Below are 224,611 nucleotides of genomic sequence, written 5' to 3'. Positions count from 1 at the left end.
GTGGCTTCTGGAACTCCAGGAGCACTCGTTCCGACTCGGGGTCGCCCTGACTCGTCTCGTCGGTGGCCTGGAACTCCGAGACGACCTCGACGTGACTCCACCCGTCGGGCGTCTCGTCGTTAGGTGGCGCGCTGTAGTGAACGTAGAACTGTCCGTTCTCCGCGAAGTCGGGATGGAACTCGACGCCGAGCAACCCCCGTTCGTCGTAGTCCTGATTCGGGTCGGCGTACGCTCCCTCGAACGTCCCGAGTTCGACGAGCCGATCGCTGACGTCGAGGAACGGCTCGTCCCGGAGCCCGTCGTCGGTGACGACCCAGAGCTCACCCGTCTGATCCGCGACGAAGTACCGGTCTCGCTCCTCGTCGGCAACTGCCATGTCCGTCGGCGCGGTCATCCCCTCCGCGATCGTCCGGACGCCGATCTCCGCCCCCGGCTGGAAGAACCCCTCCGAATCGCCGGCTTCCGGCTGCTCCTGGGCCCCGTTCCCGCCGCCGACCGACACGTCTCCGCGCATCGTCGCCCGATGGGGCTCACAGTAGTACTCGGCCATCTCGCTCGTGGCCTCGAACTCGAGCGTCTGGGTCTCGCCCTGCTCGCTCATGAGTTCGGTCCGCTCGAGTGCTTCGCCCTCGCCGTCGACGATGACCATATTGTGCGCGATACCGTCGAGGTTCTCCCACGTGAGTTCGTACGTGGTCCCCTCCTCGAGTTCCAGCGTCGGGTTCGTCTCGTCCGCGATCGCCTCGGGTGCGACGCCTTGCCAGCCGCTCGTCTCACCCCCGAGTTCGATCGTTTCGGCCTCCTGGGCGAACGCAGCGGTGCTCAGCCCGACGACCCCGCCCGCAGCGGCGGCGGCCCGTAACACGCGACGGCGGGACGCATAGTTGCGGGATGATTCCCCGACCGGGATCGACCGCTCGGCGGGTTGCTCGCTCATGATGTGCTCACGAGAGCGCCGTCACCCGAGGTGATGATAAACGGACCAGACCGTTCCTCCGAATTCCCAGCACAACAAAACGTTGTCTTCGAACCGCCGGACCGAATCGGGTGTAAAACGGTATTACTCGAGAGACAGCAGGGATATTACCCGGCCCCGACCGTCGTTCGATCGCTCACATCGCGCCGCCTGGCTGGTACTCCCCGAACTCGTCGCGCATGACGTTACAGATCTCGCCGACCGTCGCGTAGGCCTTGACCGCGTCGATGATGTACGGCATCAGGTTCCGATCGCTTCGTGCCGCATCGCGCAGCGCCTCGAGGCTCGCGTCGACCGCCTCGTCGTCGCGCTCGGCGCGAACACCCTCGAGGTTGTCGATCTGTCGCTGTTGGTCCTCCTCGGTGACCTCTTCGACGTCCATCTCGGGGTCTTCGTCGACCTCGAACTCGTTGACGCCGACGATGATCCGTTCTTTCTCCTCGATCTCTCGCTGGCGGTCGAAGGACGTGTCCTGGATCTGGCGCTGGACCCACTGCTGTTCGACGGCCTCGAGCATGCCCCCGCGCTCTTCGACCTCCTCTAAGATGTCGTAGGCTTCTTCCTCGACCTCGTCGGTGAGCGATTCGACGTAGTAGCTGCCCGCGAGCGGGTCGATAGTGTCGGCCGCGCCGGACTCGTGGGCGAGGATCTGCTGGGTCCGCAGGGCCGTGCGGACCGATTCCTCGGTCGGCAGGGCGAGTGCCTCGTCCTTGCCGTTCGTGTGCAGGCTCTGGGTGCCCCCGAGCACGGCTGCAAGCGCCTGATAGGCGACGCGGACGACGTTGTTCTCGATCTGCTGGGCGGTCAGCATCGAGCCCGCCGTCTGGGTGTGGAACTTGAGCTGCTTGGATTTGGGGTCGTCCGGGTCGAAGCGCTCCTCGATGAGGTCGTGCCACATCCGGCGGGCCGCACGGAACTTGGCGACCTCCTCGAAGATGTTGTTGTGTCCGTTGAAGAAAAAGGAGAGCTGGGGGGCGAACTCGTCGACGTCGAGGCCGGCCTCGATCGCCGTCTCGACGTACTCGATGCCGTCGCCCAGCGTGAAGGCGAGTTCCTGGGCGGCCGTGGAACCGGCCTCTCGGATGTGATAACCCGAAATCGAGATGGTGTTGAACTTCGGCGTCTCCTCGGCACAGAACTCGAAGATGTCCGTGATGATCCGCATCGACGGCTCCGGCGGGTAGATGTACGTGTTCCGTGCGATGTACTCCTTCAGGAGGTCGTTCTGGATCGTCCCCCGTAGCTCCGAGCGGTCGACGCCCTGCTGGTCGCCCACCGCGATGTACATGGCCAGCAACACCGACGCCGGCGCGTTGATCGTCATCGACGTCGAGACCTCATCGAGCGGAATGCCATCGAAGACCGTCTCCATGTCGTCCAGGGAATCGATCGCGACGCCGGCCTTGCCGACCTCGCCGGCGGCCATGTCGGCGTCGGAGTCGTACCCCATCTGCGTCGGCAGGTCGAAAGCCATCGAGAGCCCCGTCTGTCCCTGATCGAGCAGGTAGTGATACCGCTCGTTGGTGTCTTCCGGCGTCGAGAACCCGGCGTACTGGCGCATGGTCCACAGCCGACCGCGGTAGCCCGTCGAGTAGACGCCGCGCGTGTACGGCGGCTCCCCCGGATTGCCCAGATCCTCCTCGTAGTCGAGGCCGTCGACGTCGGCCGGCGTATAGAGCCGATCGACCTCTTGACCGCCCGTATCGGTCGTGAACGTTTCCTTGCGCTCGCCGAACCGATCGAGAACCGGTTCGACTTCTTCCTCGTGCCACGCTTCCTTGCTGGCACGGATCTCCTCGAGTTCGTCGGGGTCGAACATTATGAATACCGTGGACCGGGCGGGGCTTGAACTTTGATGTACGCGTCAAGCTTTCGCGGACGGTCACCGGCGTCGTCCTGAACCGCTTCAGACGCCGTCTTCCGGGTCGTGTCGATCCGCCATCCGCGACGCTTCCTCGGCATAGCGGTCCCGCGTCTCCGGATCGTCGACGGTGCCGAGCGCGTCGGCCGAGACGAGGAGGCTGGCTTTAGTCTCTCGAGTGGGGCCGGTAAAGCTCGTCAGCGCCCGCTCGCGACGATGGTAGCGGCTGCCGTCTTCCGTCGCGTACACGAGGATGATGATGTTGAGTTCGTCGTCCCCGTACGTTCGCTCGACGAGCCAGACGCGGACCTCGTCGCCGTTGTCGTCCGAGTCGCTGCTGTCGACTGCCGAATCTGATTCGTTGGAACTCATGAATATCGTTCGTATCGCCACAACCGCTTATGGTTCGTGGTATCGACCCGCCACCTATGCCAGGGGACCCGGCAGCGTCGACCGCCGGAACCGGTGATCGCCGCCGCGCCGCCCGCTACGTCGCTCCCTGTCTGGCGCTCGGGTTGGTGAACCTCGGGCTCCTGTTGGGCTGGGGGGTGGACCCGCTGTGGGCGTTTGCGATCGTGCCCCCGGTGGTGTTTCTCTCCGGGATCGGCTGGGTCGCGTTCCGATACGGTATCGGTGAGCGACCCGCCGATACCGAGTACGAGGGCTGAAACCCGACGGTCGATCCCTGCCATCCCGCGGTCACCTACCGACCGGTATCGTACTTGTACGTGGCCGAATCCGGGTCGATCCCGAAGTCCTCCGGGGACTCCCGGTCGCCCGTTTCCTCGCGCCCCTCCGGGGCTCGCTTGAACGCCTCGCGGAGCCGATCGGGCATCCTGAACTCCTCGGTATCGATCGCCAGCGGTACCGCGTCGGGATCGACGCCGTCGCGCTTGTCCGCGAGTCGCTGCTGGAGGACGCCCGGCAGGTCGGACTCCTCGATCCGCTGGAACCCAAACTGGGCGAGGTAGGCCCCCTCGCCGGTCAGGACGTAGACGGTGTCGAACCCCTCGTCGCCGGCGTACTCCACGAGTCGTTCGACGATGTGCGCCCCGACGCCCTGTCCGCGCCACCCCTCGAGGACGCCGATACTGGTCAACTCACAGACGTCCGCCGCCGACTCGTCGTCGGGCTTGTGGACGCGGATCCGGCCGAAGCCGGCCTTCTCGCCGGAAGCCTCGTCGATAGCGACGACGTAGTCACGGGAGCGAAACGCCGTCTCGTCGAGCCCCATCGACTCGATGTGATCCAGCAACCAGACCTCTTCCCTGTTTTTCGCGTCCCGCACGTACATGATTCGACGTAGGTGGTGTGCAGCCAAAAGGGTTTGTGGGCCTGCGGTCGCTCGCTCGAGTCGCTCCGGCTCCCAGCGTACGGGGGACGGTATTCCGCGCCCACAGACTCCCCTCCCCGACCCTCGCGGTCGGTCTCTCGACGAGCCGTCACCGAACCGGCTCTCGGCTCCGATCGTGGTCGGTTCGTGTCCGCTCGAGCAGTCGCTCGATGCGGTCGTCGGTCGAGGGATGGGTCGAGAGGAGTCGGGTCCACGCGTCCTCGTCCTCGGTATGGACGTACAGTGGGGAGAGCAACTGCCGTGATGGCTCCACAGCGCGCTGGATCCGCCGGAGCGCGCGAGCGAGCGCGACCGGTCGGCCGGTGACCGCCACGGCACGGTCGTCGGCGGCGTACTCCCGTCGTCGCGAGTGCGCCCGAACGGCAAGCGTTACGACCAGCAAACAGACGACGACGCCAGCCTCGATCGTCCCCAGAAGCCGTCCGAAGACCGTCCGCGACCACGACTCCGGCTCGCCGCGCGCCCACGCGATCGCTCGAGCGATGCCGGCGATCGGCAACAACAGCGGGGCCAGGACGAGAAAGGCCAGCCCGGCGACCGTCCGGAAAACGCTGTAGGCGAGCGTCTGGACGAACGCGTCGTAGCCCTCGAGATGGGCGAGTTCGTGGGCCACCAGCGCCTCGAGTTCGTCGGGCGAGAGCAGCCGGAACAGCGACCGGTCGAGGACGATCGTCCCGCTGCGGGCAGTGCCCAGCGCGAAGGCGTTGGGCATGGGCAATCGTGCGAGCAGCACCGTCGGCGAGTCGACGCTCATCCGCGACTCGAGGCGATCGAGCCGGCGGAAAAAGTCGGGCGCGTGGGACCGGGGGAGTTCGACCGCCTCGACGCTCGAGAGCAGTTGCGACGTGCCGAACCGATAGCTCAGCACGCCGACCACAACGGCGACGGTAACGATCAGTGCGAGCGTGCCGACGGGTCCCGGTGCAGTCTCCCGAAGTACCGACAGCGCCCAGTAGCTGACCGCGGCCAGCGCGAGGTACCAGGCGAGCAGTACGAAGCCGACAACTGCCATCAGGAGCCGGGTACCGCTTCCCGCTCGAGGAGGACGCATCGTTGTCGGTCGCGTCTAGGGACGGCCGCGTAAAACGGGTATCGGACGGGCCGAACCTCGATGAAGAGCCGGTCGTCCCGTTCGGGATCGTCCGCGAGCGCCGGAGAGAAGTGATACGTCGCCCTCGTCGACGGCGAGCGCTCCAGTTCGACGGTCACGACGTAGCCGTCGGCCGCTCCAGTTGGTGCTGGCGGTCGGGCGACACCGGTGAGCGCCGGTACTCCGTCCGCACCGCGAACACTATCCCGCCGACAGCGCCTCCTCGAGTCGATCCTCGATCGCGTCGAGTTCCGCGCGCAGCTCCTCGCCCTCGGCACCCTCGAGGTCGTCGATCCGATCGGCGATGCCCTGGAGTCGCGAGTACTTCTCGTCCTCGTCGACGCCGGTCTTCTGGACGTAGACGTCCTCCTCGACGTCGTAGACCTCTCCCTCCTCGAGGTCGGTAACGGCGAGGACCACGTCCAACTTGTCGCGGTCGACACCGGTGACCCACTCGCGTGGGATGCCACGCTCGTCGAGAGCGGCGAAGATCGTCTCGGCGTCCATCGGCTGTCGTCGCTGTCGGGTCGTCCGCCGGACGGTTCCGTACCGTCCGTGGAGTTCCTGGTCGGGGCCGAGTCGCTCGAGTAACGGATCCCTCGCCGACCGGCGCAACCGATCGGCACCGTGCTGGACGTCGGAGGCGAGCACGTAGAGATCCGTCAGCGAGTCAGTATCGAGCGTCGACGGCTCGTCGCCCTCGAGGTGCTCGAGCAGTACTGCCAGCAACATCGCGTCGTCGTGAACCCGCTCGGGCGGCTCCCGTGCGTCCGCCGCCGGGACGAGAAACGGACTCTCTCCGCCGACGCCGGCGGGATCGTACCTGATCCGGTCGTCGTCGGCCGCGTACTCGTCGGCAAGCGTCACGACGCTGGCGTAGGGTTCGACCCCCGGTTGGAGGTGGTCGATCGAGACGTCCCCCTCGTCGAGTTGCTCGAGGAAGACGACGAACTGCTCGCGCCAGAGCGGCCGCGTCTCGCCGCTGTCGCCGAACCGAACGACGATCCGGTCGTCGTCGGTCCGCTCGATCTCGAAGGGGCGTCCGGAGACCGGCGTCACCAGTTGGGCACCCGGCTCGAGATCGCGACACTCCCGGCGAAGGCTCGTCCAGGTGTCGTCGGCGTCCATACGGCGGCTACGACGAGCGGGCGGAAAAACCGGGACCACGAATCTGCCACCGTCACCCTTCTTCCTCCCGTCCTTGCACTGGTCATCGTGCGGTCGAGTCGGCGTCTCGACCCCGGTATAGTAGCCACTGAACGTCATTGCACACCAGATCGCGCGACAGCGCCCCGATCAGTGTGGAAATCATTTCAGTGGCTACTATACCGGCCGGAGAGCGAGCGTCTCACCGTCCGATCACTGGAGCACCGACGGAAGGCCGGAAAGCGACGGGAGCCGGTAGGTCGGATCCACGTCCGCCTCGGGCCGGCCCCCCTCGTCCGACCGGGTGAGCAACACCGAATCGATACCCGCGTTGTCGGCCGCGCGCACGTCGACGGCGCGGTCACCGACGTAGATCGCCTCGTCGGCCTCGAGCGTCTCCATTGCGGCCTCGATGTTGGTCGGATCCGGCTTGCGCCGGGCCAGCCCGTCGGGGGTCAACGGACAGCCGTAGATCGTCTCGAACGGCGACCGGAGTCCGACCCGGTCGAGCAGCGTCGCGACGACCGTCGGATGGTTATCGCTGACGATCCCGAGCGGTTGCTCGAGGGACCGAACCGCGGTTACGTCGTCGTATGCCGAGCGCAGTCCGTCTTCGACCGCCGCTCGCTGGGTCCTGACCATCTCCCGGGCTGCCTGGGCGCAGAACGCGTCGGTGTCGATGTCGAGGCTGCGACACCGGTCGGCGATCGACTCGAAATCGCCGCGTGCGAGTTCCCGCACCGTCTCGGCCTCCGGCCCGGATCGGCCAAGCGTCTCGTATGTCCGGCCGAGCGCCTCGCAAAACCGCTGGGGCGAGGGGGTTTCGACGACGACCCCGTCGAAGTCGAACAGGACCGCATCGTATTGCATAGCTGATCGGTCGTTTCCGCTCTACGATAATAATTCTGACTGATGCGTGTGTGTCACAGTCCCGTAACGGATTCGGTGGCGTCGAAAACAACCCAGAGCTAAGACCCCTCGCCTGTTATTACACCGCATGCTCCACGCGGAAGGGCCGCTACTCACCGTCGACGTCGGTGACCGAACTGCGACCGAAACGACCATCGACGAAACGCTCGAGACGGCCGTCGGCGGACGCGCCGTCGCGACGGCGCTCGCCCACGAGCGGATCCCGTTCGACGCGGACCCGTTCGGGCCCGAGAACCGTGCGTATCTCGCCGCGGGTCCCCTCCAGCAGTCCTCCATGTCCTTTACCGGCCGGATGAACATGACCGGCCTCTCGCCGCTGACCGACGGCCTGGTCTCGACCAACGCCGGCGGCTATCTCTCGCGGAACTTCGTCGGGACGGGGATCAGCGTCCTCGAGCTCGCCGGCGAGAGCGACGAGTTACTGGCAGTTCACGTCACCGACCAGGGCGTCGAGTTCGAGGAAGTGCCGGAACTCGAGGGGGCGACCGTGCCCGAGACGTCCGACTACGCGGCCGAACACCACGATCTCGGTCCGGACAACTGCATCGCGATCGGGCCTGCCGGCGAGAACCGAGTACGGTTCGCCTCCGTGATGACCTTCGACTCGCGGGCGTTCGGCCGCGGCGGATTAGGTGCCGTCCTCGGGTCGAAGAACGTCAAATGCGTCACCTTCCAGGGTGACAGCGCGCCGCCCGTCGAAATTCCGGACCCGCCGGAGATGGACGTCCACCGGGAAGCGGCCCAGTCGGACGACCGAATGCGACGGCAGGGGACGACCGGCGGCACCGAGTTCATCAACGACAACTTCTCGCTCCCCACCCGCTACTTCCGCGAGTACGAGTTCGAAGACGCCGACGGGATCGGCGGCAACGCCGTCGAGGAAAAGAAGTACAAAAAGGGCGCGTGTTCGGCCTGTGCCTACGCCTGCAAGCTCCCTACGCGGGACGAAGAGAGCGGTGTCGAAACCGAAGGGCCCGAGTTCGAAACCGTCTACGCGTTCGGCTCGAGCCAGGGCGTCGGCGACATCGTCGACGTGATGAAGGCAAACGAACTCTGTGACAGTCTCGGGATGGACACGATTTCGGCCGGTGTCACCGTCGCGGCCTATCTCGACAGCGTCGACGAGTTCGGCAACGCCGAGCTCGCACGGGAGGTGACCGAACAGATCGCGTTCCGCGAGGGGATCGGCGACACCCTCGCCGACGGCGTCGACCGCTGTCACGACGAGCTCGGCGTCGACAACTACACCGTCAAGGGAATGGAGTTCGCCGCCCACGACGGGCGCGTCCTCCACGGACAGGGGCTCTCCTACGCGCTCGCGAACCGAGGTGCCGACCACATGTACGCCGGCATGCTGAGCCTCGAGTACAGCGGCGAACTCGATCCAGACGGCACCCTCGGCAAGGCCGAGCGACTCGTCCAGGAGGAGAACGCCTCGGCATTCCGGGACACGGGGATCGTCTGTGCGTTCGGCAGCGACTATGTGACCGACGAGCGACTCGAAACCCTGTTCGACGCCGACTACGAGACACTCATGGAAATCGGGGCCCGGACCGTTCGCCTCGAGCGACACTTCAACAACCAGCGTGGGTTCGACCGGAGCGACGACGGACTGCCCTACGAGATCCCCGACCTCGGGGCCGCGATCGAGGAGTACTACGAGGCCCGGGGCCTGACGGACGACGGGGTCGTTCCGGACGCGGCGGTCGAGTCGATCGCGCCCTCGGCCGACTGAGAGCGGTCCGATCGGACGCGGCGCTCACCCGCCGTACACCGACGGCACCAGCCGGAGTACGGTATCAGTCTCGAGGACCGTCTCGAGGCCCTCGAGGTGGACGACGTTCGTTTCGTCCTTGGTAACGACCGTATCCCCCGCCAACCCGTCGCCATCGTCGTCCACGAGTTCGCCCTCGAGGCCCGGATACGCCGCTTCGAGTTCGACCAGGAGGTCGCCGACGGTTTCGGCGTCGGTCTCGTAGCGAACGGTCTTCTCACCGACGACGTCGCGGAAGGGGCCGAAGAAGACACACTCGAGTTGCACGAACGAACGTTTGACACGACAGGTCTTGTAATCGCGGGGTCACCGAACTGTACGGCGAACTGCTCGTCGCTCATCGAGCGCACACGACGCGGAACCTACCGCTCACTCCGAAACGGGAGCCTCACGATGGCGTCAGCCGATCCCACAGCGACTTCATGTCCTTCGCCGTCGCCAGCGTCTCGAGTTCGCGGAAGGCGGATTTCTCCTCGTCGTAGTTCGACTCGAGGGGTCGTTGGATGTCGTTGCCGAGTTCGAGTTGCTCCGCGATCGTCGTCAGCCCCTCGTAGGCCGTCATCTCGATGCGTTCGGTCATCATCCCCGCGTTCAGGTAGACCATGTTCAGCATTTCGTCGTCCTCGATCTCGGCCTCGAGTTCGCGGCGGTCCTCCTCGAGCCCCTCGAAGATGGCAGAGTCCCGGGCTTCCGCAGGCCGATCGAGCGCCGCGAAGACCTCCTCGAGGCGTTCCACCTGCGTTCGGGTCTCGTCGCGGTGGTCCGCAAAGCCCTGACTCATCCGGTCGTTGGTCGTGTTGCGTGCCATCTCGTCTAGCGTGTCGACGAGTTCCTGTTCGACGTAGTACTGCTGGGCGAGCTTGTGGATGAACAGCTCGTGAAGGTCGTTCATTGCCATGCAGATGAACTGCCACCGACCAGCCGCTTAGTCAGATGCCCCGAACACGCAGGCGCGGCGCTGTCGGCCGCTTTCACCGTGGAACGTGGACTTCGTCCGCATCGGATCCACTGTTCACTCCGACCCACTATGGCACGTCGTTCGGAACGTCGAAATCGTGGAAGTGCTCGCCTTTCTCCTTGCTGAGACTATCGAGCGCCGCCGACGCGCCGTCACCCGCGGCGATGACCGCCTGCCACTCCTCGTCCCGGACCGTTGCGCCCGTCGCGTACAGGTCGTCGATACTCGTCTCCGTATCGAGGTCGCCGTCGACGGTGCCGTCCTCGTCGAACTCGACTCCGACGTCTGGCATGGACTGAACGCCTATGAACGGCGAAATAAACGATTTTGCCGGTCTACGTGGCTGTCACGGACGTTTGTATATCCGATGCCGACACCGTCCGTCTCCGCTCGAGGCCGCACCGAGCGGCGGTTCCGCAGACGCCGGACCGATCCGCCGCGATCGCAATCCTGTTGCAACTCCTCGCCCGAAGCGAACCCAGTGGCAACCGCGACGGAGCGTCGACGGTCCCTGTGGGTACTGGTCGCTGCAGCGACGCTGACGGTCATGGCGGGAGCGATCCTCGGACCGATCGTCCCGCAGATCCAGCGCGAACTCGGCGTCTCCGGCTCCGCGGCCGGCCTTATCATCACCACTCACGGCGGCGTGATCGTCCTCGCGAGCCCGCTCGTGGGATCGCTCGTCGACCGGATCGGCCCCCGCCGTCCCTTCGTCGGCGGCCTGCTCGTCTACGGCCTCGGCGGCGGCGCGGGACTGGTCGTCGACTCGTTTTATCCGCTATTGGCCTCTCGAGTCGTCCTCGGGATCGGGACCGCCGCGGTGTACACGTCGGTTACCGTGCTGATCTACGAGCTCTACGAGGGGCAGGCCATGGAGCGTGCGCTGGGCTATCGAAGCAGCGCGAACAGCGCCGGGGCCGCAGTGTGGCCGCTGATCGGCGGCGCTGCCGGCGCCCTCGCGTGGAACGCCCCGTTCGGCGTCTATCTCGTCGCCGTGCCGCTTGGCCTCCTCGCCGCGGCGACGATTCCCGAGACGCAGTCCGCGGGCGACGCCGCGGCCACGGACGGGAGCGCCGAGGAGGCCGCCGGCGGTATCGGCGAGGTCCTCGCCGTGTTCCGTGACCGACCGACGCTTCCGGTCGTCTACGCGTTGTACTTCGGTGCGAACGCGTTGCTGTACGTGATCGTCGTCTTTTACCCGCAGTTTCTCGCCGGCATCGGCGTGACCGCGTCCCTGGATATCAGCCTCTATCTGGCCGCGAACGGCGCTGCGGGCGGCGTCTCGGCGATCACATACGATCGGTTGTTGCGGTACGCCGGTCGATCGACGCTCGTGGGCGCGGCGTTCGTCCTCTGGACCGCGGCGTTCGGGCTCGCGACGGTAGTGGGAACCGCCGTCGGTGCGGCGCTGCCGGTGATACTGTTCGGCCTCGGCATCGGACTGGTCTTCCCGTCGACGTTCGCGTGGGTCGAAGCCTTCGCACCGCCGGATCGGCAGGGCCAGTTCAGCTCCTACATCGCCTCCGCTGGCTACACGGGGCAGTTCCTCTCGCCGGTACTGTTCGGGGCGCTCGTGCCGATCGCGGGCGTCGGAGGCGTGTTCGCCGCGGGCGGTGCCGTCGCCGGCGTCGCCGCCGTCGGTCTGGGGGCACACCGGTTGCGCGGGGCGGTGGCCTGATACGGTCTCCTGTATCGATTAACCGGTGCAACCGCAAGACTGGTCGGGGTTGCACCGTCACTGACGGACAGTAGTCCGTATGAGATCGGACGGTTCGATCCGGGCTCCGATCGCTCTCGACGGCGGAAAGCGCCGGGTTCGCGGTTGGAAACGGCATCCGAGTTCTGTGGGGTCGGTCGCTCGAGCGAGCACTGTCAGCCCCGACTCCTTTTTCCCCGACCGTGGATAGCACGAGTCGCTGGTTCCAATGGCGACAGATATCGACCCCGAACCCGAGTCTCCGCGACCGGAGTCGCTGTGGCTCGCCACGACGCCGACGACCGAGTACGACCCCTTCGAGGGCGGCCTCGACGTGGATGTCGCTATCGTCGGCGGGGGTATTACCGGATTGAGCGCGGCGATCAACCTGACCGAAGCCGGTCGGAGCGTCGCGGTCCTCGAGTCCGATCGGATCGTCGAGAGCACGACCGGCCACACGACGGCCAAACTCACCTCACAGCACGGGCTGATCTACGACACGCTCGTCTCCCAGTTCGGCGAGGAGAAAGCGAAGCAGTACGCACACGCCAACGAGGCGGCGATCGAAGAAGTCGAGCGACGCATCGACGACGGGGACATCGACTGTGACTTCCGCCGGACGGACGCCTACACCTACGCCGCGTCGTCCGACGACCGCGAGCGGATCCGCGAGGAGGTCGACGCGGCCAAGCGGCTCGGGCTCCCGGCATCGTACGTCGAGGAGACGCCGCTCCCGTTCGATGTCCCCGGCGCGATCAGGTTCGACGAGCAGGCGGCGTTCCACCCCCGGCAGTACCTGCTGGCGATCGCCGAGCAGGTCCACGGCGACGGCAGTTACGTGTTCGAGGGGACGCGCGCGCTCGACCTCGAGCCCGGCTCGCCGTGTCGCGTCGAGACGGACCGCGGGGACGTGGTCGCCGACGACGTGGTCGTCGCGACGCACTTCCCGTTCTTCGACCGCGCCGGCTATTTCGCGCGGATGCACCCCCATCGCGCGTACCTGCTCGCGGTCCGAACCGACGGAACGCCCCCGGAGGGGATGTACTACAGCACTGCCTCGCCGCCGGCGACGATGCGTCGGTATCCGACGAGCGAGGGGGGCGCGGACGACGAGGACGACCCACTCCTGCTCGTCGGCGGGCAGAGCCACAAGCCCGGTCTCGAGGGGCCGCCGACCTCCGAGCGGTACCGGCGCTGTGAGGCGTTCGCCCGCGAGCACTTCGACGTCGAGTCGATCGAGTATCGCTGGTCGACGATGGACTACTCGCCGGTCGACCGAGTGCCCTTCATCGGCCGAATCGATCCCCTGTCGGCGCACGTCTACGTCGGTACCGGATTCAAGGGCTGGGGGATGACGAACGGTACTGCCGCGGGACTGATCCTCGCCGATCTGATCGTCGAGGGATCGAACCCCTGGGCCGACGTGTTCGACCCCCAGCGGCTCACACCCGGCGCGTCCGCGAAGCGCTTCCTCGAGGAGAACGCGAAAGTCGGCGGCAGCTTCGTCGGGGACCGGATCAAGTCGCTGCTCTCGTCGCTCGGCACGGACGGTGTGGCCGACCTTCCCCCAGGCGACGCACGCGTCGTCCGCCGTGCGAGCCAGCCGGTGGGACTCTATCGCGACGAATCGGGGACGACGCACGCCGTCTCGGCGACCTGTCCGCACATGGGCTGTCTCGTCCGGTGGAACGACGCCGAGCGGACCTGGGATTGCCCCTGTCACGGCTCGCGGTTCACCCACGACGGCGAGGTGCTGTCGGGACCTGCGCTCGAGGGACTGCTCTACCGCCAGTTGTGACCGAGACTGTGCGACTCGATCGTCTCAGAGCGGGACCGCGTCGAGGTCGATCCGATCGGGCTCGGGAACCGCCCCGCTCGAGACGGCGTACGTCCCCAGTTCGTCACCGTCCCCGTCGCACGGAAGCACGATCACGCCCTTGGCTAGCAATGGCGCGATTACACCCGCGACGATGGTCCGGGGGTCCGACAGCGGCCCGCGGACGACGACGCGGTCGTCCGGCTCCAGGGCTGCCTCCTCGAGCACCGCGTGTGCGGCCTCGAGCACCTGCGCGTGCGTGACGGTCCGGTCGCCGTCGGTCAGGATGTCGGTCTCGGGATCGATCGACAGCGGCGGGAACGACGGGTTCTCGCTCCAGAGCCCCGCATCGAAGTGGTGGATGTCGGGCGTCTCGGGTTTGTCGCCGTAGCCGACCCGCTGTGCGCCCGGGGGCAAGTCGTAGGCCTCGAGGTCGTCGACGGGTGCCACGAGGGTCCGAAAGTCCGTCTCCGCGGCGAGGTCCGTCGGCGGCTCGAACCAGGTCCGGCCCTCGAGCAGCGTCGTGCCGAAACAGGCCAGCAGTGCGAGGGGGCCGTCGCCGACGACGCCGACCGTGACGCCCTCGCGAACGCCCGAGTGGCGCAGGAAGTTGCCGGCCTTCCAGGCGGTCGTACACAGCCAGTGGTAGTCGTACTCCCGGCCCGTCGCGTCGACGAGCGCGATTCGATCGTCGCGCAGCTCGCGGGTGAGCAGGTCGTCGACCGTGGCAGCGTTCATATCGATGACTGGGGAGCGAGGCGAAAAAAGCGCGCCGACTCCGGACACCGGCGTAATCGTCGTGAGCCGTCATACGACGGGGTCGTCCGGAAACCATCGCCACCGTCAGTCGTGGCCGTCGGTTCTGCCGGTCGATATCGGTCCGAGCGACGCGGGGACTACGACCAGCGCCGGGACGGTCCGTTCAGGTCGGTTCCGACAGTCGGTCCAACAGCGTTTCCCCACGCGAGAGGAACCGCTCGCGGATCGCGTCGATGGAATCGGATTGCAAGTCGTACCCCAGATCGGCGACGCTCTCGGCCCAGGAGCCGTCCTCGAGGATCGTGTCGGCCTCGTAGGCGAGCAACCGATCGTCCGCGGCCATCACCCGCTCCCACTCCCCGTCGCTGGGTGGCTCGAGAGCGACGGCGGTCCAGACGGCCTCGAGGATGCGTTCTTCGACCCGGTCGAACTGTTCGTACTCGGCTTTGAGGGGGCGAGGAATGTCACCGATGTAGGCTTCGCCCGCGTCGTGGAGCAATCCGAGCAACTGGAGGCGCGGATCCTCGCTCGGCAGTTCCCGACTCACGTGAATCGAGTGGTGGGCGACGCTGTAAAACCACTGGCAGTGTCCCCCGAATCGACAGGTGTGTGCCAGTGCCGTCGCGATATCTTGCAGCCGAATATCGTCGGGATCGGGATCGAAGAGATCGAATCGGCCGCCCGTATACGTCTCGACGACGCCGACGCGGTCCCACGGATCGGACATCAGTACGACATATCGAATACGAGTATCATAACGATACCGGGGCCCCGGACGGCCGACCCGACCCTGCAGTGGGGGCACCGACCACCACTAGAACGCCCGCTTGATCTTCTCGAAGAACCCCTCTTTCACTTCGATCTCGTCGCCGCCCGCTTCGGCGAACTCCTCGAGTGCGTCGCGCTGGTCCTCGTTCAAGCTCTCGGGGGTGACGACCTGAACCTGGACGTAGAGGTCACCCTGTCCGCGACCGCGCAGTCGGGGCATGCCCTTCCCCTCGAGGCGGAACGTCTCGCCGCTCTGAGTTCCCGTGGGGATCTCGAACTCGGCGGCCCCCTCGAGCGTCGGGACTTCGACGGCGTCGCCGAAGGTCGCTTGCGGGAACGAGATCGGGAGCCGGTAGCGCAGGTCGTCCCCGTCGCGTTCGAACGCCTCGTGCTCGCGGACGGTGACGTCGATCAGCAGGTCGCCGTGGGGACCGCCTTCGGGACTCGGCGCACCCTCGCCTTCCATCCGAAGCGTCTGCCCTTCCTGAATCCCCGGCGGAACTTCGACGGTCAGCGTCGCCTCGGTGCGGACGTACCCCTCGCCGCGACACTCGCCGCAGGTGTCGGAGTACAGCGTTCCCTCGCCCTCACACCGGGGGCAGGCCGTCGTCTGCTGGACCCGACCGAGCGGCGTCTGCTGGACCTGGGTCACCTGGCCCCGGCCCTGACACTGGGGACAGGTTTCGGCGTCGGCCTCCGGCGGATGGCCCTCGCCCGCACAGTCCTCGCATTCCTCGGGACGCTCGACGGTGAACTGCTTTTCCGCACCCTCGTAGGCCTCCTCGAGGTCGATCTCGAGTTCGGTCCGCAGATCACGGCCCTTGCGGGGCCGGCGGCTACCGCGACCGCCGCCACCGCCGAAGACCTGCTCGAAGAGGTCGCCGAGACCGCCGCCACCCATACCGCCCCCGCCCATGCCGCCACCGAACGGGCCGCCGCCCATGCCGCCGGCACCGCCGGCATCGCTGGCATCGAAGCCGTGTTTCTCGGCCTGCTCGTAGCGGTCGTGGCCCATCTGATCGTAGGCCTCGCGCTTTTCCTCGTCCGTCAGGACCTGTTTTGCCTTCTGTATCTTCTTGAACTTCTCCTCTGCATCGGGGTCGTCGCTGACGTCGGGATGGTACTCGGTGGCCTTCGACCGATACGCCTGTTTGATCTCCTCGGTAGACGCGTCGGGGCTCACGCCGAGAACGTCGTAGAAGTCCTCGCTCATTCGTTGTTCCACCGTTACTCGGTTGAGACACTTGAAACGAACGTTCCAACACAACCTTTTACCGAGCGAACGACCGGAGGGAGTGAGCGCAGAGTAAAAGGTTGATCAAAAGCACGGCTTCACCCCCTCACCCGCGCCGTTGGCGCGGGTTCGAGGTTCCTTGGCCCGCTCGCTCGCTTCGTTCGCTCGCGGTGATCATTCTTTTATTTTACAACCCCCTGACCGACGGATGCGCTGCGTTCGTCTATCGGTCCCGGAAGACAACCCGAACTCGTGTTACTCATCCCGTCGACGGCGAAAATCAAAGCCGCATCTGACGGACTGATGAAGGCCCGTTACTCCTCGTCTTCGTCCTCGTCGAAGTCGACGTCCTCGAAGTCGGCATCGACGAACTCCTCGCCCTCGTCGCCGGCAGCGCCGGCGTCGGGACCGGGGTTCGGACCGCCGCCCATGCCACCGGGGCCTGCACCCGCAGCACCGCCAGCGCCCGCCGCGCCGGCACCTGCGGCACCGCCAGCAGCGCCGCCCGCACCGGCTTCCTGCTGATAGATCTGCTTGCCGATCTCCTGTAGCTCCTCGCTCAGGGCTTCGGTCGCGGACTCGATGGCCTCGGCGTCGGCATCGTCGTCGTCGATCGTCTCCTCCAGGTCCTCGATCGCGGCCTCGATGTCACCGCGCAGGTCGTCGTCGACCTGCTCGTCGTTCTCCTCGAGGAGCGTCTCGGCGCGCTGAATCGTTGCCTCGGCGGCGTTGCGGGCCTCGATCCGCTGGCGCTTTTGCTGGTCCTCCTCGGCGTGTTTCTCGGCTTCCTCCTGCATCTGCTCGATCTGCTCGTCGGAGAGACCGGCACCGCCTTCGATGGTGATCTCCTCGGTGGTGCCGCTGCCTTTGTCTTCGGCGCTGACGTTGACGATACCGTTCTCGTCGATCGAGAACGTGACCTCGATCTGTGGGGTGCCCGCGGGTGCCGGCGGGATCCCGGTCAGGTGGAACTCGCCGAGCAGTTCATTTTCCTCGGCCAGTTCGCGTTCACCCTGGAAGACCCGGACCTGCACGGTGGTCTGGTTGTCCGCCGCGGTGGTGAAGATCTTCGACTCCTCGGTCGGGATCGTCGTGTTCTTCTCGATGAGGCGCTCGAAGAGGCCGCCCTTGACCTCGATACCCAGCGAGAGCGGCGTCACGTCGAGCAGAACGATGTCATCGACCTCGCCGCCCAGCACGCCACCCTGGATCGCCGCGCCCAGCGCGACGGCCTCGTCTGGGTTGACGTTCTTCTGGGGCTCCTTGCCCGTCAGTTCCTCGACCTTCTCGGCGACCTGGGGCATCCGGGTCGAGCCACCGACCAGGAGGACTTCGTCGATCTCGTCCTCGTCGTACCCCGCATCCTCGAGCGCCTGCTCGGTCGGTTCGACGGTGCGATCGATCAGGTCCTGCGTGAGCGACTCGAACTTCGCTCGTGTCATCGACTCCTCCAAGTGGATCGGACCGTCGTCAGTCGCGGTAATGAAGGGGAGGTTGATCTCGGTTTCCTTGCGCGAAGAGAGTTCGATCTTGGCCTCCTCGGCGGCATCTTTGAGCCGCTGGAGGGCCTGGCGGTCCTCGCGGAGGTCGATCCCGTGTTCGGCCTCGAATTCGTCGGCGAGCCAGTCGATGATCGCCTCGTCCCAGTCGTCGCCACCGAGGTCGTTGTCGCCGTTGGTCGCGACGACCTCGTAGACGCCGCCGCCGAGATCGAGAATAGAGACGTCGAAGGTGCCGCCGCCGAGGTCGTAGACGAGGACGGTCTGATCCTGATCGTCCTCGAGCCCGTAGGCCATCGACGCTGCGGTCGGCTCGTTGATGATGCGCTCGACCTCGAAGCCGGCGATCTCGCCGGCGTCTTTGGTCGCCTGGCGCTGTCGATCGGAGAAGTACGCGGGAACCGTGATGACGGCCTTTTCGACCTCGTCACCGAGATAGTCCTCGGCGTCGCGTTTGATCTTCTGGAGGATCATCGCCGAGATCTCCTCGGGCGTGTACTCCTCGCCCTCGATCTCGACGGTGTAGTCTTCCTCGCCGATGTGGCGCTTGATCGACGCGATCGTCTTTTCGGGATTCTGGATCGCCTGGTTCTTCGCCGGCTTCCCGACGAGTCGCTCGTCGTCGGTAAAGGCGACGACGGAGGGCGTCGTCCGTTCGCCTTCGGCGTTGACGATGATTTCCGGATCGCCACCTTCCATCACCGCGAACGCGCTGTTCGTCGTCCCGAGGTCGATTCCGAGAATCTTGTTGCTGGCCATCGTGGACGGGTATTGTGCGCACTTTGTTTTAAAGCTTACTAGGCAGAGAGCACACCCGAATTAAATCCGGACGCGGGGCTCACGGCCGTATTCGCGGCAGTTTGCGTTCCAGTAAAACGACCCACGAAACGGCGGTGAACTCGCCGCTCGTAACGCGTGGTTCGCGGTTCGGCTCCCGGACTCCGGGACGACTTCCCGTGCTATCTCGCGTCCTCGAGTTCCTCGAGTGCGCCGGGGTTCTCGATGCTGCTCATGTCCCCGAGGTCCTCACCCGTGTACGTCGCCTGGATGGCTCGGCGGATGATCTTGCCCGACTGGGTCTTGGGGAACTCGTCGACGAAGAGCACTTCACGCGGGCGGAACGGTTTCCCGAGTTCCTCGCCGACCTGGGCGCGCAACTCCTCGCGGAGGGCGTCCGTTTCGTCGATGCCCTCCTCGAGGACGACGTAGGCGACGACGGCGGTTCCGGTGGTGTCGTCGGGCGCACCGATGGCCGCCGCCTGGTTGACGGCCTCGTGGTCGATGAGCGCGCCTTCGACCTCCGCCGGACCGACCTTGCGGCCGGCCACGTTGAGCGCGTCGTCGGCCCGCCCGTGGAGGAACCAGAAGCCGTCCGCGTCCTTCTGGGCCCAGTCGCCGTGGTTCCACATGTCCTCGAAAGTCGACCAGTACTCCTCGAGGTAGCGCTCGTCGCCCGACCAGAGCGATTTCGTCATCGAGGGACAGGAGTCGCGAGCGACGAGGTAACCGCGTTCGTTGTGCTCTTTGACGGAGGTGCCATCGCGGTCGACGACGTCGATGTCCATCCCGAGTCCGGGACCGCCGAGCGTACAGGGTTTCAGCGGTTCGGTCGGCATCGGCATCAGGAAGCAGCCACAGATCTCGGTCCCGCCGGAGATGTTGATGATCGGGGCCTCACCGTTGCCGACGTTCTCGTAGAACCAGTGCCAGGACTCGGGATCCCAGGGTTCGCCCGTCGAGCCCAGAATCCGCAGACTCGAGAGGTCGTGACCGGACAGCCAGTCGTCCCCGTGCTTTCGCAGCGCGCGGATCGCGGTCGGCGAGATGCCAAACTGGGTGAGTTTGTGGCGATCGATCATCTCCCAGAAGCGATCGGGCTCGGGGTGGTCTGGCGCACCCTCGTACATGAAGACGGTCCCACCGAAGGTGTGGGTGCCGATCAGGGACCACGGCCCCATCATCCAGCCGATGTCGCTGACCCAAAAAAACCGGTCCCCGGGTTTGAGGTCCATGCCGAAGTAGACCTCCTTCGGACACTGGACCTGGACACCCGCATGCGTGTGGACGATCCCTTTCGGCTTCCCGGTCGTCCCCGACGAATAGAGGAGCATCGACTCCTGGCTCGAGTCGAGCGACTTCGTCTCGTAGTCGTCGTCCCGCCGTTCGACGGCGTCGGCCCACCACTCGTCGCGGTCGTCCGTCCACGGGATCTCGTGTTCGCTGGTCGTCGTACTCGAACCCAATCGGTCGAACACGATCGTCTCCGTGACGTGGCCCGCCTCCTCGATGGCTTCGTCGGCGGCCGATTTGAGGAAGACCGGGTCGCCGCGACGGTAGAAGCCGTCGCCCGTAAAGAGAACGGAGCACTCGGCGTCCGCGATCCGGGTCGCCGCCGCATCGACGCCGAAGCCCGAGAAGATCGGGACCGCGATCGCGCCGACCTTGAAACAGCCATAGAGGATCGAGACGACCTCGGGTACCATCGGCATGTAGAGTCCGACCGTGTCGCCCGTTCCGATACCGCGCTCCTCGAGCGCGTTCGCGACCTGATTGGACTGGCGGTGGAGTTCGTGGTACGTTATCTCCCGAACCTCGCCGTCCTCGCCTTCCCAGATGGTGGCGACGTTGTTCCGGCGTTCGTTGTCGACCGCGGCGTGCCGGTCCACGACGTTGTGGGCGATGTTGAGTTCGCCATCGACGTACCAGTCGGAGAACTGCGGCCCCTCGCTGTCGTCTCGGACCTCGTCGTACGCCTCGTAAAACTCGATGTCGAGGTAGTCAACCAGTTCGTCCCAGAACCAGTCGACGCCGCTTTCGGGTTCGTCCGCCAGTTCCGTCGTCGTCCGTTCGATCAGTTCTTCGTAGTCGTCGATCCCATACGTTTGCATGAAGTCGTACACGTTGGTCGATTCGACGAACTCACGGCTGGGTTCGTGACCGATCTCGTCGATGTCCTCGAGACTGGGGCTGGTGTTTCCGGGCATTGTCACCTATAGGTTGGCGGCATGCCACCATCAAACAACAGGTCGCCACCGTCGGGGTGCCGGCCGAGATCGGAGACGGCGAACGGGAAGTCGGCGGCGACGTCGACGGACTCCATCGTCTTCGACGCGTGACTGGTCGAACGTGCTCCCCTCGAGGACGATAGCGTCCGCTGGCGAATCCGAGCGATCTACAGTTCGTTCTCCCGCCGACGTTTGAACGCTTCAAACGCTTGCTCGTTGTTATCAATACAGACGTATCGGGCATCATCACCGAACACGCGTTCGGCAGCCAACGCAGCTGGGGCAGTGCCTGCACACGGGACGAGAATTAGCTCACCCGGGTCTACAAGACCTTCAATCCAGTTAACATACGGTTCAATCGGTTTTATACTCATCCAGTCGTATTTGTCGTTCTGGATACACTTTTGGCGTACAAGCTGTCGAGCCGGAACGTCGGTTTTTCGATCGGTCGGCCCCTTATGGGCGAATATGACGAGATAACCTCCCCGCGTGAGAAACGTCCCCTTGGTTTGATCGCTGGGTTCGCCATTCTCACAAAGGAAGGTAACGCCACCGAGCTTTCGATATCCGCCACCTTCGTAGTTCTCGTGCGATTGCGATGCGTCTCCCCACTTTCGGACGAGGTAGTTTAAGAGATGGGGTGCGACCCAGTCTTGAGCGTCCGAAACGAGCCATCCCCCCTCGGTAAGTGAATCGTAACAAGCGTCTAATATTTCGACACTCGTCGACTCGTCGGGGGCACTGTCGTTTTGTGAGCCAATCCGTTCATTAAACGGATGGGTATCGTAGATCGCTTCCAGTCGCTTGACTCGTTGCGGACTCGCCCATGCGTCATCGAGGAAGGTCACTGCTGCTGCTTCTCGATACTCTTCGAGCACTTCGGAAGCGTCCCCTACAACGTACTCGCAGCCGTTTTTTATTTCGTGAGTTTGCATTATTGTCCGATCAACATCCACTGATAAAAATCTATTCGTCATTATATTATGAATTAAATATCTTCTCTAGTTCACAGTCATAACGCGGGAAAGATCCACTATATCACCACTGTCAGATTGCCAAAACGCTACTAACCGGTCACCCGAAGTACCGTTCTAGTGGTTATTCTGTCGACTGAATGTTTTTCCAGGAAGAGTGTCTCGTATCGGTATACCCACTCTCGACAACGGATCTACCGACGACCTCCGCGACGTACTCGCGCAGGTCGAGGGGAAGAAGCCAACACAGCGGCTGATAGCGGCGATCAACTACCTTGAGGAAGATGAGGATACCCTGCAAGAGATCGGTGAGCGCTTCTGATAGAGGGTTTCGACCTGTTTGGGCGTGCGATCACTCAGATCGCACGCAACGTAGCTTCGGACACCCTCGTCGTGCTTGCCGCGGTCGCCGTTCCGGGAGGAGACACAGACCGCGTGCGGGAACTGACGTTCCCGTTTTTTGCCCTTGTACATGAATATTCGATCCAGTAGGAGGCGTGTATGTCGAGTTGATCGTGCAGCTGGTCGCCATTTTTCACGACTGGAAGAACGACAGGAGCAGTGGCCCGAGCGCGTCGGCCGACGCGCTCTTGGTAGTAGCCGCGACCGGCGAGAATTGCCTCAACCTCGAAAGGGAACTGGTCGACGCAGTCGAGGACGCAGCCGACCCAGTCGGCCGCCTCCTCGTCGCTCGTGACGGGCGTTGTCGCGAGTGGGCTCTTGGTATCGAGGACAAACGCGTACAGTAGCGGTGACAGCTGGTCGTTCCGTCGCGGGGTTTCATCGAACGGATTTCGCGTGGATCGGTGAGGTACCACAGTATTATACTCTTCGGGAACGCCGGATAATGTAGATGGGATTTGATATAGAAAAAGCATCTCGAGCGGAACTCCGGGACATTCAGGACCAACGGCTAGAAGAGAGTGTCACTGCGGTATACGAAAACGTTGACTTGTATCGGAAACGGTTGGATGAGGCAGGTCTATCACCATCGACAATCGATACGACTGCTCTCACAGCGGTTCCATTTACGACATCCGCAGACATACGCGACGAGTACCCTGATGGACTGTTTACCGTGCCGACTGGCGATATCCAACGGGTACACACCTCATCGGGTACTACTGGCAAACCGAAAATATTCGGTTATACTCGAGACGACCTCGATACGTGGTCGAAAATAATCGCACGCTCGTTGGAAACTTCCGGATTCGAGTCCCAGTACACGGTACTAAACCCCTGTAAATACGGGTTGGTATCGGGGGGGCTGGGGTGGCACGATGGACTCGAGCAGTTAGGCGCGACAGTGGTACCATCGGCTACCGCCGACATGGATCGGCAGATCGAACTCATTCGTGACCTCACTGTTGACGGTCTCATCTGCTTTCCGTCTTTCGCGCTTGATCTCGCCGGGATAATCGAACGACAGGGCGGAGACCCAACAGAACTCTCTATTTCGACGATTACTGTTGGCGGCGAACCAACAAGCCAAGAGCTTCGAGCCGAGATCGCAGAAGCCTTCGACGCCGTCGTCACCGAACACTATGGTCTCTCAGAGTTATTCGGTGCGGGTATCTTCACAGAATGTGAAGAATGTCAGGACGGCGCTCATGTCTGGGAAGATCATTTTTACCCGGAAATCATCGATCCACGGACGGACGAGCGTGTCGACGACGGTGAGGAAGGTGAGCTTGTCCTCACATCGCTTTCGAAGGAGGCAATGCCGCTACTGCGGTATCGAACCGGCGATATCGCCACGATGACGACTGATGAGTGTGCGTGTGGTCGGACGCACGCTCGTATATCAGTAACAGAGCGTATGCGAAACGGTATCTCGATAGACGATACGACTGTGTATCCCACTGAAATCGAGAGTACTTTTTTGACCGAACCCGAAACAGCACCGTACTATCGAATCGATCTGCAGCGTACAGGCCAGCACGATGCAATTAACATTACGATCGAACGAAAACAGGGTCTCGACGTCGACCAGTCCGAACTGGCCGATCGGCTTCATGAGCGGTTCTTAGCTGAGTTATCGCTTTCTGTCGACGAAATCACGATCGCTACACCAGGAACAATCGACCGGACACTCGGTACGAAGGCGAATCGAGTGTACGATAATCGCGAGTAAGAATATCAACCGTCCATGATGGCTTCGATGACGTCGTCAGCGTCAGCCGGTGTGTCAAAGTCGTGGAAACGATCTCCCTTTTCCTTGGAAAGGATATTCAATGCAGCGGCAGCGCCATCACCCGCCGAAATAATCGCTTCCCATTCTTCCACTCGAACCATCGCCGCCGTTGCGTAGGCGTTTTCGATGCTCGTCTCCATCGTTACATCGACATCAACGACATCGTCATCGAAATCACACCCGAGCGATTCCGCCAACTCGCGATTCGCGCCGGTAGCTAGGACTACGTAGTCTGCAGTGTATTCTCCCTCATCAGTCACGATTTTGAATCCAGTGTCGACGTTACTGACATCGGTGACCGTTTCACCCTGCCTTCGATCGACACCGAATTTGTCTACCTGGCTTCGAGCGATCTCCATGAAGTCCGATCCGTCGATCGACTCTATCCCGAGATAATTGAATAGGTGTGCCTTGTGCATCCACGTCGAATCAGTATCAAAGAGGGTCGTCTCGAGTCCGTTTTTCTGGGTGAACAGAGCCGCGCTGAGACCAGCAGGACCACCACCGACGACAACGACTGCTGTATTTGTGGACATAGCTTGGATAACAACGTTTAGATATATGAATATTTGGTGTGCCCAAATATAAGTAGCACTGGATTTGAAGCAGCGAGTCAATACTCACGGATAGAACGCGAAATTCGGACGGATTGAATGCTACGAGGCTATCAACGCGTTCGCTCACGAGATTCTATTGACTGCGAAGCACCGCTTAGAAGCCGGCGTGAAACGCCAGCGACGCCGTGAGCACGTCGACGACGAAGGCGCTGCCGTCGCAGGCGTGGTGGTCCCGCTCGAGGTATACTCGAACGAGTTGTTGTCGTAGTCGCCCCTACCGGACTCGACGACGGCCCCGTCTTCCACGACCACGACTGATCGGAGTCACCACGCTCTCGCCGTCTCAACGAACAGCCCACAGACCCGAGTACCGTCCACCGTGACGGGACTGTTGCGTCCGGGGAATCAGCATAGCCGAGACTCCCACGGAGGGAACCGCGTCGTTCACGACGGGGAGGATGTCATAACGGCTCGTCGCCGTCGATGATCCGCTTTGCTCGTTTCGCCAGTCCGGGTACCCGCCGCTCCATCTTGGGATACATCGGGTCGTCGCTGTTGCCCTCGAGATAGCGCCGGAAGAACATCTCGCCGAGCCCGGCGAGTTTGTAGACGGCCAGCGTTCGATAGAACCGTTCGTGCTCGAACTCGTAGCCGGTTCGTGACTCCCAGCGGTCGACCAGTTCGACCCGGCTGGAGTAGCCCTCCCGTTCCATGAACCGGGTCGTGAGTTCGGGGATCGTCGGCTCCGGGTCTTTCGCGTCGCGCCAGTAGGAGAGCATCCAGCCCAGGTCCGCACGCGGGTCGCCGAGCGTGGCCATCTCCCAGTCGAAGACGCCGACGAGTTCCGGCGGCGTTCCGGGGCCGAACATGACGTTGTCGAGTTTGTAATCCCCGTGGACGAGCGTGTGTGGATGGTCCTCGGGCACGTTGTCCCGGAGCCACTCCCCGACCTCGTGGAGGATCGGTACCTCCCGTTCGTCCTCGGTGACCTCGAACGCCCACGAGAGCTGTTTCCCCCAGCGATCGACCTGCCGCTGAGTGTAGCCCTCGGGCCGGCCGAACTCGCCGAGCCCGATTTCCTCGTAGTCGAGGTCGTGAATCGTCGCCAGGGTGTCGACGAGTTCCTCGCCGATCCGCTCGCGGTGGTCGGGCGTCGCGAATCGGTCGGGTTCGTCCTCTCTGAGGACGTCGCCCTCGAGTTGTTCCATCACGTAGAAGTCGCTCCCGATGACGTCGTGGTCGTCACAGGCGAGGATCGGCGTCGGAACCGGCACGTCGGTGTCGGCCACCGCGTTCGTCACGCGATACTCCCGGAGAACGTCGTGGGCCGTATCGGCGGTTTCGCCCGGCGGCGGCCGTCGAATGACGAGTTCGCGGTCGCCCCAGGTGACGAACAGGGTTTCGTTCGAGTGCCCCTCCTGATGGCGAGCGATGTCGTAGTCGTCGACGTCGCCGATGTGATCCGCCAGATACGCGACCAGAGCGTCCTCGTCGACGAGACGCTCGTAATAGTCGTCGCTCATGGGAACGAGTAGGTACTACTGTCGGCGTTGCAGGCCGATACGGTGTCGTCTCTCCCGGGTCGGTTCTCGGTTGGCATTGTCGTGTGCTACTATCACACCCCTTAACGAAAATAGTTACGCCGCGAATTCTCTTTTACAATGTTTGCCCGTTGTAAGTTATCGAATACCACGTTCGCGACGGGGACGGACGGGCGATAACGGATCTCGAGAGAGAACCGAGGGTGAGCAGCCGCCGGCCGAGAACGGTCACGAGATCACTCCTCGTCGACGATCTCGAGTACGTCTTCCGGTGACTCGATCCGATAGGCCACTGCGGGACCATCGTCGGCACCGAAGGCGACGCCGTGCATTCCCATGTCGGCGGCCCCCTTCACGTCGTGGTCGTACCGATCGCCGATCATCAGGGACCGTTCGGGCGCGACGCCGGCCTTCTCGAGTGCAGTCTCGAAGATCGCCGGATCGGGCTTGGTGCGCCCGACCTCCTCGGAGGTCGTGATCGAGTCGAAGTGGTCGCGAACGTCGAACCGCTCGAGCATCCGTCGCCCCTCCGCGTCGTCGACGTCGCTGATGACGCCGACGTGGAGGTCCAGTTCGGCCAGGCGTTCGATCGCCTCGGGAGCGCCGGGAATCGGCTCGATGGACGATCGGACGACCGCCTCGAATCGCGGGTTCCACTCCTCCCGTGGCACCTCCTCGCCGACGATGGCCTCGATGCCCCGGTGGTAGCCCTCGCGCGCGGATCGGAATTCCGTGCCGTCGCGCTCGCGGAAGTAGTCCCCAACGGTCGTCCGCCACGTCTCGACGGCTTCCTCGAGCGTCGTGTCGACATCGTGGCGGTCACAGAGGTCCGCGACGAACTCGGCGTGGGCCGCCTGAACGGAGTCCAGCGCGAGGATGACGCCGCCGATGTCCCAGAAGACGGCTTCCCACTCCTCGGGGTCGGGCTCGTCCGCCCCGTCGGTCGCCGCGCGTTCGCTCATCGGTCGGCCCTCCGGATCGTCGACCGATCGATTTCCTCGAGGCTCGCACACCCCGAGAGTCCCACCGTCAGATCGAGATCGGCGAGCAGGTTCTCGAGGACGGCCCGAACGCCGTCTTCGCCGCCGATGCCGAGGCCGTAGGCGTACGGTCGACCCAGCAGGACGGCGTCGGCACCGAGCGCGACCGCCCGGACGACGTCGCTCCCCCGGCGGATGCCGCTGTCGAAGAGGATGGGAACCTCGCGATCGTCGGTCGCATCGTCGACCGCGTCGACGACGTCCGGCAGCGCGTCCAGGGCCGGAATCGCGCCGTCGACCTGTCGGCCGCCGTGGTTCGAGACGATCAGCCCGTCGACGCCGCGCTCGACCGCCTCGCGGGCGTCGTCGGGGTGGAGTACGCCTTTGATAACGACCGGGAGATCGGTCCGATCCTGGAGCCACTCGAGGTCGTCCCAGGTCAGCGAGGCGTCGCCGAAACACGCCTGCCAGGACGCGATCGCGTCCTCCTGATTCTCCCACGGATCGGCTCCGTCGAGCCGGTCGCGGAAGGCCGGATCCTCGAAGTAGTTCTTCACACCCTGGGCCTCGAGGAAGGGCAGGTAGCCGAGTTCGATGTCGCGTTCCCGCCACCCCATCTTCGGGGTGTCGAGCGTGACGACGACGGCCTCGTAGCCCGCTTCCTCCGCGCGCTCGAGAAAGCTCGCCGCGACCGACCGATCGGAGCTCCAATACAGCTGGAACCAGCCCGGGCTCTCGCCGAGTTCGTCGCCGACCTCCTCGATCGAGTACGAGGAGACGGAGCTACAGATCATCGGGACCTCGAGGTCGCTCGCCGCGCGAGCGACGGCCAGTTCGGCGTCCTCGTGGATGATCGACTGGACGCCGATGGGCGCGAGCATGACCGGTGAGGGGTACTCGCGATCGAAGAGTTCGACCGACAGATCCCGATCGGAGACGTCGCGCATGATCCGGGGGACGATCTGCCACTCGTCGAAGGCGCGGTCGTTCGCCGTGACCGTCGACTCCGAGCCCGCGCCGCCCGCGACGTAGGCGAACGCCTCCTCGCTCAACTCCTCGCGGGCGTGTTCCTCGAGGTCCTCGTAGGAGACGGGAAACTCGGGAGGGTCGTCCTCGAGCATCCCGCTGAGGTAAACCTCGGCCTGTCGATCCGGTCCGTAATCGGGAGTATCTGGTGTCATAGCTGGTGTGTCGGTGACGGCCGCGCCGTCATGTGAATATCTATGTCAGGGATTGCCACTCACTTAACGGTACGGTATCCATCCCCATATTTATTAACAGTTACTGCAAATGTACGGATGGATCTAACAATGGTAACGAATCAGACCGAGATTGCGGTGACGGGTGATTGCGCATGAGTACCGACCAGTTCAGCGTCGACGGCGACGTCGCCATCGTCACGGGCTCCTCGAGCGGGATCGGGAGATCGATCGCGGAGCGGTTCGCGGATGACGGCGTCGACGTGGTCGTCTGCTCGCGCGAGCAGGACAACGTCGATCCGGTCGCCGAGGCGATCAACGACGGGGACAGTGCCGGGCGAGCACTGGCCGTCGAGTGTGACGTGACCGATCGCGAGGCGGTCGAAGCGCTGGTCGAGGCCACCGTCGAGGAGTTCGGCGGACTCGACGTGCTGGTCAACAACGCCGGCGCCTCGTTCATGGCCGACTTCGACGACATCTCTCCGAACGGCTGGGAGACGATCATCGACATCAACATCAACGGCACCTATCACTGCACCCACGCCGCCGCGGAGTACCTCAAGGACGGCGGCGGCTCGGTGATCAACCTCGCCAGCGTCGCGGGCCAGCGCGGTTCGCCGCTGATGAGCCCCTACGGCGCGGCCAAGGCCGCGGTCATCAACCTGACGACGACGCTGTCCTACGAGTGGGCCGACGACGACGTTCGGGTCAACTGCATCGCGCCCGGCTTCGTCGCAACGCCGGGCGTCGAGAGTCAGATGGGCGTCTCCGCGGACAACATCGACCGCGAGGAGGTCGCCCGCCGGATCGGCACCGTCGAGGAGATCGCCGATCTCACCCAGTTCCTCGCCAGCCCCGCCTCGTCGTACGTGGTCGGCGAAACCATCACTGCCCAAGGCGTCCCCCAGATCGAGGAAGACCACGACGTCTAGGCCCGTCCGGTTTCGTTCGCCCGACTCGAGCGGATCGGCTCCGAAACGGGATCGGGCACGGATTGCCTCCGCGGGAGTCGACTGGAGGGCACCTGCCGGTTCGGTCCTCGGTCACTTGCAGGCGATCGTCAGCGTGTTACCATCGATGCGAATCTCGTAGTCGCGAATCGGGAAGGAAATCGAGACGCTGGTATCGTTGGTGACGACCGTATCGAGCGCTTCGGGGTTGACGTGATCGTGGAGCGTGATGGCCAGTTCTTCCCGTCGGTTCTCCGGGTCAGTGTTTTCGATAGCTGCGATGGCGTTGATAACTGCCATACTCGCGGCCGTCTGCGACCAATCGTATCGCGCGTCGATCGACTCCGAGTCGCTGCAGGAATCCCCCATGCGCGTCTAAGAGCATCGACCAGGCCATACGTGTTGTGATGATGCGAGTTACAGGTAGCGAGTGTTCGATCGCCACACCTGACCGCAGTACGGACCCCACACGGGAAGCGCTCGCCGTCCCTTTTCCAGGGCCAGTCGGCCGACGCTCGCGGACTCCGCGCTCGCGTGCAGAGATCGACCCGTGAGCGGCCATCGGTCCCGGTCGCGACCGCAGCCGGTGATTAAGTGCGACGGCGGTGTAGAGTTCTCGGCCATGGTCGTTCCGAGTTCGCCGGTCGCCTTCCTCGCCCTGTTTCTCGTCGGGATCGTCCTGGTGATCTGGTGTGTCGAGGTCTTCATCGAGGCCGTCGCCGAGAGCGCCGTCTCGCTTGGCATCTCCGGGTTCGTTCTCGCGGTCGTACTGGCCGGAGTCGACCTCGAGAACGCCGTCCTCGGCGTGACTGCGGCGTCCGCCGCCCTACCGGGTCTCGCACTCGGAACGGTGTTCGGGGAATCGCTGTTCGTCCTGGCCGTCGCCGTCGGGCTCGCGGGGATTCTCGTCCCGTTCCGGATGGACGTCCCGCAGGTATATCTGCTCATGCTCGCGTCCGTGGCCATCCCCGCGTTCGCGGCCTCGATCGACGGGGCGATCGATCCGCTCGAGGGCACGGCGCTGCTGGCTCTGTTCGTCCCGCTGCTCGCGTTCATCTTCTGGCACGAGCGTCGCTCCGAAAGAGCGTATTTACGCTCGATGGAGGTTGCGGAGGTCGTCGACCTCGAGGGGGCTGACGGAGCGCCCGATGGCGGCGGCGAGCTGCGTGTGCAACGGGGACGAGGGGAGGACTCGGATTTCGATCTCGACGAACTCGTCCCGTCGTTCGAGCATCGAAGCGGTCGCTTCAATCTGGGCGTGGCCGTTCTCGCGACGATCGGGTTGACGATCGGCTCCGGCATTACGGTCGTCGGTGCCGAGGGGCTCTTCGTCGCGTTCGGTATTTCGGGGCTGGCCTTCGGCGCGACGGTGTTGAGCTTCATCGCCTCGATCGAGGAACTGGCGCTGACGGTGGAACCGGTCCGGCAGAATCGACCGAGCCTCGCCGTCGGAAACGTCGTCGGGAGCACGGTCTTCTACATGACTGCGAACATCGGGCTCATCGCACTCCTCCATCCGGTCCGGACGGGCGGGGACGTCATGACGGTGCACTGGCCGTTTTTCGCCGCCTCTCTCCTCGTCGTGACCGCCATGCTCGCACGGGGCCGTGTCACCCGAATCGGCGGCGGTGTACTGATCGCACTCTACATCGCGTACTGGATCGCGAACTATGCGTGAGAACACGAAACGCGGCCGGCCGCCCCCTCCCTCGGGACGGTCGAACGGCGGGGCCCGAACTCCGCGTGGAAACACAGCGTTAGGGCGCGCCAAGTAGGGATTGCCAACTCGACGGTCGACCAAGTCGATCTTGATCGGGCAACGATGGAGCCGGTTTATTGCGAGCTGACAACACTACGTGCGCAGTACGCGCGTGGGGAACGCAGGGGAGATCCTGCCGTGACCGGGCACAGCGTACTGAGAGACTATGACACGAAACGACGACAATCGGGTTTCGAGGCGGACCGTTCTGCAATCGTCCGCAGCAGTTGCGATCGCGGGTCTCGCACCGACGGCGACCGCACAGGAAGCGCTTCCCGGCGAATTCGAACTCGGCGGCCGAGTGAGCGGCTGGATCGGTCAGTCACCCGATTCGATCGCCGACGAACGGAACCCGACCCTCCAGCTCGAGGCGGGCCAGGAGTATACCCTCACCTGGGAGAACCTGGACGGCGCGTCACACAACTTCAACATCGAGGATGAAGACGGCAACGATCTCGTGAGTACGGAGCTCGTCTCGAGCACCGGTGATACCCAGACGGTCGAGTTCACCGCCGAAGAGGCGATGGCCGAATACTACTGTGGCCCCCATCCCAGCTCGATGCGCGGCGATATCGAGTTCGGCGGCGGCGAGGCACCCGCGGAACCCGCCCAGCTCATCGGCGAGGGGCCGACAGTCGGCCTCGAGACCGTCGCCGACGACTTGACCGCACCGGTAACGTTGCAGGTAGCCGACGAGGAGGCCGACCGACGGTTCATCGTCGATCAGACCGGATACATCTACGTGCACGACGAGGACGGCCTGCAGGAGGACCCCTTCCTCGACGTCTCGGACCAGCTCGTCGAGTTTCAGGAGTTCGACGAACGGGGACTGCTCGGGCTCGCCTTCCACCCCGAGTTCGAGGACAACGGCCGGTTCTTCGTGCGCTATAGCTCGCCGCCGCGGGAGGGAACGCCCGAGGGGTACGATCACACGTTCGTGCTCTCCGAGTTCGCGACTGCGGACGAGGACCGCTCGACGGCCGACCCCGAGTCCGAACGGACGATCCTCGAGGTTCCGGAGCCACAGTTCAACCACAACGCCGGGCCGATCGCGTTCGGTCCCGAGGGCTACCTCTACGTCGCCACGGGCGACGGTGGCGGTGCGAACGACGCGGACGAGGGCCACGTCGAGGACTGGTACGACGAAAACGAGGGCGGAAACGGCCAGGACACCGAAGAGAACCTCCTCGGTGGCATCCTGCGACTCGACGTCGATACCGAGACCGACGAACGCGCCTACGGGATTCCGGACGACAATCCGCTGGTCGACGCGGAGGGCCACCTCGACGAGTACTACGCGTGGGGGATGCGCAACCCGTGGGGCGGGATGTCGTTTACCGACGACGGCGAGTTCCTGATGGCCGACGTCGGACAGAACCTCTTCGAGAGCGTCAATCACGTCCAGCGGGGCGGCAACTACAGCTGGAACGTCAAAGAGGGGACCCACTGCTTCAGCACCGAAACCCCGTCGGAACCGGCCGACGACTGTCCCGACAGCACGCCCGACGACGTCAGGGGAGGCGAGGAATTACTCGATCCGGTACTCGAGTACCCACACGACCTCGAGATCCTCGAGTCCGACGGTGCCGAGGAGGACGACGAAGATACCGAGGAGAGTGACGGGGCGATCGGCGTTTCCATCACCGGCGGCTACCGCTACGTCGACGGCGATATCGACGACCTCGAGGGGACGTACGTCTTCGGCGACTGGAGCCAGGACGGCGAGAGTCCGGGAACGCTGTTTCTCGCCCGGCCCCCGGAGGGCTGGCCCGACGACGGCGACGGCGGTCCCGAGGACCTGTTCCTCGATCCGCCGACTGCCGAGGACGACGGCGAGAACGTCAGTGACGACGACGAAAACATCAGTGACGACGGGGGCGACGAGCTACACGAGGAACAACAGGAGCGCAACGGCGGGAACGAAACCGAAGCCGACGAGGCGGCGGACGCTCCCACTGGCACCACCCAAGAGGGGCTGTGGCCGATCGAGCAGATACAGGTCGAAGGCGAGGCCGCAGCAGACGGCCGGCCGACCGGGTTCGTATACGGCTTCGGAGAGGGAGCCGACGGGGAGCTGTACGTCCTGACGACCAATACGTCGACGGTCGAGGGCGAGGGGGCTGTCCACCGTCTCGTCCCGGCGGAGAACGGCGACGAGGCAGCCGAAGACGACACAGAAGCCGACACGGACAACGAAACGGCCGCTGAGGACGTGGAAGCGGACGACGAACCGACGGAGAAGGACGTGGAAGTCGAAAACGAAACCGCAGCCCAAGACGCGGACGACAGCGCCAACGAGACGAGCGACGAATAAGCCGCGATCGGTCGATTTCCGTCGCGGCTCGGCTGCCCGTGGCTGGCACCTGGCCGGTTTTGTCGCCGAAAAATCGTCGGGCGGATCGATCGCGCTACTCCTCGAGCGAGAAGACGGCGATCGTGTTCCCCTCTTCGTCGACTTGATTCCCGCCACCGCCGGGGATCGCGACGTACTGTTTCCCTTCGGCCGGATCGTACCAGCTCGCCGGCGCGCCGTCGACCCCGTGGTCGCCGACCTCGTGGGCGGCGAGGTGCTCGCCCGTCTCGGTATCGAAGGCGTGGAGCTGTCCGGTCGGACCGCCGGCGAAGGCCACGCCCGTCGCGGTCGTCAGCGAGCCACCCCAGGGCGGGCCCGCTTCCCAACTGAACCAGTTTTGCCACTTCACCTCCCCGGTGAGTGGATCGATCCCGGCGATGACGCCGGCCATCTCGTTCCACTCGGGCACTTCCTCGTTTTCGAACTGTTGGGTCTCTTCTTCTTCCTCTTCTTCCTCCTCTTCCTCCTCGTCTCGTTCCTGTTCTTCCTCGTGTAGCTCGTCGCCCCCGTCGCCGTTCTCGTCGGGCGTCTCGTCACCTTCCCGTTGTTCGCCCTCCTCCGCGTCGGCCGGTTCCGTCTTTCGGACGGTGTCCATGCCGATGTACGTCTCTCCCGCCGCGTATTCCACTTCGAACCAGGAGAATTTGATCGGGTAGTTGGTCCCCTTGACGACCAGCGTCCGCGTCTCCGGATCGTACGCGCTTGGCTGGGGGTTGGTCCCGCCGATCAGATCCGGCATGATCCAGGGCGCGCTCTCGAGGTCGTCGTAGGGCGGCAGGCTGAACATGTTGAGGTGTTGGACGTACTCGTCGCTGCGCTGGTGGAGCTGTCCCGTCTCCATGTCGACCGTGTACACCCAGCCGGTTTTGCCCGGCCACGTCGCGAACTGTCGCGTTTCGCCCTCGACCTCCGCCTCGAAGAGCACCGGCGGACTCGGCGAATCGTAGTCCCACCAGTCGTGGGGCGAGTCCTGATGGTGCCACTGGTATTCGCCGTCTTCGACGTTGACCGCGACCTTTCCACACGAGTAGGGGTTGTATCCCGGTCGGACGGTGCCATACCACGGGCCGGGGTTAGCAGACGGGATGACAACCGTCCCCTCGTCGGGTTCGACCGCGCCCGAGGCCCAGGCGGTCGCGCCGCCGTGTTCCCAGGAGTCGCCGACCCACTCGTGTTCCGGCGTCATGTTCACGCGCCACTGTGGGTTCCCCTCGAGGTCGATCGCATCGAAGAAGCCGCTGACGCCGAACTCCCCGCCGAAACTCCCCTTCATGAGCATGCCGTCGTAGATCAGCGGTGGGAACGACGAGGTCGTCCCCCGCGAGCGTTCCCACTGGAGTTCCTCGTGCATGACGTCGTCCGCGACCTCGCCCCGATAGGCGGCCGCGCCGTTGTAGTACCACCGTTCTTCGCCGGTGTAGCGGTCGATCGCGATGACCCCAAGATCGAGCGTACTCTTGTAGACCGTATCGCCGAGGACCGCGGGGCCGCGTTCGGCGGGTGGCGTCTCGTCGGACGCACCGACGACGGGTTCGTAGAAGTGCGTCCACAGGAGGTCGCCCGTCCGCGCGTTTATCGCGTACAGCAGGTCCGGGCCGACCGTCGTATACATGATCGGCGGATCGCCGTCGACGATGATCGGCGAGCCCTGGAAGTCGTTCGGATCGTCCGCGACCTCGAGTCGATACTCGGCCTCGAGTTGGTCGACGTTTTCGGGCGTGATCACGTCGGCCGTCGTGTGGCGCTGGGACTGGTAGGAGCCGCCCATGATCAGCCAGTTGGTCGGCTCTTCGCCCGTCGCTGCGAGATCTTCTTCGGTTACGTCTCGTTCCGGAATCTGGTCGATGTCTCCCTGTTCGACGACCGATTCCCCCGGTTTTTCGTTCCACGGTGCATCTTCTGGCAGGTCGATGAGGTGTGATTCGTAGGTCATTCGCCATCACCGTTAGTCGGTGGTCGCCGGGTTCCGTGGCGCACGCTTGTCGTCCGTAATCCGGACGACGTCGTTGATCAGGAATTCCTGGCCGATGATCATGACCGCGGTACTGGCGGTCGTCAGCGTCGTCAGGTGGTCGTCAGCGATTTCGCCGGCCGCGAGGTCACGAGCGGCCGACCCCATCAGGTAGTAGCCCCCCAGCATCGACTTGACGTCCCAGAGTCCGCGATCGATCATCTCGTCGGTAACGAGCGGTTCCCGCTGCCAGAGGAAGTGATCGAGTCCGTCGATCCAGAGCAGCGACCCTTCCGCGGCCCGCTGATGGAGCGGTGCGACGTACTCGTGGACGACACCGTCGTCGACGGCGTCAGCGGGCGGATAGTCGGGCGTCGCCATCCACCACGAGAGCTGCTCGCGCGAGTTCACGATGTTGGTCACCAGCGCGGTCTGTTCTTCCTCCGCGAACCCGATCTCGGAAAGCGTCGCCGGCAGCGCGTCGATGTGCAGCAGTTGCCGCGTCGTCTCCTCGATGTGTGCGGGCTCGAACGCCGGCAGGTTCGCTTCCGCGCTCGCGAAAAAGCCCGCGTCCGACAGGTGATCGTTGATCGTCCACGCCGACGTCGTCAGTTCCTGGTAAGCCGACGCCCCCTGCTCGGGAACTCCCATCGCCCCGAGCTGGGGCAGGCGTTCGAAGCTCCCCTCGAGTGCTGTCACCGCTTCGCTCAACAGGGCCGCGTCGAGGGATCCGGTCAACCCGCCGCGAACTGCCTCGCCCATTTCGGCGAGCCCGCCCGCAGCGCCGCTCGAGACCTCCGCGCGGAGATCACGCAACGTCGCTCCGGCGACGGCGCCACCCCCGATGACGCCGAGCGCTTTCAGGAATTCACGACGATCCTCGTCGCTTACCTCCCCGTAGCTGTATCTATCTTCTGGATTGGTACCGTATGCCATGGCTCTTGCGCACCGACGGCATCACTTCCATTAGCAGTTGTCACAGTTTCGGCGTTTGGATCGGATTTCTTCGAGCGGGTCGAACGGCTGGATTTCGACAGCAAATGGCAGGGAGAAGACGAGCGGTCCCAACAGCTAGTTAGTACGATCGAGAGACAGACAATGAGGCATTGGTAGTGCCAGACGAACCGGATTCGAGCGAGCGATCGAACGGAGCGATCGGGGCTGTGAAATCACCCCTGCCGACTCAGCGGTCGGAGTGCGCCCGCTCGAGACGGTACGACCCGCCGTGGCTCACTCCGTGTCGAGTTCGAACTGCTCGTTTTCCGAGACCGCGTTGAGGACGATGCTCGTATTCGACTGATTGATGTCGGGATCCGTGATCAACATCTTGATCTGATCGTTCATGTCGTCGGTGTCTTTGAACTTCCCGATCGCGATCACGTCGTAGTCCCCCGTGACCTCGTAGACGGAGATCATCTGGCGGTGATCTTTCAGCGTCTCCGTGATTTCGGGCAGGGCGTTCCCCTCGGCTTTGAGTTGCATGACGGCGGTGACGTCGTAACCGACCGCATCGTAGTCGATCTTCGGGGTGTAGCCCTCGATCACGCCCTCCTCCTCGAGATCCGAGAGGTGGTTCGAAACGGTGGTCACGGAGACGTCGAGTTCTTCGGCGAGGCTGCGGAGGCTCGCCCGACCGTCGTTGAGCAGTTCGTTTACGAGATCCGAATCGAGGTGTTCGTAGGTCATTGCTCGGTATGAAGTACTCCTGCTACTAGGGGTTTACGAATATCCAGTTCTACCCGGATCGAGTGAGTCGGTGTTGTGGTGTTGGCGGGCAAGTCTTGCAGAGGCATCAACTAGTGTAGTTTCAGCGCCACACTGGCGGTTCTCGGACTCGTCACTGGCGACATACCCCGTCCCCACGTCTCGCTCACGGCGAACCCCACCGGCCGAGAGTAAACCCAGTCGAAGAACAGTACCATTGGAGAGACCGGTTAGAGCACGGTGAAGCCGAGTACGTGGAGCTGCCAGGTGAAGCCGATGCCGAGAAGGGCCAGTATCGTCTGGTGGATGCGGGCGGATAGTGACCAGTAGCGGTTCCGCCATCCGAGTATCGCACCAACAGTCGTCGCGAGCGCGAGGATCGCGATCAGGGGTGGAACTGCGAGCGCAATTCGCATCGAGAGTGGCCGTGTGATGAGTGTGAGTTCGCCACCGCGCTCGAGGACGAGCAGGAAGATCGAGACGAAGCCGACCGAGACGCTGCTCAGTCCGACCCCCGCTGCTCTGGCGAGCCACGCGGGGTTGGTCAGACGGCGTTGGAGGCCGTGTGTAACTGTGGCCCAGGAGTCGTCTTCGTTCGACTGTGACGCTGGGTTCCTCGAGGTGTGGTCCGTCATCCGGTTTCCTCCGTGTCGGTCTCGCCGTCGGTGGTTCGGTCCGCCCATCGTCGCCATCCTCCGACCGCACTCCACCCGACGAGGGAGAGTCCAAATCCGGTGAGAGCGGTGCCGAGGACGCTACCGGTGACGAGTTGCCGTTCGTGGAACGGGACCGGCTCGTAACTCCCAGTGGGGTCGCTGCTCAGGTACATCGTCTCCACGTCGCCATCCGCGACCTCGAAGGCTAGGACGTCGTGGCCACCGTCTTCCCGATACACGTATGGCTTCGTTTCGACCCACTGCCTGGCGTCTCCATCGAGCGTCGTAGTGAGGAGACGCCCGTTACCCGCCGGTTCAACAGAGACTCGCTCCAACAACTCGACCACCTGGAGCGGACCGCTCTGGGGAAGGTGCGTGACGCTGTACTCACCGGCGACCCGCTTGGCACGTTCCTGATCGCCGGGCGTCCGAGGGGGCGCGGTTGGTGATGGTTGCAGGTCGTATTCGGCGATGATTTCATCGACGACGGCCGCAGGAGGCTTGCTGCTGTTGCTATTGTAAGTTACGAAGATCCCGACATCGTGGCCGGGTGCGAGTACGAGTTGACTCGTGAAATCGATCGTCGCGCCCGAGTGGCCGAGAAGGTCGCCCTCCGGATCGCCGTACTCGTAGAACCCGTATCGCCAGTTGGTGACCGCTGGATGGCGCACGTGGTGGCGGTCGTGCATCGTCCGCGCCGTATCCGCCTTCAAGATTCGTGTGTCGCCGACCGCACCGGTACCGAGATGTGCGCTCATGAACGCAGCCATATCGTTCGCTGTCGCGCTCATCGCTCCCGCGGGGCGCATGTTGATGAATACCTCGTCTGTGGTCGTGAACGTCTCTCCGTCTCGTGTGTGGCCAGCCGCGAGGTCACCGGGGTGGCCGTCCGGGACCGGTTGAGCGAACGTGCTGTGAGTCATCTCGAGCGGCTCGAAGAGTTCCGACTGGACGTACTCCTCGAACGTCGTGTCGTGGACTTCGGCGACGATATGCCCGGCCAGGGCTGCACCATAGTTCGAGTATGCCACGGTTTCGCCCGGTGGGCGTACACGGGACGGCTGGTGGTCAGCGAGAAGCCTGCCTAACGGGGCGAGCTCGTCTCGATCGGTGACGATTTCGGGATCGAGGACCGACTCGAAGCCGGCGGTGTGGGTTCCGAGATGCCGGAGCGTCACGGGGACGTCGTACGTCTCCGGAACCGTAACCTCGGAGCCTTCGAGATACGTGTTGACGTCTTCGTCGAGAGCAACGACTCCTCGTTCAACCCCTTGCATGACCGCAGTGTAGGTCACCAGTTTGCCAACCGACCCGACACGGAACGGGGTCTCGTCAGCCGTGACCGGGACTCCGGTGTCCACGTCAGCGTCGCCGTATCCCTTGGTGAGGAGGGGTGTATCACCCTCGACGATGGCAACGCTCGCGCCAGGAGTGACGTTCCCGATTCGGCGTGTCAGTACATCGTCGACGAACGCCTCGAGTTCGTCCGGGGCAGCGAACTGGCCGTCATCTCCCGGTGGGGAATCGGCTGCGGATCCGATAGTGGCGCTCGCTCGACCAGCGGGATCGGTGAAACTGGCGAGACCGATGCCACCGAGTCCACCGAGGAACCGTCGCCTGGTGAGTCGGTCTTTGCCGCGTTTTCTCCAGTGGGTTCGTTCTCGAGTCATCGATTCGTCAGGGAGGGGTGGCTTCGATCCCGGCGACGAGTCCGAAGAGTTGCTTGTTGGTCTTCTCGATCGCGAGATCCGTTTTCTGAACGGTTTCCAGTGGCTCGTGATTCAGTTGGCAGCCGGCCGTTTGATAGTGGGACTCGGCGCGCCAGTCCTGGAGCCAGGCAAGCGGTGCCACGTCGCTGCGACTGTGTTCGAGAAACAGTAGCTGACCGCCCGGTTTGCAGACTCGCTGCATCTCTCGGAGGGCCGTGATCGGGTCCGGGAACGTGCACGTGGCAAACGACGAAATGACGGTGTCGAAGCTGTCGTCAGGGAACGCGAGTGCCTGTGCGTCCATCCGGTGGAGCGTGCCATCCAGAGCGAGGCCGTCGAGTTCGTCACGGGCGTGAGCGAGCATCTCGTCGCTGATGTCGATGCCGACGACGTCCGTGGCTGTGGAGAGATATCGGAAGTTCCGGCCCGTCCCACAGGCGACATCGAGGACTCGTCCGGCCGCGTTCTCGAACTGGCGGCGACGATATCGACCTGCGAAGAGTCGCTCGAGTCGACTCCATCGAACGAGTTCGTCGGCTACGTCCCCGTACGAATCGGCGATCTCTTCGGCCGACATGGGGCGTGGTTGAGCCGACTTCGGTCGGTCGGTCCGATCGCTGCTCGTCCGATTCGGCTGATCTCGTGGTGTATCGGGATTGCTCGGGTGCATAGTTCGCGTCTCCAGTATCGTCATTGCGATCCGATCCGGCAACGGCAATAAAACTATCCCATATTTGATAATTTATCGAGCTCGTTTCAAAATGACAGTTGAGGATAGTACTGGTGGATCAGGGGTTTGTTCGGCGATTCACGGGAAACCGGGCGTGAGTGATGGATTCTACTTAACGCTGGTTTCGTAACGTTACGTACAGGATAGACGAACGGCTCCGCTCTCAGGTCGCACGCGCTCAGTCTACGTGACTCGCCGTTCACACGCCGCCCGATCGTATCGGATCGAACTGGAGACCCGACCAGCGGTGATCGCTGGGACGTATATTACTCGCGAACGATTGCACGAGTGTGACTATAGTGGGCGAGACGAACCGCCCTCTATGAGCCTCGTACTCGTTGGAGCGGTTCTTTTGCTCTGCCTCCTCCCGTCGCTCTTCTTCCTCGGACTCTGGCACGGACTTCTCCGCATGCAACGCAGTTCACTGCTTTCACGCACGAGGACCCGCGCAGGGAACACCGATACTGATCCGGCGGTCACGTGGGGTGACATCATCGATGCGTACGCCGACCCGCGGAAAAGCCTCTTTACGCCCCCGTCCGAGTCGCGGCCATCGACGACTCGTGACGGCCAGTGTGGAGTCTGCGCCGCCGGAAACGATTCGTTCGCGTCGTTCTGTCACAACTGCTTCCGAAAACTCGAGTGAGACGAGTTCCCGCTCGCCTATCGCGTCACAACCGTGAACTCGTTGTCGGCTGTCTCACTCACAATATCGATAAAACACTCTGAACAGTGTAGGTGTAGATCGACGGTGGAGCGAACCAGGTCGTAACATCCCCTGATTTTCGTCAGAAGCGCCGTGACCGATACAGAGGGATTAGTATAGAGGGAATCTATCTTTGTGAGCAAAAACGTTACAATAGGTGATTACAAGTGTCAAATATGAGTATTGAAAGCGACCCGTTTAAGATTCGCCGATCATTCGAATCTATTGCCACTTACACGGACAAATGGTGGTATTTACCGGCACTGTCGGGTATGAGTTGGCTGTTTTTAGTAGGTCTCGCTTTTCTCACGTCTACACCAGTATGGGCATTGGAGACATTCAGCATATTGATTATTTTCCCCACGACTGTTCTCGCTATTCCAGCCATTATTTTCGACATATTGAATAAATGTGGAGGCGATACGCCTCCAGGGTTGTTCCTTTACTCACCTGCTCTCTTGGGTGCGCTCTTTATCGGTTCCACCGCAGTCATCACTGTCATCGTGATCTATCTGATTATATGGGTATGGCCCGGTAAAACGAGGCTTCACAATTTGCTCAGCTAACCTATTACGGGTTAGTTTCTCAATGCTAAATCTGCTGTATTTGCGCTGTGTATGCAGCACGCTCGCATAATATCCATCGAAACTGGTGACTTCTCTAACTATCAGTCCCCCACCTGCCTAACGACTATTCTGGCAAGAAAGGTGTCGAGAAAATAGGATTTCAACAGAGCCATGTCGTTCTATTTGCCAACTATGATCCACTGCGGTTGTTCAAACCCGCTCGTGATAATCTGCCGTCCTCGAATATCAACCAGAAGATCGGCAAGGCGGTTATTCAGAAGATCTCGACCGAATTTCCGGATGTGAACGTATTCCACGCAACACCAGCAGGCTACGATTGGCTTTGATCGGCTGTGTTGAATCGCCATACAGCGGTGGATTTCACTGTTTGACAGCCCGCTTGATGTTATAGACGACACACATCAGGGTAATTTCACGGAACTCTCGATACCAGGTACGCGCTCGCACGGCGTAGCCGAGCGAGCGCTTGATGGCGGAGTTCACGGTTTCAGTCATTGATCGCTGAGCGTACCGATCTTCGTCAATACGAGCGTTGTGAGCGTGATCGTAGGGAGCGAAGATCCGGTGTTTGATCAGCGGGCGAATGTCGAGTTTGCGGAGCTGGTCGCGGAGCGCTTGCTTATCGTAGCCCTTGTCAGCGGCAAGGGATCGCAGATCGCCCGCGTTCCGGCGGGCGATCTGCTCGGCGAGGTCTGCGTCGCTTCCTTCTAACGTCGTTGAGCAGTGAAGATCGAGAACAGCTTGCGTTGCTGTATCGACGAGTTTTGTAACTTTGAGCGTTTGAACGCGGTAATTGGTTCGGTGGCAGTAGTGGCGGCTCGCACGATCACGTTCGTAGAATGTTGCGTCGATAGCAGCGTGTTCAGAGGGGTTGTGCAACTGCGCCGACTGGTGCAGTAGCACTCGACAGACACTCATTTCGATCCGATCAAACGCCTTACACAGCGTAGATGGAGCGGGGAGATCGGCCACGTCAAGGCCGATATCCCCTGTTATTTGCGGCATTTCCTTCAACAGATCGATCGTCATCCGGTAGGACGTATCGAGGTAAATCCGGAGGCAATGCAGCGAAATGAGGGCATAGTCGGCGAATCCGCCGCCACCAGTCGGGGCGGCGGATTCGCCTCGTTCACCCGTAACTCTTTGTGCAATCGAGACGCAACGCTCGGTGAAGCGGGAGATTTGTGTCATGGACAACCAAATTTTCCCGCTTCAACTCCTTCGATTTACTGACCTTCCCCGACGCCATCTAGTGATTCAACGCAGCCCTTTGATCCCTCCTGTGGTTTCTATCGAAGGCCTTCGAGCAGGGTCATTGGATCATCTTCGATACGGTTCATTTGGTCAGTGATGAATACTTCCTAAATCCTGAATCCAAAAGCCGGCCGTTGAACGGCTCTACCTCTATCGGTCTAGCGTTTATAATGGACACCGATAAAATGGATTGGGGGTTATTCCGGCAAAAATTGATCCGGTTAACTTCATCGGCCTATAGAGGCCAATAGCTAAAGTGCCGTAAAACCACCGTAGAAGTGCTCCGTCTGGGATTTGAACCCAGGTCATCGGCTCGAAAGGCCGAAATGATTGGCCGGACTACACCAACGGAGCGTGGGTCGCAACTGATTGTTGCCGAGGGCTAATGAAAAGGGTTCCGTTCCCGTCCGGCAGTGGCACGATATCACGCACGTCGACCTGTTACCTCGACAACAACAACCGTGCTGTCGCTCTCGAGGGATCGGTTCTCTCCGCTCACTGCCCGTCGTCACGGACCGACATCCCACCGACCGCCATCGAGAGTGCGTCCTCGAGCCCCAGCAGATCGACGATCGTCGGTGTCACGTCGACCGCGTCGACGGCACCACCGCCCTCGTCGCCGAAGAATCGTCAGACGACCCCTGCGAGCCGCGCTCGCCGACCCGGCCCGAGTGCCGTCGGGCGGGGGTCGGTGCGTATATCCTCGGGCACGTCCTGTTCGATTCGACTTCGTCACCACAGCAGGCGTCCGCCGGGAGATCGCTGCCGGGGCCGTTCTCGTCCCAGCGGCCGGCTTCGCACGCACCTTGACGCCCTGGGAAATTCGCCTCGCAGTTTTTATAATGGCTCAATGAGTCTCCACGCCGTATGGAACGCGTAGACGTCGCGATCGTCGGCGGCGGCCCCGCCGGAGCGTCCGCAGCCGAACGGGCCGCTGCCCACGGCGCAGAGACGGTCCTCTTCGAGCAGGGAGTCCCTCGAGAGGATCGGGACGGGGTCGGCCCGGATTCGACCGACGCCGCCGGGATGCTCGATTATTGGATCGACATCATGGACTTCGACTACCGGGAGATCCCCGAGGAAGTCATTCATCGGGAACTCGAGGGGACGGAGTTCGTCGGTCCGAACAGCACCGTTGAGTTGACGTCGACGGGGATGGACGCCAGCTATCCCAACTTCGGCTACACCTTCCACCGCGCGCGCATGGACGACTGGCTCCACGAACGCGCGGCCGACGCGGGCGCGGACCTGCGCGTCGGAATCGGAGTCAAGGACCTCGAAACCGATCTCCGGGCCTCGAGCCCGGCGGGCCCGACCCACACGCTGACCCTCTCGACCGGCGACGAACTCGAGGCCCAGTACGTCGTCCTCGCGGACGGCCCACAGCGCCGGATCACGCTCGATGCCCTCGATCAGTTCACGGCCCCCGGCCGGAGCGTCTCCGATTACCTCTCGCCCCCGGATGCGAACCACATCGCCTATCAGGAGTATCGGGAGTTCCCCGACGAACTGTTCGCGGAGTTCGAGGATCGCCTGAAGTTCTGGTGGGGCTACATGCCCGGCGAGACCGCCTATCCCTGGATCTTCCCGAACGACGGCACGATCGCCCGCGTCGGGCTGACGATGCCCATCGGCATGAGCCTCGCGGACGTCGACAACCCCGGTAGCTACAAACTCCTGCGGCCCGAGGACGATCGGATCCCCTCGGGTGCGGAGTACATCAGCCGCCTCCTGGAACAGGAGTACGGCGACGAGTACGACGTCGAGGAAGACATCCCTCGCGTCGAAGATCGCGGCAAGTCGAAGGGGACCGAAACCTACCCGATCTCCTCGACCCGACCGATCGAATCGCCCGTCGGTGCGAACATCGCCGTCGCCGGCGGTGCGATGGGCACGACCTCGGCGTTCCACGAGGGAGGGTACCACGTCGCCGTCCGCACCGGCAAGATCGCCGGCCGACTCGCGGCCACTGACTCCCTCGAGAACTACAACGACATCTGGAAGGACGCGATCGGCGACGAGATCCTGCGCAACGTCTCGTTCGCCGACATCGTCGCGGACTACGGGCCTGACGACTGGGACTGGGCGTTCGACACGATCACCGATATGCAGGGCAACGGGACGGAAAACGCCCTGGTCACCAAGAAGTACTCCGCCGGCTTCGACGCCGCAAAGATCCTCGCGACGTACAAGCACAAGAAGTTCTCCTACCGCGACGGTCGCTACGTCCAGCTGTCGGAAGCCGACTACTTCTACTGAGACGGACCGGCCGTCCGTCGACCGGCGACCCCGCGGACGGGTCGTGAGGGTGCCAGCACTGACTACCAACGGTCCGTATGAATCGGCCACTTCCCGGGGTTCCCGCGTCCGATAACCCGGCTGTGTGGTGTGACTCGAAGGAGCCGGCTCGCATACGGTCGCAACCAGCCGATGTAAGGACGGACTAACTGCCTGTACGCGGTGGTCCTTTTTCGGGATCGACGTGGAAGCGGCGGTATGGGCTCCGGTGGACACACCCCTTCGTCCGACGAGCACGTGTCTCGAGCCGACGGCTCCGGCCACCGCGTTCCCGAGGGGCAGGCACCCGAGGAGTACGGCGACCACCGCGGTCGCGGCGACCACGACGAGCACGACCACCGCAGTCGCTGGCCGCTCGTCGCCGCCGCCGGAGCCGCCGGACTCTACGGCGGCGTCGCGATCTCCATCTTCGGGGACGTCACCGATCTCCTTCCGTCGGTGATCGGCATCGCCCTCGCCGTCGTCGGAACGATCGTCCTGCTGGCCGGCGTCGCGGGCTGGATCGATCAGGCGTTTCTGCCGGCCGCTCGAGGCCCCCACGGCAGCCCCACGTCCCGCGAATCGTACGTTTCGACGACCCTGCTCTTTCTCGCGACCGACGTGTCGACGTTCGGTGCGCTGTTCGTCTACTACTTTTTCGTCAGGATCGGGACGTGGCCGCCCGAGGAGTTACCGCCGCTGCTTGGCTCCCTCGTGATCGTCAACACCACCATCCTGGTCGCCAGCAGCGTCACCTTTCACTACGCACACGAGGCGCTCGAGGACGGCGACCGGCGACGATTCCTCGGACTGCTCGGGACGACGCTCGTGCTCGGACTCGTCTTCCTCGCCGGGCAGGCCTACGAGTACTACGAGTTCGTCGCCGCGGAGGGATTTACCCTCACGAGCGGGGTCTTCGGGACAGCCTTCTTCGGTCTGACCGGGCTCCACGGGTTCCACGTCGCACTCGGCGTCGGAGCCATCGCCGTCCTCTGTTGGCGAGCACTCCGGGGACACTACGGCCCGAATCGCGATACGTCGGTCGCGACCGTCTCGCTGTACTGGCACTTCGTCGACCTCGTCTGGCTCTTCCTCGTCGTCGTTCTCTACGTCGGTGCGTCGGTGTAAGAGGGGCACACGGCCGATCGCGATCGCCGCGGACAGGATCACGGTATCTCGTCGTGGTCGAGATCCGTCTCGAGGACCGCCAGCGACGGTGACTCGCAGTCACAGAAATTCGATTGACCGAGTGGCTGTAGACTGCCGTCGGGCCAGATCTGGACGATACCGATCTCGCCGCACTCGTCGCATTCGGCCGCCGCTCGTCGTTTGTCGTCGTTGCCCACTAGGGTCACCTCTGGGAGAGATCCGTACCACAGCTACCGAGGAAAAACCCCGGTGACGGATCGACTGCGTCCAGTCTGCGGACGACGACAGTGTTTCGGCCCCACGTATCGGATTGGCTACTCGAGGTCGACGGTCCATCGGGACAGCAGACCGTATCAATCCCTCCGTTCACGGTCCATCCGCTCTTCGAACCCTGCCATCCGCCGGTAGATCGGCGGCGTCAGTACGCCCACGATCCCGACGAGTATCGCGATCGCGCCGATCGGGAACAACAGCGGTTCGACCTCGAGACAGGAGTTCCGGGACGCGATCTGGACGTAGTACCGCTCGCCCTCGTACTCGACGAGCGCTCCCTCGAGTAGCGCCGCCCGGTTCCCGAGGTCACCGTCGACCCTCCCTTCCCGCAGCGGGCTGTCGATCGCCTCCTCGAGAGCCTGCCGCTCGGCCGGTGTGAGGTCCGTTGCCGGGATCGTCTCGACGGTTTCCGGAGGTGTATCGTCTTCCTCGACCGGCGTCGCCGTGATCGTGGGCGTCCCACAGAGGCCGACGCTGTCCTGCACGACGACGTAGCCGCCGACGATCGCGAGCGGGAGGCCGGCGGCGATCAGGAGGACCCCCAGAAAAGGTGCGGCGTAGGTCAACAGCAGCGATTCCGATCCCGCAGTCGGTTCGACCGGCCCCGTCTCGTCGGTGGCCGGCGACTCCGTCGCGTCGGAAGGTGTCTCGTCACTGCCGCTCATTCCTTCCCGTCCTCCGTGGAGGGACGCCGCTGGCGACCGCCCAGATAGGTGATCGTCCCGGCCAACCCCAGGCCGTAGATCCAGTGGGCCAGCACTACGAAGATGAGGTACGTCACCAGCTCGAGCCCGGGCTGGCCAGTATAGAAGGCGAGCGCGAACCCCGTCGCGATGACCGTCGCATACCACAACCCGGTGACGAGCGTGAGCTCGCCCGGCAGGTACTCGCCCAGCGAGAGGAACAAGAGCGGCCAGACCGTCATCCCACCGACGAGGAAAAGCCCGTATCCGAGCGCGAGGTCCGCCGGCAATCCGACGAACGTCGCGAGGGTCGCGATGGACTCGAGGTCGAACACGCCCAGCGCGACTGCGACGAGGAGGACCCCCGTCATCAACATCGTTCCGACGAACCCCCCAGCCGCACCGATACCGGCGTCGTTCGCGACGGTTTGGGCGACCGGCCTGATCCGACCGTACAGCGACAGCGGTCGCTCGCCCCGTGCGGGCACGTACGACGGACGGACCTCCTCGGGCTCGCTCGGCGGGACCCCGCGCTCGCGCTCGAGACGGTCCTCGAACCACTGCCACTCGGGTGTGAACTGCTCCGTCGCCTTCAGTTCCCAGGGGTCGGCGGTCTCGACCGGCGCCCCCCGAAAATACGACCAGAGCATATTGTACAGCCACATGAGGACGCTGATACCGATGATGAACGCACCGACGGTCGCGACGATCTGCAGCCCCGAATACCCCGGGGGATAGGTAGCGTATCGTCGGGGAAGCTCGAGGAAGCCAAGCGCCATCAGCGTCATGAACGTGAGCGCGGAGCCGACGACCAGCAGCGACGATTGGAAGATCGCGAGCCGACGGTCGTACATGCGGCCGGTAAGCATGGGATACCAGTAGTAGCTCGCGGCGAACATCATGAGTGGAATAATTCCCATGAGAATGAGGTGGAAGTGGCCGACTACGTAGTAGGTGCCGTGGTAGATGACGTCGACCGGGATGACGGCGAGGAAGATGCCAGTGACGCCGCCGACGATGAACAGTCCGATCGAGCCGACACAGAGGATCGTCGGCGCGGCGAGCCTGATGTCGCCGTTCCACATCGTGGTGATCCAGTTGAATACTTTGATCGCGCTGGGGACGGCGATCGCGATCGAGGTCGCCATGAAACTCGCCCGGACGCGAGGGTCGACCCCGGTCACGAACATGTGGTGGGCCCAGACGCTAAACGAAAGGACGCCGATCGCGATCGTCGAATAGACGATGAACTTGAATCCGAACAGCTTGCGGCCGACGAACTTCGGCAGGATCAGGCTCATCAACCCGGTGGCCGGCAGGAAGATGATGTACACTTCCGGGTGCCCCCAGAACCAGAGCAGGTGCTGCCAGAGAATGGGACCGCCGCCTTCGACTGCGAAGAAGGTCGTCCCGAAATTGCGATCGAACAGCAACATGAGCAGTGCCGTCCCCAGCAGCGGGAACGCAAAGAGGATGACCGCGCTCGTAACGAGCATGTTCCACGAGAAGATGTCGAGGTTCGCCCAGCCGATCGACTCGTCGCGCTCGTAGATAACCGTCGTCATGAAGTTGATCCCACCGATCGTCGTCGCGATGCCACTCAGGTGGAGCCCCAACAGGAGGAAGTTCGTCTGCGGGTTCGGCGCAAGCGACAAGGGCGGGTACATCGTCCACCCGATCGCCGGCTCCTGAAACGCGAGCAGAACCGACAGCCAGTCGTTTGGAACCACGACGGCCAGTACTGCCCCTGTTACTTCCGCGACGATCCCCAGCCGGGCGAGCAACAGCGAGGGCGGCAGCAACCAGAACCCGACCGCATTGAGCCGCGGAAACGCCATATCGTCGGCTCCGATCAGCAACGGCAGAAAGTAGTTCCCGATCCCGAAGAACACCGGCGTCACGAAAAAGATCAGCATCGTCAGGCCATGCATCGTGAACAGTTCGTTGTACGTCTGTTCCGTCCAGAGATTCGCCTCTGGCGTCAGCAGATGCGTCCGAATCATCATCGCATCGATCCCGCCCCAGATCGCCGCGACAGTACCGAACGCGATGTACAACAACCCGATCTCGCGGTGATTCGTCGTCGTCGTCCAGCGGACGGCAGCCGCCTTCGCGTCGCCGAGAGTGAACTGCCGTCTGCGACCCGTCGCGTAGCCACCATCCGGCGACGGTTCGGCTCGGAACCGCTGTGCGAACAGGACGACCAGCAGACAACTGACGACGACAGCCCCAAACAATGCGACCTCCGCGAATGCACGATTCATCGTCAGCCGTCACCTCCGATGGCCCGATCGCGCGGCTCGTCACCGTGCATAGCGGTGGACTCACCATCGATCCCAATAAAGATGAACTGACAGTTCCGTGAGTATCTCCACCCATGATACGTTTCCCGAGACGCCCACACCGCCGCCGACCGGTCCGGAACACTGACATTCACCATTTCAATGAAGGCCGTATATCAGACCGGTCGTCGAATCCCCGCCAATGGGTCGGCGTCAACGAACGCTCATCGTGCTCGCGGCGCTGGCGAGTCTCGTCGCACTCACCGGCACGGTCGCCGCACAGTCGGCAAACCGCGACCTCATCGACGGCCTCGAGTACCAACTCCTCTACGTCGCCCTCCCGCTCACCGTCTTCGTCCTCATCATCCTGGTCTACGCAGCCGTCAAGTTCCACGACAACGACGAGCCCGAGCCGACCACGGAGGACCCCGCCCTCGAGATTACCTGGACCGTCGCAACGGCGATCATCCTCCTGTTCGTCGGCCTCTCGGGCTATAGCGTCCTCGTCAATCCCTACGTGTCGCCATCACAGTCCATCGCTACCGAGGACCCCGATCGGGACGAGCTCGACTCGTTCGACGACCTTCCCGACAGCGGCGACGAGGAGGTCTTCGTCCGTGGCTATCAGTGGGAGTGGCAGGCGACCTATCCCGATTCCAACGTGACGACCGAGAACGAAATCGTGATCCCCGCCGACGAAAACGTGACGATCTGGCTCACCAGTGACGACGTCGTCCATTCGCTTTTCGTACCGGATCTGGGGATCAAACAGGACGCGTTCCCCGGCGATTTCACTCGCGCTCGAACGATCGTCTCCGACCCCGGCCGCTACGACGTCGTCTGTGCCGAGTTCTGTGGTGCCGGCCACTCGCGAATGGCGGCTTCGATCGTCGCCGTCGACTCGGAAACCTACGACCAGTGGCTCGAGGAACACGATAGCGGAGGCAACGTCACCGACGCACCGGTCCTCGAGTGAGACCGGCGTCGGTCACGCCCCGAACGAAGGGACCGACGAGCCTACAAGAGTTAAACGGGTCCGGTTCCTAGAACTGCTGCGTGCCTTTAGTCCCCGTCCGAGCAGACCCATTCGGGTGCGATGACAGTACGGCGAACCCGGGCACGCGACAGTAATCCGGGGTGCTCCCACGAGTTCCCCCGCCCGGCACGAGGGTTAGCCAGCCGACGCGGCACGCCGCCACGGGATGAGGCTGGACGTTAGTGTTCCGGGCGTACATTTCTCTCCCGGATACTCGGGAGTCTCTCGCGTCGATACTGAACGATCGAAACGGGATCTCTCGGTGCGTTGTTTGGTGCCCTCCAATCGTTACGGGAACAGTGGTTATAGGGCAGTGGCAGATACGCAGAAAACCCCACACAGCCGGTGCTGTGTGGGGTTGAATGTAGTATGAGTGGTGGCGGCGAAACGAGTTTCCCAGAGGGTCGCCCACTCCAGTACTCACCGTAACGCAGGCGAGCTTATCTTCCGTGTTCGGGATGGGTACGGGAGGTACCTCGCCGCTGTGGCCGCCGTAATGCCGATCAACGGAATCGAACCGTCGTCATTCCAATATCGGTCGGTGTGTCTAAGACCGTAGTATACGTGTAGTCCAGTTTGCGTCCGGACCCGTTCTCGCGTCACGGATCCAATGCGATGTAGTATGAATGTGTGGCTTGATCAGTTAGTGCTCGCGGGCTCAACACCTCGTTGCCTTGGTGCGTACACCCCGAGTCTATCGAACTCGTCTTCTACGAGTGATCTCAGTGGTATCTCTTTTTCAGGTGGGTTTCGAGCTTAGATGCGTTCAGCTCTTACCCCGTGGTGCGTCGCTGCCCAGCACGTGCCCTTCCGGACAGCTGGTACACGAGTGGCACCCAATCGTAGTTCCTCTCGTACTATACGATCGTTCCCGTCAGATACCGTAACACCCCCAATAGATAGCAGCCGACCTGTCTCACGACGGTCTAAACCCAGCTCACGACCTCCTTTAATAGGCGAACAACCTCACCCTTGCCCGCTTCTGCACGGGCAGGATGGAGGGAACCGACATCGAGGTAGCAAGCCACCCGGTCGATATGTGCTCTTGCGGGTGACGACTCTGTTATCCCTAAGGTAGCTTTTCTGTCAGCAATTGGCCGCATCAAGCAGCCTAATTGGTTCGCTAGACCACGCTTTCGCGTCAGCGTCCGTCGTTGTGCCGGACACTGTCAGACTTCCATATGCTCTTGCGCTCTTTTCCGCGTCTCCGACGCGGATGAGGAAATCTTGGGGCGCGCCCGATATCTTTTCAGGCGCGTACCGCCCCAGTCAAACTGCCCGGCTACCAGTGTCCTCCGCCAGGAGTGAGAGTCGCAGTCACCATCGGGTAGTATTTCAATGCTGGCTCGGTGGCCCGCTAGCGCGGGTACCTGTGTAATGCCTCCTACCTATGCTGCACAATGGCGACCACGTCTCAGTGACAGCCTGCAGTAAAGCTCTATAGGGTCTTCGCTTCCCCTTGGGGGTCTCCAGACTCCGCACTGGAACGTACAGTTCACCGGGCCCAACGTTGGGACAGTGGCGCTCTCGTTGATCCATTCATGCAAGCCGCTACTGAAGCGGCAAGGTACTACGCTACCTTAAGAGGGTCATAGTTACCCCCGCCGTTAACAGGTCCTTCGTCCCCTTGTACGGGGTGTTCAGATACCTGCACTGGGCAGGATTCAGTGACCGTACGAGTCCTTGCGGATTTGCGGTCACCTATGTTGTTACTAGACAGTCGGAGCGCCCGAGTCACTGCGACCTGCCTCTTCGCGAGGCAGGCATCCCTTATTGCGAACGTACGGGACTAACTTGCCGAATTCCCTAACGTCGGTTGATCCCGACAGACCTTGGCTTTCGCCGCCATGAGTACCTGTGTCGGATCTCGGTACGGACAGTGTGCTCGCTTTTTCACGGGCTCTGGGTAGACCTGACTTGCGCGATCCTGCCATTCGAACGCTTCGTGCCATTACGGCTTCCACGCTCTTCGACAGTTCGACCGGGCGAAAGCCCGGCTCAGGCGGCCCCAAAGCGTCAGCTTTGAGTGCACACTGGCATAGGAATATTAACCTATTTCCCTGTTGTCTGCTTCGACTTACGGGCAGACTTAGGACCGGCTAACCCTCAGCTGATCAGCATTGCTGAGGAACCCTTACTCGTTCGGCCGTCGGGGTTCTAACCCGACTAACGCTGCTACTATGACCAGGATTTTCGTTACTGAACGGTCCACACGAGTTCTCACCCGTGCTTCCACCCGAACAGAACGCCAACCTACAAGATTGCGGTGTGAGCCGCACTGCTAGGTCTCGGTGGTAGACTTGAGCCCCGATCATTTTGGGCGCCTCAAACCTCGGCCGGTAAGCTGTTACGCTTTTCTTAGAGGGTAGCTGCTTCTAAGCTCACCTCCCGGCTGTCTAGGGCTTGAGACCACCTTCGATCGCACTTAGTCTACACTTGGGGACCTTAACCCAGCTCTGGGTTGTCTCCCTCACGGTACACAGGCTTACCCCGTGCACCGGACTCCCTGCGTCAAACGACGTTCGTAGGTTCGGAGTTGGACAGGGGGGCGCACTCCTCTCGGAGTGCGGTCCCCCAATCCGTCGCTCTACCCCACGAACTATCTCGGCAGAGGTCATGCTTCGACATGTTTCGGTTGGAACCAGCTGTTTCCGGACTCGATGGGCCTTTCACCCCTACACAAAGGTCACGAGAGGGTATTGTAGGACACCAACTCTAACAGACTTCCACGTGCCTTTCGGCACGCTTCATCTTGCCCTTGCGTAGATCGTCCGGTTTCGGGTCGTGCCCGTTTGACTCCCCGCGCTTGAACACGGCGGCCCTCGCACAAAGTGCTGCGGCCATGTCGGTTTCCCTACGCCTTCCTCGATAATCGAGTTAGACTCGTCAAACAGGCACACTCCCTGGTTCGTTTTTCAAAACGTACGACAGAACACCGGCTTCCCAAACTTCCTACTGAAGGCTCGCGCCTCGTTCGTTTTGTCCGGGACCTTGTGTGCCCTGTCGCTCCATCGCCAACTGATTTCACGCCCTATTGCACCTCCCTTCGTGGGGTGCTTTTCAGCGTTCGCTCACGCTACTTGTTCGCTATCGGTCTTGAGGAGTGTTTAGTCTTCGCGGTCGATGCCCGCGATATTCACGAGGGATATCCAACCCCCGATACTCTGGAACTGACTCGTTCCGTACTACTCGACGATACGGGACTGTCACCCTGTTTCGTGCTCTATTCCAAGAGACTTCGCGTCGTAGTTCGGGAAGTGATCGTCAGTCCGAACACCACATTGCCCGTAAGGGCTTCGGTTTGGACTGTGTCGCGTTTATTCGCCATTACTAACGACATCGCGTTTGCTTTCTTTTCCTGTCGATACTAAGATGTTTCAATTCTCGACGTTCCCCATTGCGCGAAGCAATTGCGGTGGGGATTCCCATTCGGAGATCCTGAGTTCTTCGCCTCCGTGCGGCTCCCTCAGGCTTATCGCAGCTTGGCACGTCCTTCATCAGCTCTCAAGCCGAGCGATCCACCAGCTGGCACAGTAGCCACGTTCATCGGATCGGCAGTCGTAACCAGAAGTTACGACCACGTAGTGACCCGGGAACGGGTCCAGTGGACGCCTGGACTACACGTACACACGGTCTCATCTGCACGCCGTAGACGCGGCATGCATTAACCCTTCCCACCCGCGTTTACACGAGGTGGTGCATCGGTTCGTTGTTCGGATTAGATCGAAGTCGTTTGCCCCACTTAAGGGGCACGATTCGATCGGCCTCCGAGACATGGACCCACAGGGATTCGAACCCTGGGCATCCTCCTTGCAAAGGAGGCACTCTACCACTGAGCTATGGGCCCACTCCCGTCGCGCCGTCAGGCGCGACAGGAATGTAAAGCGTTAGCCTTGGTAGTTCAAAGGTGCCCGATCGGCCAGACGCTGGTCGATCGAACGTGAAACCGCTAAGGTGGGCTGGGGCGACGCCCCAGTCCCGGTCTGTGGAGGTGATCCAGCCGCAGATTCCCCTACGGCTACCTTGTTACGACTTAAGCCCCCTTGCGGAGCCCAGATTCGACCGACGTTCCGTCGGCCTCATCCGGACCCCACTCGGGTGCTTTGACGGGCGGTGTGTGCAAGGAGCAGGGACGTATTCACCGCGCCCTTCTGAGGCGCGATTACTACCGAATCCAGCTTCATGAGGGCGAGTTTCAGCCCTCAATCCGAACTACGACCAAGTTTCGGAGATTAGCGTCCCCTTTCGGGGTTGCATCCCACTGTCTTGGCCATTGTAGCCCGCGTGTCGCCCAGCACATTCGGGGCATACTGACCTACCGTTGCCCATTCCTTCCTCCAGTTTGGCACTGGCAGTCTCCCTAATGTACCCAACCACCACAAGGGTGTTGCTGGCAATTAGGGACGTGGGTCTCGCTCGTTGCCTGACTTAACAGGACGCCTCACGGTACGAGCTGACGGCGGCCATGCACCTCCTCTCAATGGCTCCAGTAAGATCATCAATCTGACCTTCACTGCACATTGTCGATGCTGGTGAGATGTCCGGCGTTGAGTCCAATTAAACCGCAGGCTCCTCCGGTTGTAGTGCTCCCCCGCCAATTCCTTTAAGTTTCATCCTTGCGGACGTACTTCCCAGGCGGTCTGCTTCACGGCTTCCCTACGGCACAACACAGGCTCGTAGCCTGTGTCACACCTAGCAGACATCGTTTACAGCTCGGACTACCCGGGTATCTAATCCGGTTCGTGACCCGAGCTTTCGTCCCTCACCGTCGGATCCGTCTTTCCAGAGCGCTTTCGCCACCGGTGGTCCGTCCAGGATTACGGGATTTCACTCCTACCCCGGACGTACCCTCTGGATCTTCCGGTCCCAAGCCACACAGTTTTCACCGGACGCCTGCGCGTTAAGCGCGCAGATTTCCCGACGAACTTGCGTGGCCAGCTACGGACGCTTTAGGCCCAATAATAGCGGTCATCACTCGTGCTGCCGGTATTACCGCGGCGGCTGGCACCGGTCTTGCCCAGCACTTATTCTGCGACCACCTTACGGTCGCAAAAAGCGAGGACTATATGCCCTCGCACTCGGAGTCCCCTTATCGCACTCGCGTGCAGTGTAAAGGTTTCGCGCCTGCTGCGCCCCGTAGGGCCCGGTATCTTGTCTCAGATACCGTCTCCGGGCTCTTGCTCTCACAACCCGTACCGATTATGGGCACGGTGGGCCGTTACCCCACCGTCTACCTAATCGGCCGCAGCCACATCCTATAGCGCCTGAACGTTTCCGGTTCACGCCACTCCAGGCGTTGAACCGTATTGGCTATTAGCCTCAGTTTCCCGAGGTTATCGCCATCTATAGGGTAGTTTGGCCACGTGTTACTGAGCTATCTGCTACGAGTCTAAACTCGTGCAACTAGCATGGCTAAATCGGACTCCAATAGCAATGACCTCCGGCAGGATCAACCGGAATGCTATATTACTCCCCGTGAAGGGAGGGTCTGTTGGCGGTGAATGTTAGTACACACTCACACATAATGGGTCCACGTTCGATGACACAACGATCGCCGACCGATCGGGCGTCACCGAACTACCAAGGCTAACATCAGATCCCATCTGTACGGCGGACCGCAGGGGTGGAATCCTCATCTCTTGCGGATGTAATCGTACGCCGTCCGGGGTACATAACCCCTTTGGGTTCGATCCATCCGGGATGACGGAACGAGTTGAACGTCCCGTCGATCACGTCTTCTTTCGCGTTCATATCCAATCGCCCTCGTACATATAAGGGCATCGGATCACGGCCACGCCGAAAACCGCATCCGGCGGGGACTTCCGCGTACCTCAAAGGACGAGCCCTCATTATATAAGGGCATCGTACTGTAACGCCGGCGAACCGGCGTGAGTCGCGTCGAATCCGAGTACCCTCGAGAGGGAACGCACCGGACCGATCCGCTGCCTTCCAGAGGGTGGATATGAGTGCTCTCTCCGTGCCGGGTTGCGGCCGGAGGACGCGGCGGCGAGCGCCACGTTGTTCGCATTACTGTCGAAAGTCGGGTGAACTGATAAGGCCGTCGTCTCGGCCCCGCATTGGGCTACGTTGGGCATTCACGAGGGGGACGCCTTCACACGCGGGCGTGCCAGCAAAAACGTGAACGGGCAAAGCGGCGTCTATCGACTCGAGAACGCCTCTGGATCGCGATTCCTGTATTTCGGGTTCGGAAAATGGTGCCAACGGTGGGCGACACCGTGAAGCACGGTCTCTTTAGGCACAGCCAGTGAGAGACGACTATGGACGACCGACCGGAGGGAACCGACCGTCGCTGTGGGTCGGCATCGAGTACGGATCCGATCGATCCGTTTGCAAGCGGCGTCGGTCGGCGACGGCTCCTCGAGTCGTCCGTCGCGGTCGGGGCGACGGTTTCCGTCTCGGGGTGTCTCTCCGAGGACACCACTGAGCGAGCACAGACGATGTACGTGTTCAACAACGGCGATCGGACGGTAACTGTCATCGACGCCGAAGCGGACGAACGCCTCGAGAGTCCGTTCATCGATACGACGGCATCGTTTCCCGCGAACCAGTACGGGACGAGTGCTGACTCTGCGTACGACGTCTGTTGGCTCAACGTCAGCGGGGGCGTCCGCGCGTTCGACCAGCACACGCTCGAGGAGGTGGGGCACGTCGAGACGGGGTACGAACCGAACTATCCGAATCTGACGCCGGACGAGCAGCATCTGCTGGTCACGTCGGGTGGGACGACCACGCTCGAGCCGGCTCCCGACGAGCCCGAGACGCATACGATCGTCCGGATCGATGCCGACCGCGAGAGCGACGGGTTCGGGACGGTCACGGGCGAGATCGAGACCGAGTACACGGGCCCGTGCGACGTGAGCCTCGAGCCGAGCGGCGAGTACGCCTTCGTCCCGGAGATCGCAAACGAGACGCTGGCGGTCGTGTCGGTCGAACCCTTCGAGATCGTCACGCGGGTCGACGTCGGTGAACCGGCCGGCGACGGGAAGGTGTTGCCGTTCATGGCGACGGCCGCGTTCGGCGGCGACCTGCTGCTCGTGGAAAACGGCGAGGGGGAGCTGGGGTCGGATCCGGCGGTTCCGCGGGAGGGATCCGAGGGCGTCTGGGACATCTCGGATCCCGAAGCGCCGGTCGAGCGCGAACGCATCACGCGTGACGACGGATTACCGTCGGCACCGATCACGAGCGAGGTCGGTCCCGATGGGGAGGTCGCCTACCTCTTCACACCGGGCGCAGCGGTCGTGACAGTCGTCGACCTCGAGTCGGCCACGGTTGCGGGCGAACTCGACGTCGGCGGACGGTCGATCTCGGGCGCGTGGGGCCCGTCCCGAGAGAAGCTGTACGTTCCGGTACAGACGGCGAACCACGTGGCGGTGATCGATCACGCCCAGCGGGAGGTCCTGACGACGATCGACGCGGGAGAATCACCGACGGGCGCGGTTGCTGGGACCGTCCGTCCGGATACCGACGCGAGCCAGCGCCTGCTCGGGTCGCTCTCGACGCTCGGCGTCGACGTCGGCGATCAGGAACTGTCGTTCTGTCCGGACGGGAACTGTTACTGCGGTTGAGTGTCCGCCGGGATCGGGGGACGGGTCTCATCGTCGGTTCGTTTCGTTTTGGTTCGAGGGGGCGTCGGGACGCAGAATCCCGCCGACCGCTCGAGCGATCGCCTGCAGACACTCGCGAGCGACTGGCGCGCCGTCGAGAAGCCAGACCACCATCGTTGCCCCGGCGAGGGCGAGTTGGATCCACAGGTACGTCGAAACGTCGCCCGCGAGGACGGCGCTCACGTAGCGACCGGACCGGTGGAGGAACACCTCGAGAACCCCTGGTCCAGGCGGGGATCCCGCGACCGAGGCGATCGGCCAGAGCGCGAGGTCGACGAGCAGGACACCCTGTCGAAACAGGCTATCGACGATGTCCGCGAGGGGATGAGACAGGTAGCCGAGTCCGAACGCGAGGCCGACTCGGGGCCGTGTGGCCGCGCGGGCGATCGTTCCGGCGAGTATCGCCAGCGGGACCGCGAAAAAGATCGAGTGACCGATCCCGTACCCGACGTCGAAGACGCCATACTCCCACGCCAGGGGTTTGTCGATGAGATCCGGGAGGACCGCCGCGACGACGACCGCGAACGCCTCGAGTCCGCCGGGTGAATCGCGAAAAACGGTGTGACAGCACAACGAGTAGAGCAGATAGGCGACGATCGCGTGTTCCCACGGCCACATAGGACGGTACTGCGGTGGGCACAGAATAGTTATGCAGTACTTGCCGCCGCTGGTGGGTCCCGACGAGTCGGTCTCGAGGATCGGATCGAGACACGGTATTTGCGAATGGTATATGCAGAGCAGGAAAGACGATATTACGGACGGCGAAACCGTGGCTGTGTCTAATCGATTACAGCCAGGCCGACCGGTTATCGCGGGCGAACGTCCGAACGTCGATCGGGGGACGATCGAGGACGGTGTGAACGTCGTCGGTCACCCGATCGGCCAGCCCGAGCCGGGCAGTGGTGTAAATCGCGGCCATCACGCCGACTTTCGCGAGGTCGCCCTCGAGTCGGTACCGCGAAACCAGAAACCGGGGGAGGGACGGGTCGGTGTATGCGACGTCGTGGTCGAGTACCGCCGAGAGCTGGCGGCACACGGCGTCGTAATCGAGCGCCTCCGGCCCCGTGAGGTCGTATGCGCCGGTGGTTCTCGTCCGGAGCGTTCGGACGGCGACGGCGGCAACGTCGCGTGCGTCCACGAAACTCGTCTTCCCGTTGCCGGCGGGCACGGCCAGTCGACCGTTTCGAATCTCTTCGCGGTGAGTGGTCGACAGGTTTTGCATGAAAAAGGACGCACGGAGAAACGTCGTCTCGAGCCCGGCGTCCGCGAGCCAGGACTCGATTCGGGCGTGGGGAACGAACGGGTTCGTGTCGGCACCGATGACCGAGAGGAAGACGACGTGTTCGACGCCGGCACCGACGGCGGCAGCCAGGGCTGGGACGATGTCTCGGCGAACGCGGGACAGTGCGGGCGGACGAACGAGGAACAGCGCCTCGACATCGGCGAACGCGTCACGATAGGTCGCCGGCACCGTGAAATCGAAGGGGACGGTCGCACAGTCCAGCCGATCGCGAGCCCGGACGGGATCGCGGCTCGCAGCAGTGACGGCGAGATCCGGCACGTCACGAATTCCATCGACGACGTGGCGACCGACGGTGCCGGTCGCTCCCGTGACGAGGACGTGCGTCACTGCGGGTCACCCACGAGCGCCACGACGGAGACGACCGCGACGACGACGTGCATGAGAGCGAGCACCGCGAGCCGACTCGTCGTCGCACCCTCGAGGACTGCCGCTTCGGTGAGCGTCACGAACGACAGCAACAGGACAGCCGCCGCGAGAGCGACGAAAAGACGGTCCGGACGCTCCCGCAGTCGTGCCAGTACGGCGTAGACGGCCGTCGCACCGGCGGCCCCAACTCCCGAGGAGATCGCGACCGGACCGACGTTGAACGGATCGAATCCACTCGAGCCCAGAACGACGAGTGCCCCGCCCAGAACGAACAGGTTCGCCACGACGGCACCGCCGATGGCCAGCACACCGCGACGAGCGATGGACGGTCGTGTGCTCATACTGGTCCCACCGTTGGCATCTCGCGGAGGTGGCTGTCGTCCTCGACGACGGTCACCTCGTCTGCGAACGGAAGCGTCTCGGTCGAGCGGACGTGACCGACGACCTCGTGGTCGCGATCGAGTGCCTGTCGACAGCGCGGGCGACCGGTTCGGCCCGTCGCGCCGAAAACGGTGCGTTTCACGGGTGGTACTTCGGGTGGCCGAGTCTTAAGCTCCTGACTTCGAAGTATCGAAGTAGCGGGCGTCGAACCGGGTTTCGAGCCATAACTCGAAGCCTGTCGTATTAGGCCGGTGGTGTGTTAACGGTCGTATGGACGACGACCTGAACGACGAGGCACAGTCGAAGGGTGTAACGTCTCAGCCCTGGGAAACAGCGCCGAGCGGTGACGATCGGAGGATGGGGATCGGCGCCGGGCGAACGCGAGACGCGGCGAAATCGATCCGTGACCGACTCGAGCCCGAGGAACGAGCACGGGTCGAACGAACGGTCGCACAGTTGCTGAATCTCTTCGGAAAGGCCCACACGATGGCGATCCTGTCGGCGTTTGCGTTCGCGGAGGAGCCGCTTCGCTTTTCGGACCTAGAGGAGCGACTCGAGGTGCCGGCGAACACGCTCTCGGAGCGGCTCAAAGAGTTGGTCGCGGTGGGTTTTCTCCGCCGCGAGTCGTACGACGAGGTCCCGCCGCGAGTCGAGTACGAGCCCACCGAGAAGTGTCGTGGGGTGTTTCCGGCGTTCGGCCACCTCCACGCGTGGGCCATCGAGTACGACCTCGAAGGAGCCACGGAGTAACGGTGTCGCCGATCGGACGGTCCGCCTTCTCGACCCCAATAGTTCGAATGCCGAAGTAGGAAAGTGGTTTCGAACTCACAGGTATATCCCCGTGGTCGTCCTACCTGAACTGTGACCGACTACGCTATCGAGGCCCGTGACGTGGCGGTGACGTACGCGGACGGAACCGAAGCGGTCCGCGATGTCGACCTCCTCGTGGAGACGGGAGAGTTCTTCGGGTTTCTGGGCCCCAACGGTGCGGGGAAGACGACGATGATCAAGACGCTCGTCACGCTGTTGCGACCGACTGATGGCACGGTGACGGTAAACGGGTTCGACGCCGTCGCGAAACCACGCAGCGTGCGTGCGACGGTGGGATACATGGCCCAGGAGACGAGCATCGATCCGGAGCTGACGGCTCGAGAGAACCTCCGGTTCGCGTGTGACGCCTACGGGGTTCCGCGAGCGAAGCGGAGCGACCGGATCGACGAACTGCTCGAACTCGTCGAGCTGCGCGACGTTGCGGACAAGGTCGCCGACGACTTCTCCGGGGGGATGAAAAAGCGTCTCGACGCGGCGACCGCACTCGTCCACCGGCCGCCGTTGGTCTTCCTCGACGAGCCGACGACCGGGCTCGACCCGGCCGCGCGAAACCGACTCTGGGAGTACTTCCGGCGGATCAACGACGAAGGGACGACCGTCTTCCTGACGACCCAGTACCTCGAGGAGGCCGACCAGTTGTGTGATCGGCTGTCGGTCATTCAGCAGGGAACGGTCGTGGCGGAGGGGACGCCCGAGGCGCTGAAACGCCGCGTCGGCGGTGAGATCCTCGCCGTCGAGTTGGCGAATGCCGACGAGAGCGACCGGGCCGTCGCGATCGCGCGCGAAGAGGGACTGTTCGCGGACGGCGCGGTGATCGAGCCAAGCGAGTCGGGGGTGACGGTGACCGCGCGCGACGCGCGGACGCGCGGAACGGATCTGTTGGTCGCCCTTCGAGACGCCGGCGTCGACGTCGTCGGGTTCGACGTCCGGGCACCGACACTGGACGACGTGTTCCTCGCGGTGACTGGCGATCGAACCGGGGACGATTCGGGAGCGGGAAGCGAGTCGGCACCGACCGACGCCGTCCCGTCCGGAACGATCGCCACCAGGGGCGACGAGCCGAGTGGGACAGGGGAGAGCGACGGCAAAGGAACAGCCGGTGAGGTGGATCGATGAGCACGCCGAGCGTCGACCGGCACGGCGGGAGCTTCGCGAGCGACGTGTGGGTCACGTTCGTTCGGTGGACGATCAAGTCGGTTCGGAACCCGTTCGTCCTCGTCGTCTCGCTGGTGCAGCCGATCATCTTCCTCGTCCTATTCACGCAGGTGTTCGGCGGCGTCGCGACGCGTGCGCTCGAGGGAATCAGCTACGAGACCTACCTCGTGCCGGCGATCGTGATTCAGGTCGCCCTGGTTGCGGCGGCGACGTCGGGCATCGGGCTGGTCAACGACATTGAGAACGGCATGTTCGAGAAGACGCTCGTGAGCCCGATGAATCGCAGCGCGGTCTTCCTGGGCAAGACGCTGGCCGAGGTCGTTCGTATCGTCGCCCAGGTCGCGATCGTCCTCGGACTGGGGGTGTTGCTCGGCGCCGAAATCGCGACCGGAGTGATCGGCGCGCTCGCGATCACGGGCATCTGCGTCCTGTTTTCGGTCTGGTTTACCGCGTTCTCGAACGTGTTGGCCGTGGTGACCCGCGACGAGGAGTCGACGATCATCGGGGCGAACCTGCTCCAGCTTCCCTTGCTGTTCGTCTCGAGTGCGTTCCTTCCGTTGCCGGCGTTGCCGGAGTGGATTCAGACCGTCGCGACGTTCAACCCGATCACGTACGGCGTCGACGCCACCCGTGCGGTGATGCTCGGGGAGGATACGATGACCGTCGTCGAGGTGACGCGATTTGGCGGCATGTGGGATACGCTCGTTCCCGCGCTGGCCGTCCTGTTGGGACTGGCAGTCCTGTTCGGGTCGGTCGCCGTCTACGCGATCGGCCGGGCCGCAAGCGCCGACGTCCGGTAACGGGCTCGGTGATCGGTCCGAACGTCGCCGGACCGATTCGACTGGCGTGGCGTAACCGATACGATTTAGCGGTCGTGGTGGGAGGGTGACGTATGGACCGATCGGGATTCGTCAAACTCGCGGTCATCGCGTTCGGGCTCGTCGTCGTGAGCTTCTTCGTGCGGGGACTCAGCCGGCTCGTACTCGGTGCGGAAACCGCTGCGATGCTCCAGGCACCGCTTGCCGTCGTCGGGTTCGGCCTCTTCGTCTATCTCTTCGTCAGGGCGACGCTCGACGCGATCGGGGTCTGGGAAGTCGAGCGTTCGGACCCGTGAACGGAAGGAAACCGTTTTTCGACCGCCGCTCGAACCCTCGAGCATGACCATCGACGTGCAGCCGATCGCCGATCTCGGGCCCGACGACCGCGTGGCTTTCTTCGAGCGCGACGCCGGTATCGAAGCGATCAGGGACGACGTAAGCGAGATCGTCGACCGCGTCCAGACGGAAGGCGACGTCGCCGTCCGCGAGTTCACGAGCGAGTTTGACGACGTCGAGGTCGGGAACCTCGAGATCACCGACGAGTGTGCGCGCGCGTACGACGAGATAGACGACGAGATTCGGACGGCGATCGAAACGGCCGCGGCGAACGTTCGCGAGTTCCACGAGGCACAACTCCCCGAGGACTGGCAGCGGGAGTTCGATACCGGACGGGAACTCGGCCGACGCTTTCGACCCCTCGAGCGAATCGGCGTCTACGTCCCCGGCGGCTCGGCGGCCTATCCCTCGAGTGCGATCATGGGCATCGTTCCGGCAGTCGTGGCCGGTGTCGGTCACGTCGCGGTCGTTACGCCGCCGGCGGACGATCCGAACCCGGTGACGTTGGCCGCGATTCACGCTGCCGGTGCGGACGCGGTCTACAGCGTCGGTGGCGCACAGGCGATCGCCGGACTGGCCTACGGGACGGAGACGATATCCCGAGTCCAGAAGATCGTCGGCCCCGGGAACAAGTGGGTGACCGCAGCCAAAGCCGAGGTTCGGGGCGACGTCGAAATCGACTTCCTCGCGGGACCGAGCGAGGTGGTCGTCGTCGCCGACGAGACCGCCGATCCCGAACTCGTCGCCGCGGAACTCCTCGCCCAGGCGGAACACGACCCCAACGCCTCGGTCGTCGCCGTCACCGACGACGAGGCGACCGCGGACGCCATCGTCGCGGCCGTCGACGAGCGGGTTCCCGCGCGCGAGCGGGCCGACGTGATTCGAGCGGCCCTCGCAAACGAGACGAGCGGGGTTCTCCACGCCCGCTCGATGAGCGAGGCGATCCTCTTTACCGAGGAGTACGCCCCCGAACACCTCTCGATCATCGCCGAGGACGACGAATCGCTCCTCGAGCGGATCGACAGCGCAGGGAGCGTCTTCCTCGGACCGAACACGCCGGTCGCGGCCGGCGACTACGCAAGCGGCACCAATCACGTCCTGCCGACGAACGGCGGCGCGCGCGTGACCGGCGGGCTCTCCGTCGAGACCTTCCTCCGATCGACCACGGTCCAGCGGCTTTCGGGCGAGGGACTGGCCGAGTTGGGCGAGACGATAACCACGCTCGCCGACGCCGAGGGTCTCGAAGCCCACGCCGAAAGCGTTCGAACTCGACTCGGAGAGGAGACGGGCTCCGAGCGCTAATCGCCCCCATCGACCGAACGTCGAACGCGGGTCGACTCGAGGGGCAGTGTCTGTGAGGAACGGGAGCGTGGGCTCGTAGAACCGCGACTGAGGGCCCGGGACCGTGAGTGACGATCCGGACCGTCCGATCCGTCGCTCGGAGGACCGCGAGTAGCGATGGGGGTGTGGCGACGGCCGGACGGGACGAACGAAACTGGATTCGGCTAGCCCGCCGGTGAGAGAATGGCGTCACAGTTAACATCGTCGCGCCGAAATGTGGAGGTATGAGCACGGACAGTATGGACGGCGGGGAGGCGAACGCGCGGCCGAAGATCGAAGTCACCGAAGACGCGGCCGAGCAGGCGCTTTCCTTGCTCGAGGGAGAGGACCTCGATGTAACCGAAGCGGGCCTTCGGCTGTTCGTCCAGCAGGGTGGCTGTGCCGGCCTCTCGTACGGAATGCGGTTCGACGACGAACCCGACGAGGACGACACTATCTACGAACACCACGACCTTCGCGTATTCGTCGATCCGGCGAGCCTGAAATACATCGAGGGGAGCGTCCTCGACTACGAAGACGGTCTGCAGGCCGAAGGGTTCCACGTCGACAATCCGAACGTCGTCAGCGAGTGTGGCTGTGGCGAATCCTTCCGAACGTAACTCGATCGCGTCTCACGCCGCCGTCCCGTTTTTACGGTTCACCCCGTCGATCGCGAGTTGCGACGCTCGTGAATCGTGGGATCGCACGGCGGCGTCCGCAAATAGAGACTCCCCCTCGAGTGGCGTTTTACTCCTCGAGTTCGAACGCGACGGTGACTTCGGCCTGGTACTCCCGGTCCTCGGCGCTGGCGATTTCGACGCCCAGTTCGTCGACCTCGATCCAGTGGACGTTCTGGAGCGTCGCTTCCGCACGATCGATGGCGTCGTCGGCTGCGGCGTCGAAACTGTCGGTGCTGGTCCCGATGAGCGTAATCTTCTTGAATACCATGGCCCCTGGTAGTATACCCCGTAGGAACGTAAAGCTGATCGTCGGTTTCGAGGGAGCGGAATCGAACGTCGATCCCGACGCACCGTCACTCGGACCGTGACTCGAGGCGCTTGCGGATCGCGCCGGTGACGTCGGTGAGGTAGGCACCGCCCCAGAGCGCGACGATGAGCGCACCGATGGAGTTGAACACGAAGTCGAGCATCGTATCTTCGAGTCCGTACTGCGTGAGGACGGCCCTGATCCCCAGTGCCTCGGCCGACAGGGCGATGACGAACTCGAGGATCTCCCAGAGGACGCCGAAGGCGAGGACGAACAGGAGGATGAAGACGGCGACGAATCGGCCGGGGAAGTAGATTCCCGCCGCGTGCTCGTGGAGTGCGCGGACCGTGGCGTATCCGACGGCGGCGACCAGCGAGGCCGACAGCGCGTGGGTCATGTGGTCCCACCACCAAACCTGGCTGTAGAGGGTCGCGGTGGCTCCCGGTAGTCCGACGGTCCCGAAGGCATGGAGGAAGACGGCGGTCGTAATCCACAGGGTCAGCCGCGGATCCATCGGGATCTCGTAGTCGCGCTCGAGGATCGGGGGGAGCTGCGTGACGATCAGCGCCACCCCGGTATTGATCACGATCCCGCCGTTGCCGCGATCGATACCGACGAACAGCATCCCGATCAGCCCGAGCTCCATGAGATAGGTGAGCTGGCGCTGGCGGCGCTTGGACCGGAGTTGCTTCGTGACCTTACCCATCGTCGGCCTCCGTGATAGTCGCGGATCGATCCCGCAGGCGTTGGTCGTGGCGGGCGAACCGTCTGAAGTACAGTTCGAAGACGACGCCAGCACCGAGCCCGGCGAGGGCGGAGTAGACGAATTCCCACATCACCGCGTCGTGGTCGGCCGTAAACGGAATCCCCAGCGTCTGGGCGACGCTCCACCGCAGCAGCGCCCACAGTCCCGCTGTCGCCATCGTGGTAACGACGACGAAGACGACGGCGAAGCCGGGAGTCATCCGCACCGACGTAAACAACTGGAGTTCGACGGCGACGACGAGTGCGATGGCCGCGACCGAGAGATAGGAGGTAAAGTGCCCCGTCAACCGGTCGGAACCGACGGCCAGTCCAAGCACGGGGAGACCTGCCAACAGGAGGACTTCCCAGGGGAGCATCACCAGCGACGACCGAAACGCGATCGGTGGCAACACTGCCAACGTCACGAGTACAGCCGCGAACGTCGCCCACAGAACCCCGCCCGTCAGGAACGCGGCGACGCCGATGGCTGCGATCGCGACGACCAATAACCACGCGATGGCCGCGTTGGTGCGGTCGTCCGCGATCAAGCCCCCGAGTGGAGTCTGTGACACAGTAAATCCTACCGACTGTTCTTACAAAAGGATACGTACTTCGGCGTTGACGGACCACGATCCGTGAGGTCTACGCCGGGCCGACGACCGACAGGTAGACTGTCACGTACGCGGCGAGGGCAATGCTCACGGCAGCCAGCGCCGTCAGCGCGACCTCGAGTATCCCGTCGGGTGAAGGCCACCGTCGGGAGAGCCAGTGGGGGAGGACGGATTCGGGCCTGCCCCGAACGACGCCACAGACGACCCCGACGCCGAGAATGGAGAAGACGAAGTGATAGGAGACGTCGAGCGTCGGCGGCGTCACTGCGAGTGCAGCCACGCCGTAGGCCACACCGACGGTGGCTCGCCGGTCGACGGTGGCGAGGACCGACCGATCGGTGAGTCGACAGACGACTGCGAGCGCGAGCCAGATCGTGGCGAGTTCGATCGCGAACGCGCCGAGCAGGTGCAGCGTCGGATCCGGGTGGAGAACGACTCGGGACTCGAGGGCGGGGGAGGGAAACGGGAAGAGCCAGTCGGGGGGCGAGCCGGTGACGAGATCGCCCCACGGATGCGACCAGAGCCCCCAGACGGCGGCGATGGCGACGGTCGACGGCGAGAGCGTCGATCTGCGAGCGACGGCGCGGGCGACGAGGACGCCGCTTGCCACGAACAGTCCCATGACGAGCGCGGCGAGAGGACCATCCCAGACGAGCGCGACCGCGACGAGCGCCACGAGGAGACCGAGGCCAGTAGCACGGACGCCCCACGTTCGACTGGAGCCCCCGCGGACGGCGACCAGCCCGAACGCCGGTGCGGCGATCGCGCCGACGACCAGCGAGTGGGTGACCGAGCGGTGGACGACGCGACTCGCGTCCCAGAAGGCCGTCGACGCACCGAGTGGCCCGTCCGCTACCTGCCACTCGAGGAGGCCGACGAGCGCGTACGCGACGTCGATGTCGGGAATCGTCGCGAACGCGCCGGCGACGACACCGACGAGCAGGGCCTGACGCGACTCCCAGCCTCGCCAGTCGGCGACGAGCGCCGCGAGGGCGAACGCGAGGAGGCCGTGACCGACGAACACGATATATCGGTTATGTGGTGAGTCCTCTTAAACGACTCGCAGCCACGAGGCTCCTTACCACGGGCCGGCTACCGACCCGGCGGCCGGGTTGCTCGGTCGCCACGAAACGACGCGTCGGCGGTTATTTCTCCGTTCGATCCTTTGTAATTCGCCGCTGCCGGTAGGTCTTTGCGGGTGGCACTCGAGCACACGGCCATGGCTCAGACACCGTCGAACGAGGCGACCGACGCGCCGTCCGTCGGCGAACTCACACCACCGGACCGTACCCTGATGGGGCCTGGCCCGAGCGAGGTAAACCCGCGTGTCCTCCGTGCGATGAGTACGCCGCTGGTCGGTCACCTCGATCCGTCGTTTATCGAGATCATGGACGAGGTCCAGGAGTTGCTGCGGTATACCTTCCGAACGGACAACCAGTGGACGATCCCGGTCTCGGGAACCGGCTCGGCGGCGATGGAGGCAGCGATCGGCAACGTCGTCGAGCCCGGCGATACGATGCTCGTCCCGACGAACGGCTACTTCGGCGGCCGGATGGCCTCGATGGCCCGGCGAGCGGGCGGCGAGGTCGTCGAAGTCGACGCGCCGTGGGGAGAACCGCTCGATCCGGACGACGTCGCGGACGCGCTGGCCGAACACGATCCGGACGTCTTCGGGTTCGTCTTCGCCGAGACGAGTACCGGCGTGCTTCAGCCCGACGTGCCGGCACTCACTGCCGCGGCTCACGACCACGACGCGCTCGTGATCGCCGATAGCGTCACCGCCCTCGGGGGCGTCGAGTTTCGGGTCGACGACTGGAACATCGACGTCGCCTACGCCGGTCCACAGAAGTGTCTCTCCTGTCCGCCGGGTGCGAGCCCGCTGACCCTCTCCGACGAAGCGATGGAGAAGGTCCTGTCCCGCGAGGAGGAGCCCCGCTCGTGGTATCTCGATCTCTCCTTGCTCGAGGGCTACTGGGGTGAGGAACGGGCCTACCACCACACCGCTCCGATCACGAACGTCTACGCGCTCCGGGAGGCATTACGGCTCGTCGCCGAGGAGGGCATCGAAGACCGGTGGGCGCGTCACGAACGGCTGGCCGGCGCACTGAAAGCCGGTGCCGAGGCGATGGGACTGGGGATGAACGCCCCCGACGAGTACTGGCTGCCGAGTCTGAACGCCGTCCGGGTTCCGGACGGAATCGACGACGGCGAGGTCTGTGACGCGCTGCTCGAGCGATACGACCTCGAGATCGCGGGCGGACTGGGCGACCTCGCCGACGAGGTCTTCCGGATCGGCTGTATGGGACATTCCGCACGACCCGAGAACGTGATCTACGTCGTCACGGCGCTGGGAGACGTGCTCGAGTCGATGGGTGCAGACGTCGATCCGGGTGCCGGTGTGACTGCGACGCGACGTGCGCTCGAAAAGTAAGGGAAGCCGCTACCGGGCGGTTCGGTGCCCGTGTTTTTACGCCGATACTCGTGGTCCTGGTGGTGCTCGTTCGACCTGATAGTCGTCTCCGTCGACGACGATAATCGCCCACTCGTAGTTCGGATTGGTCCCCTCGAGTCGGGCCTCGAGGGCGTCTGCGTCCTCGGGTTCCGCGACGAAACAGTGGAACTGTCCCGACGACGACGGGGGAAGTTCGCCTGTCTCGCGGACGGCGTTTACGTGGACGACTTTCCATGCTCGTTCGGCGCGGAACTCGGGGCCGTTGCCTTCGACGGTGTAACCAAGCTCTGCGAAGATCGACCTGGCCTGCTCGACGAGCCGCATGTTAACAGGACCCATTCACTACCACCTATGTCGGCATCCACCATAAATGTTAGTGCGTGACAAGAAATATCCGCTTCCGCCGAACGAACCGGAGCTGTCCCCGAGTCACTAGTTGACGATGTCAAACCGATCGGGTCCTGTCGACAGTAATCATCTATTACTGCCGAGCCGAGTAAACGGTTGCCGATCCGGTTGCTGATGATACCCGGAAAACGGGGTCACTCGTGGGCCGCGTCCCACTCGGTCGGTTTGCGGAAGTTCCCACACTCGTTGCACTTGATCCGGCCCATCGAGTCCATCGCGTTGTCGAAGCTCTCACAGTTCGTACAGAACCAGCCGTAACGACGCTCGGTATCGGGGGATTCGTAGGCGACGAGAAACGGACCTTTCGAGCCCCTGTCGCCCTCCGTCTCCGAAATATAGACGGTCTCACCGTCGGCAGTCGACCGAGTTTGCATGGTCCCCCGTAGTTTCGCTCGCGGTAAATGACTGTCTCTCTGGGCCAGTGGCGCCGGCCCGAGGGGGCTCACTCGAGGACGGAGTGGTACTGCGGACCGTGCCGAGGACAGCAGGTGACTGGGGAGACTCCGTGGAGCGCTTCGGAATGTGAGTACTGGACATATGCGACGAATTCACAGGGGTTGCCATCCGTACTGAAAGATTTACCCGCACAGGAACTGTTCAGTTGGATAATGTCACTGGTCGTGGTTCCCGTTCGGTATCCGTTGACAAAACACTCACGACGAACACTCGAGCGTGCGATCGACGTCGCTCGTGAGCGCGAAGCAGCGTTGACGATACTCCACGTCGATCTCTATCAGAACGGGAAGAAGGTAACGCGGATCGATCTGAAAAACGCCGTCGAGCGGGCGTTCGGGCAGCTCGAGAACGCCCGGTACGTCGTCCGAACCGGATTTTTGGTCGAAGAGAGCATTCTCGACGAAGTCGCGGCGGAGAGCGCCGATGCCGTCGTCATCGGCAGCAAGCAAGCGAGTCGCATCCGACGGATCTTCCAGCGCTTTACCGATAATCCGGATATCGACCGGTACCTCCGGAGCCACCTCGACTGTGAGGTCATTACGGTCGAAAGCGCACGCGCCTGACCGGCCGAAGGGTCGTCGCCTACTCGGCGTCACCCGCGTTCCGGACGACGAACACCGGAATCGAGGCGTTGTCCACGACCCGTTCCGAGACACTGCCCAGCGACGTCATCTTCTCGCGTGGGCTCTTTCCTCGCGTCCCGATAACGATGAGGTCGATCCCGTTCTCCTCGGCGTACTCGAGAATGGTCTTCGAGGGCGTCCCCTCCCGGACCTCGCCGACGGTCTCGAGTCCCTCGGCCGTCGCTTGCGCTTCGATGTTGGCGATAGCCTCCTGGCCTTCGGCCTCGAGCGAGCGCTCGAGATCGGCGCTCGTCTCGTCGTCGGCAGCAGCGGTGACCCGGCTGTCGACGACGTATAGCGCGTGGACCGTCGCGTCGTTGTTTGCAGCGATCGGCAATCCGTGGGCGAGCGTCTCGGGAATCGTGTCGCTTCCGTCCGTGGGAACGAGAATGTCGTCGTACATTTACGGATAGGTTGGACCGGCCCCAGTATAAATCACCCTCACGATACCTGGCGACTGGATCGACACCGGCCTCATAAGGGGCTGGCCGTTCCTCCCTATCGGCGGGTGGACGGCCTCCTATCGATCGGCGGAATCGACCGGGCTCTCGCCGCGATCATCGCGCGTCTCCGGCTCGCCGGACGGGTCCGCGACCGCCTGGTCGGCATCGTCGACCGCGAACCGCGCGACGCCGCTGGTCTCGTCGAACACGTGATGTCGGTGTGGGTAGGCGAACTGGACGTCGAGATCCGCGAAGCGGTCACTGATCGCATCCTGCACTGCCGACCGGACGACGGTCTGCTTGTAGGGGTGTTTCATCCAGAAGAACAACTCGAGGGCGATCCCGTGATCGCCGTACTCGTTGATATAACAGGAGGGGGCCGCGGCGTACCGGGCGCTCCCGATCCGGATATCCGGGCCGCCGGAGATGACGTCGTCGACCCCTCGAGCAGCACGCTCGGCGGCCTGTCGCGCCGCCTCGAGGTCGCTCTCGTAGGTGATGTCGAACGTGACCGAAACGCGGGTCCGTTCGTCTTCCGCGGAGTAATTAACGACGTCGCGCGTGTGTATTTCGGAGTTGGGGATGACGATGAAGGTGTTCTGGAGGGTGAAGATCTTCGTATACCGGATCGTGATGTCCTCGACGAACCCGCGGTGGCCGGCGTCGGTGACCTCGATCATGTCGCCGATCTCGTAGGGGCGGTCGGCGAGGACGTAGAGCCCGTTGATCAGGCTGCCGGCAAGCGGGGCGAGGACGATCGCGATGACGGCCGAAATGACGGTCACCGAGAGGAGGAGTTCCGTATTGCCGACGCCGACGATGCCGGCCGCGATAACCGCAGCCCACAGGAAGACGGCCCCCCTGACACCGCGGAGAACGGTCCGGGTGACGCTCGGGCGCTCGATCCGCTGGGCGATCGTCCGACCGGCGATCCGAACGACGAGTTTCGAAAGGTACCAGCCGACGACGAGGACGACGAGTGCGAGCGCGATCTCGATCACTCGCTCCGGAACCGGAGCGGGGAGGAGATTCTGGACACCCTCGACCGCCGTGGTTCCGCTCCTCTGGAGGACCCCGACCATACCAACACGCTGCGTCCCGGTGTGGTTAAGCGTTCTGACCGTCTGTTTCGGGTACCGGTGTCGGAACAACCCGATTTCGAAAACGCGTGCTACTCGAGGTATAATAAATCATTTAGCCGGTGGGAATGTAGGAGGGGTATGGCACCAGACGAACTTCGCTCGACCGTCGAGCGCGTCGGAGACCGGTTCAATCTCGGCGAATACGAGATCGACGCCTATCTCACCGTTCTCGAGCAGGGCCAGCTCACGGCCAGCGAGATCGCGGACCGAACGGATATTCCCCAGCCGCGGGTCTACGACACCGTCCGCAGTCTCAGCGACCGCGGGCTGGTCGAACTCCGCGAGTCGCGCCCGATGAAGGTCGTCGCGATCGATCCCGACGAGGCGTTCGACGACGTCCAGACCGCCTTCGAACAGATGATCGAGGAACTCGAGGCCCGCTACACCGCGCCGGCCCGCGAGACGGAAGCGGTGTCGCTGGTCAAATCCCGATCGACGATCCTGCGGTACCTCGAGGAGGTCATCGACGCCGCGGAGTACGAACTCTCCCTGTCCCTGACGCCGGATCTGTTGACCCGGTTCGAGGCGGAACTGCGTGGGGCAGTCGAGGCCGGTGTCAGCGTCGATCTGATCGTGACGCCGGCGAGCGAGGCACCCGATCCGGCGGAGTTCGCGTACGGCGAGATCGCATCGACCGCCCGTGCGCGACGCGGAATCACGACGCCGGTCGTCGCCGTCGCCGACGGTAACTACTCGGTGTACGCGACACAGGACGCCCTGCGCGACGATCAGGATCGGTACGGTGTCATCTTCAATCGATCGGCGCTCGGATTTCTCATCTCCGGGTTCTTCGGGACCGTCCTCTGGACGACTGCCGACCAGGTCCTCGGCGAGGACGACAGCGCTCGGACGTATCCCCGGAAGTACGCCTCGATCCGCCGGTGCGTAAAGGACCTCCTCGAGGAGGGCGGCGAGTTCTACGCCACGATCGACGGTCGGGACGTAGATATCGGCGGCCAGCGGATCATCCGCGGCCGAATCCTCGATATCTCCTTCGAGGTCAGCGAAGAAGTCGCCAGCCTCACGATCGAAACCGAGACTGGCGAGGAAGTTTCCGTCGGTGGCCGCGTCGCCGCCCTCGAGGACATCGAGGCCCACGAGATCCACATCGGTCGGAACGAACCGCCGACGCTCGAGGAACGCTGACATCTCGCGGGACGCCCGGATCGTGAGTATCGCTTCGAGTGAACGGTCGGAAGTCGACGAGTTCGTCGAACCGGTTCGACGGTGTCCCCGGGGAGTGATGCTGGCCGGAACAGTAGTCCATCGGCCGGCACCTGCCGATGCCCGACCGACAATCGTGGATTGGAGCGCCGTCGGCGGTCCTGACGGACTGTCGTTCTTGCCGCGATCGACGATTGGTGTCCGTAACCGAATCGATATCCGAACAGTCACATTTTATTATCAAATTTATAGCTAACAATTAAGGTGGTGAACGTGGTCTGTCTCTGCGCATGGGACACGATACCGCCGGCCAATGCGACCGCTCCCCTCTCGGGCGGCGATCGTTCCTGAAGGCTGCATCGGCGTCGACAGCGGGAGCAGTCGCCGTCACGGGTTGTCTCAGCCGGGGTCGAAAACCGAACACCGTGGTGATGACCGCCGATTCGGGTGTCGCGGGGATCATACACAGCGATGGCGGCGGCCCATCGGTCCAGCAGGCGCTCTGGGACGCCGGGCTCGACGAGGATATCAGCATCGAGATCCAGACCGTCGTCAGCGACTCCGCATCGCGGATGCAAACCGCCCAGTCGGCCCTCGAGGCGGGTCGCGCCCCGCCCGACATCCACATGATGGACAGCGGCTGGACGGTTCCGTTCGTCCTGCGGAACCAGACGCTCAACCTGACCGAGAACCTCTCCGAGGACGTGCTCCAGCGCGTCAACGACGACTACCTCGAGGCGATCCTCGAGACGGCGCGTCATCCCCAGACTGGAGACCTCCACGCGCTGCCGTTCTTTCCGGACCTGGGGTTCACGCTGTACCGCAAGGATCTGATCGAAGACGCCGGCTACGACACCAGCAACTGGCCGTCGGAGCCGCCGTCCTGGGAGGAGTTCTCAGCGGCGGTTCGCGATGCCCGGGATCAGGGCGGCCTCAACTACGGGTTCACGACCCAGGCGGCCGCCTACGAGGGGTTGTCCTGCTGTACGTTCAACGAAGTGATGACGTCCTGGGGCGGGGCGTACTTCGGCGGGGTGGACAACCTCTTCACCGCGGGCGACCGGCCGATCACCGTCGACGAGGAACGGTGCATCGACGCGATCCGGATGATGCGCTCGTTCATCGAGGGCGAGGGGGACAACACGCTGGACGGCTACGCCCAGATCTGTCCGTCGGCGGTTGTCCAGTGGACCGAACAGGAGTCGCTCAGCCCGTTCGCCGGCGGCGAGGCCGTCTCGAACCGCAACTGGTCGTACGCGATCGCGGAGACGGGCACGGAAGACGCCTTCGGCGAGAACCTCGGCGTAATGACGCGGCCGTACGCGGTCTCCCAGCAGGAGGCCGAGTACGACGGCACCGGCGGCACCGTCGCGGCGCTGGGCGGCTGGAACCTCGCCGTGAGCCCCTTCTCGGAACGACAGGAGCAAGCGCTGCAGGTCCTCGAGGCGTTCGCCACCGAAGAGGTCATGCTCACGGTCTTCGAGCTCGGGGGCTACTTACCGCCGAACCTCGATCTGGTCGCGGAGGCCAGTCCGGACGAGGTCGGCCCCGTCGCTCGCTACGGCGACGTGGTCCAGCGGGCCAGCGAGAACGCGATCCCGCGGCCGGCGACCGACCTCTGGCCCGAGCAGTCGGCGCTGATCTATCAGGCAGTCAACGCGGGATACCGCGGCGCGAAATCACCCCAAGCGGCGATGAACGACCTCGCGACGGAACTCGAACAGAGCGAATCGGAGGTAGAAACAAATGGCAACTGATACCGAGACGGACGGGTTGACGGGCGGCGAATCCGGACGGGGCCAGGATCGGGAACGGACCGGCAACGCCGTTATCAACTGGATGGAAGGGCTGAGCGAAGCGGCCTACGCCTACCTGCTGTTGTTGCCGGCGTTCGCATTGCTGACGCTCGTGGCCTTCTATCCGATGTTACGGACGTTCGTCATGTCACTGCAGGCGGACCAGACCCGAGGCATAGACCCCCTCGGCGGGTTCGTCGGGATCGAAAACTACGTCGACATCCTCACCGGGAACGCGCGGCTGGCCCGCCAGTTCCTCGACGTGGGGCTGTCGTCGTCGTTCCCCTTTATCGAACTCGGGACTCCGTTCTTCCAGCAGGCGCTGTTCGTCACGCTCGCCTTCGCAGTCATCAGCGTCGTCGTCGAAACGGTGGTCGGGTTCGGACAGGCCTACGTGCTGGATCAGGACTTCACGGGACGACGATGGGTCCGCGTGGCGATCATCCTCCCGTGGGCGGTCCCGATCGTCATCCAGGGGATGATCTTCTTCCTGATGTTCCAACCGACGGTCGGTTTCGGCTCCGACCTCATGCAGAGCATCGGGCTCTTCAGCTCGACGCCGCTGGCCAACAGCCGGGACGCCTTCATCATCATCCTCGTCGCGGACATCTGGAAGTCGTCGGCGTTCATGGCCTTGCTGATCCTCGCGGGGCTCCAGAGCGTCGATCGCAGCCTGTACGACGTCGCCCGCGTGGCCGGGGCGTCGCCGTGGCAGCGGTTCAAAATGATCACGCTCCCGCTGGTGATGCCGGCCCTGTTGGTCGCGATGCTGTTTCGGACGATGGACGCGATGCGCGTCTTCGGGCTGATCGAGTCGACCGCCGGCTGTACGACCGTCCCGTCGCTGACCTGCCTCGTCGTCGAGGCGATGTTCGGCGGGACCCGCATCTACGCGACCGCCGCCGCCGTGGCCTTCGCGACGGCGCTGGTGATCGGCCTGATCATCTCCGTCTACGTACTGCTCTTCCGCGACACCGAAGGAGGGATGTACTAATGACTGACCCGACAGATTCCACCGATCCGACGGACCCGACCGAGTCGAACGGTCCCGGAAACGTCGACGACGGGAACGACGAACGACCGCGCGATCCGACGCTTCGCCGACCCGACGGCGGTACCTCGGTCCTCGAGGACGACCGCGAAGCGGAACTCGACCGCGGCCCGCTCCAGCAGTGGGTCGCCAGCTCCATCTCCCACCCCGAGCGGGTCTACCGGGCGATGTTCTACGTCGCCGCCATCTTCTTCCTGTTCACCACGCTGTTTCCCTTCTACTGGCTGCTCATGGTCGCGCTGACCCCGGAAGGGCAGCTCCAGGACATCGTCTTCACGCCCAACGGCTTCAATCCGGGCGCGTTCGTCGAGGTCTTCCAGGTCATTCCGTTCCACGTCTACATGTTCAACAGCTTCGTGATCGCGCTCGCTTCGACGGTCGTCGTCCTGGTCATCGCCAGTCTCGCCGGCTACGCCTTCGGCCGACTCGAGTTCCCCGGTCGGACCCCGCTCATGCTGTTAGTGTTGGTCATCTCCTTTTTCCCGCCGGCGGCCTTCTTCATCCCGCTGAACGACCTCTTCAACACCTCGTTTTTCTTCCTCGAGCCGATCACCGGGGACGGCACCCTGTACAACACGCCCTTCGCTCTCGTGACGCCGCTGTCGGCGATCTTCATGCCGCTGGCGATCTTCATTCTCACGACGTTCTACGGGCAGATTCCCGACGGCTTGGAGGACGCGGCTCGCGTCGAGGGGACGACTCGGCTGGGCGCGCTCTTTCGGGTGATCATCCCGCTGTCGGCACCCGGCGTCGCGACGGCGGGCGTGTTGACCTTCATCGCGGTCTACAACGAGTTCTTCTTCTCGTTCCTGATGACGGACGGCCAGCCCGAAAACTGGGCACCGATCCTCGATGGAATCCTCGCCTACCAGGGTCAGTACGAAGTGTTGTATCACCTCATGGCCGCCGCGAGCATCATCGGGGTGATCCCCGTCGCGATTCTCGTGGTCATCGCACAGGAAAAGATCGTCAGCGGACTGACTGCGGGCGCACTCAAGGAGTAAGACAATGGCACGAGTACGACTCGAAAACATCACGAAACGGTACGGAGAGGAAACGGCGGTCGACGACATCAGCCTCGAGGTCGAGGACGGGGAGTTCGTCACCTTCGTCGGCCCGTCGGGCTGTGGGAAGTCGACGACGATGGAGACGGTCGCGGGGTTGACCCAGCCGACCGAGGGACGAGTATACATCGGCGACGACGACGTGACCGACCTCGCTCCCAAGGATCGAGGCGTCGCGATGGTCTTCCAGAACATCGCGCTGTTTCCCCACATGGACGTCTACGAGAACATCTCCTTTGGACTGCGGCTCCGAAAGTACGACGACGAGGAGGTCAAGCGTCGCGTCGAGCAGGCCGCCGACATCGTTCAACTCGAGGGGATGCTCGAACGGATGCCGGCCGAGATGTCCGGCGGCCAGCAACAGCGGGTCGGGATCGCCCGCGCGATCGTTCGCAATCCCGACGTGTTCCTGATGGACGAACCGCTGGCGAACCTCGACGCGAAGCTGCGGGTCCACATGCGGACGGAACTCCAGCGGCTCCACCGGGAGCTCGACGCGACGGTCATCTACGTGACCCACGATCAGGCCGAGGCGATGACGATGTCCAATCGGATCGCCGTCCTGAACGACGGCAAACTGCAGCAGATCGCCGCGCCGCTTACCTGTTACAACGAACCCACGAACCTGTTCGTCGCGGGCTTTATCGGCTCACCATCGATGAATTTCGCCGAGGGGACGCTCGTCGAGGGCGGCCTCGAGACGAACAACTTCACCGTCGATCTCGATCCTTCGCAGCTGCCGGACGTGGGGGTCGGCGACGACGTCACGCTCGGCATCAGACCGGAGGACGTGCATCTGTCGGCGTATGCGGATTCGCTCGCATCGTCGACGGACAGGATCGCCGCCCAAACCGACGTCTTGGAACCGATGGGCGACGAGGTCTTCGTCTACCTGCTGCTCTCCGAGGCCGCCGCGGGATCGATGGAGCAAGATCCCGCAACGTCACCGAACCAGTTGCTGATGAGCGTCACCCCCGACACGGACATCGAGGCGGGCCAAGACGTCGACGTCGTGCTAGACCGCTCGAAGATCCACATCTTCGATTCGACCTCCGGCAACGCGCTGGTCCACGGCATTACCGATCTCCCGGACCGAGAGCCCGGCACGGCGCCGACCGAGGCGGGCAGTTGAGTGGGACGCGATAGGCCTCCGGCTGTGGCCGGGCCGACGACCCTCGTTTGGCGACGGATGGAAGTCGCTCGAGCCAAAGGATTCAATATAGCAGTTATTGGTGTATCAGACTGAAACGCGACTGCGGACAGCACTGGAAAATGACATCTGATCGATCGGACATCGAAACTGGAATCGTCGGCCTTGGTAACATCGGCCAGTATCACGCGGAACGGCTCGTCGACCTCGGCGTGACGCTCACCGGTGGGATGGACATCGCTCCCGAAGCACGAACACGGTTCGCTCGCCGATACGACGTCGACATCTACGACGACCACCGCGAGTTGTACGACGCCATCGACGCCGTCATCATCACGACACCCAACAGATACCACGAGGAGTACGCGATCGACGCGTTCGAACGGGACCTTCACGTCCTCCTCGAGAAACCGCTTGGCCACTCCATCGGGAGCGCCGAGCGGATCGCCGAGGCGGCAGCGACGTCGGACGGCTACGCGATGGTGGGATTCAATAATCGGTTCGCGAACACCGTACAGATCCTCTCTCACCGAATCGATCGCGGGGAGCTCGGCGACCTCTCCCACGTCGAGGCCAACTACGTTCGACGGCGCGGCATCCCCGGTCGGGGCTCGTGGTTTACCCGCCGGCAGATCGCCGGCGGCGGCGCGCTCATCGACCTCGGCGTCCACGCGATCGATCTCGCCCTCTACCTGCTTGGCTATCCCGACGTCGAGGAGGTAAGCGGCGTCGTCCGCAGCGAGTTCGGCTCCAGCGAGGACTACGCCTACCTCGATATGTGGGCCGACGATGCAGGTCCCGGCGGGTTCGACGTCGACGACTCGGCGAGCGCGTTCATCCGTTGTGCGGGAAATCGAACCATCTCGCTCGAGGTCGCCTGGGCGACCAACCGACCGGCGACCCACGAGTTCGTCGTCCGCGGGACCGACGCAGCCGCTCGCTTCGATCTCCTCGAGGGCGACCTCAGTATCCACTCGGCGAGCAATGTCGGATCCGACCATCTCGAGGACATGGCCATCGAAACGAGCCAGAACGATACCCACTCGGACGAACAACGGTCGTTCTTCGACCGGATCGTCGGCGACGCCGAGCAGGACAACAGCGTCCAGGAAGCGCTCGACGTACAGCGAGTCATCAACGCCATCTACCGCTCGAGCGAGGACGGCCGCACGATCGAGATCGACGGATAGACGCGCCGATCCGGGCGACGATCCGACTCGAGGGAAGGGAGTTCGGCGGTTCCGTCCGCCACGAGCGACGGCGCTGTTTCGGACGTGCCGCGGGCCTCGGTCGGGAACGGAAATCGGCACCCGCTGCCGGCCGAACGCCGCCGTCGGATGCTCGGGGGCACCCGTTTTATTTTCTCAGGTGTCGTCGCTATCTCCATGGAGATCGGCGTTCATACCCCAGTACTGGCCGACGAATCGCTCGAAAGTATGCTCCCCTATCTCGACGGGCTCGGTGTCGAAACGATCGAGCCCGGCGTCGGCGGGCATCCGGGGGAGGACCACCTCACGCGGTCGGAATACCTCGACGACGAGACCGAACAGGCCGAACTCCGCGATCTGCTCGAGGAATACGGTATGCGGATCAGCGCGCTCGCGACGCACAACAATCCCCTCCATCCCGACGAGGAGCGGGCCGAGGAAGCCGACACGGAGCTCCGCGAGGCGATCCGGCTGGCGGCCCAACTCGAGGTGGGGACCGTCACCTGTTTCTCGGGACTGCCAGCGGGCAGCCCGACCGACGAGGTGCCAAACTGGATCACGGCCCCGTGGCCGCCCGAACACGCCGAGGCCCTCGAGTACCAGTGGGAGCAGGCCATCGAGTACTGGGGCGAGATCGCCGATTACGCCGCCGATCAGGGGGTCGATATCGCGATCGAACTGCACCCGAACATGCTGGTCTACGAGCCCCACGGGATGGCACGACTGCGCGAGGAGACCGGCGATCGGATCGGTGCGAACTTCGACCCCTCCCATCTCTACTGGCAGGGGATCACGATCACCGACGCGATCCGGTACCTGGGCGAACGCGAGGCGATCCATCACGTCCACGCCAAAGATACCAGGATCTACGACGCACAGGCTCGCGAGAAGGGCGTCCTGGATACGACCGCCTACGACGACGAACCGAACCGATCGTGGCTCTTTCGATCGGTCGGCTACGGTCACGACGAAACCCATTGGAAGGACATCGTCTCGACGCTCCGGATGGTCGGTTACGACGGGGCCCTGAGCATCGAACACGAGGACTCACTGACCAGCTCTCGGGAGGGCCTCGAGAAGGCGATCGATCTCCTCGGGCGAGCGATTTTCGAGACCGAACCCGGCGAAGCCTACTGGGCCGAGTGATCACTCCTCGATCCGGCCGTTGGGTGAATCGGGAGACGAAGGGTCGAACACGTCGACGTCGCCGTGGGATCGGACGACGATCTCGTACCCCTCGTACTCGAGTTCGACGACCGCGTTGCTGGCGGTTCCCGTGGTCGTGTCGAACAGCTCGTCGAGTGCCTCCGGATTGACGACCGTAAACAACGGGTCGTATGCTGGGGGCTCGATCTCGGTGACGTCGACACCTTCGCGTTCGGCAACGGCCTCGATGATGGCCTGGGACGGCGGCACCTCCCCGTCGGGCGTCGACGTTTCGTCCGGAGCAGACATACTAGCGCCTAGGGAATTACAGGTGATAAGACTGATGCAACGGGTTACTCCGAGGCCTCACCGCGGGCCCGCTCGAAGGTGTCGATCGCACGCTCCCGTCGATCGGCGTGGTCGACGATCGGTGCCGGATAGTCGGGGGCGATCCGCTCGCGCTCGGCCGGCTCGAGGTCGTGCCAGCCGTGGATGTCGTCGGCACTCGCGTCGGCGAGTTCCGGAACGTACTCGCGGACGTATTCGGCGTCGGGATCGTACTCGCGCCCCTGTTTCATCGGGTTGAACACCCGGAAGTACGGCTGTGCGTCGGTCCCGGTCGAAGCCGCCCACTGCCACCCGCCGACGTCGTTTGCGGTGTCGTGGTCCGCCAGCTTTCGTCGGAACCAGTCGTACCCCGCCCGCCAGTCGACCAGGAGATCCTTGGTCAGAAAGGCGGCGACGAGCATCCGCACACGGTTGTGCATCCATCCCTCCGCGTGTAGCTGGCGCATCCCCGCGTCGACGATCGGGTAACCGGTCTCCCCGGCCTGCCAGGCCGCGAGTTCCTCGGGGTCGTCGCGCCACTCGATCTCGTTTTCGTACCCGTTGAAGTTCTCGGCGACGGTCTCGGGATTGTATCGGAGGACGTGCGCGTAGAACTCCCGCCAGGCGAGCTGGCGCTGGAACGAACGAACGCTCTCGCGGGCGTCCTCGGACTCGGCGCGTGCCGTGGCTCGCTCGGTCGCCGCGTACAGCTCCCGCGGCCCGATGGTCCCCCACTTGAGGTGTGGGGAGAGCCGCGAGGTGCCGCTGGCAGCGGGATACTCGCGCTGGTCGGCATAGCGGTAGATCGGCCCCGAACAGAAGTCGGCGACCCGCTCTCGAGCCGCCGCCGTCGTCACCGTCGGCGGCGTCGCTTCGGGCTCGTCGAACCCCAGGTCCGCGAGCGATGGTATCGGTTCGCCCGACACGGCTGCGAGGTCCGTGGCGGCCGGCTCCTCGACCGGCGCTCGCTTGTCCCGATCGCGCCACTTCTTCCAGAAATAGGAAAACACCGAGTAGTGCTCGCCCTGATTGGGCGTAATCGATCCCGGTTCGTGATGAATTGCGTCGTGAACCGATTCGGAGTCGATCCCGTCGGTCTCGAGTGCGTCCCGAACCGCTCGATCGCGGTCCCGAGCCAGACCGCTGTAATCCGCGTTCCAGACGACTGTGTCCGCATCGTACACCCCTGCTTGCTCCGGGACGACCCGACTCGCCTCGCCACGACCGACGACGAGGTCGCTTCCCTGGTCCCGGTACCACTTGCGGAGGGCACCGAGTGCCTCGAGCAGACACGCGACACGAACCGACGATGCATGCTCGAGGACGGTCGGATCGAGAACGAACAACGGAACGACCGGCTCGTCGCTCGCCGCGGCGCGTGCGAGCCCGCGGTTGTCGCTGGGCCGGAGATCCCGGCGGTGCCAGTGAACGATCACGGTCGAACTGGGGCACTCGAGAACCGAAAGCGTAGGGGCTAACGGCGAGCCAGCGGCAGTGATTCGCCGACGGGAGCCGGACTGTCGACGGCATCCGGCCCGAGCAACGGATCCTTGTATCGGTTATCGAGACAATAACGAACAGTGATATCACCGTTCGAGCGATCATGGGCGGACGAGAGAACCGGACCGACACCGCGACGCGATCGACGATACGAAAGGCGTTCAGCGCGATCTTCCGCCGGAGCGACGAGCCGACGATCATCGAGGAGTGTCGGCGCTGTGGGACGACGCTCGAGTCGACGATCTCCCCGTGTCCGTCGTGTGGCTGTCGCGACATCGTCGAGTACCGGATCGAGTGACTGCGACGGTCCGTACTCGATCGCCGACGCCACGGGGGACCGTTACTCGATCGGGAGCCCGATCGTCTCGATCCCGTCTCGCCGCCCGTCGAGTACCGCGAACCGCTCGCCGCGGCGCGATTCGAGCCAGTAGAGGAGGCGCTCGGCCCACTCGAGTTTGCGCGCTTTCGTCGGCTCGACGGCGGGATCGTCGAAATCCCAGCCGACGAACGAGAGGCGGCCGGCACCGAGGTGATCGGCGAGAAACGCCGCTCGATCGCCGTCGGTGAAACCGCCGACGTTGCGGACCGAGCCACGCGGTGTGGCCTGAGTGGTCGGGAGCACGTACGCATGGTCACAGTTCGGAACGACGGTCCGGATCGCATCGAGGTTGTCACCGTGCCCGTGGATCGCGACCGGAACGCCGTCCGTCGTGAGTCGTTCGACGGTGGCCGGATTCTTGTCGAGGTCAGTCACCATGCAGTCGGCGTCGATCCCGTGGCTCGCGAGCGTGTCGACGGCGGTCGACGCGGCGACGACGACCTCCGCCGCTCGTGCCCGCTCGAGGTCCTGATCGCTCTCGAGGGACGGGCCGGCACCCGCCACGGCAACGGTCGTGTCGGGTCCGATCGCCAGCTCGGTCGGATCGAACGACGCCTCCAGAAGGGATGCGAGGAGATCTCGCCCCCGCTCGTCGCCGGCCCGATCGTAACCGAAGTCATCGAGAATCGCCTCGTAGACGGGCTCCCACTCGTCGAACTCCATACTCGCTGCGTACTCGGTTCCCGGTCCGTTTGTGTGTTCGGTTCCGGTGGGCCCGACGGCCCAGGCCCAGGCGTCGCTGGGCGACGTAAGAGCACAATAATTCCGTGTTGTGGGCCGGGATTCGCCTCCAAAGTACCCCTACCCGGGAGGCAGCCCGGCGTCCACTCCCTCCTTTCGAAGCATCCGGCATAAGCTTTCTCTTAACGCAGCAGCTTTGACAGCTTCTCGCCGAGAGCGGCGATATCGTCGTTTTCGCCGGCAATTCGGGCTGATACGTCGGACACAGTTGTCGTCGATCCCATCAGCAACAGCCGTCCGTCAGACACGCGTTGGACAACCGCCCCGTGCTCGGCAGCGATCGAAATCAATCGGTCGCTCGCGTCGGGATCGAGACCCTCGATCTCGAGGAGTTGACTCCGCCAGTCGTCGGCGAACGCGGGATCGACGCCCCGTTCTCTGAGCTGGGTCCGGAACTCACGTGTCGAGGTGACGTCGAGTTGTGAGACGGTGATCCCGTCGGCCGTCGTGCGTGCCTGCTCGGTAAACGCCTTTCCGATCAGGGCTGCATCCCGCGTTTCGGCTACGTCGTGGGTCCGGATCACGTGTGCCCCCCGCTCGACGGCCATCGAGGTCGCTGCGAGACTGACCGGCAGCCGCTCGTCGGTCTCGCGGTCGGCGATCTCACCGAGGAAGTTCTTGCGGTTGATCGAAACCAGCATCGGCCGGCCGAGCGCCCGGAACTCCCGCAGCCGGCGGAACGTCTCGTGGTCGTCGGCGACGGTCTTGGCTTCGCTCCAGCCGCCAAAGGCCGGGTCGACGATCGTCTTCTCGGTCAGCCCGTTCTGTTTCAGGGCCTCGTAGACCTGATCGACGTACTCCGCCTGCGAGGCCCACTCCGGCGACTTCCGGGCGGCCCAGTCGGTTTCCTCGACGGCACCCGGCCGTTCGACGTCCGGCGGGCTCGCCATCTTCGCGACCGCGATGTCGTGGTCCTCGCAGACAGTCGGCATCTCCGGGTCGGCGAACCCACAGATGTCGTTGACCATGTCGAACCCCCGGGAAATCGCCTCGTCGGCCACCTCGGCGTACCGCGTCTCGATCGAGAAGATCGCGTCCCCGGAGACGCTCTCGATGGTCTCGAGCGCGATGTGGAGCCGCTCGAGTTCCTCCTCGGCCGAGAGCACGTCGAAACGCTTGTTCGCCGACTCGAGGCCGACGTCGACGATATCGGCACCCTCGTCGATCAGTTCCTCGTCGACGTAGCGGGCCGCCTCGCCGGAATCGTCGAAAACGCTCGGATCGTAGGGGGATTCCTCGCTGACGTTCAACACGCCCATGATTCGGGGCGGATAGTCGTCACCGATCCCCAGGCCGGCGGCATCGACGCTGTTCATACCCGGTCTGCGGAAGCGAGGCAAAAAGGTATCGCGGTTCCGGCGAATCGGGATCGCACCGCGGGCGGGTACCCCCTCGACCGAGTTCCGCGACCAGACCCGGATCGGGAGCGAGCGCCCAGACACGGCCGTCCCCGAGGGCGACCGTTCGCGAGCCGCGTTTCACGGGCGTTCGTCCGACGGAAGCGCCCGTCCCGTTTCCGCTCGCTCCCCGAGGTCGATAGGTCCGTCCTGGGACTGTACCGAGAGACCGGTCTCGATCCAGCGGTCCCCGTCGATCGTCGTGACCGTCTCGTCGGTCAGTGCGGGGCGATCGAAATAGCCATCCATGAGTGCCGGACCACTCACGGCGAGTTCGTCGCTGCCCCCTTCCTCGAGAACGCATGCCCGAACCCCCGGAAGCGACCGTCCGAGCCGTCCCGCTTCGACGTCGACGGGCGACCTGACGTGTGAAATGCCGATTTCCGGCAGCACACAGAGACGAACGGCGTCGCCACCGTCACGGACCTGGGTATCGAGCGCGGTCGAGAGCGGCGTGACGACACGGAGGTCGCCTTCGTCGACGGACGGGTCGCTCGCTCGGAGCGCCCGGTACTGCGAGGGAGTCACGAACGTCCGATCGATATCGGTCGCAACGAGCAACGAGCGGATCGTTTCCGGATCCGGGTCCGGGATCGGATGATAGCTCCCGCCGTCAGTCAGTATCGCGTTCGCCCCGTACATGAGTTCGATCGAGTTCGAGAGCGACAGCGCGCTGCGGTGTGACTCGAGGTCGCCGTCCGATTCGATTGACCCCAGCGTCGTTCCGGCGTTCGCAGCGGCTCGCAAGGACGCGTGCGTGTAGACGACGGCAAGCGGGTCAGGAGCATCGCGTTCGAGGTACGCGATCAGACCCGGCGAATCGTCGGCGCGGCGGACGACGTCGATCCCGGTGCGGGAGTTCGAGCCGTTCATGCCGTCGTTCTCGAGAAACGTCGACAGCGACACCCCCAGCCGTACCTCGTTGTCGACGATAACGGCGAGGCGCAACGATTCGCTACTGTTCAGAAGCGCCATGATGCGGCCCGAATCGGTGACGTGGGCCTTCGGCTCGGTTTCAGCCACGGCGCGTTTGACGTCCCGATTCTCGGACGCTTCTGGGAGCGTAACGGGGACACAGCCCGCTCTGAGCGTCCCGTAAACTGCTATGAGAAACGAACGCGGATCGGAGAGGTGGACGGTAACCCTGTCGCCGGCAGTGAGTTCACTGTCTTGAAGGCCGCCCGCAAACGAGTCCGTCGCAGACCAGAGCTGCGAAAACGTCACCGGTTCGTCGCACTCCACCGCCGTCGCCGTCGTGTTCATCATCGCTGCCGATTGTAATTCCCGTACGAAGTTCGTCATTTACGGACAGTTGTAGATCGGACACGATGTTTATAAAATTTCACCATGGCCGCTACTAGGTAGTTGTTTGTTTTGCGTTATAGCCAATAAGAACACAAAGTGGATGTTTAGGAGAGATAGGCGCTACAATGGGAATAACTAAACTAGCAACGGTGCGCAACGGGGTTCACCCCCCGACCGCAAGGTAGTGATTCGCCCGAGCGTCCGGTCACTCCTCGTCCTCGAGGACGGCCAACCGCGAATCCCGCAGGAGCACCTTCTTGACGATCGAGGGGTTCTCGAGCAGCCGGTGTTTCGCGTGTGCGCCGCGACCGCGGCCACGTCCCTCGCGCTCGGACTGGATGACGTTGAGGAAGTTCTGTTCCTGAAGGATTTCCTGGACGCGGCGCTCGGAGAGCACGTCGAAGTCGAGCCGGCGGGCGACCTCCTTGTACTGATTATAGATGATCTTCGTGGGGAACTCCTTTTCGGAGCTGTTTTCGGTCAGGATCGTCAGCGAGTAGAGGATCGCTTTGGCCTGCTGGGGAGAGCCCTCGATCAACTCGTTGAACCGGTCGGCCTCGGTCTTCTCCTTGGCGTCGCGGACGTGATCCGCGGTGACCCGCGTGTCGTTTCGCTTCTTGGCGATTCGGCCCGCGTTCCGGAGGATGTCGATCGCCTTGCGCGCGTCGCCGTGTTCCTGGGCGGCGAGGGCGGCGGTCAGCGGGATGACGTCGTCGGAGAGGACGCCGTCGTGGAAGGCGTCGCGGCGCTTCTCGAGGATCTCGACGAGCTGGTTGGCATCGTACGGCGAGAAGACGAGTTCGTCCCGCGAGAGACTCGACTTGACGCGTTCGGAGAGGTGGTCCGGGAAGTCGATCTTGTTCGAGATGCCGATGATACCGATACTCGAGTCGGAAATCCGTCGGTTCTCGCCGGCTCGAGAGAGTTTGCGGAGCACTTCGTCGTCCTCGAGCATGTCGATCTCGTCCAAGATGACGATGGTGACGTCGGTACAGTGATCGATAGCCTGCCAGAGGCGCTTGTAGTAGTCACCGGTTCCGAGGCCCCGATCGGGGACGGTGACCCCGCTCGCGTCGGGTTCGTTGACGATCTGGGCGATCGTCTTGACGATGGAGGCTTCCGTGTTCTGTTCGCCGCAGTCGATGAAGGCGTACTTGACCGTGATATCGTCGTGCTCGGCCTCGGTGATCACCCGCTGGGTGACCGACCGCGAGATGAGCGATTTGCCGGTTCCGGTCTTGCCGAAGATAAACAGGTGGTTGGGTTCGCTCCCGAAGATAGCCGGGTTCAGGGCGTCCGCAACCCGTTGCATCTGCTCGTCACGACCGACGATCCGATCCGGACCGGGCAGGTGCGTGATCTCGAGCAGGCGCTCGTCGGCGAAGACCGGATCGTCGTACCGAAAGAGCGGGTCTCGATCGTCGTTGGCGGACATTGCGGTACCCCGCCCCTTTCAACTCGATTGAAATAAAGATGTGGGGATCGATCGCGGATGTAAATACACCGTCAGAGGGACTCGAGTCGGTGACAACGGCCGTGTCACTGCCGATGGTCCTCGACGCCCGTCTCGCGTTTCTAATAGCGCCGGCCACGACGGCTACACGCCGTCACACGTGAGACGTGAGCGGGCGGCAACGGCCTGTCGTCCGACGGTATACCCGCCCAGCGGGCCGGACTCGAGCCGGACACCCCCATCGCGGATGTAAGTTCCGCCTGTTCGGGCCGGTCGGACGGCTGTGGTGCCCGATACTCGGATCGGCCGCCCGTTCCGTCAGCGAGGGATCGCTTCCACAAAGCCGGTGAAAACCGACTCGAGAATGCGGCCAGCGACTGGTTCGGTGCTCCCGGATGGGGACACACCCCCGTCGCGTTTGTAACGGTGAAAGGACGGGGGTGGGTGACGAGAATATCGGGTTTTTCGGGAGCAGAATCGGTCTCGAAGCCTGATTTACATCCGCGGGACAGGTGTGTTGTGAAACAGAGGCCCCACACGTAGTTCGGCTTACAAACGCGACGGGGGTGTGTCTCCCCTACCCACCCAGCCGATGTCACCGAACCCAGTACGACGACGGTCCAGAAATCCGTTCCCGCCGTCGATCTGTGACTCGCTTTGATCTGTGTCCAACCCGTGGCGAGATCGAGAGATCTAGTCTAGTTTAGTTCTAGTCTAGTAACACCCGTTCTAGTAGATAGATACTAGAGCTAGTCACGAATGAGACAGTTACACAGAACGTCTCAGTCGCCGAACGCGCTCTTTTTTGCGCTCCCGGTCCGTACTCCCGTTATGAACGATCACCATCACGTCGTCTCCGTCCCGGCTCATCCCTATCGACGGCGTCGAAACCGAACCGACGACGCGCGAACCAACACGTCCCGTCCCTCCGTCCCATCGAGAATCCAATGAGCGACGACTCGTCCGAGACCGATGGCATCACGAGTCGAACGCCCCCGGCCGTTGCCGTCGTCGACGCGCAATCGCCCGGCAACGTCGGTACCATCGCCCGGGCGATGAAGAACTTCGGCTTCACGGACCTCCTGCTCGTCGACCCGCCCGACCTCGACCCCGACGGCGAGGCATACGGGTTCGCTGGCCACGCTCGAGAGGATGTCCTCCCGAACGCCGAGGAGATCGGGTTCGATCGACTCGCCCAAGCGTACCACACGATCGGCTGTACGGCAGTGACGAACGAGGACGATCGCAGCCACATGCGGTTTCCCTACTCGACGCCCGCCGATCTGGCCGAGCGACTCCCGACCGTCGAGGCACCGACCGCACTCGTCTTCGGCCGCGAACGCGTCGGGCTGACCAACGAGGAACTCGCCCGGATCGACGAGATCTGCTCGATTCCCGCCAGCGCCGACTATCCGGTGCTCAACCTCGGGCAAGCCGCCACCGTCACGCTCTACGAACTCCGATCGCTGACGCTCGAGGAGACACAGCTCCCCGACGTAGAGCGCGTTCGGGCCCCCGAGGGGACGGTCGACCGACTGTACGATCAGTGGGCCGCGCTCCTCGAGGAGATCAATCATCCCGAGGAGAAACGCGACAAGACGATGCGCATGCTCCGGCGCGTGTATGGCCGGGCCGATCTGACGGAACGCGAGGCGAACACGCTGTTGGGTCTCCTCCGGCGGGCGACGGAACGACCGGCCGAAGACTGATCCCACGCGAACTGTCAGATCCCGCAACACCGACCCGCTCGCCAGCCAGTACAGTAATACGTCCGCAGTAACCACGACCACGAGATGACGACACTTCGTCGACGGAGCGCGCTGTCTCTCCTGAGTGGTGGACTGGCGTTCCTCGCCGGCTGTTCTGATACGTCCGACGGGAACGGATCGAACACAACTGGTGACGGAAATGGCACCGACGGTGCTGGGGAATCGACCGACTCGATCGACGGCACCCTCCCGTCGTACGCCTCGATCCTCCCGACGACCGACCGCTCGGAGTACTTTTTCGGAGCGATCGACGTCGAGACGATGAGCACGCTGCTCGAGGACCAGGGCGCTCAGGCGGGCGCGGAACCGACCGATCCGCTCGTCGGCAACCCAGTCGTCGTCGCCCTTCTGTGCTCGTTCGGGCTCACTCGGCTCGGTTCCTCGGCCGGATTCGACGCGTACAACGATAACAACGAGACGGCCGACGGTGCGGAACAGTTCGTCTACGCTGACGGCGTCTACGCGCTCGTCGGATCGTACGACCGCGAGGGGATCGCGACGGATCTCGAGGACGCGGGCTACGCCCTCGAGACCGACGCGGAGGGGTACGCAGTGTACTCCGACAGCGGGAGCGACGAGGTCGTCGGGATCGCGGACGACGTGTACGCCTACTCGTATCCCAACGACGGCGATTCATCGGCCGACCCGGTCACGAGCGTCGAGCGAACGGTTGCGACGGCAGCCGGTCGGCGGGAACCGAACCACGAGGTCGACGACGACTTCGATCGGCTGCTTCGGCGCGGCGAGAACGACGGCATAACGTGCTGTCTGTACACCGATGCCGACCAATTCGACTCGGAAACGCTGTCGGACGACCAGGCGAGCGACGAGGACAGTTTGCAGTTCGAGTTCGCGCCCTTCGAAGGGGCCTCCGGCGTCCACCAACAGCTCTCGGTTCCGGGCGACGGGAGCGCAACCGCACGCGCCGTCGTCAGCTACGGCAGCGACGACCTCGTCGACGAGGAGCGACTCGAGTCAGCGCTCGGAACGGAGGCCGAGGCGGTCGAGTTCGGTACCGACGGATCGACGGTCGAAATCGATGCCGAGTACGGCGGCGAATTCGCCCGCGAGTAGCCCCCGTCGCCGTCTACTTTCGGCTCGGTTTCGCGGGACTCGAGTCCGTCTCTTGGGAATCCGTTCCCGACCGTTTGCGGTCTTTCGGGGCTGGTTCCGGCTGCGTCGCGAACCGTCCGTATTCGGTGACAGTCCCGATCCAGCCACAGTCGCTACAGCCGAACAGCCCCTGTCCATCGACCAGTATCCCGCTACAGTCGGGACAGGTCGCCGAGGGCGGCAACTCGAGTGGCTCCGCGTCGCCGACCGAGCCCAGCGGGGTCGGGATCTCCCCGGTTCGGAGCGTGGCGATCGCTTCGTCGGTCGTATACGTTTCGTCGGTGGTCTCCGTCGAGTGGGGGAACACGCCGACCAGTTCGTCGTCGGCATAGAGTTCGAGACACAGCAACGGCGTCACGAGCCGTTCTCTGGTCTCGCCGGTGACCTGCGAGGTCGTCGAGCGCTCCCGGAACGGCGGCCGGACGGTGACGCCGCGCTCGTCGGCCCACCGAACGAATCGCTCGTAGTTCGCGAGGACCTCCTGGTGGGGACTCTCCTCGGACAGCGCGACCTCCTTGGGCCAACTTCGAAGCAATAGCTCGTCGATCGCACCGTCGGACTCGCAGGCCTGGAGCGTCTCGACCTGTGTGTCGACTGGCTCGAGCAACAGCGGTGCGCGCACGTAACACACCGCAGTAAGGGCCGTGTGTTCAGTTTCTCTCTGCATAGTCATCAGTCAGGTGGTCGGGCAACGTGTGCGCTAATAAATGTTTTTGACGGCGCAGATATGAACCGGGACGGGCCCAGGATCGACTGAACCGTCCGGAAGGTGGCGAAACAGTACCGCCAGCTCGCGATTGGGACGATCACGGAGTCGTGGAGGACGCCCCTCCGAGAGCCGAGCGAAGCACGGACCGCAGTGCCTCGCGTTTGATCATGACGAAACCCGCGAGGATCGTCACCAGGCCGACCAGCGTGAGCGAATCGACGAGATATCCCAGCGCGACCCAGCTCACCCCCATCGCGACCACCGGCTCGGCGTAGCTGACGAGGATGACCTGCGTCGCGCCGGTTCGCTCGAGCAGTTCGAAGTAGAGGAAGAACGCGAACACGCCGGAGACGAGCGTCAGGTAGGCAAACGAGAGCACCGTCGCCGACGTCAGTTCGATCGCTGCAACCGACTCCCCACGCAGGAACGCCCAGCCGAGCAACACGCCGGCCCCGATGAGCATCGCCCACGCCTGGAGCGTCTCGATCGGCAGCGCCGAGTCGATCGGGCGGACGAGGACGCTCCCGAGTGCGAACGCGACGGCCGAGCCGAACACGAGGGTAGCGCCGACGGTCACGTCGCTCCCGAGCGCGGCCGACGACGGCTGGACGACGGCGATCACGCCCACCAGACCGAGCACGAAGCCCGCGATCCCGGCGGGTGCCAGCCGCTCCTCCGGAAGCACCACGCCGGCGAACCCTGCCGTCAGGATCGGGGCCGTGCTGACGATCGTTGCCGCGACCGCGCCCGAAACGTACAGTTCGCCGAGATACAACAGGCCGTGATAGAGCGCGATGACGAACGTGCCGGCGACGGCAACTGCCGCCCACTCCCCTCGGCCCGCCGGTCGAACCCGATCGTTCACCACGGCCGCGTATGCGAAGACGATCGCGCCCGCGATCGCGTACCGAAAGCCGGCGAACAGGAGCGGCGGAACGTACTCGAGTCCGATCTCGATCGCGACGAACGAACTCCCCCAGCACAGCGCGAGTATCGAAAAGAGCACCGCTTCGCGGTACCCATCTGGAACCAAATCGATTGTACTCATATTCCATTCGGAAATCACGGTCGTATTTACATCCTTCTACAATCCTGCGGCGTTTTGGGAACCAAAAATCACACATATGAATATATTCCGAATCGGCCACCACAGAAAGGGTTCTCGTTGGAGAAATATCCAATTACATCGGTCGGAAAACACATATCGGTCGGGATCGAACCTCGTCCTATGGACGAACGCGACGTGCGCCTCCTCAAGGCGATCGCCGAACTCGAGACCGGGAGCCCCGAACGGCTCCACGAGGCGACCGACATCCCGATCTCGACGATCCACTATCGTCTCAACAACCTCCGGGAGGAGGGAATCATCGAGAACGACCGCTACGATATCGATCTCGAGGAACTCGGGCTGGGCGTTACCGTCCTGATCGAGGTGCACGCGGACTATCAGGGCTCCTACGAGTCGTTCGCGGACCGGCTCCTGACCGTCGAAGGGGTCACGAACGTCTACTTCACGATGGGCGAGACGGACTTCATCGTCGTTGCACGCCTGAGCGATAGCGGCATGGTCGAACGCCTGATCGCCGAGTTCGAACAACTCGAGGGCGTCGAACGAACCGACTCGACGTTCGTCATCTCGGCGATCGAAGAACGGGACGCGCTCCAGAGCTACGAGTTAGAGACGCTGCTCGAGGAACTGACTGACGAGTGAAAATCGGTCCCAGCCCGATCGGGACCGGCGTTACGCTCGCTTCTGAATTTCCTCGCGCAGGAGTTCGCTCACGAGGTCGCCGTCAGCTTTCCCGCGAAGCGCGCCCATGCACTCGCCCATGAGCCCGGAAAAGGCTTGCATGCCTTCTTCCGTGACTTGGGCCTCGTTGCGCTCGACGACCTCGACGACGGCCTCGCGAACCTCCCCCTCGTCGGCACCGCCGAGACCTTCCTCCTCGGCCGCTTCTTCGGGGGCTCGGTCCGGCGCTTCCGCCAGCGCCGTCAGCAGATCCCCCACGCCCTCGTTGGGGAGGTCGCCGTCTTCGACCATCTCGAGGACGCCGTTGAGGTGTTCGTCGGTCAGATTCTCGACGGGGACGTCGTCGCGCCGGAGTTCCGTCAGCGTCGACTCGAGCGTCGTCGCGGCCAGCGTCGGATCGACGCCGTCGGACGAGTCCGACGAGCCTCCGCTCGCATCGCTCGCGGAGATCCCCTCGGCCACGACGTCCTCGAACAGGGGCATGTACTTGCCGTAGGCGACCTGCTCGGCCAGCCCCTCGCCGAGATCGTACTCCTCCTGGTAGCGGTCGACTTTTTCGGTCAGCAGTTCCGGTTCGGGAACCTCGCTCGGATCCGGCTCCACGGGCGGCACGTCCGTCTCGGGGTACATCCGCGCCGCGCCGGGCAGCGGTCGCAGGTAGCGGGTCGTCCCGTCGTCGTTCGCGCCGCGGGTCTCCTCCGGAACGGCCTCGAGTGCGGTTTCCGCACGCTCCGCGGCGGCTTCGATGGCGGCTTCCGCGATCTCGGTCTCGGCGGCGACGATCGCGACGGCGTCCTCGGGACCGGCACCGACCGCCTCGCGCAGGGCAACGACCTCGTCCTCCGTGACCCCGTACGCGGGCAATTCGTCGGTATGGAAGATCCCGCCCGCACCGTGGCGCTTCGCGTGATCCGAGAGTTCGGTCCCGAGCCGGCGGTCGGGGGCGATTTCGCGACCCACGATCCCGTCGAACCCGTAGAGCGGGACCGCCGTGACGGATCCACCGGCGTTCAGTGCCCCCGCAATGACGCCGCTGTCGGTGTCCTCGAAGACCCCGGTCACGTCCTCTACGTCCCCGACCGACGCGTCGCGATCCGCGAGTTCGTCCCGGATCTCGACCAGTTCGGCCTGTCGGGCGACCTCGTTGCGCACGATGTCGTCGATGTCGTCGAGGCTCTGGACGCCCTTGATCTCGACGCGAGCGCCGTCCTCGATGGAGACGTTGACGTCCTGACGGATCGTCCCCAGTCCACGCTTGACCTTGCCCGTCGAGCGCAGCAACATGCCGATCCGTTCGGCCGCCTCGAGGGCCTGTTCGGGCGAGGAGATGTCCGGACTCGTCCCGATCTCGACGAGCGGAATCCCCAACCGATCGAGGCTGTAGCGCACCCCGTCGTCAGTTTCTGCGACGCGCTGGGCGCTCTCCTCCTCGAGGAGCATGTCCTCGATCCCGACGGTGCCCTCGCTGGTCTCGATCTCGCCGTCGGTCGCGATCAGCGACGACCGCTGGAAGCCCGTCGTGTTCGAGCCGTCGACGACGATCTTGCGCATGACGTGGGCCTGATCGACCGGGTGCATGTCCATCAGCTGGGCGACCTCGAGGGTCGTCTCGAGGGCCTCCGCGTCGAGTTCGTGGGGCGGCTCGTCGTCCTCCTCGACGAGACAGGTTGTGTCGTAGGCCAGGTACTCGAACTCGCGGTCGACTCTGCTCTCCTCGACGGCGGCGTCGTCGAGTTCGCCCAGTTCGCTCCGGGTGGGGTGAAGGTAGCGCGTAAACCGACGCGTCGACGCGTCGGGGTCGCGGAGCTCGGTCGGACACTGGCAGAACAGCTTCGTCGCCGTATCGAGTTGCTGGTGGATCTCCAGCCCGGCGACGAGTCCGAGGGCCTCGTAATCGTACTCGGTCATTGGCGGCCACTCGGTGGCGGAGGGGTAAAAAACCGTCCAGTCCGCCTCGCCGACCCGTTCCGTCGGGAGTCCCGCTCCGCATCGACCGGCACCGACTCGGTCGCTCCGACTCCGTTCATACGGACAGGGGACCGTCTCAGCCGTCGGTCGAATCGATCGACGTCGACGACTGCGAGCGCGAGCGGTTCCTGCGCGCCGCTGTCACCCCCTCGAGCACGCGACTCCCTGGCACCTCGATCGCACGCTCGCGATAGCCCTCGTAGCGTTCTCGAGCGGCTCCGCCGGCGAAATTCCGGTCGGCGAACGGCCGCGTTTCGATCAGGACGAGCGACTCCGACCCGTCGAGGGTCTCGAGAAGCGCCTGGGTCCCGGCTCCGACCACGAAATCGGCGAGGACCGTCACGCTGGCGTCCCGAATCAGCGTCTCGACGCTGTCCCGTTCCGCCGACGAGAGCGGTGCGAACGGTTCGGTCTCGACGACGTCGACGCCGAGCGAGCGAGCCGTCTCGGCCGCGGCGTCGCCGCTCGAGACCGGGCCGACCGATGGGTCGACTCCGGCCGCTTCGAGCCGGGCGAGGACGCCGGCAGCGGCGGAGCCGGAGCCGAGTACGTGCACGCGATTCGGGAGCGCCCCCGTCCCGCGGTCGGCTGCGAACGCGGTCACCGTTTCGGTTCCCGTCACCAGGTTCGGCGTCACGACTGCGTTCGCGTCGAACGAGTCGGCGAGTGCGTCGCCGGTCAACACGTTCGACGGCGAGCCGTCCCTCGAAACGGCTCCGTCGGCGAGCAGCACGAGGCGATCGCAGTACCGGGCAGCCAGGTCCAGATCGTGAATCGCCGCGACCACGGTCCGTCCCTCCGCGACCAGTTCGCGGACGAGCTCGAGGGTTTCGACCTGATGATTGATGTCGAGACTCGCCGTCGGTTCGTCGAGCACCATGACCGGCGTTTCCTGGGCGATCGCGCGCGCGAGCACGACGCGCTGTCGCTGGCCGCCGCTGATCTCGTCGATCGGCCGGTCGGCCAACTCGGCCGTGCGGGTCCGCTCGAGGGCGCGCTCGACCGCGGCGCGGTCGTCGGGCCCCGGCGAGGAGAACCGCGAGCGGTGTGGATGGCGTCCCATCTCGACGACGTCGCGGACCGGGAAGGAAAACGAGAGCGACGTGTCCTGGGGCACGACGGAGACGAGCCGACTCGAGGCTCGCGAGGAGACGCCGTGAACGTCGACGCCGTCGATCCGTACCGTTCCCGAATCGGGCTCGATCGCGCCGCTGATCGCCCGCAACAGCGTAGTCTTCCCGGCCCCGTTGGGTCCGATGATACCGACGAACTCGCCGGGCTCGATCGTGAGGGAGATCCCCTCGAGCACCGAGAGATCGCCGAACGCGAGCGAGCAGTCGTCGATCGTAATCGTCGTCGGGTCGGGAGCCGAACGGGAATCGGTATCCGGCGAGCGCTCGGCGGGGATCCGTTCGGGCCCCGTCACAGCGATTGCACCTCCCGTCGGGTGAGCAAGAAGAGGAAGAACGGAGCGCCAAGCGCCGCCGTGATGATTCCGACCGGGACGACGGCGGGGCCGGTCCGGGCGATCGTGTCGGTCGCGACCAGGAACGACGCGCCGGCGAGCGCGCTGGTCGGCAACAGGATCCGGTGGTCCGGCCCGACGATGAGCCGCATGACGTGTGGGACGACGAGCCCGACGAAGCCGATGATGCCCGCGACCGCGACGCCGGCAGCGGTGATGACGCTCGCGAGCGCGAGCAAGAGCAGTTTGGTGCGTTCGACTTCGATGCCGAGGTGGTGAGCGTCCTCTTCGCCGAGCAGGAGGACGTTCAACTCCCGTCTGAACGCACACAAAACGAGGACGCCGACCAGCGTGATCGGGAGGGCGAACGCCACGTCGCCCCACTGGCTGTTGTTGAGATGCCCCATCATCCAGAAGACGGCTTCCCGCAGCGAGTCGCCGCTGTGGACGAGCATGTAGGAAATCATCGCGCCGAGGAAGGCCTGGACCGCGACGCCGGCCAGCAACAGCGTCGCGACCGGCGTCCGACCGCCGTCGGTCGCGATCGCGTAGACGAGAAACGCGGTTCCGAGCGCGCCGACGAACGCCGAGAGGTGGAGGCCACCGAACGGGATTACCGCGGGAAACGCGATCGCGGCGACCGCGCCCGCGGCGGCACCGGAGGACACCCCGATGATCGACGGGTCCGCGAGCGGATTTCGAAAGAACCCCTGCATCACCGTCCCCGCTGTGGCGAGTGCGAGTCCGACCGTCGCCGCGAGCGCGATTCGGGGGAGTCGAACCCTCTCCACGATGATCTGGCGGGTCGCCGGCACGTCGAACGAAAAGATCGCGGCGTACTCGAGTGCCGGAACCGGAACGGAGAGGTCGAGGACGGGAACCGAGACGCTGCCGACCGTCACGCCCGCGGGGACGACGATCGCGTTCAACATCGCCATCGCGACCGTCACGAGGTCGATCCTGACCGGGCCGAGTGCGGCGCTGGCGAGCACGACGACGACGAGCACGACGACCAGTGCTGCCGACCACGCCGCCGTTCGGGCCGGTCGGTACATACTCAACAACCAATCTTGCAGTAGGCAAATATTTGTTGAAGTGGGGTGGAGGTTGGAGCGATGCGACGATACCAGCCCGTTCTCTTGGCCATCCTGATCGCCGTCTCGGCGTTCGCTCCCGTTGCAGCCGGGCAGTCGAACGGCGACGCGGAATCGACCGTCGACTGTGAGTTCCCACTCGAGGTGACCGACGCCACGGGCGAGACGATTACGCTCGAGGAGGCACCCGACTCGGTCGTGGCGCTCCAGCCCAGCGACGCCCAGACGGTGTTCGAAATCGGTGCCGAGGATCGGCTCGTCGGCATGCCCGACAACCCGGCGACGAGCGATCTGCCACTCGGCGATCGAACGCCCGTCACCGATACCTACCAGCTCGTTCCCGAGCGGGTGATCGACCTCGACCCCGACCTCGTCCTGGCCGCCAACGCGACGGACGGCCAAAACGTCGAGCAACTCCGCAACGCCGGGCTCACCGTCTACCACTTCGACGATGCCGGATCGATCGACGACGTTCGCGACAACGTCCGGACGGTCGGCCAACTCACCGGCGAGTGCGACGGAGCCGAGGAAACGGTCGACTGGATGGACGAGCAACTCGAGATCGTCGACCGGACGCTCGAGGGGGAAGACCGACCGCTGGCGTACTACGCGATGGGTGACGGTTATACTGCCGGAGCGGAGACGTTCATCCACGAAGTCCTCACGACGGGCGGTGTCGAAAACGTCGCCGAACGCGAGGGGATCGCGTCCTACGGGCAAATCAACCCCGAAACGGTCGTCGCCGAGAATCCCGATTGGATCATCTACCCCGACGACAGGGACGAGCCGCCGATCCACGAGACCATCGAGGCGACGACGGCGTCCCAAGAAGGCAACGTCCACGCCGTCAACGCGAATCACATCAGCCAGCCCGCACCGCAGGTCGTCTACGCGATCGTCGACATCGTCGAAACGGTCCATCCCGAGGCCTACGAGCAGGCGAGCGAGGAACTCGAGGCGGCTGACGGGGGCGGTACGGAAGCCGCTGACGAGGGCGACACGGGGACAGCCGACGGGAGTGACGACGATGCGAGCGGTGAGAGCATGCCCGGCTTCGGTGTCGCCGCCGCTCTGGTCGCGCTGGTGGCTGCTACCGGTTTCGTTGCGCGGCGGCGCTAATCCCGTCTTTCGCCGTCGTCCCCGATTCTCTCGGTTCGATCTCCCGTCTCGCTCCGACGTATCGTTTTGAAAAGGGTTTACTCGCCGGACCTCCCAGGGAAGCGCATGGTCGAGAACGTCATCTGGCCCGCCTATCTCGATGCGGACCTCTCGCGGGCCGAGGGCCGGCGCGTGGCCGAGGATCTGGCAGTCGAGGAACCGACGGTCGACGAGATCGCGAAGGCCGTCCAACAGATCGGGTACGACGCCACGATCGAGCGGGACAAAGCCTACTCGCGGGAGCCGTGGGCCGACCGGGGCCGGGTCGTCGTCCGCGGGGCCGACGACTCGACGAAAAACGACCTCGTCCAGGCCGTCGCGGCGTACGTCGTCGCGATGCGTGAGTAACATGCATCGAGTCGGCACAGTCGTCCGTACCGCGCAGGGGCTCGCAATCCTGCGGGCGGACGAGGTCGACGGCGGCGAGAGTGCCACCGATATCGACGGCCACCGTGACGATATCGGGACGATGGTCATCGACGACGACCTCGAGGAGGTCGGCCGCGTCGTCGACGTCTTCGGCCCCGTCTCGAGACCGTACCTGGCGGTGACGCCGGATGCAGGCGTCCACCTGCCGTCGCTGGTCGGCTCGACGCTGTACGCGCGGTAACCCGTCGTTCCGGGCCGCCTGCCGCGGTCGCCGTGCTGGTTCGGTCCGGTGGTGGGCGCTCTTGTTTCGGTGACCTGGAAGTGGAAAAGCCAATAGGAGCGGGGTGCAAACGCCGCGGCATGAACGATCGGACCCGGATCCTCGCAGCCGTCGGCGTGACGGTCGTCCTCTTTCTCGGCATCCAACTCGGCGCACTGGCGCTCGTCGAGCCGTTCACCGAATCGGAACGGCAGGCCGTCGAGAACCCGGAGGATCCGACCAACAGCATCCTCTACGTCGGCGTCATGCTCGTCGCGACCGGGCTCATGCTCGCCGCCTTCAAGTACGACCTCGACTGGCTCATCAGGCTCTTGCTCGTCGCCGTCAGCGTGATGATCTCGTGGTACGTCTTCGCCGAACTCGTCCCGGCGGTGGTCGGGTCACTCGTCTCGGCGAGGATCGCAGCCGGGCTCGCGATCGGTGCGTCGCTGGCCGTCGGCGCGGCCCTCCTGTGGTATCCGGAGTGGTACGTCATCGACGGCGCTGGGATCGTGATGGGTGCCGGTGCTGCCGCCCTCTTCGGGATCAGCTTCGGTCCCCTCCCGGCGCTCCTCTTGCTCTCGGTGCTCGCCGTCTACGACGCGATCAGCGTCTACGGCACCGAACACATGCTCGACCTCGCCGAGGGCGTCATGGACCTCAAGATCCCCGTCGTCCTCGTCGTCCCGATGACCCTTTCCTACTCCTATCTCGACGCCGGCAGCACCGACGACGTCCTCGAGGACGGCGGCGTCGAGACCAGCGACGCTGCCGCCGACGAGCACACGGACGCCGTCGAGACCGACCGCACCGATGCCGACACCGATAGCCAGGACGAGGGAGGCACACTCGATCGCGATGCGCTCTTCATCGGGCTCGGCGATGCCGTCATTCCGACGGTACTCGCCGCCAGCGCGGCCGCCTTCCTCGATGCCGGCGTGCTCGCAGTTCCCGGGCTCGCGGTGAACCTGCCGGCACTCGGTGCGCTCCTCGGGACGCTCGCCGGACTGCTCGTGCTCATGTACATGGTCCTCGAGGGACGCGCACACGCCGGGTTGCCGCTGCTCAACGGCGGGGCGATCGGTGGCTATCTGCTCGGTGCGCTCGCCGCCGGCCTCCCGATCGCGACTGCGCTCGGCCTTTAGTGGCGGTCCACGCCTGTACTGCAGGGTCGAATCCGACGGTGTGGTCCGATTCGACTCTGCAGTCGACGGGTGGAAGGTACTCGAAGCAACCGGCTGGAGATCGGTACGCAGTCGCCCCGCGAGCGTGAGACGCCGATCGATCTCCACGGCGAACCTCGGGAAACGACCCGCCAGTGATGGCTCGCATCGACGCGACGGCGGCTGACGGGCTGAACAGCACGACCCCCTCGGCGTGACCCCTAGGCGGCTCACGAGTCGTTGCTCCCGTTCCAGTCGCCGCCCTCGACGATTTCGACCTCGAGGTCGTCGTAGCTCTCGAGGCCCTGGACCAGGGTATCGATTCGCGGTTGTTCGGGCCCCTCGGGGAGCAGGTCGGCGGCGGGATAGATGGCCGCGACGACGATGTGATCGTCCTCGTGCTCGCGTTGGACGATGTCCAGCGTCACGTCGACCGCGTACTGATCCTGTAGGGTCGCCGTGCCGCCGTACGACTGGATCGGAAACCGCTCGCCAAGCGCCTCGAGCGCGCGACCCCCGACGGCGCGGTCGAGCTCGAGTCCCTCGTAGTGGCCCTGGATCCGGTCGGCGAGCTCCCTGTTCGAGAGGTCGCTGACGGGGTTGAAATCCTCGCCGGCGATGCTGACCTGTGGCGTCGTGATCACGCCGAACACGCCGGCTCGGAGCGGGTCGTCGCCGAACTGCTCGGTCGGCAGCTCGATCGATCGGTCGTACAGACTGAGATAGCTCGTCGCCTCGATGTCTTCGCCGCCGACTTGCTCCTCGTCGACCCGTCTTCTGGTCCCCTGGTACTCGTAGCCGACCTCACTGGCCGCGTCTTCGTCGACAAGGGCCGGCGCCGCGGTAAACGTCGTCGCCTCGTCGGCGATCCCGCTGAGGCAGCCAGCCGCCGTGCCGACACCACCGGCCGCGAGTACCCCGATGAACAGCCGTCGTTTCATCTCACTCACTCCGACCAGCGTCGAAGGAATAAGCGCCCCGGTGGTCTTCACTCCGTGATGACCGTCTCGAGCGTTGCAGTGGCCGCTTATAGCTCGACCATCGAGACGCCCCGAATCTCGAATCTGGCCCCGCCGTCGCTCCCCGCCGTCGCCGAAACCGACCAGCCGTGTGCGTCGGCAACCTCCCGAACGATCGCGAGGCCAAAGCCCGATCCGCCCGCGCTCGAGTATCCCGACTCGAACACCTGCTCGCGTTGGTCAGCCGGAATCCCTGGGCCGTCGTCTTCGACATAGAACCCATCGAGGGCGGCCAGCGCATCCGGTCGGGCCGCGACCGCTTGCTCAAGCGAGTCCCCGTCCCGCGTCGCATCGGTCGCGGTCTCGGTCCCGCGCTCCGATTCGAGCGCCCCGATCTCGATCACGGTATCGGTGCCGGCGTGTTCGACGGCGTTTCGGAACAGGTTCTCGAAGAGATGACTCACGAGCGAGGCGTTCCCACGGATCGCGACGTCCTCGACGACCGAGACGCTCGCCGATTCCGTCCGGACGGTAGCCCACGCAGTTTCGACGGCCGCCGCGAGCGGGATCGGTTCCGTCTCTTCGACGTCGTCGATCGTCACGAGCGCCAGCGCGTCGTCGATGATCGCTTCCATGCGTTCGAGCGAGGAGCGCAACGCGTTCCCCTCGCCGTCCGCGGCCCCGAGATCGATATCGTCGTTCTGCGCGACCGTCTCTGCCTGCGCCAGTGCGACCGACAACGGGTTGCGGAGGTCGTGGGAGAGCAACTTTGCGAACGCCTCCATCCTGTCGGCCTGCTCCCGAGTCCGTTCCTCGAGTCGCCGTCGCTCGGTGATGTCGACGTGCATGACCAGGACGAACTCCTCGCCGTCGGTCTCGTAGGGCGTCGCCCGCATCATGTACCAGCCCTCCGCCGCCGGCGTATGGCAGGGGTACTCGAGGGAGAACTCCTCGCGATCCCCGTCGATAACTGCTCGAATCCCGCGTGCGGTCGCAGTCGCATCGGCGTCGTCGCTGTCCTCACAGACCGCGAGGTAGTTGCTCCCGACGCCACCCGCCTCTTCGGCCAATCCCTGTTCCGTTCCAAACGAGTTCCACGACGCGTTCGTGTAGACGATCGTTCCCTGATCGTCGAGAATCGCGACGCGTGCGGGCAGGGCGTCGAACCCGGCAGCGACGAACGAACCTGTCCGTCTCATTGGTGGTGGTCGGAGCGCCACCTACTTGAGCGGTGTCACCGACCACACGGTCGGAACGCGTGAACTAACGGTGGGTCGGGTATACTTCAGCAGCCACTGCTCTTTGAATACGCCGAGATCCCGGCGAATCACTCCGTCCGTCGGTAGCAGCCGGGACAATCATCCGTTTGTGATCGCCGTTCGAGACGAGCGGCCCCACCGATCGGGCGACCGGAACCGATTACTCGCCCGACGGTAGCCGGTACGTCGATCCGTCGTCCGTGTCCTGGACTTCGATTCCCAGCGCCTCGAGTTCGTCGCGGAGCTCGTCGGCGCGCTCGTAGTTGCCGGCCTCCCGTTCCCGCTCGCGGACCGCGAGGACGAGGTCGACGACGTCGCCCGCGAGTTCCGCGGAGCCCGTCGTCTCGCCCGTAAAGCTGAGGCCGAGCACGCCGCCGAGTTCCTCGAGGGTCTCGACGGCCCGCCGAAGCCCCCTGTAATCGTAGTCGTCGACGCCGTCACGGCCCTCGTCGACCGCCTCGAGGTGTCGGTTGATCGCCGTCGTGATCGACAGCAGTGCGGACTGAGCTTCGCGCGTGTTGAAGTCGTCGTTCATCGCGGTCGTGAACGCCTCCCGCGCGCCCTCGATTTCCCCACGCAAGGCCCCGTCATCGGCCTTCGAACTCGCCGCCGGGGAGTCCAGGGCTTCGAGGGCCGCCTCGTAGCCTCGCTCGAGTTGGTCCCAGCGTTCCTGGGCCTCGGCGATGGTCTCGTCCGAATAGAGCTGTTTGCTATTATACGAGCCGGCCGTCAGGAACGTTCGCATGACGTTCGCCCCCCAGCGATCGATCGCTTCCGCGACCGTGACGAAGTTCCCCAGGCTCGAGGACATCTTTTCCTCGTCCATCTGGAACAGTTCGCAGTGGAGCCAGTAGTTGGCGAACTGCTGGTCCGTCGCGGCTTCCGATTGGGCGATCTCGTTTTCGTGGTGTGGGAAGACGAGATCCCGGCCGCCGACGTGGATGTCCAGCGTCTCGTCCAAGTGGGTCATGCTCATCGCGGAGCATTCGATGTGCCAGCCGGGTCGTCCCTCGCTCCAGGGCGCGTCCCAGGTCAGCCCCTCGGGCGGGTCGTCGCCGTGGTCGACGCCCTCGTGGCGGTGCTCTTCGACCGCGTCGGGGTCGACGCCACCGGCCTTCCAGAGCGCGAAGTCCGCCGGATTGCGCTTCTCCGTCCGCTCGTCGGGGTCCCCCTGTGATTCGATCTCGTCGAGCTCCTGATTCGAGAGCTTGCCGTACTCGTCGAAACTGCTCACGTCGAAGTAGACCGAGCCGTTGGACTCGTAGGCGTAGCCCTTCTCGATCAGCGTCTCAACGAGGTCGATGATCTCCGGGACGTGCTCCGAGACGCGGGGGTAGACTTCCGCACGCAGCAGATTCAGCGACCGCATATCGTCGATCGTCCGCTGGATGTAGCTCTCGGCGACCGCGGACTCGCTCTCGCCGAGGTCGTCTTCGCCGACGCGAGCGACGATCTTCTCGTTGACGTCGGTGAAGTTCTCGACGTGACGAACGTCGTAGCCGAGATGCTCGAGCCAGCGGTGCATGACGTCGACGTGGACCCACGAGCGTGCGTGGCCCAGGTGTGGCGGGTCCGAAACCGTCAGGCCACAGTAGTACAACAGGACGTTTTCGGGATCCCGTGGCTCGAACGGCTCCGTTGTGCCCGTCAACGTGTTCGTCACGTGCAGGGTCATTACGAACGTCTACCTGCGGCCCGTAGTTAAACGGTTGGATGAAGCGGTCGGACCCTCGAGCGGAAGTGGCCCGCGCTGGCGCGGCTTCGGCGGCCCTGTGCTGTCAGGTTCGGGCCGGATACGTGACATCGGTCTCGAGTTCGAGCCCCTCGAGGAACTCGCGTCCGCGATTCTCCCCGTGACGTAACAGCTCGTCGATGAACTCCGGATCCCGGTCGAGTTTGCTCGCGTGGTGATAGCCTTGTAGTTCGATCCGCCTGATCGTCGTGGTCGTGTACTGTGGGTGATCGAGGTGGCCCTCGGCGATCCACCGGTTGATCCGCTCGACGACCGCCAGCTCCTGGTTGAGCGAGAGGTTTCCGGCGAGTTCGTTGCGCCGGTCCGCGATCTCGAACGGCGTCGTGGGAGTGTCCTCGCGGGTCTGTGGATTGATCTGGATCACCCACAATTCCTCGGGCGTTCGCTCTACGGGCCCCGATACCAGGTCCTTGATCGGCGGGTTCTGAGAGAACAGCCCGTCCCAGTGTGCCGTCCCATCGATTTCGACGGCCTCGAACAGCATCGGCAGTGCAGCCGACGCGAGGACCGCGTCGATCGTCACGTCCTCGTTGGTGAACGTCTCGAACTCACCGCCCCGGACGTCGACCGTCCCGACGACGAGTTCCGGCGTCCCTGCGCCGGTGAGATCCGGGATCGACGCGAAGTCGACGTGTCGCTCGAGGATACGGGAGAGCTGGGCTTTCCCCAGCTCCGAGACCGGCGAGTAGTACGGGCTCACCTGCGGGACCGCAGCGCCGGTGCTCTCCAACCGGGAGAACGCCGCCACCCACTCGTTGAACAGCCGATCGGGATACTCATCGGCCGCGAAATCGTTCCAGACGGACTCGAGGAGATCGGCTGCCGTCGGTTCGTCGGCGGAGAGCAATCCGTACCAGGCCGCGAGCGCGTTGAACGCGCCCCCGGAGGTGCCGCTGATTCCCACGAGTTCGAACTCCTCGTCCCACGCTCGGTCCGACAGCCACGTTCGGAGGACGCCGGCGGCGAACGCGGTATGGCTGCCACCGCCCTGGCAGGCGATCGCGACGCGGGTCGGAGTCGCACGGTCGTCGTCGCTCAGTCCGCTGGAATCGTCCACCTCGCTCGATCGGGACGTCACCGACGCTGTCGGTTCGCTCATACGTCCCCGGTTAGCTGTCAGTAACAAAGAAAGCGCTGCCGGGCACGAACCTCGATCCGAGACGTGGATAGTACTCCGGGTTCGGTCCGTCGCCACCCGAACGCCGTCTCGACGCGGTCGACACGGCGACGTTATCGGGGGAGAACCCTCGACGCTCCGCTCGAGGGGGCGATATTATTCTCGCGGCGGATGGCTCACCACGTTCTCGAGTGCCCCCTCGACCGTCCGAAGCGCGTCTGCACCCTCGAGGCGGTCGACCACGATTACTATCGTTCCATCGGCGACGCCCGCCGCTTTCGGGGAAACCTCCGCAACCGAAAGCCGCGCGAGCACCGCTGCGAGAGCGGCCGGTTCGACGTCGCCGGTCGCGACGATGGCGGTCCGATCGCCGCCACAGGGCCCGAACGCCGTGCCACCGATGGTGACGAGCGCGTCATCGATCGTGGTCTCCCCCTCGCCCTCGAGCGGGCCGATCCCGCTTTCCATTCGGACGCGGACGTCTCGCGACTCGGTTTCGTAGCTCGGCAACTCGTCGGCGTAGCGCCGCAGTGCCGTCGCGATCGCGTCGGGCTCCCCTTCGACCGCGAGAAACCGAGCGGCGGCGGTGTAGTTGACGACGTCGGCCCGCAGCGCGGTCAGCAAGAACGGATGCCGGGAGACCGCTCGGCGCGTCTCGGCTGCCAGTGACATGGTGGGGACCGCGTTTCGAGTCGGCATAAAATCGCGCCATTTCGGCCACGACGACTCCGGGTGTTCCGGTCCGTACCGACTCGAGGGGGACGGTGGAACCGGTTCGCCCGGCAGTATATATCGCTCGAGTCCCTCGTCACAGCCATGAGCGAATCCGAACCGGAACAGTCCCCCGAAGACGCCGTCCGCGAAGCCGTCTCGCTGTTCCTCCGACGGAACTTCCCCCAGATCGAGCTCCACGGGGGCGACTCGTCGATCACCGACGTCGATCTCGACGAGCGCCGCGTCTCGATCAATCTCAGCGGTGCGTGTAGCGGCTGCGGCGTCAGCCCGATGACGACCCAGGCGATCCAGCAACGGCTGCCAGCCGAGATCGACGGCATCGATCACGTCTCCGTAAGTACCGGCCTCGACGGGCTGGCCGAGCAGGGTTCGTCCGGTCCGGATGTCCCGCCCGATACGCCGTTTTGACTCTACAGCCGCCCCTCTTCATACGGACGCCTGCCAGTCAGTACCGGCCCAGCCGCGACCCGCTGAAGGTGGTGTACCGGGACCCAGTGACAGCAGCCCGTCTCATCGACCGCGACCGCGGTGCTTTTGCCGCGAGCGCCGTATTCTTCGTGTATGGAGCCAGCAGCCGTCGAAGATCTCATCGAATCGAATCTCGAGGACGCGGACGCGACGGTCACCCACGCGCGGGACGAACATGACGAGGACCACCTCGCCGCGACGGTCGTCTCGCCGGTGTTCGATGGACTGGCGCTCGTCCAGCAACACCAGGAAGTGTACGACGCACTGGGCGATCACATGACGACCGACATCCACGCCCTCGAACTCTCGACGTACACGCCCGAGGAGTACGCGGAGCTCGAGGTCGAGTAGTCCGGACCGAATAGACCGCGCCGTTCGTTCCCGCCCCTTTCGCCCACAGTCTCGTCACCGTCTCTCACGCCGGGCACCGACGGACGGATCGAACGCGCGGTCGCTCGGCCCGTTCCATCGGGACGACGCCGGCCGCTTTCACGCCATGAAACGACTGCGCGGGCCGATCTAGCCCCTCGGGGTGAAAAAACAAATCCATCTGCAATTTTTTCTGGACAATTATATTATTGTGCGGCCAGGATAGTAACGTATGGCATCGACGTTGGACGGAACTGACGAATCGACCCGGATCGGCGGCCGGGAACGAGCGAACGCAGCAGCCACCGACGCAGGTGGGTTCGATCGCGTTCTCGTCGCGGTCGACGGTGAGACGCCCGCTTCGGTCGGCAGGGCCGCGGTCGCGGAGGCCGCCCGACACGGCGCTCGAGTCGACGCGCTGTCGGTCGTCCGCATGACCGCGTCCGTCGACGGCTGGGACGTGGTCGTCGAGCGTCGGGAAAACAGCGCCGAGGTGGCGCTCGACGCGGTCGGCGATGCGGCCGTCGGGACCGACGTCTCGGTTTCGAAACGGCTCCGCTACGGCGATCCGGCCGCGGAGATCGCCCGCTATGCCGACCACAACGACATCGATCTCGTCGTGATCGGCGAACCGACCCGGACCGGCCTCCGCCGGTACCTCTCGCCGACCAGCGTCACCGACCGCGTCCGCCGGGCGTCGTCGGTGCCGGTCCTGACGGTCCCCGCCGACGATTGACTCTCGCGTCCGCTCGCCCATCGCGGGGCCCCCGACAGCCGCTCGTCTTTCCGGCCCGTCAGCCCGCCAGACAGAGTTTTCTGAGCCCAACAGTGGCCGTCCCCGGTTGTCCCAACGGTCGCTGATCCCGTCGGAACCGTGGGTTTATATATCCACGTTGACATGATTTGGGCATGGAGACGCTCCATCCCCGCGTCAGGCTCATCTGGATCGCCCGCGGCGCGATCGCGGCGGTCGTCCTCGCTGTCGCTCTCGTCGCCCTCGACCAGTGGCAAGTCACCGTTCCGGCGCTCGCGATCGCGGCCGCCGTCGCCGTCGCACTGCTTCTCGCCGTCGGCTACGCCGTCCGCCGTTACCAGGCCTGGCGGTTCGAACTGCAAGCGGACGCCCTCTATCTCGAGCGCGGCGTCGTCACGTTCGTCGAGACCGCCGTCCCGTTCGTCCGCGTCCAGCACGTCGACACGCAGTTCGGGCCCGTCGAGCGGGTGCTCGGCCTCTCGAGCGTCGTGGTCTACACGGCCGGTTCCCGGAACGCGGACGTTCGGATTCCGGGATTGACGCCCGATCGAGCACGGAACCTGCAGGACACGCTTCGCGAACTGGCCGTCGAAAGCGAGGCTGAGGACGCCGTCTAACATGAATCGGCTACATCCACTCAGCGCGGTGTCGATGGCCCTTCAGCGCGGCGTCACCGGATTCTCGATGCCGTTTTTCGTCGTCATGATCCTCTCGAGTTTCGTGGACGCAGTCGATATCGGCTGGGTGTTCTGGCTGGCTCCGGTCGGCCTCGTCGTGGGCATCGCCTACGGCGTCGCGTACTACTACCGGTTTACCTACCACGCTACCTCGAGTACGTTCGACGTGACGTCTGGCGTCCTCTCCCGGCGCTCCCGCGAAATTCCCTATCGACGCATCCAGAACGTCGATGTCTCACAGAACCTCTTCCAGCGGATCCTCGGCCTCGCCGTCGTCTCGATCGAGACCGCCGGCGGCGGGCAGACCGAGGCCACCCTGAACTACGTCAGCGAGGACGAGGCCGATCGCCTCCGCTCGGAGATCCGCCGACTGACGGCGAAGACGGATGCGGGGATAGACCGCGACGAACCGACGGCCACTGCCGCGACCGATGCGACCGACGATACCGGCGAGTCGACACAGCGCGAGCGGCCTCGAGCGGAGCGCGGTCCAGTTCTCCTGTTCGACCTCGAGGTCCGCGAACTGGTCATCTATGCACTGACTTCGTTCCGGTGGGGCGCGGCGGTGTTCCCGATCATGCTCCTGTTTTTCTTGCAGGGTGCCGACTCCGGTTCCGGGCCGGTGCCCGAGTTCCTCCTGCTGGCTGCCGAACCTTTCGGCGGTCCGGAGGCGGTCGATAGTGCCGCCGTCGGCCAACTGCTCGTCCTGTCAGCGGTTACGGTGATCCAGTGGACGGCCGCGACGTACGTCGCGAGCGCGATCTACACCGTCGCGAACTACTACGGCTTCCAACTCGGGCGAACGGGGGACGACTTCGTCTACGAGCGCGGACTGGTCCAGCGATACAGCGGCTCGATCCCCGCGGAGAAGGTCCAGTCGGTCACGATCACCGAGAACCCGCTCCAGCGGCTAGTTGGCTACGCCGGCCTCTGGGTTGAAACGGCGGGCTACGGCCCCGACAGCGGGGGCGGCAACCAGTCGGCCGTCCCGCTGGCCGGGGCCGATCGCGTCTATCGATTCGCCGAGAACCTCACCGGTGTCGAGACACCCGGGTTCCGCAGTCCACCGGGGCTGGCCCGCCGACGGTATCTCGGCCGATACTCCATCGTCGCGGCCGTGATCGTCGCCGTCGCGTTCGGCCTCGCACAGGTCTCGACGTTCGACCGCTGGTATCTCTCTCCCGTCGTCTTCGTCGCAGTTCCGCCCGCGGCCCATCTGAAGTATGTCAACCTCGGGTACTTCGTCGGCGAGGACCACCTCGTGATCCGGCGCGGGTTCTGGAAACGCCGGACAACTGTCGTTCCCTACTACCGGATTCAGACGGTCTCGACCCGGCGATCGATCTTCCAGCGCCGGCTCGGGCTCGCATCGCTGGTCGTCGACACCGCCAGTTCGCGGACGTTTTCCTGGGGGACACCGACGATCTACGACGTCGACCTCGAGACGGCACGCGAACTCCAGGGAACCGGCCGGGAACGGCTCCAGTCGGCGCTGCGCGAGCGCGCTCGCAGGGACGATCTCGGGCTTTCGGTGGATTTTACCTGACCGGCTCCGAGGCTCCACGTATGGCAGACGGAGACGACTACCGAATCGAGGAGGACAGCCTCGGCGAGATGCAAGTGCCGGCGGACGCCTACTGGGGTGCTCAGACCCAACGCGCCATTCAGAACTTCCCCATCTCGGGGATCACGTTCAGCCGCCGGTTCGTCCGCGGGCTCGGCGTCGTCAAGAAGGCCGCCGCACAGGCTAACCGCGATCTCGGCCTGGTCGACGACGACGTGGCCGAGGCGATCATCGAGGCCGCCGACGAGGTCATCGCCGGCGAACACGACGACCAGTTCCCGGTCGATATCTTCCAGACCGGCTCGGGAACCTCCTCGAACATGAACGCCAACGAGGTCATCGCCAACCGCGCCGCCGAGATCATGGGATCGGGGATCGGCGACCGCGTCGTCCACCCCAACGACCACGTCAACTACGGCCAATCGAGCAACGACGTCATCCCGACCGCGATGCACGTCGCCTCCCTCGAGGCCGTCGAGAAGGACGTCATTCCGGCGCTGGATACCCTCCGGGAGGCGCTCGAGGAGAAAGAGGAGGAGTTCGACGACGTCATCAAGACCGGCCGCACGCACCTGCAGGACGCGACGCCGGTCACGCTCGGGCAGGAGTTCTCGGGCTACCGGACCCAGGTCGAGAAGGGGCTGGCCCGCGTCGATCAGGTCCGGGATCACCTCGGCGAACTCGCGCTGGGCGGCACCGCGACCGGGACCGGCCTGAACACCCACGAGGAGTTCCCCGGCCGCGCCGCCGAGTACATCACGAAGGAGACCGGCGTCCAGTTCCGCGAGGCCGACAACCACTTCGAGGCTCAGGCCGCCCACGACGCGATGAGCGAGGCCCACGGCGCGCTTCGCACAGTGGCCGGTTCGCTGAACAAGATCGCCAACGACCTCCGACTGCTGGCCTCCGGTCCGCGTAACGGGCTCGGCGAGATCGAACAGCCGGAGAACCAGCCCGGTTCCTCGATCATGCCCGGCAAAATCAACCCCGTCGTTGCCGAAGCCGTCAACCAGGTCCACAAGCAGGTCGTCGGCAACGACGCCGCCGTCTCGGCCGGCGCTGCGGAAGGCCAGATCGATCTGAACCTCTACAAGCCCGTGCTGGCCCACAACTTCCTCGAGTCGGCCGAACTCATCTCGAACGCGAGCCAGGTCTTCGGCGAGCGCTTCGTGCGAAAGCTCGAGGCCAACGAGGAGTACTGCGAAGAGCGCGTCGAACAGTCGATGGCGATGGCCACCTCGCTGAACGTCCACATCGGCTACGACAAGGCCAGCGAGGTCGCCAAGACCGCGCTCAAGGAGGACAAGACCGTTCGGGAGGTCGTCCTCGAGAAGGGCTACCTCGACGAGGAGGAAGCCGACGAGGTGCTCGACCCGCGGAAGATGGCCGAGCGCGGTATTCTCGGACAGGACGACTGAGCCGACAGCGGTCGATCGAGTCGTGACCGATCACCGATCGACCGGATCGAGTTGTGCCTGATCGAGCGGATCTTCGATGTCGCCCATCACCGCCTCGAGCAGGTCGGTCACGGTGACCAGCCCGACGATGTCCCCGTCTTCGATGACTAAAGCGAGCTCCTGGTTCTCCGCCTGGAACTGGTCGACCGCGTCGCTGACGTCCGCGTCGGGCGAGAGCGTCATCGGCGGGGCCGCCAGTTCGGCGAAGTCGATGTCGCCCGCGGCCAGTTTTTCGCGGTGGCGGACGAAAACCGGTGCGTAGACGATCCCGCGGAAGTCGGTCATCGTTTCGCCGACCAGCGGATACCGCGTCTGCGGGCGCTCCTCCATCTTCCGGAAGTTTTCTTCGGGGGTGGCTTCGGTCGACACCGCGACGATCTCCTCCGGCGGGACCATGACCTCCCGGATCGGTTGCTCGCCGATAGCGAACGCGTTCATCACCTCGTCGCGACGTTCCTCGGACAGGTCGCCCTCGTCGAGGATCGAGCCGAGTTTGTTCCGGAGGTCCGCACGGGACTCGATGACGTCCTCTTCGGTCTCGAGCCACGCTCCTGTCATCTCGATCCCGAAGAGTTTGAGCGTCAGCTTCGCGATCCCGTCGCCGAGCGTGATGACCGGCGAAATGATCCGGTAGAACCAGTACAGCGGTGTGGCTCCGTACCGACAGACCAGCCGCGACCGTTCGACGCCCAGATACGTCGGCGTCTGTTCGCCGTGGGTCAGGTGGACGAGGTTGATGATGAGGAACGCGAGGATCGCCCCGCTCCCGATCGTTGCCAGCGCCGTATTCTCGAAAAACGGCTCGAAGATGGCCGCCAGCGCCGGTTCGGCGACGATCCCGACGGCGATGCTCGAGGCCGTAATCCCCACCTGGCACGTCGTGAGATAGAGTTCGAGATCGTCGGTCATCTCCCACGCTCGCTGTAGTTTGGGGGTATCGCCGACGAACTCCTCCTCGCTGAACTGCCGCGCGCGTGTCAACGCGAACTCGATGGCAACGAAGAAGGCGTTCGCCAGGATGAGCAACACGCCTGCGAATAACCGCCCGCTGATGACGAGCGAGTTCATAACCGTACTGTTACCCGGCGAGACACAAATTCGGTGTGGTTTCCGTTCGAACGAAAGCCCTCGTCGACCCACCGACTACCAGCGGTGTGATAGTCTATTGACCGGTGTGTTCACACGAGCCACTGTGTTCCCGATCTACCAACGAGCGGCATACTCGATAGCGAGTAAACCCGTCGCTCGAACACTCTTTTTTCCCGGTTCGTCGCGGACAAATCGGGGTATAGAGCCCGAATCAACGCGAAATACGACGGAATAAAAGAACCCAAGAGGTTTTGGTGGATGCTCGCGTCAGACGAAATATGCACACCTGTCGTAACTGCAACCAGTCGTTCCAGACCGAACTCGCACTCGAGCTCCACCGGGATACGTGCAAAAAGGGACAACTCTTCTGTCAGGTATGTGGAGAGCGATTCCAGGAAGGGAGCGCGACCCAGGACGGCTGGCACTACGAGTGTCCGAACGAGGACTGCGAGGGTGACGGACTACAGCAGGACCTCTATCGCGTCGAGGACGTCCGAACCGCGACCCACTAATCGCCGAACCGTTACTCCCGTGTCCCGTCAGCCGTTGTGATCGCGGAGGGACAACCGCTGGGAACAACTACCGGGTGGTGTCATCGCTTTCGGGCTCGGAGACGGCGTACGTCCGCTCGAGATACGCGAACAGTTCGCTGACGATCGTCGGCTCGAACGTCCAGAACCCGTAGTACTGGCCGGGATCCCGTTCTTCGGCGACCAAGGCACACTGATGCAGATCGCTCCCGCCGCCGTCGAACACGACGAACCAGAACGCACCGAGTTCGCTATCGGCGTCCGTGATGACCGTCACGGGGTCGGGAAACGCCACGTCTCGCTGCTCGTCGAGGAACACTGCGACGGTGATGGATTCGTGGGTTCCGAACCGTTCGTAGATGTCGGCCTGTGCACGGAGTGCACCAGCCCGCTGGAAGCCCGCGTACAATCGGCCGCGACCGACGCGCCAGGCCCGTTCTTCGATTTCACGAGACGTCGCGATCATCTGTCGACGGCTGTACGACGAAAACAGCGTGTTCTCGAGGAACCGGAACAACTCCGCGTGATCGTGATCGGGTTCGTCGAGCTCCCACGGTGGATGAATGTCGGGTGAGAGTATCGCCTCGAATTGATCGATTCCCAGTGCTCCCTGAAATTCCCCGTCGTCGGTTCGGATGATTACGAACCCGGTCTCGTCGATCGATCCCAGGGGTTGGTGGGTAACGTCGACGTTGCGCGTGTCGAACTGGTGTCGGAGCTCGGTGGCGACCGACTCCTCGTCGGTGTGTATCTCGAGCGTTTTTCGCCGTCGTGTGACGGTTTCGAAACTCTCTCGAAGCGAGTGCATGGCAGCTAGTCCCCGATCCCCAGCGCGTCGACCACCGGTTTCGGGATCGTCGTGTCGGTGACGGTGTTCGTCTCGCTGTCGAATCGAACGAACCCGACCTCGGCGAGCCGGGGGAGGATCGCGTGGTAGAGTTGGATGCGGATCCGTTCCCGGTCGGCTGGCGTGGAAATCGTGTCGTCGTCACTGGCCTCACTCGCGGCGAGAACGTCGGCGAGTTCGTCGAACGTCGCCCTCGGATGGTCGTGAAGATAGATAATCGCGTTTCGAGCGTGACGATCCCCGAGGGTGCGGATCACGTCGTCGACCGGTATCTCACTGGTCGCTGATTGGAGGGCAGAGATGTCCGGCATGTTGTGATCGTTGCCCATCGATCGATACACGTTAACCACTCACAAATAGCTATGCACCGAACCCGTTTCACGCCGTGAGAACCGCCACCGCATTCCCACCCTTTAATCCGATCCTCCGCTCACAGTACGTATGGAACGGCTCACCCCACGAGTGCGAGTCGTCTGGCTCGTCCTCTCGCTCCTCCGAGCCGCGATCTTCGGCGGTCTCGTCGTCGGCGCAGCGATCGCCTTCGACCGAACCGCGGTTTGGGACTCCCCGCCCTCGGTTCTCGTCCCCGCCGCCGTCGGATTCGCGTTCATCATCGCTATCGCCGGCGTCCTCGTGGCCTGGGCTCGCTACGGCGTCTGGCGGTTCGATCTCCGGGACGACGATCTCTACATCGAACACGGGGTCTTCACCCGCATCAAAACGGTCGTCCCCTACGTTCGGGTCCAACACGTCGACTCCCGCCGGTCCCCCCTCGAGCGAACGACCGGGCTCGCGACGGTCGTGGTCTATACGGCCGGCTCCCGGAGTTCGGACGTCGCGATCCCCGGACTGACGCCGGAACGCGCGGAAGATCTCCAGGAGTCGCTTCGCCGACTCGCGATCGAAAGCGAGGGTGAGGACGCCGTATGAGGAAACTCCATCCGGCATCGATCGCCGTCCGGTCGCTCTCGCGCAGCCTCAACACCGGGTTCCTGTTTTTCGTCATCGGGATCGTCGCCTCGCCAGGCGGGAACGGGATGGACGTGCTCTCGATCCTTCCGCTCGTGGCCGTCGGGATCGTCATCGGGATCGTCTACGAGTTCGCCTACTACCAGCGATTCCGGTACGAACTCACCGACGACACGTTCGATGTCACGTCCGGCGTGATCTCGCGTCGGGATCGCGAACTCCCGCTGGGACGGGTCCAGAACGTCGACATCAGACAAAACGTCCTCGGACGAATCCTGGGCATCGCTGCCGTCCACGTCGAAACCGCCGGCGGTGGCCAGACCGAGGTCAGTCTCCAGTACGTCGACGAGGACGAAGCACACCATCTCAGACGCCAACTCCGGAACGGCGCGAGTGCCAGCGAGGCCCGGTCCACCGAGGCGACTACCCGCGACGACGACGCGAGCGCTCCCGAGGGGGCGACGGCCGGGGACGAAGAACTCCTGTTCGAGATTCAGCGACACGAACTCGTGATCCTGAGCGTGTTCACCATCGATCCGGGGGCGAGTTTGCTCGGCGGCATCGCGCTCTCGTTCGCGAGCGGCTTCGATCCGACGACCTTGCTTCCCGCCGATCGTCTCCCGGAACTTCCCGGCCCGGCGACCGGTCTGTTCGCACTCGCATGGGGACTCTTCCTCTTCTTGCTCGCCGCCTGGGTCATCAGCGCGGCCCTCACGTTTACCAGATACTACGGCTTCCGGCTCACTCGCGTCGACGACGAACTCTACTACGAGCGTGGCCTCTTGCAACGGTACAGCGGGACGATCCCCCTCGAGAAGGTCCAGACGCTGACGATCACGGAGTCGATCCCTTTCCGGTGGTTCGGCTACGCCGCGCTGAGCGTCGAGACGGCCGGCTATGCGCCGGGCCAATCCGATTCCCGCGGAACCGAGTCGGCGATTCCCCTCGCCGACGCCGACCGCGTGGCCGAACTCGCACGCGCGATCGAGCCGTTCGGAGCGATCGATCTCGAGTCGCCGCCACGACGGGCTCGAGAGCGGTACGCGATCCGATACCTGCTCGTCGTCGGTGTCGTCGTCGGCATCGCGTACGTCGCTTCCCGCTATACGACCGTCGTTCAGCGGTGGTATCTCGTCGCCGTCCTCGCCGCGTTCGCCCCGATCGCTGCGCATCTGAAGTGGTCGAACCGCGGCTATCACGTCGGCGACCGGTACCTCCTCACGCGAACGGGGTTTTGGCGGCGAACGACGAAGGTCGTCCCCTACTACCGAGTCCAGGCCGTTCTCCACCAGGCGACGATATTTCAACGTCGGCGTCGACTCGCCAGCGTGACGGCGGATACCGCCAGTTCCGCTTCCCTCCTCGGACGGACCGCAACCGCCCACGACGTGGACGCGGATCGCGGCCTCGAGTTACAAGCCGTCATCGAGGAGCGATTACAGGACCGACTCCGGGCGCGTAAACGCCAGCGGACGATCGATCGGTGGTTTCAGGAACCGACGGATCCGGAGGAAGGGTCCTCCGAAAGCGACGGTCCCACCTGAGGGACCGAAGCGAGTGACTCCTCGCTCGGGGGAAGTCACGGACGCTCGACTCAAAAACGGCCACGAAACGTGGGTCTCGACACTCGATCGCCCGTCGGCGTGTATCGCCCCGTCGTTTCGGAGCGGCCGGGAGCGAGCCGGATCCGTTCTGCCGGTCGGACCGCCGATGTGCGGCTGACGACCCGAGTCTAGGGCTCAGTAGGTCAGGCTCATCCCGCCCTCGTGGGTCATGTCGCCGCCGTTGAGGTGCTTGCTGTGAGTCGAACAGCCCATCACGAACAGGTTCGCGACCTCGTAGGGTTCCATCAGTTCCTTGACCCGGGTGTCCTCGAGCATCACGTTCTCGACGACCTCGTCGACGGTCATCCCGCGCTGATCCGCCGTCTCGGGGAGCTGTTTCGCGACGAGCGCCGTCTTCACGTAGGCAGTACTGACGGTAAACGCTCGCACCTTCCCCTCTCCCTCGGCGGCGATCGACTGCGTGAGCCCACGAAGCCCGAACTTCGTCGTGTTGTACGCCACCTTGTCCTGTGTCACGATGTGGCCGTGGACCGAGCACATGTTCCCGACGACGCCCTTGCCGTCCTCGTTGTCCCGGAAGTGTGGTAAGCAGTGTTTCGTCAGGACCAGCGGTGCGCGCTGCATGACGTCGTGCATCAGGTCGTACTTCTCGATGGGGAACGATTCGATGGGGGCGATGGTCTGGATCCCGGCGATGTTTGCCAGATACCGGACGTTGCCCTGCGCTGCTGCTTCGTCGACGATCCGCTCGAGCGCCGCGTCGTCAGTCAGATCGCCCACGACCGTAACGAGTTCTCCCGGGAGCGACAGCTCCTCGGCCCGGCTCCGTGTCTCGGCGAGCCCGTCTTCGTCGCGGTCCGTCGCGACGACGGTCACCTCGTTCGCCGCGAACGCCAGCGCGGTCGCCCGTCCGATACCGGAGCCGGCACCCGTCACGATCGCGACGTTCTCGGCGGTGTAGTGTGGGTCCTCGAGGACCAGGAGATCGTCCCGCGTGAGTTCTGACGGCCCGTACTTCGCCATCGCCTCTTCGACGGTCATATCGGCCATACCCGAATGGACGAACACGAGCGTGGAATAACTACCGCAGACGGGGCTCTCGGCGCGGGGACGAACTCGGTAGGTTACTACTATCGACTCCGTGACGTTCCGTCAACGGGTCCCGTATCGATTTCCCCGACGCTCTGTATAGCGACATGCAATTCATGTGTGGTGGGTCGGACAACGGTTCAACGGTCTTCCCAGTAGTGGAAGGATCGATATACCGAATGTACTGTCCCTGGAGACGATGCTGCATGGAACGGTGGAGCCCGGTCGAATCGAAAGCAAGCGTGTGTGTCACGGCTTTCCCCCGGGTTCGTAAAATCCGCTCAGTAGCGCTCTGAGACGATTTCTGTCGTATCTGTTTTGCGGGTCGATTGGCGTGATGCTATTCGATGAGGTCCCTATTAGACCGTGTGACCCGGTCGTCAAGGCCGACTCGAGACGTTCGGAAGCGGAGACGGCGATCACGACGCGGCACACGGACCGTGGCGTACTGCTGACTCACGCGAAAGAGTCGGGGGTACTCGAGGCCGGAACACACGAACTGACCGTCGATACTGTCGCAACGCAACCGATGAGCGTGTCTGCGACCATGCAACGGAGTCCAGATTCCGACGGAGCAGTAGGTAGTAGCACGGTTTCTTTGTTCGGTGTTCAGTGTGCAACTCCCGGAAAGTACGGGTAGCGACTTTCCAAGACGTGAGACAGATAAACTCTTTATTCAGTCCGTGTAACCCGACACATATGCAACGATACGGCAATATCGATTTCGCCCATCTGGCTAAAGCAGGGTTCCTGCTTGGACTCGGATTATTCGCGTTGGGAACAGGTGGCGAGTATATCGGTCATGCTATGTGGGGTCAACTCCCCGCATGGGAAAACACGCTATTGTACATCTCCGCAGTGATCGGTCTTCTCACGGCGTTTTTCTCACCATGGATCTTTGGAGTTATACTCCCGCTCACCGAATAAGTAAGAGTAGCACACGATCCAACCAACACAACCAGTCAATCGTACTTGCTTCACTCCTTGGGTACTCACACCACTACCGAGGGAGACACGTTGACGCCGCGAGGATACCGGTCGAATCCGCTCCGACAACTGGTCGAAGCCTTGATTCCAGTAGATGATGGTCGCCGCCACCAGGAGAGTGCGTTCGGTCAGACAACTGGAGAGAGATCGGTCAGCCGAAATCAGGATCGCAATCTAGACAGGCGGTCGCCAGTTCTCGAGCGAACGACGGCCTCCAGCGCACGCTACTCCCCCTCCCGCAGACGGTAGTTCCCGAACGACTCCACGGGCCAGCTGGCCGTGGCGGCGTCGTATTGGTTCTATCGAACACGACAGTTGCCGGGCGAGCAGTCGCTCCCCCTGTTCGATCCTCGTTGATGAGGCGGGACTCTCGTCCCGATCACCTGCTTCCGTGATAGACAGATCCGAAACTGTAGCCCTAACCACCAATAGATAATATCTGGACTCATGTTCCCGTAATAGGCGTTTATCTCTAATCCTAGGACTACTAATCGTCCGAAAGGAGTGAAGCAAATCGATATAAACTCACTTAGATCGAATAATGGGTAGATTGAATATCACCGCGTTTGATGAGTGGCGTATGAGCGATTCGGCGGACACGTCTAGAACGGCTGTCAAAACCTACGTTCCGGCCTACCAGAAAGAGGAGTGGGAATCCCACGCCGAGGAACTCGACATGAGCCAGAGCGAGTTCGTCCGAACGATGGTTCAGGCGGGGCGTCGGGGGTTCGAATCCGGCTCGGCGGAACCCGGTTCTCACGGCCCAGACCCTGGGGGTAACGCCCTCGAGACACAGGTCCTCGAGTTACTCGCCGCCGACACGTACTCGTGGGAGGAACTCCTCGAAGCGGTTGCCGACGACATCGAGTCGCGGTTGGACGAAACCCTCGAGGAGCTCCAATCGGGCAACCGAATTCGATACAGCGGTCGCCACGGCGGGTACACGACCGTCGACGGTGATGACGATGGCGACTGAGTCCGGGGCCGACGCGCCCTCGGACGTGACGGACCCGATCGAATACTTCCTCGACGACCAGCGCTATCACGGGAAGAGCGAACGGACGCTCGAGGCCTACGAACGCGTCCTCCGGCAGTTCGAGTCGTTCCTCGACGAACGCTTCGACGTGGCGGCAGTCGGCGAGGCCCAACGACGGGAGTGTATGGCCTGGATTCACTCGCTGCGTGGGGCGTTCGAATCCAGCACGATCGCGACCTACGCCTCGTATCTCAACCGGTTTTACGACTACATGACCCGGGTCGGCGTCTTCGACGACAATCCGATGGCCCTCGTCATGGAGGAGATGTCCGAATCGATCGAGACGAACCCGACGCGACGGGATATCTCGGTCGACGAAATGCGATCGTTCGTCGATGCTATCGCACACCCCCTCGAGCGGGCCGTCGTCGTCACGCTGTTGAAAACCGGGATGCGTGTCGGTGAACTCTGCAACCTCGATTTGCGGGATCTTCACCTCGAGACACCGGAACTCGAACTCGAATGGACGGCCCGCGTCGGACTCGAGCGCCGGCCCTCCTCGCTATTCATTTCGTCGAAACCCGCTCGTGGCACGGTTGTCAACGGCGAAGAGCGGACGGCCTCGAACAAGCGAAAGCGGGAGACGGTGGTTCCGATCGATGCCGAACTGCGGCGTGTCCTCCTCGAGTGGCTGGCCATCCGGCCGGACACGGTTTCGGGGGCGCGCCCGCTCTTTCTCGACACCCGCGACTCGTGGGGCCAGCGGCTCACGCCCTCGGACGTGCGCTACATCGTCGAGAAACACGCTCGAGACCGCGGCTGGTACCGGACCGGCGGCGGCACCCAAGAGAACGTCACGCCCCACTATTTCCGGCACTTCTTCACGACGCATCTTCGGGACCGAACCGGTGATCGGGGGATCGTCCAGTACCTCCGAGGCGATGTCGCCGGCGACGTCATCGATACGTACACTCACAACTGGGGCGATCGCGTTCGAGAGACGTATCTCGAGTGTATCTATTCCGTCACTTGACCGCAGGCGGAACGACAGCGATCGAGGGCTGTGGTATCGGTGGATTCGCCACCGATGATTCGCCCGCCCAGTCCGGATCTACCTGCGTTTGGGGAAATAGTTTTACTACGAATGTACTCATTCGAATTGTCTCAGATCCATCTTGTAAACCATATTTCGCTATATCAAGGACGGACTATCGAACGACCAACCGATATCGATTAGCCGACGACGGTCGCACTACTCGACGAGCGACGTCATCTCACAGGAAAGCACCGTTGTCTCGTCGTCTTTGATCACGTCGACCTGATATCGAACCGTGCCAGTTCCCGGTGCATCGGGCGTTCGCTCCGTCTCGAGGACCTCCCGCTCGACCCGAATCGTGTCGCCGATGAAGGTCGGTGCGGTAAAGCGGAGGTCGTCCATGCCGTAGAAGGCGACGACCGACTCGCGCTCGAGGATGCTGCGAGCCTGCCAGATCAGGCCCGTCGCGGCCGACAGGACGAGCATGCCGTGAGCGATCCGCTCCCCGAACGCCGAGTCGGCCATGCGGGCACCGTCGGTGTGAAGGTGATTGAAATCGCCCGAGACACCGGCGAAGTTCGTCACGTCGGCTTCGGTGATCGTCCGGCCCTGAGTGACCATTCGATCGCCGACCGCGGTCTGCTCGAAGAACCCCTCCGCGTCGGCATCGCTCGTCGAACTCATCGGCTGGTCCCCCCAGTGACCCGCATCGAAGTCCGGGCGGCGGTGCTCTCGATCCCGGCTCGAGTTGTTCCATTCGGTCGTCGATTTCCGTCGCCTACCCGATCCGCGACAGTCGGTGTCCGATCGTACATACCCTAGACGCGATGCTGGTTCCGATAATAGTTGTGGCGCCGGTTTGGCCCCGATCGCTATCGTCCGACCGCGAGTTCCGTCTCGAGGTCGGCTCCGTTCAACAGTGAGCGAACGACGCTCGTCGTTTCGGCCGTCTCAGCCGTATTCTCGAGCAATACCGTCTCGCTCGGGAACAGCTGTTCACCGAGGAGCAAGCCGTGTTCGCGTGCCGTCGAGCCGGTGACGGTCAGGTAGACGCCGAGCCCCGCATCGGCGATGGCGGCCTCCTCCTCGCGGCCCTCCTCGGGGTAGCGAAAGTCGAGTCCATCGAGTGCCCGCGTTCCCAACACTGCCTGTACGAGCCGCTCGTATCGTGGCTCGATACACAGCGGCCCCTCGTAGCTCTCGAGGAACTCCCGATCGATCGATTCCGCCGACGGTGCGACTTCGGGCGTCGCTAACAGCGTATGATAGACAGTATCACCGAGCCCAGTGACGACCTGCACGTCGGTATCGGAGGGGTTGATCCGGGCGTTGACGTCGGCGATCCGATCGAGCGGCTCCGGTCGGAGCTCGACCACCTCCTCGAGGACCAGATCGGCGCTGTCGAACCCGAGTGCGAATTCGTGAGTCCGAAGGGATCGGAACGGCTCCTCGCGGCCCACGAGCTGGACCGCCGTCCCCTCGGGCGCACCCTCGACGTCCGCGAACGGGATCGTAACGCTATCGAAGACGATCCGACGCGGTTTCCCGGCGCGGTCGTCCCGAAGCAGCGTGTATTCCGGTTCGGTCGGATCGTCGACGGTGCTGTAGTCGGCGAGACGATGATACACGTCGTTCCCGTCGGCGTCGATATTCCCCTTCGTGAGCGCCTTTTCGTGGCGAAGCGTCGACGTAATGTCGTCCGCGAGTTCGGGGACATCGAGGCGGTCCGCGATCCGATCGAGTACGGACTCGAGCGGTCGCCCCTTACGTGGAACAGCGATCGGTATCGTCTCGCCCATCGACCGCTTCTCGACTGGCGACGGATAAACGAGTTGTGTTTCCGGACTCCCCTCCGTCGACGGTGGTGGCGGTCCCGATCAGTCCGAGAACATCGAACCGAGCTGGTCGCGCCACTCCTGAATGTCCGTTACGTCCGCGTGCACGTCCTCGAGCTCCGCTTCGACGGATTCGATGTCCTCCTCGACGGAGTCGACGTCTTCCGCGACGGAGTCGACAGCTTCTTCGACTGATTCGACGTCCGCTTCGACCGAGTCGACGTCTTCCGCGACGGAGTCGACAGCTTCTTCGACCGATTCGACGTCCGCTTCGGTCTCCGCGAGATCGTCCGCAACCGTCTCGAGATCAGCTTCGAGTTCGTCGACATCGTCGTCGACCGTGTTCAGGTCCGCTTCGAGAGTGCTGTTCCAGTCGGTCAGATCAGTGACGTCGGCTTCGAGTTCGTCGACGTTCGATTCCGTCCCCTCGAGCCGGTCGTCGATCGATTCGAGGTCCGCTTCGAGCGCGTCCATTTCGGCTTGGACCTCCTCGATGAGCTGGGCACCGGTGCCGTTTTCCTCGAGGAACGTCTCGAGTGCGTCGGTGTAGGCCGCGACCTCCTCGACGCGGGATTGAAGATGTTCGACTTTCGCGATATCGGGGCCCGCGGGTTCGAGATCGAGCTCGGACCGAATCGCCTCGAGGTCGCTGTCGTCGACCGATCCATCGCGAATCTCGGTTGCGAGACGGGACGCGATCGATCCCTCGAAGTCGGGCTCGGGGGTCGCCACCGTCTCCGTATCGGCGGCCGGCTCATCGCCTTCGTCGGCCGCGGGTGCCGCCTCTTCCTCCGTCGTGTCGGCTACGGAGTCGGAGTCCGGCTCGGCCGACGCTTCGATCGTCTCCTCGGACTCGGCTTCGGGCTCCGGCTCGGCCGATGCTTCGATCGTCTCTTCGGATTCGGCTTCGGGCTCCGGCTCGGCCGATTCAGCTTCGGAGTCAGTCTCCGCTAACTCGTCGTCGACGGGTTCATCCGCCATTTCGCCCGTCTCAGACTCGGTTGTCTCCTCGTCGTCTTCGTCGAGTGTGGCTGCCGAATCCTCGAGATCGAGCTCGATTTCGGGCTCGGATTCTGCTTTGGATTCGCCGTCGGTGTCAGCGTCGTCGGTATCGGTCCCGAGGTCGAGGTCGACCGTCGGCTCATCGTCGTCAGTTCCGGACAGATCGACTGCCTGTTCTTCGTCGGTATCTGGTTCCGGAATCTCCTCTTCGTCGAATCCGAGATCGATATCCGGGGTGTCGTCCTCCGCTGCCGTGTCGTCCGCCTCGTCGTCGACCGGGTCGGGATCCGTATCGACATCGCCGAGATCCAGGTCGAGTCCGCCTGACTCCTCTACCGTGGTGTCGTCGGTTTCGGCCTCGTCTTCGAGGCCGGGAACCGAGTCCGAATCGCCGGAAATCATGTCTTTGACGGGTTGGTTCCGATCTTCCGAGACGATATTGTCGATCACCCCGTCGTCGACTTCGTCGGCCTCTCCCTCGCTGTCGGTGCCGGCGTCGCGTTCGACGATCGTCGGTTCGGTGAGGAACTCGGCGGCCTGGCTCTCGTCGTCGATCTGGATGCCATAGACCGTCTCGAGTTGTTCGTCGGGTTCGAGCGTCGCGGTAAACTCGACGTGGTGGTCCTGAAACGCGGTCCAGTCGTCGCTGTGATAATCCGGATGAAACCCGACTTTGTCCATCGGGAACGATTCGGGGATTTCCTCCGAGAGCTGAAACGTTACTGGATTCGGGCGGTCCGACTCGATCTCGAACCGGATCGCAGGGACGGGAAACTCGTCCGCAGCGAACGTCTTTCGGACGGCTATCCCGTCAGTACTGACCTCGATCACGTCGTCCGTGTCGGCGGTACTACTCATATGAGACCAACGTTACCATACTGTTATAAATTGTGTGGACGGATCGTCTGTAGTGACTGTCAGCGTTACAGGTCGGTCCGATCCCCGATTTCGACGATCTCGAGGCGCTGTGGGTACTCGAAACTCTGCGCGTGGTGCTGGAGCGCCGTCGGATCGGCGGTTAGCCCTTTCCACATGTCCCAATGGCTGGGCAGAAGTCGCTCACACTCGAGGGCAGCGGCGCACTCGATGAGCTGGTTCTCGTCGTTGTACCAGCGGGTTCGTTTCGGTTCGCGGGTTCGTTTGTCGAGGATCTGTCCGACGGTTCCAAAGGCGAGTGCCGCGAGGTCGATCGCGTACTCGTCGCCGATTCGCTCGAACTCGGCACTCGGTTTCGTGTCGCCGCCATGGAAGAACGTCCCTGCCTCGTGTTCGAACACGTAGCTCACGGGATGGGTCGCGTCGGGATCGGACGCTTGCTCGACGTGGATCGTAAACTCGCCGACGTCGATCGTGTCGCCTTCGGTGACTTCGATCAGCTGTTCGTCGGTGACCGCCCACTCGTCGGTCCACGCCTCCTCCTCGCGGGCGACCGCGATGCTGTCGTCGGGCGCGTACAGCGTTGCGCCGGTATTCGCGAGGATCGGTGCCTGACTCGGCCCGTGGACGTGGTCAGTGTGTTCGTGGGTCGCGAGGACGGCGTCGGCTTCCTCGATATCGTCCGGATCGAACGGCACGGGGATCATGCGGACCGTTCGCGGTGGATCACCGAGGCCGACGTACGGATCGATGTAGATCGTCGTTCCGCCGGTCCCCTTTAGGATGAAGCCGTTACAGCCGAGATACCAGATCGCAACGCCCTCCGGATTCGCCTCTTCGACGTCGCGCACGAGCCAGTCGCCCCAGTCGCTCCGAGTCATACCCGACGATGCGGCGACCGACTGGGTAAGTGTTATCCTCTCCGGCGGCACCCGGTATCGGCGATTCCAACGGCGAGCGCGGCACATTGGGAGCAACGCCGGCCGATCCGCCGTCACAGCCGACGGCGGGAACTGCGACGGGCTGTCGGGACGCTCGGGTTCGACCCCGGCGAGTCGGCCGAGCCACTCCTCCTCGAGCAACCCTGTCGTCGCGAACAGTGCGAAGCGTTCGTCGTCGCGGTCGCAGAGTGACTGCCCGGCCGCGACGATGAACGCTCGGTCCGCGAGCGTATTGACGCCCGTACTGGTGGCCTCGACGGGACCAACGGTACCCCTCAGTCGCCGGCAACTCGGTCCCGGACCGGAGCCAGTCCACGAAGCGCGGAGTGGCGCTCGTCGGAGACTCGGCCCGACTCGGCGTCGTAGCCGACGAGCGTAGCGTCGTGCAACACCGGGAGGTGGACGTGAACGAGCGATGCCAGTACCTCGTCGACGCGCTCTCGGGGGACCGCACGCTCGGCCGTCCCGGCCTCGCGAACTGCGACATCGCGAGCGAGCGTTTCGGTTGCGACCGGGTGGAACTGGTCGTCGAGTACCGCGAGGATCGCCCGTCGGCGTTCGTTGGCGAGGACCCTGAACATCGTGTCCAGTTCCTCGGCGTCGGCGGTCTGATCGCCCGCGATGAGTGCCTCGAACTCGGACTCGTCGAACACCGGATGGCCGGTCGTCCGGATCGTCTCGTCGTCGCCTTCCTCGAGCAGGCCCGCGTCCGTCAACTGGGGCAGGAGCCGGTGATGGAGTTCGACGAGCGCCCGCCGGTGGTCCCCGTCGGTGATCGCAGCCGGGGGGTTGTCCGATATTACTGCGGCGAGTTGGTATCCAAGATCGTGTTTCCCGACTCCCTCCGGCGACCTTTCGTGGACGAGTCGGAGGACGGTCCGTCGGCGAGCGTCGGCGAGGACATCGAACGACACCTCGCGAGTAACGGCCGTCGATCCGCTCGGAACTGAGTTATTCATCGACTACTGGTCGGCACCTAGCGTGCAAAAGGATGCTTCCAAACTGCTTTGGAACCATCGAATTATCGTCCCCAACCAAAAACATATTCAACTATATTTTACTATTGTTATTCGAACGGAATAGTGTAACCTCGTCTACTGTCGGACTCTCCACTTTACCAGGATGTCAAGAGCAATAACGCTCGCCGGGGTTGAAAGCGTGACGACCGTCAAAAGGGGGCTCGAAGCCCAGTGTACTACCAGGTACCGTGGAACGTGTCGAACGAGAGACTATCGAGGGGTTCGTCGCCGACGGCGATCCGGTACTCGCCCGGGGTGAGCATCGGTTTGTGGAACTGCGGGCCGTCGTCGGTCGTAATTCGGGGACAGCCGGTGTTGACGAACGCGTCCATATCGAAATTGCGGAGGCGGTCCGGCGTCACTTCGTCCATCGTGATGAGGTAGGCGTTGTCGTTGTCGTCGAGAATGTCCTGTGCCATCTCCCAGCGACCCTGTCCGATCTTGGTACAGAAGATGACGCCCCACTTCTCGGCGTCCATCGCGCGGTGGATGGCTCCGTAGCGCTGTTTCATGAACTTGTCCGTGTCCGCGACGGTGACGACGTTGTTGACCGGATCCGCGATGACGACGTGCTTGTCGGGGTGTTCCATCGCCAGTCCGAGTGGATGGAACTTCCCGCCGCCGACGTATAGCACCTGCTCCGCGGGGACGTCGGCGCTCGCGTAGTTACAGCCCAGTACCTGTCCCTCGTGGGTCAGTCGCTCGTCACCGCGACGGCTCTGAACCTCGTAGCCCCGCTCCTCGAGGAACTCGGTCATCTCCGCGTACCGGTTCATGTGCTGGGCCGTGGTGACGAGGCCGACGCCCTCGGTCTCCTCGGGGGGCTCTAACGTGTCCAGTGCCTCCTCCATGATCGGTGTGACATCGACGTTCGAGAACAGCGGCACGTAAATCACCTTGTCCGTGTCCTTCATCGGCGAGTGGCCGAAGTGAACGAACACGTCGGTCCGCTTCATCAGATAGGTATCCAGATCGCAGGCACCGTAGCAGGGCTGTCCCGAGAGCATGAACGTCACGTCGTCGTCGGCCAGTGCCCGAAGGTCGTCCGCGACGGCTGGCCCTCGTCGTTTCAGTCCTTCGGGGAACTGCAGTCCGACTTTCGTCGCGTCTCGCTCCTCGATCGCATCGACGATCTCCTCGAGTTCGTAATCCCATTCGCGATCGTGCTTGAGACGCATTCCCGTGTTCCGGAGGTCCCCCTCGGTGTACTCCGACTCCTGACTCATTGGCCGTCCTAACGGCCACGGACGTATATACTGCACGTTGTTTCGAGACACAGAAATACGGCACGCAGCGTCGAATTTCGGTCCGGCGTTCCGGTCACCAGGCACTCCGCGGGCGATCGTGGAACGCGCTCGAAAACAGGTGGTCGTCGTCGTGGAGGCGACCACGTTAGTATCGACACGACGGTTCGAACGCCACTCGAAGAGGCGTTTCATCGATCCAGCCCACCGGTTCGTTCACCGGCGGGAAAATGCGGTCAGACAGCGAGTTCGTTTTTCGTCCCAACAGTCATAGTACTGGAGCGTAAACGGAGTACTAATGTCAGCGGAACAGGCCGCAGACGGCTATCTCTTCGACCTTTACCGTCGATACATCGGTGAACCGGAAGACCGGACGGACGTCTACGTCGGGTTCGGGTTGTTTCTCGGCGGAATCGGGCTCGCGATCGTCGGACTCCTGCTCTTTCTGTGGGGCAATACGTTCGATGCGCGATCCGTCGGCTACTTCGCGTGGGTCGGCCCCGCATACGCCCTCGCGATGGTCGCACTTCCCGTCGCGATGCTCGGAATCGTCGTGTTGCTCCCCTCGGAACGACGAGTGTTGTACATCTCGGTCGCCGGCGCTGCCGTCACGATCGCTGCAGTCGTCGGTTTCCTCGTCGCCTATCCCAAAGACTGGAACGGCTACGGCAACGACTACACCGTCCAGGTCATCGCGGTCTACGCCGTCGGCCTCGCCGGTATTACCGCGTCGACCGGTGCGGCACTGATCGCTCACTACCTGGATATGGCACAGCGGGTCGAGGCAGTCGAATCCGACGCCGACGAGACGGACGACGAACCCGACGTGAGCGACGCGGCGGTCCAACAGGACATCGACGAGGCGATGGAAGACGTCGAACTGTCGTGGGGCGGCGTCGAGAAGACCGAACACACGCGACTGAGCTTCGACGAAGACAGCCTCGACGACGTCGATGTCGATACTAGCGTCGGCACCACGACCACCCGCTCCTCGGGCGTCGACGCACAGGTCGCCGGTCTCAAAGGGATGAAAGGCGGCGAGACGAAGCAGACGACCTCGAGTTCGACGGTCGACGATCAGACGGCGAAGCTCAAGGAACTGCGCGAGCAGCAACGAGCGGAGGAACTGGCGACCGCCGACGACGACGGCGCCGTCGACACGTTGGGAAAACCGATCCAGAACCTGCTCGAGCGGTTCCGTAACCTCCTAAAACGGAATTAACGACTGGAGGGGCGGATAAATATCGTCTTAATCTGTCTTTCCGTGAACTGGAATTAACTCACATAGATTTATAATCCGTCGGTGGCCTTGCCCACATATGGCCAAAGGCCTAGACGTCGGAACGATGAACATTCTGTCGGCACAACAGGATGGGAACGATACGGTTTTCGTGCAACAGCGTAATTCGTTCGTCGAGATCGAATACTCGGATATGGCCGAGCAGATGCTCTCGCGAAGCGAAGTACTCCACATTCGCAAAGACGACAAGGTATACGTCGTCGGCGACGACGCGCTGAACTTTGCGAATATTTTCAACAAGGAGACCCGCCGTCCGATGAAACACGGGATCCTCTCGAACGACGAGCAGAGCGCGATCCCGATGATGAAACTCATCATCGAGCAGGTCGTCGGCGAACCCGCCTATCCCGACGAGAAGCTCTATTTCTCGTCCCCAGCGGACCCGATCGACTCCGATCTCTCGACGCTGTACCACCAGAAGACGATCGAGTCGTTCCTCGACGACATGGGGTACGACTCCGAACCGATCAACGAGGGGATGTCCGTCATCTACAGCGAACTCGCGGACAACAACTTCACCGGACTGGGCATCAGCTTCGGTGCCGGGATGACCAACGTCTGTCTTTCCTACTACGCGGTGCCCGTCATGAAGTTCTCCGTCGCTCGCGGTGGCGACTGGGTCGACGAACAGGCCGCCCGCGCGACCGGGACGCCCGTCGACAAAGTCACCTCGATCAAGGAAGACGACTTCGAACTCGACTTCACGACCGATGTCGGCGGCGTCGAGGGTGCGCTCTCGATTTACTACGAGAACCTGCTCGATTACGTCATCGAGAACATCGTCAAGGAAGTCGACGAGGAGGACGTCGAAGAAGGGCTGGACGTCCCGGTCGTCGTCACCGGTGGCACCTCGAGCCCCGACGGCTTCGAGGCGCTGTTCCGTGACCACCTCTCGGAGGCGAACATCCCGTTCTCGATCAGCGGCGTCACGCACGCGAACGAACCGCTGTACAGCGTGGCACGCGGTGGCCTCGTCGCGGCCCGGTCCGACGAGGACATCGACCACGAGGACGCGGACGAAGAGGCGGAAGCGGCGGCCGCAAACGAATAACCGCCGGCTCCGCGGCGCTCGTTCTTTCGACGGCAAGTTCCCGAAGCGACGACTCGAGCGACACACGGTCTGCCGGAACGACTGATCGACGTAACCGCGAAACCGCCTTGCGGTTGCCTCGCCACCGACTGACAGGAGTCCGTCTCAGCCCTCGGCGGAGTCCTCGTAAAACCGGTTGAACGCGTCCCGCCAGGACTCGGTGTTCTCACCGGCCGGCTGGTGTTCGACGGGGATATCGGCGAATCCACAGCGGGAACACGTGATCGTCGACACGTCCCCGAGCGAGAACTCTTCGATGGATCCCCCACACCGTGGGCACTCGTCCATACCTGTAACTGTCACGGGGAATCCTTAACTCTATTCGAACCTGTCGTGAAACCGTACCGTTCGATCGTGAGAGGTTCCCATCGTCGACCCAGGTCGATCAGTTCCCCGACGACCTCGGATTCCGCAATGGCGTCCACTCGGATCGGTCGGTTCACGCATTCACGAACCTTTTTGCACGTCATTCGTGTATTCGATGCCAATGAGATCGTCGTCCACTCGCGCGATCGGCCGACACCAGTCCGTGACTGTTCTCCGTCGCTCTCGAGACCGTCGTCCGCGAGGAATCGATCGCCGTCGACGGCCGAGATGAGCGGGCTCTCACGACGGACCCTCGCCCGGCGACTCGAGTCGATCGCGGACTTCGAGGATCCCTCCGTCTCCCTCGAGCAGTATCTGACGCCGGCGGAACTCGCCGCCCACATCTGTCATCTGGCGGGGTTACAGGACGACCTCGACCGGCAGGTCGTCGATCTGGGAACCGGGACGGGAATGCTCGCGATCGGGGCGGCACTCGCCGGTGCCGATCGGGTTGCCGGCATCGACGTCGATTCGGACGCGCTCGAGTTGGCTCGTCGGAACGAACGGGCAGTCGTCGGCGAGAGCGGTGATCCCGACCACGCGCTCGCGTGGCTTCGCGGGGACGTTGCCCGGCATCCGTTTTCGATCTCCGATGCGACGGTCGTCTCGAACCCTCCATTCGGCGCACAGCGTGGGAACCGACACGCGGATCGGGCCTTCCTCGAGACGGCCAGCGAGATCGCGACGGTTTCGTACACGATCCACAACGAGGGGAGCCAGGCGTTCGTCGAGTCGTTCGCCGCCGACGAAGGTGGGGGCGTGACACACGCGTTCCGCGCGGAATTCCCCATCGCGAAGCGGTTCGCGTTCCACACCGAGACACGGGAGGCCCTCGAGGCCGAAGTGTTCCGCATCGAGTGGGAGTGACGGGCGATCAGCCGGGGCGGAATCGAGGCCCGGAGCGACCGCGAGTGCTACCGGCGATGCGCCGGAGACTAGCACCGACGAGATAGCCAAGCACCGCAAGCGGGAGACCGACGACGAGTGCCGCACCCGTTCCATCGGCAATCGCTTCCGGCAGCGAGACGACCATGGTGAACTGTTCGACCGCGTACACGGTTCCGTACCGGGCGAGTCCGACGCCGAACGGGACGCTGGCGACCAGCGCAAACGTCGGGAGGAATCCGGACGTGACGGCCGCGCCGAGTGCGCCGACGCCAACGAGCAGACTGGTCGCGACCACGACCTCGACGTGGAATTCGGTCCCGGTCCACGTTTCGACGACGAGGGCGGCAATGCGGTCACTGCCGATCGTCGTCCCGACCCCCACTGCGACCGCGAGACCGAGGACGGCTGCCAGAAAAACGGTGGCCATGGATCTGGCGGGGCGATTGCCGACGAGCCAGGACAGTACTGTCGAGACGAGCGATCGTCCCGATTCGCGTAGTTTTCTGCGTCTGCTATCGTTAGATGACATCGTTTTAACCATTCACTTCGACCACAAAAAAGTATGTGGAGAGATGAGCACGGAAGATCGCGATCAGCCGACCGTATCGTAGGTCTCCTCGCTCGCGATCGCGACGCGAGTGCCGTCGGCGCTCGCGTAGATCGTTTCGTTCTCGCGTTGGAAGGTGAGCCCGCCCGCCGACGCCGTCTCGTTGTCGTTCGGGAGCGGCGTCGTGACGGCCCCGGTTTCGCTCGAGTCGACCGCGAGGACGAACGTGTCGTCGTCGGAGTCGATCGTCACGTTCCGCCCGGCGATCTCGGCTTCCGCTCGTGATTCGTTGGATTCGTACGCGAGTTGGCGGTCGTCGCCGTCCTCCCACAGCCAGACCTGATAGACGGTCTCGTTGCCGACGGGTTCCCAGCCGGTCCGTTCGACGTGGACGGTCTCTCGCCAGCCGGGGCCGCCGACGGCGACCGTTTCCTCGCCGGTATAGGCGAGTCGCTGGGTGCTGACCGCCTCGAGCCAGATTTGGCGTCGCTCGCTGGCGACGATCACCCCGCTGGACTCGAGGCCCTCGTCGCTCTCGACCGCGTCGATGCCGATCCCGGTGACGAGTCCGTTCGGAACGCCTTCGACGTACTCGACGGTGTAGTCCTCGATCTGGACGGCCGCGTCCGAGGACGCGCTTGCGTCGTCGACGACGAGGAAGTTGGCCGGGACGGCGATGCCGGCCAGAAGCGCGAGGATACCGACGACCGCGAGGAACGCGACCCCCTTGGGTGTCAGGGCCGACAGCCAGTTCGACTCGCGGGCGCGCCGTCGGCCGCCACCGACGATCTCTCGAACGCGGTCGAGACGAGCCGTGGTGGGACCGTCGTCGCGACCACCGCCTGCGAGTTCGAGCGGGCGGACGACCGAGGACGCCCCGTCGTCGGCCGGCCCCGGCGGTGGTGCCGTCGACCCCGCGAGCAGGCCCTCGAGTCGTCGGGGGAGGAGGGGAGTCTCCGAGGCGGTCATCGAGAGGGTGACGACGAGCGCGAGTACCGAGACGATGGCGACACCGGGGCCCTGAAAGAGGATGTACGAGTTCTCGCCCCCGAACCAGTAGATCGCCCACAGTCCCTTTGAGAACCCAAAGAGGAGCACCGCGAGCCAGAGTCGGAACGGGTTCGGCCGGGTTCCCCGCCGCTCCAGGAGCGCGATGCCGAGGACGAAACCCAGGAAGAGGCCCAGCGCGTGGCCCTGGATGGCGATGCCGGCCCAGGAGGGGGCCGAGGGTGGGCTCGGCTGGGCGGTGTAGGTTCGAATCGGGTCCTGCAGCGCATAAAAGAGCCGCAGGACGACGCTCTGGACGCCTAGCGTGGCGACGATCGTCACGATCGGATAGTGGACGATGGCGAACCCGGCGAAGGCGAAGACGACGCCCGAGAAGCCGATCACGGGGCCGAGCGCGAACAGACTCGTCACCAGCCCGATTGCGACGACGGCCAGCGGAAAGAGAACGAACGCCCGAACCCGCGGATCGGTTCGCCACGAGTCGGGTCGCTGTGGGTCGCGCTCGTCCGGATAGTGACCCCAGGCGTACTCCGCCAGCGGCGCGACGACGACCGTCCCGGCGAGATTGCCGACGAGATGGCCGGGGCCGGCGTGGGAAAACGACGCCGTCGCCATTCCCAGCGGGTAGAAGTACGACCAGGTGCGGTAGGGAATCGTCACCGGATCGTCGACGTTCGTGATGCCGTCCTGGACGAAGAGATAGACGGCGACGACGAACGCGATCACCACGATCGATCCCCACGGGATTCCGTAGACGAATCGGGATCGGAGCACGTCGCGCCAGCGTCGCTCCGGCCGATGGACCCGCCTGACGATCGCGATCGATCCCACTAGCGCCGCGGCGACGAGAACCGACAGCGTGGCCGCAAGCGAGAGCATGTGCCGTCGTTCGAACGGGGGCGTATAGTGATTTGCCTTCAGCGAACGGCCGTCCAGCGGCGGCTTCGAAAGGTACAAGCAGCCGACGACCGGACTGGATGACATGGAACTGCGGGTCACCGAGAGCACCGACAACGAACTCTCGATCGAGATCGCCGGCGAGGATCACACCTTCATGAACGTGCTCAAGGGCGCGCTGCTCGAGCACGACGACGTGAGCGCAGCGACCTACGACGTCAACCCCGAGCAGTCGGGGGGTCAGACGGAGCCAATCCTGACGATCAAGACCGAAGGCGGCGCGGATCCCCTCGAATGCCTCGAGGAGGCGGCCGTGACCGTCCGCGAGAAGGCGACGTCGTTCCGGGACGCGTTCGAAGCGGCCGCCTGATCCCCCCGACAGTCGATCGCAGCGCTCTCGCTGTTCTCGTATTGGCGCGAACCTGTTCTCGCCGTTTTCCTCCGATCTCGAGCCCGCCGTCGAGAGCGGTTAGCAGACGGTATAATAGACGTAGATGTCGTCGTTCGGTGCGACGTGGACGTCGATCCCTTCGGCGTCGAACCCGGCCCGAACGGCGTCACCGAACTGTGAGGAGAGAAGCGCCCGGGCGATGTCGTCGGCGAGTGCCGACTCGTCGTCGTACGCTCCGATCGACCGCTCGGAGAGGATCAGTGGCGCGCCGGAGACTCGTGCGTTACCGCACCCGTGATCGAACTGGCTAGCCCTCGCGTCGTCGGGATCCCTGTCGGAGAACGCTTCCGCGACGAGCCGTCGGTTTTCGTACTCGGCGTAGTCCGCGAGGCCCTCGTCGTACGATCGTCCCGCCGAGGACTCCCGTTCCATCTCGAGTCGCTCGTGAATCTCGCCTTCCATCGCCTCGAGATCGAACCCTGCTGACTCGGCCCCATCGCCCGGCGCGTCGGGCGGCGATGGCTGGCCGATCCCCGGGAGCACCGAGACCGGAACGATTCCCGTCGCGAACAGCGCGATGACGACGCCGACGACGGCGAAGATCGGCAGGTAAGGCTTTGCGACCTCGAACCAGCTCGGCGTGTCGAGATCCTGCTCGAGCCCCTCGTAGGTCCGTTCGACCCGCTCGAGGTCGGGATTGCCACAGCGGGAACACGGCGGGGTGTTCCGGACGTGTTCGCGGCCGCAGTTCGGACAGGCCCAGACGTACTCCGGCCCGGTCTCGACGGTTCCGGACGGGATCGGCTCGCCGCCGGCATCGCTCGCGCCGTCGGTCTCGTCTACCCGGACGACCGCCTTCTCGAAGGCGTTGTGACCGCACTCGTCACAGGGAGGATCGTTTTCCGCGTGTGGTTTCCCACACCGCGTACACCGCCATTTCACTGTCGGAAAGCAGGACTGCGGCGGAATAAACGTATTGGATGTCCGATCGGAACCGGTCCGTCAACGGATCGTTCGAGGCGGCCGAGACATCGGTGGCCGCGGACGTGTCGCCCTCATACGGTCTACTGGAAGTCATTGCCGGTGGGACCGGGACCGCCCTGCGGTCCCACCGGGACATCGGGACAGCAAACCGTATCAGAGACGAACGGGGACGCCGTGGTCGTCCAGATAGGCCTTCGTCTCCTCGATGGAGTACTCGTCGAAGTGGAAGATCGAGGCCGCAAGTCCGGCGTCGGCACCCGCCTCGGCGAACACGTCGTACATGTCTTCGGGGCCGCCACAGCCCGAGGAGGCGATCACCGGGGTATCGACGGTATCACAGACCGCCTTCGTCAACGGCAGGTCGTAGCCGTCTTTCGTGCCGTCCTTGTCGATCGAGTTGACGAACAGTTCGCCCGCCCCGCGGGACTCGGCTTCCGCGGCCCACTCGAGGACGTCGATGCCGGTCCCCTCGCGGCCGCCTTTCTTCGTACACTCGAACCAGCAGGACTCGCCGTCGATCTCGACGTAGTGCTCGCCCCCCTCGTCGAAGCGCCGCCGGGCGTCGACGCTGATGACGATACACTGGTTGCCGAAGGCCCTCGCGCCCTCGTTGATCAGTTCGGGCCGCTCGAGAGCGCCGGTGGTGATCGAGACCTTGTCCGCGCCGGCCCGCAGGGTCTCCTTGATGTCCTCGGTGGTGCGGATACCGCCACCGACGGTGAGCGGAATAAAGACCTCGTCTGCGACGCGCTCGACGACGTCGAGCATCGTCTCGCGACCCTCCGCCGAGGCGGTGATGTCGAGGAAGACGAACTCGTCTGCGCCCGCGCGGTTGTACGCGCGAGCCATCTCGACCGGATCGCCGGTGTATTTCAGGTCCTCGAAGTTGACGCCGGTGTAGACTGCCGGGTTCCCGTCCGCGTCGAGATCCACGTCGATACACGGGATGACTCGCTTTGTCAGTACCATGTGGTTGTTAGGCGAGCCTTCGCACCGGGGATAGTAAAGGGGTCTGGATCGGGCAACGGCTCCGACCATCGTGACGACGTTCGTGCTATCCCTCGAGCACGCGCGACCGAAACGCATCGACCGCCTCCGGAAGCACCTCGAGCGATGCCCGAACGCGCACGTAGTCTCCGTACTCGCTGTTCAGCGACGTGACGGCATCGGAGTCGGCGTCGGCCACTCGTCGCACGGACTGGTCGGCCCACTCGAGTCGCTGACTCGTTTCCGCGAGTGCCAACGCTCCGGGCGATGGGTCGGTGAGCGCGTCTCGCGCCGTCTCGGCCGCGCCGATCGCGGCCTTCCGTTCGTCGCGGACGTCGGCGAGCGTTTCGGGGAGTGAGACCGAACCGTCCGCGATTCGGTCGCGAACGACCGCGAACGTCCGGAACGCCTGTTCGAATCGAACAGCGTGATAGAGCCCCGTTCCGAGGTCCCCGTCGCTCACTGAAGTCTCCATTCTCTCTCGCTCGTCCGTGACGGCATTACCGGTCCGCCAGAGAATGTGCTCGAGGTACGTCTCGTTGATGTCGCCGACGCCGATTTCGTCGAACCAGTCGTCGTCCTGTGCGGGAAAGGCGACGCCGTCGGCGTAGTCGACGCACCGCTCGAGCGCGCCGCGCAGGATCGGCTCGAGGTCGATCGGCTCGTCGAGCGTCGCCTCGTACCGATCGGCGAAGTGCTCCCAGCCGCTCGCCGTCGCCGCCGCGGACTCCAGGTCGGCGGCGGCCTCGCCTGTGTCGATGACGGTTGCGCCCTCGTCGATCTCCCATTGCCCGAGAGACCCGATCGCCCGGTCGAGGGCGGCCTCGAGCCGGGAGTAGTAGAGGGCCGAGCGGAACAGTTCGTCGTCGGTGGCGTTTCCGCGATACGCGAGCGACGTGCGCTGATCGCGGACCCGCGGCTGGAGTTCGCTGTACTCGTCCACGAGATCGGCGGCCAGCGTCTCGTCGTCGATGGCCGACCACGTCGTTATCGCTTGCCGAGCGTTGGCACGGCCTCCTCGAAGACCACGAAGCGCGTGATACAGCGCTGGCCCCGTCGCATCGGCCGCCTCGGCCCGGCTCTCGCCGGCCTCGTTGCGCGCGTCGGCGATCGATTCGCGGACGACTCCGTTCGGGACCGCCTCCACCGTGAGCGGGTTGGGGATCGGTGCCACCAGTTCGTCGACCCGCTCGAGTGCGGTTTCGATCGCACTCGCGTCGGGCCGTACCGGAACCGGGCCGTCGATCCGCGGAGCGGGCGGTGAGAGAACGCTGGCGACTTCCGAGACGGGAAACGACCCGTTCGTTTCGTCGATCCACGGGAAGCTACTGCAGCCGGCGACGGCAACCCCGGACACCGCGGTGAGCCCGGCGAGGAACCGCCGTCGGTCAGTCGACCGCCGGTTCGACGCGGTCATTCGCGACTCCCCTCCTCGCCGTCGGTTGCGTTCGCGTCTGAAGAGTCGGTCCCGTTCGAGACCGGTTCGGATCCGTTCTCTCCCTCGATGATCGAGCCTCGACAGGACGCGCTCTCGGAACTCGAGTGACTCGATGGCGTGTCCTCGTACGATCGCTGGATCCGGAAGACGACGACTTCCATCACGTCGGTATCGGCCTCACAGGGCGTCATCGGGTCTTTCAGCGTGCGGCAGTACCGTCGATGAAAATTGCCGTCCGTCGCCTGAACGCTCCGTACGTGTCTGTGATAACAGTCGCCGATGGGACGCTGATCGATGACGATCGATTCAGTCTCGAAATCAGTGTCGTCGACGAACTCGCGTATCTCAGTCGTTTCCTCGGCGTTCTCCTCGAGATCGATCCGGAGTGCATCGGCATCACCGTCATCGATCAGGAAAAACGACCCGGTGTGTAGCGGCGGCCGATCCTCGTCTTTCTGCCGCTGGGCCGCCGCTTCGTTCGGATAGACGAACGGTGCCCCGTCGGCCGAGCGCACGAACAGGACGTCGTACTCGTGGGTCGATTCGGACACCCGATTCGTGTCGTGAACGGTCTCGCTGTCGCCGGTCGATCCGCCGCTCCCGGAACACCCCGCAACCACCGTCGAAAGGCAACTACCGCCGGCAGCGAGTACCCGCCTGCGGGAGAGCGTCGTGGAGGACATCGTCCACCGATGGTTACTCGAGCGATATATACTTCCGGATGACAGAACGGCCGAGGCGGCGTCCCCCGACGCTCCGCTGTAGATGTCTTTAAGGGACCGAGCCGAGAAGGGGCACTTATGACGGACGACACTGCAACCCCCGACGATGACGATTCGGGAGCCGACGTCGGTCACGATCTCGAGACCGAACGAACGACCGCACCGATGAGCGACTACTCGTCGCGAGCCGTCCTCGTCGGTCTCATCGTTGCACTCGTCGGCGCAGCGATCGCGTTCGGAATTCCGGTACTCGCAGTCGGAATATAAGTTAAAAGACGTACTCGTCGTCGTGGCCCATCATGCCATCGTCTTCGAGGCCGGTGCCGCCGGTCGCTCCCTCCTCTTCGTCCATCGGTCCACTGGTCTTGTAGGCCTTGATGCCCGTCGAGAGGAGGTCCTCGATCGCCTCCTCACGGTTGACGAACTCGCCGCGTTCGACCATCTGGGCGATCTGCATCTCGAGGTGTTCCGGTATGGTGATCTCTACTTTCGGCATCTGATTCGGCTTTCGGCGAGGGGGTATTTAGGTTTGACGGGGAACGCACATCTACTGGGACACATATGTGAATCATCGAACCTATTGATGGCCCTCGAGGAATACCGAAGGCACAGCGGGTGTTGCCGAGGCGTCGATTCGTCGCCCGGTTAGCGACTGCCCATCATCGAATCGATCGCATCACGCAGTTTCGTTCCGGGCTTGGTCAACGTCTCGAGTTGCTGGCGCATCCGGCGCTGGTTGAAGTAACTGGCGAACGCGAGGATGGTCGGCGGCCAGAGGCCGACGAACGTGCCGAGTTCGCGCTCTCCCTGTACGAAGTAGTAGTATAGTGCGAGCCCGACCGATGCAGCCGACGCGATGAACGCGGGCCCCATCGCCTGCTCGCCGACCTCTGCCGTTGACCGTCCGGACATTTCCCGTTCCGTGAGCTGTTCTGTGCTAGCCATGCATCGATAGTCTCGCCGAGACTGTACTAAGGGGTGGCGAGGGTTTCGCCGGACAGAACCTCGTTGTGACGCCGAGTCGATTCTTTCCCTCGGTTTCCAGCCCGACGCCGTCGGGCTAATTCCGGATTTCTCGAGCGGATGGATGTCGACCGGTGTGACAGTCGCCGATCGGAACGCGAATCGCCTCGCCTACGGCCAGTCGGTTCCTCCGAGTTCGATCGAACACGAGGTGTCGGCTCACCGGCGGACGGATGGCAGTCGATGGCGTCACATCTACGTCCGTCGGGACGAACGCACGAACATGGACACCACGGACGTTACGGATCTCTACCAGGAGTTCGGCGACGACCGACTGCCGCCGGGACAGCGCGAGACCTCCGAGTTTCCGGTTCTCTCGAAGAGCGGGCGGCCCGACTGGGATCCGGAGACCTGGGAGTTTACCGTCACCGGGGCGGTCGAGGAGGAACTGCGCTTCTCGTGGGACGAGTTCCGGTCCTTGCCGAGTGTCACCCAGCGACAGGACTTTCACTGCGTGACCGGCTGGAGCAAGTTCGACTGCGAGTTTACGGGCGTTCCGTTCCTCGAACTCGCCGACCGGGCCGGCGTCGACGAGGATGCGGTCCACGTCATGTTCGCCGCGCTCGACGACTATACGACCGACCTCCCGCTCGAGGAGTGCATGCGCGAGGAGGTGTTGTTCGCGTGGGGGTTCGACGGCGAGCCGCTTCCCGAAGACCACGGCGGCCCGCTCCGGGTCGTCACGCCCCACAGATACGCCTACAAGGGTGCGAAGTGGGTCGACGGCATCGAGTTCCTTACCGACCCTCAGCGGGGCTACTGGGAACGGCGCGGCTACTCGCAGACGGCTGATCCGTGGCAGGAAGAACGATACAGTTGAGCTTCCCACCATTCCCGCTCGGTCGGTCGGCGAATAGTTAGGCTGAAGGCCGGGCGGTCCTGACGTGCGGTCGATGGATCGATCGTCGGGCGATGGTCGACTGGCGAGTGACGGTGAGTCGGCGGCCGGCACTGCCGACCTCGTCGGCCGGAGTCGCAAACTCGAGGGCGTCTCCTTCGGCGCGATTCTCGACGGCAGTGCCGAGTCGTGCGTCCAGTGGGCTACCCCCGACGGTCTCGAACTCGTCGGTCGGGGCGTTGCCGCCCGGTTCAGGGCCGGTGGCACCGACCGATTCGATCGGATCCGGTCGCAGGCTAGCCGGGCCTTCGACGGGCTCGAACACGAGGGGCCCCCGGCAGCCCGGCCACGAGCGTTCGGCGGGTTTTCGTTTCACGACGGCCACGAGCCGGCGCCGCCCTGGACCGGCTTCGACGCGGCGTCGTTCGTCGTCCCGCAGGTTCTCGTCACTCGGACCGACGACGGGACGTGGCTGACGGCCGTCGGAACCGGCGAAGACGAAGCCGCCGACCGACTCGAGCACTGGCACGAGCGGCTGGCGGCCCTCCCGGCGATGCGACCGAGCGGGTCGACGCCGGGCGTCGCCGCGACACGGCGGACGACCTCGCCCGCGGACTGGTCGGCCCAGGTCGAGACCGCACTCGAGCGGATCGCCGACGGCCGGTTGCGGAAAGTCGTCCTCGCGCAGGCCCTCTCGGTCGACCTCGAGGGGCCCGTCGACGTCCCCGCGACGCTCGAGCGCCTGCGCCGCCAGTATCCGAACTGTTATCGCTTTCTGGTCGGTCACGAAATCGGCGGGACGTTCTTCGGCGCACCACCCGAACGGCTGGTCTCGAAGCACGGCGATCGCGTCGAGACGGAAGCGCTCGCCGGCTCGGTCCCCCGCGGCGAGACGCCGGCCGAGGACGACGAACACGTCGAGCGGATGCGGGCGGACGCGAAGTTCCAGCACGAACACGGGCTCGTCGTGGACGCGATCCGCGAACAGCTCGCCCCGCTCGCGAGCGAACTCACCGTCAGCGAGCAGACGATTCGACGGCTGGCGACCATTCAACACCTCCAGACGCCGATCGAAGCGAGGCTCGCGGGGGATCGGCACGTCCTCGAGATCGTCGAGGCACTGCATCCGACGCCCGCGGTCGGCGGCGTCCCGCCCGACGCTGCCTGGGAGACGATCCGCGAGACGGAGACGTTCGATCGTGGCTGGTACGCCGCACCCGTGGGGTGGTTCGACGCCGACGGCGACGGCGAGTTCGCCGTCGCCATCCGATCCGGCATCGCGGCCGACGGCGCGGTGACGCTCTTTGCGGGCAACGGGATCGTCGCCGACAGCGACCCGGCCGAGGAGTGGGACGAGGTACAGCTCAAGTTCCGACCGATCCTCGATGAACTCCGGTCGAAGCCGAACCGATGACGGCACCAAACCGCGCGACGCTGTGGGGTCGCGTCCTCGTCGACGAACTCGCAAAGCACGGGCTCGAGGGCGTCTGTATCGCCCCGGGCAGTCGCTCGACGCCGCTGACGGTCGCGTTCGCCGAACACCCGACTATCGACGTCTACTCGCACCTCGACGAGCGCTCGGCGGCGTACTTCGCGCTCGGTCGTGCCCGTCGCACCGGCGAGCCGACGGCGGTGGTCTGTACTTCCGGGACGGCGGCGGCCAACTTCCATCCCGCCGTGATGGAGGCCGATCAGGCCCGCGTTCCCCTGCTCGTGCTCACGGCCGACCGACCGCCCGAACTCCGGGACAGCGGCGCGAACCAGACCGTCGATCAGGTCAAACTCTACGGCGACGCGGTCCGGTGGTATACGGAACTGCCCGAACCCGAACCCGACGAGCGGAAAGTGCGACGTCTCCGGACGACCGCCGCGCGGGCGCTCTCCGAAACGACCGGCGAGCCGCCCGGTCCGGTCCACTGTAACTGTCCGTTTCGCAAGCCGCTCGAGCCGACCCCGGTGCCCGGCGACGTGCCGGAGTCGTTTGCCGAGACGACGGCCGCACGGGGTCGTGACGGCCCCTTCGTCGAAACGACTCGCGGGACGGGAACGCTCGCGGCCGAGGAGCACGGAGCGCTTCTGCAAGCGCTCGAGGCCGCCGACCGACCGCTCGTCGTCGCGGGTCCCGCCGATCCGACGGCGCTTTCCGCCCTCGAGCCTGCGGCCGTCACCGAACTCGCGGACCGACTCGGCGCGCCGATCCTCGCGGACCCGCTTTCGGGACTGCGATTCGGTCCGCACGTCCGCCCCGAGAGCGACGACGGGACTGGCCGACTGCGGACGATCTACGGCGGCTACGACACCTACATCGGAGAGTTACCACCCCCCGATGTCGTTCTCAGGTTCGGTGCCTCTCCCACGTCGAAACCGCTTCGTCACTGGCTTCGGGACGCCGATGCCCGGCAGTTCCTCGTCGATCCCGCAGGCGCGTGGCGCGAGGCGACGTTCACCGCCACCGACCTGCTCGTCGCCGAGCCCGCGGCCGTCGTCGACGGCCTGCTCGAGGCGCTGACGACGGCTGAGAGCGGGCTCAACGAGGGGATGACCGACGACGACTGGCGCGCCCGGTTCGACGCGGCCGAACGTCGCCACTGGACGGTCCGCGACGAGGCACTGGAGCCGTCGATACTCGAGTCCGACCCCTTCGAGGGGGCGATCCTCGCGTCGGTCGTCTCGAACGCGCCGGATCCGGCGACGGTGTTCGTCTCGAACAGCATGCCGATCCGGGACGCCGACCGGTTCGCGCGACCGCGAACCGCCGACCTGACGGTGCTCGCAAATCGCGGCGCGAGCGGTATCGACGGGATCACGAGTACGGCACTCGGTGCTGGCAGCACCGCCGACGAACCGCTGGTGCTCGTCACCGGCGATCTGGCCCTCTATCACGATTCGAACGGGCTGCTCGCGGTCGATCGCTGTGACGTCGACGCCACGATCGTGCTGCTGGACAACGACGGCGGCGGCATCTTCCACGAACTCCCCATCGAGGCGTTCGATCCGCCGTTCACGGAGCAGTTCAAGACGCCCCACGGCCTCGAGTTCGACGCGCTCGCGGACCTGTACGGACTCGAGTTCCAGCGCGTGACTCCCACGGCGTTCGACGCCGCGTACCGTCGATCGATCGACGCGTCGGGGACGCAGCTCCTCGCGGTCGAATTCGATTCCGAAGCGAGCCACCGGCGTCGGGACGCACTCGCCGAGCGCGTCAGGTCGGCCGTCGGCGGAACCCCCGAGTGATCAGGGTCGGAGCACCCACCAGAGAGCGACGGCGTTGCCCAGCGGGACCCAGGCGAACGCGAGCGTCAGCAAGCCGACCAGGGTGAACGGGTCGGCCAGTCCGGTCTGGAGCATGCCAACGGGAAAGAGGACGCTCCAGACCCCGAAGGTCGCGATCGCGACGCGGGGCATCGTCAGCAGATAGCCCACCAGTGCGAGCGTACACGCCGCGATAATCGCGTTGACCGGGAGCGAAAACATCGTCGTCAGACTCGCGGCGACGAACAGCGGATAGAGGAGGGCGACGGCACCGACCGAGACCACCGTCGTCCGGTCGAACGGGTGTCCGTTCCGCTCGAGGTCGATCTCGTCGTTCCAGTCGTGAACGGAGTATTCGGCTTCCTCGTCCTGTGAGTCGGTCGATTCTCCGACCGTGGTGGTCGTTCCCGTTCCGGGTGTCCCGAGGTCGCTGCCGTCGTCGCCGACGAACGGGCCGCCGGTTGCCGCGTGCCGTTTCGCTCGTCGACGGCGGCGTTTGGATCGTTGTCGAGCGTGGTGGCTCCCCCGCTCGGTTTCCTCGTTCGTCTCCGTCCGTCCGCTGGTGGTCTCGGTCGTCTCCGTTTCTCCGCCAGCCCCGGCGTCCGTGCCGGTCGAGCGCCGTTGCCTGCCGTTCGACGTCGTCCCCGCGTCGGTCGCGGTCCGCCCCGTCCCGGCGGACGATCCCTGCCTCCCGGTGGCCGTCCGCCCGCTCCCCGTCGACCGCTGCGTGGTGTCGGTTCGGTCGGTATCCGACTCCCGGCTCCGGGATTCCTCGCTTCCGTCGCTCGAGTCGTGTGTCGCCTGGGCGAGCCCGACGTACGCCTCGTGGCCGAGGCGGTCGTAGCGTGCGCGTTCCGTTCCGTCGGTGAGGACGGACTTCGCGGTCGTGACACGCTGGAACTGCTCGGCCGCGTCGGGGTCGTCGGAGTGGTCCGGATGCGTCTCGAGGACGCGGTCGCGATAGGCCGACTCGATTTCCTCCTGGGTCGCGTCCGGATCGACCTCGAGGACGTCGTAGTACGTCTCGCCCATTCCCTACGAGGATGTCGAACGACCGGGTAAAAAATCAATCGGGTGAGAAGACTGTCACTGGCGGAGAGAGGTCGACGTTCGGTGCTGTAGCGTCAGTGCTCAGCGGTCCAAAACCCATAAATAAATCCTATAGTGCGATACGAAACGGGCCGAACCGCGACGCGAACCTATTTCATGGTCGGCACACCAACGTCGAGCAAATGGTTTCGGAACTCTTCGACCCCGAGCAGTGGGAGCCTGCGGAGTTGAACGACGAGTTCAGGGATATCACCTATCACCGCGCGGTCGACTCCGGAACGGTCCGGATCGCGTTCGACCGGCCCGACGTGCGCAACGCATTCCGGCCGGGCACCGTCGACGAACTCTACGACGCGCTCGACCACGCCAAGCGCCAGACGGACGTTGGTTGTATTCTGCTGACCGGGAACGGCCCGTCCTCGAAGGACGGCGGCTGGGCGTTCTGTTCCGGCGGCGATCAGACGGTTCGCGGCGAGGACGGGTACCAGTACGAAGGGGGCGAAGAGAGCGAGGCGCAACGCGCCTCGGAAGACGCGAGCGGACAGGGTCCGCGAGCGCGCGCCTCGGAACAGGGGCGGCTCCACATTCTCGAGGTCCAGCGCCTCATTCGGCACATCCCGAAGGTGGTCGTCGCGGTGGTGCCGGGCTGGGCCGTCGGCGGGGGCCACTCGCTGCACGTCGTCTGCGATCTCACGCTCGCGAGCGGCGAGCATGCGAAGTTCCTCCAGACCGATCCCGACGTGGCCAGTTACGACGCCGGGTTCGGCTCGGCGTACCTCGCCAAACAGATCGGCCAGAAAAAAGCCCGCGAGGTGTTCTTCCTCGGCAAGACCTACGACGCCGATGAGGCCGCCGACATGGGCATGGTCAACGAGGCCGTCCCACACGAGGAGCTAGAGGAGACCGCCCTCGAGTGGGGCGAGCGTATCAACGCGAAGAGCCCGACGGCGATGCGGATGCTCAAGTACGCCTTCAACATGACCGACGACGGGATGGTCGGCCAGCAGGTCTTCGCCGGCGAGGCGACGCGGCTTGGCTACATGACCGACGAAGCAAAGGAAGGACGGGACGCCTTCGTCGAGGGTCGCGACCCCGACTTCGACGACTTCCCGTGGCACTATTGAATCCGTCGACGAACTGTGATACTGCTCGAGGACACAGCCGACATGAATCGACGATCCATCCTCCGCCGAACGGCTGCCCTTCCGGTCGCCCTCGCCCTCGCGGGCTGTTCCGCCCCGGGCACCGGCACTGACGGGACCGACGAACGTACCGACGGCCGCGGGAACGAGGTGCCCGGCAACGGCGAGGAAAGCGCGGGCAGTGTACCGATCCCGATGCTCGATGACCCGCCGGACGCGGTCTACCTCCCGGGTCACCGGAAGTCGATGCGGATGCTCGAGCCGATCGCGGCCGGCGACTCCATGGTCGCACCGATGCTCACGTACCCCCACCCGTTCTGGGTCGTGACAGGGACGGACCGCGAACTCGTGGAACCGGCGGCTGATCGCGGGATTCATCTCATGCTCGTCCGCTGGGATCCGGAGACGGGAGTCGTCCTCCCCGTCGACGCCGAGCCGAGGGTGACGATTACGCACGACGGCGACGAGGTCGCGTCGCGGCGGCTGTGGCCCATGCTCTCACAGGAGATGGGGGTCCACTTCGGCGACAACCTCTCCCTGCGGGAGGACGGTACCCACACTGTCGACATCGAACTGCCTCCGCTTCCGACGCGGCGAACCGGCTCGCTCGCGGAGCGGTTCACCGACGGTGGAACTGCGACGTTCGAATTTACGTACGATCAGGCGTTCCGCGAGGACGTCGTCGACGGGCTCGAACTCCTCGATCGAGAACGCTGGGGCGACCGGGGTGCCCTCGAGCCGATGACCGGCGGCGATGGCGAGACCGCTGGCACGCACTCCGAGATTCCGTACTCCGCGCTCCCGCCGGCCGACGAGTATCCGGGGACTCGTCTGGTCGATCCGAACGCGGATCCAGCCACCGACGGGCCTCCCAGAAGCGGCGACGCGGCGTTCGTCGTCACGCTCCTCGAGCCGGGTTCCCGGCTGGCCGACGGCGAGGATCGATACCTGCTCGTCTCGCCGCGGACGCCGTACAACCGCGTTCCGCTGCCGGCCATGTCCCTGCGGGCCGACGTCGAGCGCGACGGCGACCCGATCGTCGACGCCCTCGAGCTACCCGAAACGCTCGACGCCGAGTACGGGCTGCATTACGGGGCGTCGCTCGCATCCGGACGGCGGGGCGATTCAGTGACGATCTTCATCGACTCCCCACCGCAAGCGACACGCCATCAGGGCTACGAGACGGCGTTTTTCGAGATGGAACCGCTCGACGTGGTCGTCCCACCGGCGTGAGCCTGGCCGATTCCCGACTCGCAATGCCAACGTTGACACTCTCTCGAGTGGGATACTCGACCAATGAGTTCGGCTGAGGTCGACATCTCACGGACGAAGGCGTGGCTGATGGCGGCCCGCCCCCAGACCTTGCCCGCGGCTGCGGCACCGATCATCGTGGGGGTGGGACTCGCAGTCCACGAGGGCGTGTTCGCGCCGCTACCGGCGATACTGGCGTTCGTCGGGGCAGCACTGATCCAGATCGGAACGAACTTCGCGAACGACTACTACGACGCGATCAAGGGTGCCGACACCGAGGACCGCGAGGGCTTTACCCGCGTCACCCAGTCGGGGCTCATCTCGCCCGAGCAGGTCAAGCTCGCGACGGTCGTGACCTTCGGCCTGGCGATCCTCACCGGCACCTATCTCGTTTACGTCGGCGGGCTCCCGATCCTCGTGATCGGGCTCGTGAGCGTCTTCTGTGGGTGGGCCTACACCGGCGGCCCCTACCCGCTTGGCTACCACGGGCTGGGCGACCTCTTCGTGTTCGTCTTCTTCGGGCTCGTCGCAGTGACGGGGACCTACTACGTGCAAGCCGTCGCCGTCCTGGCCGAACCGCTGACGACGACGATTCCCGACGGAACGGTCACCCGGGAAGCCGTCGCGGCGAGCCTGCCCATCGCCGGGCTCTCGACGGCGATCCTCGTCGTGAACAACATCCGCGACAGGGAGACCGACGCCGAGACCGGCAAGCGAACGCTCGCAGTTCGGCTCGGCTACCGGTGGAGTCGCCTCGAGTACGTCGCCATGCTCGCGCTCGCCTACGTCGTTCCGCTCTGGTTCTGGCTCGCGGCGGGGTTCGGCCCCGGCGTGTTGCTCCCGCTCGTGACCCTGCCGTACGCGGCGATGATCGCCCGGACGGTCTGTACGCGAACGGCCGGCGAGGCCCTCAACCCCGCACTCGAGCGAACCGGCAAACTGCTCGCGATGTACGCGGTCTGTTTCGCCGGCGGACTGGTGGTCGTATGAGTTCGGCGGACGCCCTCGCTCTCGAATACCGGCCGTTTTCCCTCTCGCTCGCCGAGCCCCTGGAGACGGGCGACGGGACGATCGAGTCCCGGGACGGGTTTCTCGTTCGGGTAGTCGCGGACGGGGGCGACCCCGGCGACGAACCGGCCGTCGGCTACGGCGAGGCGACGCCGCTACCCGGCTGGACGGAGTCCCGAGAGGATTGCGAACGGGCCCTCGAGCGCGCCCGTGACGCGATTCGGACCGGCGGCCCGAGCGAGGCGCTCGCGGCGGTCGATCGGCAGGTCGCGGCGCGACACGCGCTAGCGCTGGCGCTGGCGGATCTCCAGGCGACCCGACAGTCGATGCCGCTGTATCGGTATCTCGGCCAGGGTGAGATGGTCGGTCGGGTCCCAGTCAACGCGACGATCGGCGACGGGTCGCCGGCCGAAACCGCCGCGGAAGCGCGCCGCGCCGTCGACCGCGGGTTCGAGTGCTGCAAGCTGAAGGTCGGCGTTCGAAGCGTCGAAGAAGACGTCGAGCGCGTTCGTCGCGTCCGCGACGCCGTCGGTTCGACCGTCGAACTGCGAGCCGACGCCAACGAGGCCTGGACCTACGAGGAGGCCGCGTCCGCACTCGAGTCCTTCGCGGAGCTTGACGTTTCGACCCTCGAGCAACCCCTTCCCGCGGGGGCGTTGCAGGGACACGCCGACCTCCGAGTCCGGAGCGGTGAGGTCTCGATCGCGCTCGACGAGGGACTCCTCGAGCACGGCGTCGACGCGATCTGTGATGCCGACGCGGCGGACATCGTGGTTCTGAAACCGATGGCGCTTGGCGGGGTCGACGTCGCCCGCAAGGTCGCGGCCTGGGTGAGCGAACTCGATATCACGCCGCTGGTGACGACGACGATCGACGGGGTCGTCGCGCGGACGGGTGCGGTCCACCTCGCGGCGACGATCTCCAACGTCCCGGCCTGCGGGCTCGCGACCGGCGATCTGCTCGCGACTGACCTGGGACGGGATCCCGTGTTGCTCGAAAAAGGGTCGGCGGTCGTCCCGCAGGCGAAGGGGCTCGGGGTCTCGGACGTGTGGGGTGGCCGATGAGGGGCGAGCCGATCGACTGGCCGACGCGTGACCTGCTGTCGCATCGCGTCTCGGCGACCCCGGACGCGACGGCACTCGTCGACGCCGACGAGGACGAGGAGCGGACATACGAGGAGTTCGATCTCCGGGTCGAGTCGGTCACGGAGCGGCTCGAACCCGTCGTCTCCGGTCCGGACGATCGTCTCGGGATCCTCATGGGGACCCGCGTCGCGTTCGCCGAGGTGTACTTCGCGGCGATGCGTCGCGGCGTCACCGTCGTGCCGCTGAACGTCCGCGAAACGGCCGCCGAACTCGAGGCGAAGGCGGGCCGACTCGCCCTCGATGCGGTCGTCTGCGAGTCCGAGACGGAAGGGCTCGCGCTCGAGATCGCGGACTGTCCGGTCGTCTCCGTCGACGAGCCCGACCACGATGCCGTTCGCCCCGTTCGGCCGGGCGGCGGAGCGGGCCAGCCAGACCGGTCGGTCGCCGGCGATGGTTCGATCGCGACGACGCTCGAGCGCGATCGTACCCACCTGCTCATGTTCACGTCCGGAACCTCGGGCGAGCCGAAAGCCGTCCGCCTGACGGTCGGCAACCTCGTCGCCAGCGCGACCGCCTCGGCGTTTCGACTGGGCGTCCTGCCGGACGACCGGTGGCTCTGCTGTCTGCCGATGTATCACATGGGCGGCCTGGCCCCGATCGTCCGATCGACGCTCTATGGGACGACCGCCGTGATCCAGCGCGCGTTCGATCCCCGCGAAACCGCTCGCGTCATCGACGAGTACGATATCACCGGCGTCTCGCTCGTGCCGACGATGTGCAAGCGCCTGCTCGAGGCCGGCTGGGAACCCCCGGAATCGCTGCGATTCGCCCTGTTGGGCGGTGCCCCGGCCTCGAGAGAACTGCTCGAACGCTGTCGGGAGCGGGGCGTGCCGGCCCACCCGACCTACGGCATGACCGAGACCGCCTCCCAGATCGCGACGGCGACGCCGGCCGAAACCGCGACCCACGAGGGGACCGTCGGCCGGCCGCTCTCCGGGACCGACGTGACCGTCGTCGACGAGGAGGGAACGGTTCTCGGGCCGGGCGAACAGGGCGAACTCGTCGTCTCGGGGCCGACGGTGACGCCGGGCTATCTCGACGGCGATCGGACCGACGCAGCCTTCGGCGACCACGGCCTCCACACCGGCGACGTCGGCTACCGCGACGAGGGCGGCCGGTTGTGGGTTCTCAACCGCCGCAGCGACCGCATCGTCACCGGCGGGGAGAACGTCGATCCCGGCGAGGTCGTCGCGGCGCTGCGGGTCCATCCGGCCGTCGACGACGCCGCGGTCGTCGGCCTCTCCGATCCGGAGTGGGGCGAACGCGTCGCGGCGCTCGTCGTTCCCGAGGCGGGGGCGGCGGGTTCGCTCGAGCCGGCGTCCCTGCTCGCCCACTGCGACGAGCGCCTCGCGGGCTTCAAGCGGCCGAAGACGATCGGCTTTTGCGACGCGCTCCCACGGACCGCCTCGGGCACCGTCGACCGCGAGGCGGTCCGCGAGCGCCTGCGCGCTGACGGAACGGACATCAGCGGCTAAGAAACCGGCTCGGCGGTCATACGGGCTGTTGTAAGTCGTTTTCGGTGCAACCGCGACGACCTGCGGTTGCACCGGTCAATCGTTACAATGGACCGTCTCAGTCGTCGTCGGAGACGCTCTTCGACGCCGACTGCCGATGGCGGGCCCGCGGGTCGGCTATCGACGTCTCGTTCTCACGGACGTAGTCCCTGGCGACGACGTAGCTGCCGTACAGGACGAGCAACAGGAACAGCGAGAAGGGCAGCGCCATCGTCACCGACAGCGACTCGATGGCGCTGAACTCCTCGAGTTCGAGCGACATCATTCCAAAGAGCGCCAGTAGCGCGCCCCACCACGCACGGTTTCGCGGGTTCGGGTTCTCGTCGCCCAGCGTAATCGCCGAGATCATGAACACCGCCGAGTCGAGCGACGTGACGATGTAGCCAGCGATGATGAAGATGAAAAGCACCGCGAGGACGGTACCGTACGGCGTGATCTCGAGGGCTTTCGCGACGGCTGCGGGCTTGCCCGCCGCGGCCATGGCCTCGGCGATCGGGGCCTGATACCCCGGCGCGAGCGCCCAGCCGCCGATGAGGCCGTGCTGGATCCAAGTGAACAGCGTCGGAACCAGCACGAGGACGGTGAACAGTTCCCTGATCGTGCGACCCTTCGAGACGCGGGCGACGAAGCTCCCGACGAAGATGCTCCAGGCGGCCCACCAGGCCCACCAGAAGCCGGTCCAGTTGGCCGCCCAGTTGCCCTCGGCCCCCGGCGCGGTGTACAGCGACAGGCGGAACAGGTTGCTGAGCCAGACGCCGGTCGCGTCGAGGTGCAACTCGAGCATGTACAGCGTCGGCCCGACCACGATGAGCAGGGCCATCGCGACGCCGATGAGGACCACCGTCGCGCGGGCAGCGTTGCGGATGCCCTGACGGAGGCCGAGCCAGACGTCGCCGAGGAAGACGACGCCGATCAGCGCGAACACCGCGTAGGTCAGGATCCGCGCCTCGAGGCCGAAGACGCCGCCGAGGATCGCGGACATCGTCTGTGCGCTGAACCCGAGCGTCGTCGCGATGCCGCCGATCGTGGCGATCAGCGCCGCCAGATCGACCAGCCAGTAGAGACCGGGGATCCGGTCGGCGTCGACGACGCCGGCCAGCATCGAACTGATCTTGTAGTCGCCGATCCCGTCCGTGTAGACCGCGATCCCGAAGGCGATCGCGACGGGCAGATACCACATCGCCAGCCCCGGGAACACCTCGTGGATGAACATGAACGCGAGCGCCATCGACTCGGTGGACGCGTTCTGTACCGGTGCGGGATCCGGCGGTGGCTGCTGAACGATCGAGACCGGTTCCGCCACGCCCCAGATGAGGACCGACGCGCCGAACCCGACGGTAAAGACCATCGACAGCCACGAGAAGCGATCGAACTCGGGCTCGGCGTCGGGGCCGCCGATCCGGATCCGGCCGTATCGCGAGGCCGTGAACGCGGTCGCGGCGACCAGCAGGACGAACCCGAGGAGGATGAACCACCAGCCGAAGTAAACGAGGATCCAGTCTTTCGCGCCGGTGAGCGCGTTACTCAACGCCGTCGGCCGGAAGAACCCGACCGTCCCGAGCGAGAGCATCACGCCCATCGTCACGAAGAACAGGGCCCGCTCCCCCCGCGACGCGTCCTCGAGGCCGAGGAGCCGTCCGACGTTCATCGTCCGACCCCGCTGGGTGTTTCGTGCCCGTCGTGGGCAGTCGACTGCACGTCGTCGCTACTCACGGTTGTGTGAGCTAGCATCAGATGTGTCTCGGATCCCGCCGCTAATCGTTGAAGTACCCTTTGTATCGAACGCCGATACAGGGTCGGTATCACACTGCGGGACCGCCGGACGGAGGCAACGGGATTGCCGCCGAAGCCGGAGTTAAGCCGCTTGCGGCCCTACCCGGAGCCGTGTGTACGCTCACGCTCGCTTGGCAGGTCTTCGAGGAGGCACCGGTCGCCGTCGCCGCGAACCGCGACGAGGCGGTCGGCCGGCCCTCGGAACCGCCGGACGTCTACCGCGAAGACCCGCTGATCGTCGCGCCGCGTGACGCCGAGGCCGGCGGAACCTGGATCGGCTACAACGAGTTCGGCGTTTTCGTCGGGATCACGAACAAATGGAACAACGCGGACCTCGCCGGCGACCGCTCGCGCGGGCTGCTCGTCGCCGACGTCCTCGAGGCACGATCCGCCGCGGACGCGAAAGCCGTCGTCGAAACTGCGATCGAAGACGACGAGTACAGTGGCTTTTACCTCGTCGTCGCCGACGCGGCGGACGCGTTCTGCTACCAGTGGGATGGGAGCCTTTCTCTGACCGAGTTCGACCCCGGCGTCCACGTCGTCGTCAACGTCGCCGTCGACGACGACGTCGACGTCCCCTCGGTTCGACCCGAGATGGGGCGAGAACAGGCGGCGAACGCTCGAGCCGTTCGGGAGGCGCTCGCGGTCGAATCCGACGAAACTGCCGGCGACTGGCTCGAACGCGCGGGCGAAGTACTCGGTGATCACGAATACGGCGTCTGCATTCACCGAAACGGGTTCGGAACCCGATCGTCGTCACTGATCGCGCTTGGCCCCGAAACGTCACGATACGCCTTCGCCTCGGGGCCACCGTGTCGGACGACCTACGAAGCCACTAGCCTCGAGACCGAGGGAGAGCCTGGGGGGTGACGACTCCGCGGTGACCGTTCTCGCGGGCCGCGGTGGACCGACCGCGTCCGCAGTCGACGGCGAAGGGCACATTTAAGCGGCTCGCTCCCTCTCGTATGGATATGGACGCACTCCTGCCTGTAGCGACGCGCACGGCGAGGTGGTCACCGTGAGCGTTTCGGCGACCGAAGCCGAACTCTCCGAGGACGAACGGGCCGGCCTCGAACTCGTTCGGGAAACCGGCGGCATTCATCAGAGCGATTTCTGGAAGGAACTGGACGTTTCATCGCGAAAGGGCAGCCGAATCGTCGAGTCGCTCGTCGAAAAAGAGCTGGTCGATCGCGAGGAAACCGTCTACAACGGCCACAACACCTACTACATCTCGCCGACCGCTCGTGACCTCGATTTCACCCTTCTGATGGCCGGCGACATGCTCTCGCCGTTCATCGGCGAGGAGGAAGTCGATCCCAACAGCGACGCCTTCTCCCAGTGGATTATGAACCTCGCCTACGAGGAGTAGCTCGTCGACCGCGGTCGACGGACCACCTCCCTTTCATCGGTTGCCGTCTCTCGGTCGACAGCCGCTTGAGCGCGGGGCATCGCGCCGGATCAGTCGTCGCGTCGAAGAGGTACCCAAAAAAGACCTCGATGGCCAAGACGACCGCGAAGCGGAACCCACCGAGGAGATTGAAGACGAGCGTGACCGCCCACAGGCGACCGATCGAGACCAGCAGCCACGTGCCGTCTCGAGCGGCCGCCGCGACCGGATCGAAGAAGTTCTCGTTGAACAGTTCCGTGCGGCCGACGACCAGAAACACCATGCCGACGCCAAAGGTGAGCGCGCCCGCCACGTGTGCGGCCTTGCCAAACTGCGGTTCGACGAGCCCGTCGACGACGCCGAGCGCGACGATACCGAAGACGATCGTAAACCCCGCGATGAGGCTGGTCGCGGCGAGTTCGAGCAGTCGCTGCTCGAGTCGCCGTTGCCCCTCGTCGACGGCGCGGTCGAATATCTCGGCGGGATCCGGAGCGGTGGACACGGACTAGTTACGGTTCGTTGATGAATGAGGCCGAGACATGAATACGCCGGACGCCGATGCACCGAGAATCGGGCCGGAACTCGGCTCCGGCGGCCCGGTATCGTTCACTCGTAGGGATCGAAGCGCTCGATGAGGACGAACGGGTCGCGTTCGCGGTTGTAGTAGGACACGTCGCCGACGAGGGCGTCGATGATTCGTCGGTGGACTTCGCGTGCCGCCCGGCCTTCGTCTGGCGTCAAGTGGTGTCGACCCCGCATATCCGTCCAGAACCCGCCGTCGAGCCAGAGGAGGGTCTCGGTGTTGGACTGGTAGACGATCTCGCCTTGCTGGGTCAGTCCATCGATCGTGAACTGACGGCCCGAGAGCTGTGCGCGAGCGAGGACGGCGATGAGTTGGCGACGTGATACGGGCGCGTGCAACGCGACGTCGTCGATGGTGTCGCCGAAATACGCCTCCACGAGGTCACACGCCCTCGAGAACTCGGCGAACTCGACGGTCTGGTTCTGTGCGATTTTCATGGTCCTTTCTTCGAGTGATTCCGTCGGTATATCTACACTCTCCAAAATAGTACAAAAGTGTGTTGTTCAGACGATCGTATCGGCACCACTGCCACGCTATCACGAACCCCATGCTCCCGTCAGTTTCATCGCGGTGATGTCCGGGAGAACTCATACGGCCTCCTGTCCGTCAGTGCCGGTGGGACCGGGACCGCCCTGCGGTCCCGCCGGGACATCGGGACAGCATAACCGTATCAGGCGAGCGCGCTCGCGGCCCGGATCAGACGTTCTTCGCCGAAGGCGGGGCCGACGAGTTGGAGGCCGACGGGGAGCCCGTCGGTTTCGCCCGCCGGGACCGAAATCGCGGGCAGGTCCGCGAGGTTGACCGGCACCGTGTTCGCGTCGGCGAGGTACAACTGGAGCGGATCGTCCAGACTCTCGCCGAGTTCGAACGGCGGGACCGGCATCGTGGGGCTCGCGAGCACGTCGGCCTCCGAGAGCGCCTCGTCGAAGTCCTGTTTGACCCACGCGCGAGCGTCCTGTGCCTTCTTGTAGTACTTGTCGTGGTAGCCCGCCGAGAGCGCGTACGTTCCGAGCAGGATCCGACGCTTGACCTCGTCGCCGAAGCCCTCCTCGCGGGCGCGGGCGAAGGTCTCGTTCCAGTTCCCGTCGTATCCGCCCGAGCGGCCGTAGCGAACCCCGTCGAACCGCGCGAGATTCGAGGAAGCCTCCGACATCGCGATCACGTAGTAGGCCTCGACGGCGTGTTCGACCGACGGGAGCGAGACCTCGTGGTACTCGGCACCGCGATCCTCGAGTTCGCCCAGCGCCTCCCAGAACGTCTCGACGACGCCCTCGTCGGCTCCCTCGAGCAACTCGGTCGGAACGCCGATCGAGAGCCCGTCGACGTCGCCGGTGGCAGCCTCGGCGTAGTTCGCGTCGTCGCCCTCGCTGCGGGTGGTCGCGTCGCGGTCGTCGCTGCCGGCGATCACGTCGAGCAGTTCGGCGGCGTCCTCGACCGTCTCGCCGAAGGGGCCGATCTGCTCTAAACTGTTGCCGTAGGCGACGAGGCCGTACCGCGAGACCAACCCGTAGGTGGGTTTGATCCCGACGACGCCACAGAAGGCGGCGGGACAGCGGACGGAGCCACCGGTGTCGGAACCGAGCGCGAGGTCGGCCTCGCCGGCGGCGACGGCGGCCGCGGAGCCACCGGAGGAGCCGCCGGGGACGTGTCCCGGTGCGACGGGGTTGTCCGTCTCGCCGAAGTAGGAGGTTTCGGTGGTCGTACCCATCCCGAATTCGTCCATGTTCGCCTTCCCGACGATCGTCGCGCCGGCCTCCCTGAGTCGGGAGACGACCGTCGCGTCGTAGGGTGGGACGTAGTCCTCGAGCATCCGCGAGCCACAGGTCGTTCGGACGCCTTCGGTCGAGATGTTGTCCTTGACCGCGACGGTCCTGCCGGCGAGTGGTCCGTCGTCGTCCCCCTCGATCCGCTCCTCGGTGATGAAGATATCGTCCGACATGATCACGAGACGTTGGGGCCTTTGAAGTAGCCGTCCTCGGTTTCCGGCGCGTTTCCGAGTGCGGCCTCGCTCTCGAGGGAAGTGCGTTCCTCGTCCGGTCGCATCACGTTCGCGAGATCGGCGTCACGGTCGACTTCCGGCACCTCGTCTAAGGTCTCGAAGTACTCGAGGATGTCCGCGAATTGCCCGGTAAACCGGTCGACCTCGTCGTCGTCGAGGTCGACACGAGCCAGCTCCGCAACGTGGCGGACTTCCTCGGGACTGACGGCGTCGTCGCTCATACGTGTTCGCACCGGCCTCCGGAGAGTAAGGGTTTCGATACCGCCGCCACGGTCGGCGGTCGCTGGCGTCTCTGGGTTCGTTCGCGAGGGGTCGGTCGTCCCCCCGCTGTCGTCGACCCAAGCGTTTAAGTGACAGCGATCCGTTAAGATAGTCCAGAGAACGTTTTCCAGCGATCGGTTCCCGAGACGGCGATAATGACTGACTCACCCATTCGAACGCGGACTGACGAGCGAGACCGAGCCGAGAGCGACGCGGCCGCCGAATCCACCCGCCAGCGAGAGCGGTGCCCGGAGTGTGGCGGTCGACTGGTCGCCGACGACGAACACGCCGAGACGGTCTGTACGGACTGTGGCCTGGTGGTCGACGCGGACGAGATCGATCGGGGCCCCGAGTGGCGAGCGTTCGACGCCGCTGAAAAGGACGAGAAATCCCGCGTCGGCGCGCCGACGACCAACATGATGCACGATCAGGGGCTCTCGACGAACATCGGCTGGCAGGACAAAGATGCCTACGGAAAGTCCCTGAGTTCCCGCCAGCGCGAGAAGATGCAGCGCCTGCGAACCTGGAACGAACGGTTCCGGACCCGCAACGCCAGGGAACGGAACCTCAAGCAGGCGCTCGGCGAGATCGATCGGATGGCCTCCGCACTCGGACTCCCCGACACCGTTCGGGAAACTGCAAGCGTCATCTACCGCCGCGCGCTCGAGGACGACCTGCTGCCGGGCCGTTCGATCGAAGGCGTCGCGACGGCCTCGCTGTACGCCGCCGCCCGTCAGGCCGGTACACCCCGGAGCCTGGACGAAATCGCGGCCGTTTCACGCGTCGAGAAAGACGAGATCGCCCGCACCTATCGCTACGTCGTCCGCGAACTCGGCCTCGAGATCCAGCCGGCCGATCCCGAGAGCTACGTCCCCCGGTTCGCCAGCGATCTCGACCTCGCCGACGAGACCGAACACCGCGCTCGCGGGCTACTGGCGACGGCCAAAGAGACGGGGATCCACAGCGGCAAGTCGCCGGTCGGCCTCGCCGCCGCCGCGGTGTACGCCGCCGCGCTCCTGACCGACGAGCAGGTCACGCAAAACGACGTCAGCGACGTCGCCAACATCTCCGAAGTGACGATCCGCAACCGCTACCACGAGTTGCTCGAGGCCGACGAGGAGGGAGCAGCGGCCTGAAACCGGCTCGAAGACACCGTTAATACGAAATTACGGCCTCGCGACGGCCGTGAGCACCGTCCCACGACGGTCGTAATCGATTCATACTGAAGGGTACCCACGTCGAGCGGGCCAGTATGCACTGCGATAACTGCGATGCCGACGAGGTCGCATACACGTTGACGACCCACGTCGAACCGGATCGAACGGATCGCGTCGAACTGCACTTCTGTTCGACCGATTGCCTTCGAGTCTGGACCTGAGTGCGGCGACCGAGGGCGGTGCGGTGAGCGAGCGGACGAACGTATTCGGCACCATGGCTACCCGGCGTCCGCGAGTATCGACCACGAGATGAGTTCGTGCTCGCTGTGTGGCCTCCCGACGCCGGAGCCACCGGTGACGGCGGGAGACGTCGAGGGGCAGTTCTGCTGTCAGGGCTGTCTCGAGGTGAGCGGGACGCTGGAGACTGTCGAGGACGTCGATCGGGACCGCGTCGTCGACCGGGCGGAGGGCACCGTCGAGCGGACGATTCCCGACGATGCCACGGAGACGTTCCTCGCGATCGACGGCATGCACTGTTCGACCTGCGAGGGGTTCGTCTCCCTGCTTGGCGAGCGCGAACGGGGGATTCTGGCGGTCGAGGCGAGCTACGCGACCGACACCGCCCGCGTCGTCTACGATCCCGAACTGCTGGACGAGGGCGACCTCCCAGAGACGCTTTCGGGCTACGGCTACGAGGCGCGATTTCGTGACGACGAGGGGGACGTTCGAGCCGACGTGGAACTCGTCCAGCGGCTGCTCGTCGGCGGGTTCCTGGCGATGCTCGTCATGCCGTGGTACCTGTTCTACCTCTATCCGAGCTACGTGGGGATCGAGACGGGCATCCTCTCGGTCGACGCGACCTCGCCCGTGGGGATCTACCTCCCGCTCACGATGATCGGGCTGTTGACCGGCGGCGTGTTGTTCTACACCGGGCATCCCGTCTTGCGCGGCGCGTACGTCAGCCTGCGGGTCCGGCAGCCGAACATGGATCTGCTGATCGCGATCGCGGCCGTCTCGGCGTACGCGTACAGCACGGTCGCGCTGATCATGGGGAGCACGCACCTCTACTACGACGTGACCATCGCCGTGATCATGGTCGTCACGCTCGGGAGCTACTACGAGCGACGGATCAAGCGTCGAGCGACCGACCTGCTCGCGGACGTGACGGCCACGCGGGTCCGCGACGCGACCCGTCGAACCGCCGACGGTACCGAGACGGTCCCCGTCGATCGGCTCGCAGCGGGCGACGAACTCCTCGTCAAACCCGGCGAGCGGATTCCCGTCGACGGGACGGTCCTCGAGGGGACGGCGGCCGTCGACGAATCCCTCCTCACCGGCGAGTCGCTCCCGGTCACGAAGCGACCGGGGGAGCGGGTCGTCGGCGGCACGATCGTGACCGACAGCGCGCTCGTCCTCGAGGTCGGCGAGGACGCCGAGAGCACGCTCGATCGCATCGCGACGCTCATGTGGGAGATCCAGAGTTCGACGCCGGGGGTCCAGCGGCTGGCAGACAGGCTCGCGACGGTCTTCGTCCCCTTCGTGTTGACCCTCGCGATCGGCGTGACGGCCTGGCGGCTCGCGACGGGAACCGCGGTCGGGGAAGCGGTGCTCACGGGGCTGACGGTACTCGTCGTCTCCTGTCCCTGCGCGATGGGGCTTGCGACCCCGCTGGCGGTCGCCTCCGGGCTCCGTGACGCCTTGGAGCGCGGGATCGTCGTCGCGAACGCGACCCTGTTCGAGTCGGCTCCGGCCGTCGAGACCGTCGTCTTCGACAAGACCGGCACGCTGACGACCGGCGAGATGACGGTGCTCGAGATCCACGGGGAGACGGATGCGATCGGTCCCGCCGCAGCCGTCGAGCGACGGTCGGAACACCCCGTCGCCGACGCCATCGTGGCCGCCGGGGACGCCCAGCGGGCGGGGCGGACAGCCGACGGGACGGGCGGCCCAGGCGTCGCTCCCGACGGCGGCACCCTCGGCTCCGTCGCTGCCGGCGACGATTCCCCCGACGAGCGAGCACTCGCGGTCACCGACTTCGAGCGCCATCCCGGCGAGGGCGTCAGTGCGACGGTCGATGGAACGACGCTGCCAAGTGCCGGCTCCGATCCCGGTGCCGCACCCGAAGACGACGGCCGGGTCGTCGTCGGAACGCCGGCGCTGGTCGAGCGGCTGGTCGGTCCGATACCGGCCGAACTCGAGGCGGCGATCGACGACGCACGAGAGACGGGACGGCTCCCGACGGTCATCGGCTACGGCGGGCGAGCGAGAGCGGTCGCCGTCGTCGGCGATCGAACGCGAGCGGCCTGGCAGCCGGTTCTCGAGTCGTTTACCGACCGAACGGTGGTCGTGCTGACGGGCGACGACGAGGCCGCGACGGCGACCGTTCGCGACCACCCCGCGGTCGACCGGGTCTTCGCGGGCGTCCCACCCGACGGGAAGGTCGAGACGGTCCGACGACTCTCCCGCGAGGGAGTGACGGCGATGGTCGGCGACGGGACGAACGACGCCCCGGCGCTGGCAGCGGCGGACGTCGGAATCGCGCTCGGCAACGGGACGGCCCGTGCGACCGACGCCGCCGACGCGGTCGTCACCTCGAGTGACCTCCGGGACGTTCGGTCGGTGTTCGCCCTCGCGAGTGCGACCCGGCGGCGGATCCGCGAGAACGTCTGCTGGGCGCTGCTGTACAACGCCGTCGCGATTCCGCTGGCCGCGATGGGACTGATCAACCCGCTTTTCGCGGCCGTTGCGATGGCAACGAGTAGCGCCATCGTCGTCGTCAACTCCTCACGGTCGGTACTCGAGGACGACCGATGACGTCGTCGGGGAACCGTCACGGCGTGACCTCCGCTCGATCGAACGCGGCCCGATCGCGCACGAGACGATGGCCGACTCCGAGAGCCACTCGGACGGCTCTCGCGAGTAGCTAAAATTCCCGTTTTACCTCGAGCCACTGTTATACGATCCGCGCCACAACGTCTCAGTCGATGAAACGGCGCTCGATGCTGACGGCGCTCGGAGCGGTATCGGGAGCGCTCGCCGGCTGTCTCGATGCCGGCAGCGACAACGAGCGAAGCGACGACGAACCGACCCAGTCCAGCGACGAGCGAACCGACGACGACGAACCGACCCAGTCCGACGGAAAGACACCGACCGGATCGGTTCGAAGTCAGTTCGACGGCGAGCCGAGTCGACCGGAGTGTACGCGGGACTCGAAGCGCATCGAAGTCGAGGACGAGGGCGGTGAGACCCGCGAATACGAGACCGCGGCGACGGTTCCGTACCCCGACGCACCGTCGGCGTATACGACCGACGGGATCGTCGACTTCGTCGACGAGTTCGAGCACGGCTACGTGACACACGACCTGCTCTGTGGCAGGCAGGGGCCACCCCACGTCCTCGACATCCACTACGACGTGCGGGAGAGCGAGACGTGGGGCGAAGACCCGACGGTCGTCTTCCTCCTCCGAACGGACGCAATCGGATCGATGCTCCACGAGGACGGCAGCGTTTCGGTCGCCGACGTTGCACCCAGCGGCGTCGTGTACGCGGTCGACGAGACCGGCGCGGCCAGGGTCGAGTTCGACGAGGCAGCCACGCTCGAGTCCGACGAGTGGCGATCTCGAGCACCCGATCCGCTCGCGGACGGCGACCTCGTTGCGACCTTCGAATGAGCCCCTGCCTCCTGACAGCCGCGGACCTGCGCTCGACACCCCTTCGTCGGTACACCGTCGCAAGCGAACGGGCACGGAGAGTCCCCTTTGACGGTCAGCCGTGGCGTCACGCCTCGGGGACTGACGAGACGGACCGCCGGTATCGGCGGAGCGTCTCGCCGTCCTCGTCGCGGAGTTCGACGACGAATTCCTTCTGCCCGACTACCTCCTCGAGGTCGTTCTCACGGAACGTGAACTCGAAGGGGGGCTCCTCGACGCGTTCGATCTCGCGGTTGCCGCTGGTCACCACGACGCTGTCGATTCCGGAGGGATCGGAGAGCGAACAGGAGACGGTGCCATCCGACCGTGTACACGAGAGATCGGGGTCGATGTCCGCCCCCGAGTCGGTCTCGAGGGCCGCCTGAAAGTCGAGCAACATCGGCGAGATGGGTGCCGTTCCCAGGATCAGGACGATGGTCAGGAAGATCGAGAGGTTGATCTTCGACCCGTTCCGGGCGATCGTTCGGACGATCGGTCGCTCGGCCGTCCGTCGGAGGCGAATCACGAGCGGGACGATCACGGCGTGGGTAAGCGGCCCCCAGAGGATGAGTACGAACCCGTAGGCCCTCACGTACTGGAGGATCGTCCACTCGATGCCATAGGAGAGGACGAGACTCGAGGCCGACCAGCAAAAGAAGCCGAAAAAGAGCAAACCGACGCTCTTGAACAGCCGCCAGATCGGCGTGTTCGCGTAGTAGACGCTCAAGAGGTCCCGCCAGGCCTGGCCGATGACCCCCCTGAGGAACTGAAGTGGCGATGCGGTCGCGTCGGATTCGGAATGTGTCATGATGGGTGAAATCGATCGAAACGGTTCGGGCGGCCGATCAGGCGCCGATCGACCAGAGTTGGGTCAGTAGATACCAGTTCAGCAGGTACGTGATCACGAACGCCGCGAGGAAGACCAGACAGAGGACGAACGTGCCCCGCATTTCATAGGCGTGGACCGGGTCGTCCGGATCCTGTGCCATCCCGAGGCCGCCGTCGGCGACGAGATCCGCGTTCTCCTCGCCGTTCTCGACGCGGTCGCCGAAGACCAGCGACCCGACCGCCACGACGACGAACAGGACGCCGCCCGCGATGGCGAGCAGGGCGAAGATCCCGAAGACCGCGAACAGCGGCGATGCGGCCGAGAGGCTGAATTCCGTCCCGGGAATGTTCTCGACGACTTCCGCAGTTCGGCGCGGAACCCCATAGAGGATGCCGACGTACATCATCATCAGGACGGCCACACCCATCGCAGCCGAGTAGAAGAACGGCTGAATCGATGCGAGCCGTTCGGAGATGTACTGGCGCATGAACATCGTCCGGATCACGAAGAAGATCAGCCCCATGAACGCGACCGTCGTCCCGAGGACGACCGTGGCGTGGAAGTGACCGACCGTCGCGAACGTGTTGTGCCAGGTCATGTTGAGCTGGAGTTGGCCCATCATGACGCCCGTGATCCCCCCGAGGAAGCCAAACAGGATGATCGAGAAGATCGTCGAGGAGAACACCGGGTTCGACCAGGGAGCGGACGTCAGCCAGCCGAACAGGCCGCCGCCTTTCCCCCGCTTGCGTCGTCCGGCCTCGATCCCCGCCGGGATGGCGAACGCGTGGATCAGACTCGCGAACGTCGCCCCGTAGAACGCGTAGGACGTGTTCCAGAGCCGCCAGCCGGTCGACACCGCGGGGTCGGACAGCAGGTGGTGTGCCGCCCCGAGGTTGATGAAGAACAGGTAGAGGATAAACGCGGTCCGTGAGACCTTTTCGCTGACGACCTCCGCGCCGGCGACGACGTGGGTCAGGAAGTACCAGACCGCGATCATCGCCACGAGGTTGATCTGCTGGGTCCCGTGGCCGATGATCCAGTACATCTGGCGGTACCAGGCCGCGTCCCACCACTCGATCATCTCGAGTCGCCAGAACAGGGTGGGAACGAACGCGAACAGGCCGCCGACCAGCGCCTCGACGGCGATGATCGACGTGACGAACGCGGCGAAGCTGACGAGCGGGAGCGTCTTCCCCGGATTCTCGCGCTTCTCGTACCACATCGTCACGAAAAAGGGCAACGCCGCAACGACGGTGCCCAGGATGAAGATTATCGCACCTGCGTAGAACAACGGTGAGATGGGCATCGGGACGTAGGCGGTCAACAGCGGTGCTTCGTTGGGTGGTTCGGTGGTCCAGATGGCGTAGTTGACCAGCAGGGCACCCCCGACCATGACGGCCCATCCTGCCTTCGCGACCATCGTGATCGGGAGCCGTCTGCCGAGCACCATCGGGCCGCCGACGTAGAGGATGGCGATCTCCATGAACACCATCCAGAAGATCAGCAGGTTCCACGCGTGCATGCTGAGGTGCGTGTAGAAGTCGGCAGGCTCGAGCAGCCCGACAACTTCCCAGCGGGTCATCGCGACGGTAAAGGCGAAGATACCGCCGAACAGCAGGGCGATGACCGCCGTGAGACCGAACAGTTTGACGTAGTTGTCGATGGTGCGGTGGACCTCGAGCCCCGTAACCGAACAGGTTCGGAAGCCGTCGTCGCGATACTCGTTGTCGAACAGACCGAGAACGTCGAGTTTGTGTGTCATCGATATCACTCCTCCACGACGATCGTGCCGTGCATGCTCCTGTGGCCCTGTCCACAGAACTCGTTACAGATGATGTGGTAGGTGCCGGGCTCGTCGAAGGTCATGGGGACGACCCACTCGTACCCCGGCAACACCTGCAGATTGATCTGTTTGCTGAGCGCGTCCTCCGGTCGGAGGGAGAAGCCGTGCTGGACGTCGAGGGAGTTGAGGTGGATGTCGTACTCCGTTCCCGCCTCGAGCACGACCGGTGCGCCGTCCCACTGGAAGCGCATCGCCTGCAGGTACACGTCTCGATCGGGCGGGACGAGGCCGTCGTCGGTCTCGGTTGCCCGGTCCTTGTAGTCGCTCATCTTTTCCCGGTACTCGTCGCCCTCGATTCGGAACGTCTCGCCGATCGGGTTCTGATCCCCGACGCGCGTCCAGGCGCTCATCCACCCGAAGAGGATGAGCGACCAGCCGACACCGAGCCCCAGCCAGATCGACTCCCGTCTGTTGACCGGTTGATTCCACCAGTTTCCGTCAGGTGGTTTGATTGGTGACGTCATCGAATCACCCCATGGGAACCGAGAACACGTCTATCCATCCCCACGCGACGTAGGAGACGGCGAAGAACGCGAGCGCTGCTGCCGCGAGCAGCCAGATCCGATCGTAGAGTCGTTGCATCACCGGTTCCGATTCACGCGAGTGTGACGAAGGCATAGCTCTATTCAGCCGGGAGTCGTCGTGGTACTTGCATATCCATTGTCCCGCACATATTCCCTCAGAGTGAGGATTCGACGGCGCTTCGACCATGGCGGCTCGGCTAGTGGCGGTCCACGCCTGCAGTCACGGGTGGAGCGGGACTAGTCGTCACGACCGGGCGAAAACGGGAGCGTGAGCGGGCCGACGTTAGACCGCGGCGACGTAGAGCTGGCCGACGCCGGCGATCACCAGTACGACCCCCGCGACGCGGATCACCCGGTCGACGTAGTTGGCGATGCGACCGGCCCCGAGAGCGTACCCGAACGCCGTCGCGACCGTGACTGCGACCATGAGCGTGCCGAACCCGACGGCGTACGTTCCAAGCACCAGCACCGTCTCGAGTGGCGGCATGGGAAGCGAGCGAAACGCCAGCCCCAGGAACACCGGAAGGACACAGGCCGTCGCCGCGAGGGCGTACATCGCGCCGAAGAGCCCGAACCCCAGGACGGTCGATCGGCGCTCGGGCAGAAGCACGTGGACGGCACCGCTCCCGCCGTACAGTACCCACAGGCCGAGCACGATCAACGCGACGCCGACACCGTACTCGAGCAGTGGGACCGCTCGTCCGACCGTCTCGCCGGCGACGACTGCGGCGAGAGACAGGGAGCCGAGGACGGCCATCGCGCCAGCGGCCGCTGCGAGACCGCGTGCGAGGGTCCCCGAGAGCGGTGGCGTCGTTTCTTCGCCCGTCGCAGCGACGTAGTACCCGACGTAGCCGGGCAACAGCGCGTACGCACACGGCGAGAAGAACGTCGCCACGCCCACGCCGAGGGCGAACACCATCGTCCCGAGGAGTTCGCCACCCGCCACGTCACTCACCTCCGGCGTCGTCGATGGCCGATCGGATCTCGTCGGGCGACTTCCGCCCCCGACCGGACCAGGTCACGACGTTGTCCGCGTCCAGGACGAACGCGTACGGGACGCCCGAGGCGTCGAGCGCTTCCGTCAGTTCGAGATCGGCGTCGAGGGCGACGGGCCAGGTCCCGTCGTGCTCGCGCCACCAGTCCGCGACGTCCGCGCGGGTGATGGTGTTCCCGATCGGTTCGCCGGTCGCCGAGACGAACTGGACGTCCGCGTCGACATCGTCGTGGACCTGCCCGAGCGGTTCCATCATGTCCTGACAGACGGTACACCAGGTGGCGAACAGTTCGACGAACGTCACCCGACCGCGTTCGGGCACCGTCGCGGTTCCGGCCTCGCTCCCCGGCGCGTCGATCGTCTCGAGCTCGATCGGATCGACGGCCGCGCCGCTCTCGAGGGGGTTCCACTCGCCGACGGCGATCGCGCCGCCGCCGAGAGCGGCGAGGCCGGCGGTACCCGCGATGACCTCTCGACGGCGCATGGCTCACCACCCCTCGACGACGGTGCGGGCGTTCTCGACGATCTCGTTCCCGCCGGGGGAGCCGCCCGTGTAGGAGCGTTCGACGAGACCGTCCTTGTTCACGATCAGGATCAACGACGTGTGGACGAAGTGGCGAGCGTGGCCGCCGTGGCCGTTGCTGTCGTCCATCTCGTCGCCCATTCCGTCGCTTCCGTTCATCCCGTCACCGTCTCCCCCGTCGCTCGGTGCGAACGCCACGCCGAACGTGTCTTCGACGACCGCCTCGGCGTCCTCGGGCGTCTCCGGCCGCAGGAAGTACCAGTTGTCGGCGTCGAAGTCTACCCCGTAGTCCTTGCCGTAGGTCTCGAGGACTTCGGCGGTGTCGTGCTCGGGGTCGAAGGTGATCGGGAGGAACGCGATCTCGTCCGCGTACCCCTCCTCGATCGCATCGGCCTGGACGCGCCGCAGGGCCGCGGTCAGGCCGGGACAGACGGTCGTACAGCTCGTGTAGATGAACGTCAGCATCAGGTGGCGCTTCCCGGTGAACTCCGTGGTCGTGACCGTCCGGTCGTGCAGCGGGGCCGGGACTGTCGCCTCCGGAATCGCTTCCCCGTAGATCGGGTGCGGGAGGTCCGCGTCCGCGATCCGATCGTGGTTCTCCGGCGGGTCGAGCACGAGGGAGTCCTCCGCTTCGCTGGACCGACCCAGTTGCGAACAGCCCGCGAGGGATGCGCCGATCGCCGCCGTGCCCGCCGCGCGCAGGAGCGTTCGCCTGTCGATTGGGGTAGGTGTTGGGGTCATAGTTGTAACTGAACCTCGTCGTTCGGTGCGCTAAAGCACCGCCAGGATTCCCGCTCCCTTAGAAGGGGGCGAACATATTCGGCTATATCTGCCGTTTATTCGGTCAGTGCCGCCGTTCGCAGCGACGACCCTCGGACCGAACTGCGATCGTCGCTCCGGTCCCCTGGGCCGATTTCCCGGCGCAACCCAAGTCGGTTCGCGGGTGCGCCGTCAATGATTTACAGTAGTCCGTCGCCGGGTCGACTCGACGGTCGCGCGGACCGGACGCCGACCGTCACGGCCCCTCCTCGAGGATCGGCCGAGTTTCCTCGTTGAACAACTCGATCGCTCGCGCGGCTTGCGACGGGAGTTCGGGCTGGGGGTCGACCATCGCGGGTTCGTCGTCGGGGTCGGGCCAGCCGACCACGATACGGCCGACGTTGCCGGCGACCTCGTGGGAGGTACAGACCTGCTGGGTGTCGACGTAGTCGTAGACGCCCTCGGTCTCGAAGGGGCGCTCGTAGGCCGCGCCGACGCCGCTCAGCCGGTCGCTTCCCCAGGGCTCGATGCCCTCGGGTGTTCGGTGCGGGCCGTGGCCGTCCTCGTGGTAGGCGGTGACATCGTGGCGACCGGTCTCGACGAGCCACTCGACGGTCCCGCCGGGGACGACGTGGACGATCTGCGGTTCGAACTCGGGATTGGGTCGAGAATTCGCCGTAACGGTGATCCGTTCGGCGGGGATCCCCGGTTCGCCGGCGTTCTCGGGCGGCTGCTCGTCGCCGTCGCTCGAGCGGTCGGCGACGTCTTCGAGACAGCCCGCGAGGCCGATGCCGACCGCGAAGGCTGCCGATCGAAGCACGGTGCGACGGGAAATAAACGTCATAGTGGTGGTGTGTGGTCAGTCATCGGTTCCCCGTCCGGGAGGACCGTTCGGGATCCCTTACGGGTCCTCGTCGTAGATGTCTCGAGTGGGCTCGCCGTCGACGTCGATGACGGCGAGGGCACCGCGGCGAGTGGCCCGCGTCAGCGCGTGGTCGACGATTTTGACCGGCCCGGGGACGGGGAACTCCAGCTCGCCGGCGGTGGTCGTCCCGGGGGCGACGGGCGCGGTCTCGATGTTCAGGTCGGGCTCGCTGAGGAGGTCGCCGTCGCGGTAGTAGCGGCTCCAGACGTTGCCGATGGGGTGAAGCGAGCTCAACAGGTTGGGCCCGCCGTTGGCGAAGTACACGCGTGCGGTGTCGCCCGTTTCGGCCGTCATGGGCCCGACGCCGTTCTCGGTGAAGCCGTAGGCCTGGCCGTTGAAGACGACGTAGGTCGGCGACTCCTCGAGCATGGCGTCGAAGTCGAAGCTGTGGTGGCCGGCTTCGCCGACGTCGCCGTCGGTGTAGATCTCGTGTTGGCCGAGGTAGTACTCGTGGTCGACCTCGGGGAGGCCGTCTTCGGGCTCGACGAGGATCGAGCCGAACATCCCCGAACTGATGTGCTGATCCATGTTCGGGATCGCACAGTGGTAGATGAACACGCCGGCGTAGTCGGCGGTGAAGCTGATCCGGGCCGGGTCGTCGCCGGGTGCGATCGTGGTCGCCTCGGCTCCGCCGCCGGGGCCGTAGACCGCGTGGAAGTCCATGTTGTGAGCCGCCATGTTCAGGTCCTCCGGGACGTCGAACGTGAGGTTCACGCGGTCACCGCGCCGGACGCGGATCATCGGCCCCGGCACCTGCCCGCCGAAGGTCATGTACTCGAACGTGACGCCGGGCTCGATCTCGGCCGTCCGCCGAACCGTTTCGACCGTCACGTCGTGCTCGCGGGGCTCGTTCCAGTCGACCGGCGGGGGGATGTCCGTCGGATCCCGCGCGATCCGGTCGACGTCGACCGCCTTCGCTGCCGGCAGCCCGTCTGTAGCGGCCGACTGGTTGGTTTCAGCGTCGTTCTCCGCTCCGCTTTCACCGAGGCAGCCGGCAACCGCCAGCGCGCCGGTCGCCCCGATCGCCTGCATCGCCCGTCGTCGACTGATTTGAGTTTGGGTCATTGTCCTATCTGGATATAGAGGTGGACATATGATCAACCATCGCGACGGTTCCCACAGCATAATAATCCATTCAGCCTAACCCCGTATATCGTGGTCATTTAAATACCCATCCAGTCGACCGTGTGGCCAGCACGGGTTTCGGCCCCCTGTCGTCGGGTGATCGGCCGCTCACCGCGGACCTGCCACTCGAGTCGGTCCTCGCCGGAACGAGTTCTGCCGGTCGATCACCCAACCGAGACGACCGTTCGCGACACATGGAAACCCGATGGGATCGAACCAGCGATCGATGCCCACGGAACTCGATATCGAGTCCGTCGTTCCGGCACCGATAGATATCGACTCGACCGCTCGCGTCGTCAACGGAATCGAGTTGAACGTCGTCACTGCCGGCGACGAGAGCGATCCGCTGGTCGTCTTGCTCCATGGCTTTCCCGAGTTCTGGTACGGCTGGCGGGAGCAGATCGCGCCGCTCGCCGAGGCCGGCTACCGGGTACTCGTTCCCGATCAGCGGGGGTACAATCTGAGCGAAAAACCACAGGGGGCACGAGCCTACCGCACTCGAGAACTCGCGCGAGACGTCCGTGCCCTGATCCGAAGCGAGGGCCGAACGGCCGCACACGTGGTCGGCCACGATTGGGGTGGGATGGTCGCCTGGGAACTCGCGCTTCGGTATCCCGAGGCGATCGATCGGCTCGGGATCGTCAACGCCCCGCATCCGACCGCCTATCGCCGGCAACTCCGCTCGAACCCGGCGCAACTGCGTCGAAGCTGGTACGCGATCGGCTTCCAGTTGCCGTGGCTGCCCGAGTTCGCCTGTCGGTACGACGACTACCGCCTGCTCGAGCGAGCGCTTCGGCGGACGGCCCGACCGGGAACGTTCGGCGACGACGAGGTGGCCGCCTACCGGCGTGCCTGGGGTCGAGACGGCGCGCTCACCGGGATGCTCAACTGGTATCGCGCGGCCACGAGGTACCCATCGACGCCGCCACGCGAGCGGGTCGATGCGCCGACGCTCGTGGTCTGGGGCGAGGACGACGACGCGCTCGTCCCCGCGTTGGCGGTCGACAGTGCGGGGTTCTGTTCCAACAGCCGCCTCGAGATGTTCCCCGCGGCGAGTCACTGGGTGCTCCACGAGGAACCCGACCGGGTAACCGCACTGCTCCGCGAGCATCTCGGATCGGGGTAGAACGGGCCAGTCTCGCGGCGTCGGTCGTGGCCCCGCGGGTCAGTCTTCGGCTCGCTGCTACTGAGCCATCGCTGCCCGGTCGTCGAGCAACTCCTCGAGGTTCTCGAGCGCGCGGAGACAGACCGGCACGTATCCCGACCCCGAGAGCGGCAGCTCGAACGCGATCCGACACCGGTGGTCCCCGAGATCGTCGACGCGATGGCCGGTCGCGGGGAGTCCCGCCACGCGCCAGGCCCACCGGCGCTCGGTACACGACGTGATCCTGAACGGCAGCCAGACGCCCGGAACCCGGATCCGACCGGTCGTGTCGGCTCGAACCCGGCGGTCCGTCGCCTCGACGCCGATCACGGTCGGCGACCACGCCGGCCACTGCGTCGTATCGACGAGGGGGTCCCAGGCGTCGGACGCCGGAACCCCGACGACGTGCGACACCTCGAGGCAGCGACCGTCTCCCGTTCGCGTGGTCCGGACTCGAGTCATGGCCGTTGCTACGCGGTCAGCGACTAAGGGCGTTGCCACGGTGGGAGCGTCGGCGTCGACGAGCGGCTGTGGCGCGAACGGGGGTTCGGAGGCGGACGAGCGGTTCGGGAGCGCCATCGATCACCGTATCTTGACTGTCGTCAGCCGCTAGATTTTACTTGGCTGACTCCTTCCGTCGGGCTAACGAATGGCCATACTCGAGGTAGACGACCTCCGGAAGGAGTACGGCGGATTTACCGCGGTCGAGGGGAGCTCCTTCGAAATCGAGCGCGGCGAGGTCTTCGGCGTCGTGGGTCCGAACGGCGCGGGTAAGACGACCACGCTGAAGATGCTCGCAGGGTTGATCGAACCCACGGCGGGCACCGCCGTCGTCGCCGGACAGACGCCCGGCGAGCCCGCGATGCAGCGCCGGCTCGGCTTCCTCCCCGAGGAATCGCCGCTCTACGAGGAGATGACGGCGATCGATTACCTCGAGTTCTTCGCCGACCTCTACGACGTTCCCGCGGACGTCTCTCGGGAGCGGATCCACGACTCGCTGGACCGCCTCGACCTCGAGCACCGCGAGCGGCGCATCGGCAACATGTCCAAGGGGATGCAACGGAAGGTCGCGATCGCGCGTGCCCTGGTGAACGATCCCGACGTGTTGATCTTCGACGAGCCGGCGTCGGGGCTGGATCCGCTGACGACCAACTACATCATCGAGTTCACCCGCGAACTGAGCGACGAGGGGAAGACGATCGTCTTCAGCGCGCACAACCTCTTCCACGTCGAGAGCATCTGCGATCGGATCGTCATCATGAACGACGGCCGGATCGTCGCCCGGGGCAGCCTCGAGGAGATCCGGGACGCCCACGGCGGCACCGAATACCACGTCTACGCGACGGCCGACGGGAGCCGCGCCGTCGACGGGCACTCGCCGATCGAGGTCACGCGCGAGAACGGGCAGATCCGTCACGTCGTCGGCGACATGACCGCCGTCGATGCCATCCGGGAGGGCGTCGAATCGGACGGGGGCCGGGTGACCGACATCCAGACGAAGACACCGAGTCTCGAGGAAATCTTCCTCGAGGTCGCGAGCGAACCGGGGAGGACGGAGGCGTGAGCGACGGCCGTCTGCAGCGGCTCCTCTCGCACGTGCTTCGGTTCGCTCGTTGGCTCCGGGGAACCATCGCTCGCACGAGCCGGATCGCCCGCTGGGAAGTCTCCCGGAGCCTCGGCACCGTCGACCGGAAGACGGCACTTACACTCCTCGCGATGGTGCTCGTGGTCGGCGTCGCGGGGGCTTCCGTCGCCGACGACGGCCCCGGTCTCGAGCGGGAACTCTACGTCGTCGGCGTCGACGAGGACAGTCAGTATCACGACGTCGCGGTCGAAAGCGAGGAGTTCCGGGCGATACCGCTCGAGGACGTCGAACGCGAGCACGGGGACCCGGCGAACGTCGACCTCGTGGTGACACAACGCGGGCGGATTACACACGCCGGCGACAACGGCGCGGCCGCCTACGAGGCGTTTCGCGGCTCGATCACGGCGTACAACTCGAGGCTCATGGAGAACGAATCCGATCGAGCGGCCGCCTATCCGGTTTCCGTTTCGATCGAGTATCAGCAACGCGATCCCGGCGGGGCGACCGGTTCCGGCGTCACCACTGGGGACGAAACCGATGCTGGGGACGGCCCCGACAAGGGGGCTGGTGGCGGTAGTGGAGACGGATCGACGACCGTCGGCGGTGGTGATCGCAGTACCGACGAGACCGGGGGAGACGGGGCCCTGCAGGTTCCGACCGTCGATGACGGATCGACGACGGCGCAGACGCCCGGCTCGATCGCGCCGCCGTTCCCATTCAAATCGCTCGTCCTCGCGTTCCTGTTCATCGTGCCGATGAACTTCGTCATCCAATCCTACGGAAGCACGATCATGGACGAGCGGGTCAAGCGGCGGGGTGAACTCCTGTTGGTGTCACCGGCGTCGCGCTACGAAATCGTCGCCGGAAAGACGCTGCCGTATCTGCTCGGACTCGTCGGTGTCGTCGTCGCTGTCGCCGTCGCAATCGGCGGCGGCCCGTTGGCCGTCGCCGGGGCGATACCGATCGCCGTACTCTTTCTGGCGTCGACGTTCATCGGCGCGATGCTCGCCCGCTCGTTCAAGGAGCTAACGTTCGTGACGGTCACGATCAGCGTCGTGCTGACGACGTATACGTTCATTCCGGCGGTCTTCACGGAGGTGAACCCGATCGCACTGATCTCGCCGCTGACGCTGGTCGTGATGGACCTGCAAGACGAGTCGGTTCGACTGGGGGAGTACCTGTTTTCGACCGGTCCGTTCTATCTCAGCGCGGCCGTCTGCTTCCTGCTGGGGATCGGCGTCTACCGCGAGGAGGACATGTTCGCACAGAAGCCGATCCCGGCGAAAGTCGTCGACGCGATCGCGAGGCGGATCCACGGCTCGTGGAGCATCCCTCTGCTGTCGATCCTCTTCATTCCGTTCGTCTTCGCGGGCCAGCTCATCGCCGTTGCCCTCCTGTTCGTCGTTCCACAGGGCGTCGCGTTGCCCGTCATCGTCGTCGTCGCCGCAGCGATCGAGGAGGTCGCGAAGAGCATCCACGTCTACGCCGGCTTCGCCCGCTCGCGGTTCGAGCCGACGCTGCGGACGGCCGCCGTCGTCGGCGCGCTCTCGGGGGCCGGTTTCTTCGTCGGGGAGAAAGTCACCCACGTCGTCCAGTTCGTCGGCCTGCCCGAACTGTCAGTCGGCGCCGCCGCCTTCGGCCCCGCCCTCTCGAGCGATCCGCTGATACTCCTGCTCGTCTTCCTCGCACCGCTTGGCTTACATGCGGTGACGGCCGTCACCGCTGCGCTCGGGGCGAGTCGCGGTCGAGCCGGCTACGTCGTCGGGCTCGTCGCTGCGACGGTCCTCCACGTGACCTACAACCTGGGGGTGTTCCGGCTTGTCGCGTGAGCGCGACCGCGATCGGGAGTCGATTCGACGCGGGCCGAACCCGCCGGCGCGACCGGACGGCGGTGTCGATGCCGGCTCGAGCTGGGGTGCACGCTGGGCCATCGCCCGCCGAGAACTGGCGTCGCTGCGCTCGGAGAAGACGATCCTGCTGGCGCTGGCGATCCAGCTCTTCATCGCGGGGTTCTCCTCGTTTCTGGTGGTCGGACTCGTCTCGCTGTACGATCCGGGATCGATCGACGACTACCAGACGACGGTCGCCGTCACCGGCGACGACACCGAGGAGTTGCTCGCGGCTACGAGCGAACAAAGTGGGGTCACCGCCCGGCGCTACAGCGATCGGGGGACCGCCTACGACACGTTCGAGACCGACGACGTAGCCGCGGTTCTCGACGCGAACAGGACCGACGACGGCCGGCTCAGCGTCAGGGTGACCGCGCCCGAGGAGGGGCTCCGGACGACCCTGCTCGTCGTCCAGCTACGGAACACCTTAGAGCACGTCGAACGCGTCGAGCGCCAGCAAAACGCCGACGCGGGCCGGCTCGAGCGGTCGCCGGTTCCGGTCCCGTCGCAGATCCAGGCGAGTCCCTACGTGGGGTTCACGTACACGGTCTTGCTCCCGCTGTTGTGCTTCCTGCCGGTGTTCATCAGCGGCTCGATCGTCGTCGATTCGGTGATCGAGGAGCGCCAGCGCGGAACGCTCGAACTGCTCCGGGTCGCCCCGCTGTCGCTCGCGGACGTGATCGACGCGAAGCTACTGGCGATCGCGGCACTGGCACCGATCCAGGCGCTCGCCTGGCTCCTCTTGCTGGCGGTCAACGGGACCACGATCGCGGGGCCGGCGGCGTTGATCGTAGTGGTGGCCGCGCTCTCAGTGCTCGTCGTCACCGTCGGGACCGGGATCGCGCTGTGGGCCCCGGATCGACGACAGGCCCAGTTGCTCTACTCGGTGGCCACCGTCGGCGCGCTGGTCGTCGCGACCGCCCTTCCGGAACACCCCGCGAACACGGTCGCGAAGTTCGCGATCGGAAACCCGACGGCGACGACATGGGGACTGCTCGCCGCCTACTGCCTGGTCGCCGTCGGCGCGTTCGTCGCGCTCAGGCTTGCCATCGGCCGACTCGAGGGTGGTTCGCTGTAACGCCTCGAGCGAACCTGGCTGTCGCGGACCGCGATTCGAACTGGTTGCAGTGGCAGATCCTAAACGCTTAGTCCTTCTAGGCGTGCGTACCTGTTAATGAGTAATCCCGACCAGGAGCGGACGGAGCGAGACCCTCCAAGACAGGGTCGCGACCCCCCACGACAGGACCGAGACCCGCCCGAACAGGAACACGTCCGAGAGGCGGTCGAACGGTCCAGAAGCGGTGCGCCGGCGGTCGGAGCGGTCGTCCGGGATCGGTTTTCCTCCGACGAGATCTTCCAGCGGATCGTCGCCGCCGCCGACGAGGAAATCACCTCCGGCGGTCGTGAACTGTTCTTCAGCGGTCTCGCCGCCGGGTTTGCGATCACGATTACGTTCCTGCTGTACGCGTCCCTGACGGCGGAGACCGACAACCCGATTCTGAGCAAACTGCTCTATCCGCTTGGCTTCATCTACATCATCATCGGTGGCTACCAGCTCTATACCGAGAACACGCTGCCGCCGGTCGCGCTGACGCTCGAGCGACTGGCCAGCATCCCCGCACTGCTTCGCCACTGGACGATCGTCCTCGCGGGTAACTTCGCCGGCGGCGGGCTCGGGGCGATCGCGCTGTATTACAGCCAGGTCTTCGACGATAACACGGCGGCTGCCGCGATGAGCCTCGCGGAACACGGTGTCGAGACCTCGTGGTGGGCCCTCTTCTCGAAGGCCGCGTTCGCCGGGTTGATCGTCGCCGGCGTCGTCTGGATCGTCTACGCCTCCCGCGACACGATCTCGCGGCTCGTCGTCGTCTACATGGCCTTCCTCGCCATTCCGCTCGGCGACCTGTTTCACGTCGTCGTCTCGTTTACGGAAATGGTCTACTTGGTGCTGGACGGCGGTCTCCATCCCTTCGTCGGCGTCACCGACTTCGTCCTGCCGGTCCTGCTCGGAAACACCATCGGCGGCATCGTCCTGGTCACGGTCGTCAACTACTTCCAGACCAGCGAACACCGCCTCGAGTCCGCCCGGTTCGAGGGAGCGGATCGCCAGCTCTCGATACCGGAGTGGTTGTTCGGCAGCTACGTGGGTCGGTCGTACGTCCCGTTGATCGACACTGCGGAGACCCACGCGACCGAAAACGGCGATTATCGCGTGCTCGTCCCGATTTCGAACCCGCGAACCGAGTCGACGATCGTCGACCTCGCCTGTCGACTGGCCAGCGGCCACGAGAACGCGACAGTGCACGCCGTCCACATCGTCCAGATGCCGGGTCGTGCGTCGATGCGATACGGTGCCGGCCAGACCGAGCGGATCGTCTCCGAGTCCGAGCAGCGGATGGAAAGCGTCTGCCAGCGAGCGGCGTCCTACGACGTCGACTGCGAGACGTCGACGGTCGTTTCCCACCGCTCGTTCGAGGACGTCTTCGATACCGCGGAACGCGAGCATGCCGATCTCGTCGTGCTTGGCTGGGGAGAGGACCGACCGTGGGGCCAGGGTCGTGCCGAAGGTCGGATAAACGAACTGACCAGCAATCTTCCCTGTGACTTCCTGATCCTCAAGGATCGGAACCTGGACACCTCGCGAGTCCTCCTCCCGACTGCGGGCGGCCCGGACTCGGATCTGAGCGCCGAGGTCGCACGGACGCTTCGCGACCACTCCGGGGCCGAGATCACGCTCCAGCACGTCGTCGCCGGCCCGGAGGACCGCGAACGGGGCGAACAGTTCCTCGCCGAGTGGGCCGCCGAACGCGACCTCGAGGACGCCGAGATCGTCGTCGACGACTCGGGCGACGTCGAGGCCGCCATCTGCCGGCAGTCGAAGGACCACTCGCTCATCCTCATCGGGGCGACCGAGGAAGGGGTGGTGTCGCGGCTGATGAGCGACTCGCTGCACATGGACGTCGTCAACGAGGTCGACAGTTCGGTCATGCTCGCCGAACGGCCCAGCGACCGTAGCGTCGTCCAGCGACTGTTCGGCCACTGGTAGTCCGCGTTAATTCGGTAGTGCCCAGATCTATTATTCACGAGGCGTAATGAGTATCGTCTCGAGCGCGCCCCCGAGACGACTGTCATCGATTGCCACAGTGCGTACTGTTTTCCCACCGGTTTCCGTACCCTCGCTATGGAGTACACGACCCTCGGATCGACCGGCATGGAAGTCAGCCGCATCTGTCTGGGCTGTATGAGCTTCGGCTCGAGCGACTGGCGCGAGTGGGTCTTGGAGGACGAGGAGAGCAAGCAGATCATCGACCGGGCGCTCGATCTGGGGATCAACTTCTTCGACACCGCGAACATGTACTCGCGAGGCGAGTCCGAACGCATTCTGGGCGAGGCACTCGCGGGTCACCGCGAGGAGGCCGTCGTCGCGACGAAGGGCTACTTCCGGATGCGTGACGACGACCCGAACTCGGGTGGGCTCTCCCGGAAGGCGATCGAACAGGAGTTGGCCGCCAGCCGGGAGCGACTGGGGATGGAGACGATCGATCTCTACCAGCCCCATCGCTGGGATTACGACACGCCGATCGAGACGACTCTGCGAGCGCTCGACGATGCCGTCCGGCGGGGCCACGTCCGTTACATCGGGGCCTCCTCGATGTGGGCCCACCAGTTCGCCGACGCACTGCACACGAGCGACGCGCTTGGCCTCGAGCGCTTCGCCACGATGCAGAACCACTACAACCTCGTCTATCGCGAGGAAGAACGCGAGACCCTGCCCCTCTGTGCGAACGAAGGGATCGGCGTGGTTCCGTGGTCGCCCATGGCCCGCGGCTACCTGACGCGGCCCCACGAGGAGATCGACGCCACGACCCGTGGCGAGACCGAGGAGTACATGTACGAACACCCATACCGCGAGGGCGGCGGCCGGGAGATCAACGAACGCGTCGCCGACCTGGCCGACGACAGGGGCGCGACGATGGCCCAGATCGCCCTCTCGTGGCTGCTCCACAAGGACTGGGTCGACGCACCGATCGTCGGCACGACCAGCGTCGAGCATTTAGAGCAGGCCGTCGAAGCCCTCGAGATCGAGCTATCGGAGTCGGATATGGAGTACCTCGAGGAGCCCTACGAGCCGGTTCCGGTGTCGGGCCACGAGTGATCCTCTTTTGTCGTTCCGGTTGAACTATCTTTTTGTCATCCTCGTTGAAAACGGATAGGTATGGGTCATCGGAGCCATATTGCCGCCGAACTCGCGGAGACGGCCGATCCAGACGCGGTTACGGACGTTCTGGCGGGGGACGACACTCGGCTGAGCGGACCCGACCGCTACGACGACGTGCTGACGTTCAGCGGGATGGAGGGGCCAGTTTCGACGCTCGATCGCCTCCTAAATACCGTCAGTGACGCCCTCGAGCGGGCGGTGCTCGTGATCAACCACGACGGCGGGTGGGGCGAGATGATCGGCAGATACTACGAGAACGGGGCGGACGGCTTCGGTGCGGTCGAGGAGTTGCGAACCGACTTCCGGTGGGAACCGGGCGTGTACTTCGACTACTTCGCCGCAAAGTACGGAATTCATGCCGCCGTCTGAAGACGACCCGTCCCTGGAGACGCTCGCTGCACGGGTCGCCGAGACACCACCGGCGGACCGCCGCGATCCGGCCCTGAAACTCGCCAAGCGCCGGCTCGAAACCGTGCTTCCGTCCCAGTCGACGGACCTCACGGACGCCACCATCGACCGACTGCTCCCCCACCTCGAGGATCCCGATCCGGCCGTTCGGAGCGCAGTGATCCTCGTGTTGCGAAACGCGATGTACCTTCAGCTACGGGGGGCCGATACGGCGATTTCCGAACACCCGCCGGCACTGCTTGCAGACCGACTGCTCGAACGGATCGACGACGAACACTGGGCCGTCAGACAGGCGGTACTCCTGCCGAGGCACCTGCACCCGATACTCGCGGCGACGTTCGAGAACGACGCCGACGTCGATCTGGACACCGCCGCACTGTCGATGTCCGCCGCCTGGCTGGCCGATCGCCTGTTCCAGCGGCTTGCCGATCCAGTACCGGTGATTCGAAAACGAACGAGCGCACTCTTCTTCGATCTGGACGACGCGTCGACGGTCGTGCTCGCCCACCCGGAACCCGACCGAGCAGTGACGACGCTGGTCGAGGCCCTTACGGATCCAGCCGATGCCGTTTTTAACAGAGGTGAGGCCTGCGAACCCCGAAATGCGGCAATAGAGACGCTAATCGAACTGGTAGCGCGTCGTCCCGAGTTGGTCACACCCCACCTCGAGCCGCTCCTCGACCACCTCACCGTCGACGATGGACACCTTCGATCTCGGATCGTCGAGTTGAGTATCGGCCTCCTCGAACGGGGGGTGATCGGGTACGAGGCGGTAGCCGACGATGTCGTCGACGCGCTAGAGCGAGGGCGCTATCCGCTGCGGACCGAGGAGACGATGCAGTTGCTCGTCTCGGTCGCTCTCAGACGTCCAGACACGATCGACGACGTTGCGTCGACACTACGGGTCGAACTCGCGGAGAACGATACCGGAGGGGCGTACGCTCAGCACGCCGCCGCGGCGGACGCGCTCGGCAGACTCGTTCGCGAGAGCGATCGGACGTTCGAGCCCCTCGAGGAGACGGTGGCCGCACGAACCGGTGATAGATCGCTCTTCGACGCGGGTATCGATCCGCTGGTACCACTCGCCGAGGACCACCCGGAGCTCGTCGCCGACGCCCTCACGAACGGCTACGAGGCGTTGCGAGAGGAGGATCTGTACGATGGCCGGTTCGACAAGGAGTTGCTCGTCTCGGTCGCCGACTGCAACCCGGCGGCGGCCGAGCCCGTACTCGCCGGCCTCGTCGACGGGGCGAACGTACACAACGTCCAGCGGTTACTGGCGAACGTTTCGGAGGCGCATCCGACGTTGGTCGCCGAAATCGTTCCGGAACTGCTCGACGCCGTGGACACGACCCCGCCGATTCCGCGAAACGTGTGTCGAATTCTCGCTGCAACCGCCGAGACCGGCGTCCGAATCCCCGACGAAACCGTCGCAGCCGTAACGGAAAGCGTCGGGCCGATCGGGGACACGCCAGCATACGACGGGAATCGACGATACTGGGCCGTTCGGGCGCTGATCGAGTTCTCCGAGCGAAATCACGATGCCGTTCCCGAACGCATCGAGCCGTTCGTCGAGGCCTCTCAGGACGGCGAACTCGACGACATCGTCGATCCGCTCGAGTTGCCAGCCGCGAGGGAAGCAGGGTGGGAGCCCGTCGCCGACGAGTCAGCGGAATAACTGCGCCCACCCGTGTAGACAGTTCGAACGTACCGTCGTACCGGCGTATCGTACGACCAGCGTCGAACACGTGGCACAGGCCATCGAGGCGCTCGAGGACCTCGCCGAGCCGGTTCTATAGTAGCAACTGAAACGATTTACACACTGATCGCAACGCTGTCGTGCGATCAGGTGTGCAATGACTTTCAGTTGCTACTATAGTAGACCGGACACTGCTGAGGACGTCCCCTCGAATACGACCACCGTCACGTTACTCTCGCGAACAGAATTGTGCCCTCGGTCGTATCGATGCCGAGCAAGTAGGTCCCGCCACAGGACCGGGTCGTCGCGTTGAACAGCCAGCTGCGAGCAGTCAGATTCCCATCACGCCTCCGATGAGTCGATCCAGTCCGCCGACGGTTCGTTCCGCACTCGATCGAACGAACCGAGCGGAGTAATTAGTACCGCCTACTCGGACTACGGGAGTGCCTCCGTGATCTCGACGAGGTCGTCTTCGGTTTCCCACCGGTACAGTCGTTCATCTTCCTCGAGCAGGTCGAAGACGCCGTCCTGCATCCAGTCGTAGGGTCGGTCCACCTCCGGGTACTCCCGCTTGAGCACGTGCGTCTTCTCGAAGTACTCCTCGGTGCCCGCGAGCAGGCCCTGTTCGACGAGAAAGCCGCTTGGTTCTCGTTCGGCGACGCCGACGACGTGAGTGACCAGATCCGCGATCAGGGAGAACTTCTGGATGCCGTTGTCCCACTCGCCGCGAACGTCGACCATTCGGAAGGCGTAGGCGTCCGACCGGCGGTTCAGCCGATCGACGACGAGGTTCAGCCGCCGAATCGGCTCGCGATCGTAGCTGCCGAGGACGAAGTACGACCGTTCGCTCTCGTAGACCGGCCGGAGCTCGCTCAACGCGTGGAGGATCTCCTCGTTGTCCGCAAGCGAGAGCTCCTCGGCCTCGAGTCGCTCCGTCGCGCTCGTGAGGACGCCCTCGGGGACCGGCGGATCGTCGTCTGTCATACGCAGTGATTCTCGCGAATTGCGGATAGTAGTTTCCGTGTCCGTTCCGTTTCCGATAGTCTCCGAAGTCGTCAGCAGTTTACCGGAGAGTGATTTACTTCAGGGTAACTTACTTGGTGCCACGCTCCGTAGCTGGCGGTATGAGCACCGACGTGGGGACTCCAGAGGGGGCGAACACCCGCGAACTCGTCCGCTTTGTCACCCAAGAGACGCGGTTCGCGCTGCTTTCCAATATCCTGCAACATCCCGAGGGACTCCCCTCGATGTACGAACTCGAGCGGCTCAACCCGAGCGTGAGCGAGGCGACGGTCTACAAACACGTCCAGAAACTGATCGACGCCGGGATCGTCGAGGAAGTCACGCTGCCGGACGAGGAGCGCCAGCAAGGCTATCCCTGGAAGTTCTACCGTCTGACCGACGAGGGACGGGCGTTCCTCGAGAAGCACAACCTGCTCGCGGCCGAGGAGACGCTCCAGCGGATCTACGAGACGATTTCCGATAAACCCGAGAAGATGATCAAGTACGAAAACGCGCCCCGGCCCGACCAAACGTGAGCCGGAACGGCGTCGATCGAGGCCGGATCACCGCGTGAGTCACCCGGTTCTCGAGAGCTACCCCTCGGCTGTGGCCTCCGCCAGCACCGCTTTCAGGGTATCGATCTGGTCGGGGAGGGTCGCTCTGTACTCCTCCGCGCGCTCCCGCCCGCGTTCGGCGAAGCCGTCGTAGACCGCGGGATCGTCGAGTTTCTCGAGCGCGTCGACCCACGCATCCGGCTCCGCCCCCTCCTCGACGAGCAATCCTGCACCGCCACACGCCTCCGGTATCCCGCCCCGGTGGCTCGCGACGACGGGAATCCCGTTCCACATCGCCTCGAGTACCACGCGGCCGAACGTCTCCTCCCAGACGGAGGGTACCAGCAGAACGCCAGTCTTCGCGTAGACAGCCAGAATACCCGGCTCGCTGGTGAACGTGACGTTATCGAGGTCGTCGAATCCCACGTCGGTCGGCCCGTGTTGCAGAATCTCCTCGGCCGGGAGCTCGAGCGGGGCGCCGTGGAACGTGTTCCCCTGGATGTGGAGGGTCTCGGGATCCCAGCTGAAGTCGTCGGTCCGGAAGCTGTACCAGCCGCCTTTCGCCAGGAAGTCCCGATCGGGGACCCGCTCGGCGACTGCCCGAAAGGTGCGTCCGCCCTTCATTTCGATGGGGTTGATCATCGAGATCCGATCGGACGGCCCCTCGGGAGCGGTATAGAAGTCGAAGTCGATGTACGGATACACGACCGTCGAGTCGCGCCCCCAGATGCTCGTGATCCACTGCTGGGTGTACCGGGAGTTCGCGACGAACCGCGTCGGCGAGAAGTCCGCGACGACATCGTCGGTCGCGTGGGTCGTCGTCAACGAGAGGACGGTCGGCACGTCGTTCGCCTCGGCCGCCTCGAGTGCGATGTCCGCCCACAGGTCCTGGACGAGTGCGACGTCGTACTCCGCAGTCGCGAGCCGGTCCACGATCTTATCGCGCGGTTTGAGGCCGGACAGCTCCGTGATCTCGACGCCATCCTCGACGCGTGACGTGTCGGATTCGCCCCGGCAGATGACGTCGATCCCGACGTTCCGCTCGCGGAGTTCGTCGATCCACTTGTTCGCCGTGTTCGCCGCCCCGCCGATCGAACTGATGGGGTTCGTCGCACTGATGTACACTACGTTCATGATTTCCGGACCGGAACTAATCGGCGGACGGCGTTATAATACCCTCGCTTCAGTTCGGCCGTTTATATTTCCTCGCGTACCCCGAATCCGTCCGGCGAATGCGGTCGACCATCGATACGGTCTGCTGGAAGCCGGTGACGGCGCACCCGCAGGGCGGGTCGCGGTTGCACCGGTAAAACGTTACAGCAGACCGTAGCGATACCGGCTGGAGCACGGGAATACCCGCTTTACGGTCCCACGACACTGGACCAGTCAGCTCATGAAGAGCCGTCGTCCGGCACGTTCGTGGCGCATCCCCATGATTTCGGCCAGCGGTGCGAAGGATGCCATCGTCGCCGCGTCGTCGTCGACGTGGCGCTCGCAGACTGCGGTGAGTACCGGCTCCAGTTCCTCGAGCACCGACTGGATCTCGGTGTGGCCAAAGCGGCCGAGGCGCTGGGCCGCACCCAGCAATCCGGTGACGAACGAGTACGCGTGCGAGAGGCAGGCCTCGAGCCGCGAGAGTCCGCGCGCCTGGCTGACGACGCCGAAGACGACCGGGTAGTGGCCCGGCGTCGCGTCGGTCTCGATCGCATCGGCGAAGGCAGCAGTGAGATCACCACCGTCGGCCGCCGGTGGCGGCTCGGGCGCTCCCTCGACCCCCTCCCCGCGGGTCTCCCCGACCGCGGTCGCGATACCGCCACTCGAGTCCGACGCCAGCAGTTCGCTCAGCTTCGCACCCGCTTTCGTCGAGCTCTCGCGGAACTCTCGGGGCATCGTCACCGCGTGGAGCCGTTCGTCGACCGCCACCAGCCCCTCGAGGTCGCCGTCAGCGCTCGCGGCGTGGGCGTTCGCCAGCGCGACGGTCTCGCAGGGACCGACCACGCGCCGCAAGTAGGCCGCGATCAGCTCCCGGAGGTCGTCACCGTCCTCGATGCGGTCCTCGTTGAGATACTGTTCGAGACCGTAGGAGGCCGTGTAGCCGCCCACGGGAAGGAACGAGTCGGCGAGTCGGAGCGCCGTCAGGAACGAACCGGGCTCAGTGGTCATGGCTGTGATCGTGCTCGTGGGTCGGGTCGATGTTATCTGGACCGTGCTCGTGTGCGTGTTCGCCTCCGTCGTGACCGTGTGTGTGCTCGCTCCCGTCGTGGCCGTGGATGTGATCCGCAACGCCGTGGCCGTGCTCGCTTCCGGGACCGCCGTCGGAGCCAGCCTCCTCGTCCTCGAGGGCCGTCACGAACAGGTCGGCCTCGACGGTCGTCTCCCGGAGTTCGGAGCCGGGAACGACGTCGGCGACGACGCGCTCGACGATATGGCGATCCGCCTCGAGCGGGACGTAGACGGTCCCGTCGTCGACCGCGAGGTCCCAGTGCTGGTTGCCGACGCGGTGGCCGAGTTCGACCGCCGCCTCGAGACGCGCCGCCGTCGCGTCGGGCAGCGCGATCGCGAGCGCGTCGACGGGTTCGAACGCGACGACGATCATTCGGTCGTCCGCGACGAGCAACACGTCGCCGGCCGAGACGGCGGGGGTGTCGACGACGACGCCGACGTCCGTTCCCGCGTCGGTCGTCGCCCGGAACCGGGATCGGCGGCGGTTCTCGGCATCGATGACGACACGCTCGAGGGTGCCGTCTTCCTCGTGGGCTACACGTCGAGCCGCGAGTTCGTCGTCGGCGTGGACGTTGCCGACGATACCGTCGATTCGCTCCATCAGTATCGCCGGTCGGCGGGTGTGCCGACCCCCAGCGTCGCTCGTCTCGTTTCGTCCCACGCATCGCGGACGGCCGCAGTGACGTCCGTCTGCCGATGGCCGAGGAGCCGGACGATTACTCCGGCATCGAAGGGCAGCCTCGAGACGCCGACCGCGATGTCCTCGCGCTCGGCGAACCGGTCGCGAATCGCCTCGACGAGGGACTCGAGGTGGGGGGATGGCCCATCGGGGTCGTCGTCGCCCGGAGCGAAGGCGTACAGCGAGCCGACGACGCCGTACTCGCCGACGCTGGCCGGGTCCCGCGGATCGCGCTCGTCGGGTCGGAGGTCGACGGCGTCGGCACAGACCAATCGACCGTCGTACTCGGCCTCGACGCGCGCGTGGTAGTGATCGAAGCCGAACGGCTCGTGCTCGGTCAAGCCGTCGGGGACGAGCACGTCCGCGACGACGACGACCGACGCCGGAGCGAGATCGACCGCGATCGTCTGGAGACAGCGGGCGTCCTCGTTGACGATCGTCGGCCCCGGTACGTACTCGAGGTAACTCCCCTCCCCGACCCGGATCGCGGTCTCGAGGTGGGCGTAGTTGGCGGCCATGCTGTGGACCTTCGTCGCGCTCTGGGTCGTGACGTGGGCGCGAGCACCGGCCCGCGCGTCGAGTCGCATCCGATGGCGGTCGCCCTGTGCGACGCCGCCGGTCGGCTCCTGTGCGACCAGCGTCGTGAGACCGGGTGCGGGATCGGTCTCGAGGGTGCCGGTCAGATGGTAGGGGACGGTCACGCGATCCCGGACGAGCCGGGTCGGGCCGTCACCCTCGCGGGCGAACGTCGCCTCGAGCAGCCCGTTCTTGCCCGGCCCGCCCGCGGGTGCCTGTGCGAGCGATTCAGTGGCGTAGGCCTCGAAGGCGGGCGGCAACCGCGCCGTATCGGGATCCGTTGCGCTCGAGTGAGCCGCACTCACGCGAACAACACCTCTCGCTCGACGTGGGAGAGCACGTCGTCGACCCCGTCGCCGTTCTTGCAGTTGGTGAACACGAAGGGGTCGTCGCCCCGGACCGTGGCGGCGTCGTCCTCGATCACGTCCAGATCGGCGTCGACGTGGGGTGCGAGGTCGGTCTTGTTGACGACCAGCAGATCGGCCTGCGTGACGCCGGGGCCGCGCTTGCGCGGGATATCCTCGCCCTCCGCGACGGAGATGATGAACAGGAAGTAGTCCGCCAGTTCGGGGTTGAACGTCGCGGCGAGGTTGTCGCCGCCGCTCTCGATCAGGACCACGTCCAGTTCGGGGTGGCGTTCGGTGAACTCGTCGATGGCCGCGAGGTTCATCGACGGATCCTCGCGGATCCCCGTGTGCGGACAGGCCCCGGTTTCGACGCCCTCGACGAGGTCTGCGGGCAGCAGATCGGCGAACGACTCCCGGAAGACGTCGGCGTCTTCCTGTGTCATGATGTCGTTGGCGATGACCCCAACCTCGTACTCTCGGTCGACGAGTTCGGGAACGAGCCGCCTGACCAGTGCCGTCTTCCCCGAGCCGACGGGCCCGCCGAGACCGACCTTCGCGACGTCGCGGTACCCCATTACTCGCCCTCCGTCCGCTCGAGGTCCTCTCCCGGGCCGGGATCGACCGTCTCGAGTTGGTCCGGACTGTCGGCACGAATCGGGTCGTGGACGGTGACGAGCTTGGTGCCGTCGGGGAAGACCGGCTCGACCTGAATCATGTCAACCAGCTCGGGGACGCCGTCCATGACGTCCTCGCGGGTGAGCAACTGCGTCGCCTCGGAACGGATCCGGGAGACGGACTTGCCCTCGCGGGCGGCCTCGCAAGCCCAATCCGAGATGTAGGCGACCGTCTCGGGATGGTTGAGCTTCACGCCGCGGTCCTTGCGCCGGCGGGCGAGTTCGGCGGCCATGAAGACCGTCAGCCGCTCCATCTCCTTCGGCGAGAGGTTCATCGGCTCACCTCCGCTCGGCCGGGCAGGTGTGACAACTGGCTCGAGTCGTCCGTGCGCGTCATCGATACTACCGGGGTCGCTATCGTGGCTGCCTCTTCGTGGATCATGGATTTAGAGCAGGTACCGCTGTGCGAGGGGGATTTCGTCGGCGGGGTCGCAGGCGACGTGTTCGCCGTCCACCTCGACTTCGAACGTCTGGGCGTCGATGTCGATGTCGTCGGGACAGTGGTCGTTGTGGAGCATGTCGGACTTCCGGACCGATCTGGTTCCCTCGACCGGCCGAACCGGCGTTTGCAGGTCGTAGGCGTCGCCGACATCGTTCTCGTAGGCGGCGTCGCTGACGAACGACACCGAGAGGGCGTGTTTCGCTCGGCCCTGTGCGCCTGCGCGTTCGCGGCCGATGACCGGCTCGCAGGTCATCAGCGAGCCGTTTGCCTCTCCCATCTGGGACCAGACCGGGAAGCCGCCCTTGATCACCGCCTTCGGCTTGATCCCGAAGAAGCCAGGCTCCCACAGCGCGATATCGGCGAGTTTTCCGGGCTCGAGCGAGCCGACGTAGTCGTCGATCCCCGCCGTGATCGCCGGGTTGATCGTGTACTTCGCGACGTAGCGTTTGATCCGTGCGTTGTCGGCGTCGGTTCCCTCGTCCGCCTCGAGGGGGCCGCGCTGGGCCTTCATCTTGTGGGCGGTCTGCCACGTGCGACAGATCAGCTCGGCCATCCGGCCCATGGCCTGCGAGTCGGTCGTCATCATCGAGATCGCGCCGGTGTCGTGGAGGACGTCCTCCGCGCCCAGCGTCTCCGCACGGATGCGCGATTCGGCGAAGGCGACGTCTTCGGGAACGTCGGGGTTGAGGTGGTGACAGACCATTACCATGTCCAGATGCTCGTCGAACGTGTTCTCTGTGTAGGGCATCGAGGGGTTCGTCGAGGAGGGGAGCATGTGCTCGTGGCCGATCAACTCGAGGACGTCGGGTGCGTGGCCGCCGCCGGCACCTTCGATGTGGAAGGTGTGGATCGCGCGGCCGTCGATGGCGTCGAAGGTATCCTCGACGAAGCCCGACTCGTTTAACGTGTCCGTGTGGATACAGACCTGGACGTCTTCGGCCTCCGCGACCTCGAGACAGGTGTCGATCGCGGCGGGGGTCGACCCCCAGTCCTCGTGGAGTTTGAGCCCGGCCGCGCCGGCCTCGATCTGTTCGCGGAGCGCCGCCGGGTTGCTGCTGTTGCCCTTGCCGTAAAAGCCGACGTTGACCGGCCACTCTTCGGCGGCCTGGAGGAACCGTTGGATGTTCCGGGGCCCGGGCGTACAAGTCGTTGCGCCGCCGCCGAACCCGCCGCCGAACATCGTCGTCACGCCCGAGGCGAGCGCGTGCTCGACCAGTTGTGGACTGTTGAAGTGAACGTGGATATCCAGCGCACCGGGCGTCGCGATCAGCCCGTCGGCGGGAATCGTGTCCGTGCTCGGGCCGATCACCATGTCAACGCCGTCCATCGTGTCCGGATTGCCCGCTTTGCCGACGCCGACGATTTTGCCGTTTCGGACGCCGATGTCTCCCGTTCGGATCCCGAGGACGGGGTCGACAATCACGACGTTCGTAAACGCCCAGTCGAGTGCCCCCTCGGCCTGTGTCGTCCCCGACTGCATCCCCATCCCGTCGCGCATCGTCTTTCCGCCGCCGAAGACCGCTTCCTCGCCGGGAACGCCGTGATCGCGCTCGATCTTCGCCAGCAGGTTCGTATCGCCGAGTCGGAGTCGGTCGCCTTCTGTCGGGCCGAACAGTTCCGTGTACTCCGTCCGCGGAAGGTCGCGGCTCATTCGTCGCCCTCCGAGACGTAGCCCTGCGCTCGAGCGCGCTCGAGCGCAGTCGCTTTCACGTCCGCGTCATCCAGTTCGCCGTCGACCAGCCCAGCCATTCCGCGGACGATCCGGTCGCCGCCGATATCGACGAGGTCGACGTCGCGTTCACAGCCCGGTTCGAACCTGATCGCCGTGCCCGCCGGAATGTCCAGCCGGGTCCCGTACGCGGCCTCGCGGTCAAACGCGAGGCCGGGGTTGACCTCGAAGAAGTGGAAGTGCGAGCCGACCTGAACGGGGCGGTCGCCGGTGTTCTCGACCGTGACGGTCGCCGTCGGACGCCCCTCGTTTATCCGCACCGGTTCGGCTGCCGGGAGCAGTTCCCCCGGAACGAACTCGGTCATTCGCCGATCACTCCGAGCACGTCGCTGGTCCCCATCGTAAAACGAATCGTCATCACAGTCCGGATAATGCGGACAGAGACCGTAAATACATACGCGGACAACAATATTTGCGAAAAAGTAGCCGATCTTCGTTCTATATCGGAATTTAGTGTCGTGTCCTCACTCACGGTCTAGAAGGCCATAATAGGATCGGACATATATCCTCTAACATGGTGGAAAAAAGAGAATGTGACAAGCACTGCACGTAAATATCACCGACACTAAGGAGAGAAACGACCGAGCGGCGACAGTGCCTGACAATATGTATTCACTACGCGACAGCGAACGGGTGATCGACCATGGTCGCTGACGATATTCGAACGAAGCGAAAGATCCAGCAACTCGGGTCGTCCACGCTCGCCGTCACGCTTCCGGCCGACTGGGCCCGTGCCCACGGTGCCCAGAAAGGTGACGAACTCCTCCTCCAGTGCGACGAGAGCGGCGGCTCCCTCCTGCTCATCCCGGAATCGCCCGAACCCACCGACGATCTCACGACGATCGACGCCGATGCCCTCGAGCCGGCGGCCCTCTAGCCGGCGATTCTCGCCCAGTACGTGCTCGGCCGACAGCTCACTCGAGTCGAGAGCGACGCGGTGCTTTCGACGGACGCGCTGGACGCCGTCACCGAAGTCGAGCGCCAACTCAGGGCTCGGTATCGTCGAACAGAGCACCGATCACGTCGACGTTCGCTGTTCGGTCGCCGCCGGCGATTTCGAACTCCCGACGTTGCTCGAGCGACTCTGGCAAACCGAGGCACCCGCCGACGACTGATCGCCGGGCCGATCGCTGCTGTTTTCGCCGTTTTTCAGTCACCCTGCGAACACGGCCGTTGCCGGGCTCGTTCCCGCGAGAACGGCCCTCGAGGTGCGTTCGATCGGTAGGCGCTCGTACCGAGCATGCGGTGAGGGCAAACGATGTCGAGCGAACGCGGTCGCCGTCGGCCCAGAGGAATCAGCCGCCGATCGGAACGCCGCCGAACACGACGATCGCGACCAGCCAGTAGACGACGTAGAGCCCAGCGAGGAGGTAGCCGTGCCACCGCTCGAGGGTCCCCCGAGAGAGGAAGTACGCGGCGAGGGCGGTCACGACGATCACCGTCGGGAGGTGAAACGTGAGGACGGCCCGGGAGATCTCGAGGTCGCTGAGGAGCATAATCACGCCGACGTTTCCGGTCACCGAGAACAGGACGCTTCCGATGACGTTTCCGACACCGATCTCGGGAACGCCCCGGCGCACCGGTTCGACCGTCAACATGACGTCTTCGAACGTGAGAATCACCGTGAGGACGGTCGCCCCGAAGACGGTCTCTTCGATGCCGAGGCCGTCGACGACGACCTCCGATCCGGCCTCCAGCAGCATCGACGCCAGCACGATACCGGCCAGCGCGAGGACGGCGAGGGACAGCCAGATCCAACCGGCGGCGGAGCGATCGCCGACGAACCCGTCTTCGGAAATCTCCGAGAATTCCGTCGGCAGGGCGATCCCCCCGTCGGCCTGTAGCCCCTCCCCGAGTTCGGTGTCTCGGAAGACCGGTCTGTCACGCTGGTACTCCCGAACGATGATGTACCCGAACAGGAGGACGAAGGCCCCGAGGAGGAGCACTCCGTGGACGAACGTGAGGGTCCCGACGAGAACGAACGGGAGCAACAGCAACGGTGCTAGCGCGAAGAGGGCGACGTAGTCGACGGGTAAATCGACCGGAAACGGCTTGATGATCGCCGCGAGGGCGAGGGTCACGCCGATGATCGCCAGTCCGGTTCCGAGGGCCGTCCCGAGGGCGGCGCTCTCGAGGTCGCCGGCCGACAACACGAGCGCGAGGATCGTGTCGTCGAACTCGAACCCGGTGAAGAGGATCGCGAGCGCGAACAACGAAATCCGCAGTCCCAACGCCGCTCGAGTGAGATAACTGATCAGTTTTTCGACACAGAACGTCAGCACGATTCCGCCGGCAGCGAGGACGAGTATCGCACCCACGATGCCCTGTGCGTCGACGAAGCCTTCGATCGCCCCTTCGATACCACCCTCGTTCTCGTTGGGGGCATCGTCCTGGCCCGCAGTACCCTCCCCCTGAGCGAGAGCCGGTGTGACCGGGACTGCGAGGAGCACGGCGACCACCAGGAGAGCGACGAGGAGTCTGCGGCCGGTCCGACGAGACGGACGGAGCGACGCTCCTTGGGCCGTGCTCGACCCGGCGTCCCACCCACCGCTCTGGCAGAGTGTATCCGCCGAACGTATCGTATCCACGACCCGCGATCGCTGGGAAACGCTGGCGGTCTCGTTGTGGCTCCCGAGCATGTCGCATTCGCATGCTAACCAGTGGCATATAGCTAACAGGCCGTGAGGGACAGTTCATGGGACATCTCTACACGGCTCCATCGGCGAGGCCGATAGGAGCCGGCTCGAGGCGTGCCGTCGATCAGGGATCGGCCGAATCGGAATCGGTCTCGTCGTCGAGCGTGTCGGCTTGCAGGAGGAAGGTTCGTTCCGGCGGCGGCGCGATTCGCAACTCGATGCGCCGAGTCAGTCGGTAGTACTTTCGGTTCCCCCGCCTGTAGCGGTCGACCAGTCCGGCTTCCTCGAGCGTCGAGAGGTGGTGAACGGCGGTTTTCCCGTCCATGCCGATCTCTGCGGCGAGCTCCGAGACGTACATCGGTTCCCGCGAGAGTTCCCTGGGAATTGCCAGCCGCGTCCCGTTTCCCAGGGCGTCGAGCAGTGTCACGTCCGTCCGTTCGACACCCGTCTCAAGAAGGGTTCCGGCGTCTCTCACTGGACTCGAGTTCGGGGCCGAGACCGACGCTCGATCGCGTATCGCCGGTCGTGAACGTAGTTTTATCGCCGTCGCCGTGGCAGCCGTTCGTATGAGTGACCGCGTCGACTTTCCGGACGATCGAACTAGCGACCGGCGGACGATCACCAGCGGGTTCTTCGAACAGGAGGTCTATCTCTCGAGCGAGGAGACGGCCGCCTTCCTCCACGACCTCGCCGACCAACTCGAGGCCGGATCGTCGTTTACGATCTCCGCCGCGGAGTGGGAGCTACCGTTCGATTACAGCGACCCGATCGAGGTCGAGATCGAGTTTTCCGACCAGCGAGAGCGGGAACTCGAGATCGAACTCGAGTTCACGGAACCGAAAGATGGCGACGACTTGAGGGTTCGGTAGCCCGCGTCGTCCGGTAGTCCGTCGCCGATCGCTGTCGGGCCGCCGGCATCACTCGCCCGGGAGCAGTCCGCCCTGTGCCAGCGCGTCTCGGAGGTTTCGCCACTCCGTCGGCGAGTGCCAGCCCCACCCGCGTCGTCGGACCGCATCACTGGTCGCGAACCGATCGGTGACGCGCTCGAACGTCCGACCGATTCGTTCCGGCGACCCGTCCATTTCGTCCGCGAGGTCGTTCGCAACCGCCGCCGGGTCGCGAACCGCGTTCGCCCAGCCGCCCGTTGTGGCGGCGAGCAACGCCACGAGCCGCGACCGCTGTCGACGGAGGACGTCCGCCCGGACGATCAACGCCGGCCCGTACGCCGGATACCCGTCTGCCACCGCGACCTCGTCGACGGATCGGTCGGCGGTCTCGAGCCGCTCGGGATCGGGGGCCATCCCCGTCACGGCGTCGACCGCACCCGAGCGAAGCGCGTCCCGCTCCTCGCCGTCGACGTCGACGAGATCGACGCTCTCTCGGATCCCGGCCTGCTCGAGGAGGAGCCGTCCGAGCAGGCCGGTTTCCGTCCCGTCCGGCATCCCGACGCGACGTCCGCGCAGCTGCTCGACGGTTTCGAAGGGGCCGCCGAAGGCCGTTCGCGTCGTGTAGAGAACGACCAACGACCGCTGGAAGAGGACCGCGAGCGGGACGATCGGCCGCCTCCGTTCTCGCTCTCGGAGGATCGTCGCCGCTCCCGCGACACCGATCTCGCAGGCTCCCGACGCGACGGCCTCCGTCGCCGCTCGCGAGCCGTCGTACTCCTCGATCGAAATCGAACCGCCGCCCACGTCGGTCGTCCGTGTGGCGAACAGCGGGAGATGGAGAGCGTTGGGCTGCCAGTTGAGAGCGAGAGACGCACCCTCGAGTGTCGACCGATCGGGAACCGCCCGGTCGGAAGCGCCGGTGGAGCTTGCGGTTCCGGCCGAACTCGACTCCCAGTCCGTCGCGTATCGCAGCCCTTGCTCGAGGAGGCGGTCGGCGTGGTGTGCGTCCGTCCGGCGAATCGTCTCGGATCGGGGAGCGACCGCGTACCAGGCTTTCGGCGGTCGGCCGGGGGCAGTCGTCGTCGCCGTGGTTTCGGCGATCAGGTCCGCGGCGACGAGCGTGGCCAACGCGTCCGTGGCTGCGTTCTTGGTCACTCCCGCGCCGATGTGGACGGCCGTTCGAGTGGCCGCATCCGCGAGTTCGGGGTCCGCCAGCCGACACAGCAGATAGGCCAGAACGCGGGCCGCGTTCTCGCCGAGCCCGATCGACAGACGGGAGACCAGCGCCTCGTCCTCGTCGGTCAGGACCGGAAACGTCCGTACGTCCATCACGAATCGTACCCCAGCCAGGGCCATAAACGGGGAGACCGGTGGGCGAATCCGGGCTCGCCGGTCGCTCGAGGACGACGATCGCGTGCGACCGAAACCGATCCGACGGACCAGGAGCCTCCCGCGCCGGCAACCGAAACCGAGCTGTCGGACGCTTTCGGGGCGTCGACCGTCGCGAGTGGCGTGACGATTCGATGTCGTTCGAACGAACACTAATAGCGCGTCGACCGATATGGATTGCTAATGGCACGACTCAACCGGCTCACCGTGTATCCGGTCAAAGGGCTGGACGGCATCGAACTCGAGACGGCGGCGATACTCGATGGCGGGACGATCGCCCACGATCGGGAGTTCGCGCTGTTCGACGCGGACGGCGACGTTTTCAACGGCAAACGATCCGATCGCGTCCACGCCCTCGACACCGGGTTCGATCCGGCGACGAGTACACTCACCGTCGAGACCCCCGACGGAGAGACGGCGTCGTTCGACCTCGATGCCGACCGGGAGGGTGCAGCCGCCTGGTTTAGTGACTTTTTCGAGACGACGCTCTCCTTCGAGCGGGACGAGTCGCTGGGGTTCGTCGATCGACGCGAGATGGGGCCATCCGTGATCAGCACGGCGACGCTCGAGACCCTCGCGTCCTGGTTCGAGGATGTGACCGTCGAGGGAGCACGGCGACGGCTGCGGGCGAACGTCGAGGTCAGTGGCGTCGATCCCTTCTGGGAGGACCGATTCGTCGGCGAGGACGCGCCGTCGTTCGAGATCGGCGACGTCCGGTTCGACGGTGTGACGCCCTGTGGCCGCTGTGTCGTCCCACAACGCGATCCCGACACGGGAGAGCCGACCGAGAAATTCCGGGAACGGTTCGTCCGGAAGCGTGAGGAAACGTTCCCCGACTGGGCCGACGCGGCCGCGTTCGATCACTACTATACGCTGATGATCATCACGCGCGTTCCCGAGGCTCACCGCGGCGGGACGCTCCGCGTCGGCGATCCGGTCGAGATCGGGGATTAGTGATCGATTCCGGGGCGCTGGAACGTCGTTTCGGCCCCGTCGGCGTCGGCTGTCTGTCCGTCAGCGTCGGCTGTCGGCCCGGCGAGCGCCTTCTCGAGTTCGGGTGCGGCCAGCACCTCGTTTCGATCCGGCTCCCCGGGCCGCCGGAAGTAGTAGGTGTCCGCACAGCCGGCGACCAGTTCCGAGAGTCGTCGATCTTCGTCGTGGACGACCGACACGAGGTCACCCGTCACCGCGATCAACACCGCATCGTCGGGTTTGTAAAGCGCGTCTCTGAGTTCGTGGACGGTACTGTCGGTCGGTAGCTCGAGAGTGACCCCGTCGACGGTCGCCCATCGCGTCTCCATGGATAGCCGTTCGAGCGTAGCGATCTATACGGTTGTGCCCGCAGATACAGGCCGCTGGGTGCCGTCGAACGGAGCGACGACGTCTGGAACCCGGACTCGAGACGACCGATGCCCGGAACTGGTGATCGATTTCAGGAAACGCTTAGGGTATCGCGCTCGACACCCCGAACGTGAGCGAGAATCGCGTCGTTCAGGGGCGAATGGTGACGGCCGAAAAACTCGCGGAACTCGTCGAAGGCGACTCCGTGATGGAAGTCGATTCGATCGAGGAGGCCGACAGGAAGTGCCCGGAGTGTGGCGGTAACGTGTTGCAGGTGACCTACATGCCGTCGGTCACCGAACTCGTCACCGGCTGGAAGTGCCAGGAGTGTGACTGGAGCGAGGACGACCGGGACTGATCGTCGCCGCTGTCGCCTCGAAATCGGCGCGTTTCTGCCCAGCGACGCTCGTCGAGCAGCGAATTTTGCGCCGGTCACTTCGAACCCGGCACCACCTCGATCCCGTCACTCACCCGACGGTCCCAGCCGTGGGCAGCGATCCGTTCGTCGGATCGATGGCCGACGAGGGAAACCCCGTCTCACGTCGATCCGATCGTCACCAGACCAGCCACTCGAGGACGACGACGACGGCGGCGAGAAAGACGTGTTCGCCGTCGACGACGAACCCGTAGTACAGCGGGCCGCGATCGGGGGTCGCGAACGGGATGTAGAGGCAGACGTAGGCGTTCATCGCGAGGACGACGAGGAACTCCTGTGAGAGCGTCCCGAGGCCGACGAGAACGACGACGACCGCAGCGACAGCGACGGTCGCCACCAGGGACAGGAGTCGGGTCCGCCGCGGGCCGTAGCGGTTGGGAATCGTTGGAATCCCCTCGGCACGGTCGCCCTGAATGTCCTTGACGTCGAAGATCACCGCAGCGATGGTGATCATGATCGTGATGTAGGCGAACAGGAACAGGATCTCGTGGGCGAGCAGCCGAGCGTAGTAGTAGCCCACGCCGAGCGGGATCGCGCCCCAGGCGAAGCCGACGACGAGGTTCTTGACGAGAAAGCGTTGCTTGACGCCGCCGACGGAGTACAGGAAAACGACGACGAGCGGGAGAAGCATGTACACTACACCGGCCAGTCCGAGCGCGACGCCGACCCCGATCGCAGCGACGTAGAGAACGATACCGAGCGTCAACCAGAACCGACCGTACCGCTTCGTAAACGCCGCACGTTTCGGGACGTTCTGCTCGTCCTCCTCGAGGTCGGTAAATCGGTTGACGGTGTAGACGAACATCGTGGCCGCGAAGACGATGAAAAGCGGCACCGGCTCGAGGGGGAGGTCCGCGAGGAGGACGGTCGTCACGGCGACGCTAACCGTCGCCAGCGAAATAAAAAGGTTGCTGTGAACCAGAACCCGGAGCGCGTGCTTGACGGATGCCGCCAAACCCGGTGTTCGATGCGGAGCAGTAGAGTTCCTCACAGCGAGTTGGCCTCGTGTGAGACGTTGGGAGAGCCCACGTTTGAATGCTGTGTCAGGTTCCCAACCCCGATCTCGCTCGAGGGAATCCGGGACGTCACGATCGCTCGAGGGAACTGCCGCCGATCGACCGTCGGCCCCGAAACCGCGTCTCGACTCGGTCAGCGACTGGAAAATCGACTAGTCGTGGCGGGGAGTCGGGGCCGAGTTCGGACGTGCGGGTACGTCACACCCACCTTCAGTTGAAAACCCACACAAAGAAGGTGGCACGGAACACAGTCCGGTACTGACGAACCCGGAGTAGTTGATACACGTCGATGGATATCCCGTGGCGAGTGGAAACTGGCAGGATTTAAGCAAGGGCGGCACGCCCGTTTGAATGGCATGAAATTACACGAGTATCAGGCGAAGGGCGTCTTCGCCGATGCCGGGATTCCGACGCCGGATTCGAAGCTCGCTTCGGACGTCGACGGCGTCGTCGACGCGGCGGAGGAAATCGGGTATCCAGTCGCGGTGAAAGCGCAGGTACAGGTCGGCGGCCGGGGGAAGGCCGGCGGGATCAAACTCGTCGAGGACGCGGACGAGGCTCGGGACGCGGCCGAGTCGATCCTCGGCATGGATCTCAAGGGGTATCACGTCGATCGCGTCCTCGTCGAGGAAGCGGTCGACTTCGTGAACGAACTCTACGTCGGGATCACGATGGATCGGGGCGAGGGTAAACCCGTCGCGATGGTCTCGACCAAAGGCGGGGTCAACATCGAAGAGGTCGCCGAGGAAGACCCCGACGCGATCGCCCGCGAACACATCGATCCCTCCTTCGGGATGCATCCCTACCAGGCCCGAAAGGCCGTCTACGACGCCGGCGTCGACCAGTCGGTCGCGCGCGATGTCTCGAGCGTTCTCACGACGCTCTATCAGCTCTGGGACGACAAGGACGGTGCCGACGCCGAGATCAACCCGCTGATGGTCACGGCCGACGACGAGGTCATCGCGGCCGACGCCGTGATGAACATCGACGAGGACGCGCTGTTCCGCCAGCCCGAACTCGCCGAGATGGAAGAGGAGGCCGCCGGCGGCGACGAACTCGAGCAGAAAGCCGACGAGTACGGCTTCGACTACGTCCGGCTGGACGGCAACGTCGGTATCATCGGCAACGGTGCCGGGCTCGTGATGACGACGCTCGACCTGGTCGACTACTACGGCGGCGAACCCGCCAACTTCCTCGACGTGGGTGGCGGCGCGAAGGCCGCCCGCATCGCGAACGCGCTCGATATGGTGTTCTCCGACGACAACGTCGATTCGGTCGTCTTCAACATCTTCGGCGGCATCACCCGCGGCGACGAGGTCGCCCGCGGGATCAACGAAGCGCTCGAGCAGTTCGACGAGATCCCCAAGCCGGTCGTCGTCCGACTGGCCGGGACCAACTGGGAGGAGGGCATGGAGATTCTGAACGAGGACCTCGTGACGGTCGAACAGACCCTCGAGGACGCGGTCCAGCGTGCCGTCGAGTACGCTGGGGAGGTGAACGACCAATGAGCGTACTAGTCGACGACGACACGCGCGTCGTGGTACAGGGCATCACCGGCGGGGAAGGCAAGTTCCACGCCGAGCAGATGATGGAGTACGGAACCAACGTCGTCGCCGGCGCGGTCCCCGGCAAGGGCGGGCAGGAGGTCAGCGGCGTTCCCGTCTACGACACGGTCCACGAAGCGGTCGACGAGGAGAACGCGGACACGTCCGTGATCTTCGTCCCGCCGGCCTTTGCCGGCGACGCAGTCTTCGAATCGCTCGACTCCGGTCTCGACCTCGCGGTCGCGATTACTGAAGGAATTCCGACACAGGACATGGCGCGGGTCAACAAGCGCCTCTCCGAAACGGATACCCGACTCATCGGCCCGAACTGTCCCGGCCTCATCACGCCCGGCGAGGCCAAACTGGGCATTCTCCCCGGCAACATCTTCGCCGAGGGGAACGTCGGACTCGTCTCCCGATCGGGAACCCTGACCTACCAGGTCGTCGACAGCCTGACCAATCGCGGTATCGGCCAGACCACCGCTATCGGTATCGGCGGCGACCCGATCATCGGGACGGACTTCGTCGACGCCCTCGAACTGTTCGAGGACGACCCCGACACCGACGCCATCGTCATGTGCGGTGAGATCGGTGGCGAGGACGAGGAGGAAGCGGCCGCGTTCATCGACGACTACGTCGACACGCCGGTCGCCGGCTTCATCGCCGGCCGCACCGCGCCGCCGGGCAAGCGGATGGGCCACGCCGGCGCGATCGTCTCCGGCTCCGGGACCGGCACCGCCGAGAGCAAGATCTCGGCGCTCAACGACGCCGGCGTCCCCGTCGGTGACACCCCCGAGGAAGTCGCCGACCACATCGAAGAGTTCCTCGCGTAACTCCCGCGAGCGAACTCGCGGGCGATCCGTCGCTCGCATCGTTCGCTATCGTCGCAGTTTTCGACCCGCGTTTCGATCCTGACCGTCGCTCCGACACGAACGACAGCGAGTCCGCACGCTCGCTCGCTTGCCGGCCGATCATACGTCTGGCTACCGTGGGCTCGACTGCGATGCCAGTCTCCCTCGAGTGTGATGGCTGTGGGTACGAGCAGACGATTCCGGACCGTCGGGACGACCCGGAAACGGGCGGTACCACCTGTCCTCGCTGCGGCGAGAAACCGTTCACCGTTCGGCGAACCGGACTCGGGTGGCATCCCGACTCGTGAGCCGGATCACAGTCCATGACGTGAATTGCGGAAAACAGGCGGGAATCCGGGCCGCGAGGAACGTCTGGCGAACACCGCGACCGTTCCGAGGCGTCCGACTGGCCGGAGGACAGCGGGCTGGTCAGAACAGGCCCCGGAGCCTCGACCACAGCCGGCCGAGGAACCCCGACGATTCCTCGTCGGCTGTCGTGGAATCGTCCTCGTCGTCCCCATCGTGGAGTTCGCTCTCCGTCTCGTCGTCTCCGGTGTCATCAGGTTCCGTCTCAGCCACGGGCTCGTCCGAATCGACGTCCGGAGCCGAGTCCGTCACGCCCTCCTCGCTCGAAACGGCGGGACTCGAGTTCGGTGCCGTCTCGCCGTCGGCGTCGGGCTCGGTTTCCGGTGTCCGCTCGCTGGCCGTCCCGTGAGGATCGTTCGTTCCAGGACGCTCGTCGATACGTTCGGATTCGGTCGTGTCGTCCGTCCGAGGGTCCGTCTCGATGGCGTCGGACTCGTCCGCCCCAGCGGCCGTGTCGCTTCCTTCGTCCGATCCGTCCGTCTCGACCCAGAGGAACTCCTCGTCTTCCCTGCGGCCGGTGAGCAGGAACTCCGTCAGCTCGTCGTCGTCGGCCAGCAGTTCGTCGTCGACGGGCGTTGCCGGTTCGGGTGCCGGTTCGTCCACACTCGCGATGATGTCGTCCGGAGTCTCGTCCGCGAGAACGTCGTCGGTGTCCCCGTCGGTCCCGTCAGCACGGAGTTGGTCGAAGACGTCGGCTGCCGTCTGGTCCTCGACGCCGTCGACGTCCCCCTCCCCGATCTCGTCGCCGTCCGTCGTTTCGGTCCGGTGGTCACCGCTGGAATCGGTTTCCTCGAGTTCCTCGAACAGGGCGTCGATGCTCGAGTCTACCTCGAGTGGGGCGTCGGCCGGGGGCTCCGTTGTGCTCTCTGTCATAGGCCCGTTTTCTGCAAATGGATTATCACACGACTTTAACTTTTGCAATTTTTCTGGCTATGGTGGATACTAGCGGCACCATATTAGTGTACTGGCCGTCAGCCGGTAATAGCGGTTGCGATGATTGACAAACGTCTAGAATTCATGCTGAACCAGTGGAAGATAGCACAATTTGGGCCCAGAGGAGATTTTCCCCGCTGATCACCCCGTCGTGGGGATCTCTCGGTCCCCGATTCGGAACGAACGTTCCCCACTGGAGCCATCGTGGTCGACCACCACGCCGGCGACGATACTCGAGAGATGGCGTGAAAGCGACCACGGTCTCAGGGGAGAGTGGTGCCGTCGAAAACGGTGGCCGATCGCGCCGAAATGGTCACAGAACCAGACATACGTCTAGAAATAAGATAAATACTTATAAACGTATCTGTGAGATTCTGTCGTGTCTTACAGAAAGTCACGCCGTGGTGATTTCCCGTCACCGGTGACGGTCCTCACCACAGTAGTAACCGCCGTGATCGCTGGGGCGGCGCTCGGTGGCGTGTTACACGCGACCGGTGATTTTGGGTCGGTCGCTGGCGTGTACGGGCTAGACGGCGTCGTCAACGAGTGGACGCTCGTCTTCTGTCACAGCCTCGCCGCCGCTGCTCCGTTCGTCGCACTCGTCTCGTGGTTCTCCGGCGGTCGATACGTCCCGCGACCGCTCGCGGAGAGCGGTCGCAGCCCGTTTCTCTGTACTTGCGTGGGCCTCTCCTATGGCGCGTTGCTCTGGGTCGCCGTCGTCGCCTACGGCGTCCCCCTCCTGCTCGAGGTCGTGACCGGAGCCGAGTATTCGGTTCCCGTTCACCACTGGGGAAGCTTCTACGCCGTGTTGACGTTCGGAGTCGTCTTCGGGGCGTGGTATCCCCTGCTACGAGCGTTCTTCGCTCGGCAGCGATAGCGGTGGGAGCAGTGTGGGCCTCGTTTCAGACGGTTACTGTCCGTCAGTGCCGGTGGGACCGGGACCGCCCTGCGGTCCCACCGGGAAATCGGGACGGCAAACCGTATCAGGGGCTGCTATTGCTGGTCGACGGTGTCCGATCGACGAAGTCGACGATTCGCCTTGCGATTCTCTCGCCGGCGTCTTCCTGCAGGAAGTGCGCGGCCTCGTCGATCCAGACGTCGGGTTGCTCGCTCGCAGTTGGAATGAGTTCGCGCAACGGATCGCGGTTGTCGGCCGTGATCGGATCGTGCTCGGCGAAGAGGACGAACGCCGGCTTCTCCCACTCGGCGAGTCGATCCCGGGCATCCCCGAACAGCTCCGCCCCGGGGTCGTCGGGCGATTGTGGTACCAGCCCCGGAAACGTCCGAGCGCCGGCCATGTATCGTTCGTTCGGGAACGGCGCACGGTAGGCGTCGACCACGTCCGCGGAGAGATCACGGTAACAGCCGTTTTCGACGAGGTCGCCGATATCCAGTTCCTCGGCGGTCGCCACCATCTCGGCGAACGCGTGCCAGGTCTCGGTCATCTCCTGTGTGCCGTCCGGAAGGCCGGTGTTCATCGGGACCAGACGGGCGAACCGTTCTGGCTGATTCGCCGCCAACGAGAGCCCCAACAGCCCACCCCAGTCCTGGCAGACCAGCGTGACGTTCGTCAACTCGAGTTCCTCGACGAACGTCCGGAGCGCGTCGTAATGCATCTCGACGGTGTACTCCTCGCGGTCCTCGTACCTGTCGGAGCGCCCGCAACCGATCAGATCGGGCACGACCACGCGGCCGCGCTCGGCGAGGAGAGGCATCATCTTCCGGTAGAGGAACGACCACGTCGGTTCGCCGTGCAGACAGAGGAACGTTTCGTCGGCCTCATCGACGCTCTCGCCACCGGTTTCGACGTACGCCATGTCCAACTCGCCGACGCTTACGTACTGTGGATCGTAGTCGAAACCCGGTACGTCCTCGAATCGTTCCGCTGGGACACTGACAACCATATGCCACGATACCGTTTACCACTACTCAAACGTTGGGGAATCGAGGTGAACCAGTCGCTGGAATCGGGTGGCCGGCAGGCTCCACGTGGTTCCATCCGACTGTCTCGAGGCCCGGATGTCGACGCCGCGTACCGACCGGTCGACCGAAACGACCATCCAAAAACATTATAGTTCCGTTAACCACATTCAGAGACGTGGTTTACGAGACTGGAAACGAGACGGTCGACGACGCACTCGAGCAGGTCATGGCCGGGCAGCAACTCGATCGGACGGACGGGCTCGCGTTGATGGCCCAGCCGGTCGAGGCGCTCGCGGAGGCCGGCGCGACCGTGCGCGATCACTTCGGTGACGGCACGGTCGACGCCTGTTCGATCGTCAACGCGAAGGCGGGCAACTGCGCGGAGGACTGTGGGTTCTGTGCCCAGTCGGTCCACTTCGACACCGGCATCGACACCTACGGCTTCCTCGGTCCGGAGAAGATCCTCGAGGCCGCCAAGCGCGCGGAGGCCGACGGTGCCCAGCGGTTCGGGATCGTCGTCGCCGAGAAGGGCGTCTCGAAGGAACACCGGCCCGAAGAGTGGGCGGAGGTCCTCGAGTCCATTCGGCTCGTCCGCGACGAGTGCGAACTCGAGGTCGACGCTTCCCTCGGGATTCTCACCGAGGAGGAGGCAGCGATCCTCGCCGAGGAGGGGATCAATCACTACAATCACAACATCGAGACCTCCCCGAATTACTTCCCCGAGATCGTAGACTCCCACAGCTTCGAGGACCGCGTCGAGACCCTCGAGGTCGCCAAGGAGGCAGGGATGGACCTCTGTGCCGGCGTGATCCTCGGCATGGGCGAGACGCCGACAGACCGGGTCGAGGCGGCGATCGCCCTGCAGGACATCGGCATCTCCTCGCTGCCGGTCAACGTCCTCAATCCCGTCGCGGGGACGCCGCTGGCCGAGCAGGGGGTCGACATCAGTACGGAAGAAATCGTCAAGACGGTCGCGGTGTACAAACTGCTCCATCCCGAGTCGCGGGTCCGCCTGACCGGCGGCCGCGAGGTCAACCTCGAGCCCGACGAGCAGCACCTGCCACTCGAGGCCGGCGCGGACGGGCTCCTCACCGGCGACTACCTCACGACCGAGGGCCAGTCGCCCGGCGACGACATCGAAATCATCGAGCGCGCGGGGCTCGAGCCAAACCGGGAGACCAACGATTTCGACCCGGAGGAGGTCAAGGCTCGCCACAGCGGCGCTGCGGAATCGTCGACCGAAACGGCGAGTACGGGCGCGGAACCGAGCGACGACTAGCCACCCGACTTCACCAATACATCGACAACCATGAACGAAATCACGTTTGCGGTACTCGGAACCGGAGGTATCGGCCGACGAGCACTCGAAGTGAGCCAGCACAAGGACGCACTGACACCCGTCGCGGCGTGTGACCGCCACGGCGTCGCCGTCGACTTCGACGGCCTCGACGTCGACGAACTGCTCGCAGCGACGGAAGGGAATATCGACAACGAGGTCGCGACCGATGGAGGAACGGGTGCGACTACGGCCGAAAGCGGCGTCAAACAACACGGTGAACGGAAGGGCGTCGTCGCCTCGAGTCAGGCACGTCCCAGCGAGGATCCCATCCAGGAGGTCATCGACCACGGCGACCGGATCGACGCCGTCTTGCTCGCCCTGCCGAACTACGAACACGACTTCATTCCCCGAACCGCCGACCGCTTCGCCGAGGGGGACTACTCCGGGGTCATGATCGACGTGCTCAAGCGCTCGCGCGTGATCGACATGCTCGACGACCGCAGCGAGGCGTTCGAGGACGCGGGCATCACGTTCATCTGTGGCGCGGGCGCGACGCCCGGACTGCTCACCGGGGCGGCGGCGCTTGCGGCCCAGTCGTTCGTCGAGGTCACGGACATCGACATCTGGTGGGGCGTCGGCCTCAAGTCCGGCTACGAGGACAATCGCGGGACAGTCCGCGAGGACATCGCCCACCTCCCCGAGTACGACATCGAGACCGCGCGCGAACTCTCCGAAGACGAGATCGAAGCGATCATCGACGACCACGACGGCGTCATCGAGTTCGAGGACATGGAACACGCCGACGACGTCCTGCTCGAGCGCGCGGGCATCTGCGACGCCGAGGACGTCGAGGTCGGCGGGATCCTCGACGTGCGCAACGACGAGAAGCCGACCACGACCACGGTTCGCGTGACGGGCCGGACCTTCGACGGCGAGACGGCGACGAACACCTTCCAGCTCGGCGACGAAACGAGTATGGAAGCCAACGTCAACGGCCCCGCATTGGGCTACCTGAAAGCCGGCGTGCGGCGGAATCGAGCCGGCGAATACGGCGTGTTCGGACCGGCCGACCTGATGCCCGGCTTCTGAGCCGCCCGCGCCGATACTGTCCGAGCGATTCTTCTATGAGCGCTTTGCCAGAATACCCGAAACGACCGCGTATCGACCGGCTCGAGCCGAGAGCGAGCCGAACAAGTCCTGCGACCGGAACCGTGAGAGTCAAACCGTGGCACTGAGTCCGTTTAGGCGAATGGCCGACCGCGGGTTCGACCTCGAGGACCGACTCGAAACCCTCGAGGACGACGATTTGAAACGTTCGTTATCGCCCGTCGATCGGGTCGCCGAGCGCGGCTACTTCGCCGACCCCTCTGGCGGCGACCTGCCAGTCCTCGACTCGGCCGAGGCGCTGGTCTTCGCGTCGAACAACTATCTGGGTCTGACCGACGACCAGCGGGTACAGGACGCGGCTCGGGGGGCCGCCGCGACCGTCGGGACGGGTGCCGGCGCGAGTCGACTCGTCACCGGCGATACGCTGGTCCACCGCGACCTCGAGCGGCTACTCACCGAGGTCAAAGGAACCGATCGCGCACTGGCCTTTTCCTCGGGGTACGCCGCGAACCTCGGGACGATTACTGCCCTCGAGCCGGACGTCGTCTTCTCGGATGAGCTCAATCACGCGAGTATCATCGACGGCTGTCGGCTCGCGGACGCCGACACTGTCGTCTACGACCACTGTGACGCCGCGAGCCTGCGATCGAAGCTCGAGGAACGCGCCCGAACGGCTGCCCAGGACGGTCGAGACCCGGACGAGGAATCCTGGCTGATCGTCACCGACTCGGTGTTCAGCATGGACGGGACCGTTGCCCCGCTCGCGGCTATCTGCGACGCTGCCGAGGAGTTCGGCGCGTGGATGATGGTCGACGAGGCCCACGCGACGGGGCTCTACGCCAACGGCGGCGGCGTCGTTCAGGCGGAGGGGCTCGAGGACCGCGTCCAGGTACAGATGGGGACGCTCTCGAAGGCCCTGGCGAGTCAGGGCGGCTACGTCGCCGGCAGCGAAGCGTTGATCGACTGTCTGATCAACGACGCGCGGTCGTTCGTCTTCTCGACCGGCCTCACGCCGCCGGCCGCTGCGGCCGCCAGCGAGGCGCTGCACGTCGCCCGTCACAGCGACGTGCGAGACCGCCTCTGGGAGAACGTCGCCCACCTCCGCGACGGCCTCGAGTCGATGGGATTCGAGGTGCTGGGCGACTCCCAGATCCTCCCCGTTCTCGTGGGCGACCGGACGGACGCGATCGCACTCGCCGATGGGATCCGCGAGCGAGAGGTCGTCGCCCCGGTGATCCGGCCACCAACCGTCCCGGAGGGAACGAGTCGCATTCGCGTCGTGCCGATGGCCACGCACGACCAGGACGACATCATCACCTGTCTCGAGGCCTTTCAGGCGGCGGGCGAGGAGGTCGGGGTACTGTGACCGGGACCCAGCCGATCGCCGTAGTCGGGACCGGGACCGGCGTCGGGAAGACGGTTATTACGGCCGGGCTGACACAGATGCTCCGGGACGCCGGCCACGAGGCGCGAGCGATCAAACCGGCCCAGACCGGCCACCCGCCGGACGACGACGCCGGATTCGTCGCCGCGGCCTGTGACGATCCCGACGCCGCGACCTGTCCGCGCTTCCTCGAGCCGGCGCTGGCTCCCCGCGTCGCAGCCGACGTCGCCGACGAACCGCTCGCGTACGAACGTATCCGCGAGGCCTGCGAACGCGAGATCGAGGCGACGCCGGTCCCGATCGTCGAGGGAATCGGTGGTCTCCGTGTCCCCCTGGCCGGCGACCGTGAAGTGATTGACCTCGTCGCAGACCTCGAGGCCGCGGCGGTCGTCGTCACGCGGTCGGGACTGGGCACCCTCAATCACACCGCGCTCTCGATCGACGCGCTCGAGGCCCGCGGGATCGACATCCGTGGGATCGTCGTCAACGAGTACGCAGGCGAAACGCTCGCCGAACGGACCAACCCCGACGAACTCGAGCGGATGACCGGCTATTCGGTCGAGACGGTGCCGCCGCTGGCGAACGGTGACGACGGCGAGACGACACCACGGGAGTTCGCTGCCGGCGTCAGTGACGCACTCTCGCCGGCGTTGTACGATCGCCTTCCGGTAGAAACGCCTCGGTAACGCTCCGCGCCCACTCAGGCCGACGTCGCCGGCCGCTCTTCGCCGACCGTCGGTCCCTCCCGGTCGATCGGAACCTCGGTATCCTCCGTTTCGAGTTCGATGAGATAGGAGACTACTTCCGATTTCCGGTGTTCCACCTCGAGGTGGACCCGAAGATCGGTACGGTCGTCGTATCGCTCGGTACAGAGCGGGCAGCTGTGTGGGTCTGTCATTCTGCCGATCACCATGCGGTACTCTCATCGATCATCGACGTAATAGTGTCGATCAGTCAATAAATGGACACATTCGTTCGAAACACACCCTGGGATCGACGCCCGACAGGATCTGCTACCCGGATCGTCGGCGGAGCGGGCGGGCCTACATGAAGTCACTCAATCCCGACTGATCGTCGGCCGGTTCGTCGGCCGTCGCCGAATCGTCGGACGCCGATCGGTCACTCGCCGTGGCTGATCGTTCTGAGTCGTCGTCTTCCGGGACCGTAAGCGTTCGTTGCTCGTTCTGGTCGCCGTCTTCGTCGTCGCCGTTTGGCTCCCCGTCGGTCGTCTCGTCGGCGTCCGAACGCGAGTCGTCCGGCGTGAAGAAGGCGTTGCCCGAGTGCTCGACCGCTTCCGTGGTTTTCAGCTCGTCGGCGTCCTCGACGATCGACGCGACCTTGTTGGTGTCTTTCCCGCTTCCGGTGACGAACGAGACATCGGCCTCGTCGAGATCGTAGGCTGCTGCCATGCGGACGGTCAGGTCGCGGTTCTTGCAGTGGTGGGTCATCGCCGAGAGGAACGGGAGAATCTCCCGGCGAGCGGTGGCGACGCTCGCACCCTCCCGTTCCGCGATACGTTCGGCGATCGAATCGCGGGTGTTACGGGTCCCCTTGGTCCGGCCGAGTTTCGACCAGTAGCTCGGCGGGCCATAGCGGGTCCAGCCGCCCTTGTCGCCGCGTCTCGAGGCGGCGACGCCGGCGGTCATGTTGTCGGTCGCGTATCGCCAGTAGGAGTAGTCCTGCGTGGCTCGAACCCGGCCCAGCCACCGGTCGGCGTTCGAGAGGAACCCGTAGGCATCGGCCAGTTCGGCCCCCTCGTAGTCCTTCGGGACGTTGTCCTCGATCCAGTTGAGCAGGTCGTCTGGCGTCTCGTCGACGTCGTAGGAGGCTCGCAGCGCGCCCTCGGCGTCTTTCTCCTTGATGAGTTCGTCGAGGAAGTCGAAGATCCCCTCGGTCGTATCGCGCTCGCTCGTCACCACGTCCTCGACGGTCAACCGCTCGGTCTCCTCGGCGACCGCCTGCAGGTCGTTGACCGCCGACCGAAGGTCGCCGCTCGTCGACTCGGCGATCTTCTCGAGGGCTTCCTCCTCGAAGTCGACACCCTCGCGGCGGCAGATGTCCCGCAACACGGGGACGATCGAGCGCTTCGAAACGTCGCGGAACTCGATCGTCTCACAGGAGTTGCGCAGCGATTGGCTCATGTCGTAGAACTCGTTTGCCACGAGGACGATCGGCTGGTTGGCGTCCTTGACGACGCGGGTAACCTCCCGCGAGCCGCCGTAGTCGGCGTTGCCGTGGAAGTTGTCCGCCTCGTCGAGGATGACCAGCCGCCGACCCGACTCGCCGCCGGTGAGCGTCCCGCTCTTGGCGGCTTCCCCCGCGATCCGCTCGATGACATCGGCCCCTCGGCTGTCGCTGGCATTGAGTTCCATCACCGGCCAGCCCATGTCGTTGGCCAGCGCGTGTGCGGCGGAGGTCTTCCCGACGCCGGGGCTGCCGTGGACGATCACCGACTTCCGGTGGTCGTCCCAGCTCTCGGCCCACTCCTCGAGTTGGTCGCGGGCCTTGTTGTTCCCGCGTACCTCCGACAGGGTCGTCGGGCGGTACGTCTCCGTCCAGTCGGTCATTGGACAGTGGTTGGTGCGAGTCGCGTTTAGTGGTTGCGGAGCGTCACTCCTCAGTTACTGTCGTCAGATCGAGGCGAGGTGTCGTATTCTCGTACGCGTCGTCGCTCGAGACGATGGTATCGCCGTTCGATTCGACGAGGTGGAGCGCGTCAAATGGCGTGAACCCGTGGTCTTCAACGTACGTCGCCGCCGTAACGACTGTCTCCACGTCACCGCGTACCTCGACGAGGGTGGCGGCGTTCGACACGACGCGTTCGGTATCGCGTTCCTCGCGGTAGGCGACCATCAGGAGTTCGATGAGCGTGAACTGCGACGTCCATAACTCATCTCGGTGTTCTCGGTACACCGACTCGGCGGCGTCTCCGAGCCAGTCTTCGTCTTTGATAAGCGCGAGGAGAAAATCGGTTTCTGCATACATCTATCGTCCGGCCTCGTCGAGCGCTGCGTCACGAACTTCTTCACGAAGTTCGTCCGCCGACTTTTCGATGTCCGCGAATTCGTCCCTGAGTGCCTCGAGCGGGTCGTCGGCAACCGGAACCAATTTGACCCCGTCGGGAAGCTGAACGACGTGATATCGGTCTCCATATCGCTCTCGGACCTCCTTTGGGAGCGTGAGACGACCACGGTCGTCCAGCGCTATGTCGGACATGTCTTGGCAGACGGTGGGAGAAAACAAAAGTGTTCCCCGATATAGCGAAATTCCCATTTGTGCCTGCCGGTCGAAATTCGTCTCCGCATCCACGGCCACACAACGATTCGTCTTCGACGATCTCAGCACATCGAATCGATATCATATCTTCCCGACTTGTCGGTCCAGTCGGTCATTGGACAGTGGTTGGTGCGAGCTGCGTTGTGGTTGCGGAGCGTCACTCCGCAGTTCCTGTCGTCAGGTCGAGACGAGGTGTCGTATTCTCGTCCGTGTCGTCGCTCGAGACGATAGCCCCACCGTTCGATTCGACGAGGTAGAGTGCGTCGAACGGGGTGACTCGCGATCCAATTCGGCCCCGAGCGTCACGCTCGGAACCGTAGCTCTAAGCGACTGGAACTGCTTCGTTCGGTAATGGCGGAGTTCATCGACCTCGTTACGCGATCGCTCGAGGACGCCACGCGACGCGAGTTCGATCGGCGCGTCGACGAGCAGGCCGATCGTCTCATCGAGGCCCTTCAGGCGGGGCGACTCGACAGCCCGAGTTTCGGCCTCGGAATCGAACTCGAGGCCTACGCGGTCGATGCGGACGGACGGCTCGCTCGCGTGCCCGAGGACGTCTTCGACGGCCACTGTGACAAGGAACTCGGGGTACACAACGTCGAGTTCAACACCGAGCCGACGCGGTTCGACGGGGACGGTATCGCTGCGGGGGCAGCGGCGCTCCGGCGGGACTACCGGAACGCACAGCAGGCGGCCGACCGGGCGGGGGGAGCGATCGTACTGGATGCGATGTGGACGATTCCGCCGTCGAACGGGAGCCACGCGTATCTGGCGGCCGTCGACGAGAGCGAGGGGATGACGATCGCCGAGAACATGACGCCGTCGCCGCGATACTGTGCGATCGACAACGACGTGCTGGCACGAACCGGGGGATCGGTCACCCTCTCGGTGCCGGGCGTCGAACGGCGGTTCCCGTCGATCCTCTTCGAGTCACTGACGAGCTCGATCCAGCCACACGTCCAGATACCCGACGTCGAGGAGTTCTCGCGGTATCACAACACCGCCGTGGGGACGCTCGGCCCGGTCCTCGCGTTGGCGACGAACTCGCCGCTGTTGCCGCCGGATCTGTACGACATCGACGATCCCGGTCGCTTGCTCGAGGAGACGTATCACGAACTCCGGATTCCGGTGTTCGAGCAGTCGATCAACGGGGCATGGGAGAAGGTCCGCTTTCCCGAGAAAATACGCCGAACGGCAGCGACGATCGACCGACTCCGCGCCGATCCGACGTGTGCCCCCTTCCTCCAGGAGTGGGTCGGCGACGGCGACCGCGAGACGTTTCCGGACCTGTTCTGGGAGCTCAATCACAAGCGAGGAACGTACTGGCGGTGGCTCCGCACCGTTGTCGGGGGGCAGCCGGTCGAGCAGGGCGATCGGTGGTCCATTCGCATCGAATATCGCCCGCTCCCCACCCAGCCCACGATCGTCGAAAACGTCGGCCTCCAGTGTCTGGTCGCCGGACTCGTCCACGGCCTGTGTGCGGTCGGTCATCCGCTCGCGACCCTCGATCGAGATGTCGCCGAACGGAGCTTCTACGACGCCGTCGAAAACGGACTCGACGCCGACCTCGCGTGGGTTACCGTCGACGGCGACCGAACGACTGACTCGGCCGTGATCTACGACGAACTGTTCGGATTCGCTCGGCGCGGCCTCCGCGAGCAGGGCGTTCCCGCGGACACGATCGAGGACTATCTCGCACCGCTCGAGGCACGGTGGACCGATCGGGTGACGCCGAGCCAGTGGAAGCTAGAGCGTGTCCGCGACCGACTCGAGGCAGGGCTGGACTTCGACGAGGCCGTCTTCGAGATGCAAACCGAGTACGTCGACCGGTCGACGAGCGGCGAGCCGGTTGCGCAGTGGTCGTGAGAGGAACGTACCCTGAATCGAACGCTATCGGACGGATCGCCGCGGACGTTCTCAGACGGAACCGCTGTCAGTCACTCGGGACAGGGGACCGTCTCAGTCCGCGCCGTAGACGAGCACGGATCGCTCGGCCGAATCGTCCGCCGATTCGATGCGGACGGGAAACTCCTGATCGCTGTCGACGCGTGGCGTTTCGTACCCCGTCGTGATTACCGTCCGCTCCCCGGCGTCGAGGCTCACCGCGTGCCGGTCGACTCGGGCCGCGCTGTGGCCGACGATCAACTCGAGGTCCTGCCTGCCGGCAGCGTCGCCGGTGTTCTCGACTGTGACGCTCACCTCGAGGAACTCGCCGGAATCGATGGGGGCGTTCGTCTCGAGGCTCACCAGTTCGAACGTCGCGGTCTCGTCGGTCCCGCCGTCGTCAGGCTCGATCTCGCCCAGACACTCACGCGCGTTCGGATTCCCGTGTGTCGTTCCCCCCGCTCGATACGCCATCTCGTCGGTCGTGAGAGACGAAATAACGGTGCCGTCGCTGCCGTACTCCGGGATCTCGACGGTGATTTCGTCGTCGCTCTCGTGGACGGCGGAGTCGTCGCCGATCTCGAACACCACCGTTCCCGAGAACGGTGCGTCGACGTCCTCGCCGAAGACGACCCCGTCCTCGACCACGGTGTTTCCGTACAGCCCATCGTCGTAGAACCCCGTACTCGCGAAGGCGACGTCGCCGGCTTCGAACGATCCCGTGAGCTCTGCCCGGGTACAGGAGGGAAACGAGACCGTTCGCTCCGACCCCTCGCTCTCGGCGTCGCTCCCCACAGCGGAGTCGTCGTCGGTCTCCGTCCCGGTTCCGGTGCCGTCGGACGAATTCGTGTCGCTGAACGAATCGTCGGTGGTCTCGCCCGTTTCGTTTTTGGTCCCGTTCGCGGCGTCCGATCCGTCGAGGCCCGCGTTGAGACAGCCTGCGAGTCCGAGTCCGACTCCCGAGACGCCGATGAAAGTCCGTCGTTCCATAGCCGGAGGAAGCAGATCTCACAGCATAAAGATGTCGCAAATATGGTATATCTGATTACAGTCATGGGTCTGTGAGGGACCGTCCGCAACGGCGGACCATCGGCTCGAGACGGAACGCCACACGATATGACATCCGATGGAGAGCCCGTCGACCGCAGCACGAACCGCGTCGCGTTCCGACGCGGCGTCTCATACGGTTTGCTGTCCCGATTTCTCGGTGGGACCGCAGGGTGGTCCCGGTCCCACCGGCCCTGACGGACAGGAGACCGTCTCAATCGGTCGACTCCTCGGCCTCCGCGATGACCTCGCTCACGATCACGCTCGAGATCCGCGTGCCCTCTACGTCCTCGACGGTCACCTCGTAGCCGTCGGCCTCGATCGCGTCGCCGATTTCCGGTGCGCGGCCGAGGCGACTCAACACGAGGCCGCCGATGGTGTCGAACGCATCGCCTTCGAACGTCGTTCCGAGGAGTTCGTTGACGTCCGCGAGGGAGACGCCGCCGTCCATGGCGTAGCGGCCGTCGGGGAGTTCGTCGACCGAGGGCTCCATTTCGGCGACGTCGAACTCGTCTTGGATCTCTCCGACGACTTCCTCGATGACGTCCTCGATGGTGAGGATGCCCTCGAAGGCACCCCACTCGTCGATGACGACTGCCATCTGGACGTTCTGCCGACGGAATTCCCCGAGAATCTCGTCGATTCGGCGAGTCTCGGGGACGATGATGATGTCTCGAGCGAGATCGTGAGCGGTCGGTTCGTCGCCGCCGTCCGCGGTCTCGATGGCCTGCAGCACGTCTTTCGCGTGAACGAACCCGACGACGGGCTGGTCAGCCTCCTCGTCGACCACGGGGAACCGGGTGTAGGTCCCGCTGGCCGCCACGCCCCGGAGCTCCGAGAGTGGCATCCCGGCGCGAACGGTAACGACGTCAGGGCGGGGGATCATCACCTCTCGAGCGACCGTGTCGCTGAGGTCGAAGATCGATTCGATCATCTCGACTTCCGCCATCTCGACGGCACCCTGGCGGCCCGACTGGGAAACGATCCGCAGGATCTCTTCCTGGCTGTGACTCTCGTCGCGCTCGGAGGCCGGCGCGACGCCGATGAGTCGGGTGAAGAAGTTCGCCGTGCCGTTGAATACGATAATCCCGGGGATGAAGATGTAGTAGAAGAACTTCATCGGCGCGGCGACGAGCAGCGCGATCCGTTCGGCGTCCGCGATGGCGAGGGTCTTGGGCGCGAGCTCCCCGAAAACGACGTGCAGGAAGGTGATGATGCTGAATCCGATCGCGATCGACACGAGATGAAGCGTTCCCGCGGGGAGTATCGGCCCTAACACGGGCTCGAGAAGCGAGGCGATGGCGGGCTCACCGACCCACCCCAGCCCCAGCGAGGCGATCGTGATCCCCAGTTGGGTCGTCGCGAGGTAGTCGTCCAGGTTCTCCTCGGCCTCCTGGACGAGTTTCGCCGACGACCGGCCCTCGTCGACGAGGGTCTGGATCTGCGTCGGCCGGATGCGGACGTATGCGAACTCGGCGGCGACGAAGAAGCCGTTCAGGAAGACCAGGAAGAAGGCAAAGAGGAGTCGCCCGAACGAGAAGGCGAGATCCACTGCTACCATGGATCCACTCCGGATCGCTGTGAGCGGTCCGCTACCGGTAGCGTCCGGTGGGACCGACTCCGTGTTCGACGAGTGATTCGGCCGTCCACCGCGTCCGAACCGGTGGGACGGCATGCATCGCTCGGCGACGGGGGGACAGCAAAGGACCCATCGCCGGTATCCACGCTCATACGACCAGTTGGCACACAGCTTACAAAACCGTGGCGCTGGCGATCGATGCGGGCCGCCGTTCGCCGGTCCGCTGGACCGCCGAGTGCGTTCGGCCGTCTCGGCGGGCGCTCGAGCGCTGTTTTCCCGTATCGACTTCCGATTCGTGTCTCGACTGCCGACCGGATGCCGGAGCGGATAACTGCCCGGAACTCGAATGCCGGCTATGAACGTCGCGATCGTCACCGTCGGCGACGAGATTCTCGCGGGGTCGACGACCAATACCAACGCGTCGTGGCTGGCCGAGCGGATCACCGAGCGGGGCAGCACAGTACAGCGAATCCTGACGATTCCCGACGACCGCGAACTCATCGCCGACTCCGTCGCCCGGTGGAGCGACGAGTTCGACGCCGTGATCGTCACCGGCGGGATCGGCGGGACCCCCGACGACGTGACCGTCGAGGCCGTCGCCGACGGCCTCGAGCGCGAGTTCGTCGTCCACGGCGAGATTCGAGACGGGTTGGTCGAGAAGGCGGCGGCGTTCCGGGAGGAAAACCCGGACCTGGTCGAGGAGTACGATCTGCATCTCGACATCGATGCCGCGGCCTCGATCCCGGAGGGTGCGACGCCCATCGTCGTCGACGAGGGGTGGGCACCCGGCTGCGTCGTCGAGAACGTCTACGTCTTCGCCGGCATCCCCGACGAGATGCGGGCGATGTTCGACGCGGTGGCCGACGAGTTTCAGGGCGATTCGACCGCGGACACGCTGTACACGCCGGCACCCGAGGGATCGCTGCACGACGTGCTCGAGGGCGTCACCGACCGGTTCGACGTCTCGGTCGGGAGTTATCCGCGAAGCGAGAACCGGCCCGGCCGGATCCGCGTCTCGAGTACCGATCCGGAGACGGTCGAGGCGGCGATCGCGTGGCTCCGCGAGCGCGTGGAGACGACCGCGCCACCGTCCGCAAGCGAGTAGCGGCCACGGGTAACGCGATCGGCTCCGTCTCGGCCCGACGTCAGTCACCCCGTCGGTCTTCGACGATCCGTACGAGAACCGTCGCGAAGCCGGCGACGGTGAGGACGAACCGTTCGCCGGTCGCCGCGATGGGGAAGATCCGTTCGACGGCGGTCGCCGGTCCGTCTCGAGTGGGATCGAACCCGGTCCTGTAGTGGGTGTTCTCGGTGGTCCCGCGGGCCGTCGACTCGGCTACGGTTCCGGCGTCGAGTTCGACGAACGTCTGGACGAGTCCGCGCTGGTCGGTCACGAGAAGCGATCCGGACAGGTCGTAAAACCGATCGTGGACCGGCCAGAAGAGGTTGACGCCGTTGAAGAACGCGTCGAACAGCACGTGTGCGAAGAGCAGTCCGGCCAAACTGGCCCACGCGATGCGGTGGCCGTACTCGCCCCACCGGTCCCGGACGATCGATCGATCGCGGATCGCACCGTCCCACAGCAGGACGGCGGCGGGGACGAGGACGATCCAGAGGTTGTGAAAGGCCGCGCGATGGGTGCCCGGCACGACGATGCCGATCAACGTGTCGAGATCCAGCACGGCGCTACACGCCATCACGATCGCGATCGCCCGCGTGTCGAACTCGTCGCCGAGTAAGGCGACCCCGATCAGTCCTGCGAACGCGACGTGGACGACGGTCGATGGCACATCCCACCGACTCGAACCCCGGGGGCTTGACTGTTGGGGCATTCGACACCGCGACGGACGGCCCGGGCAGACGGCGGTTGTCGACGTTCGTTCCGCCTCGAGACGACCACTTCGTCTTCGGTAGCTACTTGGACCGACCGCTCGACCGACGGGTATGGGCGGACGCGGACCGAAACGAGAACTCGCGGAGAAGATCGCCGGTGAGATCACGTTGAGCGACGATCCCGGTGCGACCCTGCGCAAGTGGCGCACCGACTTCAACGTCTCACAGACCGACCTCGCGGCCGAACTCGAGGTCTCGTCGTCGGTCATCTCCGACTACGAGAGCGGACGCCGGGAGAGCCCCGGCATCGGCGTCGTCGGCCGACTCGTCGAGGGCTTGCTCACGATCGACGAACGCCGCGGCGGCGAGCGCATCCGACAGTACGGTCGCGTCCTCTCGGCGGGCTTCGAGAGCGACGTCGTCTACGACCTCCGCGAGTACGCTACGTCCCTTCCCCTCGAGAGGCTGTACGACGACCTCGAGGCGACCGAAATCGCCTCGAGCGGTACCGACAGCGTCAGCGGGCACACCGTTATCGACAGCATCAAAGCGATCACGCGCCTCTCGAGCGAGGAGTTCTTCCGGCTCTACGGGCAGAGCACGAACCGCGTACTCGTGTTTACGGGCGTGACGCGCGGGGAGTCGCCCCTCGTGGCGCTCCGGGTCGTCAACCCGACGCCCAACGCCGTTATCCTCCACGGTATCGACGAGGGCGACCTCTGGGACCACGCTGCCGATCTGGCGCGGATCGACGGCTACTCGCTGGCCGTGACGAACGCACCCCTGGACGAGATGCTCGAATACCTCGTCAGTCTCGAGTAGCGTCTCGTCCGGTGGCCCGACGGGACGGACTCCCACACGGTGTCCCGAGTTGTATACCCGCACTTCCCTCTGCAATCAGTCGCTTTGCCGGCGCACTCGCGAACCGCCCTGCGTTGTGCCGTCACTGACGGACAGGAGTCCGTATGGGCCGCGAGTCAGGCGATCTGGTCTTCGTACTCGTCGGCGGTCAGCAGGGCCTCGAGTTCGTCGGGATCGTCGGCGTCGATCTCGAGCATCCAGCCCTCGCCGAAGGGATCCTCGTTGACGAGTTCGGGGGCGTCGAACAGCGCCTCGTTGATCGCGATGACCTCGCCGCTGACGGGCGCGTAGAGGTCGGAAACGGCCTTGATCGATTCGACGACGCCGAACTCCGTTTCCCCCTCGAGGACGTCGCCCTCGTCGGGGAGTTCGACGAAGACTACGTCGCCGAGTTCGTCCTGTGCGAAATCGGTGATGCCCACGCGGACGACGCCGTCTGTCTCGAGTGCCCACTCGTGTGATTCTAGATACCGTCTCTCGTCGGGAATGTCGAAGCTCATTGTACTGTATCGATGAAGGGTGTGGTTTCGACTCGTGCTTTCTTCGATTGGCCGCGGACGACGACCTGCAGCGTGGTCCCCGGCTCCGCGTACGCCACGGGTACGTAGCCCAGACCGATCGGTTTCTCGACGGTCGGACTCATCGTCCCGCTGGTGACGGTGCCGATGACCCGGCTCTCGGCGTTCGTGATGTCGTAGCCGTGTCGGGGGACGCCGCGATCGATCAACTGGAAGCCGACGAGTCGCTCGTCGACGCCTGCCTCCTCGATCGCCGCGAGCGCGTCCCGACCGACGAACTCCGTCTCGAGTGCGACGGTAAAGCCGATCCCGGCCTCGTAGGGCGTCCGCGGGTTCGACTCCGCGTCGAAGTCCTGCCCGGCGAGCAACAATCCGGCCTCGATTCGGAGCGTATCGCGGGCCCCGAGCCCGCAGGGCTGGCAGTCGAACACGGACCAGATCTCCTCTGCTGCCGCCCAGGGGACGATCAGTTCGAAGCCGTCCTCGCCGGTGTAGCCCGTCCGGGCCGTCCAGCAGTCGACGCCGTCGATCGTCGCGTACCGCGCCTCGAACCGGTCGAGATCGGCCACCGATTCGTCGGTGACGCGCTCGAGGAGGTCAGCCGCGTTCGGTCCCTGGACGGCGAACATCGCGTACTCGTCGGTCCGGTTGTCGACGGTCGCCTCGAGCTCCCACTCGTTGCGGTAGCCGAGCCACCGTTCGTGGGTCGCCTCGTCGGTGCCGGCGTTGGGAACGAACAGGTAAGTCGGGTCGTCCCTCTCGTCGGGGAGCCGATAGACGACGGTGTCGTCGACGATGATCCCATCCTCGTCGGTGATCGCGGCGTACTGGGAGTCGCCGACCGCGAGCCGCGAGACGTCGTTTGACGTCAGGCGTTGCATCAACGCCGTCGCGTCCGGCCCGGTGACGTGGATCTGGCCCATATGCGAGACGTCGAAGATCCCGACGTCCTCCCGGACGGCGGCGTGCTCGGTCTGAATCGAATCGAACTCGACCGGCATGTCCCAGCCGCCAAACTCCGTGAACTTCGCCCCGCGCTCGTCGTGTATCCCACGCAACGGCGGCGTCTGAAGCGGCATACTCGAGCTATCAGCCGCAGCGTAGTAATGTCTTTTTGTCGGCCAGCGACCCGCGTACCTGGTAACTGGCATGCGGTAGCACGCACTGGGCCGTGGTGAACGACCGAGACACGAGTGAAACGAGCGCCTCGGAAAACGAATCGCGCGGGAGCGACGGTCTCGCGGACCCGGATAACTGGGGTCATCGAGGCGTATCGCACGCGATCGACCCGCTGCTGCTCGACACATAAATAATCGCGGTTACGAACTTGTAACCTGACGGTCTCCGGTTGACAAAAACATATCACTGCATCTCCCGTACCAGCGTTGTACGATGACTGGCCCAGCACTCGAGCCACAGGCGGACTGGAACGGGATTTACATCGACGGCGAGTGGCGTGACGCCTCGAGCGGCGACACGATCCCGGTAGAGAACCCGGCGAAACAGGAAGTGTTTACGGAGGTCCCGGCGGCCACGGAAGCCGACGTCGACGCGGCCTACGAGGCCGCCGAGGCGGCACAGCCGGCGTGGGCCGAAACCCCGCGTGCGGAGCGCAACGAAATCGTCGAGAACCTGCTCGCGGAACTCAACGAGAATTTCGAGGCGATCGCCGGCTTGCTCGCGACCGAAGCCGGAACGCCGGGGTATCGCGCGATGGGCGAGTTCGCGACCGCGACCGGCGACGTGGAGATGGCACTCGAACTCGAGGCCCCCGAGGAGGAGGTCCGGCCGTCGCCGTCGATCGAGGACAAGGACAACCACATCGTCTACGAGCCGGTCGGCGTCGTCGGCGTCATCTCGCCGTGGAACTTCCCGCTGCATCTCACCCTCCGTGCGGTCGCCCCGGCGATCGCGCTGGGCAACACGGTCGTCCTGAAGCCCGCGACGGACACCCCGATCACGGGCGGACTCCTCATCGCGAAGCTCTGTGAGGCCGCGGGCGTCCCCGACGGCGTCGTCAACGTCGTCACCGGACGTGGCTCGGAGATCGGCGACCGAATGGCCGGGCACCCGACGCCACGGGTCGTCTCCTTTACGGGCTCGACGGCCGTCGGCAAGGGCGTCGCCGAGCAGGCCGGCAAGAACCTCGCGTTGCCGGCCCTCGAACTCGGCGGTAACGCGCCGTTCATCGTCACCGACGAGGCCGACCTCGAGAAGGCCGCCCGCGCCGGCGCGTTCGGCTCCTTCTTCCACCAGGGGCAGGTCTGTATCTCGATCAACCGACATCTGGTCCACGAGGACCTCTACGACGAGTACGTCGACCTGCTGGTCGAGCACGCCGAATCACTGGTGATCGGCGATCCGTCCGAAAACGACGACGTCACGTTCGGCCCCGTCCAGAACGAAACCCAGCGCGACGACCTGGTCGAGTTCATCGAGGGCTCGCTCGAGGCGGGAGCCACCCTCGAGACCGGCGGCGAGGCCGACGGCCTGTTCGTCGAACCGACGGTCCTCTCGGACTGTACCAACGACATGCCGACGGCGTGTAACGAACACTTCGGCCCCGTCGCGCCCGTGATCCCGTTCTCGGACGACGAGGAAGCGATCGAGCTGGCGAACGACACCGAGTACGGTCTCTCGGCGTCGGTCTTCTGCGAGGACGCCGAGCGCGCCCGCGACCTCGCCGATCGGGTCGAGGCCGGGATGGTCCACATCAACGACCAGCCGATCAACGAGGACCACAACGCGCCCTTCGGCGGCGTCAAGCAGTCGGGGCTCGGCCGCTACCACGGCGAGTGGATCGTACAGGAACTCACCGAGCCCAAGTGGATCTCCGTCCAGGGCGAGGAACGCGATTACTTCGTCTTCGAGTAACGCTCCTCGAGTCCGTCGGAGATATCGATCTCTCGGTCGGAATATCGACGCATCGGTTGCGATATCGGTCCGACGGGGATATCGAGCCGACGTCGTTATCGACCCCGTTCCTCGAGTCGGAGCGTGTACTCGCCGCTCCCGCTGACCGCGTGTAGCTGGATCCGGATCTCCTCGTCGCCCTCGAGCGAGACCGTGATGGATTCGCTCGTGCCCGCGTTCGTGGACGACGCGTCGTGATCCCATCTGGTGGGTTTGCTGCCGTCCGTGGTCACGTAGAGGTCGAAGTCGGTGTCGTCAGGTCCCTCGAGCGTGATCGTCGCCGAACAGGGGTCGGTGGCGTTCAACGAGTAGCTGTAGCGGTCGCTCTCGCCCCACCAGCCGCTGCCATCGAGGGAGCCGGTCGCGCTCGCGGTGATCGTCTCGTCGCCACACTCCCCAGGTTCTTCCTCGTCGGGGAACGGATCGGTCTCGACCGCTGCAGCCGCATCGACGCGGCCGTACCCCTGTTGGGTATCCCGGAGGCCGAGATCGGCGGCGGTCGCCCGAAGGTGCTCGCGGAGTTCCGCCCGCGAGAGGTCCGGATGGGCCGACAGGGCGAGCCCGGCGACCCCCGCGACCACCGGCGTTGCCATCGACGTCCCCGACATGCGGATGTAGTCGTCGCCGGTGGCGCTCGAGACGAGCCGACTCCCCGGTGCGGCGAGTTCGATCGCCGACCCGGTGTTGGAAAACGAGGCGATCGAATCGTCGTCCTCGAGTGCGGAGACGCCGATGACGGTGTCCTCGTTCGCGGGAGAGAAGACGCGATCGTTCCCCTCGTTGCCGGCCGCACCGACGAGGAGCGCGCCCTGATCGGCCGCGTACTCGCAGGCCGCGGACAGCGTCTCGTAGGTGCCGTCGACGCCCAGCGAGAGGTTGATGATGTCGGCACCGGCGTCGGCGGACCACTGAATCCCGTCGGCGATGTCCGAGAGCGAGCCGACCCCGTCTTCGTTCAGTGCGCGGACCGACAGGAGCGAACAGTCGCTGATACCCGCGTGGCCGATCCCGTCGTCCGTGCCGCCGGCGGCGATCCCGCCGACGTGGGTTCCGTGATCCTCGCCGCCGGTCGGGTACGGGTCGCCGTCGTCGTCGACGAAGTCCGCACCGATCCGATCGTCGACGACGCGATCGAGTGCGGGGTGGTCGTACTGGATCCCCTGATCGACCACGGAGATGACGACCTCCTCGCTCCCGCGCGTGGTCTCCCAGGCCGCCTCGCAGTTGACCTGCTGGGGAGCGTGCTGGGAGTCGTAGTAGGGGTCGTCGGGCTCGAAAAGCGTCTGGACCGTGACGTTGGGTTCCGCGTACTCGACGGCGGGCGAGGCGGTGATCGCATCGATGAACTCCTCGCGAGCGCCGTCGGGCGCATCCGAGGGAAAGGCGACGACGGCGTACCGGATCGTTTCGTTCGTATGGACGACATCGGCATCGCCGGGGACGGCGCTTCGAGCTTCCTTCGCAACGTCCGAGGCCGATGGCGAGATACCGACGATGATCTCGTCTCGTTTCGGCCCGGGCGTGCGGCCGGGCGCCGCGCTCGTGACGCTGCTCGAGCCGATCAGACCCCCGACGGCGACCGAACTAGCGCCGGTCAGGATCGATCGACGGTCGTATGTGGGGTCGTGGTCGTCGGCCGGCGGACCGTTTTGTGTCATCGGATGACAGTCACCAGGACCTGAAATTAGTAAACACTTATCGAACTTCGTCCGATTTATTTTCGAAATGACCGAGCTAATAGTGATCGAATAAAATAGTATCTAGCAATAGTAAGTGAATATGTGAAGTCGACCACTTACGGCAACCGTCCGAAACCCGAGAAACACGATTGCGGTTTCCCGAAGTGATGTGACGGGTCAGAGAGCTGTCTCCGCCGGCGACTTCGAACCGCGACCGTAATCGGCGGTTCCGAACCGAACGGTTCTATTTACCCCGCTCTTCGACGCTCACCGTGTAGGAACCGCTGCCGCTGTATCGCCTGACGAGGATACCGAACTCCTCGTCGCCGCTGAGATCCACGTCGATCGATTCGTTCGAGTCGTCGTTGACCGACCGTTCATCGTAGTCCTGCTGCGTCGGCGTCCGTCCGTCGAGGGTCAAGTAGAGATCGAAGTCCGCAGTCCCCGGCCCCTCGAGGGTGACGGTAGCGCTGCAGGGGTTCGCCGTCTTGAGTGTATACGTGTAGGTGTCGCTTGGATTGCCCCACCAGCCGCCGCTGAGTTGGCCCTCCCCGCTGGCCGTGTTCACTTCGTCGCCGCATTCGCCGGGTTCGGGATCCGGGTCCGGGTCCGGATCGGGGGTCGTGCCGGGCTCGGTGGTGACGGCGTTCCCGGCGTCGACGCGACCGTTTCCTTGTTCGGTATCGTCCAGACCGATGTCGACGGCCGTCTCGTTGAGGTGCGTCCGCAACTCCTCGTTCGAGAGATTCGGCCAGGCCGACAGCGTCAGTCCGGCGACGCCGGCGACGACTGGCGACGCCATCGAGGTACCGCCGAAGGTATCGTAGTCGTCGAAGGGAATCGTCGAGAGGACGTCGCCACCGGGTGCGGCCAGTTCGATTTTCGGACCGACGTTCGAGAAGTCCGACAACGTCTCTCCCTCGTCGAGCGAAGAGACGGCCAGAACGGTGTCGTAGGCGGCCGGATACGAGACGGGGCTGCCGTAATCGTTGCCGGCGGCCGCAACGAGCAACGAGCCCTGCGATTGCGCGTACTCACAGGCCTGTTGCATCAGGTTCGTCGCGCCGCCGCCGCCGAGGGACATATTGATGATATCTGCACCCTGATCGGCCGACCACTGGACCGCGTCGGCGATGTCCGAGAGCGACCCGCCACCACCGGACGCGAGCGCGCGGGCCGAGAGGAGCGAACAGTTCGAAATGCCGGCGTGACCCGTCCCGTTGTCGGTGCCGCCGGCGGCGATCCCGCCGACGTGCGTGCCGTGGTTCTCGCTTGCGTCTACCGGATACGGATCGCCGTCGGCGTCGACGAAGTCATCGCCGTTGTTCGAGACGCTGTCGTCCATGTTCTCCGCGAGATTCGGATGATCGTACTGGATTCCCTGATCGACGATCGAGATCGTCACGCTCGGATCGCCGAGGGTCTCCTCCCAGGCTTCCTCACAGTTGACCTGCTGTGGCGCGTACTGACTCCCGAAGCTCGGATCGTTGGGAGTGTACAGTGGCGATGCACCACCTTGTGCGCCTGCCGTCTCGTCGTCGGTTCCCGACCCGAGCGGCTCGGCCTCGAGTGCCTGGTAGGTGACGTTGTCCTCCGTGTACTGTACCTCGTTGACGTCCATGAGGTTTCGCTTGACGTTTTCCTTGGCCTGTATGGAGGCCTCGTCGGCCATCGCTACCGACGCGTAGCCGAGCGTTTCGTTCGTGTGTACGATATTCGCGTTGCTCGGGAGTTTCGGCTCGACTGCCGCTTCGATGTCCGAAACGTCGGAGTCGACACCGACGATCAGTTCGTCCTTTTTTGGCCCCGGTTCGCGTCCCGGCGTTGCGGACGTAACGCCGCCGAGACCAACAAGCGCACCGAACGCGCCGACTGCTTCGAGGAGCGATCGTCGATTCACGTGCGAGTAGTTGTCATCAGACATGATGCAGATGAACGAATTTTATTCGCGTATTAAAGATTTTTCAAACATACTATAATTTGATATAATCTAGATAGTTGCGATATAATACGTCGCGAGAGAGGCTATTGCTATTAGATACTACCGGGGTGCGATCTTCGGTCCGCCGTTTTAGTAGATAATAAACAGAATAACTGTTTATTCTTGCCTTCGGCAACGGTGTCTTTTCGCCCCGTTCACCGGTATCGAACCGATTTCGATCGGGGACTCCGGTCGAGCCGGCAAGAATAGCGACGACGCTGGCGTTTCGCCACACCTATCTCCGGGCGCGGGAAAAAGCGGGCAACTGACTATGTTTGACCGCGTTCGTACCCGTCTCGCGCCCGATACCGAAACCGAGCCGGCAGTGGGGTTGTTCGTCGACGGGCCGAACGTCTTCCGCGACGAGTTCGACGTCGATCTGGACGATCTCCGCGAGACGGTCCGCCGGCTCGGACGGGTCGGCGTCATCCGTCTCTACCTCGACGAACACGCGACTCCCGGTCTCATCCAGGCCGCCGAGGCCCGCGGCTTCGAAGTGATCGTCACCAGCGGCGACGTCGACGTCAAACTCGCGGTCGACGCGACCGCGTTCGCCGGCGAGGGCACCATCGACCGACTCGCGATCGCCTCGCGGGATACGGATTTCAAACCCGTCCTCGAGTACGCGGGCACCGTCGGCGTCGAAACGATCGCGATCGCACCGGGGTCACACGGTCGTTCGGACGCACTACAGAACGCGGCCGACGATGCAGTGACACTCGACGTCTGAGTGTCTCCGGAGGCGACTTATCGGGGGCTTGGCTGCTTCTTCGCTCCGCTGTCTGCGCCTTTCATAGCTACTATGCCGTTTGAAAGTCAACTGTCACGCTCCGATGACGCAGGAATTAGGTCCCCTTGCTCGAGAGTTGTCCTTCCCGTACTACGAAGAGGCCCTTCCGGCGCACGATCGGTTCCACGCCAAACGGGTCCGTGACGTCTCGATTCGGTTAGCGAACGAGTGCGAGGGCAATGTCGATAGAGACGTGCTGTCAGCGGCGGCTTGGGTACACGATATCGGCCGGCCACGAGAACGAAGGGGAGAGATAGAAAATCACGGAGAGTGGGCTGCAGCTGAAGCGTCAGCACGTCTCGCGGCTGAATCGGTGCCGTCCGATCGCATCGAGGCGATCGATCACTGTCTTCGATCGCACAGTATTCGAACGTCCTCTCCGGAGCCAGAGACGCTCGAAGCGAAGTTACTCTTCGACGCGGACAAGTTGGACGCCGTCGGAGCACGTGGTCTCGTTCGGCTGGCCTGTATCGTCGGGGAGCGGTCAGGTCGGACGGGCGGAAAATACGCCGTTATCGACGATGCATCAGCTCTCGAGATGGAGCCATCGGATGGGCCGGACATCTCGCTCCTTCGAGAGTGGGCCAAAGAGCGTCTCGATGCACTGTATACGTCCCCCGGACGCCAGCTTGGAACCGCTCGATGGGAGTTTATGGAGGAGTTTTTCGTGCAGTTCAGCGCAGAACTCGGAGTCGAAGGGAACGAATAACGCTGCGCAGTTGCGGTGTTCCGTTCTGGCGTACCGAACCACCAGAGCGACTGTCGGAAACGTCGGGCGATCCTCGTTCCC

213 protein-coding genes, 2 tRNA genes, 3 rRNA genes and 4 pseudogenes (1 of these 222 cut by a window edge) are annotated in these 224,611 nt (G+C 64.6%); 96 read left to right on the top strand and 126 right to left on the bottom strand.

All coding sequences use genetic code 11. The features are described from left to right. The 3 genes from CP557_RS06700 to CP557_RS06690 all read right to left on the bottom strand — a co-directional run. Window positions 1–937, bottom strand: partial view of a PQQ-dependent sugar dehydrogenase gene (locus CP557_RS06700; protein WP_097379204.1) — the 5' end (the start) only. 1,268 nt of this gene lie to the left of the window's left edge; the window shows 937 of its 2,205 coding nt (coding positions 1–937); its start codon is at window positions 935–937; its stop codon lies beyond the left edge, outside the window. 175 nt (window positions 938–1,112) lie between these two features. Then, window positions 1,113–2,795: an acyl-CoA mutase large subunit family protein gene (locus CP557_RS06695; protein WP_097379203.1), complete on the bottom strand. Its 1,683-nt coding sequence runs from the start codon at window positions 2,793–2,795 to the stop codon at window positions 1,113–1,115. Between the two features lie 87 nt (window positions 2,796–2,882). Further along, complete coding sequence (locus tag CP557_RS06690) at window positions 2,883–3,209, bottom strand: hypothetical protein (protein WP_097379202.1); 327 nt, start codon at window positions 3,207–3,209, stop codon at window positions 2,883–2,885. A gap of 56 nt (window positions 3,210–3,265) precedes the next feature. Between CP557_RS06690 and CP557_RS06685 the strand changes: the two genes are divergently transcribed. Continuing rightward, window positions 3,266–3,505 (top strand): hypothetical protein, encoded by a 240-nt coding sequence (locus CP557_RS06685; RefSeq protein WP_097379201.1) that lies wholly within the window; start codon window positions 3,266–3,268, stop codon window positions 3,503–3,505. A 35-nt stretch (window positions 3,506–3,540) separates the two neighbouring features. On the opposite strand, the gene CP557_RS06680 is transcribed toward CP557_RS06685, so the two are convergent. From CP557_RS06680 to CP557_RS06660, 5 genes are all read right to left on the bottom strand, one after another. Then, on the bottom strand, window positions 3,541–4,131 hold the full coding sequence (locus CP557_RS06680) for a GNAT family N-acetyltransferase (RefSeq protein WP_097379200.1): 591 nt from the start codon (window positions 4,129–4,131) through the stop codon (window positions 3,541–3,543). Window positions 4,132–4,279: 148 nt separating this feature from the next. After that, complete coding sequence (locus CP557_RS06675) at window positions 4,280–5,203, bottom strand: M48 family metallopeptidase (RefSeq protein WP_211290179.1); 924 nt, start codon at window positions 5,201–5,203, stop codon at window positions 4,280–4,282. After that, on the bottom strand, window positions 5,203–5,400 hold the full coding sequence (locus CP557_RS22460) for a hypothetical protein (protein WP_169924305.1): 198 nt from the start codon (window positions 5,398–5,400) through the stop codon (window positions 5,203–5,205). Before CP557_RS22460 ends, CP557_RS06675 begins: the two co-directional genes overlap by 1 nt. Window positions 5,401–5,482: 82 nt before the next feature. Beyond that, window positions 5,483–6,409 (bottom strand): hypothetical protein, encoded by a 927-nt coding sequence (locus CP557_RS06665; protein WP_097379197.1) that lies wholly within the window; start codon window positions 6,407–6,409, stop codon window positions 5,483–5,485. 231 nt (window positions 6,410–6,640) lie between these two features. Further along, window positions 6,641–7,297 (bottom strand): HAD family hydrolase, encoded by a 657-nt coding sequence (locus CP557_RS06660; RefSeq protein ID WP_097379196.1) that lies wholly within the window; start codon window positions 7,295–7,297, stop codon window positions 6,641–6,643. A 127-nt stretch (window positions 7,298–7,424) separates the two neighbouring features. Here CP557_RS06660 and CP557_RS06655 point away from each other — a divergent pair, with 127 nt between their 5' ends. Beyond that, entirely contained in the window at window positions 7,425–9,092 is a 1,668-nt protein-coding gene (locus CP557_RS06655; protein WP_097379195.1) for an aldehyde ferredoxin oxidoreductase C-terminal domain-containing protein, read from the top strand. A 24-nt stretch (window positions 9,093–9,116) separates the two neighbouring features. On the opposite strand, the gene CP557_RS06650 is transcribed toward CP557_RS06655, so the two are convergent. From CP557_RS06650 to CP557_RS06640, 3 genes and pseudogenes are all read right to left on the bottom strand, one after another. Further along, window positions 9,117–9,398, bottom strand: coding sequence for a ubiquitin-like small modifier protein 1 (locus tag CP557_RS06650; protein WP_097379194.1), 282 nt, complete (start codon window positions 9,396–9,398; stop codon window positions 9,117–9,119). A gap of 121 nt (window positions 9,399–9,519) precedes the next feature. After that, window positions 9,520–10,029 (bottom strand): YciE/YciF ferroxidase family protein, encoded by a 510-nt coding sequence (locus CP557_RS06645; RefSeq protein WP_169924346.1) that lies wholly within the window; start codon window positions 10,027–10,029, stop codon window positions 9,520–9,522. Window positions 10,030–10,156: 127 nt separating this feature from the next. Continuing rightward, window positions 10,157–10,360: pseudogene (locus CP557_RS06640) on the bottom strand (thioredoxin reductase); the annotation flags it as partial. Between the two features lie 210 nt (window positions 10,361–10,570). Here CP557_RS06640 and CP557_RS06635 point away from each other — a divergent pair. Beyond that, window positions 10,571–11,767, top strand: coding sequence for an MFS transporter (locus tag CP557_RS06635; protein ID WP_097379192.1), 1,197 nt, complete (start codon window positions 10,571–10,573; stop codon window positions 11,765–11,767). Window positions 11,768–12,014: 247 nt separating this feature from the next. Continuing rightward, entirely contained in the window at window positions 12,015–13,583 is a 1,569-nt protein-coding gene (locus CP557_RS06630; RefSeq protein WP_097379191.1) for an FAD-dependent oxidoreductase, read from the top strand. A gap of 24 nt (window positions 13,584–13,607) precedes the next feature. Here the strand turns inward: CP557_RS06630 and CP557_RS06625 are convergent, their stop codons facing one another. From CP557_RS06625 to CP557_RS06600, 6 genes are all read right to left on the bottom strand, one after another. Further along, the gene (locus CP557_RS06625; RefSeq protein ID WP_097379190.1) at window positions 13,608–14,339 is read right to left on the bottom strand and encodes an acyl-CoA synthetase family protein; all 732 of its coding nucleotides are present in this window, start codon (window positions 14,337–14,339) and stop codon (window positions 13,608–13,610) included. Window positions 14,340–14,523: 184 nt separating this feature from the next. Further along, window positions 14,524–15,087 carry a phosphohydrolase gene (locus CP557_RS06620; RefSeq protein WP_097379189.1) on the bottom strand — a complete coding sequence of 188 codons (564 nt, stop codon included), beginning with the start codon at window positions 15,085–15,087 and terminating at the stop codon, window positions 14,524–14,526. A gap of 87 nt (window positions 15,088–15,174) precedes the next feature. Continuing rightward, window positions 15,175–16,341, bottom strand: coding sequence for a molecular chaperone DnaJ (gene dnaJ, locus CP557_RS06615; protein WP_097379188.1), 1,167 nt, complete (start codon window positions 16,339–16,341; stop codon window positions 15,175–15,177). 335 nt (window positions 16,342–16,676) lie between these two features. Then, window positions 16,677–18,620 (bottom strand): molecular chaperone DnaK, encoded by a 1,944-nt coding sequence (gene dnaK, locus CP557_RS06610; protein WP_097379187.1) that lies wholly within the window; start codon window positions 18,618–18,620, stop codon window positions 16,677–16,679. A 200-nt stretch (window positions 18,621–18,820) separates the two neighbouring features. Beyond that, window positions 18,821–20,845, bottom strand: coding sequence for an AMP-binding protein (locus CP557_RS06605; RefSeq protein WP_097379186.1), 2,025 nt, complete (start codon window positions 20,843–20,845; stop codon window positions 18,821–18,823). 188 nt (window positions 20,846–21,033) lie between these two features. Further along, window positions 21,034–21,801, bottom strand: a complete 768-nt coding sequence (locus CP557_RS06600) for a hypothetical protein (RefSeq protein ID WP_097379185.1) — start codon at window positions 21,799–21,801, stop codon at window positions 21,034–21,036. A gap of 211 nt (window positions 21,802–22,012) precedes the next feature. Here CP557_RS06600 and CP557_RS22960 point away from each other — a divergent pair. The 3 genes and pseudogenes from CP557_RS22960 to CP557_RS06590 all read left to right on the top strand — a co-directional run. Beyond that, window positions 22,013–22,159: pseudogene (locus CP557_RS22960) on the top strand (IS630 family transposase); the annotation flags it as partial. A gap of 196 nt (window positions 22,160–22,355) precedes the next feature. Next, window positions 22,356–22,589 (top strand): hypothetical protein, encoded by a 234-nt coding sequence (locus CP557_RS06595; RefSeq protein ID WP_143825037.1) that lies wholly within the window; start codon window positions 22,356–22,358, stop codon window positions 22,587–22,589. A 104-nt stretch (window positions 22,590–22,693) separates the two neighbouring features. Beyond that, a complete protein-coding gene (locus CP557_RS06590) occupies window positions 22,694–23,974 on the top strand; it encodes a phenylacetate--CoA ligase family protein (protein ID WP_097379183.1) in 1,281 nt (426 codons plus the stop codon). Between the two features lie 5 nt (window positions 23,975–23,979). On the opposite strand, the gene CP557_RS06585 is transcribed toward CP557_RS06590, so the two are convergent. Then, window positions 23,980–24,570 (bottom strand): FAD-dependent oxidoreductase, encoded by a 591-nt coding sequence (locus tag CP557_RS06585; protein ID WP_097379182.1) that lies wholly within the window; start codon window positions 24,568–24,570, stop codon window positions 23,980–23,982. Window positions 24,571–24,727: 157 nt separating this feature from the next. Between CP557_RS06585 and CP557_RS23265 the strand changes: the two genes are divergently transcribed. Next, a complete protein-coding gene (locus tag CP557_RS23265) occupies window positions 24,728–24,859 on the top strand; it encodes a hypothetical protein (RefSeq protein WP_281255553.1) in 132 nt (43 codons plus the stop codon). A gap of 193 nt (window positions 24,860–25,052) precedes the next feature. On the opposite strand, the gene CP557_RS06580 is transcribed toward CP557_RS23265, so the two are convergent. From CP557_RS06580 to CP557_RS06570, 3 genes are all read right to left on the bottom strand, one after another. Further along, window positions 25,053–26,114 (bottom strand): phosphotransferase family protein, encoded by a 1,062-nt coding sequence (locus CP557_RS06580; RefSeq protein ID WP_097379181.1) that lies wholly within the window; start codon window positions 26,112–26,114, stop codon window positions 25,053–25,055. Between the two features lie 254 nt (window positions 26,115–26,368). Beyond that, window positions 26,369–27,094: an HAD family hydrolase gene (locus tag CP557_RS06575; protein WP_097379180.1), complete on the bottom strand. Its 726-nt coding sequence runs from the start codon at window positions 27,092–27,094 to the stop codon at window positions 26,369–26,371. Further along, window positions 27,091–28,293, bottom strand: a complete 1,203-nt coding sequence (locus CP557_RS06570) for an alpha-hydroxy-acid oxidizing protein (RefSeq protein WP_097379179.1) — start codon at window positions 28,291–28,293, stop codon at window positions 27,091–27,093. Before CP557_RS06570 ends, CP557_RS06575 begins: the two co-directional genes overlap by 4 nt. A gap of 173 nt (window positions 28,294–28,466) precedes the next feature. On the opposite strand from CP557_RS06570, the gene CP557_RS06565 reads away from it, so the two are divergent. Continuing rightward, window positions 28,467–29,243: an SDR family NAD(P)-dependent oxidoreductase gene (locus tag CP557_RS06565; protein WP_097379178.1), complete on the top strand. Its 777-nt coding sequence runs from the start codon at window positions 28,467–28,469 to the stop codon at window positions 29,241–29,243. A 111-nt stretch (window positions 29,244–29,354) separates the two neighbouring features. Here CP557_RS06565 and CP557_RS06560 read toward each other — a convergent pair whose 3' ends face one another. Next, on the bottom strand, window positions 29,355–29,630 hold the full coding sequence (locus tag CP557_RS06560; protein WP_097379177.1) for a HalOD1 output domain-containing protein: 276 nt from the start codon (window positions 29,628–29,630) through the stop codon (window positions 29,355–29,357). A 253-nt stretch (window positions 29,631–29,883) separates the two neighbouring features. On the opposite strand from CP557_RS06560, the gene CP557_RS06555 reads away from it, so the two are divergent. Together CP557_RS06555 and CP557_RS06550 are read left to right on the top strand one after the other, a co-directional pair. Then, on the top strand, window positions 29,884–30,939 hold the full coding sequence (locus tag CP557_RS06555) for a sodium:calcium antiporter (RefSeq protein WP_097379176.1): 1,056 nt from the start codon (window positions 29,884–29,886) through the stop codon (window positions 30,937–30,939). Window positions 30,940–31,186: 247 nt separating this feature from the next. Next, window positions 31,187–33,334, top strand: coding sequence for a PQQ-dependent sugar dehydrogenase (locus CP557_RS06550; protein WP_097379175.1), 2,148 nt, complete (start codon window positions 31,187–31,189; stop codon window positions 33,332–33,334). A 94-nt stretch (window positions 33,335–33,428) separates the two neighbouring features. Here the strand turns inward: CP557_RS06550 and CP557_RS06545 are convergent, their stop codons facing one another. The 6 genes from CP557_RS06545 to CP557_RS06520 form a co-directional block, all read right to left on the bottom strand. Further along, the gene (locus CP557_RS06545; RefSeq protein WP_097379174.1) at window positions 33,429–35,306 is read right to left on the bottom strand and encodes a pyrroloquinoline quinone-dependent dehydrogenase; all 1,878 of its coding nucleotides are present in this window, start codon (window positions 35,304–35,306) and stop codon (window positions 33,429–33,431) included. A 12-nt stretch (window positions 35,307–35,318) separates the two neighbouring features. Next, window positions 35,319–36,260, bottom strand: a complete 942-nt coding sequence (locus CP557_RS06540; protein WP_097379173.1) for a hypothetical protein — start codon at window positions 36,258–36,260, stop codon at window positions 35,319–35,321. A 294-nt stretch (window positions 36,261–36,554) separates the two neighbouring features. Next, window positions 36,555–37,010 (bottom strand): HTH-type transcriptional regulator Lrp, encoded by a 456-nt coding sequence (gene lrp, locus CP557_RS06535; protein ID WP_097379172.1) that lies wholly within the window; start codon window positions 37,008–37,010, stop codon window positions 36,555–36,557. 248 nt (window positions 37,011–37,258) lie between these two features. Beyond that, the gene (locus tag CP557_RS06530) at window positions 37,259–37,663 is read right to left on the bottom strand and encodes a hypothetical protein (protein WP_097379171.1); all 405 of its coding nucleotides are present in this window, start codon (window positions 37,661–37,663) and stop codon (window positions 37,259–37,261) included. Continuing rightward, window positions 37,660–39,354 (bottom strand): serine hydrolase domain-containing protein, encoded by a 1,695-nt coding sequence (locus CP557_RS06525; protein WP_097379170.1) that lies wholly within the window; start codon window positions 39,352–39,354, stop codon window positions 37,660–37,662. The genes CP557_RS06530 and CP557_RS06525 overlap by 4 nt, the downstream gene beginning before the upstream one ends. Before the next feature lie 7 nt (window positions 39,355–39,361). Then, window positions 39,362–39,970, bottom strand: coding sequence for a class I SAM-dependent methyltransferase (locus tag CP557_RS06520; RefSeq protein WP_097381552.1), 609 nt, complete (start codon window positions 39,968–39,970; stop codon window positions 39,362–39,364). A gap of 1,035 nt (window positions 39,971–41,005) precedes the next feature. Between CP557_RS06520 and CP557_RS22100 the strand changes: the two genes are divergently transcribed. Continuing rightward, a complete protein-coding gene (locus CP557_RS22100) occupies window positions 41,006–41,395 on the top strand; it encodes a hypothetical protein (protein WP_143825036.1) in 390 nt (129 codons plus the stop codon). Between the two features lie 381 nt (window positions 41,396–41,776). Here CP557_RS22100 and CP557_RS06510 read toward each other — a convergent pair whose 3' ends face one another. Next, the gene (locus CP557_RS06510) at window positions 41,777–42,607 is read right to left on the bottom strand and encodes an IS5 family transposase (RefSeq protein WP_097379168.1); all 831 of its coding nucleotides are present in this window, start codon (window positions 42,605–42,607) and stop codon (window positions 41,777–41,779) included. Window positions 42,608–42,949: 342 nt separating this feature from the next. Then, window positions 42,950–43,024: transfer RNA gene (locus CP557_RS06505), tRNA-Glu, on the bottom strand. A 513-nt stretch (window positions 43,025–43,537) separates the two neighbouring features. Between CP557_RS06505 and CP557_RS06500 the strand changes: the two genes are divergently transcribed. Both CP557_RS06500 and CP557_RS06495 read left to right on the top strand, forming a co-directional pair. Beyond that, complete coding sequence (locus CP557_RS06500; RefSeq protein ID WP_097379167.1) at window positions 43,538–44,929, top strand: NAD(P)/FAD-dependent oxidoreductase; 1,392 nt, start codon at window positions 43,538–43,540, stop codon at window positions 44,927–44,929. A gap of 237 nt (window positions 44,930–45,166) precedes the next feature. Continuing rightward, entirely contained in the window at window positions 45,167–46,075 is a 909-nt protein-coding gene (locus CP557_RS06495) for a cytochrome c oxidase subunit 3 (RefSeq protein WP_097379166.1), read from the top strand. Between the two features lie 38 nt (window positions 46,076–46,113). On the opposite strand, the gene CP557_RS06490 is transcribed toward CP557_RS06495, so the two are convergent. The 3 genes from CP557_RS06490 to CP557_RS06480 form a co-directional block, all read right to left on the bottom strand. After that, entirely contained in the window at window positions 46,114–46,302 is a 189-nt protein-coding gene (locus tag CP557_RS06490; protein WP_097379165.1) for a hypothetical protein, read from the bottom strand. A gap of 147 nt (window positions 46,303–46,449) precedes the next feature. Next, window positions 46,450–47,034 (bottom strand): hypothetical protein, encoded by a 585-nt coding sequence (locus CP557_RS06485; RefSeq protein ID WP_097379164.1) that lies wholly within the window; start codon window positions 47,032–47,034, stop codon window positions 46,450–46,452. After that, a complete protein-coding gene (locus tag CP557_RS06480) occupies window positions 47,031–49,316 on the bottom strand; it encodes a DUF6789 family protein (protein ID WP_097379163.1) in 2,286 nt (761 codons plus the stop codon). Before CP557_RS06480 ends, CP557_RS06485 begins: the two co-directional genes overlap by 4 nt. A gap of 220 nt (window positions 49,317–49,536) precedes the next feature. Here CP557_RS06480 and coxB point away from each other — a divergent pair, with 220 nt between their 5' ends. Beyond that, on the top strand, window positions 49,537–50,310 hold the full coding sequence (gene coxB / locus CP557_RS06475) for a cytochrome c oxidase subunit II (protein WP_097379162.1): 774 nt from the start codon (window positions 49,537–49,539) through the stop codon (window positions 50,308–50,310). A 434-nt stretch (window positions 50,311–50,744) separates the two neighbouring features. On the opposite strand, the gene rrf is transcribed toward coxB, so the two are convergent. The 4 genes from rrf to CP557_RS06455 form a co-directional block, all read right to left on the bottom strand. Then, window positions 50,745–50,866: ribosomal RNA gene (gene rrf / locus CP557_RS06470) — 5S ribosomal RNA — on the bottom strand. 129 nt (window positions 50,867–50,995) lie between these two features. Further along, window positions 50,996–53,916: ribosomal RNA gene (locus CP557_RS06465) — 23S ribosomal RNA — on the bottom strand. 229 nt (window positions 53,917–54,145) lie between these two features. After that, a tRNA-Ala gene (locus tag CP557_RS06460) sits at window positions 54,146–54,217 on the bottom strand. A gap of 139 nt (window positions 54,218–54,356) precedes the next feature. Beyond that, window positions 54,357–55,830 (bottom strand): 16S ribosomal RNA (locus CP557_RS06455). Together the 16S, 23S and 5S rRNA genes with 1 tRNA gene alongside form the textbook arrangement of a ribosomal RNA operon. Before the next feature lie 818 nt (window positions 55,831–56,648). Here CP557_RS06455 and CP557_RS06450 point away from each other — a divergent pair. After that, entirely contained in the window at window positions 56,649–57,956 is a 1,308-nt protein-coding gene (locus tag CP557_RS06450; RefSeq protein WP_245852920.1) for a beta-propeller fold lactonase family protein, read from the top strand. Window positions 57,957–57,983: 27 nt separating this feature from the next. Here CP557_RS06450 and CP557_RS06445 read toward each other — a convergent pair whose 3' ends face one another. From CP557_RS06445 to CP557_RS06430, 4 genes are all read right to left on the bottom strand, one after another. After that, on the bottom strand, window positions 57,984–58,613 hold the full coding sequence (locus CP557_RS06445) for a metal-dependent hydrolase (RefSeq protein WP_097379161.1): 630 nt from the start codon (window positions 58,611–58,613) through the stop codon (window positions 57,984–57,986). A 169-nt stretch (window positions 58,614–58,782) separates the two neighbouring features. Continuing rightward, a complete protein-coding gene (locus CP557_RS06440) occupies window positions 58,783–59,625 on the bottom strand; it encodes an NmrA family NAD(P)-binding protein (RefSeq protein ID WP_097379160.1) in 843 nt (280 codons plus the stop codon). Continuing rightward, window positions 59,622–60,005 (bottom strand): DUF6069 family protein, encoded by a 384-nt coding sequence (locus CP557_RS06435; RefSeq protein WP_143825035.1) that lies wholly within the window; start codon window positions 60,003–60,005, stop codon window positions 59,622–59,624. The genes CP557_RS06440 and CP557_RS06435 overlap by 4 nt, the downstream gene beginning before the upstream one ends. Beyond that, a complete protein-coding gene (locus CP557_RS06430) occupies window positions 60,002–60,187 on the bottom strand; it encodes an NAD(P)H-binding protein (protein WP_097379158.1) in 186 nt (61 codons plus the stop codon). The genes CP557_RS06435 and CP557_RS06430 overlap by 4 nt, the downstream gene beginning before the upstream one ends. 128 nt (window positions 60,188–60,315) lie before the next feature. Here CP557_RS06430 and CP557_RS06425 point away from each other — a divergent pair, with 128 nt between their 5' ends. The 6 genes from CP557_RS06425 (at window position 60,316) to CP557_RS06400 (ending at window position 65,125) form a co-directional block, all read left to right on the top strand. Continuing rightward, window positions 60,316–60,795 (top strand): winged helix-turn-helix transcriptional regulator, encoded by a 480-nt coding sequence (locus CP557_RS06425; protein ID WP_245852919.1) that lies wholly within the window; start codon window positions 60,316–60,318, stop codon window positions 60,793–60,795. Window positions 60,796–60,906: 111 nt separating this feature from the next. Continuing rightward, a complete protein-coding gene (locus tag CP557_RS06420; RefSeq protein WP_097379157.1) occupies window positions 60,907–61,992 on the top strand; it encodes an ABC transporter ATP-binding protein in 1,086 nt (361 codons plus the stop codon). Further along, entirely contained in the window at window positions 61,989–62,831 is an 843-nt protein-coding gene (locus CP557_RS06415; RefSeq protein WP_097379156.1) for an ABC transporter permease, read from the top strand. Before CP557_RS06420 ends, CP557_RS06415 begins: the two co-directional genes overlap by 4 nt. A gap of 92 nt (window positions 62,832–62,923) precedes the next feature. Continuing rightward, entirely contained in the window at window positions 62,924–63,145 is a 222-nt protein-coding gene (locus CP557_RS06410; protein ID WP_097379155.1) for a hypothetical protein, read from the top strand. Between the two features lie 43 nt (window positions 63,146–63,188). Then, complete coding sequence (gene hisD / locus CP557_RS06405; RefSeq protein ID WP_097379154.1) at window positions 63,189–64,487, top strand: histidinol dehydrogenase; 1,299 nt, start codon at window positions 63,189–63,191, stop codon at window positions 64,485–64,487. A gap of 263 nt (window positions 64,488–64,750) precedes the next feature. Continuing rightward, complete coding sequence (locus CP557_RS06400) at window positions 64,751–65,125, top strand: HesB/IscA family protein (RefSeq protein ID WP_097379153.1); 375 nt, start codon at window positions 64,751–64,753, stop codon at window positions 65,123–65,125. A gap of 127 nt (window positions 65,126–65,252) precedes the next feature. Here CP557_RS06400 and CP557_RS06395 read toward each other — a convergent pair whose 3' ends face one another. From CP557_RS06395 to CP557_RS06380, 4 genes are all read right to left on the bottom strand, one after another. Continuing rightward, window positions 65,253–65,453 (bottom strand): dodecin, encoded by a 201-nt coding sequence (locus tag CP557_RS06395; RefSeq protein ID WP_097379152.1) that lies wholly within the window; start codon window positions 65,451–65,453, stop codon window positions 65,253–65,255. 85 nt (window positions 65,454–65,538) lie between these two features. Then, complete coding sequence (locus CP557_RS06390) at window positions 65,539–66,198, bottom strand: hypothetical protein (protein WP_097379151.1); 660 nt, start codon at window positions 66,196–66,198, stop codon at window positions 65,539–65,541. Beyond that, window positions 66,191–66,808 (bottom strand): hypothetical protein, encoded by a 618-nt coding sequence (locus CP557_RS06385; protein WP_097379150.1) that lies wholly within the window; start codon window positions 66,806–66,808, stop codon window positions 66,191–66,193. The genes CP557_RS06390 and CP557_RS06385 overlap by 8 nt, the downstream gene beginning before the upstream one ends. 70 nt (window positions 66,809–66,878) lie before the next feature. Beyond that, window positions 66,879–67,871 (bottom strand): metal-dependent hydrolase, encoded by a 993-nt coding sequence (locus tag CP557_RS06380; RefSeq protein WP_097379149.1) that lies wholly within the window; start codon window positions 67,869–67,871, stop codon window positions 66,879–66,881. 195 nt (window positions 67,872–68,066) lie between these two features. On the opposite strand from CP557_RS06380, the gene CP557_RS06375 reads away from it, so the two are divergent. Then, window positions 68,067–69,278, top strand: coding sequence for a pyridoxal-phosphate-dependent aminotransferase family protein (locus CP557_RS06375; RefSeq protein ID WP_097379148.1), 1,212 nt, complete (start codon window positions 68,067–68,069; stop codon window positions 69,276–69,278). 36 nt (window positions 69,279–69,314) lie between these two features. Here the strand turns inward: CP557_RS06375 and CP557_RS06370 are convergent, their stop codons facing one another. Together CP557_RS06370 and CP557_RS06365 are read right to left on the bottom strand one after the other, a co-directional pair. Next, window positions 69,315–69,623 (bottom strand): DUF7116 family protein, encoded by a 309-nt coding sequence (locus CP557_RS06370; protein WP_097379147.1) that lies wholly within the window; start codon window positions 69,621–69,623, stop codon window positions 69,315–69,317. A gap of 218 nt (window positions 69,624–69,841) precedes the next feature. Beyond that, on the bottom strand, window positions 69,842–70,081 hold the full coding sequence (locus CP557_RS06365) for a DUF5816 domain-containing protein (protein WP_097379146.1): 240 nt from the start codon (window positions 70,079–70,081) through the stop codon (window positions 69,842–69,844). 234 nt (window positions 70,082–70,315) lie between these two features. On the opposite strand from CP557_RS06365, the gene CP557_RS06360 reads away from it, so the two are divergent. Continuing rightward, entirely contained in the window at window positions 70,316–70,726 is a 411-nt protein-coding gene (locus CP557_RS06360; RefSeq protein WP_097379145.1) for a universal stress protein, read from the top strand. Window positions 70,727–70,745: 19 nt separating this feature from the next. Here CP557_RS06360 and CP557_RS06355 read toward each other — a convergent pair whose 3' ends face one another. Then, window positions 70,746–71,189 (bottom strand): universal stress protein, encoded by a 444-nt coding sequence (locus CP557_RS06355; RefSeq protein ID WP_097379144.1) that lies wholly within the window; start codon window positions 71,187–71,189, stop codon window positions 70,746–70,748. Window positions 71,190–71,306: 117 nt separating this feature from the next. Then, complete coding sequence (locus CP557_RS06350) at window positions 71,307–72,311, bottom strand: mechanosensitive ion channel family protein (RefSeq protein WP_097379143.1); 1,005 nt, start codon at window positions 72,309–72,311, stop codon at window positions 71,307–71,309. Between the two features lie 138 nt (window positions 72,312–72,449). Between CP557_RS06350 and trmB the strand changes: the two genes are divergently transcribed. The 7 genes from trmB to CP557_RS06310 all read left to right on the top strand — a co-directional run bounded on the left by trmB (window position 72,450) and on the right by CP557_RS06310 (window position 80,950). Continuing rightward, a complete protein-coding gene (gene trmB, locus CP557_RS06345; RefSeq protein WP_097379142.1) occupies window positions 72,450–73,517 on the top strand; it encodes an HTH-type sugar sensing transcriptional regulator TrmB in 1,068 nt (355 codons plus the stop codon). A gap of 308 nt (window positions 73,518–73,825) precedes the next feature. Continuing rightward, window positions 73,826–75,292 carry an extracellular solute-binding protein gene (locus CP557_RS06340; protein ID WP_097379141.1) on the top strand — a complete coding sequence of 489 codons (1,467 nt, stop codon included), beginning with the start codon at window positions 73,826–73,828 and terminating at the stop codon, window positions 75,290–75,292. Continuing rightward, the gene (locus CP557_RS06335; protein WP_097379140.1) at window positions 75,282–76,325 is read left to right on the top strand and encodes a carbohydrate ABC transporter permease; all 1,044 of its coding nucleotides are present in this window, start codon (window positions 75,282–75,284) and stop codon (window positions 76,323–76,325) included. The genes CP557_RS06340 and CP557_RS06335 overlap by 11 nt, the downstream gene beginning before the upstream one ends. Next, window positions 76,325–77,386, top strand: a complete 1,062-nt coding sequence (locus CP557_RS06330) for a carbohydrate ABC transporter permease (protein ID WP_097379139.1) — start codon at window positions 76,325–76,327, stop codon at window positions 77,384–77,386. The genes CP557_RS06335 and CP557_RS06330 overlap by 1 nt, the downstream gene beginning before the upstream one ends. 4 nt (window positions 77,387–77,390) lie before the next feature. Beyond that, window positions 77,391–78,578: an ABC transporter ATP-binding protein gene (locus CP557_RS06325; RefSeq protein WP_097379138.1), complete on the top strand. Its 1,188-nt coding sequence runs from the start codon at window positions 77,391–77,393 to the stop codon at window positions 78,576–78,578. 140 nt (window positions 78,579–78,718) lie between these two features. Beyond that, window positions 78,719–79,786 (top strand): Gfo/Idh/MocA family protein, encoded by a 1,068-nt coding sequence (locus CP557_RS06320; protein ID WP_097379137.1) that lies wholly within the window; start codon window positions 78,719–78,721, stop codon window positions 79,784–79,786. Between the two features lie 195 nt (window positions 79,787–79,981). Beyond that, complete coding sequence (locus CP557_RS06310; protein ID WP_097379135.1) at window positions 79,982–80,950, top strand: sugar phosphate isomerase/epimerase family protein; 969 nt, start codon at window positions 79,982–79,984, stop codon at window positions 80,948–80,950. On the opposite strand, the gene CP557_RS06305 is transcribed toward CP557_RS06310, so the two are convergent. Together CP557_RS06305 and CP557_RS06300 are read right to left on the bottom strand one after the other, a co-directional pair. After that, a complete protein-coding gene (locus tag CP557_RS06305; RefSeq protein WP_097379134.1) occupies window positions 80,951–81,259 on the bottom strand; it encodes a HalOD1 output domain-containing protein in 309 nt (102 codons plus the stop codon). Window positions 81,260–81,303: 44 nt separating this feature from the next. Further along, the gene (locus CP557_RS06300; protein WP_097379133.1) at window positions 81,304–82,713 is read right to left on the bottom strand and encodes a cryptochrome/photolyase family protein; all 1,410 of its coding nucleotides are present in this window, start codon (window positions 82,711–82,713) and stop codon (window positions 81,304–81,306) included. 167 nt (window positions 82,714–82,880) lie between these two features. Here CP557_RS06300 and CP557_RS06295 point away from each other — a divergent pair, with 167 nt between their 5' ends. Further along, window positions 82,881–83,075: a hypothetical protein gene (locus tag CP557_RS06295; protein ID WP_097379132.1), complete on the top strand. Its 195-nt coding sequence runs from the start codon at window positions 82,881–82,883 to the stop codon at window positions 83,073–83,075. A 42-nt stretch (window positions 83,076–83,117) separates the two neighbouring features. Here the strand turns inward: CP557_RS06295 and CP557_RS06290 are convergent, their stop codons facing one another. From CP557_RS06290 to CP557_RS06275, 4 genes are all read right to left on the bottom strand, one after another. Beyond that, on the bottom strand, window positions 83,118–83,819 hold the full coding sequence (locus CP557_RS06290; RefSeq protein WP_097379131.1) for a 6-hydroxymethylpterin diphosphokinase MptE-like protein: 702 nt from the start codon (window positions 83,817–83,819) through the stop codon (window positions 83,118–83,120). Between the two features lie 200 nt (window positions 83,820–84,019). Further along, complete coding sequence (gene folP, locus CP557_RS06285; RefSeq protein ID WP_097379130.1) at window positions 84,020–85,213, bottom strand: dihydropteroate synthase; 1,194 nt, start codon at window positions 85,211–85,213, stop codon at window positions 84,020–84,022. A 162-nt stretch (window positions 85,214–85,375) separates the two neighbouring features. After that, a complete protein-coding gene (locus tag CP557_RS06280) occupies window positions 85,376–86,596 on the bottom strand; it encodes an AMP-binding protein (protein WP_097379129.1) in 1,221 nt (406 codons plus the stop codon). 208 nt (window positions 86,597–86,804) lie between these two features. After that, the gene (locus CP557_RS06275; protein WP_097379128.1) at window positions 86,805–88,034 is read right to left on the bottom strand and encodes a Cdc6/Cdc18 family protein; all 1,230 of its coding nucleotides are present in this window, start codon (window positions 88,032–88,034) and stop codon (window positions 86,805–86,807) included. Window positions 88,035–88,999: 965 nt separating this feature from the next. On the opposite strand from CP557_RS06275, the gene CP557_RS06270 reads away from it, so the two are divergent. Both CP557_RS06270 and CP557_RS06265 read left to right on the top strand, forming a co-directional pair. Next, window positions 89,000–89,761, top strand: coding sequence for an RNA methyltransferase (locus CP557_RS06270; RefSeq protein ID WP_097379127.1), 762 nt, complete (start codon window positions 89,000–89,002; stop codon window positions 89,759–89,761). An 84-nt stretch (window positions 89,762–89,845) separates the two neighbouring features. Continuing rightward, window positions 89,846–90,895, top strand: coding sequence for a hypothetical protein (locus CP557_RS06265; RefSeq protein WP_097379126.1), 1,050 nt, complete (start codon window positions 89,846–89,848; stop codon window positions 90,893–90,895). A 13-nt stretch (window positions 90,896–90,908) separates the two neighbouring features. Here CP557_RS06265 and CP557_RS06260 read toward each other — a convergent pair whose 3' ends face one another. Together CP557_RS06260 and CP557_RS06255 are read right to left on the bottom strand one after the other, a co-directional pair. Next, window positions 90,909–91,607, bottom strand: a complete 699-nt coding sequence (locus CP557_RS06260) for an HTH domain-containing protein (protein ID WP_097379125.1) — start codon at window positions 91,605–91,607, stop codon at window positions 90,909–90,911. A 133-nt stretch (window positions 91,608–91,740) separates the two neighbouring features. Next, window positions 91,741–92,691 carry a DMT family transporter gene (locus tag CP557_RS06255; protein WP_097379124.1) on the bottom strand — a complete coding sequence of 317 codons (951 nt, stop codon included), beginning with the start codon at window positions 92,689–92,691 and terminating at the stop codon, window positions 91,741–91,743. Between the two features lie 180 nt (window positions 92,692–92,871). Here CP557_RS06255 and CP557_RS06250 point away from each other — a divergent pair, with 180 nt between their 5' ends. Next, window positions 92,872–93,354 carry an Lrp/AsnC family transcriptional regulator gene (locus tag CP557_RS06250; protein WP_097379123.1) on the top strand — a complete coding sequence of 161 codons (483 nt, stop codon included), beginning with the start codon at window positions 92,872–92,874 and terminating at the stop codon, window positions 93,352–93,354. Window positions 93,355–93,384: 30 nt separating this feature from the next. On the opposite strand, the gene gatE is transcribed toward CP557_RS06250, so the two are convergent. From gatE to btuC, 3 genes and pseudogenes are all read right to left on the bottom strand, one after another. Next, the gene (gene gatE, locus CP557_RS06245; protein WP_097379122.1) at window positions 93,385–95,301 is read right to left on the bottom strand and encodes a Glu-tRNA(Gln) amidotransferase subunit GatE; all 1,917 of its coding nucleotides are present in this window, start codon (window positions 95,299–95,301) and stop codon (window positions 93,385–93,387) included. A gap of 136 nt (window positions 95,302–95,437) precedes the next feature. After that, window positions 95,438–96,655, bottom strand: a pseudogene (locus CP557_RS06240) (ATP-binding cassette domain-containing protein); the annotation flags it as partial. A gap of 128 nt (window positions 96,656–96,783) precedes the next feature. After that, a complete protein-coding gene (btuC, locus tag CP557_RS06235; protein WP_097379120.1) occupies window positions 96,784–97,881 on the bottom strand; it encodes a vitamin B12 ABC transporter permease BtuC in 1,098 nt (365 codons plus the stop codon). 60 nt (window positions 97,882–97,941) lie between these two features. Here btuC and CP557_RS06230 point away from each other — a divergent pair, with 60 nt between their 5' ends. The 4 genes from CP557_RS06230 to CP557_RS06215 all read left to right on the top strand — a co-directional run bounded on the left by CP557_RS06230 (window position 97,942) and on the right by CP557_RS06215 (window position 100,851). Next, window positions 97,942–99,039, top strand: a complete 1,098-nt coding sequence (locus tag CP557_RS06230) for a PGF-CTERM-anchored ABC transporter substrate-binding protein (protein ID WP_097379119.1) — start codon at window positions 97,942–97,944, stop codon at window positions 99,037–99,039. Window positions 99,040–99,144: 105 nt separating this feature from the next. Then, the gene (srp19, locus tag CP557_RS06225) at window positions 99,145–99,426 is read left to right on the top strand and encodes a signal recognition particle subunit SRP19 (protein ID WP_097379118.1); all 282 of its coding nucleotides are present in this window, start codon (window positions 99,145–99,147) and stop codon (window positions 99,424–99,426) included. Window position 99,427: 1 nt separating this feature from the next. Continuing rightward, the gene (locus CP557_RS06220; RefSeq protein ID WP_097379117.1) at window positions 99,428–99,688 is read left to right on the top strand and encodes an H/ACA ribonucleoprotein complex subunit GAR1; all 261 of its coding nucleotides are present in this window, start codon (window positions 99,428–99,430) and stop codon (window positions 99,686–99,688) included. A 119-nt stretch (window positions 99,689–99,807) separates the two neighbouring features. Then, window positions 99,808–100,851, top strand: a complete 1,044-nt coding sequence (locus CP557_RS06215) for a presenilin family intramembrane aspartyl protease PSH (protein ID WP_097379116.1) — start codon at window positions 99,808–99,810, stop codon at window positions 100,849–100,851. Between the two features lie 248 nt (window positions 100,852–101,099). On the opposite strand, the gene CP557_RS06210 is transcribed toward CP557_RS06215, so the two are convergent. From CP557_RS06210 to CP557_RS06190, 5 genes are all read right to left on the bottom strand, one after another. Further along, the gene (locus CP557_RS06210) at window positions 101,100–101,810 is read right to left on the bottom strand and encodes a DUF6517 family protein (RefSeq protein WP_097379115.1); all 711 of its coding nucleotides are present in this window, start codon (window positions 101,808–101,810) and stop codon (window positions 101,100–101,102) included. Window positions 101,811–101,896: 86 nt separating this feature from the next. Continuing rightward, window positions 101,897–103,027, bottom strand: coding sequence for a sensor histidine kinase (locus CP557_RS06205; RefSeq protein ID WP_097379114.1), 1,131 nt, complete (start codon window positions 103,025–103,027; stop codon window positions 101,897–101,899). Between the two features lie 220 nt (window positions 103,028–103,247). Beyond that, window positions 103,248–104,762 carry a cysteine--tRNA ligase gene (gene cysS / locus CP557_RS06200; RefSeq protein WP_097379113.1) on the bottom strand — a complete coding sequence of 505 codons (1,515 nt, stop codon included), beginning with the start codon at window positions 104,760–104,762 and terminating at the stop codon, window positions 103,248–103,250. A 103-nt stretch (window positions 104,763–104,865) separates the two neighbouring features. Beyond that, entirely contained in the window at window positions 104,866–105,939 is a 1,074-nt protein-coding gene (locus CP557_RS06195; protein ID WP_097379112.1) for a patatin-like phospholipase family protein, read from the bottom strand. 174 nt (window positions 105,940–106,113) lie between these two features. Further along, on the bottom strand, window positions 106,114–106,629 hold the full coding sequence (locus CP557_RS06190) for a DUF7523 family protein (protein ID WP_245852918.1): 516 nt from the start codon (window positions 106,627–106,629) through the stop codon (window positions 106,114–106,116). Between the two features lie 144 nt (window positions 106,630–106,773). Here CP557_RS06190 and CP557_RS06185 point away from each other — a divergent pair, with 144 nt between their 5' ends. From CP557_RS06185 to CP557_RS06160, 6 genes are all read left to right on the top strand, one after another. Then, complete coding sequence (locus tag CP557_RS06185; protein ID WP_097379110.1) at window positions 106,774–107,100, top strand: NifU family protein; 327 nt, start codon at window positions 106,774–106,776, stop codon at window positions 107,098–107,100. A gap of 153 nt (window positions 107,101–107,253) precedes the next feature. Next, entirely contained in the window at window positions 107,254–107,511 is a 258-nt protein-coding gene (locus CP557_RS06180) for a BolA family protein (RefSeq protein WP_097379109.1), read from the top strand. Between the two features lie 250 nt (window positions 107,512–107,761). After that, window positions 107,762–108,265 carry a universal stress protein gene (locus CP557_RS06175; RefSeq protein WP_097379108.1) on the top strand — a complete coding sequence of 168 codons (504 nt, stop codon included), beginning with the start codon at window positions 107,762–107,764 and terminating at the stop codon, window positions 108,263–108,265. Window positions 108,266–108,438: 173 nt separating this feature from the next. Beyond that, window positions 108,439–108,900, top strand: coding sequence for a PH domain-containing protein (locus tag CP557_RS06170; protein WP_097379107.1), 462 nt, complete (start codon window positions 108,439–108,441; stop codon window positions 108,898–108,900). Between the two features lies 1 nt (window position 108,901). Beyond that, window positions 108,902–110,506 carry a PH domain-containing protein gene (locus CP557_RS06165; protein WP_097379106.1) on the top strand — a complete coding sequence of 535 codons (1,605 nt, stop codon included), beginning with the start codon at window positions 108,902–108,904 and terminating at the stop codon, window positions 110,504–110,506. Between the two features lie 20 nt (window positions 110,507–110,526). Next, window positions 110,527–111,942 carry a class II fumarate hydratase gene (locus CP557_RS06160; RefSeq protein WP_097379105.1) on the top strand — a complete coding sequence of 472 codons (1,416 nt, stop codon included), beginning with the start codon at window positions 110,527–110,529 and terminating at the stop codon, window positions 111,940–111,942. A 30-nt stretch (window positions 111,943–111,972) separates the two neighbouring features. Here the strand turns inward: CP557_RS06160 and CP557_RS06155 are convergent, their stop codons facing one another. Further along, the gene (locus CP557_RS06155; RefSeq protein ID WP_097379104.1) at window positions 111,973–113,049 is read right to left on the bottom strand and encodes a hemolysin family protein; all 1,077 of its coding nucleotides are present in this window, start codon (window positions 113,047–113,049) and stop codon (window positions 111,973–111,975) included. A 299-nt stretch (window positions 113,050–113,348) separates the two neighbouring features. On the opposite strand from CP557_RS06155, the gene CP557_RS06150 reads away from it, so the two are divergent. Then, the gene (locus CP557_RS06150) at window positions 113,349–113,582 is read left to right on the top strand and encodes an HVO_2901 family zinc finger protein (protein WP_097379103.1); all 234 of its coding nucleotides are present in this window, start codon (window positions 113,349–113,351) and stop codon (window positions 113,580–113,582) included. 67 nt (window positions 113,583–113,649) lie between these two features. Here CP557_RS06150 and CP557_RS06145 read toward each other — a convergent pair whose 3' ends face one another. Further along, window positions 113,650–114,408, bottom strand: coding sequence for a DICT sensory domain-containing protein (locus CP557_RS06145; RefSeq protein ID WP_097379102.1), 759 nt, complete (start codon window positions 114,406–114,408; stop codon window positions 113,650–113,652). A gap of 5 nt (window positions 114,409–114,413) precedes the next feature. Then, window positions 114,414–114,776, bottom strand: coding sequence for a DUF7344 domain-containing protein (locus CP557_RS06140; RefSeq protein WP_097379101.1), 363 nt, complete (start codon window positions 114,774–114,776; stop codon window positions 114,414–114,416). 112 nt (window positions 114,777–114,888) lie between these two features. Here CP557_RS06140 and CP557_RS06135 point away from each other — a divergent pair, with 112 nt between their 5' ends. Continuing rightward, window positions 114,889–115,377, top strand: a complete 489-nt coding sequence (locus tag CP557_RS06135) for a PH domain-containing protein (protein WP_097379100.1) — start codon at window positions 114,889–114,891, stop codon at window positions 115,375–115,377. Continuing rightward, a complete protein-coding gene (locus CP557_RS06130; protein ID WP_097379099.1) occupies window positions 115,374–116,960 on the top strand; it encodes a PH domain-containing protein in 1,587 nt (528 codons plus the stop codon). The genes CP557_RS06135 and CP557_RS06130 overlap by 4 nt, the downstream gene beginning before the upstream one ends. A 195-nt stretch (window positions 116,961–117,155) precedes the next feature. Here the strand turns inward: CP557_RS06130 and CP557_RS06125 are convergent, their stop codons facing one another. Further along, complete coding sequence (locus CP557_RS06125) at window positions 117,156–118,022, bottom strand: SDR family NAD(P)-dependent oxidoreductase (protein ID WP_097381549.1); 867 nt, start codon at window positions 118,020–118,022, stop codon at window positions 117,156–117,158. 747 nt (window positions 118,023–118,769) lie between these two features. On the opposite strand from CP557_RS06125, the gene CP557_RS06120 reads away from it, so the two are divergent. The 3 genes from CP557_RS06120 to CP557_RS06110 all read left to right on the top strand — a co-directional run bounded on the left by CP557_RS06120 (window position 118,770) and on the right by CP557_RS06110 (window position 121,066). Continuing rightward, the gene (locus tag CP557_RS06120) at window positions 118,770–118,997 is read left to right on the top strand and encodes a DUF7860 family protein (protein WP_097379098.1); all 228 of its coding nucleotides are present in this window, start codon (window positions 118,770–118,772) and stop codon (window positions 118,995–118,997) included. 640 nt (window positions 118,998–119,637) lie between these two features. Then, a complete protein-coding gene (locus CP557_RS06115) occupies window positions 119,638–120,033 on the top strand; it encodes a DUF5805 domain-containing protein (RefSeq protein ID WP_097379097.1) in 396 nt (131 codons plus the stop codon). Next, on the top strand, window positions 120,023–121,066 hold the full coding sequence (locus CP557_RS06110) for a tyrosine-type recombinase/integrase (protein ID WP_097381548.1): 1,044 nt from the start codon (window positions 120,023–120,025) through the stop codon (window positions 121,064–121,066). The genes CP557_RS06115 and CP557_RS06110 overlap by 11 nt, the downstream gene beginning before the upstream one ends. Before the next feature lie 219 nt (window positions 121,067–121,285). Here the strand turns inward: CP557_RS06110 and CP557_RS06105 are convergent, their stop codons facing one another. The 6 genes from CP557_RS06105 to dph2 form a co-directional block, all read right to left on the bottom strand. Then, the gene (locus CP557_RS06105) at window positions 121,286–121,753 is read right to left on the bottom strand and encodes a MaoC/PaaZ C-terminal domain-containing protein (protein WP_097379096.1); all 468 of its coding nucleotides are present in this window, start codon (window positions 121,751–121,753) and stop codon (window positions 121,286–121,288) included. 188 nt (window positions 121,754–121,941) lie between these two features. Continuing rightward, entirely contained in the window at window positions 121,942–122,868 is a 927-nt protein-coding gene (locus CP557_RS06100) for a hypothetical protein (protein WP_097379095.1), read from the bottom strand. Window positions 122,869–122,946: 78 nt separating this feature from the next. Then, window positions 122,947–124,764 (bottom strand): midas domain-containing protein, encoded by a 1,818-nt coding sequence (locus CP557_RS06095; RefSeq protein WP_097379094.1) that lies wholly within the window; start codon window positions 124,762–124,764, stop codon window positions 122,947–122,949. A 65-nt stretch (window positions 124,765–124,829) separates the two neighbouring features. Then, window positions 124,830–125,663 carry an MBL fold metallo-hydrolase gene (locus tag CP557_RS06090; RefSeq protein WP_097379093.1) on the bottom strand — a complete coding sequence of 278 codons (834 nt, stop codon included), beginning with the start codon at window positions 125,661–125,663 and terminating at the stop codon, window positions 124,830–124,832. 335 nt (window positions 125,664–125,998) lie between these two features. Continuing rightward, window positions 125,999–126,682 carry a DUF7344 domain-containing protein gene (locus tag CP557_RS06085; RefSeq protein WP_097379092.1) on the bottom strand — a complete coding sequence of 228 codons (684 nt, stop codon included), beginning with the start codon at window positions 126,680–126,682 and terminating at the stop codon, window positions 125,999–126,001. A gap of 236 nt (window positions 126,683–126,918) precedes the next feature. Next, on the bottom strand, window positions 126,919–127,968 hold the full coding sequence (gene dph2, locus CP557_RS06080) for a diphthamide biosynthesis enzyme Dph2 (protein WP_097379091.1): 1,050 nt from the start codon (window positions 127,966–127,968) through the stop codon (window positions 126,919–126,921). 316 nt (window positions 127,969–128,284) lie between these two features. Here dph2 and CP557_RS06075 point away from each other — a divergent pair, with 316 nt between their 5' ends. Then, window positions 128,285–129,208, top strand: coding sequence for a DUF7139 domain-containing protein (locus CP557_RS06075; protein WP_097379090.1), 924 nt, complete (start codon window positions 128,285–128,287; stop codon window positions 129,206–129,208). 97 nt (window positions 129,209–129,305) lie between these two features. After that, a complete protein-coding gene (locus CP557_RS06070) occupies window positions 129,306–130,337 on the top strand; it encodes a disk-shape morphogenesis protein volactin (protein ID WP_097379089.1) in 1,032 nt (343 codons plus the stop codon). Window positions 130,338–130,481: 144 nt separating this feature from the next. On the opposite strand, the gene CP557_RS06065 is transcribed toward CP557_RS06070, so the two are convergent. Then, a complete protein-coding gene (locus tag CP557_RS06065) occupies window positions 130,482–130,664 on the bottom strand; it encodes a zf-TFIIB domain-containing protein (protein WP_097379088.1) in 183 nt (60 codons plus the stop codon). A 306-nt stretch (window positions 130,665–130,970) separates the two neighbouring features. On the opposite strand from CP557_RS06065, the gene CP557_RS06060 reads away from it, so the two are divergent. Then, window positions 130,971–131,609 (top strand): METTL5 family protein, encoded by a 639-nt coding sequence (locus CP557_RS06060; protein WP_097379087.1) that lies wholly within the window; start codon window positions 130,971–130,973, stop codon window positions 131,607–131,609. Window positions 131,610–131,616: 7 nt separating this feature from the next. Here CP557_RS06060 and CP557_RS06055 read toward each other — a convergent pair whose 3' ends face one another. Both CP557_RS06055 and CP557_RS06050 read right to left on the bottom strand, forming a co-directional pair. After that, window positions 131,617–132,159 carry a hypothetical protein gene (locus CP557_RS06055; protein ID WP_097379086.1) on the bottom strand — a complete coding sequence of 181 codons (543 nt, stop codon included), beginning with the start codon at window positions 132,157–132,159 and terminating at the stop codon, window positions 131,617–131,619. A 63-nt stretch (window positions 132,160–132,222) separates the two neighbouring features. After that, the gene (locus tag CP557_RS06050; RefSeq protein WP_097379085.1) at window positions 132,223–134,064 is read right to left on the bottom strand and encodes a rhomboid family intramembrane serine protease; all 1,842 of its coding nucleotides are present in this window, start codon (window positions 134,062–134,064) and stop codon (window positions 132,223–132,225) included. Between the two features lie 103 nt (window positions 134,065–134,167). Here CP557_RS06050 and CP557_RS06045 point away from each other — a divergent pair, with 103 nt between their 5' ends. Then, window positions 134,168–134,452, top strand: coding sequence for a DNA-directed RNA polymerase subunit L (locus CP557_RS06045; RefSeq protein ID WP_097379084.1), 285 nt, complete (start codon window positions 134,168–134,170; stop codon window positions 134,450–134,452). Window positions 134,453–134,551: 99 nt separating this feature from the next. Here the strand turns inward: CP557_RS06045 and CP557_RS06040 are convergent, their stop codons facing one another. From CP557_RS06040 to CP557_RS06025, 4 genes are all read right to left on the bottom strand, one after another. Continuing rightward, window positions 134,552–135,415 carry a hypothetical protein gene (locus CP557_RS06040; RefSeq protein WP_097379083.1) on the bottom strand — a complete coding sequence of 288 codons (864 nt, stop codon included), beginning with the start codon at window positions 135,413–135,415 and terminating at the stop codon, window positions 134,552–134,554. 195 nt (window positions 135,416–135,610) lie between these two features. After that, the gene (gene hisF / locus CP557_RS06035; protein WP_097379082.1) at window positions 135,611–136,426 is read right to left on the bottom strand and encodes an imidazole glycerol phosphate synthase subunit HisF; all 816 of its coding nucleotides are present in this window, start codon (window positions 136,424–136,426) and stop codon (window positions 135,611–135,613) included. Window positions 136,427–136,511: 85 nt separating this feature from the next. After that, on the bottom strand, window positions 136,512–137,861 hold the full coding sequence (locus tag CP557_RS06030; protein ID WP_097379081.1) for a hypothetical protein: 1,350 nt from the start codon (window positions 137,859–137,861) through the stop codon (window positions 136,512–136,514). Further along, window positions 137,858–138,565 carry a hypothetical protein gene (locus CP557_RS06025; protein WP_143825034.1) on the bottom strand — a complete coding sequence of 236 codons (708 nt, stop codon included), beginning with the start codon at window positions 138,563–138,565 and terminating at the stop codon, window positions 137,858–137,860. The genes CP557_RS06030 and CP557_RS06025 overlap by 4 nt, the downstream gene beginning before the upstream one ends. A gap of 117 nt (window positions 138,566–138,682) precedes the next feature. Between CP557_RS06025 and CP557_RS06020 the strand changes: the two genes are divergently transcribed. Next, on the top strand, window positions 138,683–138,871 hold the full coding sequence (locus tag CP557_RS06020; protein WP_097379079.1) for a DUF7550 family protein: 189 nt from the start codon (window positions 138,683–138,685) through the stop codon (window positions 138,869–138,871). Between the two features lies 1 nt (window position 138,872). Here CP557_RS06020 and CP557_RS06015 read toward each other — a convergent pair whose 3' ends face one another. Then, a complete protein-coding gene (locus tag CP557_RS06015; RefSeq protein ID WP_092933605.1) occupies window positions 138,873–139,100 on the bottom strand; it encodes a ribbon-helix-helix domain-containing protein in 228 nt (75 codons plus the stop codon). A gap of 149 nt (window positions 139,101–139,249) precedes the next feature. After that, the gene (locus tag CP557_RS06010; protein WP_097379078.1) at window positions 139,250–139,549 is read right to left on the bottom strand and encodes a hypothetical protein; all 300 of its coding nucleotides are present in this window, start codon (window positions 139,547–139,549) and stop codon (window positions 139,250–139,252) included. A gap of 301 nt (window positions 139,550–139,850) precedes the next feature. On the opposite strand from CP557_RS06010, the gene CP557_RS06005 reads away from it, so the two are divergent. From CP557_RS06005 to menD, 3 genes are all read left to right on the top strand, one after another. Next, window positions 139,851–140,447, top strand: a complete 597-nt coding sequence (locus CP557_RS06005; RefSeq protein WP_097381547.1) for a sulfite oxidase-like oxidoreductase — start codon at window positions 139,851–139,853, stop codon at window positions 140,445–140,447. Window positions 140,448–140,520: 73 nt separating this feature from the next. After that, a complete protein-coding gene (locus CP557_RS06000) occupies window positions 140,521–141,879 on the top strand; it encodes an isochorismate synthase (RefSeq protein WP_097379077.1) in 1,359 nt (452 codons plus the stop codon). Then, window positions 141,876–143,699, top strand: a complete 1,824-nt coding sequence (gene menD, locus CP557_RS05995) for a 2-succinyl-5-enolpyruvyl-6-hydroxy-3-cyclohexene-1-carboxylic-acid synthase (protein WP_097379076.1) — start codon at window positions 141,876–141,878, stop codon at window positions 143,697–143,699. The genes CP557_RS06000 and menD overlap by 4 nt, the downstream gene beginning before the upstream one ends. Here menD and CP557_RS05990 read toward each other — a convergent pair whose 3' ends face one another. Then, window positions 143,700–144,749: a J domain-containing protein gene (locus tag CP557_RS05990; protein ID WP_097379075.1), complete on the bottom strand. Its 1,050-nt coding sequence runs from the start codon at window positions 144,747–144,749 to the stop codon at window positions 143,700–143,702. It abuts the gene before it with no gap. A gap of 200 nt (window positions 144,750–144,949) precedes the next feature. On the opposite strand from CP557_RS05990, the gene CP557_RS05985 reads away from it, so the two are divergent. From CP557_RS05985 to CP557_RS05965, 5 genes are all read left to right on the top strand, one after another. After that, window positions 144,950–145,891 (top strand): 1,4-dihydroxy-2-naphthoyl-CoA synthase, encoded by a 942-nt coding sequence (locus CP557_RS05985; protein ID WP_097379074.1) that lies wholly within the window; start codon window positions 144,950–144,952, stop codon window positions 145,889–145,891. A 42-nt stretch (window positions 145,892–145,933) separates the two neighbouring features. Beyond that, window positions 145,934–147,142 carry a DUF7350 domain-containing protein gene (locus CP557_RS05980; protein ID WP_097381546.1) on the top strand — a complete coding sequence of 403 codons (1,209 nt, stop codon included), beginning with the start codon at window positions 145,934–145,936 and terminating at the stop codon, window positions 147,140–147,142. A gap of 63 nt (window positions 147,143–147,205) precedes the next feature. Beyond that, entirely contained in the window at window positions 147,206–148,150 is a 945-nt protein-coding gene (locus CP557_RS05975; RefSeq protein WP_097379073.1) for a 1,4-dihydroxy-2-naphthoate polyprenyltransferase, read from the top strand. Next, on the top strand, window positions 148,147–149,232 hold the full coding sequence (locus CP557_RS05970; protein WP_097379072.1) for a mandelate racemase/muconate lactonizing enzyme family protein: 1,086 nt from the start codon (window positions 148,147–148,149) through the stop codon (window positions 149,230–149,232). Before CP557_RS05975 ends, CP557_RS05970 begins: the two co-directional genes overlap by 4 nt. Beyond that, a complete protein-coding gene (locus tag CP557_RS05965; protein ID WP_097379071.1) occupies window positions 149,229–150,788 on the top strand; it encodes a class I adenylate-forming enzyme family protein in 1,560 nt (519 codons plus the stop codon). Before CP557_RS05970 ends, CP557_RS05965 begins: the two co-directional genes overlap by 4 nt. Window positions 150,789–150,885: 97 nt before the next feature. On the opposite strand, the gene CP557_RS05960 is transcribed toward CP557_RS05965, so the two are convergent. Continuing rightward, window positions 150,886–152,475: a BCCT family transporter gene (locus tag CP557_RS05960; protein WP_097379070.1), complete on the bottom strand. Its 1,590-nt coding sequence runs from the start codon at window positions 152,473–152,475 to the stop codon at window positions 150,886–150,888. A 236-nt stretch (window positions 152,476–152,711) separates the two neighbouring features. Between CP557_RS05960 and CP557_RS05955 the strand changes: the two genes are divergently transcribed. Together CP557_RS05955 and CP557_RS05950 are read left to right on the top strand one after the other, a co-directional pair. Beyond that, window positions 152,712–153,470: an NRDE family protein gene (locus CP557_RS05955; RefSeq protein WP_097379069.1), complete on the top strand. Its 759-nt coding sequence runs from the start codon at window positions 152,712–152,714 to the stop codon at window positions 153,468–153,470. 148 nt (window positions 153,471–153,618) lie between these two features. Continuing rightward, complete coding sequence (locus CP557_RS05950) at window positions 153,619–153,969, top strand: helix-turn-helix transcriptional regulator (protein ID WP_097381545.1); 351 nt, start codon at window positions 153,619–153,621, stop codon at window positions 153,967–153,969. A 124-nt stretch (window positions 153,970–154,093) separates the two neighbouring features. Here CP557_RS05950 and CP557_RS05945 read toward each other — a convergent pair. The 4 genes and pseudogenes from CP557_RS05945 to gatC all read right to left on the bottom strand — a co-directional run. Further along, window positions 154,094–154,489 (bottom strand): annotated as a pseudogene (locus CP557_RS05945) (formate/nitrite transporter family protein); the annotation flags it as partial. A gap of 104 nt (window positions 154,490–154,593) precedes the next feature. Beyond that, complete coding sequence (locus CP557_RS05940) at window positions 154,594–155,007, bottom strand: hypothetical protein (protein WP_097379068.1); 414 nt, start codon at window positions 155,005–155,007, stop codon at window positions 154,594–154,596. 233 nt (window positions 155,008–155,240) lie between these two features. Then, entirely contained in the window at window positions 155,241–156,509 is a 1,269-nt protein-coding gene (gatA, locus tag CP557_RS05935; protein WP_097379067.1) for an Asp-tRNA(Asn)/Glu-tRNA(Gln) amidotransferase subunit GatA, read from the bottom strand. Between the two features lie 2 nt (window positions 156,510–156,511). Continuing rightward, the gene (gatC, locus tag CP557_RS05930; RefSeq protein WP_097379066.1) at window positions 156,512–156,790 is read right to left on the bottom strand and encodes an Asp-tRNA(Asn)/Glu-tRNA(Gln) amidotransferase subunit GatC; all 279 of its coding nucleotides are present in this window, start codon (window positions 156,788–156,790) and stop codon (window positions 156,512–156,514) included. Window positions 156,791–156,985: 195 nt separating this feature from the next. On the opposite strand from gatC, the gene CP557_RS05925 reads away from it, so the two are divergent. From CP557_RS05925 to CP557_RS05915, 4 genes are all read left to right on the top strand, one after another. Beyond that, the gene (locus CP557_RS05925; RefSeq protein WP_097379065.1) at window positions 156,986–157,966 is read left to right on the top strand and encodes a transcription initiation factor IIB; all 981 of its coding nucleotides are present in this window, start codon (window positions 156,986–156,988) and stop codon (window positions 157,964–157,966) included. Window positions 157,967–158,082: 116 nt separating this feature from the next. Next, complete coding sequence (locus tag CP557_RS23260) at window positions 158,083–158,208, top strand: hypothetical protein (protein ID WP_281255552.1); 126 nt, start codon at window positions 158,083–158,085, stop codon at window positions 158,206–158,208. An 88-nt stretch (window positions 158,209–158,296) separates the two neighbouring features. Next, a complete protein-coding gene (locus CP557_RS05920; RefSeq protein WP_097379064.1) occupies window positions 158,297–160,801 on the top strand; it encodes a heavy metal translocating P-type ATPase in 2,505 nt (834 codons plus the stop codon). A gap of 170 nt (window positions 160,802–160,971) precedes the next feature. Next, the gene (locus CP557_RS05915; protein ID WP_245852916.1) at window positions 160,972–161,658 is read left to right on the top strand and encodes a hypothetical protein; all 687 of its coding nucleotides are present in this window, start codon (window positions 160,972–160,974) and stop codon (window positions 161,656–161,658) included. A 106-nt stretch (window positions 161,659–161,764) separates the two neighbouring features. Here the strand turns inward: CP557_RS05915 and CP557_RS05910 are convergent, their stop codons facing one another. The 8 genes from CP557_RS05910 to nirK form a co-directional block, all read right to left on the bottom strand. Continuing rightward, window positions 161,765–162,484 (bottom strand): hypothetical protein, encoded by a 720-nt coding sequence (locus tag CP557_RS05910; RefSeq protein ID WP_097379063.1) that lies wholly within the window; start codon window positions 162,482–162,484, stop codon window positions 161,765–161,767. A 37-nt stretch (window positions 162,485–162,521) separates the two neighbouring features. After that, entirely contained in the window at window positions 162,522–164,267 is a 1,746-nt protein-coding gene (locus CP557_RS05905) for a cytochrome c oxidase subunit I (RefSeq protein WP_097379062.1), read from the bottom strand. A gap of 5 nt (window positions 164,268–164,272) precedes the next feature. Beyond that, on the bottom strand, window positions 164,273–164,812 hold the full coding sequence (locus CP557_RS05900; RefSeq protein ID WP_097379061.1) for a cupredoxin domain-containing protein: 540 nt from the start codon (window positions 164,810–164,812) through the stop codon (window positions 164,273–164,275). Window positions 164,813–165,155: 343 nt separating this feature from the next. After that, window positions 165,156–165,818, bottom strand: a complete 663-nt coding sequence (locus CP557_RS05895) for a cytochrome c biogenesis CcdA family protein (RefSeq protein WP_169924414.1) — start codon at window positions 165,816–165,818, stop codon at window positions 165,156–165,158. Between the two features lies 1 nt (window position 165,819). Next, window positions 165,820–166,350, bottom strand: coding sequence for a TlpA family protein disulfide reductase (locus CP557_RS05890; RefSeq protein ID WP_097379059.1), 531 nt, complete (start codon window positions 166,348–166,350; stop codon window positions 165,820–165,822). Between the two features lie 3 nt (window positions 166,351–166,353). Continuing rightward, the gene (locus CP557_RS05885; RefSeq protein ID WP_097379058.1) at window positions 166,354–167,130 is read right to left on the bottom strand and encodes an SCO family protein; all 777 of its coding nucleotides are present in this window, start codon (window positions 167,128–167,130) and stop codon (window positions 166,354–166,356) included. A gap of 274 nt (window positions 167,131–167,404) precedes the next feature. Next, entirely contained in the window at window positions 167,405–167,992 is a 588-nt protein-coding gene (locus CP557_RS05880) for a plastocyanin/azurin family copper-binding protein (protein WP_097379057.1), read from the bottom strand. 57 nt (window positions 167,993–168,049) lie between these two features. Beyond that, complete coding sequence (nirK, locus tag CP557_RS05875; RefSeq protein ID WP_097379056.1) at window positions 168,050–169,138, bottom strand: copper-containing nitrite reductase; 1,089 nt, start codon at window positions 169,136–169,138, stop codon at window positions 168,050–168,052. Between the two features lie 286 nt (window positions 169,139–169,424). Between nirK and CP557_RS05870 the strand changes: the two genes are divergently transcribed. Further along, a complete protein-coding gene (locus CP557_RS05870; protein ID WP_394340607.1) occupies window positions 169,425–170,324 on the top strand; it encodes an alpha/beta fold hydrolase in 900 nt (299 codons plus the stop codon). Window positions 170,325–170,381: 57 nt separating this feature from the next. Here the strand turns inward: CP557_RS05870 and CP557_RS05865 are convergent, their stop codons facing one another. Next, window positions 170,382–170,804: an SRPBCC family protein gene (locus CP557_RS05865; protein WP_097381543.1), complete on the bottom strand. Its 423-nt coding sequence runs from the start codon at window positions 170,802–170,804 to the stop codon at window positions 170,382–170,384. Between the two features lie 187 nt (window positions 170,805–170,991). Between CP557_RS05865 and CP557_RS05860 the strand changes: the two genes are divergently transcribed. From CP557_RS05860 to CP557_RS05830, 7 genes are all read left to right on the top strand, one after another. Further along, window positions 170,992–171,906 carry an ABC transporter ATP-binding protein gene (locus tag CP557_RS05860; protein ID WP_097379054.1) on the top strand — a complete coding sequence of 305 codons (915 nt, stop codon included), beginning with the start codon at window positions 170,992–170,994 and terminating at the stop codon, window positions 171,904–171,906. Then, window positions 171,903–173,756, top strand: coding sequence for an ABC transporter permease subunit (locus tag CP557_RS05855; RefSeq protein WP_097379053.1), 1,854 nt, complete (start codon window positions 171,903–171,905; stop codon window positions 173,754–173,756). Before CP557_RS05860 ends, CP557_RS05855 begins: the two co-directional genes overlap by 4 nt. Then, the gene (locus tag CP557_RS05850) at window positions 173,746–174,894 is read left to right on the top strand and encodes an ABC transporter permease (RefSeq protein WP_097379052.1); all 1,149 of its coding nucleotides are present in this window, start codon (window positions 173,746–173,748) and stop codon (window positions 174,892–174,894) included. The genes CP557_RS05855 and CP557_RS05850 overlap by 11 nt, the downstream gene beginning before the upstream one ends. 96 nt (window positions 174,895–174,990) lie before the next feature. Next, window positions 174,991–176,862: a formate/nitrite transporter family protein gene (locus CP557_RS05845; protein ID WP_097379051.1), complete on the top strand. Its 1,872-nt coding sequence runs from the start codon at window positions 174,991–174,993 to the stop codon at window positions 176,860–176,862. A gap of 135 nt (window positions 176,863–176,997) precedes the next feature. Next, window positions 176,998–177,972 carry an aldo/keto reductase gene (locus tag CP557_RS05840; protein ID WP_097379050.1) on the top strand — a complete coding sequence of 325 codons (975 nt, stop codon included), beginning with the start codon at window positions 176,998–177,000 and terminating at the stop codon, window positions 177,970–177,972. A gap of 60 nt (window positions 177,973–178,032) precedes the next feature. Continuing rightward, window positions 178,033–178,404, top strand: a complete 372-nt coding sequence (locus CP557_RS05835; protein ID WP_097379049.1) for a hypothetical protein — start codon at window positions 178,033–178,035, stop codon at window positions 178,402–178,404. Continuing rightward, on the top strand, window positions 178,391–180,121 hold the full coding sequence (locus CP557_RS05830; protein ID WP_097379048.1) for a hypothetical protein: 1,731 nt from the start codon (window positions 178,391–178,393) through the stop codon (window positions 180,119–180,121). Before CP557_RS05835 ends, CP557_RS05830 begins: the two co-directional genes overlap by 14 nt. Before the next feature lie 456 nt (window positions 180,122–180,577). Here the strand turns inward: CP557_RS05830 and CP557_RS05825 are convergent, their stop codons facing one another. Next, window positions 180,578–181,126, bottom strand: a complete 549-nt coding sequence (locus CP557_RS05825) for a hypothetical protein (RefSeq protein ID WP_097379047.1) — start codon at window positions 181,124–181,126, stop codon at window positions 180,578–180,580. Between the two features lie 140 nt (window positions 181,127–181,266). Here CP557_RS05825 and CP557_RS05820 point away from each other — a divergent pair, with 140 nt between their 5' ends. Next, entirely contained in the window at window positions 181,267–181,680 is a 414-nt protein-coding gene (locus CP557_RS05820; RefSeq protein ID WP_097379046.1) for a MarR family winged helix-turn-helix transcriptional regulator, read from the top strand. A 57-nt stretch (window positions 181,681–181,737) separates the two neighbouring features. On the opposite strand, the gene CP557_RS05815 is transcribed toward CP557_RS05820, so the two are convergent. The 8 genes from CP557_RS05815 to CP557_RS05780 form a co-directional block, all read right to left on the bottom strand. Beyond that, entirely contained in the window at window positions 181,738–182,832 is a 1,095-nt protein-coding gene (locus tag CP557_RS05815) for a glycosyltransferase family 4 protein (RefSeq protein WP_097379045.1), read from the bottom strand. Window positions 182,833–183,084: 252 nt separating this feature from the next. After that, window positions 183,085–183,861 (bottom strand): urease accessory protein UreF, encoded by a 777-nt coding sequence (locus CP557_RS05810; protein WP_097379044.1) that lies wholly within the window; start codon window positions 183,859–183,861, stop codon window positions 183,085–183,087. Next, the gene (gene ureE, locus CP557_RS05805; RefSeq protein ID WP_097379043.1) at window positions 183,851–184,522 is read right to left on the bottom strand and encodes an urease accessory protein UreE; all 672 of its coding nucleotides are present in this window, start codon (window positions 184,520–184,522) and stop codon (window positions 183,851–183,853) included. Before ureE ends, CP557_RS05810 begins: the two co-directional genes overlap by 11 nt. Beyond that, complete coding sequence (locus tag CP557_RS05800; RefSeq protein ID WP_097379042.1) at window positions 184,522–185,481, bottom strand: urease accessory protein UreD; 960 nt, start codon at window positions 185,479–185,481, stop codon at window positions 184,522–184,524. The genes ureE and CP557_RS05800 overlap by 1 nt, the downstream gene beginning before the upstream one ends. Further along, complete coding sequence (gene ureG / locus CP557_RS05795; protein ID WP_097379041.1) at window positions 185,478–186,098, bottom strand: urease accessory protein UreG; 621 nt, start codon at window positions 186,096–186,098, stop codon at window positions 185,478–185,480. Before ureG ends, CP557_RS05800 begins: the two co-directional genes overlap by 4 nt. Then, window positions 186,098–186,472: an urease subunit gamma gene (locus tag CP557_RS05790; protein WP_097379040.1), complete on the bottom strand. Its 375-nt coding sequence runs from the start codon at window positions 186,470–186,472 to the stop codon at window positions 186,098–186,100. Before CP557_RS05790 ends, ureG begins: the two co-directional genes overlap by 1 nt. A 111-nt stretch (window positions 186,473–186,583) precedes the next feature. After that, a complete protein-coding gene (gene ureC / locus CP557_RS05785; protein WP_097379039.1) occupies window positions 186,584–188,290 on the bottom strand; it encodes an urease subunit alpha in 1,707 nt (568 codons plus the stop codon). Beyond that, window positions 188,287–188,673 (bottom strand): urease subunit beta, encoded by a 387-nt coding sequence (locus CP557_RS05780; RefSeq protein ID WP_097379038.1) that lies wholly within the window; start codon window positions 188,671–188,673, stop codon window positions 188,287–188,289. The genes ureC and CP557_RS05780 overlap by 4 nt, the downstream gene beginning before the upstream one ends. A gap of 338 nt (window positions 188,674–189,011) precedes the next feature. Here CP557_RS05780 and CP557_RS22785 point away from each other — a divergent pair, with 338 nt between their 5' ends. After that, the gene (locus tag CP557_RS22785; protein ID WP_211290178.1) at window positions 189,012–189,245 is read left to right on the top strand and encodes an AbrB/MazE/SpoVT family DNA-binding domain-containing protein; all 234 of its coding nucleotides are present in this window, start codon (window positions 189,012–189,014) and stop codon (window positions 189,243–189,245) included. Between the two features lie 418 nt (window positions 189,246–189,663). Here CP557_RS22785 and CP557_RS05770 read toward each other — a convergent pair whose 3' ends face one another. Together CP557_RS05770 and CP557_RS05765 are read right to left on the bottom strand one after the other, a co-directional pair. Beyond that, window positions 189,664–190,728, bottom strand: coding sequence for a sodium:calcium antiporter (locus CP557_RS05770; RefSeq protein WP_245853071.1), 1,065 nt, complete (start codon window positions 190,726–190,728; stop codon window positions 189,664–189,666). A 400-nt stretch (window positions 190,729–191,128) separates the two neighbouring features. Continuing rightward, on the bottom strand, window positions 191,129–191,431 hold the full coding sequence (locus CP557_RS05765; RefSeq protein WP_097381542.1) for an ArsR/SmtB family transcription factor: 303 nt from the start codon (window positions 191,429–191,431) through the stop codon (window positions 191,129–191,131). A gap of 139 nt (window positions 191,432–191,570) precedes the next feature. Here CP557_RS05765 and CP557_RS05760 point away from each other — a divergent pair, with 139 nt between their 5' ends. Then, window positions 191,571–191,873: an amphi-Trp domain-containing protein gene (locus tag CP557_RS05760; protein ID WP_097379036.1), complete on the top strand. Its 303-nt coding sequence runs from the start codon at window positions 191,571–191,573 to the stop codon at window positions 191,871–191,873. Between the two features lie 48 nt (window positions 191,874–191,921). On the opposite strand, the gene CP557_RS05755 is transcribed toward CP557_RS05760, so the two are convergent. Further along, on the bottom strand, window positions 191,922–193,220 hold the full coding sequence (locus CP557_RS05755) for an ABC transporter substrate-binding protein (RefSeq protein WP_097379035.1): 1,299 nt from the start codon (window positions 193,218–193,220) through the stop codon (window positions 191,922–191,924). 243 nt (window positions 193,221–193,463) lie between these two features. Here CP557_RS05755 and CP557_RS05750 point away from each other — a divergent pair, with 243 nt between their 5' ends. Beyond that, window positions 193,464–194,234: an MOSC domain-containing protein gene (locus CP557_RS05750; protein WP_097379034.1), complete on the top strand. Its 771-nt coding sequence runs from the start codon at window positions 193,464–193,466 to the stop codon at window positions 194,232–194,234. Here the strand turns inward: CP557_RS05750 and CP557_RS05745 are convergent. Further along, complete coding sequence (locus CP557_RS05745) at window positions 194,231–194,581, bottom strand: hypothetical protein (RefSeq protein ID WP_097379033.1); 351 nt, start codon at window positions 194,579–194,581, stop codon at window positions 194,231–194,233. The genes CP557_RS05750 and CP557_RS05745 overlap by 4 nt on opposite strands. A gap of 170 nt (window positions 194,582–194,751) precedes the next feature. Between CP557_RS05745 and CP557_RS05740 the strand changes: the two genes are divergently transcribed. Continuing rightward, window positions 194,752–194,979 (top strand): DUF5795 family protein, encoded by a 228-nt coding sequence (locus CP557_RS05740; RefSeq protein ID WP_097379032.1) that lies wholly within the window; start codon window positions 194,752–194,754, stop codon window positions 194,977–194,979. 196 nt (window positions 194,980–195,175) lie between these two features. Here the strand turns inward: CP557_RS05740 and CP557_RS05735 are convergent, their stop codons facing one another. Further along, a complete protein-coding gene (locus CP557_RS05735) occupies window positions 195,176–196,048 on the bottom strand; it encodes a UbiA family prenyltransferase (RefSeq protein ID WP_169924344.1) in 873 nt (290 codons plus the stop codon). Between the two features lie 381 nt (window positions 196,049–196,429). Between CP557_RS05735 and sucC the strand changes: the two genes are divergently transcribed. Beyond that, on the top strand, window positions 196,430–197,581 hold the full coding sequence (sucC, locus tag CP557_RS05730; RefSeq protein ID WP_097379030.1) for an ADP-forming succinate--CoA ligase subunit beta: 1,152 nt from the start codon (window positions 196,430–196,432) through the stop codon (window positions 197,579–197,581). Continuing rightward, window positions 197,578–198,450, top strand: a complete 873-nt coding sequence (gene sucD, locus CP557_RS05725) for a succinate--CoA ligase subunit alpha (RefSeq protein ID WP_097379029.1) — start codon at window positions 197,578–197,580, stop codon at window positions 198,448–198,450. The genes sucC and sucD overlap by 4 nt, the downstream gene beginning before the upstream one ends. 447 nt (window positions 198,451–198,897) lie before the next feature. Here sucD and CP557_RS05720 read toward each other — a convergent pair whose 3' ends face one another. Continuing rightward, window positions 198,898–199,707 carry a prolipoprotein diacylglyceryl transferase gene (locus tag CP557_RS05720; protein ID WP_097379028.1) on the bottom strand — a complete coding sequence of 270 codons (810 nt, stop codon included), beginning with the start codon at window positions 199,705–199,707 and terminating at the stop codon, window positions 198,898–198,900. 481 nt (window positions 199,708–200,188) lie between these two features. Between CP557_RS05720 and CP557_RS05715 the strand changes: the two genes are divergently transcribed. Further along, window positions 200,189–200,644, top strand: coding sequence for a hypothetical protein (locus CP557_RS05715; protein ID WP_097379027.1), 456 nt, complete (start codon window positions 200,189–200,191; stop codon window positions 200,642–200,644). 106 nt (window positions 200,645–200,750) lie between these two features. On the opposite strand, the gene CP557_RS05710 is transcribed toward CP557_RS05715, so the two are convergent. Continuing rightward, window positions 200,751–201,671: a haloalkane dehalogenase gene (locus CP557_RS05710; RefSeq protein WP_097379026.1), complete on the bottom strand. Its 921-nt coding sequence runs from the start codon at window positions 201,669–201,671 to the stop codon at window positions 200,751–200,753. Window positions 201,672–201,865: 194 nt separating this feature from the next. On the opposite strand from CP557_RS05710, the gene bioB reads away from it, so the two are divergent. The 4 genes from bioB (at window position 201,866) to bioD (ending at window position 206,146) form a co-directional block, all read left to right on the top strand. After that, the gene (gene bioB, locus CP557_RS05705; protein ID WP_097379025.1) at window positions 201,866–202,969 is read left to right on the top strand and encodes a biotin synthase BioB; all 1,104 of its coding nucleotides are present in this window, start codon (window positions 201,866–201,868) and stop codon (window positions 202,967–202,969) included. 30 nt (window positions 202,970–202,999) lie between these two features. Beyond that, a complete protein-coding gene (locus CP557_RS05700; protein ID WP_097379024.1) occupies window positions 203,000–204,058 on the top strand; it encodes a transcriptional regulator in 1,059 nt (352 codons plus the stop codon). A 160-nt stretch (window positions 204,059–204,218) separates the two neighbouring features. Next, a complete protein-coding gene (locus CP557_RS05695) occupies window positions 204,219–205,442 on the top strand; it encodes an aminotransferase class I/II-fold pyridoxal phosphate-dependent enzyme (protein ID WP_097379023.1) in 1,224 nt (407 codons plus the stop codon). Continuing rightward, on the top strand, window positions 205,439–206,146 hold the full coding sequence (gene bioD / locus CP557_RS05690; protein WP_097379022.1) for a dethiobiotin synthase: 708 nt from the start codon (window positions 205,439–205,441) through the stop codon (window positions 206,144–206,146). The genes CP557_RS05695 and bioD overlap by 4 nt, the downstream gene beginning before the upstream one ends. A gap of 14 nt (window positions 206,147–206,160) precedes the next feature. Here bioD and CP557_RS05685 read toward each other — a convergent pair whose 3' ends face one another. The 4 genes from CP557_RS05685 to CP557_RS05670 form a co-directional block, all read right to left on the bottom strand. Beyond that, window positions 206,161–206,358: a hypothetical protein gene (locus CP557_RS05685; RefSeq protein WP_097381541.1), complete on the bottom strand. Its 198-nt coding sequence runs from the start codon at window positions 206,356–206,358 to the stop codon at window positions 206,161–206,163. 145 nt (window positions 206,359–206,503) lie between these two features. After that, entirely contained in the window at window positions 206,504–208,027 is a 1,524-nt protein-coding gene (locus CP557_RS05680) for a replication factor C large subunit (protein ID WP_097379021.1), read from the bottom strand. A gap of 43 nt (window positions 208,028–208,070) precedes the next feature. Then, window positions 208,071–208,445: a type II toxin-antitoxin system VapC family toxin gene (locus CP557_RS05675; protein ID WP_097379020.1), complete on the bottom strand. Its 375-nt coding sequence runs from the start codon at window positions 208,443–208,445 to the stop codon at window positions 208,071–208,073. After that, window positions 208,446–208,676, bottom strand: coding sequence for an AbrB/MazE/SpoVT family DNA-binding domain-containing protein (locus tag CP557_RS05670; RefSeq protein WP_097379019.1), 231 nt, complete (start codon window positions 208,674–208,676; stop codon window positions 208,446–208,448). 411 nt (window positions 208,677–209,087) lie between these two features. Between CP557_RS05670 and CP557_RS05665 the strand changes: the two genes are divergently transcribed. After that, on the top strand, window positions 209,088–210,602 hold the full coding sequence (locus CP557_RS05665; protein ID WP_097379018.1) for a hypothetical protein: 1,515 nt from the start codon (window positions 209,088–209,090) through the stop codon (window positions 210,600–210,602). Between the two features lie 93 nt (window positions 210,603–210,695). Here the strand turns inward: CP557_RS05665 and CP557_RS05660 are convergent, their stop codons facing one another. Both CP557_RS05660 and CP557_RS05655 read right to left on the bottom strand, forming a co-directional pair. Continuing rightward, window positions 210,696–211,610: a hypothetical protein gene (locus CP557_RS05660; RefSeq protein WP_097379017.1), complete on the bottom strand. Its 915-nt coding sequence runs from the start codon at window positions 211,608–211,610 to the stop codon at window positions 210,696–210,698. A 271-nt stretch (window positions 211,611–211,881) separates the two neighbouring features. Beyond that, window positions 211,882–213,228: a hemolysin family protein gene (locus CP557_RS05655; protein ID WP_097379016.1), complete on the bottom strand. Its 1,347-nt coding sequence runs from the start codon at window positions 213,226–213,228 to the stop codon at window positions 211,882–211,884. Window positions 213,229–213,601: 373 nt separating this feature from the next. On the opposite strand from CP557_RS05655, the gene CP557_RS05650 reads away from it, so the two are divergent. Further along, window positions 213,602–214,351, top strand: a complete 750-nt coding sequence (locus CP557_RS05650; RefSeq protein WP_097379015.1) for a competence/damage-inducible protein A — start codon at window positions 213,602–213,604, stop codon at window positions 214,349–214,351. A gap of 40 nt (window positions 214,352–214,391) precedes the next feature. Here CP557_RS05650 and CP557_RS05645 read toward each other — a convergent pair whose 3' ends face one another. Then, window positions 214,392–215,036, bottom strand: a complete 645-nt coding sequence (locus tag CP557_RS05645) for a metal-dependent hydrolase (protein WP_097379014.1) — start codon at window positions 215,034–215,036, stop codon at window positions 214,392–214,394. Window positions 215,037–215,190: 154 nt separating this feature from the next. Between CP557_RS05645 and CP557_RS05640 the strand changes: the two genes are divergently transcribed. Beyond that, on the top strand, window positions 215,191–215,901 hold the full coding sequence (locus tag CP557_RS05640) for a helix-turn-helix domain-containing protein (protein ID WP_097379013.1): 711 nt from the start codon (window positions 215,191–215,193) through the stop codon (window positions 215,899–215,901). A gap of 155 nt (window positions 215,902–216,056) precedes the next feature. Here CP557_RS05640 and gcvH read toward each other — a convergent pair whose 3' ends face one another. Further along, entirely contained in the window at window positions 216,057–216,440 is a 384-nt protein-coding gene (gene gcvH / locus CP557_RS05635; RefSeq protein ID WP_097379012.1) for a glycine cleavage system protein GcvH, read from the bottom strand. Beyond that, window positions 216,437–217,537, bottom strand: coding sequence for a glycine cleavage system aminomethyltransferase GcvT (gene gcvT / locus CP557_RS05630; protein ID WP_097379011.1), 1,101 nt, complete (start codon window positions 217,535–217,537; stop codon window positions 216,437–216,439). Before gcvT ends, gcvH begins: the two co-directional genes overlap by 4 nt. 313 nt (window positions 217,538–217,850) lie before the next feature. Between gcvT and CP557_RS05625 the strand changes: the two genes are divergently transcribed. Continuing rightward, complete coding sequence (locus tag CP557_RS05625) at window positions 217,851–219,332, top strand: aldehyde dehydrogenase family protein (RefSeq protein WP_097379010.1); 1,482 nt, start codon at window positions 217,851–217,853, stop codon at window positions 219,330–219,332. Between the two features lie 95 nt (window positions 219,333–219,427). Here the strand turns inward: CP557_RS05625 and CP557_RS05620 are convergent, their stop codons facing one another. Together CP557_RS05620 and CP557_RS05615 are read right to left on the bottom strand one after the other, a co-directional pair. Continuing rightward, complete coding sequence (locus tag CP557_RS05620) at window positions 219,428–221,029, bottom strand: S8 family serine peptidase (RefSeq protein ID WP_097379009.1); 1,602 nt, start codon at window positions 221,027–221,029, stop codon at window positions 219,428–219,430. A gap of 265 nt (window positions 221,030–221,294) precedes the next feature. After that, on the bottom strand, window positions 221,295–222,974 hold the full coding sequence (locus CP557_RS05615; protein WP_097379008.1) for a S8 family serine peptidase: 1,680 nt from the start codon (window positions 222,972–222,974) through the stop codon (window positions 221,295–221,297). A 328-nt stretch (window positions 222,975–223,302) separates the two neighbouring features. On the opposite strand from CP557_RS05615, the gene CP557_RS05610 reads away from it, so the two are divergent. Together CP557_RS05610 and CP557_RS05605 are read left to right on the top strand one after the other, a co-directional pair. Beyond that, on the top strand, window positions 223,303–223,761 hold the full coding sequence (locus CP557_RS05610) for an NYN domain-containing protein (RefSeq protein WP_097379007.1): 459 nt from the start codon (window positions 223,303–223,305) through the stop codon (window positions 223,759–223,761). A 103-nt stretch (window positions 223,762–223,864) separates the two neighbouring features. After that, window positions 223,865–224,530 (top strand): HD domain-containing protein, encoded by a 666-nt coding sequence (locus CP557_RS05605; RefSeq protein WP_097379006.1) that lies wholly within the window; start codon window positions 223,865–223,867, stop codon window positions 224,528–224,530. Window positions 224,531–224,611 lie beyond the last annotated feature (81 nt).

The sequence above is a fragment of the Natrinema ejinorense genome, from assembly GCF_002494345.1.
Classification (GTDB): domain Archaea; phylum Halobacteriota; class Halobacteria; order Halobacteriales; family Natrialbaceae; genus Natrinema; species Natrinema longum.
The sequence above is the reverse complement of the archived record's forward strand: the minus strand, read 5'-3'. Positions and strand labels throughout refer to the sequence as shown.

What these genes read in the sequence shown, in the direction of transcription:
- CP557_RS06220 (WP_097379117.1), top strand. Translation starts at nt 99,428, where the DNA reads ATGCATCGAGTCGGCACAGTCGTCCGTACCGCGCAGGGGCTCGCAATC.
- CP557_RS22785 (WP_211290178.1), top strand. Translation starts at nt 189,012, where the DNA reads ATGGTCGCTGACGATATTCGAACGAAGCGAAAGATCCAGCAACTCGGG.
- hisF (WP_097379082.1), bottom strand. Translation starts at nt 136,426, where the DNA reads ATGGTACTGACAAAGCGAGTCATCCCGTGTATCGACGTGGATCTCGAC.
- CP557_RS06065 (WP_097379088.1), bottom strand. Translation starts at nt 130,664, where the DNA reads ATGGACGAGTGCCCACGGTGTGGGGGATCCATCGAAGAGTTCTCGCTC.
- dnaJ (WP_097379188.1), bottom strand. Translation starts at nt 16,341, where the DNA reads ATGAGCGAGGACTTCTACGACGTTCTCGGCGTGAGCCCCGACGCGTCT.
- CP557_RS05900 (WP_097379061.1), bottom strand. Translation starts at nt 164,812, where the DNA reads ATGACGTCACCAATCAAACCACCTGACGGAAACTGGTGGAATCAACCG.
- CP557_RS06090 (WP_097379093.1), bottom strand. Translation starts at nt 125,663, where the DNA reads ATGACTCGGAGCGACTGGGGCGACTGGCTCGTGCGCGACGTCGAAGAG.
- CP557_RS06140 (WP_097379101.1), bottom strand. Translation starts at nt 114,776, where the DNA reads ATGGGCAACGATCACAACATGCCGGACATCTCTGCCCTCCAATCAGCG.
- CP557_RS05780 (WP_097379038.1), bottom strand. Translation starts at nt 188,673, where the DNA reads ATGACCGAGTTCGTTCCGGGGGAACTGCTCCCGGCAGCCGAACCGGTG.
- CP557_RS06190 (WP_245852918.1), bottom strand. Translation starts at nt 106,629, where the DNA reads ATGTCACTGGCAGCCGAGACGCGCCGAGCGGTCTCCCGGCATCCGTTC.
- CP557_RS05755 (WP_097379035.1), bottom strand. Translation starts at nt 193,220, where the DNA reads ATGGACGTACGGACGTTTCCGGTCCTGACCGACGAGGACGAGGCGCTG.
- gatA (WP_097379067.1), bottom strand. Translation starts at nt 156,509, where the DNA reads ATGTCGGACGATATCTTCATCACCGAGGAGCGGATCGAGGGGGACGAC.
- CP557_RS05980 (WP_097381546.1), top strand. Translation starts at nt 145,934, where the DNA reads ATGAATCGACGATCCATCCTCCGCCGAACGGCTGCCCTTCCGGTCGCC.
- CP557_RS06690 (WP_097379202.1), bottom strand. Translation starts at nt 3,209, where the DNA reads ATGAGTTCCAACGAATCAGATTCGGCAGTCGACAGCAGCGACTCGGAC.
- CP557_RS05865 (WP_097381543.1), bottom strand. Translation starts at nt 170,804, where the DNA reads ATGACTCGAGTCCGGACCACGCGAACGGGAGACGGTCGCTGCCTCGAG.
- CP557_RS05810 (WP_097379044.1), bottom strand. Translation starts at nt 183,861, where the DNA reads ATGACCACTGAGCCCGGTTCGTTCCTGACGGCGCTCCGACTCGCCGAC.
- CP557_RS06410 (WP_097379155.1), top strand. Translation starts at nt 62,924, where the DNA reads ATGGACCGATCGGGATTCGTCAAACTCGCGGTCATCGCGTTCGGGCTC.
- CP557_RS05685 (WP_097381541.1), bottom strand. Translation starts at nt 206,358, where the DNA reads ATGACAGACCCACACAGCTGCCCGCTCTGTACCGAGCGATACGACGAC.
- sucC (WP_097379030.1), top strand. Translation starts at nt 196,430, where the DNA reads ATGAAATTACACGAGTATCAGGCGAAGGGCGTCTTCGCCGATGCCGGG.
- CP557_RS05650 (WP_097379015.1), top strand. Translation starts at nt 213,602, where the DNA reads ATGAACGTCGCGATCGTCACCGTCGGCGACGAGATTCTCGCGGGGTCG.
- CP557_RS06530 (WP_097379171.1), bottom strand. Translation starts at nt 37,663, where the DNA reads ATGACGGACCACACCTCGAGGAACCCAGCGTCACAGTCGAACGAAGAC.
- CP557_RS05960 (WP_097379070.1), bottom strand. Translation starts at nt 152,475, where the DNA reads ATGAACGTCGGACGGCTCCTCGGCCTCGAGGACGCGTCGCGGGGGGAG.
- CP557_RS05675 (WP_097379020.1), bottom strand. Translation starts at nt 208,445, where the DNA reads ATGTATGCAGAAACCGATTTTCTCCTCGCGCTTATCAAAGACGAAGAC.
- CP557_RS06520 (WP_097381552.1), bottom strand. Translation starts at nt 39,970, where the DNA reads ATGTCGGCCGAAGAGATCGCCGATTCGTACGGGGACGTAGCCGACGAA.
- CP557_RS06165 (WP_097379106.1), top strand. Translation starts at nt 108,902, where the DNA reads ATGAATCGGCTACATCCACTCAGCGCGGTGTCGATGGCCCTTCAGCGC.
- gatC (WP_097379066.1), bottom strand. Translation starts at nt 156,790, where the DNA reads ATGAGCGACGACGCCGTCAGTCCCGAGGAAGTCCGCCACGTTGCGGAG.
- gcvT (WP_097379011.1), bottom strand. Translation starts at nt 217,537, where the DNA reads ATGCCGCTTCAGACGCCGCCGTTGCGTGGGATACACGACGAGCGCGGG.
- CP557_RS06575 (WP_097379180.1), bottom strand. Translation starts at nt 27,094, where the DNA reads ATGAGCGAACGCGCGGCGACCGACGGGGCGGACGAGCCCGACCCCGAG.
- CP557_RS06180 (WP_097379109.1), top strand. Translation starts at nt 107,254, where the DNA reads ATGGAGCCAGCAGCCGTCGAAGATCTCATCGAATCGAATCTCGAGGAC.
- CP557_RS06005 (WP_097381547.1), top strand. Translation starts at nt 139,851, where the DNA reads ATGGACACCACGGACGTTACGGATCTCTACCAGGAGTTCGGCGACGAC.
- CP557_RS06590 (WP_097379183.1), top strand. Translation starts at nt 22,694, where the DNA reads ATGGGATTTGATATAGAAAAAGCATCTCGAGCGGAACTCCGGGACATT.
- CP557_RS06605 (WP_097379186.1), bottom strand. Translation starts at nt 20,845, where the DNA reads ATGCCCGGAAACACCAGCCCCAGTCTCGAGGACATCGACGAGATCGGT.
- CP557_RS06630 (WP_097379191.1), top strand. Translation starts at nt 12,015, where the DNA reads ATGGCGACAGATATCGACCCCGAACCCGAGTCTCCGCGACCGGAGTCG.
- CP557_RS06085 (WP_097379092.1), bottom strand. Translation starts at nt 126,682, where the DNA reads ATGAATAACTCAGTTCCGAGCGGATCGACGGCCGTTACTCGCGAGGTG.
- CP557_RS06000 (WP_097379077.1), top strand. Translation starts at nt 140,521, where the DNA reads ATGGATCGATCGTCGGGCGATGGTCGACTGGCGAGTGACGGTGAGTCG.
- CP557_RS05700 (WP_097379024.1), top strand. Translation starts at nt 203,000, where the DNA reads ATGAACGAAATCACGTTTGCGGTACTCGGAACCGGAGGTATCGGCCGA.
- CP557_RS05695 (WP_097379023.1), top strand. Translation starts at nt 204,219, where the DNA reads ATGGCCGACCGCGGGTTCGACCTCGAGGACCGACTCGAAACCCTCGAG.
- cysS (WP_097379113.1), bottom strand. Translation starts at nt 104,762, where the DNA reads ATGACCCTGCACGTGACGAACACGTTGACGGGCACAACGGAGCCGTTC.
- CP557_RS06330 (WP_097379139.1), top strand. Translation starts at nt 76,325, where the DNA reads ATGACTGACCCGACAGATTCCACCGATCCGACGGACCCGACCGAGTCG.
- CP557_RS05970 (WP_097379072.1), top strand. Translation starts at nt 148,147, where the DNA reads ATGAGTTCGGCGGACGCCCTCGCTCTCGAATACCGGCCGTTTTCCCTC.
- CP557_RS05920 (WP_097379064.1), top strand. Translation starts at nt 158,297, where the DNA reads ATGAGTTCGTGCTCGCTGTGTGGCCTCCCGACGCCGGAGCCACCGGTG.
- dnaK (WP_097379187.1), bottom strand. Translation starts at nt 18,620, where the DNA reads ATGGCCAGCAACAAGATTCTCGGAATCGACCTCGGGACGACGAACAGC.
- CP557_RS06265 (WP_097379126.1), top strand. Translation starts at nt 89,846, where the DNA reads ATGACGACACTTCGTCGACGGAGCGCGCTGTCTCTCCTGAGTGGTGGA.
- CP557_RS06525 (WP_097379170.1), bottom strand. Translation starts at nt 39,354, where the DNA reads ATGACTCGAGAACGAACCCACTGGAGAAAACGCGGCAAAGACCGACTC.
- CP557_RS05750 (WP_097379034.1), top strand. Translation starts at nt 193,464, where the DNA reads ATGGCACGACTCAACCGGCTCACCGTGTATCCGGTCAAAGGGCTGGAC.
- CP557_RS06100 (WP_097379095.1), bottom strand. Translation starts at nt 122,868, where the DNA reads ATGGGCGAGACGATACCGATCGCTGTTCCACGTAAGGGGCGACCGCTC.
- menD (WP_097379076.1), top strand. Translation starts at nt 141,876, where the DNA reads ATGACGGCACCAAACCGCGCGACGCTGTGGGGTCGCGTCCTCGTCGAC.
- CP557_RS06680 (WP_097379200.1), bottom strand. Translation starts at nt 4,131, where the DNA reads ATGTACGTGCGGGACGCGAAAAACAGGGAAGAGGTCTGGTTGCTGGAT.
- CP557_RS05940 (WP_097379068.1), bottom strand. Translation starts at nt 155,007, where the DNA reads ATGAAAATCGCACAGAACCAGACCGTCGAGTTCGCCGAGTTCTCGAGG.
- CP557_RS06015 (WP_092933605.1), bottom strand. Translation starts at nt 139,100, where the DNA reads ATGCCGAAAGTAGAGATCACCATACCGGAACACCTCGAGATGCAGATC.
- CP557_RS05825 (WP_097379047.1), bottom strand. Translation starts at nt 181,126, where the DNA reads ATGACAGACGACGATCCGCCGGTCCCCGAGGGCGTCCTCACGAGCGCG.
- CP557_RS06055 (WP_097379086.1), bottom strand. Translation starts at nt 132,159, where the DNA reads ATGTCATCTAACGATAGCAGACGCAGAAAACTACGCGAATCGGGACGA.
- CP557_RS06050 (WP_097379085.1), bottom strand. Translation starts at nt 134,064, where the DNA reads ATGCTCTCGCTTGCGGCCACGCTGTCGGTTCTCGTCGCCGCGGCGCTA.
- CP557_RS06250 (WP_097379123.1), top strand. Translation starts at nt 92,872, where the DNA reads ATGGACGAACGCGACGTGCGCCTCCTCAAGGCGATCGCCGAACTCGAG.
- CP557_RS05760 (WP_097379036.1), top strand. Translation starts at nt 191,571, where the DNA reads ATGAGTGACCGCGTCGACTTTCCGGACGATCGAACTAGCGACCGGCGG.
- CP557_RS06270 (WP_097379127.1), top strand. Translation starts at nt 89,000, where the DNA reads ATGAGCGACGACTCGTCCGAGACCGATGGCATCACGAGTCGAACGCCC.
- hisD (WP_097379154.1), top strand. Translation starts at nt 63,189, where the DNA reads ATGACCATCGACGTGCAGCCGATCGCCGATCTCGGGCCCGACGACCGC.
- CP557_RS06105 (WP_097379096.1), bottom strand. Translation starts at nt 121,753, where the DNA reads ATGAGTTCGACGAGCGATGCCGACGCGGAGGGGTTCTTCGAGCAGACC.
- srp19 (WP_097379118.1), top strand. Translation starts at nt 99,145, where the DNA reads ATGGTCGAGAACGTCATCTGGCCCGCCTATCTCGATGCGGACCTCTCG.
- CP557_RS06660 (WP_097379196.1), bottom strand. Translation starts at nt 7,297, where the DNA reads ATGCAATACGATGCGGTCCTGTTCGACTTCGACGGGGTCGTCGTCGAA.
- CP557_RS06070 (WP_097379089.1), top strand. Translation starts at nt 129,306, where the DNA reads ATGGCCAAAGGCCTAGACGTCGGAACGATGAACATTCTGTCGGCACAA.
- CP557_RS06275 (WP_097379128.1), bottom strand. Translation starts at nt 88,034, where the DNA reads ATGTCCGCCAACGACGATCGAGACCCGCTCTTTCGGTACGACGATCCG.
- CP557_RS05660 (WP_097379017.1), bottom strand. Translation starts at nt 211,610, where the DNA reads ATGGAACGACGGACTTTCATCGGCGTCTCGGGAGTCGGACTCGGACTC.
- CP557_RS06355 (WP_097379144.1), bottom strand. Translation starts at nt 71,189, where the DNA reads ATGTACGACGACATTCTCGTTCCCACGGACGGAAGCGACACGATTCCC.
- CP557_RS06185 (WP_097379110.1), top strand. Translation starts at nt 106,774, where the DNA reads ATGAGCGAATCCGAACCGGAACAGTCCCCCGAAGACGCCGTCCGCGAA.
- CP557_RS06255 (WP_097379124.1), bottom strand. Translation starts at nt 92,691, where the DNA reads ATGAGTACAATCGATTTGGTTCCAGATGGGTACCGCGAAGCGGTGCTC.
- CP557_RS06130 (WP_097379099.1), top strand. Translation starts at nt 115,374, where the DNA reads ATGAGGAAACTCCATCCGGCATCGATCGCCGTCCGGTCGCTCTCGCGC.
- CP557_RS06450 (WP_245852920.1), top strand. Translation starts at nt 56,649, where the DNA reads ATGGACGACCGACCGGAGGGAACCGACCGTCGCTGTGGGTCGGCATCG.
- CP557_RS06395 (WP_097379152.1), bottom strand. Translation starts at nt 65,453, where the DNA reads ATGGTATTCAAGAAGATTACGCTCATCGGGACCAGCACCGACAGTTTC.
- folP (WP_097379130.1), bottom strand. Translation starts at nt 85,213, where the DNA reads ATGAACAGCGTCGATGCCGCCGGCCTGGGGATCGGTGACGACTATCCG.
- CP557_RS05905 (WP_097379062.1), bottom strand. Translation starts at nt 164,267, where the DNA reads ATGACACACAAACTCGACGTTCTCGGTCTGTTCGACAACGAGTATCGC.
- CP557_RS05820 (WP_097379046.1), top strand. Translation starts at nt 181,267, where the DNA reads ATGAGCACCGACGTGGGGACTCCAGAGGGGGCGAACACCCGCGAACTC.
- CP557_RS06145 (WP_097379102.1), bottom strand. Translation starts at nt 114,408, where the DNA reads ATGCACTCGCTTCGAGAGAGTTTCGAAACCGTCACACGACGGCGAAAA.
- CP557_RS06485 (WP_097379164.1), bottom strand. Translation starts at nt 47,034, where the DNA reads ATGAGCGGCAGTGACGAGACACCTTCCGACGCGACGGAGTCGCCGGCC.
- coxB (WP_097379162.1), top strand. Translation starts at nt 49,537, where the DNA reads ATGGGTCGGCGTCAACGAACGCTCATCGTGCTCGCGGCGCTGGCGAGT.
- CP557_RS05815 (WP_097379045.1), bottom strand. Translation starts at nt 182,832, where the DNA reads ATGAACGTAGTGTACATCAGTGCGACGAACCCCATCAGTTCGATCGGC.
- CP557_RS06580 (WP_097379181.1), bottom strand. Translation starts at nt 26,114, where the DNA reads ATGAGCGACGACTATTACGAGCGTCTCGTCGACGAGGACGCTCTGGTC.
- CP557_RS06570 (WP_097379179.1), bottom strand. Translation starts at nt 28,293, where the DNA reads ATGACACCAGATACTCCCGATTACGGACCGGATCGACAGGCCGAGGTT.
- CP557_RS05990 (WP_097379075.1), bottom strand. Translation starts at nt 144,749, where the DNA reads ATGGGCGAGACGTACTACGACGTCCTCGAGGTCGATCCGGACGCGACC.
- CP557_RS06045 (WP_097379084.1), top strand. Translation starts at nt 134,168, where the DNA reads ATGGAACTGCGGGTCACCGAGAGCACCGACAACGAACTCTCGATCGAG.
- CP557_RS05710 (WP_097379026.1), bottom strand. Translation starts at nt 201,671, where the DNA reads ATGGTTGTCAGTGTCCCAGCGGAACGATTCGAGGACGTACCGGGTTTC.
- CP557_RS06075 (WP_097379090.1), top strand. Translation starts at nt 128,285, where the DNA reads ATGTCAGCGGAACAGGCCGCAGACGGCTATCTCTTCGACCTTTACCGT.
- CP557_RS06675 (WP_211290179.1), bottom strand. Translation starts at nt 5,203, where the DNA reads ATGGCAGTTGTCGGCTTCGTACTGCTCGCCTGGTACCTCGCGCTGGCC.
- CP557_RS05835 (WP_097379049.1), top strand. Translation starts at nt 178,033, where the DNA reads ATGGGTCATCGGAGCCATATTGCCGCCGAACTCGCGGAGACGGCCGAT.
- dph2 (WP_097379091.1), bottom strand. Translation starts at nt 127,968, where the DNA reads ATGAGTCAGGAGTCGGAGTACACCGAGGGGGACCTCCGGAACACGGGA.
- CP557_RS05615 (WP_097379008.1), bottom strand. Translation starts at nt 222,974, where the DNA reads ATGTCTGATGACAACTACTCGCACGTGAATCGACGATCGCTCCTCGAA.
- CP557_RS06540 (WP_097379173.1), bottom strand. Translation starts at nt 36,260, where the DNA reads ATGGCATACGGTACCAATCCAGAAGATAGATACAGCTACGGGGAGGTA.
- CP557_RS06095 (WP_097379094.1), bottom strand. Translation starts at nt 124,764, where the DNA reads ATGAGTAGTACCGCCGACACGGACGACGTGATCGAGGTCAGTACTGAC.
- CP557_RS06555 (WP_097379176.1), top strand. Translation starts at nt 29,884, where the DNA reads ATGGTCGTTCCGAGTTCGCCGGTCGCCTTCCTCGCCCTGTTTCTCGTC.
- CP557_RS05975 (WP_097379073.1), top strand. Translation starts at nt 147,206, where the DNA reads ATGAGTTCGGCTGAGGTCGACATCTCACGGACGAAGGCGTGGCTGATG.
- CP557_RS06435 (WP_143825035.1), bottom strand. Translation starts at nt 60,005, where the DNA reads ATGAGCACACGACCGTCCATCGCTCGTCGCGGTGTGCTGGCCATCGGC.
- CP557_RS06390 (WP_097379151.1), bottom strand. Translation starts at nt 66,198, where the DNA reads ATGGGTAAGGTCACGAAGCAACTCCGGTCCAAGCGCCGCCAGCGCCAG.
- CP557_RS06500 (WP_097379167.1), top strand. Translation starts at nt 43,538, where the DNA reads ATGGAACGCGTAGACGTCGCGATCGTCGGCGGCGGCCCCGCCGGAGCG.
- CP557_RS06325 (WP_097379138.1), top strand. Translation starts at nt 77,391, where the DNA reads ATGGCACGAGTACGACTCGAAAACATCACGAAACGGTACGGAGAGGAA.
- CP557_RS06260 (WP_097379125.1), bottom strand. Translation starts at nt 91,607, where the DNA reads ATGACTATGCAGAGAGAAACTGAACACACGGCCCTTACTGCGGTGTGT.
- CP557_RS06310 (WP_097379135.1), top strand. Translation starts at nt 79,982, where the DNA reads ATGGAGATCGGCGTTCATACCCCAGTACTGGCCGACGAATCGCTCGAA.
- CP557_RS06665 (WP_097379197.1), bottom strand. Translation starts at nt 6,409, where the DNA reads ATGGACGCCGACGACACCTGGACGAGCCTTCGCCGGGAGTGTCGCGAT.
- CP557_RS06115 (WP_097379097.1), top strand. Translation starts at nt 119,638, where the DNA reads ATGAGCGATTCGGCGGACACGTCTAGAACGGCTGTCAAAACCTACGTT.
- CP557_RS06020 (WP_097379079.1), top strand. Translation starts at nt 138,683, where the DNA reads ATGACGGACGACACTGCAACCCCCGACGATGACGATTCGGGAGCCGAC.
- CP557_RS06510 (WP_097379168.1), bottom strand. Translation starts at nt 42,607, where the DNA reads ATGACACAAATCTCCCGCTTCACCGAGCGTTGCGTCTCGATTGCACAA.
- CP557_RS06545 (WP_097379174.1), bottom strand. Translation starts at nt 35,306, where the DNA reads ATGACCTACGAATCACACCTCATCGACCTGCCAGAAGATGCACCGTGG.
- CP557_RS06295 (WP_097379132.1), top strand. Translation starts at nt 82,881, where the DNA reads ATGGGCGGACGAGAGAACCGGACCGACACCGCGACGCGATCGACGATA.
- CP557_RS05745 (WP_097379033.1), bottom strand. Translation starts at nt 194,581, where the DNA reads ATGGAGACGCGATGGGCGACCGTCGACGGGGTCACTCTCGAGCTACCG.
- CP557_RS06370 (WP_097379147.1), bottom strand. Translation starts at nt 69,623, where the DNA reads ATGCGGCTCGTCGAGCAGGCCAGGTCGATCTTCGCAGAGCTTGGTTAC.
- CP557_RS05605 (WP_097379006.1), top strand. Translation starts at nt 223,865, where the DNA reads ATGACGCAGGAATTAGGTCCCCTTGCTCGAGAGTTGTCCTTCCCGTAC.
- CP557_RS05985 (WP_097379074.1), top strand. Translation starts at nt 144,950, where the DNA reads ATGGTTTCGGAACTCTTCGACCCCGAGCAGTGGGAGCCTGCGGAGTTG.
- CP557_RS06365 (WP_097379146.1), bottom strand. Translation starts at nt 70,081, where the DNA reads ATGCAAACTCGGTCGACTGCCGACGGTGAGACCGTCTATATTTCGGAG.
- sucD (WP_097379029.1), top strand. Translation starts at nt 197,578, where the DNA reads ATGAGCGTACTAGTCGACGACGACACGCGCGTCGTGGTACAGGGCATC.
- CP557_RS05720 (WP_097379028.1), bottom strand. Translation starts at nt 199,707, where the DNA reads ATGACAGAGAGCACAACGGAGCCCCCGGCCGACGCCCCACTCGAGGTA.
- CP557_RS06585 (WP_097379182.1), bottom strand. Translation starts at nt 24,570, where the DNA reads ATGTCCACAAATACAGCAGTCGTTGTCGTCGGTGGTGGTCCTGCTGGT.
- gcvH (WP_097379012.1), bottom strand. Translation starts at nt 216,440, where the DNA reads ATGAGCTTCGACATTCCCGACGAGAGACGGTATCTAGAATCACACGAG.
- CP557_RS06550 (WP_097379175.1), top strand. Translation starts at nt 31,187, where the DNA reads ATGACACGAAACGACGACAATCGGGTTTCGAGGCGGACCGTTCTGCAA.
- CP557_RS06565 (WP_097379178.1), top strand. Translation starts at nt 28,467, where the DNA reads ATGAGTACCGACCAGTTCAGCGTCGACGGCGACGTCGCCATCGTCACG.
- CP557_RS06010 (WP_097379078.1), bottom strand. Translation starts at nt 139,549, where the DNA reads ATGGCTAGCACAGAACAGCTCACGGAACGGGAAATGTCCGGACGGTCA.
- CP557_RS06350 (WP_097379143.1), bottom strand. Translation starts at nt 72,311, where the DNA reads ATGGTCGGGGTCCTCCAGAGGAGCGGAACCACGGCGGTCGAGGGTGTC.
- CP557_RS06160 (WP_097379105.1), top strand. Translation starts at nt 110,527, where the DNA reads ATGGCAGACGGAGACGACTACCGAATCGAGGAGGACAGCCTCGGCGAG.
- CP557_RS22100 (WP_143825036.1), top strand. Translation starts at nt 41,006, where the DNA reads ATGAGTATTGAAAGCGACCCGTTTAAGATTCGCCGATCATTCGAATCT.
- CP557_RS06175 (WP_097379108.1), top strand. Translation starts at nt 107,762, where the DNA reads ATGGCATCGACGTTGGACGGAACTGACGAATCGACCCGGATCGGCGGC.
- CP557_RS05890 (WP_097379059.1), bottom strand. Translation starts at nt 166,350, where the DNA reads ATGCGCCGTCGAGAGGTCATCGCGGGTACCGCCGGCCTCGCCGCTCTC.
- CP557_RS06620 (WP_097379189.1), bottom strand. Translation starts at nt 15,087, where the DNA reads ATGTCCGATCCGTGGGACCGCGTCGGCGTCGTCGAGACGTATACGGGC.
- CP557_RS06655 (WP_097379195.1), top strand. Translation starts at nt 7,425, where the DNA reads ATGCTCCACGCGGAAGGGCCGCTACTCACCGTCGACGTCGGTGACCGA.
- ureE (WP_097379043.1), bottom strand. Translation starts at nt 184,522, where the DNA reads ATGGAGCGAATCGACGGTATCGTCGGCAACGTCCACGCCGACGACGAA.
- CP557_RS05965 (WP_097379071.1), top strand. Translation starts at nt 149,229, where the DNA reads ATGAGGGGCGAGCCGATCGACTGGCCGACGCGTGACCTGCTGTCGCAT.
- trmB (WP_097379142.1), top strand. Translation starts at nt 72,450, where the DNA reads ATGGCACCAGACGAACTTCGCTCGACCGTCGAGCGCGTCGGAGACCGG.
- CP557_RS06340 (WP_097379141.1), top strand. Translation starts at nt 73,826, where the DNA reads ATGGGACACGATACCGCCGGCCAATGCGACCGCTCCCCTCTCGGGCGG.
- CP557_RS05830 (WP_097379048.1), top strand. Translation starts at nt 178,391, where the DNA reads ATGCCGCCGTCTGAAGACGACCCGTCCCTGGAGACGCTCGCTGCACGG.
- CP557_RS06215 (WP_097379116.1), top strand. Translation starts at nt 99,808, where the DNA reads ATGAACGATCGGACCCGGATCCTCGCAGCCGTCGGCGTGACGGTCGTC.
- CP557_RS05790 (WP_097379040.1), bottom strand. Translation starts at nt 186,472, where the DNA reads ATGAACCTCTCGCCGAAGGAGATGGAGCGGCTGACGGTCTTCATGGCC.
- CP557_RS05680 (WP_097379021.1), bottom strand. Translation starts at nt 208,027, where the DNA reads ATGACCGACTGGACGGAGACGTACCGCCCGACGACCCTGTCGGAGGTA.
- CP557_RS06360 (WP_097379145.1), top strand. Translation starts at nt 70,316, where the DNA reads ATGTCACTGGTCGTGGTTCCCGTTCGGTATCCGTTGACAAAACACTCA.
- CP557_RS06645 (WP_169924346.1), bottom strand. Translation starts at nt 10,029, where the DNA reads ATGGCAATGAACGACCTTCACGAGCTGTTCATCCACAAGCTCGCCCAG.
- CP557_RS06290 (WP_097379131.1), bottom strand. Translation starts at nt 83,819, where the DNA reads ATGGAGTTCGACGAGTGGGAGCCCGTCTACGAGGCGATTCTCGATGAC.
- ureG (WP_097379041.1), bottom strand. Translation starts at nt 186,098, where the DNA reads ATGGGGTACCGCGACGTCGCGAAGGTCGGTCTCGGCGGGCCCGTCGGC.
- CP557_RS05925 (WP_097379065.1), top strand. Translation starts at nt 156,986, where the DNA reads ATGACTGACTCACCCATTCGAACGCGGACTGACGAGCGAGACCGAGCC.
- CP557_RS05610 (WP_097379007.1), top strand. Translation starts at nt 223,303, where the DNA reads ATGTTTGACCGCGTTCGTACCCGTCTCGCGCCCGATACCGAAACCGAG.
- CP557_RS23260 (WP_281255552.1), top strand. Translation starts at nt 158,083, where the DNA reads ATGCACTGCGATAACTGCGATGCCGACGAGGTCGCATACACGTTGACG.
- CP557_RS06025 (WP_143825034.1), bottom strand. Translation starts at nt 138,565, where the DNA reads ATGTCCTCCACGACGCTCTCCCGCAGGCGGGTACTCGCTGCCGGCGGT.
- CP557_RS06625 (WP_097379190.1), bottom strand. Translation starts at nt 14,339, where the DNA reads ATGAACGCTGCCACGGTCGACGACCTGCTCACCCGCGAGCTGCGCGAC.
- CP557_RS06305 (WP_097379134.1), bottom strand. Translation starts at nt 81,259, where the DNA reads ATGTCTGCTCCGGACGAAACGTCGACGCCCGACGGGGAGGTGCCGCCG.
- btuC (WP_097379120.1), bottom strand. Translation starts at nt 97,881, where the DNA reads ATGTACCGACCGGCCCGAACGGCGGCGTGGTCGGCAGCACTGGTCGTC.
- lrp (WP_097379172.1), bottom strand. Translation starts at nt 37,010, where the DNA reads ATGACCTACGAACACCTCGATTCGGATCTCGTAAACGAACTGCTCAAC.
- ureC (WP_097379039.1), bottom strand. Translation starts at nt 188,290, where the DNA reads ATGAGCCGCGACCTTCCGCGGACGGAGTACACGGAACTGTTCGGCCCG.
- CP557_RS05910 (WP_097379063.1), bottom strand. Translation starts at nt 162,484, where the DNA reads ATGACACATTCCGAATCCGACGCGACCGCATCGCCACTTCAGTTCCTC.
- CP557_RS06120 (WP_097379098.1), top strand. Translation starts at nt 118,770, where the DNA reads ATGCAACGATACGGCAATATCGATTTCGCCCATCTGGCTAAAGCAGGG.
- CP557_RS06695 (WP_097379203.1), bottom strand. Translation starts at nt 2,795, where the DNA reads ATGTTCGACCCCGACGAACTCGAGGAGATCCGTGCCAGCAAGGAAGCG.
- CP557_RS06125 (WP_097381549.1), bottom strand. Translation starts at nt 118,022, where the DNA reads ATGACCGTCGAAGAGGCGATGGCGAAGTACGGGCCGTCAGAACTCACG.
- CP557_RS06060 (WP_097379087.1), top strand. Translation starts at nt 130,971, where the DNA reads ATGAGCGGGCTCTCACGACGGACCCTCGCCCGGCGACTCGAGTCGATC.
- CP557_RS06280 (WP_097379129.1), bottom strand. Translation starts at nt 86,596, where the DNA reads ATGACGAACTTCGTACGGGAATTACAATCGGCAGCGATGATGAACACG.
- CP557_RS06480 (WP_097379163.1), bottom strand. Translation starts at nt 49,316, where the DNA reads ATGAATCGTGCATTCGCGGAGGTCGCATTGTTTGGGGCTGTCGTCGTC.
- CP557_RS05655 (WP_097379016.1), bottom strand. Translation starts at nt 213,228, where the DNA reads ATGGTAGCAGTGGATCTCGCCTTCTCGTTCGGGCGACTCCTCTTTGCC.
- CP557_RS05845 (WP_097379051.1), top strand. Translation starts at nt 174,991, where the DNA reads ATGAGTAATCCCGACCAGGAGCGGACGGAGCGAGACCCTCCAAGACAG.
- CP557_RS06195 (WP_097379112.1), bottom strand. Translation starts at nt 105,939, where the DNA reads ATGAGCGAACCGACAGCGTCGGTGACGTCCCGATCGAGCGAGGTGGAC.
- CP557_RS05640 (WP_097379013.1), top strand. Translation starts at nt 215,191, where the DNA reads ATGGGCGGACGCGGACCGAAACGAGAACTCGCGGAGAAGATCGCCGGT.
- CP557_RS06335 (WP_097379140.1), top strand. Translation starts at nt 75,282, where the DNA reads ATGGCAACTGATACCGAGACGGACGGGTTGACGGGCGGCGAATCCGGA.
- CP557_RS06560 (WP_097379177.1), bottom strand. Translation starts at nt 29,630, where the DNA reads ATGGGGGATTCCTGCAGCGACTCGGAGTCGATCGACGCGCGATACGAT.
- CP557_RS05625 (WP_097379010.1), top strand. Translation starts at nt 217,851, where the DNA reads ATGACTGGCCCAGCACTCGAGCCACAGGCGGACTGGAACGGGATTTAC.
- CP557_RS06685 (WP_097379201.1), top strand. Translation starts at nt 3,266, where the DNA reads ATGCCAGGGGACCCGGCAGCGTCGACCGCCGGAACCGGTGATCGCCGC.
- CP557_RS06210 (WP_097379115.1), bottom strand. Translation starts at nt 101,810, where the DNA reads ATGAAACGACGGCTGTTCATCGGGGTACTCGCGGCCGGTGGTGTCGGC.
- CP557_RS06150 (WP_097379103.1), top strand. Translation starts at nt 113,349, where the DNA reads ATGCACACCTGTCGTAACTGCAACCAGTCGTTCCAGACCGAACTCGCA.
- CP557_RS06375 (WP_097379148.1), top strand. Translation starts at nt 68,067, where the DNA reads ATGGCTCAGACACCGTCGAACGAGGCGACCGACGCGCCGTCCGTCGGC.
- CP557_RS06110 (WP_097381548.1), top strand. Translation starts at nt 120,023, where the DNA reads ATGGCGACTGAGTCCGGGGCCGACGCGCCCTCGGACGTGACGGACCCG.
- CP557_RS05860 (WP_097379054.1), top strand. Translation starts at nt 170,992, where the DNA reads ATGGCCATACTCGAGGTAGACGACCTCCGGAAGGAGTACGGCGGATTT.
- CP557_RS06205 (WP_097379114.1), bottom strand. Translation starts at nt 103,027, where the DNA reads ATGAGACGGACAGGTTCGTTCGTCGCTGCCGGGTTCGACGCCCTGCCC.
- CP557_RS05885 (WP_097379058.1), bottom strand. Translation starts at nt 167,130, where the DNA reads ATGACCCCAACACCTACCCCAATCGACAGGCGAACGCTCCTGCGCGCG.
- CP557_RS05880 (WP_097379057.1), bottom strand. Translation starts at nt 167,992, where the DNA reads ATGACGTTTATTTCCCGTCGCACCGTGCTTCGATCGGCAGCCTTCGCG.
- CP557_RS05665 (WP_097379018.1), top strand. Translation starts at nt 209,088, where the DNA reads ATGGCGGAGTTCATCGACCTCGTTACGCGATCGCTCGAGGACGCCACG.
- CP557_RS06425 (WP_245852919.1), top strand. Translation starts at nt 60,316, where the DNA reads ATGGACGACGACCTGAACGACGAGGCACAGTCGAAGGGTGTAACGTCT.
- CP557_RS06170 (WP_097379107.1), top strand. Translation starts at nt 108,439, where the DNA reads ATGGAGACGCTCCATCCCCGCGTCAGGCTCATCTGGATCGCCCGCGGC.
- CP557_RS06415 (WP_097379156.1), top strand. Translation starts at nt 61,989, where the DNA reads ATGAGCACGCCGAGCGTCGACCGGCACGGCGGGAGCTTCGCGAGCGAC.
- CP557_RS06495 (WP_097379166.1), top strand. Translation starts at nt 45,167, where the DNA reads ATGGGCTCCGGTGGACACACCCCTTCGTCCGACGAGCACGTGTCTCGA.
- CP557_RS06600 (WP_097379185.1), bottom strand. Translation starts at nt 21,801, where the DNA reads ATGCAAACTCACGAAATAAAAAACGGCTGCGAGTACGTTGTAGGGGAC.
- CP557_RS05620 (WP_097379009.1), bottom strand. Translation starts at nt 221,029, where the DNA reads ATGACACAAAACGGTCCGCCGGCCGACGACCACGACCCCACATACGAC.
- CP557_RS06445 (WP_097379161.1), bottom strand. Translation starts at nt 58,613, where the DNA reads ATGTGGCCGTGGGAACACGCGATCGTCGCCTATCTGCTCTACTCGTTG.
- CP557_RS06320 (WP_097379137.1), top strand. Translation starts at nt 78,719, where the DNA reads ATGACATCTGATCGATCGGACATCGAAACTGGAATCGTCGGCCTTGGT.
- CP557_RS06230 (WP_097379119.1), top strand. Translation starts at nt 97,942, where the DNA reads ATGCGACGATACCAGCCCGTTCTCTTGGCCATCCTGATCGCCGTCTCG.
- gatE (WP_097379122.1), bottom strand. Translation starts at nt 95,301, where the DNA reads ATGACCGAGTACGATTACGAGGCCCTCGGACTCGTCGCCGGGCTGGAG.
- CP557_RS05915 (WP_245852916.1), top strand. Translation starts at nt 160,972, where the DNA reads ATGAAACGGCGCTCGATGCTGACGGCGCTCGGAGCGGTATCGGGAGCG.
- CP557_RS06135 (WP_097379100.1), top strand. Translation starts at nt 114,889, where the DNA reads ATGGAACGGCTCACCCCACGAGTGCGAGTCGTCTGGCTCGTCCTCTCG.
- CP557_RS06400 (WP_097379153.1), top strand. Translation starts at nt 64,751, where the DNA reads ATGAGCACGGACAGTATGGACGGCGGGGAGGCGAACGCGCGGCCGAAG.
- CP557_RS05840 (WP_097379050.1), top strand. Translation starts at nt 176,998, where the DNA reads ATGGAGTACACGACCCTCGGATCGACCGGCATGGAAGTCAGCCGCATC.
- nirK (WP_097379056.1), bottom strand. Translation starts at nt 169,138, where the DNA reads ATGACCCAAACTCAAATCAGTCGACGACGGGCGATGCAGGCGATCGGG.
- CP557_RS05870 (WP_394340607.1), top strand. Translation starts at nt 169,425, where the DNA reads ATGCCCACGGAACTCGATATCGAGTCCGTCGTTCCGGCACCGATAGAT.
- CP557_RS06155 (WP_097379104.1), bottom strand. Translation starts at nt 113,049, where the DNA reads ATGAACTCGCTCGTCATCAGCGGGCGGTTATTCGCAGGCGTGTTGCTC.
- CP557_RS05670 (WP_097379019.1), bottom strand. Translation starts at nt 208,676, where the DNA reads ATGTCCGACATAGCGCTGGACGACCGTGGTCGTCTCACGCTCCCAAAG.
- CP557_RS06030 (WP_097379081.1), bottom strand. Translation starts at nt 137,861, where the DNA reads ATGACCGCGTCGAACCGGCGGTCGACTGACCGACGGCGGTTCCTCGCC.